This window comes from Citrobacter gillenii, assembly GCF_013337685.1.
Classification (GTDB): domain Bacteria; phylum Pseudomonadota; class Gammaproteobacteria; order Enterobacterales; family Enterobacteriaceae; genus Citrobacter; species Citrobacter gillenii.
In genome coordinates this window covers 288,358-485,303 of sequence record NZ_SUQN01000004.1, presented here as the reverse complement: position 1 = coordinate 485,303, position 196,946 = coordinate 288,358, and the positions used below count along the sequence as shown (strand labels likewise).

At 52.4% G+C, this 196,946-nt stretch carries 183 protein-coding genes, 2 tRNA genes, 1 other RNA gene, 4 pseudogenes, 1 riboswitch and 1 other annotated feature (1 of these 192 running past the window's edge); of the genes and pseudogenes, 105 read left to right on the top strand and 85 right to left on the bottom strand.

Going from position 1 to position 196,946, the window contains the following annotated elements; all coding sequences use genetic code 11:
- Nucleotides 1-151: 151 nt before the first annotated feature.
- Genes FCH32_RS12075 through FCH32_RS12065 form a run of 3 tightly spaced genes read right to left on the bottom strand, consistent with a single transcriptional unit; the run spans nucleotide 152 to nucleotide 1,812 of the window.
- Nucleotides 152-397, bottom strand: coding sequence for a pentapeptide MXKDX repeat protein (locus FCH32_RS12075; protein WP_174360946.1), 246 nt, complete (start codon nucleotides 395-397; stop codon nucleotides 152-154).
- Nucleotides 398-425: 28 nt separating this feature from the next.
- Nucleotides 426-1,187, bottom strand: coding sequence for a molybdopterin-dependent oxidoreductase (locus FCH32_RS12070; RefSeq protein WP_174360945.1), 762 nt, complete (start codon nucleotides 1,185-1,187; stop codon nucleotides 426-428).
- 10 nt (nucleotides 1,188-1,197) lie between these two features.
- Complete coding sequence (locus tag FCH32_RS12065; RefSeq protein ID WP_174360944.1) at nucleotides 1,198-1,812, bottom strand: cytochrome b/b6 domain-containing protein; 615 nt, start codon at nucleotides 1,810-1,812, stop codon at nucleotides 1,198-1,200.
- Between the two features lie 143 nt (nucleotides 1,813-1,955).
- Between FCH32_RS12065 and FCH32_RS12060 the strand changes: the two genes are divergently transcribed.
- Both FCH32_RS12060 and FCH32_RS12055 read left to right on the top strand, forming a co-directional pair.
- Entirely contained in the window at nucleotides 1,956-2,669 is a 714-nt protein-coding gene (locus FCH32_RS12060; RefSeq protein ID WP_153880458.1) for a response regulator transcription factor, read from the top strand.
- 2 nt (nucleotides 2,670-2,671) lie between these two features.
- Nucleotides 2,672-4,150: a sensor histidine kinase gene (locus FCH32_RS12055; RefSeq protein WP_174360943.1), complete on the top strand. Its 1,479-nt coding sequence runs from the start codon at nucleotides 2,672-2,674 to the stop codon at nucleotides 4,148-4,150.
- A gap of 100 nt (nucleotides 4,151-4,250) precedes the next feature.
- Here the strand turns inward: FCH32_RS12055 and FCH32_RS12050 are convergent, their stop codons facing one another.
- Nucleotides 4,251-5,162: a LysR family transcriptional regulator gene (locus FCH32_RS12050; RefSeq protein WP_174360942.1), complete on the bottom strand. Its 912-nt coding sequence runs from the start codon at nucleotides 5,160-5,162 to the stop codon at nucleotides 4,251-4,253.
- A 102-nt stretch (nucleotides 5,163-5,264) separates the two neighbouring features.
- On the opposite strand from FCH32_RS12050, the gene FCH32_RS12045 reads away from it, so the two are divergent.
- Nucleotides 5,265-6,362 carry an alkene reductase gene (locus tag FCH32_RS12045; protein ID WP_115258276.1) on the top strand — a complete coding sequence of 366 codons (1,098 nt, stop codon included), beginning with the start codon at nucleotides 5,265-5,267 and terminating at the stop codon, nucleotides 6,360-6,362.
- A 232-nt stretch (nucleotides 6,363-6,594) separates the two neighbouring features.
- On the opposite strand, the gene FCH32_RS12040 is transcribed toward FCH32_RS12045, so the two are convergent.
- The 3 genes from FCH32_RS12040 to pth form a co-directional block, all read right to left on the bottom strand.
- Nucleotides 6,595-7,311: a YebC/PmpR family DNA-binding transcriptional regulator gene (locus FCH32_RS12040; RefSeq protein ID WP_096756753.1), complete on the bottom strand. Its 717-nt coding sequence runs from the start codon at nucleotides 7,309-7,311 to the stop codon at nucleotides 6,595-6,597.
- Between the two features lie 500 nt (nucleotides 7,312-7,811).
- Complete coding sequence (ychF, locus tag FCH32_RS12035) at nucleotides 7,812-8,906, bottom strand: redox-regulated ATPase YchF (protein WP_096756754.1); 1,095 nt, start codon at nucleotides 8,904-8,906, stop codon at nucleotides 7,812-7,814.
- Nucleotides 8,907-9,021: 115 nt separating this feature from the next.
- Nucleotides 9,022-9,606: an aminoacyl-tRNA hydrolase gene (pth, locus tag FCH32_RS12030; protein ID WP_046275292.1), complete on the bottom strand. Its 585-nt coding sequence runs from the start codon at nucleotides 9,604-9,606 to the stop codon at nucleotides 9,022-9,024.
- 274 nt (nucleotides 9,607-9,880) lie between these two features.
- On the opposite strand from pth, the gene ychH reads away from it, so the two are divergent.
- Nucleotides 9,881-10,159: a stress-induced protein YchH gene (gene ychH / locus FCH32_RS12025; protein ID WP_045443721.1), complete on the top strand. Its 279-nt coding sequence runs from the start codon at nucleotides 9,881-9,883 to the stop codon at nucleotides 10,157-10,159.
- A 46-nt stretch (nucleotides 10,160-10,205) separates the two neighbouring features.
- On the opposite strand, the gene FCH32_RS12020 is transcribed toward ychH, so the two are convergent.
- The 12 genes from FCH32_RS12020 to lolB form a co-directional block, all read right to left on the bottom strand.
- Nucleotides 10,206-11,015, bottom strand: coding sequence for a cytochrome c1 (locus FCH32_RS12020; protein WP_174360952.1), 810 nt, complete (start codon nucleotides 11,013-11,015; stop codon nucleotides 10,206-10,208).
- Between the two features lie 4 nt (nucleotides 11,016-11,019).
- Nucleotides 11,020-12,192 (bottom strand): cytochrome b, encoded by a 1,173-nt coding sequence (locus tag FCH32_RS12015; protein ID WP_137361828.1) that lies wholly within the window; start codon nucleotides 12,190-12,192, stop codon nucleotides 11,020-11,022.
- 1 nt (nucleotide 12,193) lies between these two features.
- Nucleotides 12,194-12,742, bottom strand: a complete 549-nt coding sequence (gene petA / locus FCH32_RS12010) for a ubiquinol-cytochrome c reductase iron-sulfur subunit (protein WP_096756756.1) — start codon at nucleotides 12,740-12,742, stop codon at nucleotides 12,194-12,196.
- Between the two features lie 26 nt (nucleotides 12,743-12,768).
- The gene (locus tag FCH32_RS12005) at nucleotides 12,769-13,209 is read right to left on the bottom strand and encodes a pseudoazurin (protein ID WP_174360941.1); all 441 of its coding nucleotides are present in this window, start codon (nucleotides 13,207-13,209) and stop codon (nucleotides 12,769-12,771) included.
- Nucleotides 13,210-13,227: 18 nt separating this feature from the next.
- On the bottom strand, nucleotides 13,228-14,049 hold the full coding sequence (locus tag FCH32_RS12000; RefSeq protein ID WP_174360940.1) for an ABC transporter ATP-binding protein: 822 nt from the start codon (nucleotides 14,047-14,049) through the stop codon (nucleotides 13,228-13,230).
- Nucleotides 14,046-15,110: a FecCD family ABC transporter permease gene (locus FCH32_RS11995; RefSeq protein WP_115258282.1), complete on the bottom strand. Its 1,065-nt coding sequence runs from the start codon at nucleotides 15,108-15,110 to the stop codon at nucleotides 14,046-14,048. Before FCH32_RS11995 ends, FCH32_RS12000 begins: the two co-directional genes overlap by 4 nt.
- 65 nt (nucleotides 15,111-15,175) lie before the next feature.
- A complete protein-coding gene (locus FCH32_RS11990) occupies nucleotides 15,176-16,228 on the bottom strand; it encodes an ABC transporter substrate-binding protein (RefSeq protein ID WP_137361825.1) in 1,053 nt (350 codons plus the stop codon).
- Between the two features lie 201 nt (nucleotides 16,229-16,429).
- Nucleotides 16,430-16,656, bottom strand: a riboswitch (cobalamin riboswitch).
- Between the two features lie 216 nt (nucleotides 16,657-16,872).
- The gene (locus FCH32_RS11985) at nucleotides 16,873-17,415 is read right to left on the bottom strand and encodes a GNAT family N-acetyltransferase (RefSeq protein ID WP_146716911.1); all 543 of its coding nucleotides are present in this window, start codon (nucleotides 17,413-17,415) and stop codon (nucleotides 16,873-16,875) included.
- 106 nt (nucleotides 17,416-17,521) lie between these two features.
- Entirely contained in the window at nucleotides 17,522-19,201 is a 1,680-nt protein-coding gene (gene dauA / locus FCH32_RS11980) for a C4-dicarboxylic acid transporter DauA (protein ID WP_174360939.1), read from the bottom strand.
- A 124-nt stretch (nucleotides 19,202-19,325) separates the two neighbouring features.
- Nucleotides 19,326-20,273 carry a ribose-phosphate diphosphokinase gene (gene prs, locus FCH32_RS11975; protein WP_001518537.1) on the bottom strand — a complete coding sequence of 316 codons (948 nt, stop codon included), beginning with the start codon at nucleotides 20,271-20,273 and terminating at the stop codon, nucleotides 19,326-19,328.
- A gap of 266 nt (nucleotides 20,274-20,539) precedes the next feature.
- Nucleotides 20,540-21,391, bottom strand: a complete 852-nt coding sequence (ispE, locus tag FCH32_RS11970; protein ID WP_135911905.1) for a 4-(cytidine 5'-diphospho)-2-C-methyl-D-erythritol kinase — start codon at nucleotides 21,389-21,391, stop codon at nucleotides 20,540-20,542.
- Complete coding sequence (lolB, locus tag FCH32_RS11965) at nucleotides 21,388-22,011, bottom strand: lipoprotein insertase outer membrane protein LolB (RefSeq protein ID WP_117342909.1); 624 nt, start codon at nucleotides 22,009-22,011, stop codon at nucleotides 21,388-21,390. Before lolB ends, ispE begins: the two co-directional genes overlap by 4 nt.
- Nucleotides 22,012-22,222: 211 nt before the next feature.
- On the opposite strand from lolB, the gene hemA reads away from it, so the two are divergent.
- The 6 genes from hemA to kdsA are packed head-to-tail and all read left to right on the top strand — an operon-like array spanning nucleotide 22,223 to nucleotide 27,527.
- The gene (gene hemA / locus FCH32_RS11960) at nucleotides 22,223-23,479 is read left to right on the top strand and encodes a glutamyl-tRNA reductase (RefSeq protein WP_096756765.1); all 1,257 of its coding nucleotides are present in this window, start codon (nucleotides 22,223-22,225) and stop codon (nucleotides 23,477-23,479) included.
- Between the two features lie 41 nt (nucleotides 23,480-23,520).
- A complete protein-coding gene (prfA, locus tag FCH32_RS11955) occupies nucleotides 23,521-24,603 on the top strand; it encodes a peptide chain release factor 1 (RefSeq protein ID WP_115258288.1) in 1,083 nt (360 codons plus the stop codon).
- Nucleotides 24,603-25,436 (top strand): peptide chain release factor N(5)-glutamine methyltransferase, encoded by an 834-nt coding sequence (gene prmC / locus FCH32_RS11950; RefSeq protein ID WP_174360938.1) that lies wholly within the window; start codon nucleotides 24,603-24,605, stop codon nucleotides 25,434-25,436. Before prfA ends, prmC begins: the two co-directional genes overlap by 1 nt.
- Nucleotides 25,433-25,825: an invasion regulator SirB2 gene (gene sirB2, locus FCH32_RS11945; protein ID WP_174360937.1), complete on the top strand. Its 393-nt coding sequence runs from the start codon at nucleotides 25,433-25,435 to the stop codon at nucleotides 25,823-25,825. The genes prmC and sirB2 overlap by 4 nt, the downstream gene beginning before the upstream one ends.
- A gap of 2 nt (nucleotides 25,826-25,827) precedes the next feature.
- Nucleotides 25,828-26,637, top strand: a complete 810-nt coding sequence (gene sirB1, locus FCH32_RS11940) for an invasion regulator SirB1 (protein WP_096756769.1) — start codon at nucleotides 25,828-25,830, stop codon at nucleotides 26,635-26,637.
- Between the two features lie 35 nt (nucleotides 26,638-26,672).
- Complete coding sequence (gene kdsA / locus FCH32_RS11935) at nucleotides 26,673-27,527, top strand: 3-deoxy-8-phosphooctulonate synthase (RefSeq protein ID WP_096756770.1); 855 nt, start codon at nucleotides 26,673-26,675, stop codon at nucleotides 27,525-27,527.
- 105 nt (nucleotides 27,528-27,632) lie between these two features.
- Here kdsA and chaA read toward each other — a convergent pair whose 3' ends face one another.
- Nucleotides 27,633-28,733 (bottom strand): sodium-potassium/proton antiporter ChaA, encoded by a 1,101-nt coding sequence (gene chaA / locus FCH32_RS11930; RefSeq protein WP_115258290.1) that lies wholly within the window; start codon nucleotides 28,731-28,733, stop codon nucleotides 27,633-27,635.
- Nucleotides 28,734-29,131: 398 nt separating this feature from the next.
- Between chaA and FCH32_RS11925 the strand changes: the two genes are divergently transcribed.
- Nucleotides 29,132-29,827: a gamma-glutamylcyclotransferase gene (locus FCH32_RS11925; RefSeq protein ID WP_137361821.1), complete on the top strand. Its 696-nt coding sequence runs from the start codon at nucleotides 29,132-29,134 to the stop codon at nucleotides 29,825-29,827.
- Between the two features lie 47 nt (nucleotides 29,828-29,874).
- Here the strand turns inward: FCH32_RS11925 and FCH32_RS11920 are convergent, their stop codons facing one another.
- Both FCH32_RS11920 and FCH32_RS11915 read right to left on the bottom strand, forming a co-directional pair.
- Nucleotides 29,875-30,120 carry a DUF1883 domain-containing protein gene (locus FCH32_RS11920; protein ID WP_096756773.1) on the bottom strand — a complete coding sequence of 82 codons (246 nt, stop codon included), beginning with the start codon at nucleotides 30,118-30,120 and terminating at the stop codon, nucleotides 29,875-29,877.
- A gap of 263 nt (nucleotides 30,121-30,383) precedes the next feature.
- Complete coding sequence (locus FCH32_RS11915; RefSeq protein WP_096756774.1) at nucleotides 30,384-30,737, bottom strand: DsrE/DsrF/TusD sulfur relay family protein; 354 nt, start codon at nucleotides 30,735-30,737, stop codon at nucleotides 30,384-30,386.
- Between the two features lie 73 nt (nucleotides 30,738-30,810).
- Here FCH32_RS11915 and nasR point away from each other — a divergent pair, with 73 nt between their 5' ends.
- The 7 genes from nasR (at nucleotide 30,811) to FCH32_RS11880 (ending at nucleotide 43,316) form a co-directional block, all read left to right on the top strand.
- The gene (nasR, locus tag FCH32_RS11910; protein ID WP_174360936.1) at nucleotides 30,811-31,992 is read left to right on the top strand and encodes a nitrate regulatory protein NasR; all 1,182 of its coding nucleotides are present in this window, start codon (nucleotides 30,811-30,813) and stop codon (nucleotides 31,990-31,992) included.
- A gap of 226 nt (nucleotides 31,993-32,218) precedes the next feature.
- Entirely contained in the window at nucleotides 32,219-33,478 is a 1,260-nt protein-coding gene (locus FCH32_RS11905) for a CmpA/NrtA family ABC transporter substrate-binding protein (RefSeq protein ID WP_174360935.1), read from the top strand.
- 1 nt (nucleotide 33,479) lies between these two features.
- A complete protein-coding gene (ntrB, locus tag FCH32_RS11900; RefSeq protein WP_117342905.1) occupies nucleotides 33,480-34,355 on the top strand; it encodes a nitrate ABC transporter permease in 876 nt (291 codons plus the stop codon).
- Between the two features lie 9 nt (nucleotides 34,356-34,364).
- Complete coding sequence (locus FCH32_RS11895; RefSeq protein WP_115258295.1) at nucleotides 34,365-35,153, top strand: ABC transporter ATP-binding protein; 789 nt, start codon at nucleotides 34,365-34,367, stop codon at nucleotides 35,151-35,153.
- 9 nt (nucleotides 35,154-35,162) lie between these two features.
- Complete coding sequence (gene nirB / locus FCH32_RS11890; protein ID WP_174360934.1) at nucleotides 35,163-39,230, top strand: nitrite reductase large subunit NirB; 4,068 nt, start codon at nucleotides 35,163-35,165, stop codon at nucleotides 39,228-39,230.
- The gene (locus tag FCH32_RS11885) at nucleotides 39,227-41,827 is read left to right on the top strand and encodes a nitrate reductase (protein ID WP_174360933.1); all 2,601 of its coding nucleotides are present in this window, start codon (nucleotides 39,227-39,229) and stop codon (nucleotides 41,825-41,827) included. Before nirB ends, FCH32_RS11885 begins: the two co-directional genes overlap by 4 nt.
- Before the next feature lie 103 nt (nucleotides 41,828-41,930).
- A complete protein-coding gene (locus tag FCH32_RS11880; RefSeq protein WP_137399960.1) occupies nucleotides 41,931-43,316 on the top strand; it encodes a YchO/YchP family invasin in 1,386 nt (461 codons plus the stop codon).
- Nucleotides 43,317-43,335: 19 nt separating this feature from the next.
- On the opposite strand, the gene narL is transcribed toward FCH32_RS11880, so the two are convergent.
- Both narL and narX read right to left on the bottom strand, forming a co-directional pair.
- On the bottom strand, nucleotides 43,336-43,986 hold the full coding sequence (gene narL, locus FCH32_RS11875; protein ID WP_003020756.1) for a two-component system response regulator NarL: 651 nt from the start codon (nucleotides 43,984-43,986) through the stop codon (nucleotides 43,336-43,338).
- Nucleotides 43,979-45,775 (bottom strand): nitrate/nitrite two-component system sensor histidine kinase NarX, encoded by a 1,797-nt coding sequence (narX, locus tag FCH32_RS11870; RefSeq protein ID WP_115258299.1) that lies wholly within the window; start codon nucleotides 45,773-45,775, stop codon nucleotides 43,979-43,981. Before narX ends, narL begins: the two co-directional genes overlap by 8 nt.
- Nucleotides 45,776-46,114: 339 nt before the next feature.
- On the opposite strand from narX, the gene FCH32_RS11865 reads away from it, so the two are divergent.
- From FCH32_RS11865 to FCH32_RS11790, 16 genes are all read left to right on the top strand, one after another.
- A complete protein-coding gene (locus FCH32_RS11865) occupies nucleotides 46,115-47,506 on the top strand; it encodes a NarK family nitrate/nitrite MFS transporter (RefSeq protein ID WP_115258300.1) in 1,392 nt (463 codons plus the stop codon).
- Nucleotides 47,507-48,022: 516 nt separating this feature from the next.
- Nucleotides 48,023-51,766, top strand: a complete 3,744-nt coding sequence (locus FCH32_RS11860; RefSeq protein ID WP_096756785.1) for a nitrate reductase subunit alpha — start codon at nucleotides 48,023-48,025, stop codon at nucleotides 51,764-51,766.
- Entirely contained in the window at nucleotides 51,763-53,301 is a 1,539-nt protein-coding gene (gene narH, locus FCH32_RS11855) for a nitrate reductase subunit beta (protein ID WP_096756786.1), read from the top strand. Before FCH32_RS11860 ends, narH begins: the two co-directional genes overlap by 4 nt.
- Nucleotides 53,298-54,008, top strand: coding sequence for a nitrate reductase molybdenum cofactor assembly chaperone (gene narJ, locus FCH32_RS11850; RefSeq protein WP_096756787.1), 711 nt, complete (start codon nucleotides 53,298-53,300; stop codon nucleotides 54,006-54,008). Before narH ends, narJ begins: the two co-directional genes overlap by 4 nt.
- Nucleotides 54,008-54,685, top strand: coding sequence for a respiratory nitrate reductase subunit gamma (gene narI, locus FCH32_RS11845; RefSeq protein ID WP_174360932.1), 678 nt, complete (start codon nucleotides 54,008-54,010; stop codon nucleotides 54,683-54,685). The genes narJ and narI overlap by 1 nt, the downstream gene beginning before the upstream one ends.
- Before the next feature lie 101 nt (nucleotides 54,686-54,786).
- Entirely contained in the window at nucleotides 54,787-55,794 is a 1,008-nt protein-coding gene (locus FCH32_RS11840) for a 3-oxoacyl-[acyl-carrier-protein] synthase III C-terminal domain-containing protein (RefSeq protein ID WP_174360931.1), read from the top strand.
- On the top strand, nucleotides 55,791-56,807 hold the full coding sequence (locus FCH32_RS11835) for an NAD-dependent epimerase/dehydratase family protein (RefSeq protein ID WP_174360930.1): 1,017 nt from the start codon (nucleotides 55,791-55,793) through the stop codon (nucleotides 56,805-56,807). The genes FCH32_RS11840 and FCH32_RS11835 overlap by 4 nt, the downstream gene beginning before the upstream one ends.
- Complete coding sequence (locus FCH32_RS11830) at nucleotides 56,785-57,591, top strand: MBL fold metallo-hydrolase (RefSeq protein ID WP_174360929.1); 807 nt, start codon at nucleotides 56,785-56,787, stop codon at nucleotides 57,589-57,591. The genes FCH32_RS11835 and FCH32_RS11830 overlap by 23 nt, the downstream gene beginning before the upstream one ends.
- Entirely contained in the window at nucleotides 57,588-58,874 is a 1,287-nt protein-coding gene (locus FCH32_RS11825) for a F390 synthetase-related protein (protein ID WP_174360928.1), read from the top strand. Before FCH32_RS11830 ends, FCH32_RS11825 begins: the two co-directional genes overlap by 4 nt.
- Nucleotides 58,871-59,488 carry a phosphatase PAP2 family protein gene (locus tag FCH32_RS11820; RefSeq protein ID WP_137399955.1) on the top strand — a complete coding sequence of 206 codons (618 nt, stop codon included), beginning with the start codon at nucleotides 58,871-58,873 and terminating at the stop codon, nucleotides 59,486-59,488. Before FCH32_RS11825 ends, FCH32_RS11820 begins: the two co-directional genes overlap by 4 nt.
- Nucleotides 59,481-60,605 (top strand): sterol desaturase family protein, encoded by a 1,125-nt coding sequence (locus FCH32_RS11815; protein ID WP_174360927.1) that lies wholly within the window; start codon nucleotides 59,481-59,483, stop codon nucleotides 60,603-60,605. The genes FCH32_RS11820 and FCH32_RS11815 overlap by 8 nt, the downstream gene beginning before the upstream one ends.
- Nucleotides 60,592-61,698 (top strand): fatty acid desaturase family protein, encoded by a 1,107-nt coding sequence (locus FCH32_RS11810; RefSeq protein WP_174360926.1) that lies wholly within the window; start codon nucleotides 60,592-60,594, stop codon nucleotides 61,696-61,698. Before FCH32_RS11815 ends, FCH32_RS11810 begins: the two co-directional genes overlap by 14 nt.
- Nucleotides 61,695-62,657, top strand: coding sequence for an NAD-dependent epimerase/dehydratase family protein (locus FCH32_RS11805; protein ID WP_174360925.1), 963 nt, complete (start codon nucleotides 61,695-61,697; stop codon nucleotides 62,655-62,657). The genes FCH32_RS11810 and FCH32_RS11805 overlap by 4 nt, the downstream gene beginning before the upstream one ends.
- Entirely contained in the window at nucleotides 62,654-63,781 is a 1,128-nt protein-coding gene (locus FCH32_RS11800; RefSeq protein WP_174360924.1) for a glycosyltransferase, read from the top strand. Before FCH32_RS11805 ends, FCH32_RS11800 begins: the two co-directional genes overlap by 4 nt.
- Nucleotides 63,778-64,320: a hypothetical protein gene (locus FCH32_RS11795; RefSeq protein ID WP_174360923.1), complete on the top strand. Its 543-nt coding sequence runs from the start codon at nucleotides 63,778-63,780 to the stop codon at nucleotides 64,318-64,320. The genes FCH32_RS11800 and FCH32_RS11795 overlap by 4 nt, the downstream gene beginning before the upstream one ends.
- The gene (locus FCH32_RS11790) at nucleotides 64,320-65,519 is read left to right on the top strand and encodes a glycosyltransferase (RefSeq protein ID WP_137399951.1); all 1,200 of its coding nucleotides are present in this window, start codon (nucleotides 64,320-64,322) and stop codon (nucleotides 65,517-65,519) included. The genes FCH32_RS11795 and FCH32_RS11790 overlap by 1 nt, the downstream gene beginning before the upstream one ends.
- A 105-nt stretch (nucleotides 65,520-65,624) precedes the next feature.
- Here FCH32_RS11790 and FCH32_RS11785 read toward each other — a convergent pair.
- The 5 genes from FCH32_RS11785 to FCH32_RS11765 form a co-directional block, all read right to left on the bottom strand.
- Nucleotides 65,625-65,709 (bottom strand) — tRNA-Tyr (locus tag FCH32_RS11785).
- Between the two features lie 35 nt (nucleotides 65,710-65,744).
- Nucleotides 65,745-65,875, bottom strand: a non-coding RNA gene (locus FCH32_RS11780) — RtT sRNA.
- A gap of 44 nt (nucleotides 65,876-65,919) precedes the next feature.
- Nucleotides 65,920-66,004 (bottom strand) — tRNA-Tyr (locus tag FCH32_RS11775).
- Nucleotides 66,005-66,159: 155 nt separating this feature from the next.
- Nucleotides 66,160-67,002 (bottom strand): formyltetrahydrofolate deformylase, encoded by an 843-nt coding sequence (gene purU / locus FCH32_RS11770; RefSeq protein WP_115258302.1) that lies wholly within the window; start codon nucleotides 67,000-67,002, stop codon nucleotides 66,160-66,162.
- 54 nt (nucleotides 67,003-67,056) lie between these two features.
- Entirely contained in the window at nucleotides 67,057-67,512 is a 456-nt protein-coding gene (locus tag FCH32_RS11765) for a YchJ family protein (protein ID WP_115258303.1), read from the bottom strand.
- A 111-nt stretch (nucleotides 67,513-67,623) separates the two neighbouring features.
- Between FCH32_RS11765 and rssA the strand changes: the two genes are divergently transcribed.
- The 3 genes from rssA (at nucleotide 67,624) to galU (ending at nucleotide 70,745) form a co-directional block, all read left to right on the top strand.
- Nucleotides 67,624-68,529 carry a patatin-like phospholipase RssA gene (gene rssA, locus FCH32_RS11760; protein WP_096756791.1) on the top strand — a complete coding sequence of 302 codons (906 nt, stop codon included), beginning with the start codon at nucleotides 67,624-67,626 and terminating at the stop codon, nucleotides 68,527-68,529.
- 90 nt (nucleotides 68,530-68,619) lie between these two features.
- Nucleotides 68,620-69,633 (top strand): two-component system response regulator RssB, encoded by a 1,014-nt coding sequence (gene rssB / locus FCH32_RS11755; RefSeq protein WP_096756792.1) that lies wholly within the window; start codon nucleotides 68,620-68,622, stop codon nucleotides 69,631-69,633.
- Nucleotides 69,634-69,836: 203 nt separating this feature from the next.
- A complete protein-coding gene (galU, locus tag FCH32_RS11750) occupies nucleotides 69,837-70,745 on the top strand; it encodes a UTP--glucose-1-phosphate uridylyltransferase GalU (RefSeq protein ID WP_096756793.1) in 909 nt (302 codons plus the stop codon).
- Between the two features lie 138 nt (nucleotides 70,746-70,883).
- On the opposite strand, the gene hns is transcribed toward galU, so the two are convergent.
- Nucleotides 70,884-71,297: a histone-like nucleoid-structuring protein H-NS gene (hns, locus tag FCH32_RS11745; protein ID WP_096756794.1), complete on the bottom strand. Its 414-nt coding sequence runs from the start codon at nucleotides 71,295-71,297 to the stop codon at nucleotides 70,884-70,886.
- 648 nt (nucleotides 71,298-71,945) lie between these two features.
- On the opposite strand from hns, the gene tdk reads away from it, so the two are divergent.
- Nucleotides 71,946-72,563: a thymidine kinase gene (gene tdk, locus FCH32_RS11740; RefSeq protein ID WP_115258305.1), complete on the top strand. Its 618-nt coding sequence runs from the start codon at nucleotides 71,946-71,948 to the stop codon at nucleotides 72,561-72,563.
- A gap of 243 nt (nucleotides 72,564-72,806) precedes the next feature.
- On the opposite strand, the gene adhE is transcribed toward tdk, so the two are convergent.
- A complete protein-coding gene (gene adhE / locus FCH32_RS11735; RefSeq protein WP_174360922.1) occupies nucleotides 72,807-75,485 on the bottom strand; it encodes a bifunctional acetaldehyde-CoA/alcohol dehydrogenase in 2,679 nt (892 codons plus the stop codon).
- A gap of 486 nt (nucleotides 75,486-75,971) precedes the next feature.
- Between adhE and FCH32_RS11730 the strand changes: the two genes are divergently transcribed.
- From FCH32_RS11730 to FCH32_RS11700, 7 genes are all read left to right on the top strand, one after another.
- Nucleotides 75,972-76,619 (top strand): YchE family NAAT transporter, encoded by a 648-nt coding sequence (locus tag FCH32_RS11730; RefSeq protein ID WP_115259934.1) that lies wholly within the window; start codon nucleotides 75,972-75,974, stop codon nucleotides 76,617-76,619.
- Between the two features lie 772 nt (nucleotides 76,620-77,391).
- Nucleotides 77,392-79,023 carry an oligopeptide ABC transporter substrate-binding protein OppA gene (gene oppA / locus FCH32_RS11725; RefSeq protein ID WP_117342899.1) on the top strand — a complete coding sequence of 544 codons (1,632 nt, stop codon included), beginning with the start codon at nucleotides 77,392-77,394 and terminating at the stop codon, nucleotides 79,021-79,023.
- Nucleotides 79,024-79,144: 121 nt separating this feature from the next.
- Nucleotides 79,145-80,065 carry an oligopeptide ABC transporter permease OppB gene (oppB, locus tag FCH32_RS11720; RefSeq protein WP_096756798.1) on the top strand — a complete coding sequence of 307 codons (921 nt, stop codon included), beginning with the start codon at nucleotides 79,145-79,147 and terminating at the stop codon, nucleotides 80,063-80,065.
- 18 nt (nucleotides 80,066-80,083) lie between these two features.
- The gene (gene oppC, locus FCH32_RS11715) at nucleotides 80,084-80,992 is read left to right on the top strand and encodes an oligopeptide ABC transporter permease OppC (protein ID WP_096756799.1); all 909 of its coding nucleotides are present in this window, start codon (nucleotides 80,084-80,086) and stop codon (nucleotides 80,990-80,992) included.
- 11 nt (nucleotides 80,993-81,003) lie between these two features.
- Nucleotides 81,004-82,017, top strand: a complete 1,014-nt coding sequence (oppD, locus tag FCH32_RS11710) for a murein tripeptide/oligopeptide ABC transporter ATP-binding protein OppD (protein WP_096756800.1) — start codon at nucleotides 81,004-81,006, stop codon at nucleotides 82,015-82,017.
- Nucleotides 82,014-83,018 (top strand): murein tripeptide/oligopeptide ABC transporter ATP-binding protein OppF, encoded by a 1,005-nt coding sequence (gene oppF / locus FCH32_RS11705; RefSeq protein WP_096756801.1) that lies wholly within the window; start codon nucleotides 82,014-82,016, stop codon nucleotides 83,016-83,018. The genes oppD and oppF overlap by 4 nt, the downstream gene beginning before the upstream one ends.
- A 46-nt stretch (nucleotides 83,019-83,064) precedes the next feature.
- Nucleotides 83,065-83,901: an ion transporter gene (locus FCH32_RS11700; RefSeq protein WP_115258307.1), complete on the top strand. Its 837-nt coding sequence runs from the start codon at nucleotides 83,065-83,067 to the stop codon at nucleotides 83,899-83,901.
- 35 nt (nucleotides 83,902-83,936) lie between these two features.
- On the opposite strand, the gene FCH32_RS11695 is transcribed toward FCH32_RS11700, so the two are convergent.
- Both FCH32_RS11695 and cls read right to left on the bottom strand, forming a co-directional pair.
- Nucleotides 83,937-84,266, bottom strand: coding sequence for an HI1450 family dsDNA-mimic protein (locus FCH32_RS11695; protein ID WP_096756803.1), 330 nt, complete (start codon nucleotides 84,264-84,266; stop codon nucleotides 83,937-83,939).
- A 34-nt stretch (nucleotides 84,267-84,300) separates the two neighbouring features.
- Nucleotides 84,301-85,761 (bottom strand): cardiolipin synthase, encoded by a 1,461-nt coding sequence (cls, locus tag FCH32_RS11690; protein WP_096756804.1) that lies wholly within the window; start codon nucleotides 85,759-85,761, stop codon nucleotides 84,301-84,303.
- Nucleotides 85,762-85,903: 142 nt separating this feature from the next.
- Here cls and FCH32_RS11685 point away from each other — a divergent pair, with 142 nt between their 5' ends.
- Nucleotides 85,904-86,077 (top strand): YciY family protein, encoded by a 174-nt coding sequence (locus tag FCH32_RS11685; protein WP_096756805.1) that lies wholly within the window; start codon nucleotides 85,904-85,906, stop codon nucleotides 86,075-86,077.
- Between the two features lie 205 nt (nucleotides 86,078-86,282).
- The gene (locus tag FCH32_RS11680; protein ID WP_164496617.1) at nucleotides 86,283-86,444 is read left to right on the top strand and encodes a hypothetical protein; all 162 of its coding nucleotides are present in this window, start codon (nucleotides 86,283-86,285) and stop codon (nucleotides 86,442-86,444) included.
- 444 nt (nucleotides 86,445-86,888) lie between these two features.
- Here FCH32_RS11680 and FCH32_RS11675 read toward each other — a convergent pair whose 3' ends face one another.
- Complete coding sequence (locus FCH32_RS11675) at nucleotides 86,889-87,185, bottom strand: YciI family protein (protein WP_003020675.1); 297 nt, start codon at nucleotides 87,183-87,185, stop codon at nucleotides 86,889-86,891.
- Nucleotides 87,186-87,400: 215 nt separating this feature from the next.
- On the opposite strand from FCH32_RS11675, the gene tonB reads away from it, so the two are divergent.
- A complete protein-coding gene (gene tonB / locus FCH32_RS11670) occupies nucleotides 87,401-88,126 on the top strand; it encodes a TonB system transport protein TonB (protein ID WP_197970845.1) in 726 nt (241 codons plus the stop codon).
- Nucleotides 88,127-88,206: 80 nt separating this feature from the next.
- Here the strand turns inward: tonB and yciA are convergent, their stop codons facing one another.
- The 4 genes and pseudogenes from yciA to FCH32_RS23215 form a co-directional block, all read right to left on the bottom strand.
- The gene (gene yciA, locus FCH32_RS11665; RefSeq protein WP_115258308.1) at nucleotides 88,207-88,608 is read right to left on the bottom strand and encodes an acyl-CoA thioester hydrolase YciA; all 402 of its coding nucleotides are present in this window, start codon (nucleotides 88,606-88,608) and stop codon (nucleotides 88,207-88,209) included.
- Nucleotides 88,609-88,763: 155 nt separating this feature from the next.
- Nucleotides 88,764-89,303 carry a septation protein A gene (locus FCH32_RS11660; protein ID WP_115258309.1) on the bottom strand — a complete coding sequence of 180 codons (540 nt, stop codon included), beginning with the start codon at nucleotides 89,301-89,303 and terminating at the stop codon, nucleotides 88,764-88,766.
- 55 nt (nucleotides 89,304-89,358) lie between these two features.
- Entirely contained in the window at nucleotides 89,359-90,102 is a 744-nt protein-coding gene (locus tag FCH32_RS11655; protein ID WP_096756808.1) for a YciC family protein, read from the bottom strand.
- Nucleotides 90,103-90,130: 28 nt separating this feature from the next.
- Nucleotides 90,131-90,217, bottom strand: a pseudogene (locus FCH32_RS23215) (YkgJ family cysteine cluster protein); the annotation flags it as partial.
- A 281-nt stretch (nucleotides 90,218-90,498) separates the two neighbouring features.
- Between FCH32_RS23215 and ompW the strand changes: the two are divergent.
- The 3 genes from ompW (at nucleotide 90,499) to FCH32_RS11640 (ending at nucleotide 93,118) form a co-directional block, all read left to right on the top strand.
- Nucleotides 90,499-91,137, top strand: coding sequence for an outer membrane protein OmpW (gene ompW / locus FCH32_RS11650; protein ID WP_096756809.1), 639 nt, complete (start codon nucleotides 90,499-90,501; stop codon nucleotides 91,135-91,137).
- 131 nt (nucleotides 91,138-91,268) lie between these two features.
- On the top strand, nucleotides 91,269-91,544 hold the full coding sequence (locus tag FCH32_RS11645) for a hypothetical protein (protein ID WP_117342898.1): 276 nt from the start codon (nucleotides 91,269-91,271) through the stop codon (nucleotides 91,542-91,544).
- Between the two features lie 101 nt (nucleotides 91,545-91,645).
- Entirely contained in the window at nucleotides 91,646-93,118 is a 1,473-nt protein-coding gene (locus FCH32_RS11640) for a diguanylate cyclase (protein ID WP_174360921.1), read from the top strand.
- A 33-nt stretch (nucleotides 93,119-93,151) separates the two neighbouring features.
- On the opposite strand, the gene trpA is transcribed toward FCH32_RS11640, so the two are convergent.
- The 5 genes from trpA to FCH32_RS11615 are packed head-to-tail and all read right to left on the bottom strand — an operon-like array spanning nucleotide 93,152 to nucleotide 99,681.
- Nucleotides 93,152-93,958: a tryptophan synthase subunit alpha gene (trpA, locus tag FCH32_RS11635; protein WP_174360920.1), complete on the bottom strand. Its 807-nt coding sequence runs from the start codon at nucleotides 93,956-93,958 to the stop codon at nucleotides 93,152-93,154.
- On the bottom strand, nucleotides 93,958-95,151 hold the full coding sequence (gene trpB / locus FCH32_RS11630; RefSeq protein WP_174360919.1) for a tryptophan synthase subunit beta: 1,194 nt from the start codon (nucleotides 95,149-95,151) through the stop codon (nucleotides 93,958-93,960). Before trpB ends, trpA begins: the two co-directional genes overlap by 1 nt.
- 10 nt (nucleotides 95,152-95,161) lie before the next feature.
- Nucleotides 95,162-96,523 (bottom strand): bifunctional indole-3-glycerol-phosphate synthase TrpC/phosphoribosylanthranilate isomerase TrpF, encoded by a 1,362-nt coding sequence (gene trpCF, locus FCH32_RS11625; protein WP_244958404.1) that lies wholly within the window; start codon nucleotides 96,521-96,523, stop codon nucleotides 95,162-95,164.
- On the bottom strand, nucleotides 96,524-98,119 hold the full coding sequence (trpD, locus tag FCH32_RS11620) for a bifunctional anthranilate synthase glutamate amidotransferase component TrpG/anthranilate phosphoribosyltransferase TrpD (RefSeq protein WP_096756814.1): 1,596 nt from the start codon (nucleotides 98,117-98,119) through the stop codon (nucleotides 96,524-96,526).
- The gene (locus FCH32_RS11615; RefSeq protein WP_115258316.1) at nucleotides 98,119-99,681 is read right to left on the bottom strand and encodes an anthranilate synthase component 1; all 1,563 of its coding nucleotides are present in this window, start codon (nucleotides 99,679-99,681) and stop codon (nucleotides 98,119-98,121) included. Before FCH32_RS11615 ends, trpD begins: the two co-directional genes overlap by 1 nt.
- Nucleotides 99,682-99,704: 23 nt before the next feature.
- Nucleotides 99,705-99,799: a sequence feature (Trp leader region), on the bottom strand.
- Nucleotides 99,800-99,959: 160 nt separating this feature from the next.
- On the opposite strand from FCH32_RS11615, the gene rnm reads away from it, so the two are divergent.
- From rnm to rluB, 3 genes are all read left to right on the top strand, one after another.
- Nucleotides 99,960-100,838 (top strand): RNase RNM, encoded by an 879-nt coding sequence (rnm, locus tag FCH32_RS11610; protein WP_115258317.1) that lies wholly within the window; start codon nucleotides 99,960-99,962, stop codon nucleotides 100,836-100,838.
- Nucleotides 100,835-101,455, top strand: coding sequence for an L-threonylcarbamoyladenylate synthase (locus FCH32_RS11605; RefSeq protein WP_096756817.1), 621 nt, complete (start codon nucleotides 100,835-100,837; stop codon nucleotides 101,453-101,455). The genes rnm and FCH32_RS11605 overlap by 4 nt, the downstream gene beginning before the upstream one ends.
- Before the next feature lie 100 nt (nucleotides 101,456-101,555).
- Nucleotides 101,556-102,431 (top strand): 23S rRNA pseudouridine(2605) synthase RluB, encoded by an 876-nt coding sequence (gene rluB, locus FCH32_RS11600; RefSeq protein WP_096756818.1) that lies wholly within the window; start codon nucleotides 101,556-101,558, stop codon nucleotides 102,429-102,431.
- Between the two features lie 83 nt (nucleotides 102,432-102,514).
- Here rluB and cobO read toward each other — a convergent pair whose 3' ends face one another.
- Both cobO and FCH32_RS11590 read right to left on the bottom strand, forming a co-directional pair.
- Nucleotides 102,515-103,105: a cob(I)yrinic acid a,c-diamide adenosyltransferase gene (cobO, locus tag FCH32_RS11595; protein ID WP_096756819.1), complete on the bottom strand. Its 591-nt coding sequence runs from the start codon at nucleotides 103,103-103,105 to the stop codon at nucleotides 102,515-102,517.
- Nucleotides 103,102-103,863 (bottom strand): YciK family oxidoreductase, encoded by a 762-nt coding sequence (locus FCH32_RS11590; protein WP_174360918.1) that lies wholly within the window; start codon nucleotides 103,861-103,863, stop codon nucleotides 103,102-103,104. The genes cobO and FCH32_RS11590 overlap by 4 nt, the downstream gene beginning before the upstream one ends.
- Nucleotides 103,864-104,084: 221 nt before the next feature.
- Between FCH32_RS11590 and sohB the strand changes: the two genes are divergently transcribed.
- Nucleotides 104,085-105,131 (top strand): protease SohB, encoded by a 1,047-nt coding sequence (sohB, locus tag FCH32_RS11585; RefSeq protein WP_174360917.1) that lies wholly within the window; start codon nucleotides 104,085-104,087, stop codon nucleotides 105,129-105,131.
- Between the two features lie 108 nt (nucleotides 105,132-105,239).
- Here the strand turns inward: sohB and FCH32_RS11580 are convergent, their stop codons facing one another.
- Nucleotides 105,240-105,491 carry a YciN family protein gene (locus FCH32_RS11580; protein WP_003020616.1) on the bottom strand — a complete coding sequence of 84 codons (252 nt, stop codon included), beginning with the start codon at nucleotides 105,489-105,491 and terminating at the stop codon, nucleotides 105,240-105,242.
- Nucleotides 105,492-105,890: 399 nt separating this feature from the next.
- Here FCH32_RS11580 and topA point away from each other — a divergent pair, with 399 nt between their 5' ends.
- The 5 genes from topA (at nucleotide 105,891) to acnA (ending at nucleotide 113,287) form a co-directional block, all read left to right on the top strand.
- Complete coding sequence (gene topA, locus FCH32_RS11575; RefSeq protein WP_174360916.1) at nucleotides 105,891-108,488, top strand: type I DNA topoisomerase; 2,598 nt, start codon at nucleotides 105,891-105,893, stop codon at nucleotides 108,486-108,488.
- A 195-nt stretch (nucleotides 108,489-108,683) separates the two neighbouring features.
- Nucleotides 108,684-109,658, top strand: a complete 975-nt coding sequence (cysB, locus tag FCH32_RS11570) for an HTH-type transcriptional regulator CysB (RefSeq protein ID WP_115258322.1) — start codon at nucleotides 108,684-108,686, stop codon at nucleotides 109,656-109,658.
- A 275-nt stretch (nucleotides 109,659-109,933) separates the two neighbouring features.
- Nucleotides 109,934-110,095, top strand: a complete 162-nt coding sequence (locus FCH32_RS11565) for a YmiA family putative membrane protein (RefSeq protein ID WP_096756824.1) — start codon at nucleotides 109,934-109,936, stop codon at nucleotides 110,093-110,095.
- 2 nt (nucleotides 110,096-110,097) lie between these two features.
- Nucleotides 110,098-110,268: a hypothetical protein gene (locus tag FCH32_RS11560; RefSeq protein ID WP_168246952.1), complete on the top strand. Its 171-nt coding sequence runs from the start codon at nucleotides 110,098-110,100 to the stop codon at nucleotides 110,266-110,268.
- Between the two features lie 343 nt (nucleotides 110,269-110,611).
- A complete protein-coding gene (gene acnA, locus FCH32_RS11555) occupies nucleotides 110,612-113,287 on the top strand; it encodes an aconitate hydratase AcnA (RefSeq protein ID WP_115258323.1) in 2,676 nt (891 codons plus the stop codon).
- 64 nt (nucleotides 113,288-113,351) lie between these two features.
- Here acnA and ribA read toward each other — a convergent pair whose 3' ends face one another.
- Nucleotides 113,352-113,942 (bottom strand): GTP cyclohydrolase II, encoded by a 591-nt coding sequence (gene ribA, locus FCH32_RS11550; protein WP_174360915.1) that lies wholly within the window; start codon nucleotides 113,940-113,942, stop codon nucleotides 113,352-113,354.
- 197 nt (nucleotides 113,943-114,139) lie between these two features.
- Between ribA and pgpB the strand changes: the two genes are divergently transcribed.
- The 5 genes from pgpB to yciH all read left to right on the top strand — a co-directional run bounded on the left by pgpB (nucleotide 114,140) and on the right by yciH (nucleotide 117,789).
- Entirely contained in the window at nucleotides 114,140-114,904 is a 765-nt protein-coding gene (pgpB, locus tag FCH32_RS11545) for a phosphatidylglycerophosphatase B (protein ID WP_115258324.1), read from the top strand.
- A gap of 149 nt (nucleotides 114,905-115,053) precedes the next feature.
- Entirely contained in the window at nucleotides 115,054-115,362 is a 309-nt protein-coding gene (locus tag FCH32_RS11540; protein ID WP_096756830.1) for a LapA family protein, read from the top strand.
- 6 nt (nucleotides 115,363-115,368) lie between these two features.
- Entirely contained in the window at nucleotides 115,369-116,538 is a 1,170-nt protein-coding gene (lapB, locus tag FCH32_RS11535; protein ID WP_096756831.1) for a lipopolysaccharide assembly protein LapB, read from the top strand.
- Nucleotides 116,539-116,724: 186 nt separating this feature from the next.
- Entirely contained in the window at nucleotides 116,725-117,462 is a 738-nt protein-coding gene (gene pyrF / locus FCH32_RS11530; protein ID WP_115258326.1) for an orotidine-5'-phosphate decarboxylase, read from the top strand.
- On the top strand, nucleotides 117,463-117,789 hold the full coding sequence (gene yciH / locus FCH32_RS11525; protein ID WP_135911919.1) for a stress response translation initiation inhibitor YciH: 327 nt from the start codon (nucleotides 117,463-117,465) through the stop codon (nucleotides 117,787-117,789).
- Between the two features lie 103 nt (nucleotides 117,790-117,892).
- On the opposite strand, the gene osmB is transcribed toward yciH, so the two are convergent.
- From osmB to fabI, 7 genes are all read right to left on the bottom strand, one after another.
- Entirely contained in the window at nucleotides 117,893-118,111 is a 219-nt protein-coding gene (gene osmB / locus FCH32_RS11520) for an osmotically-inducible lipoprotein OsmB (RefSeq protein WP_174360914.1), read from the bottom strand.
- A gap of 267 nt (nucleotides 118,112-118,378) precedes the next feature.
- A complete protein-coding gene (gene yciT, locus FCH32_RS11515; protein WP_135911921.1) occupies nucleotides 118,379-119,131 on the bottom strand; it encodes a DNA-binding transcriptional regulator YciT in 753 nt (250 codons plus the stop codon).
- A 96-nt stretch (nucleotides 119,132-119,227) separates the two neighbouring features.
- Nucleotides 119,228-119,410, bottom strand: a complete 183-nt coding sequence (locus tag FCH32_RS11510) for a YciZ family protein (protein WP_117342884.1) — start codon at nucleotides 119,408-119,410, stop codon at nucleotides 119,228-119,230.
- A gap of 183 nt (nucleotides 119,411-119,593) precedes the next feature.
- Complete coding sequence (gene pdeR / locus FCH32_RS11505) at nucleotides 119,594-121,585, bottom strand: cyclic di-GMP phosphodiesterase (RefSeq protein ID WP_146716894.1); 1,992 nt, start codon at nucleotides 121,583-121,585, stop codon at nucleotides 119,594-119,596.
- 262 nt (nucleotides 121,586-121,847) lie between these two features.
- Nucleotides 121,848-123,782 carry an exoribonuclease II gene (locus tag FCH32_RS11500; protein WP_115258331.1) on the bottom strand — a complete coding sequence of 645 codons (1,935 nt, stop codon included), beginning with the start codon at nucleotides 123,780-123,782 and terminating at the stop codon, nucleotides 121,848-121,850.
- 89 nt (nucleotides 123,783-123,871) lie between these two features.
- Entirely contained in the window at nucleotides 123,872-125,029 is a 1,158-nt protein-coding gene (locus FCH32_RS11495) for a carboxymuconolactone decarboxylase family protein (protein WP_174360913.1), read from the bottom strand.
- A gap of 216 nt (nucleotides 125,030-125,245) precedes the next feature.
- On the bottom strand, nucleotides 125,246-126,034 hold the full coding sequence (fabI, locus tag FCH32_RS11490; protein WP_137361798.1) for an enoyl-ACP reductase FabI: 789 nt from the start codon (nucleotides 126,032-126,034) through the stop codon (nucleotides 125,246-125,248).
- A 509-nt stretch (nucleotides 126,035-126,543) separates the two neighbouring features.
- Between fabI and FCH32_RS11485 the strand changes: the two genes are divergently transcribed.
- Entirely contained in the window at nucleotides 126,544-127,233 is a 690-nt protein-coding gene (locus tag FCH32_RS11485; RefSeq protein WP_174360912.1) for an EAL domain-containing protein, read from the top strand.
- A gap of 42 nt (nucleotides 127,234-127,275) precedes the next feature.
- On the opposite strand, the gene sapF is transcribed toward FCH32_RS11485, so the two are convergent.
- The 6 genes from sapF to pspF all read right to left on the bottom strand — a co-directional run bounded on the left by sapF (nucleotide 127,276) and on the right by pspF (nucleotide 133,660).
- Nucleotides 127,276-128,082 (bottom strand): peptide ABC transporter ATP-binding protein SapF, encoded by an 807-nt coding sequence (gene sapF, locus FCH32_RS11480; RefSeq protein ID WP_096756842.1) that lies wholly within the window; start codon nucleotides 128,080-128,082, stop codon nucleotides 127,276-127,278.
- A 1-nt stretch (nucleotide 128,083) separates the two neighbouring features.
- Complete coding sequence (sapD, locus tag FCH32_RS11475; RefSeq protein ID WP_096756843.1) at nucleotides 128,084-129,076, bottom strand: peptide ABC transporter ATP-binding protein SapD; 993 nt, start codon at nucleotides 129,074-129,076, stop codon at nucleotides 128,084-128,086.
- A complete protein-coding gene (gene sapC / locus FCH32_RS11470) occupies nucleotides 129,076-129,966 on the bottom strand; it encodes a peptide ABC transporter permease SapC (RefSeq protein ID WP_096756844.1) in 891 nt (296 codons plus the stop codon). Before sapC ends, sapD begins: the two co-directional genes overlap by 1 nt.
- Nucleotides 129,953-130,918 carry a peptide ABC transporter permease SapB gene (gene sapB / locus FCH32_RS11465; protein WP_096756886.1) on the bottom strand — a complete coding sequence of 322 codons (966 nt, stop codon included), beginning with the start codon at nucleotides 130,916-130,918 and terminating at the stop codon, nucleotides 129,953-129,955. Before sapB ends, sapC begins: the two co-directional genes overlap by 14 nt.
- The gene (gene sapA, locus FCH32_RS11460; RefSeq protein WP_115258335.1) at nucleotides 130,915-132,558 is read right to left on the bottom strand and encodes an ABC transporter substrate-binding protein SapA; all 1,644 of its coding nucleotides are present in this window, start codon (nucleotides 132,556-132,558) and stop codon (nucleotides 130,915-130,917) included. The genes sapB and sapA overlap by 4 nt, the downstream gene beginning before the upstream one ends.
- 112 nt (nucleotides 132,559-132,670) lie before the next feature.
- Entirely contained in the window at nucleotides 132,671-133,660 is a 990-nt protein-coding gene (gene pspF, locus FCH32_RS11455) for a phage shock protein operon transcriptional activator (RefSeq protein ID WP_170973006.1), read from the bottom strand.
- A gap of 155 nt (nucleotides 133,661-133,815) precedes the next feature.
- Here pspF and pspA point away from each other — a divergent pair, with 155 nt between their 5' ends.
- From pspA to tyrR, 8 genes are all read left to right on the top strand, one after another.
- Nucleotides 133,816-134,484: a phage shock protein PspA gene (pspA, locus tag FCH32_RS11450; RefSeq protein WP_096756889.1), complete on the top strand. Its 669-nt coding sequence runs from the start codon at nucleotides 133,816-133,818 to the stop codon at nucleotides 134,482-134,484.
- Nucleotides 134,485-134,538: 54 nt separating this feature from the next.
- A complete protein-coding gene (pspB, locus tag FCH32_RS11445; protein ID WP_115258337.1) occupies nucleotides 134,539-134,763 on the top strand; it encodes an envelope stress response membrane protein PspB in 225 nt (74 codons plus the stop codon).
- Nucleotides 134,763-135,122 (top strand): envelope stress response membrane protein PspC, encoded by a 360-nt coding sequence (gene pspC / locus FCH32_RS11440; RefSeq protein ID WP_096756891.1) that lies wholly within the window; start codon nucleotides 134,763-134,765, stop codon nucleotides 135,120-135,122. Before pspB ends, pspC begins: the two co-directional genes overlap by 1 nt.
- A gap of 8 nt (nucleotides 135,123-135,130) precedes the next feature.
- Nucleotides 135,131-135,352 (top strand): phage shock protein PspD, encoded by a 222-nt coding sequence (gene pspD, locus FCH32_RS11435; protein ID WP_096756892.1) that lies wholly within the window; start codon nucleotides 135,131-135,133, stop codon nucleotides 135,350-135,352.
- A gap of 76 nt (nucleotides 135,353-135,428) precedes the next feature.
- Nucleotides 135,429-135,746: a thiosulfate sulfurtransferase PspE gene (pspE, locus tag FCH32_RS11430; RefSeq protein WP_115258338.1), complete on the top strand. Its 318-nt coding sequence runs from the start codon at nucleotides 135,429-135,431 to the stop codon at nucleotides 135,744-135,746.
- A 143-nt stretch (nucleotides 135,747-135,889) separates the two neighbouring features.
- Complete coding sequence (locus FCH32_RS11425) at nucleotides 135,890-137,287, top strand: YcjX family GTP-binding protein (RefSeq protein WP_135911928.1); 1,398 nt, start codon at nucleotides 135,890-135,892, stop codon at nucleotides 137,285-137,287.
- The gene (locus tag FCH32_RS11420; RefSeq protein WP_174360911.1) at nucleotides 137,284-138,345 is read left to right on the top strand and encodes a YcjF family protein; all 1,062 of its coding nucleotides are present in this window, start codon (nucleotides 137,284-137,286) and stop codon (nucleotides 138,343-138,345) included. Before FCH32_RS11425 ends, FCH32_RS11420 begins: the two co-directional genes overlap by 4 nt.
- 146 nt (nucleotides 138,346-138,491) lie before the next feature.
- Entirely contained in the window at nucleotides 138,492-140,036 is a 1,545-nt protein-coding gene (gene tyrR / locus FCH32_RS11415) for a transcriptional regulator TyrR (protein WP_115258340.1), read from the top strand.
- A gap of 49 nt (nucleotides 140,037-140,085) precedes the next feature.
- Here the strand turns inward: tyrR and tpx are convergent, their stop codons facing one another.
- Entirely contained in the window at nucleotides 140,086-140,592 is a 507-nt protein-coding gene (tpx, locus tag FCH32_RS11410; RefSeq protein ID WP_096756896.1) for a thiol peroxidase, read from the bottom strand.
- A 114-nt stretch (nucleotides 140,593-140,706) separates the two neighbouring features.
- Between tpx and ycjG the strand changes: the two genes are divergently transcribed.
- The gene (gene ycjG / locus FCH32_RS11405) at nucleotides 140,707-141,672 is read left to right on the top strand and encodes an L-Ala-D/L-Glu epimerase (protein ID WP_115258341.1); all 966 of its coding nucleotides are present in this window, start codon (nucleotides 140,707-140,709) and stop codon (nucleotides 141,670-141,672) included.
- On the opposite strand, the gene mpaA is transcribed toward ycjG, so the two are convergent.
- Nucleotides 141,647-142,375, bottom strand: coding sequence for a murein tripeptide amidase MpaA (mpaA, locus tag FCH32_RS11400; RefSeq protein ID WP_115258342.1), 729 nt, complete (start codon nucleotides 142,373-142,375; stop codon nucleotides 141,647-141,649). The two genes, ycjG and mpaA, sit on opposite strands and share 26 nt — an antisense overlap.
- Before the next feature lie 184 nt (nucleotides 142,376-142,559).
- Between mpaA and mppA the strand changes: the two genes are divergently transcribed.
- Nucleotides 142,560-144,173, top strand: a complete 1,614-nt coding sequence (gene mppA / locus FCH32_RS11395; RefSeq protein ID WP_115258343.1) for a murein tripeptide ABC transporter substrate-binding protein MppA — start codon at nucleotides 142,560-142,562, stop codon at nucleotides 144,171-144,173.
- Between the two features lie 42 nt (nucleotides 144,174-144,215).
- Here mppA and FCH32_RS11390 read toward each other — a convergent pair whose 3' ends face one another.
- Nucleotides 144,216-144,776, bottom strand: a complete 561-nt coding sequence (locus tag FCH32_RS11390; protein WP_153880432.1) for a MarR family winged helix-turn-helix transcriptional regulator — start codon at nucleotides 144,774-144,776, stop codon at nucleotides 144,216-144,218.
- A gap of 115 nt (nucleotides 144,777-144,891) precedes the next feature.
- On the opposite strand from FCH32_RS11390, the gene FCH32_RS11385 reads away from it, so the two are divergent.
- Together FCH32_RS11385 and FCH32_RS11380 are read left to right on the top strand one after the other, a co-directional pair.
- A complete protein-coding gene (locus FCH32_RS11385) occupies nucleotides 144,892-145,122 on the top strand; it encodes a glutaredoxin family protein (protein WP_096756901.1) in 231 nt (76 codons plus the stop codon).
- Between the two features lie 65 nt (nucleotides 145,123-145,187).
- Nucleotides 145,188-145,469: a Rho-binding antiterminator gene (locus FCH32_RS11380; RefSeq protein ID WP_117342875.1), complete on the top strand. Its 282-nt coding sequence runs from the start codon at nucleotides 145,188-145,190 to the stop codon at nucleotides 145,467-145,469.
- Nucleotides 145,470-145,485: 16 nt separating this feature from the next.
- Here the strand turns inward: FCH32_RS11380 and FCH32_RS11375 are convergent, their stop codons facing one another.
- Nucleotides 145,486-146,256 (bottom strand): DeoR/GlpR family DNA-binding transcription regulator, encoded by a 771-nt coding sequence (locus tag FCH32_RS11375; RefSeq protein WP_135911930.1) that lies wholly within the window; start codon nucleotides 146,254-146,256, stop codon nucleotides 145,486-145,488.
- A gap of 104 nt (nucleotides 146,257-146,360) precedes the next feature.
- Here FCH32_RS11375 and FCH32_RS11370 point away from each other — a divergent pair, with 104 nt between their 5' ends.
- Both FCH32_RS11370 and FCH32_RS23455 read left to right on the top strand, forming a co-directional pair.
- Nucleotides 146,361-146,744 carry a VOC family protein gene (locus FCH32_RS11370; protein ID WP_115258347.1) on the top strand — a complete coding sequence of 128 codons (384 nt, stop codon included), beginning with the start codon at nucleotides 146,361-146,363 and terminating at the stop codon, nucleotides 146,742-146,744.
- A 4-nt stretch (nucleotides 146,745-146,748) separates the two neighbouring features.
- Nucleotides 146,749-146,847 (top strand): annotated as a pseudogene (locus FCH32_RS23455) (cupin domain-containing protein); the annotation flags it as partial.
- Between the two features lie 42 nt (nucleotides 146,848-146,889).
- Here the strand turns inward: FCH32_RS23455 and FCH32_RS11365 are convergent.
- Nucleotides 146,890-147,921 (bottom strand): mechanosensitive ion channel family protein, encoded by a 1,032-nt coding sequence (locus tag FCH32_RS11365; protein WP_115258348.1) that lies wholly within the window; start codon nucleotides 147,919-147,921, stop codon nucleotides 146,890-146,892.
- A gap of 249 nt (nucleotides 147,922-148,170) precedes the next feature.
- Between FCH32_RS11365 and FCH32_RS11360 the strand changes: the two genes are divergently transcribed.
- Nucleotides 148,171-148,431: a DUF2534 family protein gene (locus FCH32_RS11360; protein WP_096756906.1), complete on the top strand. Its 261-nt coding sequence runs from the start codon at nucleotides 148,171-148,173 to the stop codon at nucleotides 148,429-148,431.
- A 48-nt stretch (nucleotides 148,432-148,479) separates the two neighbouring features.
- Here FCH32_RS11360 and uspE read toward each other — a convergent pair whose 3' ends face one another.
- The 4 genes from uspE to ogt form a co-directional block, all read right to left on the bottom strand.
- Nucleotides 148,480-149,427: a universal stress protein UspE gene (gene uspE / locus FCH32_RS11355; RefSeq protein ID WP_096756907.1), complete on the bottom strand. Its 948-nt coding sequence runs from the start codon at nucleotides 149,425-149,427 to the stop codon at nucleotides 148,480-148,482.
- Between the two features lie 202 nt (nucleotides 149,428-149,629).
- Nucleotides 149,630-150,445: an aminoglycoside O-phosphotransferase APH(3')-Ie gene (aph(3')-Ie, locus tag FCH32_RS11350; protein WP_115258349.1), complete on the bottom strand. Its 816-nt coding sequence runs from the start codon at nucleotides 150,443-150,445 to the stop codon at nucleotides 149,630-149,632.
- Between the two features lie 189 nt (nucleotides 150,446-150,634).
- Nucleotides 150,635-151,387 (bottom strand): fumarate/nitrate reduction transcriptional regulator Fnr, encoded by a 753-nt coding sequence (gene fnr / locus FCH32_RS11345; RefSeq protein ID WP_135911931.1) that lies wholly within the window; start codon nucleotides 151,385-151,387, stop codon nucleotides 150,635-150,637.
- 194 nt (nucleotides 151,388-151,581) lie between these two features.
- A complete protein-coding gene (ogt, locus tag FCH32_RS11340; RefSeq protein ID WP_135911932.1) occupies nucleotides 151,582-152,097 on the bottom strand; it encodes a methylated-DNA--[protein]-cysteine S-methyltransferase in 516 nt (171 codons plus the stop codon).
- Nucleotides 152,098-152,321: 224 nt separating this feature from the next.
- On the opposite strand from ogt, the gene smrA reads away from it, so the two are divergent.
- Nucleotides 152,322-152,885 (top strand): DNA endonuclease SmrA, encoded by a 564-nt coding sequence (smrA, locus tag FCH32_RS11335; RefSeq protein WP_096756911.1) that lies wholly within the window; start codon nucleotides 152,322-152,324, stop codon nucleotides 152,883-152,885.
- An 11-nt stretch (nucleotides 152,886-152,896) separates the two neighbouring features.
- On the opposite strand, the gene FCH32_RS11330 is transcribed toward smrA, so the two are convergent.
- Both FCH32_RS11330 and FCH32_RS11325 read right to left on the bottom strand, forming a co-directional pair.
- Nucleotides 152,897-154,129 (bottom strand): GGDEF domain-containing protein, encoded by a 1,233-nt coding sequence (locus FCH32_RS11330; protein WP_115258352.1) that lies wholly within the window; start codon nucleotides 154,127-154,129, stop codon nucleotides 152,897-152,899.
- Between the two features lie 24 nt (nucleotides 154,130-154,153).
- A complete protein-coding gene (locus tag FCH32_RS11325; RefSeq protein WP_174360910.1) occupies nucleotides 154,154-156,310 on the bottom strand; it encodes a putative bifunctional diguanylate cyclase/phosphodiesterase in 2,157 nt (718 codons plus the stop codon).
- Nucleotides 156,311-156,727: 417 nt separating this feature from the next.
- Between FCH32_RS11325 and FCH32_RS11320 the strand changes: the two genes are divergently transcribed.
- The 4 genes from FCH32_RS11320 (at nucleotide 156,728) to dbpA (ending at nucleotide 160,885) form a co-directional block, all read left to right on the top strand.
- Complete coding sequence (locus FCH32_RS11320) at nucleotides 156,728-157,894, top strand: methyl-accepting chemotaxis protein (RefSeq protein WP_174360909.1); 1,167 nt, start codon at nucleotides 156,728-156,730, stop codon at nucleotides 157,892-157,894.
- 148 nt (nucleotides 157,895-158,042) lie between these two features.
- Entirely contained in the window at nucleotides 158,043-159,026 is a 984-nt protein-coding gene (gene zntB, locus FCH32_RS11315; RefSeq protein ID WP_096756915.1) for a zinc transporter ZntB, read from the top strand.
- A gap of 274 nt (nucleotides 159,027-159,300) precedes the next feature.
- Nucleotides 159,301-159,483 (top strand): proline-rich small protein YnaL, encoded by a 183-nt coding sequence (gene ynaL / locus FCH32_RS11310; RefSeq protein WP_096756916.1) that lies wholly within the window; start codon nucleotides 159,301-159,303, stop codon nucleotides 159,481-159,483.
- A gap of 28 nt (nucleotides 159,484-159,511) precedes the next feature.
- A complete protein-coding gene (gene dbpA, locus FCH32_RS11305; protein WP_174360908.1) occupies nucleotides 159,512-160,885 on the top strand; it encodes an ATP-dependent RNA helicase DbpA in 1,374 nt (457 codons plus the stop codon).
- A 104-nt stretch (nucleotides 160,886-160,989) separates the two neighbouring features.
- Here the strand turns inward: dbpA and ttcA are convergent, their stop codons facing one another.
- From ttcA to FCH32_RS11290, 3 genes and pseudogenes are all read right to left on the bottom strand, one after another.
- Nucleotides 160,990-161,925 carry a tRNA 2-thiocytidine(32) synthetase TtcA gene (ttcA, locus tag FCH32_RS11300; RefSeq protein WP_174360907.1) on the bottom strand — a complete coding sequence of 312 codons (936 nt, stop codon included), beginning with the start codon at nucleotides 161,923-161,925 and terminating at the stop codon, nucleotides 160,990-160,992.
- 49 nt (nucleotides 161,926-161,974) lie between these two features.
- Nucleotides 161,975-162,628: pseudogene (locus FCH32_RS11295) on the bottom strand (site-specific integrase); the annotation flags it as partial.
- A 36-nt stretch (nucleotides 162,629-162,664) separates the two neighbouring features.
- Nucleotides 162,665-163,045 carry a RecE family exodeoxyribonuclease gene (locus FCH32_RS11290; RefSeq protein ID WP_338075293.1) on the bottom strand — a complete coding sequence of 127 codons (381 nt, stop codon included), beginning with the start codon at nucleotides 163,043-163,045 and terminating at the stop codon, nucleotides 162,665-162,667.
- Between the two features lie 39 nt (nucleotides 163,046-163,084).
- On the opposite strand from FCH32_RS11290, the pseudogene FCH32_RS11285 reads away from it, so the two are divergent.
- Both FCH32_RS11285 and FCH32_RS11280 read left to right on the top strand, forming a co-directional pair.
- A pseudogene (locus FCH32_RS11285) lies at nucleotides 163,085-163,201 on the top strand (DUF4113 domain-containing protein); the annotation flags it as partial.
- Between the two features lie 181 nt (nucleotides 163,202-163,382).
- The gene (locus FCH32_RS11280) at nucleotides 163,383-164,585 is read left to right on the top strand and encodes a hypothetical protein (protein ID WP_135953055.1); all 1,203 of its coding nucleotides are present in this window, start codon (nucleotides 163,383-163,385) and stop codon (nucleotides 164,583-164,585) included.
- Between the two features lie 243 nt (nucleotides 164,586-164,828).
- On the opposite strand, the gene FCH32_RS11275 is transcribed toward FCH32_RS11280, so the two are convergent.
- The 5 genes from FCH32_RS11275 to nifJ all read right to left on the bottom strand — a co-directional run bounded on the left by FCH32_RS11275 (nucleotide 164,829) and on the right by nifJ (nucleotide 171,836).
- Nucleotides 164,829-165,497 (bottom strand): SOS response-associated peptidase, encoded by a 669-nt coding sequence (locus FCH32_RS11275; protein ID WP_117342864.1) that lies wholly within the window; start codon nucleotides 165,495-165,497, stop codon nucleotides 164,829-164,831.
- A gap of 437 nt (nucleotides 165,498-165,934) precedes the next feature.
- The gene (uspF, locus tag FCH32_RS11270) at nucleotides 165,935-166,369 is read right to left on the bottom strand and encodes a universal stress protein UspF (protein WP_115258358.1); all 435 of its coding nucleotides are present in this window, start codon (nucleotides 166,367-166,369) and stop codon (nucleotides 165,935-165,937) included.
- A gap of 81 nt (nucleotides 166,370-166,450) precedes the next feature.
- Nucleotides 166,451-166,663, bottom strand: a complete 213-nt coding sequence (locus tag FCH32_RS11265) for a KTSC domain-containing protein (protein WP_137361785.1) — start codon at nucleotides 166,661-166,663, stop codon at nucleotides 166,451-166,453.
- A 149-nt stretch (nucleotides 166,664-166,812) separates the two neighbouring features.
- A complete protein-coding gene (gene ompC, locus FCH32_RS11260; RefSeq protein ID WP_115258359.1) occupies nucleotides 166,813-167,949 on the bottom strand; it encodes a porin OmpC in 1,137 nt (378 codons plus the stop codon).
- Between the two features lie 362 nt (nucleotides 167,950-168,311).
- Complete coding sequence (nifJ, locus tag FCH32_RS11255; RefSeq protein ID WP_115258360.1) at nucleotides 168,312-171,836, bottom strand: pyruvate:ferredoxin (flavodoxin) oxidoreductase; 3,525 nt, start codon at nucleotides 171,834-171,836, stop codon at nucleotides 168,312-168,314.
- Between the two features lie 274 nt (nucleotides 171,837-172,110).
- Between nifJ and FCH32_RS11250 the strand changes: the two genes are divergently transcribed.
- Nucleotides 172,111-172,377 carry a putative hemolysin gene (locus FCH32_RS11250; RefSeq protein WP_174360906.1) on the top strand — a complete coding sequence of 89 codons (267 nt, stop codon included), beginning with the start codon at nucleotides 172,111-172,113 and terminating at the stop codon, nucleotides 172,375-172,377.
- A gap of 13 nt (nucleotides 172,378-172,390) precedes the next feature.
- Here FCH32_RS11250 and hslJ read toward each other — a convergent pair whose 3' ends face one another.
- Complete coding sequence (hslJ, locus tag FCH32_RS11245; RefSeq protein ID WP_115258361.1) at nucleotides 172,391-172,810, bottom strand: heat shock protein HslJ; 420 nt, start codon at nucleotides 172,808-172,810, stop codon at nucleotides 172,391-172,393.
- A gap of 112 nt (nucleotides 172,811-172,922) precedes the next feature.
- Nucleotides 172,923-173,912, bottom strand: coding sequence for a D-lactate dehydrogenase (gene ldhA / locus FCH32_RS11240; protein WP_096756925.1), 990 nt, complete (start codon nucleotides 173,910-173,912; stop codon nucleotides 172,923-172,925).
- A gap of 649 nt (nucleotides 173,913-174,561) precedes the next feature.
- Between ldhA and FCH32_RS11235 the strand changes: the two genes are divergently transcribed.
- Nucleotides 174,562-175,767: a serine hydrolase domain-containing protein gene (locus tag FCH32_RS11235; RefSeq protein ID WP_115258362.1), complete on the top strand. Its 1,206-nt coding sequence runs from the start codon at nucleotides 174,562-174,564 to the stop codon at nucleotides 175,765-175,767.
- 437 nt (nucleotides 175,768-176,204) lie between these two features.
- Complete coding sequence (locus tag FCH32_RS11230) at nucleotides 176,205-176,417, top strand: hypothetical protein (RefSeq protein ID WP_096756927.1); 213 nt, start codon at nucleotides 176,205-176,207, stop codon at nucleotides 176,415-176,417.
- A 156-nt stretch (nucleotides 176,418-176,573) separates the two neighbouring features.
- Here the strand turns inward: FCH32_RS11230 and blaGIL are convergent, their stop codons facing one another.
- The gene (gene blaGIL, locus FCH32_RS11225) at nucleotides 176,574-177,434 is read right to left on the bottom strand and encodes a GIL family class A beta-lactamase (protein ID WP_217438991.1); all 861 of its coding nucleotides are present in this window, start codon (nucleotides 177,432-177,434) and stop codon (nucleotides 176,574-176,576) included.
- A 181-nt stretch (nucleotides 177,435-177,615) separates the two neighbouring features.
- Between blaGIL and FCH32_RS11220 the strand changes: the two genes are divergently transcribed.
- The 10 genes from FCH32_RS11220 to FCH32_RS11175 all read left to right on the top strand — a co-directional run bounded on the left by FCH32_RS11220 (nucleotide 177,616) and on the right by FCH32_RS11175 (nucleotide 186,744).
- Nucleotides 177,616-180,255 (top strand): YdbH family protein, encoded by a 2,640-nt coding sequence (locus tag FCH32_RS11220; protein ID WP_174360905.1) that lies wholly within the window; start codon nucleotides 177,616-177,618, stop codon nucleotides 180,253-180,255.
- Entirely contained in the window at nucleotides 180,252-180,443 is a 192-nt protein-coding gene (locus FCH32_RS11215; protein ID WP_003020350.1) for a YnbE family lipoprotein, read from the top strand. Before FCH32_RS11220 ends, FCH32_RS11215 begins: the two co-directional genes overlap by 4 nt.
- A 7-nt stretch (nucleotides 180,444-180,450) precedes the next feature.
- Nucleotides 180,451-180,774, top strand: coding sequence for a YdbL family probable chaperone protein (locus FCH32_RS11210; RefSeq protein WP_096756930.1), 324 nt, complete (start codon nucleotides 180,451-180,453; stop codon nucleotides 180,772-180,774).
- Between the two features lie 106 nt (nucleotides 180,775-180,880).
- Nucleotides 180,881-181,486: a CDP-alcohol phosphatidyltransferase family protein gene (locus tag FCH32_RS11205; RefSeq protein ID WP_096756931.1), complete on the top strand. Its 606-nt coding sequence runs from the start codon at nucleotides 180,881-180,883 to the stop codon at nucleotides 181,484-181,486.
- A complete protein-coding gene (locus FCH32_RS11200; protein ID WP_115258366.1) occupies nucleotides 181,483-182,400 on the top strand; it encodes a phosphatidate cytidylyltransferase in 918 nt (305 codons plus the stop codon). Before FCH32_RS11205 ends, FCH32_RS11200 begins: the two co-directional genes overlap by 4 nt.
- A 6-nt stretch (nucleotides 182,401-182,406) precedes the next feature.
- Entirely contained in the window at nucleotides 182,407-183,045 is a 639-nt protein-coding gene (locus FCH32_RS11195; RefSeq protein ID WP_370316940.1) for a lysophospholipid acyltransferase family protein, read from the top strand.
- Entirely contained in the window at nucleotides 183,038-184,798 is a 1,761-nt protein-coding gene (locus FCH32_RS11190) for a bifunctional alpha/beta hydrolase/class I SAM-dependent methyltransferase (RefSeq protein WP_174360904.1), read from the top strand. The genes FCH32_RS11195 and FCH32_RS11190 overlap by 8 nt, the downstream gene beginning before the upstream one ends.
- Complete coding sequence (locus tag FCH32_RS11185; protein WP_338075288.1) at nucleotides 184,788-186,092, top strand: phosphatase PAP2/dual specificity phosphatase family protein; 1,305 nt, start codon at nucleotides 184,788-184,790, stop codon at nucleotides 186,090-186,092. The genes FCH32_RS11190 and FCH32_RS11185 overlap by 11 nt, the downstream gene beginning before the upstream one ends.
- Nucleotides 186,068-186,469, top strand: a complete 402-nt coding sequence (locus FCH32_RS11180; RefSeq protein WP_146716877.1) for a hypothetical protein — start codon at nucleotides 186,068-186,070, stop codon at nucleotides 186,467-186,469. Before FCH32_RS11185 ends, FCH32_RS11180 begins: the two co-directional genes overlap by 25 nt.
- 83 nt (nucleotides 186,470-186,552) lie before the next feature.
- On the top strand, nucleotides 186,553-186,744 hold the full coding sequence (locus FCH32_RS11175) for a hypothetical protein (RefSeq protein ID WP_096756937.1): 192 nt from the start codon (nucleotides 186,553-186,555) through the stop codon (nucleotides 186,742-186,744).
- A gap of 50 nt (nucleotides 186,745-186,794) precedes the next feature.
- Here FCH32_RS11175 and azoR read toward each other — a convergent pair whose 3' ends face one another.
- Nucleotides 186,795-187,400 (bottom strand): FMN-dependent NADH-azoreductase, encoded by a 606-nt coding sequence (gene azoR / locus FCH32_RS11170; protein WP_115258370.1) that lies wholly within the window; start codon nucleotides 187,398-187,400, stop codon nucleotides 186,795-186,797.
- A gap of 201 nt (nucleotides 187,401-187,601) precedes the next feature.
- Here azoR and hrpA point away from each other — a divergent pair, with 201 nt between their 5' ends.
- The 3 genes from hrpA to aldA all read left to right on the top strand — a co-directional run bounded on the left by hrpA (nucleotide 187,602) and on the right by aldA (nucleotide 194,063).
- Complete coding sequence (gene hrpA, locus FCH32_RS11165) at nucleotides 187,602-191,504, top strand: ATP-dependent RNA helicase HrpA (RefSeq protein WP_137399051.1); 3,903 nt, start codon at nucleotides 187,602-187,604, stop codon at nucleotides 191,502-191,504.
- A 122-nt stretch (nucleotides 191,505-191,626) separates the two neighbouring features.
- Nucleotides 191,627-192,424, top strand: a complete 798-nt coding sequence (locus FCH32_RS11160; protein ID WP_174360902.1) for a YdcF family protein — start codon at nucleotides 191,627-191,629, stop codon at nucleotides 192,422-192,424.
- 199 nt (nucleotides 192,425-192,623) lie between these two features.
- On the top strand, nucleotides 192,624-194,063 hold the full coding sequence (gene aldA / locus FCH32_RS11155; protein WP_146716874.1) for an aldehyde dehydrogenase: 1,440 nt from the start codon (nucleotides 192,624-192,626) through the stop codon (nucleotides 194,061-194,063).
- Nucleotides 194,064-194,105: 42 nt separating this feature from the next.
- Here the strand turns inward: aldA and FCH32_RS11150 are convergent, their stop codons facing one another.
- Nucleotides 194,106-195,032 (bottom strand): alpha/beta hydrolase, encoded by a 927-nt coding sequence (locus FCH32_RS11150; protein WP_115258374.1) that lies wholly within the window; start codon nucleotides 195,030-195,032, stop codon nucleotides 194,106-194,108.
- 108 nt (nucleotides 195,033-195,140) lie between these two features.
- Entirely contained in the window at nucleotides 195,141-196,031 is an 891-nt protein-coding gene (locus FCH32_RS11145; protein WP_161959026.1) for a helix-turn-helix transcriptional regulator, read from the bottom strand.
- A 241-nt stretch (nucleotides 196,032-196,272) separates the two neighbouring features.
- On the opposite strand from FCH32_RS11145, the gene deoC reads away from it, so the two are divergent.
- A protein-coding gene (gene deoC, locus FCH32_RS11140; protein WP_115258376.1) for a deoxyribose-phosphate aldolase crosses the window boundary here: on the top strand, nucleotides 196,273-196,946 show its 5' portion. Its footprint extends 28 nt past the window's final position; only the first 674 of its 702 coding nucleotides appear in the window; its start codon is at nucleotides 196,273-196,275; the stop codon falls past the right edge of the window.

The window sequence follows — 196,946 nt, the reverse complement described above, 5'->3', positions numbered from 1 at the left end:
AGGGATGAAATACAGCTTCTAGTTTGCGTTTCATATTGAGCGCGTGCGTAAGGAAGTCTGACGGTACAACGAGATACAAAAAACCACGCCATTGCGTGGTTTTTTGTATCTAATTTCTGATGTTACATCATGGCAGGTAATGCCGGATTAATTATTTTTTATCCATTCCATCTTTAGCCATTGAATCTTTGGACATCGTATCTTTGGTTATTGCATCTTTACGCATGTTGTCTTTTGACATGCAATCTTTATTCATTTTATCCTTGCTGCAATCATGGGACATTTTCCCCATGTGATCTTTAGCCATTGAGTCTTTACTCATGCTATCTGCTGCGTGAGCAGTTGTCATCCCAAAAACCAATGTAGCGCACATGATTACGGTGTGTAATTTTTTCATAATATTTACCTTTAAGGGTTAGGGTATATTAGCTACCGCCAAACCAGTTATATCCTTGATCTTCCCAATAACCGCCGGGGTAACGATTGGTGACTTCAATAACGTTAATGTGCTTCGGATTTTTATATCCAAGTTTTGTGGGTATTCTTAATTTAATTGGAAAGCCATGTTTTCGCGGCAATAATTCTCCATCGTATGTCAGAGCCAGAATCGTTTGTGGATGTAGTGCTGTTGCCATATCGATACTGGTGTAATAATCGTCTGCACATTTGAAACTGACATATTGTGCATTAAGGTCAGCACCAATACCGGTTAAAAACAGTTTAAACGGTACCCCTCCCCATTTACCGATGGCACTCCAACCTTCGACGCAGATGTGACGGGTGACCTGACTGACCTGTGCCATTTGGTAGAGTTGTGCTAATGTCCATGGGCGTTTATCTCCCACTAATCCAGCAACCTCCAGGCGATAGTCATTGCCATTAATGTCTGGGGCGGCATCCTCGGCATAAAAAGCGTTAAAAGGAAACGGCCTTGTCATCATTGACTCAGGATAAACAGGAGCTAAATCATTGCTGTTAAACAGCCATGCCTGAACCCTGTCATTAAAGCGAGAAATCGAGCTTAGCGTCGTTTCTACTTGGTGATTATCACTGATATCACAACCCGTCAGCATGACGAGTCCGCCCAAGGTTAATCCCTGCTTTAAAAAGCGACAGCGACCTTCCACGGATAATTTTTTACTAATTAGTTGCTGTGCTTCTTTCAGAATGTCATTTTCATCGCTCATGATAATATCCTTATCGACCACGAATCATGGCTAATAATGTGCGGGGGACTAACACGACCATCATCATATGAATAAAAGTAAATGCGACAATAATGCTCATGGCGTAGAAATGTATCCATCGCGCATTGTCATATCCCCCGAGCAATTCGCTCAAGGATGGAAGTTGCACAGATTTCCAGACAACCAGTCCTGAACCGACTAAAATAACTCCGGTGATAATCACCAATACATAAATGTATTTCTGTACCATGTTATAATGACTGAGGTTTCCGTGAACTAATTTACCCCGTAGGGCTAGCAATAGTTCAGTCATCAATCTTTTGGGAGACAAAGGCCAGAATTTTTGTTTAAAACGACCTGACCGGCTATTGATAAACAAATAAATCAAACCGTTAATGCCCAATATCCACATACCCGCAAAATGCCATTGCAGTGCACCGCCTAGCCAACCGCCAAGTGTTAACGCATTCATAAACCTGAAGTTAAATAGTGGCGATGCGTTATAAATTCGCCAGCCGCTGGTGACCATGATCAGCATAGCCAGGGCATTCAACCAATGGCACACTCGCAACCATGCGGGATGAATAACCTCCGGCGGGGTGACAGGCAAAGACAACTTTTTCATCACAATGCTTCCTGAACATTCGATGAGGTCATTATCAATAAAATTTATTCCCCGATGCTTCACGCAAAGTTAAATTAAATGTGACAACTTTCTACCCGCTTGTTGTGTAGACTTTCAGTATCGGGATCGTGGGGGACAATGAAGTGAATCAGGATAAGAAATTACTTATCGTAGAAGACGATGAAAACATCGCTGAGCTGTTACAGCTTCATCTGCGTGAGGAGGGGTTTACGGTGACGCATGCGGTAAATGGCAATATTGGTATGGCGTTACTTAACCAGGGTGGGTGGGATGCGCTAATCCTGGATCTGATGCTGCCTGGCGTTGACGGGCTTGAAATCTGTCGTCATGCCAGAACGATGACGCGTTATACGCCCATCATTATTATCAGCGCTCGTTCAGGTGAAACCCATCGTATTCTCGGTCTTGAACTGGGGGCTGATGATTACCTTGCGAAACCGTTTTCAATGCTTGAACTGGTCGCCCGTGTAAAGGCGCTCTTTCGCCGTCAGGAAGCAATGAGTAAGAATTTACGGCTGGATGCTGGTGTACTGATTTTTGATAACCTCTCTATTGATCCGCTGGCTCGGGATGTTCAACTTAATCATCAGTCAGTGGAGTTGACGCCCAGAGAGTTTGATTTGCTTTACTTTTTTGCCAGACATCCGGATAAAGTCTTTTCCCGTTTGAGTCTGCTAAATCAGGTCTGGGGGTACGAACATGAAGGCTATGAGCATACGGTGAATACACATATCAATCGTTTAAGGATCAAAATTGAGGATAACCCGGCGGAACCTAACTTTATCCGTACCGTCTGGGGAAAGGGCTATAAATTCACCGCACAGCCACGCGAGTAACCATGCGAACTTATACACTTTCACAGCGTTTAACGCTGGTTTTTGCTCTCCTGTTTATTACGTCGTGTGCCCTGTTGGGCTGGCTGCAGGTGCGAACCAGTACTGAATACAGTAAGGCCGTTATTCAGCAGCTTTCTGCGGACCTTGCCGGGCATATCAACCAAAGTTACCCTCTGCTTGAACGCGATGGCCTTAATAAAGAGTCGATGCGTAATTTATTTGATCATCTGATGGCGGTGAATCCCAGTGTAGAAGTTTATTTACTGGACAAAGAGGGCAATATTATTGGTGATGCGGCGCCGGAAGGGCACATCAAACGTCAGCGGGTTGATTTACAGCCAATACACTCGGCATTAAATAATCCTCATTACCCTATTTACGGCGACGATCCGCGTAGCCTTGATGCGAAGAAAGTGTTTAGCGTGTCGCCAATGCGTCAGGATGGGCAGATAAAAGGCTACTTGTATGTAATTTTGCTCGGGGAAAATTACAACGCATTAAACAGCAATGCGCAATTTGATGCGTTGTTGAAGATAGTCTTACTGTCCATCAGCCTTGTTGCATTGTTGGGGCTGGTGGTGGGGGCACTCGCCTTGCGCTGGATAACTCGTCCCTTGCGCGAATTGTCTGCTCAAGTCCATGCCCTGGAAACCGGTGGGATAGAAGAAATGCAGGCAATGGCGGCGCAGCCCCGGCAAATCAATACCAGTAACGATGAAATTAGCCAACTGCGACAAGGGGTTATCTCGATGGCCCAGCGCATTGCAGAACAGTGGCATCGTCTTGCACAACAAGAGCAGTTACGACGTGAGTTTATCGCCAACATTTCCCATGATTTGCGCACGCCATTAACCTCACTACACGGCTACCTTGAAAGCCTGTCCGTAATGTCAGCCTGCCTGAGCGACGCTGAGAAGCAGCGCTACCTTAATATTGCTCTCGCACAGAGCCAAAAGGTGGGTGCGCTCTCCCAGTCGCTGTTTGAGCTGGCTCGTCTGGAATATGGTGTGGTTAAACCGCAGAAAGAGAAATTCTCGATTAGTGAACTGCTGCAGGATGTTTTCCAGAAATTTGAACTTTCTGCCCAGACTAAACAGCTGGCATTGCTGGCAGATATTCAGCCAGGCCTGCCGCTTATTGATGCAGACCTCGGGATGATCGAACGGGTGCTGACCAACCTGCTGGATAATGCGATTCGCCATACTCCCGACAACGGCACTGTTGCTGTGCGTTTGTGGCGAGAAGCGGATAAAGTGATGGTGCAAATTAGCGACAGCGGTCCTGGGATCCCGCAAGAATTGATGGAGGGATTATTCATCCGTCCTTCGATTGCGAATCCGTCAGGTGTTCGAGTAGGGGGACTGGGGTTGATGATCGTCCGCCAGATGCTACAGCTACATGGTAGCGAAATTGCGCTGGTGGATACGCCGAAAAGCGGGGCTTGTTTTCGCTTTGGTTTAACGACGGGCCCACATATTTGAACCAGTTATCCGTGATACCAGCTTCAATGGCTACGTGCGCAGATGAAGATGAACGGTGTCGCCAGGTGGCTGCACGGCCGTAAAACCGATAGTAGCTGCGTTATTCATTATCCAGCCAGCTAATGAAAAACTCACTGAAAGCCGTCACCTGCAACGGCTGAAAACGCCGTTGAGGGTAGACAAACTGCAGACCAACGTGTTTCTTGTCATGGCGGCTGAAGCCGATAAAAGTCTCAGCAAATAAAACGTTCAGTCGCCCTTGTTCCACATCTCGCTTCACATCCCACCAGGATTTGCTGGCAATACCCGCTCCGGCCAGTACCCACTGACGAAGCAAGGCGCCGTCATCACATACCATTGCCGGCGTGACCTGCACCACCGCGGTTTCATTTTGCTCTTCAAAACGCCACTCGTTCATCAGCGTGCCGCGCTGCTCCATCACCAGGCAGCGGTGCCCGTGTAATTCATCCGGATACTGAGGCGTTCCGTGTGCTTCAAGGTAGCTTTTTGACGCAACCAGCACCCGATAATTAGGACGGATGAATTTTGTGACCAGATTACTGTCCGGCAAGTTCCCGAAACGCACGCTCATATCCAGACGGTTGACAATCAAATCCACCACGCTCTCACTGAGATAAATGGAGCTTCTGACTTCAGGATGCAAACGGGAGAAATCGAGAAGCGCAGGGGAAAGATACTGTCGGCCAAAGTCCGAGGGGGCTGAAATACGCAGGCTGCCGCTGAGCAGTCCGTCCTTCTGCGTCAGTTTTGATTCTGCCTGTGTCATCTCCTCCTGCACACGAAGTGCGGCGTGGTAAAACTCCTCCCCGGCTCGTGTCAATGCGATAGCCCGGGTTGAACGATTAAACAGCCGGGTTTGATAACGTTCTTCCAGCGCCTTTAATCGTGCAGTCATGGTGGCGGGGGAAAGGTTCATCCGACGCCCTGCAGCGGCCAGACCACCAGCTTCAACCACTTCCACCAGTAACGTCATATCTTCGAATTTACCCATTATTCCGTTTTCCTGAAAAGATAATCAATTATTACTGCCATTATCAAAGCGACTTGCATGACATAAAGTCAAGCCATAGTTAACCGCTCAGGAGAGCAGAACATGCCACAACATTCCCTTTTCGAGACAACATCTATTGGAAAACGTGTACTAAAAAACCGTATTGTCATGGCACCGATGACTCGTGCCCGTACTGTCCAGCCCGGTAATATTCCTGGCGCGCTTATGGCCGAGTATTATCAGCAGCGCGCCACCGCCGGTCTTATCATCACCGAAGCAACACAGATTTCTGCCCAAGGGCAGGGTTACTCCTGGACACCAGGCATTCATTCTGCTGAACAGGTGGCGGGATGGCGTCTGGTAACAGATGCGGTCCATCGCGCAGGAGGTACGATTTTCTCCCAGTTGTGGCATGTGGGGCGTATGTCCCATGCAAGTTTTCACCCGGACGGCCAACCTGTAGCTCCTTCTGCGTTATCACCGCACGCACAGGTGTGGGTGGTAAACAATGAGGGTATCGGTGAAATGGTCGACTGCCCGGTTCCACGTGAGCTAACGACAGCTGATATTCAACGGGTAATAGCAGATTACCGGCAGGCGGCCCTCAATGCGGTGGCAGCGGGGTTTGATGGCGTGGAAGTTCACGGTGGCAACGGGTATCTGATTGACCAGTTCCTGCGCCGTTCTTCAAACCAACGAACCGATGAATACGGCGGTAGTCTGGAAAACCGTGTGCGTTTCGCCCAGCAGATACTGGAAGCGATCAGCGAGGCCATTGGTGCAGAGCGTACCGGTATCCGTCTGGCCCCGTACATCACCCAGCGTGGCATGGATGACCCGCAGGTTATTGACGCTATTCTGGCTCTGGCGGCCTGGTGTGAATCAAAAGGTATTGCCTTTATTCATCTGGCGGAAGCGGATTGGGATGATGCGCCGCAGGTGCCCTATGCGTTCCGGGAGACCCTGCGGGCGACTTTTAGCGGTACGATTATTGTGGCGGGGAATTACACCCGTGAAAAAGCCGACAAACTGTTATCGGCAGGGATCGTAGATCTGGTCGCTTTCGGACGTCCCTTTATCGCTAATCCAGATTTCCCACGTCGCCTGAAAGAAAACCTGCCACTTTCAGAAATGGGTAACCCAGCGACGCTGTTTGGCGGTAGCGAAGTGGGTTATACCGATTACCCATTTCTGAATTAACTATGGCGATGTATTAACGGCCATCACGGCGGGCATCAATAACAGGGTAAATGAAAAATCCACGCAATTGCGTGGATATATTAATTTTATAATGCTATGGGCAAAAAGATATATTTTGTGCGCGATAATGACAGGGTGAATTTAAAACAATACATCTGGCTGGATATGCTTTAATATACAAAGTTGTAAAATTAAGAAATCTGCCACAACGACAGATTTCTTTAATATATAATTAGAGATTTGCAACGTTATGATATACTTTTTGAACATCATCATCATCTTCAAGGGCATCAACAAGTCCTTCAAAGATTTCTAAATCTTCTGGTGAGAGTTCAATTTCTGCTTGAGCAATCATTTCTAATTCTGTTGTTGAGAATTCAGTAATTCCAGCTGCTTTTAGAGCTGCAATTCCTTTGTGAAGATCTGTAGGTTCAGTATAAATGACGATGTTTCCTTCTTCTTCGGTTACATCACGAACATCAACTTCAGCATCAAGCAAAATTTCAAAAATACGGTCTGGATCTGTTCCTGCAAATACAATGACGCCAGTATTGTCAAACATATAGCTGACAGAGCCTGCCGCTCCGATACTCCCGCCTTTTTTATTGAAAATTGTGCGGACATTAGCAATCGTACGGTTAACATTTGACGTCAAGGTTTCAGCGATAATCATTGAGCCATTGGGTCCAAAACCTTCATAACGACCTTGCACGAATGTTTCATCGCCGCCGCCTTTGGCTTTATCAATTGCTTTATCAATAACGTGTTTCGGGACTTGTGCTTGCTTCGCACGTTCAATAACGAATTTTAAAGATGAGTTTGATTCTGGGTCTGGTTCACCTTGCTTAGCAGCAGCATAGATTTCTACACCGAATTTTGCATATATATTAGACGTCGCACCGTCTTTAGCCGTTTTTTTAGCAACAATATTGGCCCATTTACGTCCCACTGGAATGCTCTCCTCAAAGATTTATTTACATTAAATGCAGGTTGTTAACCTGCATTTTTTCCGCGAGATTATATCATGATATGTAAATACTCGTCTATGAGAAATAAAAAACGACAATCTTACGTGATGTTACTTTAATTTTATCAATGGTTGGTGTTTTTGGTTGTCATTTTAAAATTTACATTTGGTGCTTTATTTTTATTGTTGATAATGGAGCTGAAGTAATAATATATAAGTCAGGAAAAATAACTGTGATAATCAAGATAATAAACACTATTAAATTACACAGAGTGGACAAAATATCTGGAAAACTGGACTGACTCCGCGGCAGTAGGTATTTCCTGTCCTCACGACAAGGTATGTTCGACGTTTTCTGGACTGATGCCGTTGAGGTTACATGAGACTCTATGAAATGAAAAACCCACGCAATTGCGTGGGTTTTAAAGTTTTTTGCGATTCCTATGAGATTCAGCGAAACCTCATGAGACAACAAAGCTTATTTAAACGTTGAACAGGAAGTTCATTACGTCGCCATCTTTGACGATGTAATCTTTACCTTCTGCACGCATCTTACCGGCTTCTTTTGCGCCTTGCTCACCCTTGTAGGTGATGAAGTCTTCAAATGCGATGGTCTGCGCGCGGATAAAGCCTTTCTCGAAGTCGGTGTGGATTTTACCGGCAGCCTGCGGGGCGGTTGCGCCAACAGGGATGGTCCACGCGCGGACTTCTTTCACGCCAGCGGTGAAGTAGGTCTGCAGGTTCAGCAGCTCGTAACCGGCGCGGATCACGCGGTTCAGACCGGGTTCTTCAATGCCCAGCTCAGCCATAAATTCTTCACGATCGGCATCGTCAAGTTCGGCGATATCGGATTCAACTGCCGCACACACGGCAACCACCACAGAACCTTCAGCTGCCGCGATTTCACGCACTTTATCGAGGTACGGGTTGTTCTCAAAACCGTCTTCGTTAACGTTGGCGATATACATGGTTGGCTTCAGGGTCAGGAAGCTCAGGTATTTGATGGCAGCTTTGTCTTCGTCCGTCAGGTTGGTCAGTGAACGCAGCATCCCGGCATTTTCCAAATGCGGCAGGCATTTTTCCAGCGCGGCCAGCTCGGCTTTAGCGTCTTTGTCGCCGCCTTTGGCTTTTTTCTGCACGCGGTGAATCGCGCGTTCGCAGGTATCCAGGTCAGACAGTGCCAACTCGGTATTAATGACGTCGATATCGTCAGCCGGATCCACTTTGTTATTAACGTGAATGATATTGTCGTTTTCAAAGCAGCGTACCACGTGACCGATCGCTTCGGTTTCGCGGATGTTGGTCAGGAACTGGTTACCCAGACCTTCACCTTTGGATGCGCCTTTTACCAGACCGGCAATGTCGACGAATTCCATAGTAGTCGGGAGAATACGCTGCGGCTTGACGATCTCAGCCAACTGGTCCAGACGCGGATCGGGCATCGGTACAACGCCAGTGTTCGGCTCAATAGTACAGAACGGGAAGTTAGCCGCTTCAATACCCGCTTTGGTGAGCGCGTTGAACAGGGTGGATTTGCCTACGTTTGGCAAACCGACGATACCGCATTTGAATCCCATGTTTAAATCACCTTAATCTTTTGATATTCAACCTGTTATGGAAAACAGATTGTAGAAAAGTAAATAACTTTGCCTATTATACACAGCACGCGGGAAAAATGCCGCACATCGCTGCTTATTGTGCTTTAAAGGTATGTAACCGGCTGGTTGCCTTGGTCAGGCCATCTTTGAACAATATCTCGGTACAACGCGCCGCTTCGTCGATGGCTTCATCAATTAACTTTTGTTCTGAAACAGGCGGTTTGCCTAAAACAAAACCGACAACTTTGTTTTTATCGCCGGGATGACCAATTCCAACGCGTAAGCGATGAAAGTTCGGGTTATTGCCCAACTTGCTGATGATGTCTTTCAGGCCATTATGCCCGCCGTGGCCGCCGCCGAGCTTAAACTTGGCAACGCCGGGGGGCAAATCTAATTCGTCGTGGGCGACCAAAATCTCATCAGGATTGATCCGATAAAAGCTGGCCATCGCGCTGACTGCTTTGCCGCTCAGATTCATAAATGTGGTTGGCACCAGCAGACGGACATCTTCACCCTCGAGCGTCACTCTGGAGGTGTAACCGAAGAATTTCGGCTCATCGCGCAGGGGGGCGCGTAATCTCTCTGCCAGCAAATCGACGTACCATGCGCCGGCATTGTGTCGCGTAGCCGCATATTCAGCGCCGGGATTCGCCAGACCGACAATCAATTTAATCGTCACGTATTTTGTCCTGAGTGTGTCCATAACCGGCGTGTAGTTTACTGTCTGGCGGCGCGCTTGACAAAAAACTGCGTGCGTACCGGCAAAAAATGAATAATTGCCTCGCTGGACTATTAGAAAATGAGTGTGTTCAGTGGGTTATTTGTAAAGTTTTGTTGCATGAGTGTTTGTAATTGTGATCACAGGCGCACTTGCGAGCGGCAGTGTTGTCTATACTTTACACATAAGGATTAGGGGTATTCCCTGTAGCAACCCAAAGTTCCGGAGGTGACACATGAAACGCAAAAACGCTTCGTTACTCGGTAACGTGCTCATGGCTTTAGGGTTGGTGGTGATGGTTGTCGGTGTGGGCTATTCAATCTTAAATCAGCTGCCGCAATTTAACCTGCCACAATTTTTTGCACACGGTGCCGTGCTCAGTATTTTTGTTGGCGGCGTGCTCTGGCTGGCGGGGGCTCGCGTCGGCGGTCACGAACAAATCAGCGACCGCTACTGGTGGGTTCGCCATTACGACAAACGCTGTCGTCGTAATAATAGCCAACGCCATAGCTAAACCGTGACATTGTCTGCAGACCAGCCAGCCTTACGCTGACTGGTTTTCAGTTCGTCTTGCTTTTGCGCGAGCGGGACTGAATTCGCAGTAATAGTGCTAATAATGCCACAACCACCGCCAGATACCCCATCACATACATTCCCTGATGTTTTCTTGACGCCAGCTGCGGATCGGCAACCCATGCCAGAAACGCGGTGACATCGCGCGCGTACTGTTGCTCGGTTTGTGGCAGATGAGACTGCGTGGACCAGGTAATCTCACCATCTGCCAGCGGCTTTGGCATATTGATTATCCCACCAGGAAAATACCGGTTTGCCTTCATCTCAGGATCGTTGGGTAAATACCCCGTCAACAGCGCATAAATGTAATCCGCACCGCTGTCGGTATAGGGAATAAACGCATCGAGGATAAACTGCGGAAACCCGCGATCGTAACTTCGTGCCCGCACGATATAGCTGAGATCCACCGGCAGTGCGCCATTGTTGAGGTATTTGGCTTCCTGATCGTTCAGATAAGGGGAGGCGAAGACATCGTTCAGATTGCCGTCACGTTCACCCGGTTGTCCGTCGTCCTCAACCGTTGCAAACAGATAGCCGCTGGCCAGCGCTTTGGCTTCTGCTTGCGTGAGTTGCGGCCCGCCAGGTTGGGTCAGCTCTTTGAAGGTGAGATATTTCATACCGTGGCAGGCCCGGCATTTTTCTTCGTAAACCTGTAAACCACGACGTAACTGTTCAGTGTCGTGAGCGCCGTTCACGCCACTAAATACCCACGGCTGCGGGGGCGGAAGCGGCGCGCAATACCCATGACTGAAGAGTGACGCCAGGCTCAGGGCCGCAAAGGTTAACCATCGTCCCATCATGTCAGTCCTGTTTTTCCAGTAAGCGTCGACACGGCATCACAAGCAGAAACCATGCGAAATAGATAAGCGTTGAAAGCTGAGACGCGGCACGGATCCAGCCGTCATCGTTACTCAATCCGTCCAGCAAGTCGGGCCCGACCAGTGCTTTTGAACCCAGCCAGCCTAAAAAGAACACATTGCCGACCCAGATCCAGAAACCGAGTTTGATCCATTTGCTGTAATGGCGAAACCGTGCGCGGGAGGTATCCAGCCAGGGTAACAAATAGAAGATCAGCACCGATGCGCACATGGCGGCAATGCCCGCCAGCTCATTGGGAAAACAGCGCAAAATGGAGAAGAAGGGCAGAAAATACCACTCGGGCGCGACAACGGCGGGCGTGACCGTCGGGTCGGCGGGGATAAAGTTATCGGCACTGCTGAGGTAGTGCGGCGCAAAAAATAAGAACCACGCAAACAGCATTAAAAACAGTGTCAGCTTGAGGGCATCGCGTTCGGTGACGCGAAAATCAAACAGCAGACGTTGCGACTCGCGGGCGGTGAACGTTTTTTTCATCGCGTGGGCGAACGCTGACTGGACGGTACGCACATGCCATATCGTCATCGCAACAATGGCGAAGGGGATAATAAAGTGCAGCACATAAAAACGGCCTAACATCGGCGTGCCGGGCGCATACCCGCCGACAAAAAAGGTGTACAGCGTATCGCCAACGAACGGTATTGCGCGGGCGAAACTGGTGATAACCGTGGCGGCCCAATAGCTTTTTTGCCCCCAAATCAGGCTATAGCCGAGAAATGCGGTGATCATCAGGAGCACATACAGCGTTACGCTGATGGCCCACATCTTCAGATACGGTTTGCGGTATACGTTGTAATACATTGCGCGAAAGATATGCAGGTAGCAGGCGAAGAAAAAAAGCGAGGCGCCAATGGCGTGCAGATTACGCACCAGCTCCCCTTGCCTGACCGCACGCATAATATGCACAATGGAATCAAACGCGGAATCTGCCGTGGGCACATAAAACATTGCCAGCACGATGCCGGAGAGAATTTGCACGCCCAGCATGACCAGCAAGATGATGCCGACGGCAAAGATCCACACGCCGGTAATGGAGCGGGGGAACGGAAGGCGAAATTGCACATGACGCTGGGGTGCTGTCGGGGACGTTGCGTTCATGTCAGGCCTCTTTTGTGCCAAGGCGTACACTCAGACCATCGGCGGCCAGGGCATAGTCGGGGATCGCCAAATTTGCCGTGGCCGGACCCCGCGTCACGCGCCCGGAGGTGTCAAACTCTGAGCCGTGACACGGACAAATCCAGCCCTGACCGCTGGGGTTTGCGTTAGGCACGCATCCGGCATGCGGGCAGTAACCCTGAACGATCAGCCACTGCGGATGCGCCGCTGTGACCCGCTCGCTGTCTGCCTGCGGGTCGAGCAACAGTCGGGTGTCGGCCTGCTGCGCCGCCGTGACCTCGTCTGGCGTACGGTGGCGAATCAGGATCAGTTTCCCCTGCCAGATTCGTTTCACTGTCTGACCAGCCGCTACTCCCGCAAGGGAAACATCCACCGGCTCATTTTCTGCCACGGTTTTATCGTCCGGCCCTAGCGCCGAAATGAGTGGCCAGACGGCTGCGGTCACCCCCGCAGCGCCGACAAATTTTGTCAACTTACACAGGCAATCGCGTCGCTGGGTGTGGATTGCCTCACTGTCCGTTTTTTTATTCACCGCCGTCTCCTCTTTTCATTGCGCTGTCAGGGTTTCTCAATACGGGTATAAATGTCCTGAAAGCGTTTATCGGCAAGGCCGGGGGCTTTAAACGCGCGGTAGCTGTCGGGTAAAACGGCGTCGCCGACTTTGATCAGCATAATCATCCCCTGCGCATAGTGCGGTGAGCATTTGATGCCGTAGAAGCCTGCTGTGTCGTATTTGATTTCAATCTCCTCATCGATTTTGCCGATGAAACCGGGGTACCCGGCAGGAGACAGCTCGGCAATTGAGGCCGCATTGTGGCTTTTGTGCTTGCGAACAAACTTCACGCTATCGCCCGGCTGGATCGCCAGAAAATCCGGCTCGTAGACCATCGGTCCGCTGGTACCGCGGTTTTTCATCAGCACTTCATACGTTTGTGCGAACGCCGTCGAGGTGAACGCGCACAGGCACAGGATGAGTAAACGTTGTTTAATACATTTCATTGCGGTTCCTTGTGATATTTACGCTGGCCGTTGGTAGCGAATAAAGCAGCTCGCCTCATCAGCAGCTCGTTCGACAATCGCATCGATGCCAAACCAGTTGTTAAGATTTTCTCGGGTGAAGACAGCTGCAGGGCAGCCTTGCATGACCAGTCGTCCCGCTGTCATCACCATGATGCGATCGCAAAACATCGCGGCATGATTCAGATCGTGCAGGGCGGCAATCACGGTCAGTTTTTCGCGTTTAACCAGGTTAAGCAGGCCAATTTGATGCTGGATGTCGAGATGATTGGTTGGCTCATCCATCAGCAATACCTGCGGCTGTTGTGCCAGCGCCCGGGCAATATGCAGGCGCTGGCGTTCGCCGCCGGAGAAGGTATGCCAGCAGCGATGCTGGACGTTTTGCAGGGAGACTTTCTCCAGCATCGTCTGCACGATATCGTCGTCGGTCCGTGACCACGGCGACAGCAGACTTAACCACGGCGTGCGGCCAAGGGATACGGCCTGGATGGCGGTCAGACGCTCGCTGGTTTCCGCCTGCTGTTCAACGAGGGCGACTTTTTGCGCCAGATGGCGGCGCGAGTAGCGGCGAATATCTTTGCGGTTAAGCGAAACGCTACCGCTGGAGGGCTTGAGTAAACCGGCCAGCAGGGAAATGAGCGACGTTTTCCCCGAACCGTTGGGGCCGATAATGCCCACAAACTCGCCGGGTGCGACCTGAAAAGAGACATCATTGACGATGACCTTGCCTTTCACCTCCCAGTGCAGATGTTGAGCGCAGACCACATCGTTGGCGGTATTTACCGCGCGTAGCGGCGTGGTAAAACGTGGGTTAACCGTCATTTGCTCGGGTTCCCTCGGATCAAAATAATCGAAAATGCGGGCGCGCCAACCAGCGCAGTGATCACCCCAATAGGCAGTACTTGCCCTGGTAGTAAGGTGCGTGAAATGACGTCCGCGACAATAAGAAAAATGGCACCAATCAGGGCGCTGACGGGCAGCAAGCGGTGATGCTGATTACCCACCAGTAAACGCGCAGCGTGAGGGATAACCAGTCCAACAAAGCCAATGGCCCCGACAATCGACACCATAATGGCGGTCATCCCCGTCACCGCGGTAATCAGTACGCCGCGAGTGCGTTTAACCGGGATGCCCAGCGAGGCCGCTGACTCGGCGCCAAATGAAAATGCGTCCAGATGGCGGGCGTAGCAAAAGCAGACGATGATGCCGACCAGCGCGGTCGGGATGGCCAGTACCACATCGGGCCAGCGTACGCCGCTCAGATTGCCGAGCAGCCAGAACATAATGCCGCGTGCCTGTTCGGCATTGGCCGAACGGGTAATGATGAGCGAGGTAATGGCATTGAACAGCTGCGAGCTGGCGATCCCGGCGAGAATAATTTGCGTGGTGGCGGACCCGTTTTTACCCCTTGCGGCCACGGCCAGCAGTGCGACAAACAGAAATGCCGTCAGCGCGCCGATAAACGCCCCGAGCGACATGCTGATAATCCCCGCACCCAGCCCGGTCAGCGCGATCAGCACCGCTCCCGTCGATGCCCCGGCCGAGATCCCCAGCAGATAAGGTTCGGCCAGCGCATTACGCAGTAGTGATTGCAGCACCACGCCGGAAACGGCCAGACAGGCACCGCAGCATGCAGAGACCAGCGCACGGGTCAGGCGGTAGTTCCAGATGATCCCAGCATCCAGCGCGTCTACAGGATATTGGCTGCCAAACAGGTGGTTTGCCAGCGTGTGGGTGACATGCTGCCACGGGATAAACGTCTCACCGATGGAGATCCCCGCCAGCAGCACCCCGCACATCACCACGCTGACCCACAGGCTGTGCAGCAGCGTTCGCTGGGTAAACTGACTCATCGCCCGACGCGTCCTGCGTAATTCGCTCATTGTTGATGGCTTTCCTGAGTGCGAAAGCGCGTGATGCCCGTGCATGACATCACGCGCGACGAGGATTAATGAGTGGCCTGCGGGTGTGCCAGACCGTATTGCACCAGCGCATCGGCGAGTTTTTCCAGCCCGTCAAGGGTTCTGATGCCCGCATTCATGGTCTGGACATCAATCACCGGCAGGTGGTTGTCTTTCACCGCCGGGATAAGACGGGTAACCGGGTCAGACTTGAGGTATTCCATTTTGACTTTCCAGTCATCCGCCGGGAAACGGCGACGGCCCATCTCGCCGAGAACAATCACCGATGGACTAGCTTTGGCAATGGTTTCCCAGCCGACAGTCGGCCACTCTTCCGCAGAATCAATGACATTTTTTACCCCGAGGGTTTGTGCGATCCACGCGGCGGGGCCAAATTTACCGGCAACATACGGATCAAGCTGCAGATCGGCGCTGGAGAACCAGAAGACGGCAGAAACGTTATTCTCCATGCCGGTGATCTTCGTTTTGGCTGCAGCCTCGCGGGCTTTGAGGCTGGCTATCAGCTCATCGCCCTTGTCCTGCACATCGAAGATTTTGGCCAGATCGGCAACTTCCTGGTAGACCATGGCGATATCAAACATGCCTTTACGCACACCATCGCCGCCGTCTTCATTGTCTTTTGCACAATCGGCAGGGGCGGTATAAACCGGAACGTTGAGTTCACTGAATTGTTCATAAGAGGCAACCGTCCCCGCGGGGCCAATCTGCCATTCAAACTGGCTGGCAACCAGGTCTGGTTTTTTGGCGATAATGCCTTCAAAGCTGGGTATGTTTTGCGCGATGACTGCAATCTTGTCATTCGCCGCTTTGTACTGTTCAGGAACCGGGCCAAACCACAGCGATGTGCCTACAACGCGATCGGCCAGACCCAAAGAATAGAGGATTTCAGTGCTGTTCTGACCCACTGTGGTCACGCGATGCGGGGCTTTATTAAAGGTAATATCTCGACCACAGTTTTTGATAGTCAGCGGATATTGCGTCTTTGCTGCCGTCGCCATATTACTGGTCAGGAAGAGTGCCGCGCCGGTCAGCGCCAGAAGTGAATATTTGCAATAAGCAGAGGTAAAAACAGAATACATTATCATTGTCCCGTTGATGCCAGCGCTTCAGCGTCTGGTCATTATTTATTTCGCGGGACAGGCGCATGACGATAGATGACATTTCATCATGACATTCAGGCAAAATAATATGAAAATAAAACATATTGTTGCCAGTTTGATCAGGAATCAATTTTGTTCATTCGTCAAATAAATCACCCCATGGACCATCCCGTCCACTCAATGTATAAAACCATGACAGTAGGTCTCCTGGCTTACGGTAATCAGAATATCGGCCTTCCCATAAAAATATTTTACAGTGACCTGTAGTGAATCATCACTACACAGAGATATTCAGCATCCGCTTACAGTTGCGGGGGCAGCTATGGCATAAGAGAGAAATCATCCGCACCATATTCCGTTTCAAAAGCATGACTGCGCTTTGAAATACTGTCGGAGCGGACTGTATCGGTATGCTAATATTGCGTCAACCGCTGTAATAAGTAGGTAGTATTTAATTGTCATTTTTAATTCCTTTTAAATCATGTGGTTAATCTTTAATGGTTCATTGTGATGTGCCGAAGATAATAAATATTTGGTAAATTAAATGAGAATTATTTGATGTTGATCAATTAACGATGTGGCGTTGAAAAAGAATAAAATGAATAGCGAGAAATACACGCTTATTAAATAATCTGCGCCACATCACATTTTTCAATGTGTTTTTCCATATGGACAATTTGTTGCTCGCCACCTTCATCAAGGAACATGTTAAAGAGATTGTTGCACCAAAACTGATAGCCGCCGGGTAAAAAATGATGGGTATGCAAGTAGAGCGTTTTATATTGCTGACGCTGACAATATGCTTCTGCCAGCGTCATAAGTTGGCGGCCTATACCTCGACGGCGGTGTTCCTGTTCCACGTAACAGCGGCAAATTTCTGCGGTGTTGGCTAAATCATAGCGCCCGCGCAATGCCATGATTCTGTCATCGTACTGACACACTGCCAGCGTAGCGATAAGTTGCTGGTGTGCATCCCACGCGCCGAGCAGTAGATTTCGGGGGTGGTGCAGGTAGTGTGAACGTAAATCTAATATGTCTTCGTCAGGACGTGGAGTGGGCCTGTTAGCCTGAAAATAGAGATTTAAATGACGGATAATAAATGACTGAACGGCGGGAATATCCGACTCGGTAATTTCGCGAAAGGTATACGTAGCATTAGGGTTCATTGTTGTGGGTATTATCAGGAGTAGGGGAAATGATAATAGCAACTCAGCGGGGATTGCAGAAGTGAAGAGTGACCGACAAGCAAAGCCTGCCGGCCATCACTAAACGTTAAATATCAGCCAGTGCGGCGTCACGGTTCGGGAAGAACGCCAGACGGCCGGGGATGGGTTGGATACCCGCACGCGCCATGGTGCGTAGCGGTTGGAACTCCAGATTACTGATACGTAATTCACAGCCTTCCGGCAGTCGTTTAACAAAACGCTGGAAGGCGTCCAGACCACCGGCATCCAGTACCGGGACGGCATCCCACTTCAGTACCACGATGCGCTTGCCTGTAATACGCGTTTCGAGATCGGTAAACAATCCCTCCGCTGCGGCAAAGAACAGCGGGCCAATCACGCGCAGCACCAGCACATCGTCCGGTACGTCTACGTTAACCGGTGCCAGGCGCGTCATGCGCGCAATGCGGCGCATAAACAGCAGCGAGGCAAGGACGATACCGACGCTGATGGCGATTACCATATCGAACAGTACGGTCAGCGACATACACATCAGCATCACGATGATGTCGTCTTTCGGTGCGTGACGCAGCAGATCCACCACTTTATGGGCTTCACTCATGTTCCACGCCACCATCAGCAGCAGGGCCGCCATGGCGGAAAGTGGCAGCCAGGAAAGCCACGGAGCTAACACCAGCAGGGCGAGGATCACCAGAATCGCGTGGATCACCGCAGAAATGGGCGAGGTGGCCCCGGCGCGAACGTTAGCCGCAGAGCGGGCAATTGCGGCGGTGGCGGTGATGCCGCCAAAGAATGGCGCGACGATATTCCCCAGCCCTTGACCCACCAGCTCGCTGTTGGCTTTGTGCTTGGTGCCGGTCATCCCGTCGAGCACCACAGCGCACAGCAGGGATTCAATCGCGCCGAGCATCGCCATCGAGAAGGCTGCCGGTAACAGCGCCCGTAATGAACTCCAGCTTAGCGTAAAGTCTGACCCCGGCATATCCCACGGCAACACCAGCTGTGGTAGCAGTTGCGGGATACCGTTGCCCTGCGAACCATCCGCCAGAATGTAGTGGAACTGAGAACCGATGGTCGCGACATGGCCACCTGTCAGGTTAACGATGCCCATTACCGCACAACCGGCCAGAAGCGCCGGAAGATGACCAGGCAGGCGGATCCCCAGACGCGGCCAGAAAATCAGGATCCCCAGCGTGACCACGCCAATGGCGGCATCACCAAGGTTAATGGTCGGCAGGGCCATTAACAACGCACCCACTTTTTGCAGGTAGTGTTCCGGGACGTGTGCCATCTGCAGACCGAGAAAATCTTTAATCTGCATGGTACCGATGGTGATACCGATACCTGAGGTAAAGCCTAAGGTAACGGAGACCGGGATATATTCGATCAATCGGCCAAATCGGGCGAGGCCGAAAAGGATCAGGAAGATCCCGGACATCAGCGTAGCCACCAGCAGACCTGCCAGCCCGAACTGCTGCGACACCGGATACAAAATCACCACGAAGGCGGCGGTAGGACCGGAGACGCTAAAACGTGAACCACCGGTAAGGGCGATAACAATCCCGGCAACGGCTGAGGTATACAGGCCGTATTGTGGCGCAACGCCGCTGCCAATTGCCAACGCCATTGCCAGCGGGATAGCAATAATGCCCACGGTTATCCCGGCGATCAGATCACGGGTAAAGCGCGAGGCGGTATATTTTTCTTTCCAACAAGCGTCGATGAGGGCGCGGAAAGGCATCACATGTGAGGAAAATAGTCTGTTCACAATAATGTTTCATCCATGAGCGCATCATCTATCTAGAAAATGATAGTTGAAGTTGGCATAAATCATACAAATAAATAAAACGGATAAAAAAACCCGCCGCAGCGGGTTTTTGAGCCGGGCTCGATTAATGCTCGAACATAGCAGAGATGGATTCTTCGTTGCTGATACGACGAATCGCTTCGGCCAGCATACCCGACAGGGTCAACGTACGCACGTTCGGCAGTGCTTTGATTTCGTCGGTCAGTGGAATGGTGTCACAAACCACGACTTCATCAATCACCGAGTTGCGCAGGTTGTTTGCCGCATTGCCTGAGAAGATCGGGTGAGTTGCGTAAGCAAATACGCGTTTGGCACCACGTTCTTTCAGCGCTTCTGCTGCTTTGCACAGCGTACCGCCGGTATCGATCATGTCATCAACCAGGACGCAGTCACGACCTGCAACGTCACCAATAATGTGCATCACCTGAGAAACGTTCGCACGCGGGCGACGTTTGTCGATGATAGCCATATCGGTATCGTTCAGCAGCTTAGCGATAGCGCGGGCACGCACGACGCCACCGATGTCCGGAGAAACCACAATCGGGTTGTCCAGGTTCAGCTGCAGCATGTCTTCTAACAGAATTGGGCTACCGAATACGTTATCAACCGGTACGTCAAAGAAGCCCTGGATCTGTTCAGCATGCAGGTCAACGGTGAGGACGCGGTCAACGCCAACGCTTGACAGGAAGTCAGCGACGACTTTTGCGGTAATCGGTACACGAGCGGAACGTACGCGACGATCCTGGCGTGCATAGCCGAAGTAAGGAATAACGGCGGTGATACGGCCTGCGGAAGCACGGCGCAGAGCATCGACCATAACGACCAATTCCATCAGGTTGTCGTTAGTAGGGGCACAAGTGGACTGGATGATGAAAATATCACCACCGCGTACATTTTCATTAATTTGTACGCTGACTTCGCCGTCGCTAAAGCGACCTACAGCGGCGTCGCCGAGTGAAGTGTACAGGCGGTTGGCAATACGTTGTGCTAGTTCCGGGGTGGCGTTACCAGCAAAAAGCTTCATATCAGGCACGAGAAGAACCTCAGGCATGCGTCCATTGGTGGAAAGAATCTGCCGAAAACTGTGCGGGCCAGGCAGTATCCTCTCCAGGCGGTGTATTAAAGAGCGCGATGCAACGTCTGGAACGGGGTGACGTTGTCACCGCAACTCAGCTTGCCCGGCTTACTCGTTATCTCTCGCGTTTCATGTGCGCTGGCATCAATTCCTCACACCAGTCACATACTTTTGTATGCTCCTGGCGATTCGTCATCTCGCCATCTTCCTGAAACCCGAATGATTTAGAGTAACGCTCTGTGCAATGGGGAGAGGTTGACACCTTTCGCCACAAAGCCTTCGAGCCATTCCGGGGCTTGCTCAAGCACCTGGCGAGCACGAGACTCTGTATCAAATTCAGCAAAGACACAGGCCCCTGTACCAGTCAGGCGCGACGGCGCATATTCTAACAGCCAAGAAAGCACCGCATCAACCTCGCGAAAACGTTTTCTTGCGATAACCTCGCAATCATTGCCGAATTCACATTTTAGTAACGTTTCTATTGACCTTTTTGGCGTGTTGCGCGGGAGTTCCGGGTCTTTAAAAATCACCGGCGTCGGAATACTGACGCCAGGATGAGCAACCAGGTACCATTTTTCCGGTGGATTGACCGGCGTGAGAATTTCTCCCACCCCCTCGGCGAAGGCCGCGTGTCCGCGTACAAATACCGGCACGTCGGCACCCAGAGTTAATCCGATGGTTGCCAGTTCATCGACGGACAGCCCGCACTGCCAGAGGTGGTTCAGCGCCACCAGAACCGTTGCGGCATTCGAGGAGCCTCCGCCCAGACCCCCGCCCATTGGCAGGCGCTTATCAATGCTGATGGCCGCGCCGCGCCCGGCGGGCAAGCGTCCACTTTCTGCGGCAGTTTTCATCAGCAAACGCGCGGCGCGCACGATCAGGTTATCTTCATGCTCCACACCCGCAACCGGGGTGAGTAGATGAATGTCGCCGTCATCGCGCACCTCAATGCGGATATCATCGCCGTAATCGAGAAACTGAAACAGCGTCTGCAGCGTGTGATAACCATCCGCACGCTGTCCGGTGATGTATAAAAACAGATTCAGTTTTGCCGGAGAGGGCCAATGGGTCATCATTTCACGATCCAGTTATCCATTTTCAGCTTAATGCGCTGGTCGCCGTCGGACAGTTCCATGTTAGCGGGCATCGCTGGCTGCGTTTTGCTGTCGTAGGCGCTGTACACTACTTTCCAGCGCTTACCGTTCTGGCTGTAGTTGACTTCGCTCAGACGGTACTGCGCGTCAAGTTTGTAATCGGTGGCATCGCCCGGCAGACCGAGGATCCACTGACGCAGGCTATTGAGAGGAATCGGCATGCCGGTCAGTTTGCCAATCATTTCTTCGGCGTCATCGGCGGTATAATGCTTGCCTTTATTATCGACAAGCTCGACGTTGCCCGGCTGGGCTTTCAGTTCCAGTTCGGTACTGCCCAGCGGATTGGTCAGCAGCAGACGATAGTTATCCTGACCGGTTTGCTGCCAGAAGAAGCGGGCATAGACCTTCTGCTGTTCGGAAATGTAGGCAAACGCGCCGCGCGTCTGATACTGGTGCAGCGCACGCACTTCCTGCTGGTGCTGACGCCACTGCGGGGAGTCCGGACTTTTGCCAGGACCTTTCGGCGCATTGAGTGTACAGGCGGTGAGGACCAGGCTTGCCAGCGGCAGCAGGCGGATCAGGCGAAAATCAGGCAGGGTCATAATGATGACAAATCCTTGAGATACGTTGCAGTTATAGTTCTTAATGCTAGCGCCGCCATCTGACCTCGTCTACGTTCACGTTATCTTAAATCACTAAAATTTGTGCACTAAGCTATTACTCCAAAAGGGGGCAGTCTCTTTTATTGGCCGCACGCATCCTGTATGATGCCCGCAGTCTAACCTTATCAACGCTGGTACTATTCCCGCACACATGACCCTTTTAGCGCTTGGTATTAACCATAAAACGGCACCTGTATCGCTGCGAGAACGCGTAACGTTTTCGCCGGATACGCTCGATCAGGCGCTGGACAGCCTGCTTGCGCAGCCAATGGTGCAAGGCGGGGTAGTGCTGTCGACGTGTAACCGCACGGAGCTGTATCTCAGCGTCGAAGAGCAGGATAACCTGCAAGAGGCGCTGATCCGTTGGCTGTGCGAATACCATAATCTGAATGAAGAAGAACTGCGCAGCAGCCTTTACTGGCATCAGGACAACGACGCCGTCAGCCATCTGATGCGGGTTGCCAGCGGCCTGGATTCGCTGGTACTCGGCGAGCCACAAATTCTCGGCCAGGTGAAAAAAGCCTTTGCGGATTCGCAAAAAGGCCACCTGAACGCCAGTGCGCTGGAGCGCATGTTCCAGAAATCGTTCTCCGTCGCCAAACGTGTCCGCACCGAAACCGACATCGGCGCCAGTGCCGTGTCCGTTGCTTTTGCGGCCTGTACGCTGGCGCGACAAATCTTTGAATCGCTGTCCACGGTAACCGTGCTGCTGGTTGGCGCAGGTGAGACCATCGAACTGGTGGCGCGTCATCTACGCGAACACAAAGTGAAGAAGATGATCATCGCCAACCGTACGCGTGAACGTGCGCAGGTGCTGGCAGACGAAGTCGGCGCTGAGGTGATCTCATTGAGTGATATCGACGCACGTTTACAGGACGCCGATATCATTATCAGTTCTACCGCCAGCCCGCTGCCGATTATCGGTAAAGGGATGGTGGAGCGCGCGCTGAAAAACCGCCGCAATCAGCCGATGCTGCTGGTCGATATCGCCGTACCGCGCGATGTTGAGCCGGAGGTCGGCAAACTGTCGAACGCTTACTTGTACAGCGTTGACGACCTGCAAAGCATCATTTCGCATAATCTGGCGCAGCGTAAAGCGGCGGCGGTGGAAGCCGAAACGATCGTCGAGCAGGAAACCAGCGAATTTATGGCCTGGCTCCGCGCCCAAAGCGCGAGTGACACCATCCGCGAATATCGCAGTCAGTCAGAACAAGTGCGTGATGAACTGACCGCCAAAGCGTTGGCTGCTCTTCAACAGGGCGGTGATGCGCAAGCCATTATGCAAGATCTGGCCTGGAAACTGACTAACCGCCTGATCCATGCACCAACCAAATCTCTTCAACAGGCTGCCCGTGACGGGGATAGTGAACGCCTGAATATTCTGCGCAACAGCCTCGGGCTGGAGTAGCAGCACACCAATCTTATTTTTTACAGGGTGCATTTACGCCTATGAAGCCTTCTATCGTTGCCAAACTGGAAGCCCTGCATGAACGCCATGAAGAAGTTCAGGCGCTGCTCGGCGATGCGGGAACCATCGCAGACCAGGATCGCTTTCGTGCGCTGTCGCGCGAATATGCCCAGTTAAGCGATGTTTCTCGCTGTTTCACGGACTGGCAACAGGTTCAGGATGATATCGAAACAGCACAGATGATGCTCGACGATCCTGAAATGCGTGAGATGGCGCAGGATGAACTGCGCGAAGCAAAAGAAAAATGTGAACAGCTGGAACAGCATCTGCAAGTGCTACTGCTGCCGAAAGATCCGGATGACGAACGTAATGCGTTTCTTGAAGTGCGTGCCGGAACCGGCGGCGATGAAGCGGCGCTGTTTGCAGGCGATCTGTTCCGTATGTACAGCCGTTACGCTGAATCCCGCCGCTGGCGCGTGGAGATCATGAGCGCCAACGAAGGTGAACACGGTGGCTATAAAGAAATTATTGCCAAAGTGAGCGGCGATGGCGTGTATGGTCGACTGAAGTTCGAGTCCGGCGGTCATCGCGTACAGCGCGTTCCGGCCACCGAATCTCAGGGACGTATCCATACCTCTGCCTGTACGGTCGCGGTAATGCCTGAGCTGCCGGAAGCGGAACTGCCGGACATCAATCCGGCTGACCTGCGCATTGATACCTTCCGTTCATCGGGGGCCGGTGGTCAGCACGTTAACACCACCGACTCGGCTATTCGTATTACCCACTTACCGACCGGTATTGTGGTTGAATGTCAGGACGAACGTTCACAGCACAAAAACAAAGCTAAAGCGATGTCGGTGCTGGGTTCACGTATTCGTGCCGCCGAAGTGGCGCGACGTCAGCAGGCGGAAGCCTCCGAGCGCCGCAACCTGTTAGGCAGCGGCGATCGCAGCGATCGTAACCGTACCTATAACTTCCCACAGGGTCGCGTAACCGATCACCGCATCAACCTGACGCTCTACCGTCTGGACGAAGCGATGGAAGGGAAACTGGATATGCTCATTGAGCCGATTGTCCAGGAATACCAGGCCGACCAGCTGGCGGCGTTGTCCGAGCAGGATTAATGGATTATCAGCACTGGCTGCGTGAAGCAATAGCCCAATTACAGGACAGCGAAAGCCCGCGCCGCGACGCCGAGATCTTACTCGAGACCGTTACCGGCAAAGGGCGTACCTTTATTCTGGCGTTTGGTGAAACGGTATTAACCGCGGCACAGCAGGAACAGCTGAACGCGCTGGTGGCGCGTCGTCAACGGGGAGAGCCGGTGGCGCACTTAACCGGCGTTCGCGAGTTCTGGTCGCTGCCGCTGTTCGTGTCACCGGCGACGCTTATTCCACGTCCGGACACCGAATGCTTAGTCGAGCAGGCGCTGGCACGCCTGCCTGCCTCTGCGTGCCGCATTGTGGATTTGGGGACCGGTACGGGCGCTATTGCGCTGGCGCTGGCTTCCGAGCGCCCGGACTGCGACGTGACGGCGGTTGATCGGATGCCGGACGCCGTGGCGCTGGCGATCCGCAATACGCAGCATCTGGGCATCAACAATGTGCGCGTGCTGCAAAGCGACTGGTTCAGCGCTTTGCATGGGCAGCAGTTCGACATGATCGTCAGTAACCCACCGTACATTGATGAGCAGGACCCGCATCTGGCACAAGGCGATGTACGTTTTGAGCCGCTGACCGCGCTGGTGGCCGGCGATCATGGCCTGGCGGATATCGTGCATATCATCGAACAGTCTAAACACATGTTAACCCCTGGCGGTTATTTGCTACTGGAACACGGCTGGCAGCAGGGGCAGGCGGTGCGTGACGCGTTTACGCGCAGTGGATACCAGGCGGTCGAAACCTGTCGTGATTACGGCGGCAACGAGCGCATTACGCTCGGGCGCCTCGCTGCATGACCACCTTCAGCCTGTTGCTCGGCGTTCATCTTATTAGCATTGCGCTGTCCGTGGGGCTGCTTACGCTGCGTTTTTGGTGGCGTTACACGCAAGCACGCCTTGCGTCAGCGCACTGGACGCGGATTGCTCCGCCGGTCATTGATACCGTTTTGTTACTCAGCGGCGTAGCGTTGATCGCTAAAACGCACATCCTGCCATTCACCGAACAGGGGACATGGCTGACTGAAAAGCTGTTTGGGGTTATCATTTACATCGTTTTGGGTTTTATTGCGCTCGATTATCGTCGGGCGCGCAGCCAGCAGGCGCGTTTAATCGCCTTTCCGCTGGCGCTGGTGGTGCTGTACATCATCATTAAACTCGCCACCACAAAAATACCGTTACTGGGGTAATCATGAGGTCGTTAGCTGATTTCGAATTTAATAAAGCGCCATTGTGCGATGGGATGATCCTGGCATCGGAGTCTATCCGCCTGGATTTCCCTACGCAATCTGTCTACGACGAACTGGAACGTCTGGCCAGCCTCGCGCATGAAGAAATTAGCCAGCTCCTGTCTCAGGATGAGCAACTGGAAAAATTGCTGGCACTTTTTTACGGCGACTGGGGGTTTACGGATACCCGCGGCGTCTATCGTCTTTCTGATGCACTTTGGCTCGACCAGGTCCTGAAAAATCGTCAGGGCAGCGCGGTGTCGCTTGGCGCCATCTTGTTGTGGCTGGCCAATCGGCTGGATCTGCCGCTGGTGCCGGTGATTTTCCCGACGCAGTTAATCCTGCGCATTGAATCACTGGAAGGCGAAATGTGGTTGATTAACCCGTTCAATGGCGAAACGTTAAATGAGCACACGCTGGAAGTGTGGCTAAAGGGCAATATCAGCCCGGTAGCGGAATTGTTTAACGAAGATCTCGATGAGGCGGATAACGCGGAAGTGATCCGCAAACTGCTCGACACGCTGAAATCATCGCTGATGGAAGAACGGCAAATGGAGCTGGCACTGCGCGCCAGCGAAGCCTTATTGCAGTTTAATCCTGAAGATCCGTATGAAATACGCGATCGCGGATTGATCTACGCGCAGCTGGAATGTGAACATGTTGCGTTAACCGATTTAAGTTATTTCGTTGAGCAGTGTCCGGAAGACCCGATCAGCGAAATGATCCGTGCGCAGATAAATACTATTTCGCACAAGCATATTGTATTGCATTGATTAATGACACTTTACCTACCGTTTAAGGCGATCCTATGAAACAAAAAGTGGTTAGCATTGGCGACATCAACGTGGCAAATGACCTGCCATTCGTGCTGTTTGGCGGCATGAACGTGCTGGAATCCCGCGATCTGGCGATGCGCATTTGTGAGCACTACGTAACCGTTACTCAGAAACTGGGTATCCCTTACGTGTTCAAAGCCTCCTTTGATAAAGCCAACCGTTCTTCCATCCACTCTTATCGTGGTCCGGGCCTTGAAGAAGGGATGAAAATCTTCCAGGAACTGAAACAAACCTTTGGCGTAAAAGTGATCACCGACGTGCATGAAGCCAGCCAGGCGCAGCCTGTGGCTGACGTTGTGGACGTGATTCAGCTTCCGGCCTTCCTCGCTCGCCAGACCGATCTGGTTGAAGCGATGGCGAAAACCGGTGCCGTTATCAACGTCAAAAAACCGCAGTTCGTAAGCCCTGGTCAAATGGGAAATATCGTGGATAAATTCCATGAAGGCGGCAACGACAAGGTTATTCTGTGCGATCGTGGCGCAAACTTCGGTTACGACAACCTGGTTGTGGATATGCTGGGCTTTGGCGTGATGAAGAAAGTTTCCGGTAACTCACCGGTTATTTTTGACGTTACCCACGCGCTGCAGTGCCGTGACCCGTTCGGTGCTGCAAGCGGCGGTCGTCGTGCGCAGGTGACAGAACTGGCGCGTGCCGGTATGGCGGTGGGTCTGGCGGGTCTGTTCATTGAAGCACATCCGGATCCAGCCAATGCGAAATGTGACGGTCCTTCCGCGCTGCCGCTGGCGAAGCTGGAACAGTTCCTCACCCAGATCAAAGCGGTTGATGATCTGGTGAAAAGCTTCGACGAACTGGATACTGAGAACTAAGTTTGGCTTGTGTGCCCGATGGCGCTTACGCTTATCGGGCCTACGACGCAAAAATCACTGTAGGCCGGATATGACGCTATGCGTCGCATCCGGCTTTTTTATGAATCAGGCAAAGATCGTCATCAGATAGGCGATAAACAGTGCCAGATGTGCCGCACCGTTAAGCACGTTCGTGCGCCCGGTCGAGAAGGAAATTTGGCACAGTACCAACGAAGAAACCATCACAATCATCTCTGGCGAACCTAAGCCAAACACCAGGTCGTTGCCCGTCGCCCACGCAATCAGCGTTACAACCGGAACTGTCAGCGAAATGGTGGCGAGCACGGAGCCGAAGAACAAATTCATCGCCCGTTGTACCTGATTGCTCAGCACCGCTTTCAGCGCACCCAGCCCTTCAGGGGAGAGGATCAGCAATGCGACAAGGAAACCAGTGAACGCAACCGGCGCATTCAGTTCCGTTAACAGCGTCTCCAGTGGGTTGGCGTTCATTTTGGTCACTGCGATAACCGCAATTAAATGGACGATAAGCCAAACCGCATGCCACATATTACTGTGCGCTGACGGTTTACCGTGGTGCGGGTCGTCGTCGTCACCCTCGTCTTCGTGTTCGTAAATAAACAGGCTCTGGTGCGTTTTTGTCTGAATCAGAAGAAATACGCCGTACATTGCGGCAGAAATTAACGCCACCAGTAGCGCCTGCGCAGTGGTGAAATTCGCGCCCGGCAATGCCATCGGGAACACCAGCACAATAATGGCCAGCGGGAACAGGGCGATCAAATACTGTTTAATACCAAACAGATTCATATACTGGGTGGCAAATTTACGCCCGCCTAACAGTAATGAAAAACCGACCAGACCACCGGTGACAATCATAATGATTGAATAGAGCGTATCGCGCATCAAGGTTGGCGCGGCGTCGCCCGTTGCCATTAATGCAGAAATTAAGCTGACTTCAAGAATAACCACCGACAGGCTCAGGATCAGGGAACCATAGGGTTCACCGAGTCGGTGGGCTAATACGTCTGCGTGACGTACAACGCTAAATGCACTGCTTAATATACCCACCAGGGCAAGCGCATTAATGCCGATAACCACTGGTAGTGACTGACTGCTCCCCCATAAGAACAGAACTACCAGCGCCAAAATCGGGAAGACGAGCGAGGTCTCCTTGTGGCGGGTTTTTACCGCCTCATGTGCATGTGTCATTCACTTCTCCATCTCTGCAGGTATTTATAATTATAAATGTATTAAAGAATGTAAAAAATAACAGATATCTCGGTATTTCCGATCTGTTTTTACGTAATTTTACGGCGTGGCCCGTTTCTTGCTTCAAAGTGAATATAATCATTTAACTTGTTTAGAGACGATTTAAATAACAAGGTGTTAGTTTTAATGGTGCACAAATATTGACACTCATAATGGGCAACATGTCGGTACCGATCGCGCCATCAGTACAGGATATAAAGTGCCGTTGAGCCTTTGTTGCCTTGCATGCAGCCAGTGAATTGCCTATTGTCCTGATATTGGTTTCAAAATGAACAGCAAAAAAGCCCGGAAGGCGTCAAAAAGTTGTCGCAGGGACGTTGCAGTGGCGGAGGTGTAAGGTGTTAACGCGTGATTTTTTATTGAATGCCGACTGTAAGACGGCATTCGGTGCTATTGAAGAATCACTACTCTGGTCAGCGGAACAACGGGCAGCCTCACTGGCTGCCACACTCGCTTGCCGACCAGATGATGGACCGGTGTGGATCTTTGGTTATGGATCGTTGATGTGGAACCCGGCCTTAGAGTTTGAGGAGTCGTGTACCGGCACGTTAGTCGGCTGGCACCGGGCATTTTGCCTGCGCCTGACGGCGGGACGAGGCACGGCGTGTCAGCCTGGACGGATGCTGGCCCTGAAAGAAGGGGGCCGCACCACCGGTGTAGCCTACCGCTTACCGGACGCCTCGCTGGAGCAAGAGTTGACGTTGCTGTGGAAGCGCGAAATGATCACCGGCTGCTATCTTCCGACCTGGTGTCAGCTCACGCTTGATGACGGGCGGACGGTCAATGCGTTGGTCTTTATTATGGATCCGCGGCATCCATTGTTTGAGGCAGATACGCGCGCGCAGGTGATCGCGCCGCTTATCGCTACCGCCAGCGGACCATTGGGAACCAATGCGCAGTATCTGTTCTCGCTGGAACAGGAACTGTCCCGGTTAGGTATGCAGGATGATTGCCTGAACGAACTGATCGTCACGGTCAAACGACTGCTGGGCGAGGTGTTACCGGAAGGGGTCATGCGGCCAGGATTTGCCTGAGTCGGCGAACTGCCCGATAAGCGAGAGTGCTTTCGGGCAGCTAACTGTCAGGCGGCGATATAACTGATGGAATGTTCCAGAGACTGGCTGTGGCTGTCGATCAGAACATTCCACGTGCCGGTATACGGCACGGTCAACCATGCGTTATCACGATCCTGCACGCTTAAAATGTCGGTCTGCGTGTCTTTGACGTGATTTTTTTCGCTCATCAGATGAATGTGACAGCGCTCAGAACAGCGCACCACCACGGTATCTCCACCAAACAATTTCAAACTTGCTTTCACTAATGCCATTTTTCACCCCGTTCTTGAAAACAACGTACTTTCTGTCGAAAGTGCTGCGTGATGTTGTTCACATTTCACTCATGGCATAACACCAAAGGGGGAGGGACAGGATGCTGATTTTGATCAAAAAATGGCATGACGATTAAACAAAAATGACAAAATCCCTGAAAAGCGTTGAAAGGGCGTGCTTACGTTTAGCGAAACCGCGCCCCTGGCAGATTAAATCTGGAAATATCCGGCTCTTTCAGTGCGCTTGCCTGAAAAGTCGTCTATCAGAAGGTTAACACCTTATCCGCCGCTAGCGTCCACTGGGCTAATTCCACCAATGTCCCGACTTCAACGCCGTCGATTAACGGCAGCGTGGTGATGCCACGACCATCGGTGCAGGTTTTGCACAGTTTCACCGGCACATTTTGTGCGGTCAGGATCTCCAGCATTTGCTGAATATTGTAGCCTTCCGTCGGCTTCTGCCCGCGTATTCCCGCCGTTACCGCGTCCGACATCAAAAAAAGTCGCAGATCGAGGCTGTCATCCTGTTCGCGCAGGGCAATGGCCAGACGCAGACTGTTAAATAACGATTCGCTTCCATAGGCCGCACCGTTCGCGACGATCACTATCTTTTGCATTTTGACTCCTGTTGTCAGGGGGGCATGGATATTGCTAGATCTTTGGGAAAACCCGTTATCCGTGAGAGCAGAGATGATGACACATGCGCAAGACCCCGGTGCCACGCAATGGTTTCACCACGCACGTCAGCTTGAGAATACCCAGCTTCGCCAGTTGGCGCAGTCAGGCCAACTGGTGACGCGCATTAGCCATCTGGTGCATATGCTACAGTGCGAACGCGGTGCATCCAACATTTGGTTGTGCTCCCGTGGGTCACTTTACGGTCCGGAGGTCCGTGCCAGCCGCGCACTGGTGGATGAGGAATGTCGACAACTGCACGCGCTGTTTACGCAGCTTATGCCGCAGGCCAGCAGCACGCTATGCCATCGCATCGCCGGTACCGTCTGGTGCCTGGCGCAGTTGCCCGCATTGCGTGAAGCGGTCAGCGGGCAGGCGTTAGATGCGCAACAGGCCATGGCGCAGTACAACCGTGCGCTGCGGCATGTGCTCGGTATTGTCCCGCAACTTAATGACAGTATTGATGACCCCTACGTTGCCCGCGGGATGGTGGCCCTGTACAGCTTTATGCAGGGCAAAGAGCTGGTGGGGCAAGAGCGGGCATTGGGCGCGATTGGCTTTACGCTTGGCGAATTTGAGCCGCCTATGCGCCAGGCGCTGGTGGATCGGATCGACGGACAGCAGCCGTGCTTTGAAGCCTTTAGCTCACTGGCCTCACCGGCGCTGGTGCAGCATTTTCGCCAGCAGTGTGAAGCCTCTGGCACGATTGAACAGTTGCGTCGACAGGTCTGCACGCGACACCCGCAGGCCGATAACGGCGAAAGCACGCTGCGCTGGTTTACGTTGCAGACCCAGCGGCTGGAACGTTTACGCGGCGTGGAGGAGAGGCTGATCGGCGAGCTGATGCAGGCCGTTGAGCGGCGTCTGGCGGAAGACGCCAACGCGCTGCCGCTCGATAACTGGCTTGATGATAGCGCCGATGACAACCTCTGCCTGCGTCGCGACAAACAGCTTCTGCTGCTGGTTCGCCAGCAGGCACGCCAGCTCGAGCAGATGAGCGGCCAACTGGCGTCGCTACAGGATACGTTAGAAGAGCGGAAGGTGATTGATAAGGCGAAAAGTGTACTGATGAATCATCACAATATGAGTGAGGAACAGGCCTGGCAACGGCTGCGCAAAATGGCGATGGATAAAAATCAGCGGATGGTGGATATCGCCCGTGCGCTGTTGACCGTGAAATCACTTATTCAGGGATAGCGGCTGCACAACAGACGAGCAGCCTCTGCCATATTCGGGTGCAAAATAACGTCACCGGGAGGTAAAAGCCGCTCAGCGCGCCAGCGAAATTCTGGCATCCGAATTGCATTCATCTCTACAGACAGTTTAGCAACAGACCAACGGCGGTTTGTCTGCTTTGAGGATAAAGGCGTCCTGCAATGCTTCGGCATTGCCGGGCGCTTTTTTTTTGTTATGGGGAGCATGTATGGATGACAGAACAGTTTTGCTAACGCGGCGGCGATTCCTGCAGGCCAGCGCCGCCATCGGGGGGGCATCCCTGATTTCCGGCCTGATGCCATCGGTGTGGGCTGCAGGGTCTGACGCGCCAGAAATGACCACGGTCAGAGTGGGCTTCATTCCCCTCACTGACTGCGCGCCGTTGGTGATTGCCGCGTTGAAAGGCTTTGATAAAAAGTACGGCATTACGCTGGTGCCCAGCAAAGAGGCCAGTTGGGCGGCGGTACGTGACAAACTGGTTTCCGGCGAACTGGACGCCGCCCACGTTCTGTATGGACTCTTGTACGGGCTGGAGTTGGGCATCGCCAGCAAACCGCAGGCGATGGCAAATTTGATGACGCTGAACCAAAACGGCCAGGCCATCACGCTGTCTGCTGCGCTGCAGGAGCAGGGGATCGCCGACGCGCCGTCGCTGAAAAAGCTGATTGCCGGGCAGGCGCCAGGAACCTACACCTTCGCGCATACCTTTCCTACTGGCACGCACGCCATGTGGCTCTATTACTGGCTGGCCAGCGCCGACATCAATCCGTTTACCGATATCCGTACCGTGGTGGTGCCGCCGCCGCAAATGGTGATGAACATGCGCATCGGCAATATGAGCGGTTTCTGCGTCGGCGAACCGTGGAATGCGCGGGCCATTAACGACCGCATCGGATTTACCGCCGCTACCTCGCAGACAATCTGGCCCGATCATCCGGAAAAAGTGCTCGGCACGCGCCGGGAATGGGTGGAGAAGCATCCGCACACCGCCCGGGCGTTGGTCAGCGCCGTACTTGAGGCGTCGCGCTGGATTGACGCCAGCGAGGCCAACAAACGTGAAACGGCGCAAATCCTTGCCGGGCGCGCCTGGCTCAATACCAAAGCACAGTACCTGACCGGGCGCATGCTGGGCGAATACGACAACGGTGCTGGTCATCGCTGGCAGGACGCGCACCCGATCCAATTCTTTCGTGACGGAGAAGTCAGCTTCCCGTGGCACTCGGACGGCATGTGGTTCCTGACGCAGTTCCGCCGCTGGGGACTGCTTAAGCAGGCACCGGACTATGAGGATATTGCGGCCAGGGTCAACCGTATTGATATCTGGCGCGACGCGGCGACGGCCGTAGGCGGCATAACCCCGCCAGCGCAGCTACTGCGTACCAGCACGCTGATGGACGGTACCGTGTGGGACGGTCGCGACCCGGAAGCGTATGCCAACCGCTTTACCCTCCACCGTAAAGGAGCCTGAGATGAAACAAAACACGCAACTAAAAACCCCTGAACCGGCTGTGGGTGAGGTGATCACGCTGGCCGCCGTGACGGTGAGAAAACGCAAAACGCCGGCCTATTTGTGGCTGCACGCGTGGGTCAGACGAGCCGTGCCCGCGCTGCTGGGGATGGGCCTGCTGGTGGTGTGCTGGCAACTGGCGGCGATCAACAGCCAGGGATTTCCGACGCCGCTCAGCACGCTGGACTCGGCGCTAACGCTGTTTGCTGACCCGTTCTATAACAATGGGCCGAACGATATGGGCATCGGCTGGAACGTGCTGGCGTCATTGCAGCGGGTGGCCATTGGTTTTGGCCTCGCGGCGCTAGTCGGCATCCCGCTCGGATTTCTGATTGGCCGATTTACCTTCGCCTCACACATGTTTTCACCGCTGGTCGCGCTGCTGCGCCCGGTCAGCCCGTTGGCCTGGCTGCCCATTGGGTTGCTGCTGTTTCAAAAGGCGGAACCGGCCTCCAGCTGGACTATTTTTATCTGCTCCATCTGGCCGATGGTGATCAACACCGCCGAAGGGGTGCGCAGAATTCCTGACGATTATCTCAACGTCGCCCGTGTGCTCCAACTCTCCGAGTGGACGGTGATGCGCCGCATTCTTTTTCCCGCAGTACTGCCTGCGATCCTCACCGGCATGCGCCTGTCTATCGGTATTGCCTGGCTGGTGATTGTGGCCGCCGAAATGCTCACCGGTGGACTGGGCATTGGCTTTTGGATCTGGAATGAGTGGAACAACCTCAACGTCGAAAACATTCTTATCGCCATTGTCATTATCGGCGTCGTGGGCCTGCTGCTTGAGCAGGGGCTGATGCGGGTCGCCCGTCGTTTTAGCTGGCAGGAAAAATAAGGAGACAGCATGAAACCCATTATTCAGGTACAGGCAGTGAGCCAACGTTTTTCCACCGCCAGCGGCGAGTTTCTGGCGCTGCAAAACGTCTCGTTTGATATCCATGAAGGGGAAACGGTCAGCCTGATTGGTCATTCCGGCTGCGGGAAATCGACGTTGCTGAATCTGATCGCGGGCATCACGTTACCCACTGAAGGCGGCCTGCTTTGCGATAACCGCGAAATTGCCGGGCCGGGGCCGGAGCGGGCGGTTGTATTCCAGAACCATTCATTGCTGCCGTGGCTGAGTTGCTTTGACAACGTGGCGCTGGCGGTCGATCAGGTCTTTCGCCGCACCATGAACAAGGCCGAGCGGCGCGAGTGGATTGCGCACAATCTTGAACGGGTGCAGATGGGCCACGCGATGCACAAACATCCAGGCGAGGTTTCCGGCGGCATGAAGCAGCGAGTGGGTATTGCCCGTGCGCTGGCCATGAAACCCAAAGTGCTGCTGATGGATGAACCGTTTGGCGCGCTGGATGCACTCACCAGGGCACATTTGCAGGACACGGTGATGCAGATCCAGCAATCGCTGAACACCACCATTGTGCTGATTACCCATGACGTCGATGAGGCGGTGCTGCTCTCTGATCGGGTGATGATGATGACCAATGGCCCGGCGGCCACGGTGGGCGAGATTCTGGCGGTAAATCTGCCGCGCCCGCGTAACCGCGTCCAGTTGGCGGATGACAGCCGTTATCACCACCTGCGGCAACGCATCCTCCACTTCCTGTATGAGAAACAGCCGAAGGCGGCGTAAGGGGGCGATATGACGCAACGACTGGTCATTGTGGGGCACGGCATGGCGGCGACGCGCCTGACCGAGGCGCTGCTGGCGTACAAGTGCAGCGACATCGCGATCACGCTTATCGGTGAGGAACCGCAGCTGGCCTATAACCGCATCCAGCTATCACCGGTGCTGGGTGGGAAGAAGACGTTTGCCCACACGCTACTTCATCCGCGCCAGTGGTATACCGACCACGGCGTGACGGTGCTGAGCGGGGAACGCGTGCTGGCCGTTGATGCGACTCGCCGCCGGCTGACGACCTGCACGCGCATCCTTGAGTGGGATGAGCTGGTTTTTGCCACCGGCTCGGTGCCGTTTATTCCGCCAATTCCCGGCGGTGAACAGGCGCATGTGCACGCGTTTCGCACGATGGCGGATGTGGAGGCCATCTTGCAACAACCAGGTCCGGTGGTGGTGCTTGGCGGCGGCGTACTCGGCGTGGAGGCAGCGGCAGCGCTACGGCTAAAATGTGACAACGTCACGTTAATTCATCGCGCCGAACGCCTGATGGAGCACCAGTTGGATCGGCAGGCCAGCGATCTGTTGCAGGCCCAGCTGACAGCGCGCGGTATTCGCTGCGTACTCAATTCCGGGATTACCTGCATTCAGGGAGATCGCGTCACATTGCTGGATGGTGAGCAGTTGGCCGCGCAGCGGGTGGTGATGGCGACCGGCGTCAAACCCAATATCCACCTGGCGCAGGAGAGCGGTGTGAGCTGCCAACGGGGGATCGTGGTGGACGCACAACTGCGTACCACCGTCGCAGGCATCAGCGCGGTGGGCGAGTGTTGTGAAATTAACGGCCAGACCTGGGGGCTGGTGGCACCGTGCCTGCAGCAGGCCGAGGTGCTGGCTGCACGCCTGGCAGGCCAGAACGGCGAGGGATTTCGTTGGCAGGATCGCGGCACGCGCCTGAAGGTGACGGGAATCGAACTGTTCAGCGCTGGGGTAACGGACGCCGAACCCACGGATACCGCGTTGAGTAGCTGGGATCCGCTCAGCGGACACTACCGCCGTCTGCTGATTCGCGACGGAAAACTCCATGGCGTGCTGTTAATGGGCAATTGCCGCAGCGCTGCGCCGCTCACCGACTTGCTGGATGCACACGCGCCGGCAAATTCCGCCTGGCTATTTGACCGCTTTGATACGCAGCCACCGGCTGCAGGACTGATGACGATGACAAAACCGACGCTGGCTGTTGTGGGACACGGTATGGTTGGCCACCATTTTCTCGAGCAATGCGTAAGCCGCAACCTGCATATGCAGTATCACATCGTGGTGTTCGGCGAAGAACGTTATGCCGCCTATGATCGGGTACATCTTTCCGAGTATTTCGCCGGGCGCAGCGCGCAGTCGCTGTCACTGGTGGACGAGGACTTCTTTGCGCGTCACGGTATCGAGCTGCGTCTTGCGCAGTGTGTGACGCAAATCGACCGTGAAGCTCGGGTTATCCGTACCGCCAGTGGCCATGAAACCCACTGGGATGCGCTGGTGCTGGCCACCGGATCGTACCCGTTTGTGCCGCCGGTAAAAGGCGGTGATTCCGCGGATTGTTTTGTTTACCGTACGCTCGACGATCTCGATGCCATTGCAGAAAAAGCGAAAAATGCCCGGCGTGGGGTGGTGATTGGCGGTGGGCTGCTTGGGCTGGAGGCGGCCAATGCGCTGCGCCAGCTTGGGCTGGAAACCCATGTCGTTGAATTCGCCGCGAACCTGATGGCGGTGCAACTGGATAATGCCGGCGCCGCTATGCTGCGCGAAAAAATTGAGGCGCTGGGGGTGGGGGTGCATACCGCAAAATCCACCCGCGAAATTGAGCGTACGCCAGACGGCCTGGTGCTGCATTTTGCCGACGGAGAGCGGCTGGACACCGATCTGGTGGTGTTTTCCGCCGGTATCCGCCCGCAGGATACGCTGGCTCGCAGCAGTGGCTTACACCTCGGCGATCGCGGTGGAATAAGCATTGATAGCTACTGCCGCACGTCAGATGATGCCATTTACGCCATTGGCGAGTGCGCGCTGTGGGAAGGGCGGATATTTGGACTGGTGGCGCCGGGCTATCAGATGGCGCGCGTTGCCGCCGCGCGGCTGGCCGGGGAAGAGGCCAGTTTTGGCGGGGCGGACATGAGCACTAAGCTCAAGCTGCTCGGCGTTGATGTGGCGTCATTTGGTGATGCGCAGGCGCGCACGCCGGGGGCGCAAAGCTATCAGTGGACCCACGGCCCACAGCAAATCTACAAGAAAATCGTCGTCAGCGCCGACGGCAAAACGCTGCTGGGCGGCGTGTTGGTGGGCGATGCCAGTGACTATGCCACGCTACTACAAATGATGTTGAACGGACTGGTGCTGCCCGCGCAGCCGGAATTGCTGATCCTGCCTGCCGTGGCGGGTAGCGCACCGAAAGTGCTTGGGGTGGCGGCACTCCCTGACGCCGCACAGATTTGTTCTTGTCATAACGTCAGCAAGGCCGATATCTGCCGGGCGGTCAGCGCTGGGGCGACGGATATCGGTGCAATAAAACAGTGTACCAAAGCGGCAACCGGCTGTGGCGGGTGCAGCGCACTGGTCAAACAGGTGATGGAGCATCAGCTGGCTGCGCAGGGTATGGAGGTCAAAAAGGATATCTGTGAACACTTTCCCTGGTCGCGTCAGGAAATCTATCATCTGGTGCGGGTGAATCATATTCACACTTTCGAACAGTTGATTGCCCGCTATGGACACGGGCACGGCTGTGAAATTTGTAAACCGCTGGTGGGGTCGGTGCTGGCCTCCTGCTGGAATGAGTATCTGCTTAAACCTGCGCATCTGCCGTTGCAGGATACGAACGATCGCTATTTTGCCAACATTCAAAAAGACGGATCGTATTCGGTGGTCCCGCGCATGCCAGCGGGGGAAGTGACGCCGGATGGCCTGATTGCCATTGGTCTGATTGCTAAACGCTACCAGTTGTACAGCAAAATTACCGGCGGGCAGCGGGTTGATCTCTTCGGTGCGCGGCTTGAACAGTTGCCCGATATCTGGCGCGAGCTGGTCGAGGCGGGGTTCGAGACCGGGCACGCTTACGGGAAGTCGCTGCGTACGGTGAAGTCCTGTGTCGGCTCAACCTGGTGTCGCTACGGTGTTCAAGACTCAACCGGACTGGCGGTCACGCTGGAGAATCGCTACAAGGGCCTGCGCGCACCGCACAAAATCAAAATGGCGGTTTCCGGCTGTACCCGCGAGTGTGCCGAAGCCCAAGGGAAAGATGTCGGCGTCATTGCCACGGATAAAGGCTGGAACCTGTATTTGTGCGGCAACGGCGGCATGAAGCCGCGCCATGCCGATCTGTTTGCCAGCGATCTGGATGATGCCACGCTGATTCAGACCATCGATCGTTTCCTGATGTTCTACATCCGCACCGCGGACCGCCTGCAGCGCACCAGTACCTGGATGGACAATCTCGAGGGCGGTATTGATTACCTGCGCGAGGTGATCATGGCCGATAGCTTAGGTATTGCCAGCGAGTTGGAACAAGAGATGGCGCGGGTAGTGGAAAGCTACCTGTGCGAGTGGCAAACCACGCTCAGCAGTCCACAACGTCTGGCGCTGTTTCGCTCTTACGTCAACAGCGATGCCCCGGATGACGCCATCGCGCGTCAAGCCTTACGCGGCCAGCCGCAGTTGACCCCCCCTGTACGCCATGCTCGTGAGACATTGCCGGTGAAACCCTGGCAGGCGATCTGCCCGCTTGAGGCGATCCCGGAACAGGCAGGGATTGGTGCCCTACTGGGTGACCTGCAAATCGCACTGTTCCGTTTTGGTCAGTCGATTTATGCGCTGGATAATCGTGAACCCGGCAGTGATGCTCAGGTACTTTCGCGCGGCATTTTGGGGGATGTGGCCGGTGAGCCTGTTGTGATTTCGCCGCTGTATAAACAGCGCATTCGCCTGCGTGATGGTCGCCAGTATGACAGCGGCGAGCAGGCGGTACGCGCCTGGCCGGTGAAAGTGGTGGATGGAAAAGTGTGGGTGGGCAATCAGGCATTGATTCTGCGCGCGGAGGCCTCATGAGTGAGATACGTACCACATGTCCCTACTGCGGCGTCGGCTGTGGGGTGATCGCCCAGGTGAGCGAAAAAGGCGTTAACGTCCGGGGCGATCCTGACCATCCGGCAAACTTTGGTCGCCTGTGCGTCAAAGGCGCGGCGCTGGCGGAAACCACCGGGCTGAGCGGCAGATTGTTACAGCCGACGGTTGACGGGGCGAAGGTCAGTTGGTCGCAGGCGCTGGAAACCGCAGGCACGCGTCTGCGCAGCATTATCGCCCAGCACGGCCCGCAGGCGGTGGCCTTTTACGCTTCCGGTCAGCTACTGACGGAAGATTACTACGCGGCCAACAAGCTGATGAAAGGTTTTATCGGTGCGGCCAATATCGATACCAACTCGCGGCTTTGCATGTCGTCGGCGGTGACCGGCTATAAGCGGGCGCTGGGTGCCGACGTGGTGCCCTGCAGCTATGAAGATATCGAGTGTAGCGATCTGGTGGTGCTGGTGGGATCGAATGCCGCGTGGACGCATCCAGTGCTGTACCAACGGCTGGTGCAGGCACGACAAACCAATCCATTGTTGAAGGTGGTGGTTATCGATCCCCGACGTACTGCCACCTGTGATATTGCGGATCTGCATCTGCCGCTGCTGCCTGGCAGCGACGGAGGGCTGTTCGTGGGTTTACTCAACAGAATTGCCACCGACGGTGCAGCGCTGGGGGATTTTGACGGGGCAACGGAAACGCTGGCTATCGCGCGTGACTGGGACGTGGCGCGGGTGGCGCAGTTTTGCGGACTGGAGGTGGCGGAAGTCACCGCGTTTTATGACGCGTTTATGCATGCGCCAAAGGTCGTCACGCTGTACACCATGGGCATTAACCAGTCCGCCAGCGGCAGCGATAAATGCAATGCGATCATCAACGTCCACTTGGCCAGCGGTAAATACGCCCGCGCCGGGTGCGGGCCATTTTCGCTGACCGGACAGCCAAACGCGATGGGCGGTCGCGAGGTAGGCGGGCTGGCGACGCAGTTGGCAGCGCAGATGAGTTTTGACCCGCAGGACCTGTCGCGCGTGGCCCGCTTCTGGGGCGCTGAGCGGCTGGCACAAACGCCGGGGTTGATGGCGGTCGAGCTGTTCGAGGCTATTGGCAACGGCAAGATTAAAGCGGTGTGGATCATGGGGACTAACCCGGCGGTATCGTTACCGGACAGCCATGCCGTGTGTCAGGCGCTGGCGGCCTGCCCGCTGGTCATTGTCTCCGAGGTGGTGGCCGACACCGATACCAGTCGCTATGCCCACATTCGCTTTCCAGCGCAGGCCTGGGGAGAGAAGAATGGCACGGTGACCAATTCAGAGCGGCGCATTTCTCGCCAGCGCGCCTTTTTGTCCTCTCCCGGTGAGGCGCGTGCGGACTGGTGGATTATCGCCCAGATGGCTAAACAGCTGGGGTTTGCCGGGGCGTTTAGCTGGCAAAACGCGTGGGAGGTCTTCTGTGAACATGCGGCGCTTTCCGGTTTTGAAAATAACGGCGAGCGCGCTTTTGATATTGGTGCCCTGGCCGATATGACGCCCGCGCAGTGGGAAGACATGACTCCGGTTCGCTGGCCGGTCAGTCGACGCGTAGCGCCGCTAAACCTCTGGCAGGGCTGGCACGCGAACCAGCGTTTGCGGCTGGTGCCGGTCACGCCGCAGGGGATGACTACCGCCTGTGATGCGCTCTATCCGCTGGTGTTAAACAGCGGACGTATCCGTGACCAGTGGCACACCATGACCCGCACCGGTACCGTTTCGCGCCTGATGCAACACATCAGCGAACCGCTGGTCGAGGTGTCACCCGAGGACGCCGTACGATTTCAACTGACCGGGGGAGCGCTGTGTCGTATCAGTTCCCCGCGCGGGCTGATGGTGGGCAGGGTGGCAATCCAGCCAGGTCAGCGGGCGGGCAGCGCGTTTACCTCGATGCACTGGAACAACAGCTTTGCCCGTCATGGCCGGGTAAACGCGCTGGTCGCGCCGGTGTGCGATCCCCATTCCGGACAGCCTGAAAGTAAACAGACGGCGGTGCGTATCATGCCCTGGCAGCCGCAATGGCAGGGGGAGATGTTTAGCCGGCATCAATTAACACTGCCCGGTTTTGTCCATTGGTGGCGCAAAGCGGCGGACACGGTTTTTCACTATACCCTGGCGGGTGACAGGGAATTCGCCAGCTGGCTATGCCAGTACTGCACGGCGCAAGGCTGGCAAATCCAGCAGGCGTACTGGGGCCAGGGACTGAATATTCTGGCCTGGCGGGAGGGGCAACTGATGCTGGGATTCTGGTCGGCGGCGACGCAGCCTGAGATTGACACCGTCACTATTCTCGCCGCGTTTGTGCGAGCGCCAGACAATGCTGAAATGCGCCATGCGCTGCTGAGCGGCAAACCCGCAGGTATAGCGCCTGACGAGGGGGCGATAGTGTGCAGCTGTTTCAGCGTAGGTGAAACGGCGATCGTCCGGGCGATCACCGACGGTTGCCAGTCGGTTCAGACGTTGGGGCAACAGCTGCGCTGCGGCAGCAACTGTGGGTCGTGCATCCCGGAGTTGCGTGCCTTACTGAAACAAACGCTAACGCTTAAAGAGTAAGGATATTCCTGAAAATTTGGGAAAAGGCTGCAAATTGCCGGCCTGAAAGGTATGGTTAACGGTCGAGAGACCTGATTTTAATGATGTAAAAGCCACCGACGATTTGAGCCGTTTTTTCAGTTGTACACGTAGTATCCTCCTACTCTTGCCGCTGGCAGGCGGTACTGCCAGCGCGCAGTCTTCGTTTATCCAGCAGGCCGCCAACCCGTTTGACAACAATCATGATGGCTTACCCGATCTTGGCATGGCAGCGGAGTCCCGGGCCGGTGAAAAGCATTTTGCCGAAATGGTCAAAGCGTTTGGCGAAGCCAGCATGACCGATAATGGTCTTGATACCGGTGAACAGGCGAAACAGTTTGCGTTTGGCCAGGTGCGTGACACGGTCAGTGAGCAGGTAAATCAACAACTGGAGTCGTTGCTTTCTCCCTGGGGTAATGCCAGCGTTGGGCTACAGGTGGATAACGAGGGTCGCTTTACCGGCAGCCGGGGAAGCTGGTTTATTCCGTGGCAGGATAATCAACGCTACCTGACCTGGAGCCAGATGGGGATAACCCAGCAAGATGAGGGGCTGGTCAGTAATCTGGGCATCGGGCAGCGCTGGGTACGCAACGGCTGGTTGTTAGGTTACAACACCTTTTATGACACTCTGCTGGATGAAAACCTGCCGCGCGGTGGCGTGGGTGCCGAAGCGTGGGGCGAGTATCTGCGCTTATCAGCCAATTATTACCAGCCGTTCTCGTCCTGGCAGGAACGTTCTGCGACGCAGGTGCAGCGCATGGCGCGGGGATACGATCTTACTGCACTGATGCGGGTCCCGTTTTATGAACATCTCAATACCAGCGTTAGCGTGGAGCAATACTTTGGCGACCAGGTCGATCTGTTTCATTCCGGAACCGGCTACCATAATCCGGTGGCGGTCAAGCTGGGGCTGAGCTACACGCCGGTGCCGCTGGTGACGGTGACCGCGCAGCATAAGCAGGGGGAAAGCGGGGTCAGCCAGAACAGCGTCGGTGTAAAGCTTAACTATCGCTTTGGCGTGCCGTTAAAAAAACAGTTGATGGTCAGCGAAGTGGCTGGCAGTCAGTCCTTGCGCGGGAGTCGTTATGACTTACCACAGCGTAACAATCTGCCGACGATGGAATATCGCCAGCGCAAAACCCTGGCTGTGTTTCTGGCAACTCCGCCGTGGGATCTCACGCCTGGCGAGTCGGTAGCGCTGAAGCTGGAAGTGCGCAGTCAGCACGGTATTCGCCACCTGACGTGGCAGGGGGATACGCAAGCGCTGAGTTTGACGGCGGGAACAACTACCCGGAGTGCAGAAGGCTGGACGATTATTATGCCAAAGTGGGACAGCAGTGACGGGGCAACAAACCGCTGGCGGCTGTCGGTGGTGGTGGAAGACGAACAGGGTCAGCGTGTCTCTTCCAATGAGATCACGCTATCACTGACCGAACCGTTTAGCGCGGTGTCGGAAAATGATCCTCGTTGACGATAAGCAGCATTAAAAATTAGAAAATGCGTTCCTGATGCACCCATACCGCGGCTTCTACGCGTGATTTGAGCTTCATTTTCTTCAGCATATGCTTCACGTGGACTTTGACCGTGCTTTCGGTGATGTCCAGACGGCGGGCAATCATCTTGTTAGGCAGGCCCTGGGCAATCAGTTTCAGGATGTCGCGTTCGCGCGGCGTGAGCTGGGTGACATCGCGGTCTGAGGTGGCACGATTAGCACGCAGGCTGGCGGCCAGTACGGGTGTTAAAGCTTCGCTAAGCACCATTTCACCGGCGGCCGCTTGCTGTAATGCCTTCAGCAAATCTTCCGGTTCCATGTCTTTCAACAAATAACCATCCGCGCCGCGTTTCAGGGCGGTGACCACGTCTTCTTCATGATTGGAGACGCTGAATACGACGATGCGGCCGGACAGGGATTTTTCGCGCAGCTTATCGAGCGTTTCCAGACCGTTCATACCGGGCATATTGAGATCCAACAGGATCAGATCGGGATCAAGAGACTCAGCCAGCTCGATACCCTGCTCGCCATTACTGGCTTCGCCGACCACGGTAATATCGGGCGCCATACTGACAAGCTGTTTTACACCGGTTCGCAACATCGGATGATCATCGATCAACAGGATGGTTGCCGGTTCCAGATTACTCATGGGTATCTCCTTGGACTTCTGTGAAGTTTGTTTCGGGAATGAAAGTGACAGCAACTTCAGTACCGCCAGTCTCGCGACGGCGTACACGGCAATCGCCGCGCAAGCTTTGCGCACGATCGCGCATAATAATCATGCCGTAGTGGTTACTGCGTTCGGCGTTTTCCGGTACGCCGCAGCCGTTATCTTGCACTGTCAGTTTGACCTGCTTGCCATTTTGCACCACCGTCACCACAACGTCATCGGCGTGAGAGTGTTTCAAGGCATTACTCAGGGCTTCACGGGCAATTTGCAACAGGTGAATAGCCTGGTGCGAAGGCACCAGACGCGGTGGCAGCTGGTAATCCAGCTTCACCGTAAAACCAAATCGGGCGCTGTATTCCAGGCAGCTGGCTTCCAGCGCTGGGCGCAATCCAGGCTCCGTTAACTGCAAACGGAAAGTGGTTAACAGCTCACGCAACTGCACCCAGGACGTGTTCAGTTCATTACGAATTTGACTCAACAGGTCGCGGCAGTTTTCCGGCAGCGCCTCGCCTTGCATTTGCAAACAGCTGACCTGCATCTTCATACAAGAAAGCGATTGTGCAATAGAATCATGCAGTTCGCGTGCAATGGTGGCACGCTCTTCCATCACAATCAACTGCTGCTGACGCTCCTGCTGCCTGTCCAGCGCCAGCGTCGCGGTCAGTTGTTCAACCAGGGTATCAACCAGTTGCTGCTGGTCGTGGCTAAGATGACGTCCGTGCGGCAATGTGGCCAGCAGAATACCATACTGAGTATGCGCATCGGTCAGTCGCCATTTCAGTGTGATTCCGCCGTCAATGGCGGGCAGCGTGCCGCGCGGACACAGATGACACCCTTTTTCATCACAGCTGACGTTCGACTGACAGGTAAACTCCTGGTGATTATCTTCATCTTCCAGGTCGTACACCCGCAGTTCGATATCATGCAACAGCGTTAAATTTTGTAGCCCGTTGAGTACCGGGGAAAGACGTTCACACAGCGGTACCTGAGAGTGCAGACGGCGGTTGGCTTGCCACAGGAAGGAGAGGATCTGGTTTTTATGCTCCAGACCGGCGGTTTTCTCCTGCACCCGCTGTTCCAGAACCGCGTAACTTTCTGCCAGCTCTTCTGACATATTGTTCAGTGCCGATCCCAGGGCCGCCATTTCATTACGCCCGCTAATGCGTGCGCGCTGGGTAAAATCACGTTGGCTGACGGCTCGCGCCATCGACAGCAGCTGTTTCCACGGTTCCAGCAGACGAACACGCAGCCAGATAATGGTGAAAACCAGCAGCAGTGCCATAAACACGGCCATCAGACGATGCAGCATCACCACGCGCTCAATACGCAATTCCGTGGTGTGGTCAAAGGCGGTCACCAGCTTATCCAGTCCTGCCACAAACTGCGTAACGTCCTCGGCAACGGCGTCCGCGTTTTGTGCATGTGATAGCCCTGGCGCCAGTTCGGTATGCCAGTAATCCTGTAACGCCTTCAGCTGTGCCTGTTGTCCGTCGCGCTTAGCGGCGCGCGTGAGTTCCGGGCTGAAGGCCGTTCTTTCCATCTCTTCCAGCAGCGGCTGGTCATTGGCATCCAGCGGAACCGCTGCCAGCAGACGATAGCTCTGCATACGCAGGGAGCCGGCTTTGTTAATCGCATGCGCGCTGCCCTGAACGCCCTGAACCAACCAGCCGGAGACGGCCATACCTGCCACGCCGATTGCGGTGGACAGTAAAACAATCAGCGCCACCTGGTTGACCAGCGTAAGCGGAGAGAGACAACGTTTTAACATGGTGACTTCTTCCTTCAGGATTTCGTTGTAGCGAAAACCTTATGAATGACGATGCTGCTGCAAGCAGTGGCGTTATTCTCAGCTATACACTGGAGTATACCCATACCTCAAACGGGCTACCCCTTAATTGCCGCAGGTGGGAGAGATCCCCGGCTGAGGGGAGTAGGGGGCGACAGAAGCGTGAAAAACCACATCTTTTTTAGCGATGTTATGTACTCATTTGGGGTAATGATAAATTTTAAGCACTAATAATGACATCTTTTCCTTTGATTTATATCAACTTACCTCTCGCTGTAAACCCTAATGTTGCAGGCATCGAAACAAGTATCAGAGGTGTCTATGAGTCACTCATCTGCCCCGGAAAGGGCATCTGGATCTGTAATTACAGAATGGCGGCCGGAAGATCCCGCCTTTTGGCAACAAAGAGGTCATCGTATTGCCAGCCGCAACTTGTGGATTTCCGTCCCTTGTCTGCTGCTGGCATTTTGCGTATGGATGTTATTTAGCGCCGTAGCGGTGAACTTACCGAAGGTTGGCTTTGACTTTACCACCGAGCAGCTGTTCATGCTGACGGCATTACCGTCGGTTTCCGGTGCGCTGCTGCGTGTTCCGTACTCCTTTATGGTTCCTCTGTTTGGCGGACGTCGCTGGACGGCATTCAGCACCGGTATCCTGATCATTCCTTGCGTATGGTTAGGTTTTGCCGTGCAAGATACCACCACGCCGTTTAGCACGTTTATTATCATCTCTCTGCTGTGCGGTTTTGCCGGGGCAAACTTTGCTTCCAGCATGGCTAACATCAGTTTCTTCTTCCCGAAACAGAAACAGGGCGGTGCACTGGGGCTGAACGGCGGTCTGGGTAACATGGGCGTCAGCGTGATGCAGTTGCTTGCGCCGCTGGTGGTCTCCTTGTCTATCTTCGCGGCATTCGGTAGCCACGGCGTTGAACAACCGGATGGCACGCAACTGTATCTGGCCAACGCCGCGTGGATTTGGGTACCGTTCCTGGCGGTGCTGACGCTGGCTGCGTGGTTTGGTATGAACGAACTGGCAACCTCTAAAGCGTCACTGAAAGAGCAATTACCGGTGCTGAAACGCGGACATCTGTGGATTATGAGTCTGCTGTATCTGGCAACCTTCGGCTCCTTTATCGGCTTCTCTGCCGGTTTTGCCATGCTGTCAAAAACGCAGTTCCCTGAGGTGCAGATCCTGCATTACGCCTTCTTTGGTCCGCTGATTGGCGCCCTGGCTCGTTCTGCCGGTGGGGCAATTTCTGACCGACTGGGCGGGACGCGCGTGACGCTGGTGAACTTTGTCCTGATGGCCATTTTCAGCGCCTTGCTGTTCCTGACGCTGCCAACAAACGGTGAGGGTGGCAACTTTATCGCCTTCTTTGCGGTGTTCCTGGCGCTGTTCCTGACGGCTGGGTTGGGTAGTGGTTCTACCTTCCAGATGATCTCCGTGATCTTCCGTAAACTGACGATGGACCGAGTGAAAGCCGAAGGTGGCTCCGAAGAGAAAGCGATGCGTGAAGCGGCAACCGACACGGCGGCGGCACTGGGCTTTATCTCAGCTATCGGCGCGATTGGCGGCTTCTTTATTCCTAAAGCGTTTGGTACGTCGCTGGCGTTAACCGGTTCGCCGGTAGATGCGATGAAAGTGTTCCTGATCTTCTATGTCGCCTGCGTGGTCATCACTTGGGTGGTATACGGACGTCATTCTAAAAAATAAAAAAGTAATGTACACAAAATCACTCTAACTGCATTAAGGCGGCAAGTGAGAAATCCCCAGGAGCATACTCAAGTCAGTGACTGGGGAGAACGAGCACAGCCAACGCGGAAGCAGTTTGAAGGATGACGTGTAGGTTGATTATCCTTTGCGCGGTGTTAGACCGCGCTTTTTTTTGTCTGTAATTAGTTACAACATACTTATTTATCTACAGAGACTATCGTCTGTCAGAACGGTACACAGAAAGAGGCCTGCCAGGGGGGGATACCCCTTAATACTCACTTGTAAAGAATTTAACATTTGTATGATGAGTTAATTTTAAAATCATATTTAAAATCAATTGATTACTGGGTTTTACCCCATCCCACTTAAGGGGTATATAAAATTTAACCTCTCTTTCCCATCCCTGCCTGCCTTGATCGTTATCAATTCCCACGCGCTTTCATAGCGTTACCTTCGCTCTCAATCAAGCAATGTCGATTTATCAGAGAGCCGTCAGGCTCCTACAGGAGACAACCGATGAGTAAATTCCTGGACCGGTTTCGCTACTTCAAGCAGAAGGGCGAAACCTTTGCCGATGGGCACGGCCAGCTTCTCAATACTAACCGGGACTGGGAGGATGGATACCGCCAGCGTTGGCAGCATGACAAAGTCGTGCGATCAACTCATGGGGTAAACTGCACCGGCTCATGCAGCTGGAAAATCTACGTGAAAAATGGTCTGGTGACCTGGGAGACCCAGCAAACCGACTACCCGCGCACCCGTCCAGACCTGCCAAACCATGAACCACGCGGCTGCCCGCGCGGTGCGAGCTACTCCTGGTATCTCTACAGCGCTAACCGCCTGAAATACCCGCTGATGCGTAAACGCCTGATGAAAATGTGGCGTGAAGCGAAAAGACTGCACAGCGATCCGGTAGATGCATGGGCATCCATCATCGAAGACGCCGATAAAGCAAAAAGCTTCAAGCAAGCGCGCGGTCGTGGTGGCTTTGTACGTTCTTCCTGGCAGGAAGTGAATGAGCTGATTGCCGCTTCTAACGTCTACACCGTCAAAACCTACGGCCCTGACCGCGTGGCAGGCTTCTCGCCTATCCCGGCAATGTCGATGGTTTCCTACGCCTCCGGTGCACGCTACTTGTCCCTGATTGGCGGTACCTGCTTGAGCTTCTACGACTGGTACTGTGACCTGCCGCCTGCGTCTCCGCAGACCTGGGGTGAGCAGACCGACGTTCCGGAATCTGCCGACTGGTACAACTCCAGCTACATCATCGCCTGGGGTTCAAACGTTCCGCAGACCCGTACCCCGGATGCCCACTTCTTCACTGAAGTTCGCTACAAAGGGACCAAAACGGTCGCGATCACCCCGGACTACGCTGAAATTGCCAAGCTGTGCGACCTGTGGCTGGCACCGAAGCAGGGCACCGATGCCGCGATGGCGCTGGCAATGGGCCACGTCATGCTGCGTGAGTTCCACCTTGATAACCCAAGCCAGTACTTCACCGACTATGTGCGTCGTTACACCGACTTCCCGATGCTGGTGATGCTCGAAGAGCGTGACGGTTACTATGCGGCGGGCCGTATGCTGCGCGCCGCCGATCTGGTCGATTCTTTGGGCCAGGAAAATAACCCAGAGTGGAAAACCGTTGCCGTCAATACCGACGGCGAGATGGTCGCGCCAAACGGTTCGATAGGTTTCCGCTGGGGCGAAAAAGGGAAGTGGAACCTTGAGCAGCGCGACGGCACGTCCGGTAAAGAAACCGAACTGCAGCTCAGCTTGCTGGGCAGCCAGGATGACATCGCTGAAGTCGGCTTCCCATACTTTGGCGGCGAAGGCACCGAGCACTTCAATAAAGTCGAACTGGAAAACGTTCTGCTGCACAAACTGCCGGTCAAACGCCTGCAACTGGCGGACGGTACTACCGCGCTGGTGACCACCGTTTATGACCTGACCATGGCGAACTACGGTCTGGAACGCGGTCTGAACGATGAAAACTGCGCCACCAGCTACGATGACATCAAAGCATATACCCCGGCATGGGCAGAAAAAATTACCGGTGTATCACGCGCTCAAATCGTGCGTATCGCCCGTGAATTTGCCGATAACGCTGACAAAACGCACGGTCGTTCAATGATCATCGTCGGTGCCGGTCTGAACCACTGGTATCACCTCGATATGAACTATCGCGGATTGATCAACATGCTGGTGTTCTGCGGCTGCGTTGGTCAGAGCGGTGGCGGTTGGGCGCACTATGTGGGTCAGGAAAAACTGCGTCCGCAGACCGGCTGGCAGCCGCTGGCGTTTGGCCTTGACTGGCAGCGTCCGGCACGTCACATGAACAGCACCTCCTACTTCTATAACCACTCCAGCCAGTGGCGTTATGAGACGGTAACTGCGCAGGAACTGCTGTCGCCGATGGCGGACAAGTCCCGCTATAGCGGTCATTTGATCGACTTTAACGTACGCGCTGAACGTATGGGCTGGTTGCCATCTGCGCCGCAGTTGGGCACCAACCCGCTGTACATTGCTCGTGAGGCGGAAAAAGCCGGGATGACGCCGGTGGATTACACCGTGAAATCGCTGAAAGAGGGTTCTATTCGCTTTGCGGCAGAACAACCTGAAAACGGTAAAAACCATCCGCGTAACCTGTTCATCTGGCGTTCTAACCTGCTGGGCTCGTCCGGTAAAGGTCATGAGTACATGCTGAAGTATCTGCTGGGTACTGAACACGGTATTCAGGGGATGGATCTGGGCAAACAGGGTGGTGTGAAGCCAGAAGAAGTGGAATGGCAGGATAACGGTCTCGATGGCAAGCTGGATCTGGTGGTGACGCTGGACTTCCGTCTGTCGAGCACCTGTCTGTATTCCGACATCGTGTTGCCTACCGCCACCTGGTATGAAAAAGACGACATGAATACATCGGACATGCATCCGTTTATTCATCCGCTGTCTGCCGCTGTTGATCCGGCCTGGGAATCGAAAAGCGACTGGGAAATTTACAAAGCCATCGCCAAGAAATTCTCTGAAGTCTGCGTCGGTCACCTCGGTAAAGAAACCGACGTGGTGACGCTGCCTATCCAGCACGATTCAGCTGCCGAACTGGCGCAGCCGCTGGACGTGAAGGACTGGAAAAAAGGCGAATGCGATCTGATCCCAGGCGTTACTGCCCCGCACATCATGACCGTTGAGCGTGATTACCCAGCAACTTACGAACGCTTCACCTCCATCGGCCCACTGATGGATAAAGTCGGTAACGGCGGGAAAGGGATTGCCTGGAACACCCAGAGCGAAATGGACTTGCTGCGTAAGCTTAACTACACCAAGGCAGAAGGCCCGGCTAAAGGTCAGCCGATGCTGAATACGGCGATTGATGCCGCCGAGATGATCCTCACCCTGGCGCCGGAAACCAACGGTCAGGTGGCGGTGAAAGCCTGGGCTGCGCTGAGTGAATTTACCGGCCGTGACCATACGCATCTGGCACTGAATAAAGAAGACGAGAAAATCCGCTTCCGCGATATTCAGGCGCAGCCGCGTAAAATTATCTCCAGCCCGACCTGGTCTGGCCTGGAAGATGAGCATGTTTCTTACAACGCCGGTTACACCAACGTTCACGAGCTGATCCCATGGCGTACGCTGACCGGTCGTCAGCAGCTGTATCAGGATCATCAGTGGATGCGCGACTTCGGTGAAAGCCTGCTGGTTTATCGTCCGCCAATTGACACCCGTTCGGTGAAAGCCGTGATGGGCGAGAAATCCAACGGCAATCCGGAAAAGGCGCTCAACTTCCTGACGCCACACCAGAAGTGGGGTATCCACTCCACTTACAGCGACAACCTGCTGATGCTGACATTAGGCCGCGGTGGTCCGATCGTGTGGATGAGTGAAGCGGATGCGAAAGATCTGGGTATCGAAGATAACGACTGGATCGAAGTCTTTAACAGCAACGGTTCACTAACCGCCCGTGCGGTAGTCAGCCAGCGTGTCCCGGCCGGGATGACCATGATGTACCACGCCCAGGAACGTATTGTGAATATTCCAGGGTCGGAAATTACCGAACAGCGCGGCGGGATCCATAACTCGGTGACCCGTATTACGCCGAAACCGACGCACATGATTGGTGGTTATGCCCACCTGGCCTACGGCTTTAACTACTACGGCACCGTAGGGTCAAACCGTGATGAGTTCGTGGTGGTCCGTAAGATGAAGAACATTGACTGGTTGGATGGCGAAGGCAATGACCAGGTACAGGAGAGCGTAAAATGAAAATTCGTTCACAAGTCGGCATGGTGCTGAATCTCGATAAGTGCATCGGTTGCCACACCTGTTCAGTAACCTGCAAAAACGTCTGGACCAGCCGTGAAGGGACCGAGTACGCCTGGTTCAACAACGTTGAAACTAAGCCGGGCACCGGTTTCCCGACCGACTGGGAAAACCAGGAAAAATGGAAGGGCGGTTGGATCCGCAAGATCAACGGTAAGCTGGTGCCGCGCATGGGTAACAAAGCGCTGCTGCTGGGTAAAATTTTCGCTAACCCGCATCTGCCGGGTATCGATGATTACTACGAGCCGTTTGACTTCGATTACCAGACGCTGCACAACGCACCGGCTGACAGCAAAGCGCAGCCGATTGCACGTCCACGTTCGCTGATCACCGGCAAGCGTATGGACAAGATAACCAAAGGTCCGAACTGGGAAGACGACCTGGGCGGCGAGTTCGAGAAGCTGTCAAAAGACAAAAACTTCGAGAACATGCAGAAGGCGATGTACGGCCAGTTCGAAAATACCTTCATGATGTATTTGCCGCGTCTGTGCGAGCACTGCCTTAACCCGGCGTGCGTGGCGACCTGCCCAAGCGGTGCCATCTACAAGCGTGAAGAAGACGGCATCGTGCTGATCGACCAGGACAAGTGCCGCGGCTGGCGTATGTGTATTACCGGTTGCCCGTACAAGAAAATCTACTTCAACTGGAAGAGCGGTAAGTCAGAGAAGTGCATCTTCTGCTATCCGCGTATCGAAGCCGGTCAGCCGACCGTATGCTCCGAAACCTGCGTCGGACGTATTCGTTACCTCGGCGTACTGCTGTATGACGCTGACGCCATTGAAAGCGCGGCAAGCACCGAGAACGAGAAAGATCTGTACCAGCGTCAGCTGGACGTGTTCCTCGATCCGAATGACCCGGCGGTCATTGAGCAGGCACTGAAAGACGGTATTCCGCTGAGCGTGATCGACGCGGCTCAGCAGTCTCCGGTGTACAAAATGGCGATGGACTGGAAGCTGGCGCTGCCGTTGCACCCAGAATACCGCACGCTGCCAATGGTCTGGTATGTTCCGCCTTTGTCACCGATTCAGTCTGCGGCTGATGCGGGTGAGCTGGGCAGCAACGGTATTCTGCCGGACGTGGACAGCCTGCGTATTCCGGTTCAGTACCTGGCAAACCTGCTGACTGCAGGGGATACGCAGCCGGTGGTACTGGCGCTGAAGCGCATGCTGGCGATGCGTCACTTTAAACGTGCGGAAACCGTTGACGGTAAAGTCGACACCCGTGCGCTGGAAGAAGTTGGTCTGACTGAAGCGCAGGCGCAGGAAATGTACCGCTACCTGGCCATCGCGAACTACGAAGATCGTTTCGTGGTACCGAGCAGCCATCGTGAGCTGGCGCGTGAAGCGTTCCCGGAGAAAAGCAGTTGTGGCTTTACCTTCGGCGACGGTTGCCACGGTTCGGACACCAAATTCAATCTGTTCAACAGTCGCCGCATCGATGCTGTCGATGTGACCAGCAAAACGGAGCCGCACCAATGATTGAACTCGTCATTGTTTCGCGTCTGCTCGAGTACCCGGATGCTGCCTTATGGCAGCATCAGCAGGAACTTTTCGATGCACTCGCGTCATCTGAAAACCTGGACAAAGATGATGCCCAGACTCTGGGCGTCTTCCTGCGCGATTTAACCGCGCAGGACATGCTGGACGCACAGTCCCGCTACAGTGAACTGTTCGACCGTGGCCGTGCAACCTCGCTGCTGTTGTTTGAACATGTGCATGGTGAATCCCGCGACCGCGGTCAGGCGATGGTTGACCTGATGGCGCAGTACGAGCAGCACGGTTTACAGCTCGACAGCCGCGAATTACCGGACCATCTGCCGCTGTACCTGGAATATCTGGCGCAGTTGCCGAAGGAAGAGGCGCTGGGTGGTTTGCAGGATATCGCCCCGATTCTGGCCCTGCTCAGTGCGCGTCTGCAACAGCGTGAAAGTCGCTACGCCGTGCTGTTCGATCTGCTGTTGAAACTGGCGAATGCGGCTATCGATAGCGACAAAGTGGCGGAGAAAATTGCGGATGAAGTTCGCGATGATACTCCGCAGGCGCTGGACGCTGTCTGGGAAGAAGAGCAGGTGAAATTCTTTGCCGATCAGGGGTGCGGTGAATCTGAGATCTCCGCTCACCAGCGTCGTTTTGCCGGGGCCGTCGCGCCGCAGTATCTGAATATCACCACCGGAGGACAGCAATAATGCACTTCCTGAATACGTTCTTCTTTGACATCTATCCGTACATTGCGGGTTCTGTCTTCCTGATTGGTAGCTGGCTACGTTATGACTACGGGCAGTACACCTGGCGTGCGGCATCCAGTCAGATGCTGGATCGCAAAGGGATGAACATGGCGTCAAACCTGTTCCATATCGGGATCCTGGGTATTTTCGCCGGCCACTTCCTGGGGATGTTAACGCCGCACTGGATGTACGAAGCGTGGCTGCCGCTGGAAGTGAAACAGAAAATGGCCATGTTTGCAGGCGGTGCGTCCGGCGTGATGTGTCTGGTCGGTGGTGTATTGCTGCTCAAACGCCGTTTGTTCAGCCCACGCGTGCGTGCCACTACCACCGGCGCGGATATTCTGGTGCTGTCCGTTCTGGTTATCCAGTGTGCGCTGGGGCTGCTGACTATTCCGTTCTCCGCCCAGCATATGGACGGGAGTGAGATGATGAAGCTGGTCAACTGGGCACAGTCTGTGGTGACCTTCCACGGCGACGCGTCCCAGTACCTGGACGGTGTGGCGTTTATCTTCCGTATGCACCTGGTGCTCGGTATGACGCTGTTCCTGCTGTTCCCGTTCTCGCGTCTGGTGCACATCTGGAGCGTGCCGGTCGAGTATTTGACCCGCAAGTATCAGATTGTTCGCGCACGCCACTAAGGTAAAATATTAATGAAAAAAACCAGGACAAAAGTCCTGGTTTTTTTTGTATTTTATTTCGATATCATGCTGCGAATCGTGGGATAAAGAAATGAAGCATAATGGAATATTCAGCTCGCCCTGGCGTTAACATGGCGCTAAAAATCGTCTCGACCGGTATTGCTCTGCCGCCGACACGGATCACTTCATCAATGCTTGACCTTCAACTCGGTAAGCCCTCGGGCTATGTGGAAAAACGTTCGGGCATTGTCTGGCGCTATCACGTGGCCAACGATGCCAGCCAGGCTGAGCTGGCGGCACAGGCGTTACACCATGCGCTTGACGCCGGGGCGTTATCACCGTCTTCCATTGATCTGCTGATTTGCGCGTCGGCCATTCCGTTTCAGGCTCTCCCGTGCAGTGCGACCCATATTCTGAAAGCGGCAAGGATGCCTGCCGGAATGGCGGGTTTCGACATCAACAGCAGCTGCGTTAGCTTTATTTCCGCACTGGAAGTAGCAGCCGGATTGGTAAATACCGGTGCGTACCGTCGTATCGCCATCGTGTCAGCAGATATTGCCTCGCGCGGTATTGACTGGGGGCATGAAGAATCCTCGCTGATTTTTGGCGATGGCGCGGCATGCGTTATTGTCGAACGTGGCGACGGTTCAACCGGCATTCTGGCAAGCCTGATTGAGATGTATCCGGACGGTAGCGAGCTGTGTGAAATTCGCGCGGGTGGCACGCGGCGTAACCCTCGTGCAGGGATGATCGAGAGTGATTTTCTGTTTCACATGCAAGGGAAATCGTTGTTTCGTTATGCCTCTTCCTTGATTGAGGATTATTTTGCCCGCCTGCTGGCGAAAAGCGGCATTACGCTGGCCGATATTGCCACGGTGGTACCGCATCAGGCCAGCCATCTGTCGCTGGAACATATGCGTAAACGGCTGCACGTGCCGGAATCCGCTCTCATTGACATCTACCGCTACTATGGCAATCAGGTCGCGGCGTCTATACCAACCGCGCTGCACGAGGCTATCGTTAGCGGAAGACTGGTCGCAGGTCAACCGGCAATGCTGATAGGGACGGCAGCAGGGCTGACGCTGGCAGGTATGGTCTTTATACCGTGAAAATTCTGCTGACCGGCGCAACCAGTGGACTGGGACGCAATGCCGCAGAATCTTTACTGATGTCCGGACACGACGTAGTGGCTATCGGGCGTAATTCGACTCAGGGTGCAGCGCTTACGCAATGGGGCGCGAAGTTTGTGCCACTCGATCTAACGTGCGCCAGCGATAAGGACTTTTTCAGGCTGGTCGACGGCTGTGACGCCGTGTGGCACTGTGCGGCAAAGTCGTCGCCGTGGGGTAGCCGCGCTGATTTTTACCAGAACAACGTTCTGGTCACGCATCGGCTGACGCAGGCGGCGGGCAGGGCGCAGATCCCGCGCTTCGTTCATATTTCCACCCCGGCGGTGTATTTCGATTTCCGTCACCACTATGATCTGCCAGAGAGCTACCTTGCACGCCGCTTTAGCAGTCACTATGCCGACAGTAAATATGCCGCAGAGAAGGTGATTACCGACGCGGTGCGCACGTTTTCAGCGACGACATTTATTATGCTGCGTCCGCGCGGCCTGTTTGGCCCATACGATAATGTGATTGTCCCGCGGCTGCTACAGCAGCTTCATCGGGATGGCGGCGTGCTACGTTTACCGCGCGGCGGTGAGGTGCTGCTGGATCTCACTTTCGTGCAGAACGTGGTGTATGCCATGGAGCTGGCTACGACGGTGGCGTCGCTGCCTTCTGGTCGCGTCTATAACGTGACTAACCATCAACCCCAGCGGCTGAAGGTGATGCTTGATGCGCTGTTGCGAGAACAGCTTGGGCTACGTTATCGCCTGTGTCAGGTGCCGTGGCCACTGTTGTCTCTGCTCGCCAGCGGAATGGAACTCATCGGACGCTGTCTTGATAAAGAGCCGCTGGTAACCCGCTACAGTGCAGGCACCGTCTGTTTTGATATGACACTGAGTACACAACAAGCCACCAATGAACTGGGTTATCGGCCGCGAATTTCAATGACGGAAGGCATTGCGCTGACCGGCGAATGGATGAGAAAGCATGGCAACTATCACCGCTTTTGAGGTTGGGTACTGCACACATATAGGGTGTATGGCGCTAAAAAGCGCCGGGTTGCGCGTTTGCAAATTCCCGTCGCGGGCGTACTTGCTGGAAGCTGGCGATCAACGCTGGCTATGGGATACCGGTTACGCCTCGTGGTTTGAGCAATACACCCGTTCTGGCGTTTTTCGACTCTACCGCCAGGTGACGCCAGTCTATTTCGACCCAAACGCCTCGTTGGCCCGACAGTTGCTCGCACGAGGGCTGGTCAGCGGTGATATCAGCGCTATTATTCTGTCGCATTTTCATGCCGATCATGTGGCCGGACTACGTGATTTCCCCGACGTTAGCTGCATCTGTTCGGGTGAAGGGTGGGCGCAGGTCAGGACGCTGCGCGGATTTGGCGCCCTGCGCCAGGCCTTTGTGCCTGGACTGTTTCCGGCAGAATTTGAGTCGTCGTTAACGTTTATTGAGCGTTTTGAGACCCTGACATTACCCGCCGCGTTGGCACCTTTTGAGCGTGGCTATGTGCTTCCGGGAAGCGATGGGCAGATAATCCTGGTTCCGCTTCCAGGACACGCTGCTGGGCATATTGGCGCGTTTGTGTTGACGGACGATGGATGGACATTGCTGGCGGCTGATGCGGCCTGGTCGCCCGCCAGTTACCGTGAGCTGCGAGGCCCGTCCCGGCTGGCAAATTTGGTCATGTCTGATCCCACTGCATATTACCAGACCCTTGCGCGGTTAAATCAACTCTGGCAGAACGGCGCTACGGATATTCAGTTATGCCATGAGGGTGATTTATGATCCCATTCGCGCTTCTCTGGCGCTATTTCTGCACCCGCAAACTGCGCTTTACCGACAGGGCCTCTCTTGAGGCTTGGCAGCAAAAAAGAATGCAGGCTTTCCGCCGCCGGGTGTTAGTGAAAAGCCCGTGGTTCCGCGATTATCTCGCGCGGCCTTTTTGCGAATGGCCGACGATGGACAAAACGCGGATGATGACCCATTTTGATGAGATTAACACGGCCGGGCTACAGCGTGATGCCCTGATGGCATGTGCGTTGCGTAGTGAGCACAATCGCGATTTCTCGCCTGGAGTCGGTGAGTTTAGCGTGGGTCTGTCGTCCGGCACCTCCGGACAACGTGGGCTGTTTGTGGTGAGTCCACAGGAGCAACTGCTGTGGGCGGGGGCTATTCTGGCAAAAGTCCTGCCCGATGGATTGCTGGCGGGTGAACGCGTGGCATTGTTCCTGCGCGCAGATAATAATCTGTATCGCAGAGTGAATAATCGCTGGCTCAGTCTGGAATATTACGATCTTCTTGCCCCATTTCAGCCGCAGCTCGCACGGCTTGAGGCGCAGACACCGACGCTGATTGTTGCTCCCGCGCAGGTACTGCGCGCGCTGGCGCTGGCCGTACATGCCGGAACACTGACTCTGAAGGTGAAAAAAGTAATTTCGGTGGCGGAGGTGCTGGAAGAGCAGGATCGCACTTTGCTGCGCGACGTATTCGGCGAGGTCGGTGAAATTTATCAGGCTACTGAGGGCTTTCTGGCCTCAACCTGCGCCTGCGGTACGCTGCATCTGAACGAAGAGTTTATTCATGTCGAGCCGGAATGGCTGGATGAGCAGCGGTTTATTCCGATTATCACTGACTTTACCCGCAGCACGCAGCCGGTGGTTCGCTACCGGCTTAATGACGTACTGGTGGCGAGTGATAAGCCGTGCCCTTGCGGCAGTGCGGCCAGGGCGATTGTCCGTATTGAGGGTCGACAGGACGATCAGTTGCTGCTGCCTGACGTGGCGGGTGGAGAGCAGGTCGTATTTGCCGATGCCTGCAGCCGGGTGCTGGCTATCGCGTTGCCCCCCACGGCCGATTATCGGTTGGCGCAGACGGCCGCCGACGCGCTCTCGCTTACCGCAGATTGCGATCCGACGACGTTACAAGCGTGCCAGCAGGCGCTGAATGATTTTTTTGCCCGTCAGGGCGTGGATGTATCGCGTCTGGCGTGGACGCGGATATCAGCATCGCCACCGACGCAGTTTGACGCGAAACGGCGGCGGATTATCCGCCAGTGGGACGCAGTATGAGAATGATATTTTTGCGACTTAAACAGATGCTGCTGGGCTGGGGCACAGTGGGGATCGTTTATTCGTGTTGCGATCGTTTGCAGGGGCAGGGATCGCTGCTTACGCCTTGGGCCATCGATCGGGTGATTCCCTTTTCGCCCACGGCGGTCTGGCTTTATTTATCGTTCTTTCTGCTTATTCCAGCAGGCTATTTTCTGGTGCCGCTGGTGCAATTACGCTGGCTTACGCGTGCCATGCAGATTGCGGCAATAGGGGCCGGGAGTATTTATCTTATGTGGCCGACGACGATGCAGTATCCACCACTGACCGGTGACGGACTGTCGTCTCAGGTACTGGGCTGGTTGATCGGTATCGACTCACCGCAAAACTGCTTTCCCTCCCTTCATGCTGGGTTAACGTTGCTTACTGTCTGGGCCATCGCTGTGCGGCGGCAGACGGTGATAACTACGGTGAGTCTGGTGTGGGCGTTGGCGATTGCTATCGCGATCCTTCAGTTGCGTAGACATTTATTTATCGATTTAGTGGGTGGCGTGTTACTGGCCGGAGGAAGTGGCTGGCTGGCAATGTATATCGACGCAGGGAAAAAGCAACACAGGGAAATCCGTTATGAGTGAATTATTGTACCCCATTATTTTTATGTTAATACTGGTGACGTGCGAGGCGTGTTTTCTGCAATGGTCGCACAAGAAGAAAATCGACTGGCGCGATGTTATTTTCAATCTCAATTCCGGGCATATTGTGCTGTGGATGTTTCGCTGCCTGGAAGTGCTGTGTTATGCGCTGCTCCTCCAGTACGCAAATTTGCATCTTTTTGATGGGGTTGCCGCAGGCTGGATCTGGCTGTTTACGGTGGTCGCGTGGGATTTCTGCTTCTACTGGTTGCATCGCCTCCATCACGAGCGGCGCTGGCTGTGGGCGGTGCATGTTGTCCATCATCAGGGGGAACACTATAACCTGTCTCTGGGGGTCAGAAATTCCTGGTATTCATCGCTTACGGGGATCCCATTTTTTATGGTGCTGGCGGTGTGCGGCGTTCCGCTGACGGTGTACCTGACCGTTTCGGTCATCCACTACACTATTCAGTTTTTTAACCATAATGCGCTTACCCCCCGTCTTGGCTGGCTGGAAAAGATATTTATTACGCCGTCTCACCATCGTGTACACCACCTGAATGAAAAACGCTATGCCGATACCAATTATGGCGGCACTTTTCTTATCTGGGATCGACTATTCGGCACGTATTGTAAAGCGCCGCCGGTAGGATCGGTTGAGTACGGGGTGAAAGGCAGCCAGCTTTCAGGTAACCCGCTACGTGAAAGCAATCTGCCTTTTCGCAAGCTGCTCGGGCTAGCGCCTTCTCAACGTCAGATCGAGCGTCAGGGTAGTGGCGGGGTGATGATCCTTATTACGGGGGCGCTGTTATTATTTGTTCTGGTTCTGGGCTATATCCAGCGGTATGGCTACCAAATCGAAAGCATGTCGCCTGAACAGGCGCTACTGGTTGTACTATTGGCGGCAGGCACAGTCGCGCTCGGTGGTATCAGCGACGGACAGCGCTGGGGGAATCGCGTCTGGGGTGGGGTGACGCTACTGTTATTGGTCCACCCGCTGCTGTTTGCGTGGCATGAACTTCTCTGGCGGGTGACGCCTGTCCTGCTGGTTATCCACGGCATGATGGTCCTCTGCGGGGTTGGTAGCCGAACAGCAGGAGCGGCGCGTGAATCTGTTTAATCCGCAGACACGACTGACCTTTCCTGCGGATGACCCGGCGTTGGTTAATGCATTGCAGATTCAGTCTCGCGCCTTGCTGACTGCGCATAACGATCGACGCTACGCCGACCGATGGGCCATCTTTAAAGCGATGGTGCTGGTTGTGGCCTGGCTTTCCTGCTATCTCATTGCCTTGGGGGCGCAGGCAAAATGGGTCTTTGCGCTGGCGTATCTCGCAATGATGCTATTTGCGATGTTGCTGGCCGTAAACGTGGTGCATGATGCCTCGCATAATGCGTTTGTGCGAGGGAAGCGTGCCAATGCTCGACTCAGTTTTCTGGCGGCTCTGCCGTTGGGCCTGGATGCTGACAGCTGGCGCGTGCGTCACGTCAGATTTCATCACGGGTTTACCAATATTGAGTGTTACGATCCGGATACCGCTGAAAACGGTTTATTGCGCCAGACCCCCTGGCAGCGCTGGCGACCTTTTATGCGTGCGCAGCGTTTTTACTGGCCGTTGGTGGCCGGTTTGACATTTCCCTGGTATATCTGGGTGGTCGACTGGTTGGATCGCTGCGGACTGACGCCGGTTACGCCGCACCTGGCCCGGCGTGGTGCGGCGGGCTGGAGCCGTTTTCTGGTCAGTAAAGCGGTGCATCTGATATTAACGCTGGCGCTGCCTTTATGGCTGCTGGCGGATCGGCTAGGCGGGCTTACCGTGCTGGGGACCTATGTGGTGAGCCAGCTTATCGCATCGCTGATTTTCGTCATGCTGATCATCGGGACTCACTGGGCCAAAGGATACTCTCAGCTTCCGCCTTCGACAGGACGCATGACGCAGGGAAGAATCGCGCATACCTTCGCCACGACCTTCGACTGGCGGCCCACGCCTGCGTGGCTGGGATACTGGCTTGGCGGTATCAATCTTCATTTGACGCATCACCTATTTCCCCACTGGCATCATCGTCATTACCCGGCGCTTTGCAGCATCATTGCCGATATTGCACAGCAGCAGGGGATGGATTACTCCGTGCTCACGTTGCGTGATTTGCTGTCGCTCCAACAGCATTTTCTCAGGAAAATGGGGCAACCACCGGAGCGCGATACGCCATGAAGATTTTACTCACCGGCGCGTCCGGGTTTATTGCCGGCGCTTTTTTGCGGCGGTTTGCCGACGATCCGCAGATCTCGCTGTACGGTGTGGGCCGCCGACCGCAGTCTGATTTACCTCCATCGGTGTACTATCAGGCATGTCCTCTTGACCAGTTGCAGACGCTTGATGTGGAGCCCGACGTTGTGATCCACGCGGCGGGTAGGGCATCGCCCTGGGGTACGCGTCAGGAGTACGCGCGCGATAATGTGCAGACCACGCGCCAGGTCATCGATTTCTGCTATTCCCGCCAGTCACCCCGGCTGATTTTGCTCTCTACGGCGGCGGTCTATTATCGCTTTGCCCATCAATACCGTCTGACGGAAACGACCCCTGTGGGGCCGGAATTTACCAGCGAATATGCGCGGAGCAAATTTCTGGCGGAACAACATGTACAGGCTTATGCCGGTGAGAAAACGATTTTTCGGCCCTGTGCGGTATTCGGGCCGGGTGATGCGCTGTTATTTCCGCCGCTGCTGGAGGCCGCACGCAAAAAAAGGCTGGTAAACCTCTATAGCGAATATCCGGCGCAGGCAGATATTATGCACATTGATACGCTATGCGATTATCTGATGCAGGCGGCGACGGCGATGCAGTTGCGGCCCTGCTATAACATCTCTGCTGCGCAGCCGGTGGTCACGCAGGATCTGCTTCATGACATTTTGCGCCAGTGTGATTTGCCGGTGCCCATGCGTGCGCTGTCGGTGATGAGCGCGCGACGTTTTGCGGCCTTGCTGGAGGGGCTATGGCGAACCTTGCCGCTGGCCGGGGAGCCGCCTATCACCCAATTTGGCATTGGCGTTTTTGGCTACTCCTCCACCCTTGACGTCAGTCTGATGCTGGCGGATTTCGGCGCACCACGCCAGATATTCATGCAGAGTTTGAAACAGTTTTTACAGGACGATAAGGTGCAGCGGTTATGATGACCATCGCGTTACTCTGGCTAACAATTTTGCTGTTTAAATGCGTTTTCGCGCGGAAGATTTTGCGTGCTCCCCGGCCTGAGTCATTCATTGGTAGCCATGACGTGACGGTGCTGCAACCGATCCTCAGTGGCGATCCGGCCTTGTCGTCGGTGCTGGAGACAAACTTGCAACAGTTGCCTGACGCGCATTTTTTGTGGCTGATCGATGATGATGACGATGAAGGCGCGCGCGTTTCGCGCCAGTTGCAGCAGCGTTATCCGCAGTGTGATATTCGCCTTTTGCGCTATGCGCCTGCGCCACAAGGGCTGAATCCGAAGCTGTTTAAACTGGAGCAGGCACGATCTCAGGTGCAAACATCCTGCCTGATGGTGCTGGACGATGATGCCTCCCTGGATGCGTCCTCGCTGCAACATATGCTGAGTGAACTCAACGCACATACACTGGTCACTGCGTTACCCTGGTATCGACCCGCGCACAATATACCCTCACGCCTGCTGGCTCAGTTTGTAAACGATAACTCGGCGTTGACCTATCTTCCGCTGTTACCCTTTACCCGGCCGCTGACGCTGAACGGGATGTGTTATGTCATTTATAGGGATACGCTGGCGCAGGTAGGGGGATTCACGCCGATTCTCCATCATCTGACGGATGATTTGGCTCTGGCAACGCTGCTCACCCGGCAAGGTATAGAGATTGTTCAGTCTACGGCCACTGTTCAGGTTCAAACCAGCGTGCCGGATTTCAGGCGTTATGCTCGCCAGATGCATCGCTGGTTTTTGTTCGCCACGTTGTTAATGCGCGAGAAAACGGTGTCGGTAAATTTGGCGATTTTTCTGCTCCAGGGTCTGCACCCGCTGCTGCTCGGGAGCATGCTAATACTGGCGCTGAGCGGTGGAGCGGCGGATGCGGTTATCTTGACAGGGGTGGTAATCATTCGTTATTTCGCGCTACGCTGTGTACAACACGGCCTTTCAGAACTGATACCGGCACATCCGATGTTGTCGCTTTTATCGGAATTACTGCAACCGGTTCATTTACTCCACGCGATGTTGAACCGTACGATTTACTGGCGCTCAAGACGGTATCGTATTTTTAGTAACGATCGGTTTATCTCCCGATGAGCCTGCAAATCGCTTTCATTACCGGTCGAAGTCAGCCGGGGAATCCAGCATTAAGCCAGTCGCAGCGTGCGTTTATGGCTACGCTAAACAGGGAGGGCCGATGTCTGGCGTTAAATTTTCCGTGGGTGATGGGGGCAGATGAGTGGCGGGCTACCCCGATTATTCAGGCGAGTTGGAACAATGCGCGCGACTATCTTGGCTCGCGTCGCCCTGCATTTAGCCAAACCTACCAGGAGGCGACGCGCATGCTACTGGCATCAGCCGATCATACGCTGCTGCTGGCGGGAAGCTGTGGACTTGAGCTGTTTAATAATCTTCAACTTTCTGCAGCAGATTTATCGCACGTCAGCATTTTTGCCTATGGCCCGGTAGCCCGCCATCGCCCTACCTGCCGTCACCTGTTGGTTCAGGGGCAGAAGGACTGGATCTCCCGCCTCTGGTTTCGCGACGTGGATACGCATATTGCCTGCGGACATATGAACTATCTTGCCCAGCCTGCACTGAGCGATTTGTGCAGACGCTTTATCAGGACGCTGTAATGCAACGCTTATACGATCTTATTCCGCCTGGCGTGACCCGTATTGATCTGTTGGCCCCACCGTTTGCCGGACATTTGCATCCTGTTTTGGCGATGGGCCTCGCGCTATCCACGCAGTATCAGGTGCGGATTATCAGTACTCGTGGTGCAGCAGCAAAGATCACGGCCGCGGGGCTTACCGCAATGGTTTTGCCCGGTGAGTATGATACGCCGCTGCTGGCGGTGGCGAATCCACGCTATGCGGTAAAATCCAGTCCGATGAAGCTTTATCGACAGTTTCGCGCTGTGGTCGGGTTACTGAAAAACTTTGCTGATGAACTGGAGCAACTCTGGCATCAGCAGGGCGTTCCCGATTTAGCTATTGCTGATTTTACGCTGCCGATAGTCGGGGAAGTTTGTCGTCGATGTGACGTGCCATGGTGGACCAGTCTGCCATCGCCCTGTGTACTGGAAAGTCCGGAGGGAACGCCCGCTTACTGCGGCGGATTAATGCCCGCTAAGAACAGGATGGAGCAATACTGGTATTTATTGCAGCGTAAAAAAGTGCGTCTGTTCAAACGCGCTGTCTTCTGGTTATTTCGCCATACAATCCACCAGACCGGTATTACACGTCTTTACCGTCCCGATGGCAGTGAATGTGCGTATTCTCCAACGCGCATTCTCGCCCTGAGCGAACGTGAGTTTGAGTTTCCACAAACCTGGCCGGATGTGCTGCGCTTTATTGGACCGGCGCTCTACACGCCGCCGCTTGGCTATCAGGAACCTGTGTTTAAGGAAGGTAAAAAGCATGTGCTGGTAACGCTGGGGACGCATCTGGACTGGCATAAAGAGGCGGTAGTGGGTGCCGTTGCAGTGCTCGCAGGGACCATGCCTGACTGGGAGTTTCATTTTACCGAAGGAAATGGAACGAGTGGGCAGCGCTATCAACAGGGCAATTTTTGTCGCGTGCCGTGGGTCGATTACGATCGGTGTTTATCACGTTATGCTGCAGTTATTCACCATGGCGGGGCCGGTATTATGTGGCACTGCATAACGCGTAATATTCCCGCACTGGTTTATCCGGTCGATTATGATCAGTTTGATCATGCGGCGCGGCTGGAATACAGCGGCAAAGGGATCTGGCTACGTGGTGGACTGACGGCATTAGAGCGGGCTGGTGACACACTGCAAGAACTGGTGGAAAGATATGACAGAAAGTGAGCGTAGATGCCGAATCAAACCTTGGTCGAAATTTCTCATCCTTCCCGCATGGGCAGAATATAGGGCATTGTGCTTTGATTTAGCTGAGGTATTACAGGGGATTGATGGTGGTGGGGGAAGGATTCGAACCTTCGAAGTCGATGACGGCAGATTTACAGTCTGCTCCCTTTGGCCGCTCGGGAACCCCACCAGGGGTAGTTCAAATTGTAGGTAATGCTATTAGGATGGTGGTGGGGAAGGATTATTCGTCGCTTCGCTCCTCACCCTTCGGGCCGTTGCCCTTAGCAACGTTCTCTCGCTTTCGCTCGAGTCGAACCTTAATCGAAGGTTCTCACCCTTCCCCGACAAGTGCAAACTTCAGCATTGCTCATCGAGTTAACTACATCGCTGTAGTGAATAATGGTGGTGGGGGAAGGATTCGAACCTTCGAAGTCGATGACGGCAGATTTACAGTCTGCTCCCTTTGGCCGCTCGGGAACCCCACCACGGGGTAATGCTTTTACTGGCCTGCTTCCTTGGGAAGCGGGGCGCATCATATCAAATGACGCGCCGCTGTAAAGCATTCCTTTGCTTAACGTAGATCGTTTGCGTGTTTTTCATCCGTAACGCAGTAAAGCTAATCAATTCATATTATTGGTGATTACAGAATAATCGTTCGGTTACCGTAAACAAAGACTCGCTGGGCCAGAACCTGATACAGCGCACGGCTTAACACATTCTTTTCTACGTCGCGGCCTGCGCGCATCATATCTTCTGCGGTATAGGTGTGATCCACGTGAATCACGTCCTGCATGATGATTGGACCTTCATCGAGGTTATCATTCACATAGTGAGCCGTTGCACCAATGATCTTGACGCCACGCTCATAAGCCTGGTGGTACGGACGTGCACCAATAAAGGCAGGCAGGAACGAGTGGTGAATATTAATAATCTTATTCGGGAAGCGTGAAACAAATTCTGGCGTCAAGACACGCATATATTTCGCCAACACCACATAATCAGGCTGGTGGGCGTCGATGGCATCGGCCATGTTTTGATCGTGTTCTTCGCGGGTTAATCCTTCATGGCTGACTAGCTCAAAAGGAATATCAAAACGTTCAACCAGCGAACGCAGCGTGTCGTGGTTGCCGATTACCGCCGCAATTTCAACATCGAGTCCACCGTAATTGGCTTTCATTAACAGGTCGCCCAGACAATGCGCTTCCTTGGTGACTAAAATAACGATGCGGCGACGGCCTGCTGGCGTAAGTTCGCGAATGGATCCTTCAGGCAGTGCGCCGTCGAGATCGGTCAGCAGCGTGACGTCATTAAAAATGCCTTCCAGTTCTGTACGCATAAAAAAGCGACCGGTACGGTGGTCAACAAACTCGTTGTTTTGCACGATGTTCAGTTCATGCTTGTAACAAATATTGGTGATGCGTGCGATCAAACCTTTTTGGTCGGGGCAGATAGTGCGCAGAACTTTACGTTGTTGTGAATGCATTGCCGGGGTATTCCTGTTGAAAATGTTTGCGTAATAGATGCTGTCGGGCGTGGGTTAGCCGCAGCACTTTTTAAATTTTTTACCTGACCCGCAAGGGCAGGGATCGTTACGGCCAATTTGCGGGCGCGTACCATCAATATAATACCACTGGCCGTTTTCTTTTAAAAAACGAGAGCGCTCAATAATGGCGCCCGTTTTCCCCTGTTCGGAAAACCGCGCCACAAAGCTGACATAGCCGGTATTTTCTGTGTCCGACGTTGCCTGTTCAAAAAGGGTAAGTCCAAGCCATTCGGTATGGGCAAATCCTGCGCTAATCTCATCGCGAAATGCAGCAGCATGACAGTCGGGGTGCCAGGTCTTAATCAGGTAATCTGCGTCTTTCATCACAAAAGCACAGTAACGAGAACGCATGAGGTGTGACGGCGTTGGTGCTACTTGCGCGCCAGACACATAACGGTAGCAACATAGGCTATACTCGACAGCGCTACCACAGGGACAAAGCTGAGACACAAAATACTCCCTGGAATAAAAAAACGGCGTAAAAACGCCATGGTAGCACTATGTTAACTGAGCCGTAGTGATGTTGCTACGTCTGCAAGCCAGGGGAAGTCTGTAGGTACAATGAGAAAAATAAAAATTGGGCTGGCGCTAGGTTCCGGCGCGGCACGAGGCTGGTCGCATATTGGTGTGATTAAGGCCCTTAAACATATGGGCATTGATGTTGATATCGTTGCAGGGTGCTCAATCGGTTCGTTGGTTGGCGCCGCCTATGCGTGTAATAAATTACCCGCCCTCGAGCAATGGGTCTGCTCGTTCAGCTATTGGGATGTTTTACGCCTGATGGATCTCTCCTGGCGCAGAGGCGGATTGCTGCGCGGTGAACGCGTGTTTAATCAATACCGCAACGTCATGCCTGTCGAGTCAATTGAACAATGCCAGCGCCGGTTTGCTACCGTCGCGACGAATCTGAGTACGGGTCGCGAACTGTGGTTTACCGAAGGTGATTTACACCTTGCCGTGCGGGCCTCTTGCAGTATTCCTGGTCTGATGTCCCCGGTTGCACATAATGGTTATTGGCTGGTTGATGGCGCGGTGGTTAACCCTGTGCCGGTTTCGCTGACGCGTGCGCTAGGCGCCGATATCGTCATTGCGGTTGACCTGCAACATGATGCGCACCTCATGCAACAAGATCTGCTCTCCTTTAACGTCAGCAATGATACCGACTCAAGTGATGACGAGCTTTCATGGCATGCGCGTCTGAAAGAGCGGTTGAGTAATATCACCGCCAGACGAACGGTCACTGCGCCCACGGCGATGGAGATCATGACCACCTCTATTCAGGTGCTGGAAAACCGGCTTAAACGTAACCGCATGGCCGGCGACCCGCCAGATATTCTAATTCAACCGTTTTGTCCGCAAATATCCACGTTGGACTTCCACCGTGCTGGTGCAGCTATTGCTGCCGGGCAGCTTGCGGTAGAGAAAAAAATGGATGAGTTGCTGCCACTGGTGAAGACCAACATCTAACGCATTTTTTATCAACACTTAAGTCAATTCTGACAGGCGTGAGTAGCAATAGCATGCCACTATTGATTAAAGCCAGTCAGGGGGGAGAATATGACGCAGCCATTGGTCGGAAAACAGATTCTTATTGTTGAAGATGAGCCTGTATTTCGCTCACTTCTGGACTCATGGTTTTCCTCTTTGGGAGCGACAACGGCTGTAGCGGGCGATGGGCTTGATGCGCTGGAATTATTGGGGCGCTTTACACCCGATCTGATGATCTGCGACCTTGCGATGCCGAGAATGAACGGTCTCAAACTGGTTGAATACCTGCGTAACCGTGGCGATCGGACGCCAATCCTAGTTATCTCCGCGACAGAAAATATGTCTGATATTGCCAAAGCACTTCGCCTCGGTGTGGATGATGTGTTGCTTAAGCCGGTGAAAGACCTTAACCGACTACGGGAAACGGTTTTTGCGTGCCTTTACCCCAACATGTTTAACTCGCGCGTTGAAGAAGAAGAGCGGTTATTTCGTGACTGGGATGCGATGGTCGGCGACCCCGCGGCAGCAGCAAAACTGTTACAAGAGCTACAGCCACCGGTTCAACAGGTGATTTCACAGTGTCGCATCAACTACCGTCAACTGGTTGCCGCCGATCAACCCGGCCTGGTCCTTGATATTGCGCCGTTGTCGGAACACGATCTTGCCTTCTATTGCCTGGATGTGACGCGGGCAGGGGATAATGGCGTGCTGGCGGCACTGTTGTTACGGGCACTGTTTAATGGGCTGCTACAAGAGCAACTGGCACATCAGAATCAACGGTTGCCGGAGCTCGGTACGCTCCTGAAACAGGTTAATCATCTGCTGCGACAGGCCAATCTACCGGGGCAATTTCCGTTGCTGGTGGGTTACTACCATAGCGGTTTAAAAAATTTGGTCCTGGTCTCTGCGGGTCTGAATGCGACCTTAAATACTGGTAGCCACAACGTGCAAATCAGTAATGGTGTTCCGCTGGGAACGTTGGGGAATACGTACCTCAACCAACTAAGCCAACGCTGTGAGTCCTGGCAGTGCCAAATTTGGGGTGCCGGGGGGCGTCTGCGACTGATGTTGTCCGCAGAATGAACAATCGAGAGGCAGGGATTCAAATTGGCTCACCTCCCTGTCTTTTGCAGTGCTACTATCAGCGCCAGATTTATTCGTATTTATCTTAATTATACCGACGCGCGTCCTTTTCAGACCTGAAGCTTGTCGCGGTACTGATATACTCGGATGCGATACAGATTGATGAACACGTTCAATACATGAACAGTCCAGGAGAGTTTTAAATGGCTGCCCTTAATTCGAAAGTCAAAAAAGCCGTTATCCCGGTAGCGGGATTAGGAACCAGGATGTTACCGGCGACCAAGGCAATTCCTAAAGAAATGTTACCGCTGGTTGATAAGCCATTAATTCAATACGTCGTCAACGAATGTATTGCCGCGGGTATCACTGAAATTGTCCTTGTGACTCACTCGTCTAAAAATTCGATTGAAAACCACTTCGATACCAGCTTTGAACTTGAAGCTATGCTGGAAAAACGTGTTAAGCGCCAGTTGCTGGAAGAAGTGCAATCTATTTGCCCACCGCACGTGACGATTATGCAGGTTCGTCAGGGTCTGGCAAAAGGTCTGGGTCACGCTGTATTGTGTGCGCACCCGGTTGTTGGTGATGAACCCGTAGCGGTCATCCTGCCGGATGTTATTCTCGACGAATACGAATCTGATTTATCCCGCGATAACCTCGCCGAAATGATTAGTCGCTTTGATGAAACAGGCAGCAGCCAAATTATGGTGGAGCCAGTAGAAGATGTGACGGCTTACGGCGTGGTGGACTGTAAAGGTGTGGAATTAGCGCCGGGCGAAAGCGTACCGATGGTCGGCGTTGTGGAAAAACCGAAAGCCGATGTCGCGCCATCTAATCTTGCGGTTGTAGGGCGTTATGTCCTGAGTGCAGATATCTGGCCTCTGCTGGCAAAAACGCCTCCGGGCGCAGGTGACGAAATTCAGTTGACCGATGCTATCGATATGCTGATTGAAAAAGAAACGGTTGAAGCCTATCACATGAAGGGCAAAAGCCATGACTGTGGTAATAAGCTGGGTTATATGCAAGCGTTCGTCGAATATGGTATTCGTCATAATACCCTTGGCGCTGAATTTAAAGCCTGGCTTGAAGACGAGATGGGTATTAAGAAGTAACATCACGTTATTAATCCGCATGCAACGGCGCTGTTTATCCAGCGCCGTTTTTTTATACCCCTATTGGGTAGGTGTTATGCGAAGTACAGGTAAAAAAAATCCCGCCGTCGGCGGGATTTTAAGCAAACTAATTGTGGATTAATCCTTGATCAGGAAATCGTCCAGCTGTTTACCTTGTTCTTCCATCGCTTTTTTGATTACTGCCGGTGTACGACCCTGGCCGGTCCAGGTTTTCGTTTCACCGTTTTCGTCAACATAGCTATATTTAGCTGGGCGTGCTGCGCGCTTGGCTTTAGCACCGGTTTTAACCGCAGCCATGCTATTCAGCAGTTCGTTCGGGTCAATACCGTCAGCAATCAGCATTTCACGATATTGTTGCAGTTTACGAGTGCGCTCTTCAACTTCAGCAGCGGCAGCGCTTTCTTCTTCGCGACGCTCGCTAACGACAACTTCTAATTTTTCCAGCATTTCTTCAAGCGTTTCCAGAGTGCATTCTCTTGCCTGCGCACGAAGAGTACGGATGTTGTTCAGAATTTTAAGTGCTTCGCTCATTGTAGTAATCTCAAACTTATATTGGGTGGGGTTTGTTGAGCTAATAATAGAGCGATAAATTCAGATGTGCAATAGCCAGGAATGTAAGGAATTCAAAATTGCGCTTTATTTAGTATCTGCATTAATTCATTGTCGTTAAATTTCGTCTGGGAAAGGGCATAAAAAAGGCTTATTGGTGTGGGGGCTACTCTTCAGTCATGCAGGAAAATTCAAGATTCAGGTCACATTTTACAGCACGGTAATTGTATCTGTTTGCAGTAATTTCAACCTTTTGTATTAGTTTTGCTTACGGGAATTCACTATTACAGGGTGTTCGTAGGGGGATTCAATAACATTGAAAGCAAGGTTTCTTTATTGAACTGTGATGATAAGCACCGTTGATGAATTTCAAGGGCACTATTTGTGAAAGAATGTGTATATACCGTCATAAGTCAGATTATTCGAGCATTGGTGGTGTGCATCACTGTGCGATCCATAACTTAAGTCTGTTTCCTGAACCTTACCGTAGTACGTCATATTTAGGAGGCTGATGAGTGATGCTGACGCGATTTTTTATACGTATGTGGGCGACAACGGTGCGCAGACATGTTTGTGAATTATGATACAATCGCGCCCATATTTATTTACTCAGGTGAGGGCTGACGGTCAATGGCACAGCTATATTTTTACTATTCTGCAATGAATGCGGGGAAGTCGACCGCTTTGCTGCAATCTTCATACAATTACCAGGAACGTGGCATGCGTGCCGTTGTATATACAGCGGAAATCGACGACCGGTTTGGAACAGGGAAAGTAAGTTCACGTATAGGTCTGTCGTCACCTGCAAAACTGTTTAACCAAAATTCATCATTGTTCGAAGAAATTCGCGCGGAGAATGCGCAGCAGAGAATACATTGTGTACTGGTTGACGAGTCACAGTTTTTGACACGCCAGCAGGTTTATGAATTATCCGAGGTTGTCGATCAGCTGGATATTCCGGTTTTGTGTTACGGGTTACGCACCGATTTTCGTGGTGAATTATTTGGCGGTAGCGAATACCTGCTTGCCTGGTCAGATAAATTGGTCGAATTAAAGACTATTTGTTTCTGCGGGCGGAAGGCGAGTATGGTACTACGTCTTGATCAAGCTGGACGACCTTATAACGAGGGAGAACAGGTGGTTATTGGTGGCAATGAACGCTATGTGTCGGTATGCCGCAAGCACTATAAAGAGGCGCAATCTGAGGGCTCTCTGACGGCCATTCAGGAAAGGCACAGCCACGATTAATCTACGCTCGCCTGGGCGCTGTAACGCGCAGGGTAGACCACTGGCCATAAGTCAGAAGTACTACCCTACAATCACCTCTGTAGACCCTTTACGCGCATCCTCCTCCAATCTCCTACGGGCATGTCCATTCACCGCGATGGTCTGCATGAGTTTTTGCGCTGTGAAGGTGAGAATAAATCAGGCGAAAAAAAACGGTCCCCTAAAGGGACCGTTCGACGTGATACTACAGCTTAGATTTTTGAATTAAGCGGATTTCTTCGCTTTTTTCTCTGCTTTAGGCGCGGCAGCTGCTTCAGTTTTAGCGACAGTTTCACCTTCGTTGTATTCGCGACCGTAGAAGGTATCCAGCAGGATCTGTTTCAGTTCAGAAATCAGCGGGTAACGCGGGTTAGCGCCGGTGCACTGGTCGTCAAACGCATCTTCAGACAGTTTGTCAACATGTGCCAGGAAGTCAGCTTCCTGAACGCCAGCTTCACGGATAGACTTAGGAATACCCAGTTCAGCTTTGATCTCATCCAACCATGCCAGCAGTTTCTGGATTTTCGCTGCGGTACGGTCGCCCGGTGCGCTCAGACCCAGATGGTCTGCGATTTCAGCGTAGCGACGACGGGCCTGCGGACGGTCGTACTGGCTGAAAGCAGTCTGTTTAGTCGGGTTGTCGTTCGCGTTATAACGAATAACGTTGCTGATCAGCAGGGCGTTCGCCAGACCGTGAGGAATGTGGAACTGTGAACCCAGCTTGTGCGCCATGGAGTGACATACACCGAGGAAGGCGTTAGCAAACGCGATACCGGCGATGGTCGCTGCACTGTGTACACGCTCGCGAGCTACCGGGTTCTTAGAACCTTCGTGGTAGGACGCAGGCAGGTTTTCTTTCAGCAGTTTCAGCGCTTGCAGAGCCTGACCGTCAGAGAACTCAGAAGCCAGTACGGAAACGTAAGCTTCCAGGGCGTGAGTGACGGCATCCAGACCACCGAACGCACACAGTGACTTCGGCATATCCATCACCAGGTTAGCATCGACAATCGCCATATCCGGGGTCAGCGCGTAGTCTGCCAGTGGATATTTCTGACCAGTAGCGTCGTCGGTTACAACCGCAAACGGGGTGACTTCAGAACCAGTACCGGAAGTGGTGGTGACGGCGATCATTTTCGCTTTCACGCCCATTTTCGGGAACTTGTAGATACGTTTACGGATGTCCATAAAGCGCAGCGCCAGTTCTTCGAAGTGGGTTTCCGGATGTTCGTACATGACCCACATGATTTTCGCTGCGTCCATCGGGGAACCGCCACCCAGCGCGATGATCACGTCTGGTTTGAAGGAGTTGGCTAGTTCAGCACCTTTGCGCACAACGCTCAGCGTCGGGTCAGCTTCAACTTCAAAGAACACTTCGGTTTCAACGCCCGCAGCTTTCAGAACAGACGTGATCTGGTCAGCGTAGCCGTTGTTGAACAGGAAGCGGTCGGTCACGATCAGCGCACGTTTGTGACCATCGGTAATCACTTCATCCAACGCGATTGGCAGTGAGCCACGGCGGAAGTAGATAGATTTCGGAAGTTTGTGCCACAACATGTTTTCAGCTCGCTTAGCAACGGTTTTCTTGTTGATCAGGTGCTTAGGACCAACGTTTTCAGAGATGGAGTTACCACCCCAGGAACCACAACCCAGAGTCAGGGATGGTGCAAGCTTAAAGTTGTACAGGTCGCCGATACCACCCTGAGACGCCGGGGTGTTGATCAGGATACGTGCAGTTTTCATCATCTGACCGAAGTGAGCAACGCGTTCTGGCTGGTTGTCCTGGTCAGTGTACAGGCAAGAGGTATGACCGATACCGCCCATAGCAACCAGTTTTTCAGCTTTAACAACTGCATCTTCGAAGTCTTTCGCACGGTACATTGCCAGCGTCGGAGACAGTTTTTCGTGAGCAAACGGTTCGCTTTCGTCGACAACTTTAACTTCACCAATCAGAATCTTGGTGTTAGTCGGCACGGAGAAACCAGCCAGCTCAGCGATTTTGTATGCCGGTTGACCCACGATAGCCGCGTTCAGCGCGCCATTTTTCAGGATGATGTCCTGAACAGCCTTCAGTTCTTTGCCCTGCAGCATATAGGCACCGTGGCTGGCAAAACGTTCGCGAACGGCGTCGTATACGGAATCTACTACCACAACGGACTGTTCAGATGCACAGATTACACCGTTGTCGAAGGTTTTAGACATCAGCACGGAAGCAACGGCACGTTTGATATCTGCTGTTTCGTCGATAACAACAGGGGTGTTACCTGCGCCAACACCGATTGCCGGTTTACCAGAGCTGTATGCTGCTTTAACCATACCAGGACCACCGGTCGCAAGGATCAGGTTAATGTCCGGGTGGTGCATCAGAGCGTTAGACAGTTCAACAGAAGGTTGATCGATCCAGCCAATCAGGTCTTTTGGTGCGCCAGCAGCGATAGCAGCCTGCAGAACGATGTCTGCCGCTTTGTTGGTTGCATCTTTAGCACGCGGATGTGGAGAGAAGATGATAGCGTTACGCGTCTTCAGGCTGATCAGCGATTTGAAGATTGCAGTAGACGTTGGGTTAGTGGTTGGAACGATACCGCAGATGATACCAATCGGTTCAGCGATAGTGATGGTCCCAAAAGTATGGTCTTCGGCCAGGACACCACAGGTTTTTTCATCTTTGTAAGCGTTATAGATGTATTCAGATGCGAAGTGGTTTTTAATCACTTTATCTTCGACAATACCCATGCCAGATTCGGCAACGGCCATTTTCGCGAGAGGAATTCGAGCGTCTGCGGCAGCCAGAGCGGCGGCGCGGAAGATTTTGTCAACCTGTTCTTGAGTGAAACTGGCATATTCACGCTGGGCTTTTTTTACGCGCTCTACAAGTGCGTTAAGTTCAGCGACATTAGTAACAGCCATGATGCTCTCCTGATAATGTTAAACTTTTTTAGTAAATCATCTGCTCGCTACGAGAGTATAGACAGATCGACGAAAATTTGTGTAACGTTTTGAAAATCAAACGGTTAATTAACGCCCGCCTTACATTGATTTACTAAAAGAGCTTATACGCTAGCGTATTCAACTCTAACGCGTTTTCTCCAGGTGGCGTAAGCAAGATTACTCACTTCTGAGTAGTAATTGCGTGATCTGGATCAAATTTACGCGAAGCTGACACCTTTCAGCAGGCTCTTTTAGTGTTTATCGGCAAGTGTTAACGAATTGATGGAATGAATGAGATTAACATTAGCATATTTCATACATATTAATAACACCGAGTATTGGTAGCACGTTTACAGAGATTAACGCAGATAGAAGGTGAAGAATGCTGCCAAAAAGCGTATCTTCAGCGCGGTTTTTAACATTTTTTATGACTCATTTTATCCGGCTAACGCTTCGGAGCTAACCGTGATCCATACGCTATTTGATTTTCCTCTTTACTTTAAGTTTTTCATTGGGTTATTTGCGTTGGTCAACCCCGTCGGGATCATCCCGGTCTTTATCAGTATGACCAGCTACCAAACCGCAGCGGCGCGTAACAAAACCAATCTGACGGCAAACCTGTCGGTGGCGATTATTTTGTGGACCTCGTTGTTTCTTGGTGATGCGATCCTGCAACTCTTCGGTATCTCGATTGATTCGTTCAGAATTGCCGGTGGGATTCTGGTGGTAACCATTGCAATGTCGATGATCAGTGGGAAACTCGGGGAAGATAAACAAAACAAACAGGAAAAGTCAGAGACTGCCATACGCGAGAATGTTGGTGTTGTTCCGTTGGCATTGCCGTTGATGGCGGGGCCGGGGGCGATAAGTTCAACCATCGTCTGGGGGACTCGCTATCATAGCGCATTAAACCTGTTCGGGTTCTTTGTGGCGATTGCACTGTTTGCCTTATGCTGTTGGGGACTGTTTCGTATGGCTCCTTGGCTGGTACGCCTGTTGGGGCAAACGGGTATTAACGTTATTACGCGTATTATGGGCTTACTGCTCATGGCGTTGGGGATTGAATTCATCGTCACCGGCATCAAATCTATTTTCCCGGGCTTACTGGCCTGACGGGACTGTTTTCAGTAAACGGAGCTGGCCCTCAGCTCCGTTCTTTTCATTATCAGTAAAACGTCTCACTAAAGTTGAAAATTAGCATTGAAATTGTAAAACATGCTGATTGCCAATCCATCTGTTACGCATTGATTTATAAGATAATAATTTTTATGGCTACGTCCCTGAATAGGGGACTTACTGTTATTTTTCTAACATTATACTCTGGGGCTTGCTGAAGGATTATCGAAATGTTATTAGTTATTTCAGTGTCTTTTTTAGAGTAATGTGCTAATTAATGACCAATTGTTAATTTTATGTAAATTATATCGGCATATTGATACCGGACAGGGTAATCAACCGCTCAATGGATTTAATTCGTTATCTATCATGATATTAAGATTATTACCTCTCTTTTTGAGGACCATTGATGTGCGATTTTTTTTCGATAAAAGCGAATTGGTTAACAAATCTGTAAAATGTATTGGCGGTTAAGAAAGGCATTTGATACTTTCCGACCAGGTATTTTGCAGAAGATTTTACGTTGTTGAGAACTGTTTTCAGTTAGTTTCTCTCAATAGAGTAACCGCGTGTTTCCGACAGGGGAGACACGTAGAAAATCGACGCAAGGCGGTCGCTCGAACCGCCAGAATAAATAAAGTCGGTGATAGCAAGCAGTAAAACAATAAATCACCTGACGGCAGAAAATCTCCGGTGCCGTACAGGGATCCGTACAGGATTAACAGTCTGGTTAAAAAACCAGCCATAATAATGAGGGAGTACAAACACAATGACTAACATCACTAAGAAAAGTTTAGTAGCGGCGGGGATTCTATCTGCGCTTATCGCAGGAAATGTTGCCACGGCGGCAGAAGTACCTGCCGGTGTTCAACTTGCTGAGAAGCAAACGCTGGTACGCAATAATGGTTCGGAAGTTCAGTCTCTCGATCCGCACAAGATCGAAGGTGTGCCAGAATCCAACATTAACCGTGACCTGTTTGAAGGTTTATTAATCAGCGACGTTGATGGCAAGCCATCACCGGGCGTGGCGGAAAAATGGGAAAATAAAGATTTTAAAGTCTGGACGTTCCATCTGCGTAAAGACGCGAAATGGTCCGATGGCTCGCCCGTGACCGCGCAAGATTTTGTGTATAGCTGGCAACGTCTGGCGAATCCTAATACCGCTTCACCATACTCCAGCTATTTACAGTATGGGCACATCGTTAATATTGACGACATTATCGCCGGTAAAAAACCGGTCACCGATCTCGGTGTAAAAGCCATTGATGACCATACTTTTGAAGTTACCCTCAGTGAACCTGTTCCGTATTTCTACAAACTGCTTGTTCACTCATCCGTTTCCCCGGTGCCTAAAGCCGTGGTGGAAAAATATGGTGATAAATGGACCCAGCCCGCGAACATCGTTTCTAACGGCTCCTATAAATTAAAAGATTGGGTCGTCAACGAGCGCATCGTTCTTGAGCGTAATACTAACTACTGGGATAACGCCAAAACGGTGATTAACCAGGTAACTTATCTGCCAATTTCTTCTGAAGTGACTGATGTTAACCGCTACCGCAGTGGTGAAATCGACATGACCTACAACAACATGCCGATTGAGTTATTCCAGAAACTGAAAAAAGAGATCCCGAACGAAGTTCACGTTGACCCGTATCTGTGTACCTACTATTACGAAATTAATAACCAGAAGCCACCGTTCAACGATGTGCGTGTACGTACCGCCCTGAAGATGGCACTGGATCGTGACATTATCGTCAACAAAGTGAAGAACCAGGGCGACCTGCCAGCGTACAGCTTCACGCCGCCGTATACCGATGGCGCAAAACTGGTTGAGCCAGAGTGGTTCAAGTGGTCACAGGAAAAACGTAACGAAGAAGCGAAAAAACTGTTGGCTGAAGCTGGCTTTACCGCAGAAAAACCGCTGAGCTTCGACCTGTTGTATAACACCTCCGATCTGCACAAGAAGCTGGCTATTGCAGCCGCCTCTATCTGGAAGAAAAATCTGGGTGCCAACGTTAAGCTGGAAAACCAGGAGTGGAAGACCTTCCTCGATACCCGTCATCAGGGTAACTATGATGTTTCTCGTGCGGGCTGGTGTGCGGATTACAACGAACCGACTTCTTTCCTTAACATGGTGCTGTCAGACAGCTCCAACAACACTGTTCACTATAAGAGCGCGGCATTTGATAAGTTGATTGCCGATACGCTGAAAGTGACTGACGAAGCGCAGCGCAGCGAGCTGTATTCGAAAGCTGAGCAGCAGTTGGATAAAGACTCTGCGATTGTACCGGTGTATTACTACGTCAATGCGCGTTTGGTGAAACCATGGGTAGGCGGATACTCCGGTAAAGACCCGATGGATAATATCCACGTTAAAGACTTGTATATTATCAAGCATTAATGGCAAGACGTGGGGCGACCATCGTTGCCCCACAGTGTCTTTTTCTTCGAACTATAAATACCTCTCTGGCCCCATAACTGGCTTAAAGAGGTATAAAGGCACACGCCAGAAGGTACGGGCAATGTTAAAATTCATATTACGTCGCTGTCTGGAAGCGATTCCGACGCTATTTATTCTTATTACGATCTCATTCTTTATGATGCGCCTTGCGCCGGGGAGTCCTTTTACCGGTGAACGTGCGTTACCGCCAGAAGTACTGGCGAATATTGAAGCGAAATATCATCTTAATGACCCTATCACCACGCAGTACTTCAGCTACCTGAAGCAACTGGCGCATGGCGATTTTGGACCTTCCTTTAAATATAAAGACTATACAGTTAACGATCTGGTTGCCTCGAGCTTCCCGGTTTCGGCGAAGCTGGGTGCAGCTGCCTTTATCCTGGCGGTACTCGTTGGCGTCAGTGCTGGCGTCATTGCTGCGTTGAAGCAAAATACGCGCTGGGATTATACGGTGATGGGGGTGGCGATGACCGGGGTGGTTATCCCAAGCTTTGTCGTGGCCCCCTTGTTAGTGATGATATTTGCAATAACGCTGAAATGGTTGCCCGGTGGTGGCTGGAACGGCGGGGCGCTGAAATTTATGATCTTGCCGATGGTGGCGTTGTCGCTGGCTTATATCGCCAGTATCGCCCGTATCACCCGTGGGTCGATGATTGAAGTGCTGCACTCCAACTTTATTCGTACCGCACGGGCGAAAGGTCTGCCAATGCGGCGGATTATTTTCCGTCACGCGTTAAAGCCCGCTTTGCTGCCGGTGTTGTCTTATATGGGCCCGGCGTTCGTCGGCATTATTACCGGTTCGATGGTGATTGAAACTATCTACGGCTTGCCGGGTATTGGTCAACTGTTCGTTAACGGCGCGCTGAACCGCGACTACTCGCTGGTATTGAGCCTGACCATTCTGGTCGGTGCACTGACAATTGTATTTAATGCGATTGTTGATGTGCTGTATGCCGTTATCGATCCGAAAATCCGTTACTGATACTGGAGCTCGCTATCTATGATGTTAAGTAAGAAAAACAGCGAGACGCTGGAGAATTTCAGTGAAAAGCTGGAAGTCGAAGGCCGCAGTTTGTGGCAGGATGCGCGTCGACGCTTTATGCATAACCGCGCGGCGGTAGCCAGTCTGGTTGTGCTGGTGATTATCGCGCTGTTTGTGACCCTTGCGCCCATGCTATCGCAATTTACCTACTTCGATACCGACTGGGGAATGATGTCCAGCGCGCCGGACAGTGAGTCCGGCCACTACTTCGGTACTGATTCTTCGGGTCGTGACCTGCTGGTACGCGTGGCGATTGGTGGACGTATTTCGCTGATGGTCGGGATTGCCGCGGCGCTGGTGGCGGTGATTGTCGGCACGTTGTACGGATCGCTGTCAGGTTATCTGGGCGGCAAAATTGACTCCGTGATGATGCGCCTGCTGGAAATCCTCAACTCCTTCCCGTTCATGTTCTTCGTCATTCTGCTGGTGACCTTTTTTGGGCAAAACATCCTGCTGATCTTTGTGGCGATCGGTATGGTCTCCTGGCTGGATATGGCACGTATCGTGCGTGGCCAGACGCTGAGCCTGAAGCGCAAAGAGTTTATTGAGGCTGCGCAGGTGGGTGGGGTTTCGACCGTGCGCATTGTTATCCGCCATATTGTCCCGAACGTTCTGGGCGTGGTAGTTGTGTACGCATCGCTACTGGTACCGAGCATGATCCTGTTCGAATCCTTCCTGAGCTTCCTTGGCTTAGGGACCCAGGAGCCGTTAAGCAGTTGGGGGGCGTTGTTAAGTGATGGTGCTAACTCAATGGAAGTCTCACCGTGGCTGCTGCTGTTTCCGGCAGGTTTCCTGGTGGTGACGTTGTTCTGTTTCAACTTTATTGGCGATGGCCTGCGTGATGCCCTCGACCCGAAAGACCGTTAAGGAGTGCAGCCATGAGCGTAATTGAAACCTCAACCGCGCCGCTCGCGCAACAACAGGCTAACGCACTGCTGGACGTGAAAGATCTGCGCGTGACGTTTGCCACCCCTGATGGGGATGTAACCGCGGTTAACGATCTGAACTTTTCGCTGCGAGCCGGTGAAACGCTGGGTATTGTCGGTGAATCTGGATCGGGGAAATCGCAAACGGCGTTTGCCCTGATGGGACTGTTGGCGGCCAATGGTCGCATCGGCGGTTCTGCGACGTTCAACGGACGTGAAATTCTTAATTTACCGGAACGCGAGCTGAACAAACTGCGCGCCGAACAAATTTCAATGATCTTTCAGGACCCCATGACCTCCCTGAACCCGTATATGCGGGTCGGAGAGCAGTTAATGGAAGTGCTGATGCTGCATAAAGGTATGAGTAAAGCCGAAGCGTTTGAAGAATCCGTCAGAATGCTGGATGCGGTCAAAATGCCGGAAGCGCGCAAGCGTATGAAGATGTATCCACATGAATTTTCAGGCGGGATGCGCCAGCGTGTGATGATCGCCATGGCGTTACAGTGTCGGCCAAAGTTACTGATCGCCGATGAGCCGACAACCGCGCTCGATGTTACGGTTCAGGCGCAAATTATGACGCTCCTGAATGAACTTAAGAGTGAATTCAATACCGCGATTATTATGATCACCCACGACCTCGGTGTGGTTGCCGGGATATGCGACAAGGTTCTGGTGATGTATGCCGGGCGCACCATGGAATATGGCAGCGCGCGCGATGTCTTTTATAAACCCGTTCATCCGTATTCTATTGGTTTGCTTAACGCGGTACCGCGTCTGGATGCTGAAGGGGAAGAGATGCTGACCATCCCGGGTAACCCGCCAAACCTGCTGCGTTTGCCAAAAGGATGCCCGTTCCAGCCTCGTTGTCCGCATGCGATGGAAATTTGTAGCAGTGCACCGCCGCTGGAAGAGTTTAGCCCAGGCCGCCTGCGTGCCTGCTTTAAACCGGTGGAGGAACTGGTATGACAACGGCAACTGAACAACGAAAAGTCTTGCTTGAGATAGCCGATCTTAAAGTCCATTTCGATATCAAAGACGGCAAGCAGTGGTTCTGGCAACCCTCACAAACACTGAAAGCCGTTGATGGCGTGACCCTGCGACTGTACGAAGGTGAAACGTTAGGGGTGGTGGGCGAGTCAGGCTGCGGTAAGTCTACCTTTGCCCGCGCCATTATTGGTCTGGTGAAAGCCACCGACGGCAAAGTGGCCTGGCTGGGTAAAGATTTGCTGGGTATGAAACCCGATGAGTGGCGCGCGGTGCGCAGCGATATTCAGATGATTTTCCAGGATCCGCTGGCTTCATTAAACCCGCGTATGACCATCGGTGAAATTATCGCAGAACCGCTGCGCACTTATCATCCCAGCCTGCCAGGGCAGGAAGTGCGCGATCGCGTGAAGGCAATGATGATGAAAGTCGGGCTGTTGCCAAATTTGATCAACCGCTATCCGCACGAATTTTCAGGCGGGCAGTGTCAGCGTATCGGGATTGCTCGCGCGCTGATCCTCGAGCCGAAGTTGATTATTTGCGATGAGCCGGTTTCGGCGCTGGACGTGTCGATTCAGGCGCAGGTAGTGAACCTGTTGCAACAACTGCAGCGTGAAATGGGATTATCGTTAATCTTTATTGCCCATGACCTGGCGGTGGTTAAACATATTTCCGATCGCGTGCTGGTAATGTACCTGGGGCATGCGGTGGAACTGGGCACTTACGACGAGGTGTACCATAACCCGCTGCATCCTTATACTAAAGCGCTGATGTCGGCGGTGCCGATCCCCGATCCCGATCAGGAGAGGAACAAAACCATCCAACTGTTGGAAGGCGAATTACCGTCACCGATCAATCCGCCGTCTGGTTGTGTGTTCCGTACCCGTTGTCCGATTGCCGGACCGGAATGTGCAAAAACGCGACCGGTTCTGGAAGGAAGTTTCCGCCACGCTGTTTCCTGCCTGAAAGTAGACCCGCTATAATCGTGAGGGCTGACAAAGGTCAGCCCTTCTTATAGGTGAGGTGAATGTGTCTGGCTTTGTGTCCTCTGTCCGCCGCGCTGTCTATCGTAAATTATTCGATTTAAACACGCGCTCAGGTCGTCGTTTTGAAGGTCTGTGCGCGCTGTTTGCGTTGCTTAGCGTCATTGTCATCTTCGTCGAGTCGGGCGTCGGGACGCAATATCATTTAACGTATGATGAATGGCGTTCTTTTGTCTGGCTGGAGATCTTTATTACTCTGGTCTTCACCGCCGAATACTTGCTGCGATTAAGCTGTTGGGCCAATCCGGCAAAATATGTGTTTAGTTTTTGGGGTATTATCGATTTGGCCACCATTTTGCCGCTGTATGTGATGTGGTTATGGCCAGAAATGAGTCTGAACTATGTGTTTGCCTGGCGAGCGATGCGGGCGATTCGTGTACTGCGGATCCTCAAGTTGTTGCGCTTTATGCCTTCGTTGATGGTGTTTTGGGGCGCTATAAAAAGCGCACGTCACCAGTTGATTCTGTTCTATTCGTTTATCGCCATTTTAATGATTATTTTCGGCGCGCTGATGTATCTCATTGAAGGGCCGAAGTATGGATTTGATACGCTGAATGCGTCGGTGTACTGGGCCATTGTGACGGTAACGACGGTTGGGTATGGGGATATCGCGCCGCACACGCCGTTAGGGCGTATGGTGGCGTCAGTGCTTATCCTGATCGGTTATTCAGTAATTGCAATACCCACGGGCTTGATTACCACGCACATGAGCAGCGCGTTTCAGCATCGGCAGAATCAGCGTCAATGCCCTCAGTGTCAGCAGCATCAGCACGAGCACAGCGCGCAATTTTGTAACCGCTGTGGAACTAAGCTTCCGAATTAAATAAAAAAAGCTGCCTGGGCAGCTTTTCTTTTGACTCATTCGCGCCAGAGAATATGGCAGAGCTTGTGATCTTTTTCACGGCATAACAAAACGCGTGCGAAAATATCGTTAATCTCGCCATCTTCTGAGTCGGCCAGACCAATCACCACTTCGGCAAAAAAGTCAGGATTCAGGTCAAAATCGACGTGCTCCTGCCAGTCTTCTGCCGGGTCAAATAACTCTGCGCCGCCGCGTTCTTCAAACTGTAAATTGAACAGAAGAACGTCAGCGGGGTCGAGATTGTCTGTCGCCAGTTCGAGAAAAATGTCATAAGCCTGCTCAAGCGTTTCGTCTTCAGTCAGGCGATTGTTCAAATCCATATCCATAATGACTACCTGTTTACCGTCTCTTGGGCACGTTTTACAGCAACGGACTAAAGAAGTAAAACAGTCGCTCGGTGATCCGTTGCCAGAGTGGCCTTTTTAGCCACAAACGCGCATCAAGCAGGCGCGAACGGGAGATGTAATCGTCCTGTACTGCCGCGAGATCGGCACCAAATCCGGCATCGTCAATCACCAGCGTGATCTCAAAATTCAGCCACAAGCTGCGCATATCCAGGTTTACGGTACCCACCAGACTCAGCTCACCATCGACCAGCACGCTCTTGGTGTGCAACAGACCCCCTTCAAACTGGTAAATTTTCACGCCAGCCGCCAGTAGCTCGGTGAAAAAGGCCCGACTTGCCCAGCCAACCAGCATAGAGTCATTTTTGCGGGGAAGAATAATGCTCACATCCACCCCACGCTGCGCCGCCGTACAGATGGCATGCAGCAGATCGTCGCTGGGGACGAAGTAGGGCGTGGTCATGATTAAATATTCACGCGCAGAGTATGCCGCGGTCAGTAAAGCCTGATGGATCAAATCTTCAGGAAAACCCGGGCCGGAGGCTATGGTATGAATGGTGTGCCCACTTGCCTGCTCAAATGGCATGATATTGGCATCCGGTGGCGGCGGTAAAATGCGCTTACCGGTCTCAATCTCCCAGTCACAGGAATAGACAATCCCCATCGCGGTGGCGACCGGACCTTCCATTCTTGCCATCAGATCAACCCATTGCCCAACGCCGGCATCCTGCTTAAAGAAACGCGGGTCAACCATGTTCATACTGCCGGTGTAAGCAATATAATTGTCGATCATTATCATCTTACGGTGCTGGCGCAGGTCCATGCGGCGTAAGAAGACACGCATCAAGTTAACCTTCAGTGCCTCAACGACTTCAATACCTGCATTACGCATCATCGCGGCCCACGGGCTGCGGAAGAACGCCACGCTGCCTGCGGAGTCCAGCATCAAGCGACAGTGAATACCGCGTCGTGCCGCGGCCATTAATGATTCTGCGACCTGGTCGGCCATGCCGCCGGGTTGCCAGATATAAAACACCATCTCAATGTTATGCCGCGCCAGTTGAATGTCGCGGATCAACGCCTGCATCACGTCATCGGAACTGGTGAGCAACTGAAGCTGGTTTCCTTTAACGCCGCCGATACCCTGGCGACGTTCGCACAGCTTAAATAAAGACGAGGCGACGCTGCTGTTCTCCTGAGCAAAAATATGGTTACAGGCTTTTAGGTCGTTGAGCCACTTGGCTGTTGAAGGCCACATCGCTCTGGCGCGCTCGGCGCGACGTTTGCCCAAATGAAGTTCACCAAAAGACAGATAAGCAATGATCCCGACCAATGGCAGAATATAGATGATCAAAAGCCAGGCCATTGCAGAGGGCACTGCGCGTCGCTTCATCAGAATGCGTAATGTTACGCCAGCGATGAGTACCCAGTATCCCAGAATGACCAGCCAACTCACCACGGTGTAGAAGGTTGTCATAAATTTAAAAATCCTTTTGAAAGCGTATTGTTAAGAGTTTACGCATCAGGATTCATCTGGCAAATAAAAACACGGGAAAACTGCTGGTCTGCATTCGGTCAGGCGGTATAATGTCCGCTCTGTGACGGTAAGAGTGGTTAACATGAAGCGTAGTAGAACGGAAGTGGGGCGCTGGCGGATGCAGCGTCAGGCCAGTCGCCGTAAAGCGCGTTGGCTTGAAGGACAATCGCGCCGCAATATGCGCATCCATACCATCAGAAAGTGCATTCTCAACCATCAACGTAACTCGTTGTTGTTTGCAATCCACAGCGTCTGATCAAAATGGGCATCGCTGGCGGTGCCCAATGACCACAGCACAACCCGCCATCTTTTATCCTCCCGCTTAATATTCTGCGTTATTCAATCAGCCCCTTATTTATTGATTGCTCGTGTCGGATATGTTTGTAACAATGTGCCGGTAATAACTAATTATATAAATTTTCACCAATATTTTTGTACGGTTTTTGAAAAACGGAGTTTAGATGAAGTATTTAATGGCGCTCATGCTGAGTGTGACGTTGTCTGGTTGCACGGCAAGCGACTGGATTGATGCTGCCGGTGGCATCATGCAGGCAACAGATAAAAATCAAAAAGACGCCAGGACTAAGCGAATCAATGCGGCCAATAAAGCTGCTGGATATTAAAGAATCAGTGAGTTAATGCCACTTCTGATGGCGTAATGCAGAAGTGGCATCGGGTGCCTCAGATGGATGTGGTGATGTATCTTGTTGTTTTAAAAGCGTTAAATTAGTGAGTTGAAATTTTATTGTGCTTGATGTATCACTTTTCAGAAGTGAAATACATAATAAATTGATAATGATAAATAGCAATTTAATAGGAAGTCGACAGCATTCCTCTACCTTATTCTACGTCTGTAGAAAAGACCGTCATTATTCATGAAACGATTCGCCGCATAACATTTTGCCAAATGCTTTAGCTTCTAACCACTAAGTGTTATATGCCATGGTGAGTATTGAAATAGCAATAATACAGGTGCATTGAATATTATCTATTCAGATGCACCCTTGTGAATATTATAAGCGGGTAGATAATCACTCTGCTTATTAATGTTAGTCTGACGTTGTTGCTTAAAATACTTTCTTATACGGTTTTACTGAAACTTGCGCATAAACGCCTGCCGCTACATACGGGTCAGCTTCAGCCCATGCTTGTGCAGCTTCGAGTGATTCAAATTCGGCAATGACGGTTGATCCGGTAAATCCGGCCGCACCCGGGTCGTTGCTATCCACGGCGGGCATAGGGCCTGCGGTCAACAGGCGACCTTCGTCATGGAGAAGTTGCAGACGTGCCAGATGTGCCGGGCGCACGGAAAGGCGTTTTTCGAGAGAATCAGCGATATCTTGAGCATAAATAACGTACAGCACGGGAAGAGCTCCTTGATCGGTAAAAGTCGTTAATTACGTTATTGGAAAGGCCTAACAACTGCAACGGAAAGATAACGGATTTGTTAAGCCCCTACTTTAGAAGTGGGTTTTTATCATAAAATCGCGTTTTAAATGCCGCTTACCGCCATGGGCTTATTGAATATGATTGCTATTTGCATTTAAAATCAGGGCCTGGTTTTTTAACTGAAACGATTATGACTTCAATGACCCTTGATTTACCTCGTCGCTTTCCCTGGCCGACGTTACTTTCTGTCGGCGTTCATGGTGCTGTAGTGGCAGGACTGCTGTATACCTCGGTACATCAGGTTATTGAACTGCCTGCGCCCGCGCAGCCGATTTCTATCACGATGGTCGCGCCAGCTGACCTCGAACCGCCGCAGGTTGTTCAGCCGCCTCCGGAGCCCGTCGTCGAGCCAGAACCGGAACCCGAACCGATTCCTGAGCCGCCAAAGGAGGCACCGGTCGTTATTGAGAAACCGAAGCCAAAGCCAAAACCGAAGCCAAAACCGGTGAAAAAGGTGCAAGAACAGCCGAAACGTGACGTTAAACCGGTTGAATCACGCCCGGCTGCGCCAGTTGAAAACACCGCGCCTGCGCGCCCGACCACCAGTACCGCCCCGGCCACCAGCAAGCCGACCGTCAGTGCGCCTGCTGGCCCGCGTGCGCTGAGTCGTAATCAGCCACAGTATCCGGCACGTGCGCAGGCGCTGCGTATTGAAGGTCGTGTAAAAGTGAAATTTGACGTGACGTCAGATGGCCGGGTTGAGAACGTGGAGGTGCTTTCCGCGCAGCCCGCCAATATGTTTGAGCGTGAAGTGAAGAATGCCATGCGCAAATGGCGCTACGAGGCGGGCAAACCCGGCTCCGGACTGGTGGTGAATATTGTTTTCCGTCTGAACGGTACTGCGCAGATCGAGTAAGAAGTTGGCCGGATGAGGCGCTACGCCATCATCCGGCAATTAGCATAATGCTTGTCTGATTTCGACGTTAACGTGTCGTATCAGGCAGAGGCGGGGATCGGACGGGGTTTCCCATCTTTATCCACGGCCACGTAGATAAACAACGCTTCGGTGGCTTTGTAGCGTTGCCCAATTGGCTCAGATGCCACTTTCTTAACCCAGACTTCAATATTAATGCTGATGGATGTGTTACCGCGCTTCACACAGCGCGCATAGCAACAGACCACATCACCGACGGCAACCGGGCGTAAAAAACTCATTCCTTCCACTCGCACCGTGACCACACGACCGTGCGCGATTTCCTTGGCCTGAATAGCGCCACCGATATCCATTTGCGACATCAGCCAACCGCCAAAAATATCGCCATTAGCATTGGTATCGGCTGGCATGGCCAGAGTACGTAAAACCAGCTCACCTTGAGGGGTGTTATTCGTTGTTGTCATTGTAGAACCGACTGTAGAGAAAGATTACAGGCGCGATGCTACTAGAATTTGTGGGCTGAGAACAGAGGGGATGCGGTGTGCAACGCGGTGTTAAAGTGAGAGAAATGTAGGGTGGGTTAAAAATTCGCCAGATCCGCAGATCTGGCGAATGCACATTATGACTTATCTTCCTGCGGCAGATGTCGGTAAATATACACCCCGCTCAGCAGCGTGAAGACCAACGTCAGGGCGGTTAAGCCAAACACTTTGAAATTTACCCAGATATTTTGCGGCAGCCAAAACGCGATGTAGATATTCGCCAGACCGCACAGGATGAAAAAGACGGCCCAGGCCAGGTTCAGTTTCGACCATACCGGCTGCGGCAGCGTCAGTTCTTTACCTAACATGCGCTGAATCAGCGGTTTTTTCATCACCCACTGGCTGACCAGTAAGGCACCCGCAAACAGCCCATATATCACCGTTACCTTCCACTTAATGAATTCATCGTTGTGGAAGAAAACGGTCAGGCCGCCAAAAACAGCCACCAGAATAAAGGTGATCAACGCCATCTTCTCGACCTTGCGATAGCGAACCCAGCTGTAAATCAACACAATGGCTGTCGCGACAATCAGTGCCGAGGTCGCCGCATAGATGTCATAAAGCTTATAAAAAGCGAAAAAGACCACCAGCGGTAAAAAATCAAGAAACTGCTTCATTCTTCGATTCCGTAATCAAAAAGCATCGACCAAGAGGCCGGGATGCGTTCAGGGTTTATTGGCGAATCAGCATATACAGGCGGAACAAATAGATCAGCAAAACGGCAGAAATCATATTGCTCAGCGTATTCGCCACTACCGCGCCAACATTCGGCGTTAATACAGCAAAAGTGGGGGCGAGCAGCAACAGTGACGTTTTTGCCAGCAGCCAACCGATCACAGCGGGCGCAACCAGTCGCATGTTAGACCACGCCAAACGCATACTGTTGCGCATGGCTGCAAAGACACCCATCTTATCCTGAACCATCATCACTGGCGCAAGCGACAGCAGAATGGCCAGCACAATACCGGGTACAACGACCAGCATAATCCCGATTTGCACCAGCAGGGTAGTCAGAAAAATCAGAATAAACAGCTTAGGCAATACCGGCGCACTGGCGCCAATGGCCCGCAGCGCGCTGACTCGATGGCCTGCTGAAATTAACTGGATCATCAGAATAATACCGCCCGCGAGGATGGCATTGCCGATAAGTCCAGAAAATGTCGATGCCGCTGACGCACGTAGCAGGATTTGCTGCTGTTCCGGTGTCATGTTCTGCACCAGGTCGAATAGTCCCACGCTGTTGGTTATCTGATCCCCTTCACTGAGTTGCGCAATCTGCGCGTCGCTGGGGGAAAAAGCATGCCCGAACACCACCGTGATAAACGCGCACAACAGCGATACCAGCAAGATGGTAATGAATTGATTACGGAAAAAGTTTCCCGTGTCACGGTAAACGGACTTCGCCGTGATTGACATGCACTCTCCTTGAGTTTTGCAGGTGTTCATTTGCGGGCAATTGTACCCTGGATAACTCAACAGTGGCAGCATCGCGAGGTGTATGGAAAAGCATATCTTTGTAAAGCGGCGGTAATTTTTGGCTATGACTTCAGCATTATGCAACAACGCTGTTTGTTCTGTGTACACCATGGCGTCATTACATCCGTATACCATTGAAGGGAAAAATGCTCACAGGGTGGAAATATATCAAAATTGATCTGAATTAAGTTAACCAGGATTTTGAATGCAAGTTCTAACTTAATCTGGATCAATAAATGTTAAATTACAGACGTCAATGTGATCTGTGTTAGATCATTTATTACTCCGTTGTGGGTATATTCGTTCCGCTTTTATAACCATAACGATGGAGCGGACATGAAAAAATTAACAGTGGCAGCATTGGCATTAACAACTCTACTTTCCGGGAACGCATTTGCGCATGAAGCGGGAGAGTTCTTTATTCGCGCAGGTTCTGCAACCGTAAGACCGACGGAAGGTGCGGGCGGTACGCTGGGAAGTTTAGGCGGTTTTGACGTCAGCAATAACACGCAACTGGGGCTGACATTCACCTATATGGCGACCGACAATATTGGTGTCGAATTACTGGCAGCAACGCCGTTTCGTCATAAAATCGGCACCTCAACCACCGGGGATATCGCGACCGTTCACCATTTACCGCCAACGCTAATGGCGCAGTGGTACTTTGGCGACTCCAGCAGCAAGTTGCGTCCTTACGTTGGCGTCGGCGTTAACTACACCACGTTCTTCGACGAAGGATTTAACGATAACGGTAAAGAAACCGGATTATCTGACCTGAGCCTGAAAGACTCCTGGGGTGCGGCGGGACAGGTGGGGATGGACTACTTAATCAACCGCGACTGGCTGATTAACATGTCGGTCTGGTACATGGATATCGACACCACCGCGAGCTACAAACTGGCTGGCGCACAGCAGCACGATAACGTACGTCTCGATCCGTGGGTGTTTATGTTCTCTGCGGGTTATCGTTTTTAACGCTGAGATTCAAATGTGAAAAGACGGGGCGAGCGTTGTCCCGTCTTTTGGCTCCTGTTTTTTCCCTCCCGCCTTTTCACCCTTCGATCAAATGCTACTCTTTAAGCAAACCTGCTTTGAGGGCATTGACGATGGAATTGTCCCGCCAACAGCTGCAACAAAAAATTTCACTTCTGGAATCATCACCCAACGATGACATAGCAGAATTCGCCCTGTATGCTGCGCGCGCACTGCTGGGGTATATGACTCGGGTGGAGAGCCTTGAACACGCTCTGGCCGTACCGATCAAATTACCTTATTGCAGTGCCAGCCCGGTTTGCGAAATTGAAGCGGGTTATGCCGCCGGCGTCAGCGACTGCCGTGAGGCCATTCGCCGGGCGGGCTATCTGCTCGATGGTGAAGACTAGTTTGTGCATTTGTTAATAAAAATATGCTTTTTATGGGTAAATCTGTAACTTAGCGCTCAAGTAACTGATTTGGCAATGCGGGTAACTATCAGGGTGGACGCGTGAAGATTGTGCAGGATAAGCTCAGAAACAGGCAGGCGTTGCTGGTCTCTGGCCTCATTACACTGATATTTACATCACTGTTCCTGTTCATCATTTACGAGCAGCGTACGGCCACCGCAAGTGAAGGTATCAACCGTCTCCAAACGCGTCTCATGGACATCTTTAACGACAATGAACTGATCGCGGACGCCATCGGTGAGCGTTATCACCACACCATTAATGGTGGACGATGTGGCAGCAAGTCGCGCTTTGTTCCGCGCGAGGAGGGGGAGTGGGGAATCAACGCCGATCGAAAGCGGATACATTCGGCATCTGGAGCCATTATCGCTAAGCAGCCCAGCCAGCAGGCCCTGTGTATGTTTACCGCCGCAGAGTTTATCCGCGGAATGGTGAATGAGCTCAATCCGGGCACTTTCGACGCGCATCGTTATATTATCGCCAAAGACGCAGATTATTTTTACTGGTTTACTCCTGCCGACTCTCACAATTTTTCTTTCGCTGACTCCGAGATGGCGCTCGATATTTCCAATTTTTTCTACCCGCCGGTCGATTTTTATACCCGACTACTGCAAAAAAACGTCAAAAACAAAGCCCTTAGTTCGACCAATTTTTACACCGATAAAATCACCGGTGATAAGGCGTACAGTGTCGTTAGCTATATTTACGATCTGTCAGGCGATGATATCTCCGATCATATCGTGGCGTACCTGGTTTATGACCATTCGAAACCGGAATTGCAAGATGAGTTGGCAAACGCGTTTGAATACCAGCTTCCGCCGGGTCTTAATGTGGCATTGGTTAATTTACTCAACAACGAGAGTCTCTGTTTAGCGGGGAAATGCGCAAACCTGAACAACGCTCATGTCAGGATGTTGTCAGAAAAGTACGCGCTGCACTATTCGATCTCGTTAGGTCGTTTTATGGTACACGATGCGCATGCCGGAATTGTGATTCTTTTGGCGCCGTTCTTCTTTATTATCATTAGCTTTTCGTTGAGATCGTGGCTGAATGAAAGCGATCTAAAGGTGTATATCGATTCGCTGACCGGTTGTTTTAACCGCAGGATCCTCGACATTATTAAACGCCGGGATTTATCCCATTGTTCGGTGGTACTTCTGGACTGTAATAAGTTTAAGGCCGTCAACGACACCTGGGGCCACGCGGCCGGGGATCGCGCACTGCAAACCATTGCCAACAGAATGCTGTCTAATACCCGAACCAGTCACGATCTGGTGATTCGTACCGGCGGGGATGAGTTTATGATCTTGCTGTTTCGCTCTCAGGCGAGTGACGCTATCGCCATCGCTGAGCGTATTAGCGGTCAGGTCAATAATCACGTATTTGTGGTAGAGGGGCACACTGTGCCGCTGTCGGTGTCATGGGGAATTGCGGAAGTGAACGGTGAACTGGATGTGGCTATTCAGAACGCAGATAACGCCATGTACAAAATGAAGCAGGCGAAAGAAGGATAAAACCGCCAGATTTACGCTGGCGGTTGTGGCTTATTACTGATGCGTGGCGGCTTTCATCGCGCTGACAAAGGCCCTTAGCTCTGTCAGCATCTGTTCCGGTGCGGCGACATTTTTCTCAATAATTTTCACAATCGCCGAGCCTGAAATCGCCCCGGCAGCACCCGCTTCAATCGCCCCCGCGACCTGCTCAGGCGCTGAGATACCGAAGCCTTGCAGCGACGGCGGTGCATTGTATTGTTTCAGCTTCTCGACCAGATGATGCAGCGGTAGTGCGGCACGATTTTCAGCGCCAGTCACGCCAGCACGAGACAACAGATAGGTATAACCGCGACCATGGGACGCAATCTGGCGCAGCAGGTCGTCATCAGCGTTCGGCGGGCAGATGAAAATCGGTGCCACGTTGTGGCGCAGTGCCGCTGTCCGGAATGGCGCAGACTCCTCAACCGGCACATCGGCGACTAACACGGAATCCACGCCGACTTTTTCACACTGGGCGTAAAATTCGTCAATGCCTTTACTGAATACCAGATTGGCGTACATCAGCAGGCCAACAGGAATATTGGGATGTTTTTGACGGATCAACGCCAGCATTTCGAAGCATTGCGACGGCGTGACGCCTGCGGCAAAAGCACGTAAGGTCGCATCCTGAATGGTCGGGCCGTCAGCCAGCGGGTCGGAGAAGGGGATCCCGAGTTCGAGCGCATCAGCTCCGGCGTCGATCAGCGTATCAATAATCTTCAGCGACTGCTCAACAGAAGGGTCGCCGAGGGTGACGAAGGGGACAAATGCACCTTCTTTGCGGTCCTTCAGCAGTGCAAACAGGTTTTCATAACGTTCCATCAGATTTCCCCTCGTGCTTTCAGAATATCGTGTACGGTGAAGATGTCTTTGTCGCCGCGACCGGAGAGATTAACCACCAGCAGCTGCTCTTTGTCCGGATCCTCACGCATCATTTTCAACGCGTGCGCCAGGGCATGTGATGACTCCAGGGCCGGAATGATCCCTTCATGCAGGCACAGGGTTTTAAAGGCTTCCAGCGCTTCGTCATCGGTAATCGATACGTAATCGGCACGGCCAATACTGTTCAGGTAAGCATGCTGTGGCCCGACGGACGGGAAATCCAGACCCGCTGAAATCGAATAGGACTCTTCGATTTGCCCCTCTTCGGTTTGCATCATCGGCGATTTCATGCCGAAGTAAATTCCGACGCGACCATGCTTCAACGGCGCGCCGTGTTCACCGGACTCAATCCCGTGACCGCCCGGCTCAACGCCAATCAACCCGACGCTGGTGTCATTAATAAAATCAGCAAACATACCGATAGCATTCGACCCACCACCCACGCAGGCGATAACGGCATCCGGCAGACGACCTTCTTTTTCGAGGATCTGCGCTTTGGTTTCTTCGCCGATTATGCGCTGGAACTCACGCACAATAGTTGGGAAAGGATGTGGGCCAGCCGCCGTACCAAGCATATAGTGCGCAGTATCGTAGCTGCCAGACCAGTCGCGCAGCGCTTCATTACAGGCATCTTTCAGCGTGGCGGAGCCGCTGTGTACCGGGATCACCTCGGCGCCCATCAGCCGCATACGGAACACGTTGGGAGACTGGCGTTCGATGTCTTTCGCACCCATATAGATGCGACACTTCAGGCCAAGCAAGGCACAGGCGAGCGCGGAAGCTACGCCGTGTTGACCGGCACCTGTTTCAGCGATGATCTCGGTTTTACCCATACGTTTTGCCAGCAGCGCCTGACCCAACACCTGGTTAGTCTTGTGCGCACCGCCGTGCAGCAAGTCTTCACGCTTCAGATACAGGGTGGTGCGAGTACCTGCGGTGATGTTCTGGCATTTGGTCAGCGCGGTAGGGCGGCCTGCATAGTTTTTCAGCAGGTCGGTAAACTGCGCCTGAAACTCAGGATCTTTCTGCGCGCTGACGAAGGCTTCTTCCAGCTGGCGCAGGGCAGGCATCAGAATCTGTGGCACATACATGCCGCCAAATTCACCAAAATAGGGGTTGAGTAATGTTGTCATGTCCTTTTCCTTAATATGCGCGCAGTGTTTGAAAGACCGAGGCCAGCAGACGCGCATCTTTGATGCCCGGCTGCGACTCTACGCCAGAATTGAAATCGAGACCGGCACAGCCGGTTTTAGCCGCGTCGACGCAGTTATCTGCACCGAGTCCGCCAGCCAGTAAAACGTTATCCAGTGATTGCCCACCCAACAGCGACCAGTCAAAGCGCTGTCCGCTGCCGCCCTGGCCGTTGTCGAAAACGTATCTATCAACATGCTGATAGCTGCGGACTGGCAGTGACTCGCCCACGCTCAGCGCCTTCCAGATTTGCACCTGTTGCGGTAATGCCGCACGCAGCGTATCGATATAAGTCTGATCTTCGTTCCCGTGCAGTTGCACGGCTGTCAGTGATAAATGCCCGACGGTGGAGCACACGTCATCAATATTGCTGTCGCGAAACACGCCAACGTACTGTAGCGGCGCACCTGTCATGACCTCACGAGCCTGCTCAATATTGACGGCACGTGGTGAAGAAGGAACAAAAATCAGTCCGCCATAAATTGCGCCGGATTCATACGCCGTATGGGCATCCTGTGCGCGCGTCAGTCCGCAGACTTTATTCTCGCCGAGCAGCACGCGACGTACCGCTGCATGTAGGTCCTGATGCGACATCAGCGCGGAGCCAATCAGAAAACCGTTGGCGAAATGGCTGAGTTCGCGCACCTGGCCGTAGGTATTAATGCCGGACTCGCTGATGACGGTCACGCCGTGGCCCAGTCGCGGTGCCAGTTGGCGGGTGCGATTGAGGTCAATCGACAGATCGCGCAGGTCGCGGTTGTTAATGCCCACGACTTTTGCGCCAAGCGCAATGGCACGTTCCAGCTCTTCTTCGTTGCTGACCTCGGTCAGCACACCCATTTTCAGGCTGTGTGCCACGGCGGCAAGCTGACGATATTGTTCGTCATCCAGCACGGACAGCATCAGTAAACAAGCGTCAGCCTGGTAGTGACGGGCCAGGTAAACCTGGTAAGGATCGATAATAAAGTCTTTACACAGAATCGGCTGTGGTGCGATGCGGCTGACGATGGGCAGGAAATCAAAGCTTCCCTGGAAATATTTCTCGTCGGTCAGCACAGAAATCGCCGAGGCATAATGTTTATACACACCCGCAATATGTGCCGGGTCAAAGTCATCACGGATCACGCCTTTTGACGGAGAGGCTTTTTTGCACTCCAGAATAAACGCGGTCCGCGCGCCTTGCAGCGCATCATAAAAATGTCGCGAGCTTGGCTGAACATCATTTTGAAAGCTGGCCAACGGTTGTTGCTGTTTGCGGGCTTCTACCCAAATCGCCTTGTCTGCGACAATTTTCGCTAAAACGGTTTGCATCATTTACCCTCTTGCTGCCAGGGCGGTGACCCGGTCATAGGCCGCACCGCTACGCAGGACATTAATCACGATTTGTGCGTTGGCTTTTAAATCTTCTTCGCCGTGCAGGCGCATTAACATGGCGACATTCGCTGCCACGGCGGCCTCGTGCGCGGCTTCACCTTTACCTTGTAACAAGCGACTGAGAATGTCACGGTTTTCTTCCGGCGTGCCGCCCGCCAGCTGTTCCTGGTGATATGGCGTCAGGCCAAAGTCGTCTGCCGTCAGCTGATAACTCTTGATTTCGCCGTCATGCAATTCGGCCACAATGGTCGGTGCATGCAGCGAAACTTCATCCATTCCGCCGCTGTGCACCACGGCTGCACGCTGATATCCCAGCACGCGCAGGGTTTCGGCAATGGGCAGTACCAGTTCCGGGCTGTAGACGCCGATCAGCGCCAGCGGCGGATGCGCAGGGTTAATCAGCGGCCCTAGCACGTTAAACAGCGTGCGGGTTTTGAGCTGCTGACGAACCGGCATGGCGTGACGAAAACCGGTGTGATATTTCGGTGCAAACAGGAAACATACGCCCAGTTCGTCAAGCGCCAGGCGCGACTTATCGGCATTCATATCCAGGTTGATGCCAAAGGCCGCCAGCAGATCGGATGATCCTGATTTACTGGAGACGCTACGGTTACCGTGCTTCGCTACCTTTAACCCACAGGCTGCGGCGACAAACGCGCTGGCGGTGGAAATATTGATGCTGTTACTGCCGTCACCGCCGGTCCCGACAATGTCGGCAAACAGATAGTCCGGACGTGGGAACGGCGCGGCGTTCTCCAGCAGGGCCGTCGCCGCCCCGGCAATTTCATTCGGATGCTCACCGCGCACTTTCATGCTGACCAGTGCGGCAGCCAGCTGCTCCGGCTTCAATTCACCGCGCACGACTGCAGAGAACAATTGGTGGCTCTCCTGCTGGGACAGCGTCTGGGCCTGATACAGTTTTTCGAGAATAGGCTGCAGCGTGTTGGTTTGTTCAAGCTTCTGCTGTGCCCAGGCCAGCGTTTGCTCCAGCAGACGCGCGCCCTGAGTGGTGAGAATTGATTCCGGATGGAACTGGAATCCGCACACGCGGTCGGTGTCGTGGCGAACCGCCATCACCATGCCGTTGAAGTGGGCGTTAATGGTTAGTCCCGCCGGGACGTTGCTGCCGACCAGTGAATGGTAACGCGCCACAGGCAAGGGATTAGCCAGACCGGCGAACATTTCCTGACCGTCGTGTTCAATACTGGAGGCTTTGCCGTGCAGGATTTCTCCCGCCTGACCTACATATCCGCCGTAAGCTTCGACAATCGCCTGATGCCCAAGGCAAATACCGATAATCGGCAATTTGCCGCGCAGGCGAGTCAACAACTCCGGCATGCAGCCTGCTTCGCTTGGCGCGCCCGGACCTGGCGAAAGCATCAGTACCGGGTTTTTCATGGTCGCTAAGCGGTCAATTAAGGTCTGAGCCGGGATATGGTTGCGATAAATCACCACGTTGTGGCCGTTGGTACGCAGCTGATCTGCCAGGTTATAGGTAAAAGAGTCAATGTTATCGAGCAGCAGAATATCAGCCATTAGAAAATCTCCTGTGCGTGGTGTGCTGTGGCGATAGCACGCAGAACCGCACGCGCTTTATTACGGGTTTCATCGGCTTCAGACTGCGGTACAGAGTCCAGAACAATCCCAGCACCCGCCTGCACGGTGGCGATACCGTCTTCTACCAGGGCAGAACGAATCACAATGCACGTGTCCAGATCACCGTGGGCGGTGAAGTAACCGACCGCGCCGCCATAGCTACCGCGGCGGCGACCTTCAGCCTCGGCGATAAGCTGCATGGCGCGCACTTTCGGCGCACCGCTCAGCGTGCCCATGTTCATACAGGCACGGTATGCATGCAGGACGTCCAGGTCATGACGCAGTTCGCCGACCACGCGGGAAACCAGGTGCATCACGAAGGAATACCGGTCAACTTTGGTCAGGTCGGCCACGTAGCGACTGCCCGGGGTACAGATACGTGCCAGGTCATTACGCGCCAGGTCCACCAGCATCAGGTGCTCGGAAAGTTCTTTATGGTCAGTGCGCATTTCCAGCTCAATACGGCTGTCGAGATCGCGGTCCAGCGAGCCGTCAGCACGACGGCCGCGTGGGCGAGTCCCGGCAATAGGGTAGATCTCAATCTGGCGGCTGGTGGCGTCGTATTTCAGCGAACTTTCCGGCGAGGCGCCGAACAACGTGAAATCGTTATCCTGCATAAAGAACATGTACGGGCTGGGATTGCTCTTTTTCAGAACATAATAGGCAGCAAGTGGTGACGGGCAGGGCAGTGAAAAACGGCGGGAAGGCACTACCTGGAAAATCTCACCGGCACGAATGGCTTTTTGCAAACCGCGCACGACGGTACCGAACTCTTCATCGCTCTGATTACACTCGCAGCGCATTTCTGGTACTTCAATAACGGGCAGCGGCGGCGCGGGTTCGGTTAACTGCTGGCTCAACTGCGCCAGTCGGTGGGCCAGACGCTGTTTTTCTTCCTCGCAGGGCGTGAACACGCTGGCCTGAATACGGGTGCTTTTTTTCTGGTGGTCAATGACCATCAGGGTTTCGGCCAGGTAGAAGCAGTAATCAGGGCAGCGGTTGCCGGCTTCAAGCTGGGGTAAATCTTCGAATCCAGCGACCAGATCGTAGGAAAACAGACCGCCGAAGAACATGGCTTCACGCTCCTGCTCCGGCACATTCACCAGTTCCTGCATTAAACGGAACGTGTCAAAGACCGACAGGGAACATAAGCGGGCATCTTCATCCAGCAGTGGGCTGACGGCCGGAAAACGCAACTGGCGGGCATTCGGCTGTTGTTGGTTTTCAACACCAGTTGGCAAGGCGGCATCCAGCAACGGGAGCAGGGAGGCACCATTCGCCGACAACGCCTGAATGGTAACGGTGTCACCTAAGGCGGTAATACGCAGCGCGCTGTCGACCAACAGCAGACTCTTCAGGTCGTCCTTGCTGTCGATATCGGCGGATTCCAGTAACAATGTCGCCGGGCGCGCGCCGCAGACCTGATGAAACAGCTCGGTCGGGTTGTTACGGTAGGCGGCGTCACAGGCCAGCAGTTCGAGTGTCGGTTTTTGTGTTTGCATCGTTATTCTCATTAATTTTGTTCAAAAAAAAGCCCGCTTAGTTGGCGGGCCGGGTATCTGGTTGCATATTGCAGACGTAAGACACTGCCCGAAATCAGGAAGTGCGCCACCCACCGTGCAGGACATATGTTGCTTTCATCTCAGATACCTTCTTTCTTCATGTGAACTTGCGTACTAGTTAACTAGTTCAGTGGAATAAAGTCAACACCTGATTTCAGTAAATTTGTCTAAAACGCTATGATGAGCGTGATACGACATTTATTGAAACGGGAGCCGCCTTGAGCGACACGAATTACGCAGTGATTTACGACCTGCACAGTCATACAACGGCGTCCGATGGACGATTGACACCTGAAGCATTGGTACACCGTGCAGTAGAGATGCGAGTCGGGACATTGGCGATTACCGATCATGACACCACGGCAGCGATTCCGGCGGCAAGAGAAGAAATTTCACGTTCAGGTTTAGCCTTGAAGTTGATAGCGGGCGTTGAAATTTCCACGGTCTGGGAAAACCACGAGATCCATATCGTCGGCCTGAATATCGATATCGACCACCCCATGATGCGTGCGTTTCTGGCAGAACAAACCGCGCGTCGTCAGCTGCGTGCGCAGCTAATTGCTGAGCGACTGGACAAAGCACATATCCCGGGCGCGTGGGAAGGCGCGTTACGTCTGGCTGACGGCGGGGCCGTCACGAGAGGCCATTTTGCGCGTTTCCTGGTTGAGAGTGGCAAAGCCACGACCATGGCTGACGTGTTTAAAAAATACCTTGCCCGCGGGAAAACCGGTTACGTTCCGCCACAGTGGTGTACAATAGAACAAGCTATTGATGTCATTCATCATTCTGGCGGTAAGGCGGTGCTGGCTCATCCTGGTCGGTACGATCTTAGCGCTAAGTGGCTGAAAAGACTGGTTGCCTGGTTTGCCGAACATCACGGTGACGCGATGGAAGTGGCACAGTGTCAACAGTCTCCCAATGAGCGTACCCATCTGGCGACGCTGGCGCGTCAGCATCAGCTGTGGGCATCACAAGGATCTGATTTTCATCAGCCGTGCCCGTGGATTGAATTGGGTCGTAAGCTCTGGTTGCCCGCAGGCGTTGAAGGCGTCTGGCAGCTTTGGGAACAGCCCGAGACCACTGAGAGGAAAGTATGAGTCAGTTTTTTTATATCCATCCTGATAACCCACAGCAACGCCTGATCAATCAGGCCGTTGAAATTGTGCGTAAAGGTGGGGTAATCGTTTATCCCACTGATTCCGGCTATGCGTTGGGCTGCAAAATCGAAGACAAAGGGGCGATGGAGCGTATTTGCCGTATCCGTCATTTGCCTGATGGACACAACTTCACGTTGATGTGCCGTGACCTGTCCGAACTGTCGACGTATTCGTTCGTGGACAACGTTGCTTTTCGTTTAATTAAAAACAATACGCCGGGCAACTACACCTTCATCCTGAAAGGGACGAAAGAAGTGCCGCGCCGATTGCTGCAGGAAAAACGTAAAACCATCGGTCTGCGCGTACCGTCCAATCCGATTGCGCTGGCGTTGCTGGAAGCGTTGGGCGAGCCCATGCTCTCAACATCGCTGATGCTGCCGGGTAGCGAATTTACCGAGTCCGATCCGGAAGAGATTAAAGATCGTCTGGAGAAGCAGGTGGATTTGATTATCCACGGCGGGTATCTCGGTCAACAGCCCACCACGGTTATCGATTTAACCGATGACTCGCCGGTGGTGTTGCGTGAAGGCGTCGGCGACGTTAAACCTTTCTTATAAGGGCGCAACTCGGTATACTACGCGGCCTTAAAATGGTGCTAACTGGCGCCGTTGATTCTCCTGTTCGACGCCTGTGAAGGCGACACCTAAAGGAAGCTCTATGAGCGAAAAGTTACAAAAAGTGCTGGCGCGCGCTGGCCACGGTTCTCGCCGTGAAATTGAAACCATTATTGCAGCAGGTCGCGTGAGCGTTGACGGCAAAATTGCCACGCTTGGCGATCGCGTTGACGTAACACCGGGTCTGAAAATCCGTATCGACGGTCATCTGATTTCGGTTAAAGAATCTGCGGAACAAATCTGCCGCGTTCTGGCGTATTACAAGCCGGAAGGTGAATTGTGTACCCGTAATGACCCGGAAGGTCGTCCGACCGTCTTTGACCGTCTACCAAAACTGCGCGATGCGCGCTGGATTGCGGTGGGGCGTCTGGACGTGAATACCTGTGGTTTACTGCTGTTCACCACCGATGGTGAACTGGCGAACCGTCTGATGCACCCGAGCCGTGAAGTTGAGCGTGAATACGCGGTGCGTGTGTTTGGTCAGGTGGATGAAACGAAACTGCGTGACCTGAGCCGTGGCGTGCAACTCGAAGATGGTCCGGCCGCATTTAAAACCATCAAGTTCAGCGGTGGTGAAGGGATTAACCAGTGGTATAACGTCACCTTGACCGAAGGGCGCAACCGCGAAGTGCGTCGCCTCTGGGAAGCCGTTGGCGTGCAGGTGAGCCGTTTGATCCGCGTACGTTACGGTGATATTCCGCTGCCGAAAGGTCTGCCGCGTGGTGGCTGGACGGAGCTTGATCTCGCCCAGACAAACTATCTGCGTCAACTGGTGGAACTGCAGCCGGAAACCAGCTCGAAGGTTGCTGTTGAGAAAGACCGTCGTCGCATGAAAGCGAACCAGATCCGCCGTGCAGTTAAACGTCACACCCAGGTCGGCGGTAGCCGTCGTCCGGGCGGTCGTAACAACAACGGTTAATCATGAGTAGGCCTGATAAGCAAAACGCCATCAGGCGTTAGCGTGGAGCCGGATGCGGCGCAAACGCCTTATCCGGCCTACACTCAATAATCGATCCCTATTTGGGCTTTCACCCCCGCCTCAAAGGCGTGCTTGACCGGGCGCAACTCGCTGACCGTATCAGCTAATTCCAAAATATCGCGATGGCATCCTCGACCAGTGATAATCACTGTCTGGTGAGAAGGGCGCGCGCTTAAGGCGTCGAGCACCTCTTCCAGCGGTAGATAGTCATACGCCACCATGTACGTCAACTCATCCAGCACCACCATATCCAGCTCAGGATCGGCCAGCATCCGTTTACCGTGCTCCCACACGGCCAGACAGGCAGCGGTGTCAGAATCTCGGTTTTGCGTCTCCCAGGTAAATCCTGTCGCCATGACCTGAAACTCCACGCCGTGGGGTTCCAGTAAGTTTCGTTCGCCGTTGGGCCACGTGCCTTTAATGAACTGCACCACGCCGACTTTTTTACCGTGACCGACCGCGCGCGTGGCGGTACCAAATGCGGCGGTGGTTTTCCCTTTACCGTTGCCGGTAAAGACGATGATGATACCGCGCTCGTCCTTTGCGGCGGCAACGCGTGCGTCAACACGGTCTTTTACGCGCTGCTGGCGCTGCTGATAGCGTTCTTCACTCATTGGGCAATTCCTGGTTTACGGCCCGGTTGGGCGTCGAAGGTCATACCGGTTTTACGCCGGCTGTCGTCGCCCATCAGCCACAGGTACAGCGGCATAATGTCGGCGGGTGTTTTTAATTTTTGTGGATCTTCTGTCGGGAATGCGCTGGCACGCATGCCGGTACGCGTGCCGCCAGGATTAATACAGTTTACGCGCAAATGATGGTTTTGATACTCGTCTGCCAGCACCTGCATCATGCCTTCGGTGGCAAACTTCGAGGTTGCATAGGCCCCCCAGTTGGCGCGTCCCTGACGACCAACGCTGGATGAGGTAAAGACCAACGATCCAGAATCAGACTTAAGCAACAAAGGGAGCAGCGCCTGGGTCAGCATAAAGGTGGCATTGACGTTTACCTGCATGACCTCCTGCCAGACCTGCGGAGTTTGTTCGATCATCGGACCGATTTCACCCAGTAACCCGGCATTATGCAACACGCCATCCAGACGCGGGTAATGGGCGTTGATTCGCTGCGCCAGTTCATGGCACTCAGTGGAAGTACAGGTCAGCAGATCCAGCGTAAACCACTGCGCGGGCACGCCGTTTTCTGCGGAAACGGCCTGGGCGACCTGACGAAGTTTTTCTTCATTGCGCCCGAGCAGAATCACGGTTGCACCGTAGCGGGCATAGGTCAGCGCAGCTTCTCGACCGATGCCATCGCTGGCTCCGGTGACCAGAATAATGCGATCCTGTAACAGATCTTGTTTGGGTTGGTAATGCACGGTTACTCCTCGGCGACGCTCTGGCCATCCCGTTTTCTAGAACTTGTCGGTTTTATGCCTTAAACCCTGCTATTTTTCAATCAGCCAAAGGTAATAACACCGTAAAATGAACACTTTGTCATGCTTTTTACCGATTACCATGCGGATGGATGAAGCAAGACGGGTTAACACACCTGTTGTACACTGAGCGAAAGTTGCGTTGTTTAACCAAGGTGGGATTCGTGGAATTGTTGTCTGAATATGGGCTGTTTTTGGCAAAAATCGTCACAGTGGTAGTGGCGATTGCGGTGATTGTTATGCTGATCGTTAATGCGACACAACGCAAGCGTCAGCGCGGTGAACTCCGGGTCATTAATCTCAGTGAACAATATAAAGAGATGAAAGAAGACCTGGCGATGTCTTTACTGGACAGCCACCAACAAAAGCTCTGGCATAAAGCGCAGAAAAAAAAGCACAAGCTGGACGCGAAGGCGGCCAAAGCCAAAGCAAAATTGGGAGAGAATACATCGTCGGGTAAACCGCGTGTCTGGGTGCTTGATTTTAAAGGCAGTATGGATGCCCATGAAGTCAGCGCGCTGCGTGAAGAGGTGACGGCGGTACTGGCGGTAGTAAAACCACAAGATCAGGTGGTTATTCGCCTGGAAAGCCCCGGCGGTGTGGTGCATGGCTATGGGCTGGCGGCATCACAATTGCAGCGTCTGCGCGATAAGCAGATCCCATTAACGGTGACGGTCGATAAAGTTGCCGCCAGCGGCGGATACATGATGGCCTGCGTGGCAGATAAAATTGTTTCGGCACCGTTTGCTATTGTGGGCTCAATTGGCGTGGTGGCGCAGATCCCTAACTTTAACCGTTTCCTGAAAGGCAAAGACATTGATATTGAGTTGCACACTGCCGGGCAATACAAACGGACGCTGACGCTGCTTGGTGAGAACACGGAAGAGGGGCGTCAGAAATTCCGCGAAGACCTGAACGAAACGCATCATCTGTTTAAAGATTTTGTGCACCGCATGCGTCCGACTCTGGACATTGAACAGGTTGCCACTGGGGAACACTGGTTCGGTCAACAGGCGCTGGAAAATGGGCTGGTGGATGAAATCAATACCAGCGATGAGGTGATCCTGAGTTTGATGGAGGGTCGCGAAGTGCTTAACGTACGCTATCTGCAGCGCAAAAAACTGATGGACCGTTTCACTGGTAGTGCAGCGGAAAGTGCGGATCGCTTGCTGCTGCGCTGGTGGCAGCGTGGTCAAAAACCGTTGATGTAAAATTGTCATTGCCGGATGGCGATGCTAAAGCATCTTATCCGGCCTACAGGATCGTCGCATCGTAGGCCGGATAAGGCGGAGCCGCCATCCGGCAAATCATTTCTTGTATTAATCGATCAGGTGATACTTTTCAGAAAGGACATGCGCCAGGTGTTTAAACATATTAAACACTGCGGTGCTTTTTGGCGTAGGAAGCCCTTGTTCATCTAAAAAGTAATCTCCGCTGAAAACCAGCACGCCATTACGCTGTGTGACGCCGGTGGCGACAATCCCCGCCAGCGTGTCCTCATGCTCACGAATGATTTTGTTGGCTTCAATCAGCAGAGTTTCGCGATCGATGGGTTGAGTGTCTTTATGCATTATTTACTCCTTAAACAAGGACATTAGTCTACGCCGAGCCCGCCTTATGGGCAAATATTCCCTGATAAAAGAGCGGGTCTTACGATAGTGTGCCTACTGGCGAGATTTGTTTTTGCATGCTAATAAAGTTGCGTAACGCATTTTATCAGGTACAGTGTGACGCTTTCGTCAATCTGGCAACAGATTTGCTTGACATTCGACCAATATTCCGTCGTGCTTTAGCGAATTCGTGAAAAAAATCCTGTTAACTCAGTTAGATGGGAGTTACATTACGAACCCGCGACCGGTACCAGGGTTGATATCCGCCGACGCAGAGACCATATCGATGTCTCGTCGCCAGTGGAAGGTGAATCAACGCGCGACGCATTCCTGGAAGAATCAAATTAGGTAAAGGTGAATATGGGTAAAGCTCTTGTCATCGTTGAGTCCCCGGCAAAAGCCAAAACGATCAACAAATATCTGGGTAATGACTACGTGGTGAAATCCAGCGTCGGTCATATCCGTGATTTGCCGACCAGTGGCTCAGCAACTAAAAAGAGCGCCGACTCAACCGCCACCAAAACGGCTAAAAAGCCCAAAAAGGATGAACGTGGCGCTCTCGTCAACCGTATGGGGGTTGACCCGTGGCACAACTGGGATGCGCGCTATGAAGTGCTGCCCGGTAAAGAGAAGGTCGTCTCTGAACTGAAACAATTGGCTGAAAAGGCCGACCACATCTATCTCGCAACTGACCTTGACCGCGAAGGGGAAGCCATTGCATGGCACCTGCGGGAAGTGATCGGGGGCGACGACACCCGCTACAGTCGCGTGGTGTTTAATGAAATTACCAAAAATGCCATTCAGCAAGCGTTTGAAAAGCCGGGCGAACTGAACATCGACCGTGTCAATGCGCAACAGGCACGCCGCTTTATGGACCGCGTTGTGGGCTATATGGTGTCGCCGCTGCTGTGGAAAAAGATTGCTCGTGGCCTGTCTGCCGGTCGCGTACAGTCGGTCGCCGTGCGCCTGGTTGTAGAGCGTGAACGTGAGATCAAGGCATTCGTTCCGGAAGAATTCTGGGAAATAGATGCCAGCACCACGACGCCTTCCGGTGAGGCGCTGCCACTGGAAGTCACGCACCACAACGAGAAGCCGTTCCGTCCGGTTAACCGCGAACAGACACTTGCTGCGGTAAGCCTGCTGGAAAAAGCACGTTACAGCGTGCTGGAGCGTGAAGATAAGCCGACCAGCAGCAAACCTGGCGCGCCGTTCATCACCTCTACGTTGCAACAGGCTGCCAGCACCCGTTTGGGCTTTGGCGTGAAGAAAACCATGATGATGGCGCAACGCTTGTATGAAGCGGGCTACATCACCTATATGCGTACTGACTCAACCAACCTGAGCCAGGATGCGGTTTCTATGGTCCGCGATTACATCGGCGAAAACTTTGGTAAAAAGTATTTGCCGGAGAGCGCAAACCAGTACGCCAGTAAAGAAAACTCGCAGGAAGCGCACGAAGCCATCCGTCCTTCAGACGTCGCCGTACTGGCTGAATCGCTGAAAGATATGGAAGCTGATGCGCAAAAACTGTATCAGCTGATCTGGCGTCAGTTTGTCGCCTGTCAGATGACGCCAGCTAAATATGACTCCACCACGCTGACCGTTGGCGCAGGTGATTACCGCCTGAAGGCGCGCGGTCGTATTCTGCGGTTTGATGGCTGGACTAAGGTCATGCCAGCCCTGCGTAAAGGCGATGAAGATCGTATCTTACCGGCGGTGGATAAAGGCGATGTGCTGACATTGGTTGAACTGACCCCCGCACAGCACTTTACCAAACCGCCTGCGCGCTTCAGCGAAGCGTCACTGGTTAAAGAGCTTGAAAAGCGCGGTATCGGTCGTCCATCTACCTATGCGTCGATCATCTCTACGATTCAGGATCGCGGCTATGTCCGTGTTGAGAACCGTCGTTTCTACGCAGAAAAAATGGGTGAAATCGTCACCGACCGCCTGGAAGAAAACTTCCGCGAATTGATGAACTACGATTTCACCGCGCAGATGGAAAACAGTCTCGACCAGGTGGCGAAACACGAAGCCGAATGGAAGGGCGTGCTCGACAACTTCTTCAGTGATTTTACTCAGCAACTCGATAAAGCCGAGAAAGATCCTGAAGAGGGCGGTATGCGTCCGAACCAGATGGTTCTGACCAGCATCGACTGTCCAACCTGTAGTCGTCAGATGGGTATCCGTACCGCCAGTACCGGTGTATTCCTCGGTTGTTCCGGTTACGCGCTGCCACCAAAAGAGCGCTGCAAAACCACCATTAACCTGGTGCCGGAAAACGAAGTGCTGAACGTGCTGGAAGGCGATGACGCGGAAACTAACGCGTTACGCGCGAAGCGCCGTTGCCAGAAGTGCGGCACGGCGATGGACAGCTACCTCATCGATCCAAAACGTAAGCTGCATGTGTGTGGTAACAACCCAACTTGCGACGGTTACGAAATCGAAGAAGGCGAGTTCCGCATCAAGGGCTACGACGGTCCGATCGTCGAGTGCGAGAAATGTGGTTCTGAAATGCACCTGAAAATGGGGCGTTTCGGTAAATACATGGCGTGTACTAACGACGAGTGTAAAAACACCCGTAAGATCCTGCGTAATGGCGAAGTTGCGCCACCGAAGGAAGATCCGGTTCCACTGCCGGAATTGCCGTGTGAAAAATCGGACGCGTATTTCGTGTTACGTGATGGCGCAGCAGGTATCTTCCTGGCGGCGAATACCTTCCCGAAATCGCGTGAGACGCGTGCGCCGTTAGTGGAAGAGCTGTACCGCTTCCGCGATCGTCTGCCGGAAAAACTGCGCTACCTTGCCGATGCGCCGCAGACCGATCCGGATGGCAACAAAGCGATGGTGCGTTTTAGCCGTAAAACCAAGCAGCAGTATGTGTCTGCCGAGAAAGACGGTAAGGCGACCGGCTGGTCTGCATTCTTTGTTGACGGTAAATGGGTAGAAGGCAAGAAGTAACAGCCCGACAGTTTGACATCGCCTTAAAGGGTCGCGTAAGCGGCCCTTTTTTATAGGTGACGGTATCTATACAGCTCTGATTAAAATGATATAGTGGTTATAGTTAACAAACTTTTTATTATTAAATCGTATTAGCAGCGCGATTCAGCCTGCTCATAAACGATGGTCTGATGCCGCTAATCTGGATGGTCTAACATGAAATTACAGCAACTTCGCTATATTGTTGAGGTGGTTAACCACAACCTTAATGTCTCCTCAACGGCCGAAGGGCTCTATACCTCTCAACCGGGTATCAGTAAGCAAGTTCGTATGCTGGAAGACGAACTGGGTATCCAGATTTTTGCCCGTAGCGGTAAACACCTTACGCAGGTTACCCCGGCAGGGCAGGAAGTCATTCGTATTGCGCGCGAAGTTCTGTCTAAGGTAGATGCCATTAAGTCGGTTGCCGGTGAACATACCTGGCCGGACAAAGGCTCGCTGTATATTGCGACCACCCACACCCAGGCGCGCTATGCGCTGCCTAACGTGATTAAAGGCTTTATTGAGCGTTATCCTCGCGTCTCTTTGCATATGCATCAGGGCTCGCCGACCCAAATTGCGGAAGCCGTGTCGAAAGGCAACGCAGATTTTGCCATTGCAACCGAAGCGCTGCACCTGTACGACGATCTGGTGATGCTGCCGTGCTACCACTGGAATCGTTCGATTGTTGTCACGCCGGACCATCCGCTGGCGGGTAAATCCTCCGTGTCGATTGAAGAACTGGCGCAATACCCGCTGGTGACGTACACCTTTGGCTTTACCGGACGTTCAGAACTCGACACCGCGTTTAACCGCGCGGGTCTGGAGCCGCGTATTGTCTTTACCGCGACCGACGCGGATGTTATTAAAACCTATGTGCGACTCGGACTGGGCGTGGGCGTGATTGCCAGCATGGCGGTCGATCCGATTTCCGATCCGGATTTGGTACGGGTTGATGCGCATGATGTCTTTAGCCATAGCACCACCAAAATCGGTTTTCGTCGTAGTACGTTCCTGCGCAGTTACATGTATGATTTTATTCAGCGTTTTGCGCCGCATCTGACGCGCGATGTAGTGGATACGGCGGTCGCGTTACGTTCTAACGATGACATTGAAGCAATGTTTAAAGATATTAAATTGCCGGAAAAATAATAACGGGCCAGCGCTCGTCGGTATCTCAGTATGAAAAACGCTACCGACGGGCAAATCTGAATTAGTTACATTAACCGCATATTATTTAAGGAGAATGTTCGCCAAAGTAGTTTTAAATTAGAAAATCTGCTCAAAACCCTGTCAAATATTTAAATCGGATCAAACAATTGATTTATTCACGGCCCAGGATTCGAAAATTAACTGGCTTTTTCACGCCTTTTTCTTTAGGATTTCTCTTATCTGATGATTAATTGTACCAATCGTTTGGTGCCAATATGATAAGTGATTTCGATAGTATGAGGTTAGCGATGCCTTCTGGAAACCAGCCAGCACGCCGGGATCCCGCGCTGAAACGTAAAGCATGGTTCACGGTCTTTCTCGGTTCAGTCCTATTCTGGATTGTTGTTGCGCTCGTGGTTTGGAATGTGTGGAGTTAGTCATGTCCGTGCAACAGCAGCAACCCACGTCTACACCTTCTCAGCAAGACAATGAGCCAGCGCAGGATGCGACTACTGAATGTAGAAAGAATATTCCTGACGCGTGGCAACTTTCCCCGGCACAGCAGGCTTTTATTGATCTATTTGATGAAGATGAAGAACAGAAACAATAATTAACCCGCGTTTTATAGCCGTCATACTTAAAGCAGCATGTGCGTTATTTCCGTTCGTTCACCCCAGTCACATAGTTATCTATGCTCCTGGCGATTCACTCACTTGCCGCCTTCATGCCGCTCTAATTATTTTGGCTATATCTTCATTAGAATTAGTTCACCGTATTGAAGAGTGAATGACGTAATTCCACCTTCACGCCGTAATCCCCTTGTATCGCCATTTATGCTTCTCCGCTTTTATCAATTTGAGTTGTTATCAAAGCGTTACATTTTGTTTGTGTTATCTTTAATACTAACCCTGAGAAAAGTCAGGGGATGCCACCCTGTCATTTAAGGAGGAGCTATGTCGTCGACCCTACGCGAAGCCAGTAAGGACACATTGCAGGTTAAAGATAAAACCTACCGCTACTACAGTTTGCCGCTGGCTGCCAAATCATTGGGTGATATCACCCGTCTACCCAAATCGCTAAAAGTCTTGCTGGAAAACCTGCTGCGCTGGCAGGACGGTGATTCAGTTACTGAAGAAGATATTCATTCTCTGGCTCGATGGCTGGACAATGCCCATGCCGATCGCGAGATTGCCTATCGACCCGCCCGTGTACTGATGCAGGATTTTACCGGCGTTCCGGCGGTGGTCGATCTGGCGGCCATGCGCGAAGCGGTTAAACGCCTCGGCGGTGATACGGCTAAAGTGAACCCGCTTTCACCTGTTGATCTGGTGATTGACCACTCGGTGACGGTAGACCACTTCGGTGATGATGATGCGTTCGAAGAGAACGTTCGCCTGGAAATGGAGCGTAACCACGAGCGCTATGTGTTTCTGAAATGGGGGCAGCAGGCATTCAGCCGCTTCAGCGTTGTACCGCCGGGGACGGGGATCTGCCACCAGGTTAACCTCGAATACCTGGGAAAAGCGGTGTGGAGTGAATTGCAGGATGGCGAGTGGGTGGCTTACCCGGACACGCTGGTTGGTACCGACTCCCACACTACGATGATTAACGGCCTTGGTGTACTGGGGTGGGGCGTGGGCGGAATTGAAGCAGAAGCCGCGATGCTGGGGCAACCGGTCTCGATGCTGATCCCGGATGTCGTGGGCTTCAAGCTGGATGGAAAACTACGTGAGGGGATCACCGCCACCGATCTGGTCCTGACCGTGACCCAGATGCTGCGTAAGCACGGTGTGGTCGGTAAATTTGTTGAGTTCTATGGTGATGGCCTCGACACGCTGCCGCTGGCAGACCGTGCCACCATTGCCAATATGGCACCGGAGTATGGTGCGACCTGCGGTTTCTTCCCCATTGATGGCGTCACGCTCGAATACATGCGCCTGAGCGGTCGCAGCGAAGAGCAAGTTGAGCTGGTTGAGTCCTACGCCAAAGCGCAGGGAATGTGGCGTAATACGGGCGATGCGCCGATCTTTACCAGTTCACTGGAACTGGACATGGCCGATGTGGAAGCCAGCCTGGCCGGACCGAAGCGTCCGCAGGATCGCGTCGCGCTGGGGGATGTCCCGAAAGCATTTGCGGCAAGCAATGAGCTTGAGCTGAACAGTTCGCACAAAGACAGTCAGCCGGTCGACTATGTTCTGAACGGTCATCAATACCAGCTGCCAGACGGTGCGGTGGTGATTGCGGCTATTACCTCCTGTACCAACACCTCAAACCCGAGCGTGCTGATGGCGGCGGGCTTACTGGCGAAAAAAGCGGTCACTCTTGGTCTGAAACGTCAACCATGGGTCAAAGCCTCGCTAGCACCGGGATCAAAAGTGGTGTCTGACTATCTGGCGCAGGCCCGGCTGACCCCGTACCTTGATGAACTGGGGTTCAATCTGGTTGGCTATGGTTGTACCACCTGTATTGGTAACTCTGGGCCGTTACCCGATCCTATTGAAACGGCGATTAAAAAAGGTGACCTGACGGTGGGGGCGGTACTTTCCGGTAACCGTAACTTTGAAGGACGCATTCATCCGTTAGTGAAAACGAACTGGCTGGCCTCTCCGCCGCTGGTGGTCGCTTACGCGCTGGCGGGCAATATGAACATTAACCTGACCAAAGATCCGCTCGGACACGATAAAAAAGGTGACCCCGTATATCTGAAAGATATCTGGCCTTCTGCACGGGAAATTGCCCGCGCCGTCGAGCAGGTATCCACGGAGATGTTCCACAAAGAGTATGCGGAAGTGTTTGAAGGTACGCCGGAATGGAAATCGATCAATGTTGATCGTGTCGACACCTACGGCTGGCAGTCTGACTCGACCTATATTCGCCTGTCACCGTTCTTCGAGGGCATGCAGGCTACGCCGGCTCCGGTAAACGATATTCATGGAGCGCGTATATTGGCGATGCTGGGTGACTCGGTGACCACAGATCATATTTCCCCCGCTGGCAGCATTAAGGCGGACAGCCCGGCAGGACGCTATTTGCAGAGCCACGGCGTTGAGCGCCGGGATTTTAACTCCTATGGTTCACGACGTGGAAATCATGAAGTGATGATGCGAGGTACTTTTGCCAACATTCGTATCCGCAATGAAATGGTGCCGGGAATTGAAGGCGGGATGACTCGCCATTTACCGGGGACGGAAGTGGTAGCCATTTACGATGCGGCCATGCGTTATCAGCAGGAGAGCGTGCCGCTGGCGGTGATTGCCGGTAAGGAATACGGATCAGGCTCCAGTCGCGACTGGGCAGCGAAAGGTCCACGTTTACTGGGTATTCGCGTGGTCATCGCAGAATCGTTTGAGCGAATTCACCGTTCTAACCTGATTGGTATGGGGATCCTGCCGCTGGAGTTCCCGCAAGGGGTGACGCGTAAAACGTTGGGACTCACCGGTGAGGAAGTGATTGATATTACGGATTTACAAACAATTCAACCGGGCGCCACAATTGCGGTGAATATGATGCGCGCAGATGGCAGCAAAGAGGTGATTATGTGCCGCTGTCGTATCGATACTGCGACGGAGTTAACCTACTACCAGAACGACGGTATTTTGCACTATGTGATTCGTAATATGCTGAAGTAAAAAGTGAAAAAGCCTGCGTAAGCAGGCTTTTCATGGGGCAGGTGCATGTGCAATTACCGGGCGATTATTCGCTCAATAAATGGCCCATTTTGGCGGCTTTGGTATCCAGATAATGCGCATTTTTCGGGTTCCGGCCCACGATCAGCGGCACGCGTTCGACAATATTGATCCCAGCTTCGGTCAGAATCTCAACTTTCTTCGGATTATTGGTCAGCAGTCGTACTGCATCTACGCCCAGCAGCTTAAACATATCTGCGCACAGGGTGAAGTCGCGCTCATCGGCAGCAAAACCTAACTGGTGGTTGGCTTCAACGGTATCGTAGCCTTGATCTTGCAACGCATAGGCGCGGATCTTATTCAGCAGGCCGATGTTGCGACCTTCCTGACGATGGTAAAGCAGGATACCGTGTCCCTCTTCAGCAATGTGCGTGAGCGCGGCTTCCAGTTGGAAACCGCAATCGCAACGCAGGCTGAAAAGCGCATCGCCAGTCAGACATTCGGAATGGACGCGTGCCAGGACCGGTGTTTGACCCGAAATATCGCCAAATACCAGCGCGACATGATCGTGCCCGGTTGCCAGTTCTTCAAATCCCACCATCAGGAAATCACCCCAGGGGGTTGGCAGTTTGGCTTCTGCCACACGTTTAAGCTGCATGTATTTCTCCAGATTACGCTGGCACTCGCCGTGCCGTCGCCTATTGGCTTCTGTATGGCACTATTTTGCCATAAGGCGACGGCGTTCGCCTAATGGCGACAGCGCATTCGTATTTGCAATGGCACAAAATTGTCAATTTTCCCGGCGCGCAATTTTTTCAGTTATGATTGTGAGACTTATCGACGAAAGGAGATGCAATGCTTTCTATCGCAAAGCGAACCGCCGTAGGTGCTGTTCTGTTGTTGATTATGCCAGTGTCCATGTGGGTGTCTGGCTGGAGTTGGCAGCCAGGGAACAATGTCTGGTGGTTAAAATCCTTATACTGGATAACGGAAACGGTGACGCAACCCTGGGGAATCATTACTCATGTGTCCCTGTGTGTGTGGTTTTTGTGGTGTCTGAGATTTCGTCTGAAAGCCGCGATGATGCTGTTCGCCATCCTTGCCGCGGCAATTTTGATCGGCCAGGGGGTCAAGTCATGGGTAAAAGAAAGGGTGCAGGAGCCACGACCTTTTGTGGTTTGGCTGGAAAAAACGCACCATGTCCCTGTTGATGAGTTCTACACTTTAAAGCGTAAAGAGCGCGGACACTTAGTCAAAGAGCAATTATCAGGACAGCAGGATATCCCGACCTTTTTACGTAAACACTGGCAAAAAGAGACGGGTTTCGCATTTCCCTCTGGTCATACGATGTTTGCCGCCAGTTGGGCGTTACTGGCCGTGGGGCTATTATGGCCGCGTAGACGTACGCTGACGATTGTTTTCTTGCTGGTCTGGGCGACGGGTGTAATGGGCAGTCGTTTGTTACTGGGCATGCACTGGCCGCGAGATTTAGTCGTGGCGACGTTGATATCATGGCTGCTGGTTACGTTGGCGACATGGCTTGCACAACGGGTCTGTGGGCCATTAACACCGCCGGTTCAGGAGCAACAAGAAATCGCGCAGCGTGAACAAGAAAGCTGACCGTGATTGATTTTTCGCGTTTTGCCCTTAAATCATAAAGACTAAAGCGCTTTTCCATTTCGCACTCGTCGTGAAAATGGTAATTTAAAGGGCTCAACGCGGTAAGTTGTACACGATTTATTCGCTCAAACCACATAACGGGAAGTAATGTGAAATATTTACTCATTTTCTTACTGGTGTTGGCGATTTTTGTTATTTCGGTGACATTAGGTGCGCAAAACGATCAACAGGTAACGTTTAACTACCTGCTGGCCCAAGGTGAATATCGTATTTCTACGCTGCTTGCCGTGTTGTTTGCTGCAGGATTTGCGATTGGTTGGTTAATTTGCGGCCTTTTCTGGCTGAGGGTTCGCGTGTCTCTTGTGCGTGCCGAACGTAAAATCAAACGACTGGAAAACCAGCTTGCGCCTGCGACCGACGTTGCGGTTTCTGCCGATTCGTCGGTTGTGAAGGAATAATTATTTATGCTGGAGTTGTTGTTTCTGCTGTTACCTGTAGCCGCTGCCTATGGGTGGTATATGGGTCGCAGAAGTGCGCAACAAACAAAACAGGACGAAGCTAACCGCCTGTCGCGTGACTATGTCGCCGGGGTTAACTTCCTTCTGAGCAACCAACAAGATAAAGCGGTGGATCTGTTCCTCGATATGTTGAAAGAGGATACCGGCACCGTTGAGGCTCATCTCACCCTCGGAAACCTGTTCCGCTCGCGCGGTGAAGTCGATCGCGCTATCCGCATCCATCAAACGTTGATGGAAAGTGCGTCATTGACCTACGAACAGCGTTTGCTGGCGGTTCAACAACTCGGTCGCGATTACATGGCCGCAGGTCTGTATGACCGCGCTGAAGACATGTTCAATCAGCTTACCGATGAAACCGATTTTCGCGTGGGTGCGTTGCAACAGTTGTTGCAGATCTATCAGGCAACCAGTGAGTGGCAAAAAGCCATTGACGTTGCGGAACGCCTGGTGAAGCTCGGTAAAGATAAGCAGCGAATTGAGATCGCACACTTCTACTGCGAACTGGCCCTTCAGCAACTGGGCAGCGACGACATGGACCGCGCCATGACGTTGTTAAAAAAAGGGGCTGCCGCCGACAAAAACAGTGCGCGGGTTTCCATCATGATGGGACGCGTGTACATGATGAAAGGGGACTATGCGAAGGCGGTCGAAAGCCTGCAGCGCGTAATTTCCCAGGACAAAGAGCTGGTCAGCGAAACGCTGGACATGCTACAGAGTTGCTACCAGCAACTTGGTAAGAACGATGAATGGGCGGAGTTCTTACGCCGCGCCGTAGAGGAGAATACCGGTGCCGCCGCTGAGCTGATGTTGGCGGATATCCTCGAAGCGCGTGAGGGCAGCGATACCGCGCAGGTTTATATCACCCGTCAGTTGCAGCGTCATCCGACGATGCGCGTCTTCCACAAACTAATGGACTATCACCTCAATGAGGCCGAGGAAGGGCGTGCTAAAGAGAGTCTGATGGTGTTACGGGATATGGTCGGCGAACAGGTTCGCAGTAAGCCGCGCTACCGCTGCCAGAAATGCGGATTTACCGCCTACACGCTGTACTGGCATTGCCCATCGTGCCGTTCATGGTCAACCATTAAGCCAATTCGCGGTCTTGACGGTTTGTAATTAAAAAAATACCGACTTTAGTTACAACATCCTTATTGTTTAATAACATCCTGCACATTTAGCCTCCGTGCCACATCGCCAGGCAGCGATGTAATCGAATCTGTTAATTTCCTATGACCACAGGTAGAATGCACGCCGTTTACCCATTTTGTGCCGAAAGGTGCCCATCTTCAGGAAGGTCTGGTTATGACGTTTACTGCTTCATCTTCTCCCCGTGCTGTTACTGATTCTCCTGTCGTTGTCGCTCTGGACTACAATAATCGCGATAAAGCATTGGCATTTGTCGACAGAATTGATCCCCGTGATTGCCGTTTGAAAGTGGGCAAAGAGATGTTCACGCTTTTTGGGCCTCAATTGGTGCGCGACCTGCAACAGCGTGGATTTGACGTATTTCTGGACCTGAAATTCCATGACATCCCCAATACCACGGCACATGCCGTAGCGGCTGCGGCAGACCTTGGCGTGTGGATGGTTAACGTTCATGCCTCGGGTGGGGCACGGATGATGACGGCGGCTCGTGAAGCCTTGGTACCATTTGGTAACGATGCGCCGTTGTTAATTGCCGTGACGGTGCTGACCAGCATGGAAGCCAGCGACCTTGCCGATCTGGGAGTGACGTTGTCACCTGCGGAGCATGCAGAAAGACTGGCACGGTTAACGCAAAACTGCGGGCTGGACGGCGTTGTCTGTTCTGCACAGGAAGCGGTACGATTCAAACAAGAGTTTGGTCAGGCGTTTAAGCTGGTAACGCCTGGTATTCGTCCTGAAGGCAGTGAAGCGGGCGATCAGCGCCGCATTATGACGCCACAGCAGGCACTGTCAGCGGGTGTGGATTATATGGTGATTGGTCGTCCGGTCACGCAGTCGGCGGATCCGGCCCAGACGCTGAAGGCGATCAACACCTCACTGAAACGAGGAGCGTAAATGAGCGACGCTAACTCTCGTCTGGTCTACTCGACTGAGTCCGGACGAATTGACGAACCTAAAGCGGTGACAGAACGTCCAAAAGGCGATGGTATTGTGCGAATTCAACGCCAGACCAGCGGTCGAAAAGGAAAGGGCGTTTGCCTGATTACCGGTATTGATCTGGACGACTCAGAGCTAACCAAATTAGCAGCCGAGTTAAAGAAAAAATGTGGCTGTGGTGGGGCCGTGAAAGAGGGCGTCATTGAAATACAAGGCGATAAACGCGACCTGATTAAATCCTTGCTGGAAGCCAAAGGCTTGAAAGTTAAACTGGCTGGCGGCTAATAAAAAAAGCCACGAAAATATTCGTGGCTTTATTATTAGTAATGTAAATAGTACGGTCGCGAAAAAGTAAACGTATTATTATATCGAGCCGGTCAACCGTAGATTATTTACCCACCTGGTGGCCGATAATACCACCTACTGCAGCACCACCCAGCGTACCCAGCGTACTGCCGTCCGTCAGGACTGCACCACCAATGGCACCTGCACCCGCACCAATGGCGGTGCTGCGGTCTTGTTTAGACCAGTTAGAGCAGGCACTCAAAGACATAGCCAGAGTAATCGCCAGAATGGCAGCGGTCATTTTTTTGCTCGTTACTAACATAATACTTTCTCCTGAATGATTGATTCACGGAATCCAGTCTCTTTAATGATAGCGTGAAATTAAGGTCATTAAAGGTATTTCCGTGAAACCGTTTAGCGCAGGGCATGACCATCAATCATCTGTTGATGAGAGTGTGTTCCTGTTATATCGCTAACATTAATTTTACGACATTACCCTGTTAACAACAGGTAAAAAGTCTTAATTGGACGGTCGGATAAGTCTCAGAGAGAAGATGATTTGCCGACAGGCAAATCATCTGGTGATGTATTATGCGCGGGTATCGATGATGTTAACGATTAGTCCTGAATGCTCTAGTTGCATTTGCACGCTGGCGCTGAGTTTTGCATCAGTGACGACACGATTGAATCGCTCCAACGGACCGAGTGTGTACGGATGAATGGCGTCAAACTTCGAGCTGTCGGTGAGCACAATCACCTCTGCGCCTTTTTCCAGCACTGCATTGACCACGTCTGAACGCATCATGTCACGGCCGGTGAAGCCGGTTTCAGGCTGCCAGCCATCGATTCCAATAAAAGCCTTACTAAAGTGAACCTGCTGGATAAACTGACGCGTTAATGGCCCAACCATGCTTTCGCTTTTTTTCTGATAGATCCCGCCGAGGAGGATTACTTCGCAGGGTGTTTCTTTCAGCAGGTGAGCGATATAGCTGCTGACCGTAATGATAGTGACGTCTTTTTGTTCCGCCAGCGTTCTGGCCAGCAGTGCATTACTGCTACCGTTTTCAATAAATACGGATTCACCAGGATTGACCAGTGAGGCGGCAAACTCAGCCAGTTCACGTTTCAGGGTGAAGTTGGTCATCATACGCGTTTCAACATCGTCGCTATTCAGTGACACTGCGAAACCATGCGCACGGCGTAAATAACTCTGTTTTTCCAGCGTGTTCAGATCCTGTCGAATCGTCACTTCAGAGACACCGGTGATTTTGGCAAGCTCAGATACGCTCATCTGGCCTTTATCGGTCACCATCTGCAAAATAGATTGTTGTCGGGAATTCATAGTATTAATTTTTATAGCGGTATCGTATCGGACATTAAACGGAGGTTACGTTATCAGCAGTCTGATATCAGCAACCACATAACAAGTACAAAGCCGTCAGATCTCCCACGGGGCTTTGTGTTTTTTTGACACTGGCGCTGTTTCTTCGTTGACCGTGCTTAACAGTTCAGCCTTGAGGATTTCGAGATTGTGGATGGCTGAATGAGAGTCACCTGCAACAAGGATATCCAGTACGGTATCAATGCGTTCGGCCAGTCGTTTTGCGTCGATATCAGACATGGTCATCATCCTGGTGTCAAAAAATTTAGAATTTCATGATGCAGAAAATCATCATAAAAGAGAAGGGAAAAATAGTATTAACCGACATGATCGGAGAATATTATATATTCCGTGATTACAGACAGATACGATAGTCACGGAATGTACATTCTTCGCTATTTCTCGACGAGTATTCCTGCATGGTTAGCGCATTTTTTTATTCAGATGTCGCTTATACCAACGTTCAAACGCGGCAGCTGGCATTGGCTTAGCGAACAAAAATCCCTGACGCTCATTGACACCATTCTTGGTCAGAAAGGCATCCTCTTTCGCACTTTCCACGCCTTCAGCAATCACCTGTAGATTTAGCGCTTGCGCCACCGCAACAATGGCGCGTACCAGCGACTGTGAAATTGATTGTTTGTGGATATCCCTGACGAAGGTCTGGTCCAGTTTAATCGCATCGAGCGGGAAGCGGGCAAGCTGGGAAAGTGAAGAGTATCCTGTGCCAAAATCATCCAAATGGATCTGGGCGCCAAGCTGACTAAACTGCTGAATAACGGACAGTGCTAGCTGTTCATTCTCAATTAAACTGCTTTCTGTTAACTCGACGTCAATGGGGCAATACTCAAAATTCAGATCGTGGAGAACCTGCTTCAGATCGGTGAACAGTGTTTGATCGGCCAGTTGACGCGCCGAGACGTTTACCGCCACGCGCAAATTGATTCCCTTATCGCGCCACTTCGCCACCTGGCGCACAACGTCCAGAATCACCCAGCGCCCCAGCGGGACGATAAGCCCTGATTCTTCGGCGTAAGAGATAAATTCCAGCGGCGGAATTAACCCACGCTCTGGCGACTGCCAGCGGACCAGCGCCTCCAGGCTGCGGACTTCACCCCGCCAGGTTATTTTGGGCTGGTAGTGGATCAGCAACTGATCGTTTTCCAGCGCCTTACGCAGGTTGGTATCCAGCCACAGATACTCGAACACCCGCTGATTCATTTCAGGGGAGAACACGCAAAACTGCCCACGTCCGCCTTCTTTGGCGGTATACATGGCGGTATCCGCGTTGCGAATGACGTTTTCGCTGTCATTACCATGCTGGGGTGCCAGGGAAATGCCGATAGAACAGCCGGTATACACTTCAATCAGGCCAATACGGAACGGTAGCCGCAGACGGGTCAGAATGCGCGAGGCCGTGGCCTCCAGCGCCCCCTGGGAGGTTCCCGTCGCGAGGACGATAAACTCATCACCACCGAAGCGCGCCAGTAACTGGTTATCTTCGAGGCAACTTAGGATGGCCAGCGAGACACTCTGTAAAAGCTGGTCGCCAAACATATGCCCGTAGGCATCGTTGACCTTTTTGAAGTTATCGAGGTCGAGATAAATAATGCCGACCTGCGTGTCGCCCGCGTTATCAATCGCCTCGCTAATCAACTCATGAATGGCGTTACGGTTGGGTAACCCGGTGATGGAGTCGGTGTTCGCCAACACGCGAAGTCGCTCCTGGGCGCGCCGTTCTTCGGTAATATCGGTCCCGGAACAAATCAGAAATATTTCGTTCTTACCGCTGCCGTTATGCACAAATTTATTACGAAACAGGAACAGGCGCTGACCCTTACAGGTGTTAACCCAGCGCTCGACTTCATACGAGTTGCCTTCACGAAAAAAAACGTCAATATTGCGTCTTGATGCAGCAGCTTCACGACGGCTCATAAACAGCGTGAAGACGCTTTGCCCGATCACTTCACGTTCTCTTAGCCCGGTGTATTCTTCGCATAACCGATTAAAACGTTGAATGTTACCCTGTCGGTCAAGTATCACGATAACTGAATTGGCTTCCGATACGACCTGTTCGGCAAAGGATAATCCTTGTGCCAGATCGCGTGCTACAGAAGGGGTGTCGTCCCAGGCTGATGCGCTACCTGCCCATTCACGTTTATTAATTTTTCGCCCGACAAGGTGCACGGGAATGTCATCCGTATCGATGGGAAGGGTCATCAGCAGACTGGATGTAATCACTGTCATTTCCCGAATGCGATCGGCTTGTTCCGGTGATAATTTGATGGTTTGTTCTGCTGCGGCCGTTTCGTCAATAGAGAAATGCAGGATGTTACACTCCTCTGACAAACGCCAGTAGGGGTTGTGAGAACCCACGAAGCTATACAACGTTACCAATTCCCGAACGTCTTTCATGATGTGTACTATCCCGTTTAAAGCGCATAGAGCCTCAAAAGTAAGGGTAGCCATGATTCATACAGGGTGATTATGGCTGAACATATTGTTTTATTTATATATTTATGTGTAATCCAGATTCAGAAAAAAGCAAAGTCAGCAGACCTGAAAAGAGTAAAAATAATTTGGACTGGATGAAGGAAGTGTAGTGCGTGGCGGCGTATCAGGGGGGAAAAGAAAACGACCTTTCACAAAAAGAGAAAGGCCGTTGAGTTTAGTGGTGCTACGCGGCTGGACGTGCGATAACGCTGCGGGTTTCCATTCGCACTTCTGCGATGGTCACGTCGATCACGTCAGTGACCTTGTAAACCACGTCACCTTTGATCTGTACCGTGCCGTTTTCCTGGCTGCACACCAGTTCATCACGGACCGCGTGCAGGAACGGTGCCGGGATAAACGCGACGGCGCCATTGTCGACTAAGCGCACCCGCATACCGCCGCGGCTGACATCGATGATTTCAGCCGCAAAACGGGTGTCAGTCCCGGCTTTGTCACTCAGGAAGCGGGCGTATAACCAGTCACCGACGTCACGTTCGGCCATCCGGTTCAGGCGACGGCGTTCCGTCATCTGTATCGTGATGTCGTCCTGTGGTCGAGCGATGGTTTCGCCTTTAATTACCGCTTTTAACAGGCGATGGTTGATCATATCGCCATACTTACGGATAGGTGAGGTCCAGGTGGCGTATGCCTCCAGGCCCAGGCCAAAGTGCGGACCTGGCTCGACGCTGATTTCAGCGTAGGACTGGAAACGGCGAATACGGCTATCGAGGAAACCAGAAGGTTGAGCATCCAGTTCACGACGCAGTTTGCAGAAGCCTTCCAGCGTCAACACCTCTTCGGCATCCACGTGCATACCATGGGTTTTCAGCAGGGCGGCCAACGCTTCAGCATTCGCCGGATCGAACCCCATGTGTACGTTATAAATCCCGAAGCCTAGTTTGTCGCGAAGAACGCGCGCGGCGCAGATGTTTGCCGCAATCATCGACTCTTCCACGATACGATTAGCAATGCGACGCGGTTCCGCCACGATATCCAGCACTTCACCTTTTTCACCCAGTACAAAGCGGTAATCCGGGCGATCTTTAAACACCAGGGCGTGGTTATGACGCCACTCGCCACGGCTCATGCAGATACGCTGCAACAGACGGATCTGCTCGGCAATCTCGTCGTTTTCAGGCTGCCAGCCATTATTCCCTTCCAGCCAGTCAGACACGTTGTCATAGGCCAGTTTCGCTTTGGATTCGATGGTCGCCGTGAAGAAGGTGATGTCGTCTTCAATAGTGCCGTCAGCCGCAATGGTCATGCGGCAAGCGAGCACCGGACGGACTTCGTTAGCCCGCAGCGAGCAGAGGTCGTCTGACAGTTCACGCGGTAACATCGGGATATTGAAGCCCGGGAGATAGTTGGTGAACGCGCGAATTTTAGCAGTGTTATCCAGCTTGCTGCCTTCGGCAATCCAGGCGGTAGGATCGGCAATGGCGACGGTTAATTGCAGTTTGCCATCTGCCAGTTCCTCGGCGTACAGCGCATCGTCCATATCTTCGGTGCTGGCACTGTCAATGGTGACGAAGTTCAGTGCGGTAAGATCCTGACGTTCCAGACCTTCATCCAGCATTTCGGTGGCTACGCCGTTAGGTGCTTCTTTTTCAAGATTGTGGCGCGCCAGCGTGACCCACCAGGGGACGAAATGATCGTCAGCAAAGGTGATGAACTGGGTTAATTCAGCGTAGAAGGTGCGGTCGCCTTTCAGCGGATGGCGACGCATTTCTGCGACGGCCCAGTCACCTTCCTTAAATTCATGATCCACACCGCGAGCAGCGCGGCAGGGGATAGCGTCTTTCAGTAACGGATGATCTGGCACAATGGACAGACGATCGTTCTTACCCTGAACTTTACCCACAAAACGCGTCAGGAACGGTTCAACCAGTTCTTCCGGCTCGGCAGATTCGCGATCTTTTTCGCTATGGATCACCGCGACAATGCGGTCACCATGCATCACTTTTTTCATCTGCGGCGGTGGAATGAAATAGCTTTTTTGTGCATCGACTTCCAGGAAGCCAAAGCCTTTTTCCGTGGCTTTTACCACCCCTTCAGCACGCGGCGTCTGGGAATGTAGTTGCTGTTTAAGCTGCGCTAGCAGCGGGTTGTCCTGAAGCATAATTGTCTATTTTCGTGGCCAAAAGAGCGGCTGACAGTTTTACGCGAAACTGCCAGTCGCAGCAAGCGCTCTTTCAATGAGCGGAGTGGTTAGTGAGTCTCGCCCAGCGCGATTTTCAAGCGATTCAACCATCCGCACAATCCACTCCAGGCCAGTAAGTTAATAGCCTGTTCCGATGAGGTACCCTGTTCAAATAACGGGGTTAACAGTGCGGCGCTAAAACGGTCGGGCGCCCGGGTTAGCCATTGTACCGCTTGCAGGGTAGCGCGCTCAACCGGATGTCGTTGTTCCCAGCGCTGCAATTCGCGTTCATCCAGACGCAGTATCGTGATGAAGTCCGCCAGTTGATGAGCTGTGAGGGCCTGTTCATTAAAGCATGCCACGCTGCCGTTAATGCGTGATGTCAGCAGTGTGGCGAGAGAAAACGCCCTCGACGGTGTATCTGTACATAGCGTACTGGTCAGCAATGATCTGAGTAAAGCCAGTATCGTCGGTGAATGTGCCAGCAGCGGCGCGAGCGTTTGTAAATCCGGGATGCGCCCGTTTTGGTCAACGCTGCCTGGTGAAGCCTCGCGAGGCGGGATGACGTCTATCGGGAATGCGGCAATATGCCATTGTGCATCGGCGTTGTTAAAAATAGCGGCCTGCGCGTATTGCTGAACATCAAGGCCCGGTATGCGACGCAAGGGATGGCCAAAATAAGCCTGAAGGACCGCCACGACACGGGCCTGAAAACCGACAAAGCCGATGACCTGATTAATCAAGATGATATCGCAGGTTGTTAATCCAACGTCATCAAGATGCTGGCGATCGCGTGCGCCAATCACGGCGGGAGAACTGGCAAGTTGGCGAGCATACTGGGTAATTTGTGCCAGCCGGTGATTACTCTCACGGGAGGAATCCGGGCCTGGTAGCGGGGTCAAACGCGCTGCGTAGTGGTTACACAATCGTTGGATGCCGTAAACCTGAGCGACAGTTAAGGCGGTACTCATTCGTTCATAGGCGCTGAACGTATGTAACGGTTTTAGGGCAACATCAGCAGGGAAGAGAAGGTGAGCAAGTTCACGGGCAGGTTCTAACCAGGACTGAAAGGGTAACAGCGCGACTTCCGGTATCGCCAGGTCCAGCAAAAAACTGTCTTCGACGTCTGCTGCTTCTGGCACCAGCGGAAGAACATCTTGCGGATAGGTGCTGGACTGCGTTTCATGATACCAGTGGCTTTTGCCTTCAATTCGGCGTTGTTCCATGGGCGTTCCTTGGTCAAAAAAGTGGCGACCCGGATACGTCGTTATGTTCGTCCGCCGGATCGTTTGCGCTGCAATATCCTGGCGTAAGCTGATGAGGGGATGAAAGATTGTTACGTGATAATAAATATCAGAAAAGTATATATGACAGGGAGTAGCTGACGGGAGGGGGAAAAATCATGGGCGACATCGCGCCGCCCACAGAGGAGGTCTGAAAGATTATTTCAGTTCCAGCTCGTTCATTGCCGCGATGCTGAAGCCACCATCAACGTGAACGACTTCGCCAGAGATGCCGGCAGACAGGTCAGAACACAGGAATGCTGCTGAGTTGCCCACATCTTCAATGGTCACGGTACGACGAATCGGGGTAACCGCTTCGCAATGGGCCAGCATTTTACGGAAATCTTTGATGCCAGAAGCCGCCAGAGTACGGATTGGACCTGCGGAGATTGCGTTGACACGCACACCTTCTGGACCCATCGCGTTAGCCATATAGCGGACGTTTGCTTCCAGAGACGCTTTCGCCAGACCCATTACGTTGTAGTTCGGGATAGCGCGCTCTGCGCCCAGGTAGGACAGCGTCAGCAGTGCAGAGCCTGGATTCAGCATCGTGCGGCAGGCTTTTGCCATCGCCACAAAGCTGTAGGCGCTGATGTCATGAGCGATTTTAAAGCCTTCGCGGGTTACCGCATTCACATAGTCGCCATCCAGCTGGTCTGCCGGTGCGAAACCGATGGAGTGTACGAAACCGTCGAATTTTTCCCAGGTTTTGCCCAGTTCAGCGAACATGGTGTCGATGCTGGCGTCTTCAGCCACATCGCACTGCAGGACGATGTTGGAACCCAGTTGAGCTGCAAATTCTTCCACGCGGCCTTTCAGTTTGTCGTTCTGGTAGGTGAACGCCAGTTCAGCTCCCTCGCGGTGCATCGCTTGAGCGATACCGTAGGCGATGGACAATTTACTGGCAAGACCGGTCACCAGAATGCGCTTACCGGAAAGAAAACCCATAGCTTTAATCCTTATAGTCATTACTTATTTTTTTAGCAATCAATGCGTTATGATTGCAATTTCAAGGTCACTCGAAATTGGTCTGAAATTATATCCCACTCTCTGCCCCTTGTGTCACGATCTTTCTCTGCGAGTCACCATACGGTTAACGACAGTAAAAGGGATTTCGGGAACCGTGGCATCGTTGTCAGTATCAGTGGCCTGTCACTATTCGTTGCACGTGAGGAGTATATCACTCCCCCCAGGTTCTGCCTCATCCAACCAGACCGGAGCACAGGCGAGGGCAGAAAACACGAGGACTCAACGGCGTAAAATGGTATGATTCGGTGCTAGTCGATGTTGATGAACATATCAATGTCAGAAGATTCTTAAAACTAAAAAATCGGCTATATTCATCCTGTTATCATATATTGTTTTTATCGATCAATAATGAATCATTGATCGATATTATTGATTGATTATAATTAAAAGCGCATTATCAGTATGTTATGATCAATTGGAGTGGTCTTATGCGCTATCATTTCATCGCGGAACCGATGAGAGACACAACGGAAAAGTTGCTGGGTGTTGAGATGATCGCCCGGTTTACCTCAGAGACGGTTCACCCGTTACATTCAGATTTCATCATTGCCGCGTGGAATAGTGCACAAAAACGCCATTTCATGCTTGAACAAATCGCGTTAATCACCCGAAAGCGCGTCTGGTTTGAGAGCAATAACCTTTTTTGTACACTTAATCTGATTGATGAAATGGCGCTTCTCGCGATAGGCGACCCTGCCATAACCTCGGCCTTACACGCTATGCCGTTTATTGCACTTCAACTCTCAGAACGTTTCCTGTCGAATACTGCTTGCCTGAATAACCTGCTGATTAATTCTCTGCGTGACGGGCCTAATGCCTTGTGGTTGAGCAATCTTGGCTCTGGTAGCGTGGGGGCAAACCCGCTGGTCAGCGGTAATTTTGATGTAGTGAAAATGGATCGCGGCTTCTTTTTGTCGCAGGTCGAAAAGCCGATGTTTCCGGTTCTGATTAAGAACATCAGGGAATATTGTGACCGAGTGGTCGTCGAGGGGCTGGAGGACGCGCGGCTTATTGATGAACTAAGCCATGCGGGTATCTGGGCCGTGCAGGGTGATATTTCCCCGCCGGTTGCATTTAGCGACATTGAAGCATTGCTACCTGCAGATATTGTTCACTGACGATATAAAAAGCCCTCCATCAGAGGAGGGCGTCAATAACTGTTAGCGATCTTTGCGCCAGGCATCGGCGGTGAGCGCCTCACCGAAATGCCCGGATATCAGGCGGCGGGTCAGTTCATGCAGCGGCGAGGCCAGCACATCCGCCGTACTGCCGCGCTCGACGACCTCGCCCTGGTGCATCACCAACACCTGATCGCTGATGTGTTTCATCATCCCAATATGCTGCGTCACATAGATATATGAAATACCCTGTTTTTCCTGTAGCTCGAGCATCAGGTTAATCAGCTGCGAACGCATCGACATATCCAGAGAGGCCAGCGCTTCGTCCGCGATAATCACTTTGGGACGTAAAATCAGGGCGCGAGCTAACCCCAAGCGCTGTTTTTGTCCTGGCGCCAACATATGCGGGTAGTAGCTAACGTGATCGGGCAGCAGACCGACCATGCGCATGGTTTCGACGATCTGCTTGCGGCGTTGCTCCGGCTCAAGATCGGTATTCAGACGTAGCGGAAAATCGAGGATCTGCGAGATACGTTGACGCGGGTTCAACGATGTTGACGGATCCTGGAAAATCATACGAATGCGCTGGCTGCGAAAAGAATAATCACCGTATTTTAGCGGATGATCGTCAATCAGCAGCTCACCGCTGGTCGGCTCAACCATTCCGGCCAGCATTTTTGCCAGCGTCGATTTACCGGAGCCGTTTTCGCCAATGACGGCAAGCGTCTGGCGCTCACGCAGTGTAAAGCTCAGTGGCTTGACGGCTTCTACGGTCTGGCGACGAAACAAGCCCGTCCGGTAGCGAAAGGTTTTGCTCAGGTTACGTACTTCGAGCAGTGTTTCTACCATCTCACTCTCTCTCCATGTTCAGCGGGAAATGACAGGCATAGAGATGATTCTTTGCTCCGGTCAGTCGTGGGGTTTCAATGCACTCACGTTGAGCGTAAGGGCAGCGCGGCCCCAAACGGCACCCCATTGGTAACTGTTCCAATAACGGGATCGCACCAGGCATCGTATTCAGGCGGCTTTTATGCGGCATTGGGCTACCAAAATCTGGAATGGCACGGATCAACGCCTGTGTATAAGGATGGTGCGGAATCGTCACCAAATCTTTACTTGGCGCGGTTTCCACCGTTTGTCCGCAGTACATGACGTTGATTTTATCCGCCCACTGGCTGAGCATTTGCAGGTCATGGCTGATCAGCAAAATGGTGGTGTTGCTGTTTTGATTGAGCCGGGTCAGCAGACGGAAAATTTGCGCCTGAGTGGTGGGCTCCATCGCATTGGTCGGCTCATCGGCAATCAGCAAACGTGGCTGATTCGCCAGGGCGATGGCAATCATGACTTTCTGGCACTCGCCGTCCGTCAACTCATACGGGAAGCTGCGCATCGCATCTTTATGGTCTTTTATCCCGACGCGGTGCAGCAGTTCAATCGCGCGGCGTTTGCGCCAGCCAATGCGTTGCCACCAGCGCCCTTTATAGGTCCAGGCGGGAATATTTTGCATCAGCTGCCGTCCGACGCGTTCAGACGGATCGAGACAGGACTGCGGTTCCTGAAAGATCATGGACACATTATGCCCGACCAGTTTACGCCGCTCGCGGGCAGACAGTCGTAGCAGATCGATATCATCAAAGCGCATGCGGTCAGCGGTCACGCGCCAGTTGTCTTTTGCCACGCCGCAAATGGCCTTGGCGATCAGACTTTTACCGGAGCCAGATTCACCGACCAGCCCACGGATCTCACCTTCATTGAGTGTCATACTGACGCGGTCAACGGCCTTTACCCAGTCGTCACCGGTCCTGAACTCGATGGTCAGGTTACGAATATCCAGTAATGGCATTATTCCACCCCCGCGATAATTGCGCGGCGTACACCGTCACCTAACAGGTTTACCAGCAGCACGCTAATCATGATCGCCGCCCCGGGCAACATCACGGTCCATGGGGCAACGTAAATTAACTCCAACGCGTCGCCCAGCATGGCTCCCCATTCCGGCGACGGAAGCTGTGCGCCGAGGTCGAGAAAGCCCAGTGCGGCAATATCCAGAATCGCCATCGACAAAGCGCGGGTGATTTCAGTGATAAGCCCAGCGGTAATATTGGGCAAAATCGCAAACCACAGAATGTTGAGCGTGGAGGCACCATCCAGTCGGGCAGCAATGACATACTCTTTTTCCAGCTCGTCATGCACCATGCTATAGACAGAGCGCACCATGCGTGGCAACAGCGCCAGCCAGACGGCAAACATCGCGTGCGTCAGATGGGGGCCAGCAAACGCCACCACAATGATCGCCAGCAGCAGCGACGGGATCGAGAGCAGGGTATCGAGAATATGGTTCAACACTGCCGAGCGTAAACCGTGGGTTGCCCCGGCTAAAACCCCCAATACCAGACCACATATCGTGGCGGCGAGCGTGACAACAAATGCGCCGCCGACAGTGGGAGCTGCACCGCTCAGCAGGCGGCTTAATACGTCACGTCCCAGATCGTCGGTCCCAAGGAAGAATGACACCTCGCCATAACGCGACCAGGAAGGCGGGAGCAGTTGATAACCCAGGAATTGCTGATCGATACCATAAGGCGCAAACCAGCCACCGAAAACACACAGTATGGCCAGTCCCGCACAGCCATACAGACCGACCATTGCAGACGCATCGCCATAAAAATTGCGCCACGCGGTACGCAGCGTGCCAGGCGGGCGCTTTTCGCTGTATACGCTATCGTAAGGCATACCATTCCTTATGTTTCAGAGGGTTAGCCATGGCACCCAAAATATCAGAGATCACGTTTACGATAATGACCAGTGAGCCAATCACCATCACGCCGGCTGAAATTGCGGCGTAATCCTGCTGGCGAATGGCGTTGATCAGCCAGCGGCCAAGGCCTGGCCAGCTAAAGACCATTTCGGTGATCATCGCCAGCGTCAGCATGGTGGAAAACTGGAGACCAAGCCGCGGGATCACCGGCGGCAGGGCATTATGCAGTACGTGGCGACGCAAAATGGTCAGCCGTGACAGGCCGCGAGTAGCCGCCGCTTTTACGTAATTTTGATCGAACACCTCGATGGTACTGATACGCATCAGGCGAATGACTTCGGTCGTTGGCGCAACGGAGAGCGTTAACACCGGCAGCACCATGTGGCGTATTGCGCTGACCAGCATTTCATCGCGCCACGGCGAGTCGGAAAGCCACGCGTCGACGATGGCAAGACCGGTAACAGGTTTGACTTCATAAAGCAGATCAAAACGGCCAGACACGGGCAGCCACCCGAGCGTTAACGAGAAGAACAGCGTCAGCAACAGTGCTAACCAAAAAACCGGGATGGAAAAACCCATCAGGGCAAAGGCACTAATGCATCGATCCGGCCATTTATTGCGTGTGATCCCCGCCAGCATGCCAATCGGAATACCGACCATTAGCGCAAAACCGAAGGCGAGAACGCACAATTCCATTGTGGCAGGGAACACTTCTTTCAACTGTTCCGAGATCAGTTGTCCGTTAATGCTGGATACACCGAAATCCCAGTGGATGAGGCCATTGAACCAGAATACCCACGCATTCCACAGCGACGCACCCTGCAGAGGAGCATGGGGGGTAAAATAACTCAGGCTGAACCCGATAAACGTCAGGAAGAACAGGGTGACCAGGAGCAATAGAAAGCGACGCAGGGTAAAGATAATCATGGTTTTTTCACCTCATCTTTCTTTTCCCTGGATACGCCGGCAAAGGAGGCATTACCGAATGGGCTGAGTACCAGGCCTTTGATGTCATAGCGATAGGCCTGCAAACGCAGTGAAGAGGCCAGCGGCAGGATGGGTAGCTCTCGTGCCAGGATCGTTTGCGCTTCGTCATAGGCATCAATGCGTGACGAGAGCTGCTGCGATGACAGCGCTTTGCGCAGAACGCTGTCAAACTCCGGATCACACCAATGGGCAAAGTTGGTCTGCGAGTTGATGGCGGCACAGCTAAGCAGCGGACGGAAAAAACTGTCAGGATCGTTACTGTCTGTCGCCCAACCGGACAACGTCAGATCATGGTTCATATCCATTAATCTCGCCTCCTGAAAACGACCTTCCACCGGAATAATCTTCACTTTCACGCCAACCTGCGCCATGTCCGCTTGAATAAGCTCGGCGGTTTTCAGCGGGCTGGGGTTCCAGGCCTGGGAGCTGGTTGGTACCCAAAGCTGTAACGTCAGGTTCTCCAGCCCCAGCGCTTTTAACTGCTCGCGAGATTTTGCCGGATTGTATTCTGTAATTTTAGCTTCGTTGTCATACGCCCACGAGGCGCGCGGCAAAATAGATGCGGCGGTTTCTGCTGTACCGTAATAGATCGACTGCATCAGCCGCTGGTTGTTGATTGCCAGCGCCAGTGCATGACGCACGGCCGGATTGTTCAACGGGGGTTTATTGGTATTGAAAGCCAGGTAAGCAATGTTCATCCCAGGGCGCAGCGTCAGGCGCAAACGTGGGTCATCACGTAAGATGCTGAGCTGACTGGCAGCAGGCCAGGCCAGCACGTCGCATTCACCGGTGAGCAGTTTTGATAAGCGCCCGGTTCCACCAGAACCGAGATCAACGACGACCTGCGGCATTAAGGGTTTCCCGCGCCAGAACGCGTCGTGACGCTGCAGGCGAATATATTGCCCGCCACGATTTTCCGAAAGCTGATACGGACCGGTACCGACAGGCTGTCGGTCCAGTAATTCCTTGCGATCCTGTTTTGCCAACTGCCCCGCGTATTCCGCTGACATAACCGACGCGTAATGCGTGGCAAGATGCCACAGGAAAGACGCATCCGGTTGAGTCAGGCGAAATTCAACGGTATGGCTGTCCAACTTGCGCACGCTTTGCACATTATCGGCGAACTGGAGGCTATCAAAGTAGGGGAAGTTGCTGCCGTTAACATTGTGCCACGGATGCTGGCGGTCAAAGATTCGCTCGAAGGTAAACACCACATCGTCTGCATTCAGTTTACGAGTAGGGGTGAACCAGGTGGTTTTTTGAAATGGCACGTCACGACGCAGGTGGAAGCGGTACGTTGCGCCGTTATCCAGCACCTCCCAGCTTTCGGCCAGTTCTGGCACCAGGCGATAGGTGTAAGGATCCACATCAAGCAGACGGTCATAAAGTTGGGCGGCAAGCGTGTCGACGATCAGTCCACTGCTCGCTTTCTGTGGGTTGAACGTATTGACCTGTCCGCTGACGCAATAGACAAAGCCGCTGTCACGAATATCAGCGTGCGTGGTCTGCTCAGGCGCGGCAGCAGCCTGACCACTCAGAAGTCCAGCCATCACAATCAGAGATGATAAAACCAGGCGCATAATTTTTAAGGTTTTTAGAGTCGATCTGCAAAGTGTATCGCACAACGGCCCGTCAGGTAAAAATGTCTGCAGGTAACTGGCGTAAATGTGTGCGATTCAGGTCAAGGAACCGCTAAATCTGATGTTTTTTGAGCAATGCCCGCAGCTGGTGGTAGGTCAGCCCGAGTAATTCTGCCGCCTTTTTCTGATTAAACTTTGCCTGCTGCAAGCTGGTTTGCAGAAATGCTTTTTCTTGTTGCTGCTGGAATTCACGTAGATCCAGCGGCAGTGTCACCGGCGCGGAGTGAGTTTCCTGCTCCGAAGGTTGTACGGTGTGGCGTTTGAAAGGGTCAATCACGACTTCATCCAGTGGAAATTCGCTGGTGCCGTGGCGGTAAACAGAGCGCTCGACGACGTTTTTCAGCTCACGAATATTGCCCGGCCAACGGTAGTGCAGCAGAGTATCCCTGGCCTGTGCGCTAAAGCCTGGAAACAGTGGTAAGCCAATTTCCCGGCACATTTGGATGGCAAAGTGCTCGGCCATTAGCATGATGTCGCTTTGACGCTCCCGCAACGGGGGAAGTTGCACCACATCGAAGGCCAGCCTGTCGAGCAGGTCCGCGCGAAACGTCCCTTCATTAACCATCCGCGGTAAATCGGCGTTGGTGGCGCAGACCAGGCGCACGTTAACCTGCAGCGGTTGGCTGCCGCCAACACGTTCGAGTTCCCCGTATTCAATCACCCGTAGCAGTTTTTCCTGTACCAGCATCGGGGCGGTGGCCAGTTCATCAAGAAACAGCGTCCCGCCATCAGCGCGTTCAAAGCGTCCAGGATGACGTTTTTGTGCGCCGGTAAAGGCGCCGGCTTCGTGACCGAACAGTTCTGAATCGAGTAAGTTTTCATTGAGCGCCGCACAGTTCAGCGAAATAAACGGCCCTTGCCAGCGCGAAGAGAGGTAATGCAGGCGGTTAGCGATCAGCTCTTTGCCCGTGCCGCGCTCACCGATCACCAGTACCGGTTTATCCAGCGGTGCCAACTGAGAAACTTGCTCAAGCACCTCGATGAAACTGTTGGCTTCGCCGAGAAGGTTGTCTTTGTATCCGGTCATGATGAAATTCACTATTTGTTAGTGTTATTCACCAATGTACCCTAATTTCGCTATCAGGTAAAATTAACTATTATTTTTATAATCAAGTGGTTATAAAGTTGGCACGCAATCTGCATTAATCCAGCAGCAGGGCATCGCCCGATATCAGAACTATCAGTGAGGATTACATTATGGGTATTTTTTCTCGTTTTGCCGACATCGTGAACGCCAACATCAATGCGTTGCTGGAAAAGGCTGAAGATCCGCAGAAGCTGGTGCGGTTAATGATTCAGGAAATGGAAGACACGTTGGTTGAGGTGCGTTCGAACTCGGCACGTGCGCTGGCGGAAAAGAAACAGCTATCCCGCCGTATTGAACAGGCCACAGCGCAACAGGTTGAGTGGCAGGAAAAAGCAGAACTGGCGCTGCGTAAAGAGAAAGAAGATTTGGCGCGCTCTGCCTTAATTGAAAAGCAGAAGCTTACCGATCTGATCGCCTCGCTGGAACATGAAGTGACGCTGGTTGATGACACGCTGTCACGCATGAAAAAAGAGATTGGCGAGCTGGAAAATAAACTCAGTGAAACCCGTGCTCGTCAGCAGGCATTGACCCTGCGTCATCAGGCCGCCAGTTCTTCACGTGATGTTCGTCGTCAACTGGACAGCGGTAAGCTCGATGAAGCCATGGCGCGCTTTGAGTCTTTTGAGCGTCGTATCGACCATATGGAAGCTGAAGCTGAAAGCCATAACTTTGGTAAGCAAAAATCGCTGGATCAGCAATTCGCCGACCTGAAAGCGGATGATGAAATTAGCGAGCAGTTGGCGCAACTGAAAGCCAAAATGCAGCAAGACAAGCAATAATAATATCTGGCGGCGCCCGAACGCGCCGCCGCTCATCACCTGTAAGGAGTACTCATGAGCGCGCTATTTCTGGCCATCCCGTTAACCATCTTTGTGCTGTTTGTTTTACCGATTTGGTTATGGCTGCATTACAGCAACCGTTCCAGTCGTGGCGAATTGTCGCAGAACGAACAGCAGCGTTTAGTGGAGCTGAACGCTGAAGCGCAGCGCATGCGTGAGCGTATTCAGACGCTGGAAGACATTCTGGATGCTGAACATCCTAACTGGAGGGACCGCTAATGGGAGGCGTTAACCTGAACAAAAAGTTGTGGCGTATTCCGCAGCAGGGCATGGTGAAGGGGGTCTGCGCAGGTATCGCGCAGTATCTCGACGTGCCGGTGAAGCTGGTACGGATTCTGGTAGTACTGTCGATTTTCTTCGGCCTGGCTTTTTTCACCCTGGTGGCCTATATCGTACTGACTTTTGTGCTGGACCCAATGCCGGACAATGTCGCAACCGGTGAACAGCAACCGTCCAGCGGGGAACTGTTGGATGCCGTCGACCGCGAACTGGCGGCCAGTGAAAATCGTTTGCGGGATATGGAGCGTTATGTGACGTCAGATACCTTCACATTGCGTAGCCGCTTCCGTCAACTGTGAGGAATGAGATGAACAATCGCTGGCAACGTGCCGGGCAGAGGGTAAAGCCTGGCGTTAAATTAGCAGGTAAGCTGGTTCTGTTTACGGCACTTCGCTACGGCCCGGCGGGCGTCGCCGGGTGGGCGGTAAAATCCGTCGCCCGTCGCCCGCTAAAAATGTTGCTGGTTTTGATGCTTGAACCTTTATTGAACAAGGTCGCCAAAAAAATATCCCGCCGTTATGGTCAGTGATAGTGCGCTCGCAATATTTTCTTAAGATCAGTTATATAGTGTTAGATGAAATTAGGTCATTTAACAGGACGATACTATGTTGAGAAAAGGGGTATTCGCGCTAGCGTTGCTCATCGGTATGCCGGTTTTTGCCGCGGAACATTGGATTGATGTCCGCGTACCTGAGCAATACCAGCAGGAGCATGTTCAGGGAGCCGTCAACATTCCCTTAAAAGATCTCAAAGCGCACATCGCGTCCGAGGTTCCGGATAAGACCGACACCGTGAAACTGTACTGCAACTCCGGGCGGCAATCGGGACAGGCGAAAGATATGCTTACCGAGATGGGATACACGCAGGTAACAAATGAAGGGGGGATCAAAAGCATTGATCTTCCGAAAGTAGAAAACAAATAATCGCGCAATGTACATCTATTTCGGGCGACATTATTTTTTGTCGCCTGCTAGACCTCAGGTAGTTGATAAATAAGAATTACCCCCCTATCTTTACTTCCAGTTTGTTATATTTTCTACGGCTCCTTCAGCATAACGGGATGGCGATGAAGCGACTCAAAAATGAACTCAATTCGCTGGTGAATCGCGGCGTGGACAGGCATCTGCGTCTGGCTGTCACCGGGCTTAGCCGCAGTGGTAAGACCGCGTTTATCACCGCGATGGTGAACCAATTACTCAATATTCATGCCGGCGCTCGTCTGCCGCTGCTCAGCGCGGTGCGCGAAGAGCGTCTGCTCGGCGTTAAACGGGTTCCACAACGCGACTTTGGCATTCCGCGCTTTACCTATGATGAAGGGCTGGCCCAGCTGTACGGTGCTCCGCCGACCTGGCCGACACCGACGCGCGGCGTGAGTGAGATTCGTCTGGCGCTGCGTTATAAGTCCAATGACTCATTGCTGCGCCACTTTAAAGACACCTCCACGTTATATCTGGAGATCGTCGATTATCCGGGCGAATGGCTGCTTGATTTGCCGATGCTGGCACAGGATTACCTGAGCTGGTCGCGGCAAATGACCGGATTATTGCAGGGCCAGCGGGCAGAATGGTCGGCAAAATGGCGGCAGTTAAGTCAGGGGTTAGATCCCTTAGCGCCCGCCGATGAAAATCGTCTGGCGGAGATTGCCGCCGCCTGGACGGATTATTTGCATCAGTGTAAGCAGCAGGGCCTGCATTTTATTCAGCCGGGGCGCTTTGTTCTGCCGGGCGATATGGCGGGCGCACCCGCGCTGCAGTTTTTCCCGTGGCCGGACGTTGACGCGTATGGCGAATCGAAACTGGCGCAGGCTGATAAACACACCAACGCTGGCATGCTGCGCGATCGGTTCAATTACTACTGCGAGAAAGTGGTGAAAGGGTTTTACAAGAATCACTTCCTGCGCTTTGACCGTCAGATTGTGCTGGTTGACTGCCTGCAACCGCTCAATAGCGGACCACAGGCGTTTAACGATATGCGTCTGGCGCTCACGCAGTTGATGCAAAGCTTCCATTATGGTCAGCGTACATTGTTCCGGCGGTTGTTCTCACCGGTGATCGACAAGTTACTGTTTGCCGCTACCAAAGCCGACCACGTGACGGTCGATCAGCATGCCAACATGGTGTCGCTACTGCAGCAACTGATCCAGGACGCCTGGCAAAATGCCGCCTTTGAAGGCATCAGCATGGATTGTCTGGGGCTGGCGTCGGTACAGGCCACTACCAGCGGATTGATCGATGTGAAAGGCGAGAAGATCCCGGCACTGCGGGGGAACCGCCTGAGCGACGGCGCGCCGCTAACCGTCTATCCGGGAGAGGTGCCAGCACGCTTACCGGGTCAGGCGTTTTGGGACAGTCAGGGCTTTCAGTTTGAAGCGTTTCGTCCGCAGGTCATGGATGTGGATAAGCCCTTACCGCACATTCGTCTTGATGCCGCGCTGGAGTTTTTAATAGGAGATAAATTGCGATGAGCGAGCCGTTAAAACCGCGTATCGATTTCTCAGGACCGCTGGACGTTGATCAACGTCCGGCCTTTAAAGCGCAGCAGATGTTCGACGATACGCAAGCGCAGACTTTTTCTCCGGCTCAACTTGACGAGACGCTGGCAGATGAAGGACAAGCTGAAGCGGTCATTGATGCTGCTTTACGTCCTAAGCGTAGCCTGTGGCGCAAAATGGTGATGAGCGGACTGGCATTGTTTGGCGTCAGCGTGGTCGCACAGGGTGTGCAGTGGACGATGAATGCCTGGCAAACGCAGGACTGGGTTGCGCTGGGCGGGTGTGTCGCCGGGGCGCTGATCGTTGGCGCCGGTGTCGGTTCGGTGGCAACGGAGTGGCGTCGGCTGTGGCGTTTACGCCAGCGCGCGCACGAGCGTGATGAAGCGCGGGATTTGTTGCATAGCCATGGCGCCGGCAAAGGGCGCGCGTTTTGTGAAAAGCTGGCACAGCAGGCGGGTATCGACCAGTCTCATCCGGCGCTACAGCGCTGGTATGCCTCTATACACGAAACGCAAAACGATCGTGAAGTGGTGAGTCTGTATGCTCATCTGGTGCAGCCTGTGCTGGATGCGCAGGCGCGACGTGAAATCAGCCGCTCAGCGGCAGAATCTACGTTGATGATCGCGGTCAGCCCGCTGGCGCTGGTGGACATGGCATTTATCGCCTGGCGAAATCTGCGATTGATTAACCGTATTGCGACGCTATACGGCATCGAACTGGGCTATTACAGCCGCTTGCGCCTGTTCCGCCTGGTGCTGCTGAATATTGCCTTTGCCGGGGCCAGTGAACTGGTTCGCGAAGTCGGTATGGACTGGATGTCGCAGGATCTGGCTGCACGTTTATCCACGCGTGCTGCCCAGGGCATTGGCGCCGGGTTGTTAACGGCGCGTCTGGGGATTAAAGCGATGGAACTGTGTCGTCCGCTGCCGTGGATTGACGATGATAAACCGCGTCTCGGTGATTTCCGTCGCCAGCTGATCACTCAGGTCAAAGAGACCGTACAAAAGAATAAACCTGCGCGTGAAAGCTGAGTAAAAATGGGCGCCGATCGTATAACTTTACGCCCCGGCGCCTAATTTTCCAGCGTGCTGTCAATATTTGTTGACAGAGTCCTTCCTGCTAACGAAATACTGGCTTATCATCTATCACATGATCCCTTGTTTAGGTGAAGGTTCCCATGCGTCTGGAAGTGTTTTGTGAAGACCGACTTGGTCTGACCCGCGAATTACTCGATTTACTGGTGCTTCGAGGCATTGACTTACGCGGTATCGAGATCGACCCCATCGGGCGAATCTACCTTAATTTTGCGGAACTGGAGTTCACCAACTTCAGCAGCCTGATGGCTGAAATCCGCCGTATTGCCGGTGTTACGGATGTGCGCACCGTGCCCTGGATGCCTTCTGAACGCGAACACCTGGCGCTGAGCGCGCTGCTTGAGGCGCTGCCTGAACCGGTCCTTTCACTGGACATGAAAAGCAAAGTGGAGATGGCGAACCCGGCGAGCTGCCAGCTTTTTGCCCACACTCAGGATCGTATGCGCAACCACACGGCGGCGCAACTCATCAATGGCTTTAACTTCCAGCGCTGGCTGGAGAGCAATCCGCAGGATTCCCACAGCGAGCATGTCGTCATTAATGGACAGAATTTCCTGATGGAAATAACCCCTGTCCATTTGCAGGGCGAAAATCAGGAACAGATGTTAACCGGCGCGGTGGTGATGCTGCGTTCCACCATCCGCATGGGGCGTCAGTTGCAAAACATGACCACCCAGGACCTGAGCGCCTTTAGCCAGATTATTGCTGTCAGCGCCAAAATGAAACACGTGGTAGAACAGGCGCGTAAACTGGCCATGCTGAGTGCGCCGCTGCTGATTACCGGCAATACCGGGACGGGGAAAGATCTGTTTGCCCATGCCTGCCATCTGGCAAGCCCGCGAGCGGCGAAACCTTATCTGGCGCTGAATTGTGCGTCGATCCCTGAAGATGCGGTAGAAAGCGAGCTGTTTGGTCATGCGGGGGAAGGTAAAAAAGGTTTCTTTGAGCAGGCTAACGGTGGTTCAGTACTGTTGGATGAAATTGGCGAAATGTCGCCGAGCATGCAGACCAAATTGCTGCGTTTTCTTAATGACGGGACCTTCCGCCGCGTCGGCGAAGATCATGAGGTTCACGTTGATGTCCGTGTGATTTGCGCCACGCAAAAAAATCTGGTGGAGCTGGTACAGAAAGGCTTGTTCCGTGAAGATCTCTATTATCGTCTGAATGTACTGACGCTCAACCTGCCGCCGCTGCGTGATTGCCCGCAAGACATTATGCCGCTCACCGAGCTGTTTGTGGCGCGTTTTGCTGACGAACAGGGCGTGCCGCGCCCGAAACTGTCCGCCGATCTCAGTACGGTGTTAACCCGCTACGGTTGGCCGGGTAACGTGCGCCAGTTGAAAAATGCTATCTACCGGGCATTAACCCAGCTTGAAGGGTACGAACTGCGGCCACAGGATATCTTATTACCGGATTATGATGCGGCGACGGTAGCTGTGGGGGAAGAGGTGATGGAAGGGTCGCTGGATGAAATTACCAGCCGCTTCGAGCGCTCTGTCCTGACGCAGCTGTATATGAATTATCCCAGTACGCGCAAACTGGCCAAACGACTTGGTGTTTCGCATACGGCAATCGCCAATAAGTTACGTGAATACGGTCTGAGTCAGCAGAAAAAAAGCGAAGAGTAATACGTAGATGAAAAAGCCTCCGAATGGAGGCTTTTTGCTTTAGGGCGACTTAGGCTTTCAGTACGTCCAGAGCGGCAGCATAGTCTGGCTCGTTGGTGATTTCATTCACCAGCTGGCTGAAAATGACGTTGTCATTCTCGTCGATAACCACCACGGCACGCGCGGCCAGGCCCTTCAGTGGGCCTTCGGCGATTTCAACGCCGTAGTTTTTCAGGAATTCCGCGTTACGCAGGGTGGACAGAGTGATCACGTTGCTCAGACCTTCCGCGCCACAAAAGCGAGAATGGGCGAATGGCAGGTCGGCTGAAATACACAGTACGACAGTATTGTCGATTTCTGTCGCCAGTTGGTTAAACTTACGTACCGATGCCGCACAGACGCCGGTATCGATGCTTGGGAAAATATTCAGCACTTTGCGCTTGCCGGCAAACTGGCCCAGCGTAACGTCAGACAGGTCTTTAGCCACAAGGGTAAAAGCCTGCGCTTTGCTACCTGCCTGAGGAATGGAGCCGGCAACGGCAACCGGGTTGCCCTGGAAATGAACGGTTTGTGACATGGTTATCTTCCTGTTTACATATAGTTAACGTCGAGGTTAGTTTATGCCATCAACAGTTAACACGGCAAACGCTATTTGCGGATATCCACTTCCGGGACTGCATAAGGAAAACAAATGAGAACAGTGAAGGTATATGAGGAAGCTTGGCCGTTACACACCCCGTTTGTAATTGCCCGTGGCAGCAGGACCGAAGCGCACGTGGTGGTGGTCGAACTGGAAGAAAACGGCGTGAAGGGGATCGGCGAGTGTACGCCTTATCCTCGCTATGGCGAGAGCGATGCCTCGGTACTGGCGCAAATTATGGGTATCGCCCCACAGCTGGAAAACGGACTGACGCGCGAAGATTTACAAAAGCTACTGCCTGCCGGTGCCGCACGTAATGCTGTCGACTGCGCGCTTTGGGATTTAAGTGCCCGGCAACAGCAGCAAACCCTGACCGAGCAGGTCGGTGTCGAACTCGATGCAACGGTAACGACGGCTCAGACGGTGGTGATCGGCACGCCGGAACAGATGGCGGCAAGCGCTGCCGCACTGTGGGAGAACGGGGCGACGCTGCTGAAAGTCAAACTGGATGCGCGCTTAATCAGCGAACGTATGGTCGCTATTCGTTCGGCTGTTCCTGATGCGACGTTGATTGTTGATGCCAATGAGTCCTGGCGTGCTGAAGGTCTGGCTGCACGCTGTCAGCTGCTGGCTGACTTAGGTGTTGCCATGCTGGAACAGCCACTGCCTGCTCAGGATGATGCCGCGCTGGAGAATTTTGTGCATCCGCTGCCCATCTGCGCGGATGAAAGCTGCCATACCCGCAGTAGCCTGAAAGCGCTACACGGACGCTATGAGATGGTGAACATTAAGCTGGATAAAACCGGTGGCCTGACGGAAGCACTGGCGCTGGCGACCGAAGCCCGAGAACAGGGTTTTGCATTGATGCTGGGATGCATGCTGTGCACATCGCGCGCGATCAATGCCGCTTTGCCGCTTACGCCGCAGGTCTGCTTTGCCGATCTCGACGGCCCGACCTGGCTTGCGAATGATGTGCAGCCCGCCCTGCATTTTACGACCGGGCAACTCCATCTTTAGGGTGCCAGCGCAGCAAATTGGACATCGCCAGCAGGTATTTTTCGCTGGCTTCATCTGAAGAGATGGGCGGGAACTCTGCGGTAATGCAGTGCAAGTTCAGATCGGCACACCAACTGCCGAAAGACCCCGGTGTTTCATAACCCACGCTGGTGACGAGGGGGAGTTCAAACCCTCGTGCCAGCCACTCGCCCAGTTCGCTGTGCCTCGGATCCTCAATGCATGCCAGCGGGTCGTGAAATGAGACCACCCAGGCGGGATGAATGCGGTGAATCAACTGACACAGCGCCTGGGTTTCCGGTTCGGAACCCGGATGATCCCCCGTCAACAGCACGACATCGCGTTGTTCTGCACTGCTATTCCAGCGATAGACAGTTTCACCTGCTTTCCAGTTTGCTGCCGGGAAATTACGATTGAGATCAACCCCGTTAGCATTGGCGCGCAGGCCGAGTTGACACCCGTCAGGGTTTACCGCCAGTACCACGTGGTGACGGCGCAGGGAAGGGGTAAGCGTACGCAAGGCGCAGGATAGCGTGACAATTGAAGCGTTTTCGTCACCGTGGGTACCCGCCAGAATGAGTCCACTATCACGATCGGCTGCCGGCGCGGGAAACCAAATTAACGGGGCACCTAAGAGTGAACGTCCGTAATGTTCGGTTCCTGGCGGAAATGCGCCGCGCTCGGCACGGGGACGGGTAACGGTCATAGTCATCTCTGAATGCATAAATTGTTATTCGCAGTGTTGTGCAAAATGTATGGATAATCAAATCGTTTTCACACACTTATCTTTTCAGGTGTAATATCACTTTCTTGTCCGAAGTTAATTGCATTTCCTACTGGCGATACAAATAATTACACATTCACTTAATGGCCAGATTTGAGGGTATCTTATGCGGCATTCTGTTCCAGTAACCTGTTGTGCGCTGTTGGTTAGCAGCATTTCCTTGTCCTGGGCTGCGGATGTACCCAGCGGTACGGTACTGGCAGAGAAACAAGAACTGGTGCGTCATATCAAAGATGAACCGGCCTCGCTCGATCCGGCCAAGGCTGTGGGGTTACCAGAAATTCAGGTCATTCGTGATTTATTTGAAGGGCTGGTTAACCAAAACGAAAAGGGCGAAATTGTGCCTGGCGTCGCCACCCAGTGGAAGAGTAACGATAACCGTGTCTGGACGTTTACGCTGCGTGATAATGCTAAATGGGCCGATGGTACGCCGGTAACGGCACAAGATTTTGTTTACAGCTGGCAGCGTCTGGTTGATCCGAAAACACTGTCTCCGTTTGCCTGGTTTGCGGCGCTAGCCGGGATCAATAATGCGCAGTCGATTATCGATGGTAAAGCCACTCCCGATACGCTGGGCGTTAGCGCGGTAGATGCCCGCACCTTAAGAATTCAGCTGGATAAACCGCTGCCGTGGTTTGCAAATTTAACGGCTAACTTTGCGTTTTATCCGGTACAGAAAGCCAATGTTGAAAGCGGTAAAGAGTGGACGAGACCGGGTCATTTAATCGGTAACGGCGCGTATGTATTAAAAGACCGCGTGGTTAACGAAAAATTGGTGGTGGTACCAAATACGCACTATTGGGATAACGCTAACACCGTGCTGCAAAAAGTCACCTTCCTGCCGATTAACCAGGAATCTGCGGCAACAAAACGTTATCTGGCTGGCGATATTGATATTACGGAATCCTTCCCGAAAAACATGTATCAGAAACTACTGAAGGATATTCCGGGACAGGTTTATACCCCGCCGCAGCTCGGCACCTATTATTATGCGTTTAACACCCAGAAAGGCCCGACGGCTGATTCACGCGTGCGTCTGGCGCTCAGCATGACTATCGATCGTCGTCTGATGGCGGAAAAAGTCCTCGGAACCGGCGAAAAACCGGCCTGGCATTTTACCCCGGATGTCACGGCGGGATTTACGCCTGAACCTTCACCGTTTGAGCAAATGAGTCAGGAAGAGCTGAACGCGCAGGCGAAGACGCTGCTGCGGGCGGCAGGCTATGGACCACAAAAACCGCTAAATCTGACGCTGTTGTATAATACGTCAGAAAACCATCAGAAGATTGCCATCGCCGTCGCGTCAATGTGGAAAAAAAACTTGGGCGTTGATGTGAAGTTGCAAAACCAGGAGTGGAAAACCTACATCGACAGCCGTAATACCGGTAATTTCGATGTTATCCGCGCTTCCTGGGTGGGGGATTACAATGAGCCGTCTACCTTCCTGTCGTTATTAACCTCGACTCACACAGGCAATATTTCGCGGTTTAATAATCCCGCGTACGATAAAGTGTTGACCCAGGCCACGATGGAAAGCACCGAAAAAGCCCGTAATGCGGACTATAATGCGGCAGAAAAAATACTGATGGAGCAGGCGCCAATTGCTCCGATTTATCAGTACACCAATGGTCGTTTAATTAAGCCATGGCTGAAGGGGTATCCGATTACCAACCCTGAAGATGTGGCATACAGCCGCAGCATGTATATTGAGAAGCATTAAATCTGGTATCGGCTGGGGAATTTTCGTGCCAGCCTTTTCCTGTTATTCCGGGGGCTGGTGCTCCCGGCAAATCAGCATTGAATCATCTTCACTCAACACCTCTTTCGTCAGATTACAAAATCCCTGACCCTTTATTTTTTGGTGAAACCGACAGCTATGGCACAGACCAAAGCCTGGCACATTGTGGGTCCGCTGAATTTCTCTTAGTAGTTCGAACAACAGTTCTTTTAGCTGCGTCGCACGTTCACCCATTGCCGATTCGCCTGCCACTAAAAATGTGGGGGGAAGCAGCGCATCCAGTAAGGTGTTGGCTGACTCAGTTAACTGCAGATGAACGCTGCGTTTATCGCGATCATCCTGCTTGCGCACGATCAACCCTTTGTTTTCCAGAAGCTTAAGCGACTGGGATACCGTACCTTTGGTGAGACCGAGGTAATCCGTCACGCCGAGCGGCGTATTGGAATAGCGGTTGCAGCGCGCCAGATACATTAACGCGCTGAGCTGTACTGGTTGCAGATCCGACAGTAATGGATGCTGGCGAAACCACATCCGCATCAGGCTAGAAAGCCTGTCCATAACGTCGAAAAGTGACATATCGTGCATAACAAAATCCTCCTCGGCATATAGTATCGACTAAAAACTATATTGACAAAGTCTAAATCTATCGTAGTATAAATTATAGTATCGAATCGATACTACAATTCACGGGAGAGATATTATGAGCAAAGCCCGGTTTTATCATGCTGGTTGCCCGGTGTGCGTATCCGCAGAACAAACGCTGCTACAACATCTGTCCCCTGATGTGGAGGTTGATGTCATTCACCTGGGAGAACAGCCTGCTCGGGTGGCAGAGGCTGAGTTGGCTGGCGTGAAGTCTGTTCCGGCGTTGGTCATCGATGGCAATGTGCTGCATATCAACTTCGGCGCACCTATCGAAGCCTTGAAATAACACAAGCGTTCGGGGCGTTGCGCGGGCAATTTCCCGAACATCCGATCGAATGCTCAGGGGCCGTTATGTATTCCACAGAAAAGTATCACCCTGTTGATTGTGACCTTCATGATTACCTGGAGATCGCCTGCTTATACCGCTATATGCTGCGTATTGCGCTCACCGACGGCACAGTCTTTGATGCCAGAGCCGTGACGACACGAACAACGGCAGGTAAAGAGGAGTATTTGGTGGTTGAAAGGCAGGAAAGTCCGCAAAACATTCGTCTGGATTACCTGTCAGCCATCACCGCGTTAACGGCAGGGGCGAAATTTAGCACAGTGCTATTTGCCTCTGTGACTCGTTGACGTCACTGAGAGAGCGTTACACGGTATAAATCCGGATGTCGTGCGCCTGAAAAGCGGTGCCATACTGTTTGCTTATGTTTTCCTCTACCACTATCACATCGATTTCGCTGCTCTGAGCGACCACATATCGGGCCACTGCGGGGATCTTATCTGCCGTCAGCGCGACAATGGTTTCATTGCACTGCTTAATCACCGCTCTCTTGAACTCACAGTCGGCATAGTCAAACCCGGTTAAACCGGATTCCGGTGCCATTGCGCAGCCGCCAATAAATCCCTGGTCAAACAAAATGCCCTGCACCTGGGTTATCGCGGTGGTGCCTACACTTCCACCGGATGAGCGCTGTATCGGGCCACCGAGGATTATGACATCGTACAACGGTTTCTTGAGCAGAGCGGTGGCAATTTCCGGAGAATTAGTCACGACGGTCAAAGCAAGCTCGGCGGGTAACGCTTCAGCCATCGCCAGATTGGTGGTTCCGCTATCAATAAAGATACAGCTGCCGGATTTGACCAGTCGGGCACAGCGTTGCGCGAGGCTACTCTTTTTCGCCGTATTTTTCGTTTTCCTCACCGACATATCTTCAGATTCCGGCAAAGAAATGACGGCGCCACCGTACACTTTTTTGCAGACACCTTCTTTACTTAGCTCATGCAAATCCCGACGAATTGTGTGTTCTGACACGCCGAGTCGACCGGCAAGCTCGGAACAGACAACCCTACCGTTTTCCTGCAGGATTTGATAAATCAGCGACTGACGTTGTTCCGGGAATGCAGCATAATCGAGCATAAAAACTCCTGGTAAAATAAACATCGAGCAATAATAATCATGATCGTGCATTATGACTGGTATTGTCAATGTCCCTTAATGGGCGTGTTTGAGAGAGGCAGGTGATGAAGATTGCACATATGGCGCTGTGGACACAGGATCTCGAGCGGCAGGCCCGTTTCTGGGTCACCTTTTTTGGCGGTGAGATTAACGAAAAATACGCCAGTAAAACTAATCCCGGGTTTGAATCCTATTTTGTCAAAATTGGCGAGAGTATTGCGATTGAGTTAATGACTAAACCCAGCCTGAGCCAGGTAGTGCCCGACAATAACACCACCGGGTGGGTACATCTGGCGATCTCTGTTGGTGGGGTAGAGAACGTCGACTCAATATCAATGCGCGCCAAACAGCAGGGGATCCTCGTCTCCGGTCCGCGTACCACTGGAGATGGCTATTACGAAGCGGTCATTCACGATCCCGACGGCAATTTAATTGAGATTGTTGCATAACGCGAGTTGGTTTGCGCATATCGCGGTGGAAATCCCGGCTCCAGGCGCCTCGAACGAATGCCTGGAACCCGTGGCCGACGAAGAATACAACCAACTTCCCTGATTGATAGACTAATAAGACGCGGGGTTCCGCGCCTTATGCCTTTTAATGAGCAGAAGCCTGAGGCTGAGGATTGTCCATATACAGCGTCTGGCTGGGGAAAGCAAAGTCAGCGCCGTTTTCCTGGACCAGGGTGATAATTTTCAAATAAACATCTTGCTGTACGGCAAGCCACTCCTGCCACACGGTTGTCTTGGTGAAGCAGTAAACCATAATATTCAGCGACGAATCGGCAAACTCATTAAAGTAGACCAGTAGGGTCTGCTTCTGGTCAATTCCAGGGTGATTTTGCAGCATTTGTCTGATCGCATCGACAATCGTGCTTATTTTATCGGCATCCTCATACCGCAACCCGATCACCGTTTTTATCCGTCGATTGCTCATCCTGCCCGGGTTTTCTACGCTAATTGATGAGAAAATCGAATTGGGTACATACAGGGGACGATGATCGAAGGTGTTTATTTTGGTCATCCGCCAGCCAATTTCGGTCACCGTACCTTCGATGTTTCTGTCCGGGGAGCGGATCCAGTCACCGATGCTGAACGGTCTGTCAAAATACAGCATGATACCTGAGAAGAAATTGCTCAGAATATCTTTCCCCGCCATACCGACAGCAATACCACCGATACCGCCGAAGGTTAACAGGCCAGACAGGCTCATACCAAAATGCTCGCCATACAGTAAAACGATGGCGACGACGATCGTAATCTTAATAATACGCGACAGGATCCGCGCACTGGTAATGTCCCGGCCTTTGTTGATCTGCGTTTTTTCAAACTGGTTAATCACCAGAAAGAGCTTTGTGGTTAAAATCAATGCAATCAACGAGGTACAAAGAAAATCGACCACGCTGGGCGAGACAAATGTCAGTTTATAGCTGTCGATAACGTTATTGGCGATGCTGCCAAACGTACCGATAATAATGGCATAGACGAAAAACTGCGCCGCGTGGAATATAAATCCTTTGCAGTGTTTTTCACTACGATGAAACCAGACGCTCATCAGCACTAATGCTGCACAGCAACTGAGAATGACCGTCAGATTAAAGGCATTATTCATAAACAATTTAGCGATCATGATTCTCCCTGGCTACTCCGTGTTAGCAAAATATCATCTGACATCCTGATCCTCAGGTATTTTACCTGTAACAGGCTGTCATATCATTCATCATGAGGAGATAGAAATAATACAATTAGCGCTATTTTCAGTTGAATAACGCGGGTGTCAACCCCGTAGGCAGTTTATGTAGCAGACAGTGAGTTGATGTCATGGTATTGTTATTGCAAAGTGACAATATTTTCATCTGCACAAGAAAAGGACGAGACTATGATCATGGCTAAGCTGAAGACAGCTAAGGGAAGAAAATTTCTGTTGTGTCTGCTTGGGGTGTTTATCATCGCCGCATCGGTGGTGACGCGTGCCACTATCGGTGGGGTGATTGAACAGTACAATATCCCGCTGTCTGACTGGACGGCTTCCATGTATGCCATCCAATCGGCAATGATTGGCGTCTACAGTATGGTGTTTACTATTCTGCTGGCAATCCCGCTTGGGATCTATTTCCTTGGCGGCGAGGATAAGCACTAAGCGCTTATGATGCCGGATGACATCGTCATCCGGCAGGTTGCTGCGTGATCAATCGTCTTCGTCGTCCAGTTCAACCGGCGTCTGATACTGATCGGGCTTAATGACCAGCAGATCGCAGCGTAGATGGTCGATGACCTGTTCCGCCGTATTGCCAAGGAATGCGGCAGAAATGCCGGTGCGCCCGACGGTACCCAGTACTACGATACCCGCCTGTAAATGCTCTGCTAAATCAGGAATGACCTCTTCAGGCAACCCTTTTTCAACGTGCGTGACTTTCTCATCGATGCTGAATTTCTGACGCAATGCCTTCATGGCCAGCAGGTGCTGTCCGCGAATCGCGTCGTTATAAACGCTAGGGTCAAACTCAGGCAGTTCAATGGCGATGTTGATTGGGGTAACAGGGTAAGCCCCCACCAAATGTACTTCGGTATGGTTAACCTGATCTGCGAGCATCAGCGTTTCTTTGACCAGCTTTTCGTTAAGCGCGTTGTGATACGCTTCTTCGCTGGCCAGGTTGACGGCAACCAGCGCCTTCCCGCCTTCCGGCCATGGTTGGTCTTTGACCATCCACACCGGACTTGGGCATTTACGTAATAAATGCCAGTCGGTTGGGGTGAAAATCACCGCCTCCAGGCGGTCGTGCTGGTGCGCCATTTTAAGGACCAGGTCATGCTTAGCACTGATGACTTCCTGGATGATGGCCTCGAAGGGACGGTTGTGCCAGACCACTTTAATATCAAGAGGAATACCTGCATCAATATAGTATTTCGCTTGCTCGCGTATCCATGCCGTTCGCTGACTGATAACGCCTTGACGCATTGCCGTCCGCTCATCGGGCGACAACAGGGTAGTCATCTCATAGGAAAAGTCATAGATCGGCAAAAAGGCTTTAATTTTGCCACCAATCCGTTGATGCAAATAAACAGCTCGCCGTAATGCAGGTTGATCGTCCTGGTTCGGATCGATGACCACCAGCATGTTTTGATACATAGCCATACAGGGTCTCCTTACAACTGTCACCGCAGTTTGTCATTAAAAGAGTAACCCAATAATGTGGATTGAAACAGGGGAGAACCTCCTGCCAGATCAATAAATCGGGAGAATCCCGGTTTTTTGTCCGTATCCCACGAAATGAGAGCAACTGTTCTTAGCCGTTTTAACCCTTTGATGCCAGAACGGGTTGAGATTTCTCGTCAATTTAAAAAAACTCATCGAGCATCAAATGAAACTGCAACTTTTTCAGATCAGGAGTTGCGATGCCATATGTATGAAAAAGTCTATTCTGTAAAGACGGTGAAAAATCACCGAGACAGTTCCAGATAATGGCAAGATCCTGGTATCGATCGGCGATACCAACGCGACCAACATCAATACAACCCACCACTTCACCCTGGCTAATAATAAGGTTATCCAGTGAGAAGTCTCCGTGCGTCACCACGGAGTCGGGCGAGAAGGGTAAAAGGGACTGCATCTCATTCCAGACGTGTTCAACAGACCACCCCTTGCGCTCATCATCAAAATCATCAGCATCAACCAGACCGCTATTCATTCGTGTTTGCGCCAATGCGAGCCGAAACAAATGATCGCTGTTAAAAGGACAGTGGCTTACAGGGATCTGGTGTAACCGCTGCAGGAATACAGCAAGTGCATCAACAATACTATTCTGTGCAGCAGGGTATTCTTCTAACATCTGGAACGCAGTCTTGCCGGGTATCGCTGTTGTGAGTAGCAGCGCTTCATCCCCTGTGCGGGTAAAATGCTTGATAGCCGGAAGTGGTAAATAAGCCTTCAGCCAGTTAAGTCGGATCATTTCATCTGTAATATCGTCGGCAACGGTCCCTCTACCTTGCTTCAGGTACAATTCCGGCGCACCAGCTTTACTATACAATCGATAAATGGCTGCGCCAGATTGACCGACATGATCACGCGCCCATTGATAGCCCTTCAGGTCAGCGTCCAGACTTGTATGTAATTGCAGAGCTGAGCACTGCTTTTCCCTTTGAATATAATTCATAACATTCCTTTGTATTGTGACTGACTCATAGCGGATGCACTTGGTGTAAGCGGAAACGGATACCAGACGGGCAAAGCGGAAAAGAGTCGGTGAATGATGATTAGAGCAGAAGAGAACCTTCTGCCAGATCGTTAAATTGGGAACATTTAGCGATGTGACAGAAGGGTAATAGCGATGCTTGCAGAACGATTACGCTACGTTGCGCGAATGGCCAGCAAGAACAGCCAGCGCGTCGCTATTCTCGATAGTGATATATTTGCCTTTCACCGCCAGCATGCCGCTTTTCTGGAATCGACCCAGCAGACGACTGATGGTTTCTACCGTGAGGCCGAGATAGTTACCAATATCTCCGCGAGTCATGGTCAGGCGGAATTCGCGAGGCGAGAATCCACGTTGGGCAAAACGACGGGACAAGTTGTAGATGAAGGCCGCTAAACGTTCTTCTGCGTTCTTCTTCGACAGCAACAGGATCATGTCCTGATCGCCTTTGATCTCGCCGCTCATCAGACGCATCATCTGCTGACGCAGATTCGGCATCTTACCGGACAGATCGTCCAGGGTCTCGAATGGGATTTCACAGACCATTGAGGTTTCCAGCGCCTGTGCAAAGCTCGGATGATGACCGCTACCGATGGCGTCAAAACCGACTAAATCGCCGGCCAGATGGAAACCGGTAATTTGCTCATCGCCTTGTTCGGTAATGGTATAGCTTTTAATCGTTCCGGAGCGGATAGCATAGAGTGATTTAAGTTCATCGCCTGCTTTAAAGAGCGTCTGCCCCTTTTGGATAGGCTTTTTGCGCTCAATGATATTATCGAGCTGGTCAAGCTCGTGCTCGTTAAGTGTGAACGGGATGCAAAGCTGGCTGATGCTGCAATCCTGGCAATGGATAGCACAACCGCCAGACTGAATGCGCCGTATAATTCGCTTTTCCGGGATCATAGGTCTGCTCAAGCCGTAATTGATATTTGTCAATTTTAACATCTTTTTGGTGAGCACGTAAGCCTGACCTACCCCTAAGAGAGAATAATTCAGGCATAAGCGAGTTGAATGTTTGTATCTGTTTGATTAACCGCACTTTATCTGCGGTTGCTTTATGTAGAAGTGTGATGAATAAGGCATTAATTGCCTGGATTCTAGAGTAGCAAATAGCCTTCATGGCGCAATAACCACTCTTTTCGCTGCACGCCACCTGCATATCCGGTCATGGTACCGTTGCGTCCAATCACGCGATGGCAGGGAACAACGATGCTGACTGGGTTAGAACCGTTTGCCGCACCCACGGCCCTGGCGGCACCGGGACGCCCCAGTTGTTCGGCCAGTTGCCCATAGTGCATCACCTGACCACAGGGGATCGCGCGTAGTGCTTGCCAGACTTCCCGCTGAAACGGGGTACCTGCGGTGGCCGTTTCCAGTGTGTCAATAATGCCCAGATTCCCCGCGAAATATTCAGACAACTTATCGCTTAACCCCCCGGGGTTTTTTGCGGCAATGCGCTGGTAGCCTTCAGCGCGATAATGAATATCCAGCAGCTGTTCCATACGATCGCTGTGCTGATCCCATTCGACGGCGCGCAGGCGAAATTGTTCATCGCAAATCACCCACAGTGGACCTAGCGGTGTTGCAATGGTGTCTTCAAGTAAATTAAGCATCCGTTTCTCTCAATACCGGCGGGACAATACCCGTGTCATCTGGCGGGCTTACACCTTATCACGCCAAGGATATTCACAGCTATACCCCCTAAGATCCACGACTTAAACCACCGACTAGAATCGCCTGATTATTGGAAATAGCTGTAAACCGTTGTCGGTATAGTTGTCGGTATAATAGTGCGCAGTTATGATAATGACCGTCGCAAAATGCTGGAGGATGAAACATGAACCCTGATGACGCATCATTGTTTCTGGACGCTATGGGGGATGTTGAACCTCTGAAAGGCTGTACTGATATCCACTGGCAGCCTTCGCGCAATCCTCGTGCGCCAGCGCGTATTGATACGCTGCAGTTGGATAATTTTCTCTCGACGGGTTTTCTGGAGATCGTACCGTTGAACGAACCGCTGGCATTTCATCGCGAGGGGTTACAGCAGGGCGTTACCGATAAGCTGCGGAGCGGAAAGTATCCCCAGCAGGCGAGTCTCAATCTTTTGCGTCAGCCGGTCGAAACATGTCGTCAGATGTTATTCAGTTTTATCCATCAGGCCCTACAGGAGGGGCTGCGCAACGTCCTCATTATTCATGGCAAGGGACGAGACGATAATTCCCATGCCAATATCGTACGCAGCTACGTGGCGCGTTGGTTGACGGAGTTTGACGACGTGCAGGCGTACTGCAGTGCACTGCCGCACCATGGTGGTAGCGGGGCATGTTATGTTGCACTTCGCAAAACGGCGCAGGCCAAACAGGAAAACTGGGAGCGCCATGCAAAACGCAGTCGTTAACGGCTGCGATCTCAGGCTGCCAGCACCCGGTTTCTGCCTTCGTTCTTGGCTTTGTATAACGCGTCGTCCACGCGTTTGAACAATTCATCAATGCTTTCATTCGCTTCGTGTCGTGCCACGCCGATGCTGACGGTAAAGCGGGGGAGGCCCGGCAGGCTGACACGGGCAACCGTCGCACGTAGGGTTTCTGCCAGATTAAGTGCAACATCGAGAGATGTACGTGGCAGGAGCAGTAAAAATTCTTCACCTCCCCAACGAAAGACCAGATCGTCTTTACGCGCGCAGGCTTCCAGCGTGCGGGCCAGCGCGCAAAGCACCTCATCGCCCTTCAAATGACCGAAGAGATCGTTAATGCTTTTAAAACGATCGGTGTCGATCAGTAACAAGCTATAGTCCTGCGTCAGCGGCATAGCGTGCGTTTGTTCAGCTTCAGTGATGTGATAAAAATGCCTGCGATTGAATAATCCGGTTAAGGCGTCACGCAGTGCAGCCCGTTCCAGTTCCTGCTCAAGGCGTTTTTGCTCGGTAATATCGTGAATAATGCACAGCATCAGTTTATTACCGTAAATCTCGATGGGGCCAGCGTAGGTTTGCACGTGACGAGTGCTGCCGTCGGCCAGTTTGTGGACAAAATGTAAGGGCTTATGGCCGCCAGGCAGATGCGCAATTTTATGCATCACCGGTAAGACGTGACGCCCCAGCATGTTAATTTCCCAGGTATGTTTCTGGCACATCACGTCATGGCTGTAACCATAAAAATTCAGCGCACTGAGGTTGGCGTCGACAATCAGCCCATCGCGAGACGGATCGATGAGCAGCATCGGCGCTGAGTTTGTCAGGAAAAAACGCGCGTAGAATCCCTGTTTTTTACGTTGGTAATTGGCGGAACGACTGGCTTTAAGCCCTTGTGCCGCCGGGGTTTCAATACCTTCAAAAAGAATGACGTCACCGCAATTAGCCAGAACTCTGATCGACAGACGGCAGGCCTGGGCAATTTCCTCTCCGTCCCGGCAAACTGTGAGGATTTCCACAATGTCATGCTGATTTTTCAGGTCGCTGAGATACTGGGTTAAGTCGGCCTGAGCATGGGTCGAAAACACCCCCTTCCTGAGGCGTGAGAAATCCGCAGCTTGCATGATCTCCCGAGCTACGGTATTGGCGAATACCAGGTCCTCGGTATAGGGCGAAACGAGCCAGACCGGAATGGTTAATAAATCCAGTGAATGCAGTTCGTTTGTGCTCATCGATAATCCCGTTATCTTCATTGGCTATGTTGCCGACCGACTGGCAACTAATATTTCTTTTTCAGTCTCACACGATATTGATTCCTGGTGAGACAATGCCTGTGCGGCCAGTATCGGTTTTACGCTGTTTTCTGTGTGCATCAATTCATGGATCTGATGTGCGGGCAGGGGCTTAGCAAACAGAAAACCTTGTAAAACTCTGCATCCCATTTGGGTGAGGAGTATTTCCTGCTCATGTGTCTCTATACCCTCAGCCACTACGCACATATTCATCGAGTGGGCTATGTCAATAATAGTAGACACGATTTTTGTATTTTTGCTGTTCTCACTAATATCTTTGACAAATATTCTGTCAATTTTTAATTCCCGCGCCGGGAGTGACTTTAACATCAGGATATTTGAATAACCGGTGCCAAAATCATCAATAGAAATGGTGATGCCGAGTGCAGAAAATGCATTCAAAACGTCGACGCTATGCTTTAAATTTTTAAGGGCTGTACTTTCAGTCAGTTCCAGCGTTAATTGTGTCGGTGATAGCTGATATTGCGCGAGAGCATTGCAGACAATATCGACGATATCATGCTGTTCAAACTGGGCGGATGAAAGATTTACGGCGAGCGTCCACTGGCTATGACCTTGCAACGCCCATTGGTGTAACTGAAAACAGGCCTGATGAATAACCCAGTCACCGACTGGAATGATCAGACCTGTCTCCTCAAGCGCGGGAAGAAATTCAGCAGGCAGCAGCATGCCGCGCTCGGGGTGGTGCCAGCGAAGGAGTGCTTCAAATCCGGTCAGCGTATGATCGCCTGCGGTATATTTAGGCTGATACCATAGCTCGAATTGATTACGCTCAATCGCCTGCGACAGTTCCTGTAAAAACGTCGGTGGCGTATCTGCGATTGCCTCCATATCTGGCGTGTATATTGCCCAACCGTTTCTGCCAGCCTGTTTAACATGGTACATCGCCATGTCAGCCTTCACTTTTAACTCATGCAACGTTGCGCCATGTTCAGGATAAATACTGCTTCCTGCGCTTAACGACACCCGAAGAGAATGTCCACATAGCGTAAACGGCTCTTTGATAACATTGGCAATACGGGCCAGCAGGTTGGAGATAGCCTCTCTGCCGCTATTCGGAACCAGCAGCATGAATTCATCCCCACCCAACCTTGCGAGGGTCATAGTGTCATCAAGACAGGTATAGATGCGTTGAGTACTGGCGATCAGCAGTTGATCGCCCATGTGATGACCCCAGGTGTCGTTGACCACTTTGAACCGATCGAGATCAATAAAGACCAGCGCAAAAGGGTGTTGATGCAGCCTGGAATACTGCAGGCAGGCCTGTAGGCAGGCATCGATCTGGGTGCGGTTGGCAAGCCCAGTCAGCGGGTCAAAGTGGACCTGATGTTCGAGCTGACGGTTTAATTGATGCAAATTATCTGCCAGTCGTGATGTCCGTAGTTGGGCGTCCACCATCGAAATCACCAGCATTATCCCCAGGATCACCATCGTTATGGCGCTGACCCAAATGGAGAGTTCCAGCGTGGAGATCCCATCGTGCGCGGTGTGCGTGACGTGAGTGAAAGTTGCAGCACTCATCCCGGTGTAATGCATAGACGCAATAGCCAGCGCCATAATGAGCGCGGCAATAAGGCGGTTGATCAACGCGCGCCGGGTATTTTGGCGTAAATGAAACGCCAGCCATAAACCCACGCCCGACGCTACGATGGCAATGACCACCGAAAGCAGAATAAGCCTGAGATCCCAGATAATTGCCACATGTTCAATAATGGCCGCCATGCCAACGTAGTGCATTGCCACTACGCCAGTGCTTAATAGACTCGTGGCGACAACCAGGCGTTTTGTTGAAAGCGTCTGACCCGATATGGCGATATTGATGGCAAACGTTGCACTTACAAGAGCAATGAGAAAAGAGCACGCGGTGAGTACGAAATGATAATTTATCGACATGCTCATTTTCATGGCCAGCATACCAATAAAATGCATTGACCAGATCCCCAGACCCAGTGTCGCACCACCGGATAACCGCCAGAAGGTCGATTCTCGTCGACTGGAGATTGCCACTTTTCCCGCACTGTCGAGAGCAATAAAAGAGGCAATAAAAGCGACTACAAAGGAAATCCCAATCAGTACAGGGTCCCACGACACGTGCAACATCGTACTACCTATAGATAAAAAGTCGTGATGTTAAATCTAGCAGGTTTTGTCAAGTTAACCCGATAAAACCAGGAATAGTCTTAATATTTCATCATGAGTATTAGCTTGAACCTCTCAAAATAGGAAATATTCTATTTTCGCTTATGTAAACATTCATGGGGCTTATGATTCTGCGTAATTTGTGTGCACGGCGCGCTCCTTATCACAATAATCTGACTGTTGTTGCGATGACTCTATTTGGCGGAATAAAATATGGCACTAACGAAAATTTAAACTGTAATAATACGCCTTAAGTAAAAGTGGGGTAGAGTCCAGTTGAAAATTAAGGTTTCTGCGTAAGCGAATGGTAATCTGCATCGCAACTGCTATAAAAATTACTACCCGTATTTATATTCTTTCTTGGTGAGCAGAGCTGAAATGTTGAAAAATATAAGCGTCAGGACGTTTATTATTTCATTTGTGACATTAACACTTTTTATTCTCAATGTGATGGAGTTATTATTATCCACAGAGATTGATACTATTATTTATACTGACGTAGTGAGTCTGATCTCGATATTATGTCTGTGGTGGTACATGACAAAATATCTCGTTGAACCAATCAATACCGTCAAAAAAAGCATTGAAGAGGTCACGTCAGGGAATTTGGCGATCAGTATTCCTGCGTTCGGAAATAATTGCGCCGGGCGACTTATTCCGGGTATCAATAGCTTATCGAGTAATATTTCTGCGTTAGTCAGCGAAATCCGCACTTCTTCACGCACGGCGATGATGCTCTCTGAACAACTTGCGGACCGCAGTGCAGCGCTGTCGGTTAAAACAGAGCAGCAATCAGGGGCGTTAACGCAAACCTCTGCCAATATGGATGAGATAGCCATCAGTACACGTAATAATGCTGAGAATACGCAGTTGGCCAGTGCCCAGGCGAATATCGCTACACACTCTGCCCGTCAGGGGGGCGAATTAATGGTACAGGTTGCGACCAATATGCGCTCTATCACCGAATGCGCGCAGCAGATGACGGAAATCATCGCCCTGATCGATGGCATTGCTTTTCAGACGAATATTCTGGCATTAAACGCAGCTGTGGAATCAGCACGAGCAGGTGAGCACGGCAAGGGGTTTTCCGTGGTAGCGGGAGAAGTGAGGACGCTGGCCCATCGTAGTGCTGAAGCGGCAAAGAGTATTAAACGGCTGATTGATGAAACTCATTATAACGTGCGCGAAGGGGCGGCTATTGTCCGCGAAGCCGAAAAAAATATGCAGGATATCGTGGGCGGCGCCGGGCAATTGGACCAATTGATGGGGGAGATATTAACCACCACGCGGGAACAGGAGAAGGGTATCGTTAAGATTACCCAGGCCCTGGCAGAGTTGGAAAACGTGACTCAAAGTAATGCCATCATGGTCGATGAGTTATCGGATTCATCTGCCATTCTGAAAAATCAGGTAAACGACCTGCAGTCACGAACACATAAATTTCATTTAAGTAACACTCCGGAAAAAGAATTTTTCCCACAACCTCACGGCACCGTAACACCTTCGGAGTTCAGCCGACGGGATAAATACGGTCATTCATTCTAATCCTGTCGTCACCCGCGCCGACGTCGTCGGCGTTTTCATTTTTATTTAACTTTTCTGAATCATTTCAGCACAATGGGATAATGAGATATTGCTTAACATAATCTGCAGGCTAGACTAACGAAAAAGACTGAATGACTGTGGAGGCGCTGTGGAAGCCATTAAGGGAGCGGACGTTAATGTGCCGGATGCCGTGTTTGCCTGGCTACTGGATGGCCAGGGCGGAGTAAAACCGCTGGAAGATAACGATGTGATCGATGCTCAGCATCCCTGCTGGTTGCATCTTAATTATACCCATTCTGATAGCGCGAAGTGGTTGGCGACGACGCCTCTGCTTCCTAATATTGTGCGCGATGCGCTGGCCGGTGAAAGTACGCGCCCACGAGTCAGCCGGATAGGGGAAGGCACGCTGATCACCCTGCGGTGTATTAATGGCAGCACGGATGAGCGTCCGGACCAACTGGTGGCAATGCGTTTATATATGGATGAGCGGCTGATTGTCTCGACGCGTCAGCGTAAAGTGCTGGCGTTGGATGATGTGATCAGCGATTTGCAAGAAGGAACGGGGCCGAATGACTGTGGCAGTTGGTTGGTGGATGTCTGTGACGCGTTAACCGATCATGCCAGTGAGTTTATTGAACAGTTGCACGACAAAATTATCGATCTGGAAGACAATTTACTCGATCAACAAATCCCACCGCGCGGCTTTCTGGCACTGTTGCGTAAGCAACTGATCGTCATGCGGCGCTATATGGCTCCACAGCGAGATGCCTATGCACGTCTGGCGAGCGAACGACTGCCGTGGATGACCGACGATCAGCGGCGTCGGATGCAGGATATCGCCGACAGGCTGGGAAGAGGGTTGGATGAGATTGACGCCTGTATTGCCCGGACCGGTATCATGGCGGATGAAATTGCGCAGGTGATGCAGGAATCGTTGGCTCGCAGAACCTATACCATGTCGTTGATGGCGATGGTCTTTCTGCCCAGCACATTCTTAACCGGATTGTTTGGCGTTAACCTTGGGGGAATTCCCGGTGGCGGCTGGCAGTTTGGTTTCTCATTGTTCTGTATTCTGTTAGTGCTCCTGATTGGTGGTGTTACTTTATGGTTGCATCGTAGTAAATGGTTGTAACAGCAACGTTTTTTACCGCCTCTGATGGGCGAAAACGTTTAATATTTTGAGCGAGGTCAATAAACTCTCTACCTATTCGGGGCAATATCTCTCTCGCAGGTGAATGCAACGTCAAGCGATGGGCGTTGCGCTCCATATTGTCTTACTTCCTTTTTTGAATTACTGCATAGCACAATTGATTCGTACGACGCCGACTTAGATTAGTCGGCTTTTTTTTGCCTGCAGGAAATGAGCGTCTACCCTAAAAGAGTCAACCTGAATGACTGGAGGGAATATGACCCGTCTCACGCTATTGCTACCGTTGCCCACACTCAACACCGACTCTGTACCGACCGATCCGGTACCTATTCCTGACCCGATACCTCGTCCGCAGCCGATGCCTGATCCACCGCCGGATGAAGAACCGATTAAATTGTCGCATCACGGGCGCAGATCTGCGAGGATACGCGCCTGCTAATTGTAAGTTCTTACCGCGAGATTAAATTGTGACCGCTTTTTCTACTCTGAATGTTTTACCTGCCGCTCAACTCGAGAATCTTAACGAGCTGGGTTATCTTGAAATGACGCCTGTTCAGGCCGCTGCGCTACCGGCGATCCTGGCAGGAAAAGATGTTCGCGTGCAGGCAAAAACCGGCAGTGGCAAAACGGCCGCGTTTGGTCTTGGACTGTTACAGCACATTGATGCCGCGCTGTTTCAGACGCAGTCGCTGGTCTTATGCCCCACACGTGAACTGGCTGACCAGGTCGCGGGCGAACTGCGTCGATTAGCGCGTTTCCTGCCGAATACCAAGATATTAACGTTGTGCGGTGGGCAACCTTTTGGCGTACAGCGTGATTCTTTGCAACATGCGCCACATATTATTGTCGCCACGCCGGGCAGATTGCTCGACCACCTGCAAAAAGGTACCGTGTCGCTGGAAGCCCTGAATACACTGGTAATGGATGAAGCCGATCGCATGCTGGATATGGGCTTTAGCGATGCCATTGATGAGGTGATCCGCTTTGCGCCTGCGTCACGCCAAACGCTGCTGTTTTCGGCGACCTGGCCGGAAGCGATTGCCGCAATCAGTGGCCGGGTGCAGCAAAACCCGTTAACGATTGAAATCGATACGGTAGATGCGCTACCGGCGATTGAACAACAGTTTTTTGAAACCTCCACACACGGCAAAATTTCGTTGCTGCAAAAGTTGCTCAGTCAACATCAGCCGGCATCGTGCGTTGTCTTCTGTAACACCAAAAAAGATTGCCAGGTCGTGTGCGACGCGTTGAATGCCGCGGGGCAAAGTGCGCTGTCACTACATGGCGACCTGGAGCAGCGCGATCGCGATCAGACGCTGATTCGTTTCGCTAACGGTAGCGCGCGCGTGCTGGTGGCAACCGATGTTGCAGCACGTGGCCTCGATATTAAATCGCTTGAGCTGGTGGTGAACTACGAACTGGCATGGGATCCGGAGGTGCATGTACACCGTATTGGACGTACTGCGCGTGCGGGTAACAGCGGCCTGGCCATCAGCTTCTGTGCGCCAGAGGAAGCCCAGCGTGCCAATATTCTTTCTGAAATGCTGCAACTTAAGCTGAACTGGCTACCTGCACCTGGCAACGGTTCAATTGTGCCGCTTGAGGCCGAGATGGCGACGCTGTGCATTGATGGCGGCAAAAAGGCAAAAATGCGTCCGGGTGATGTTCTGGGGGCATTGACCGGTGATATGGGGCTGGATGGGGCCGACATTGGCAAGATTGCCGTGCATCCGATGCATGTCTACGTGGCCGTTCGTCAGTCCGTGGCGCATAAAGCGTGGAAGCAGTTACAAAACGGTAAGATTAAAGGCAAAACCTGTCGGGTTCGCCTGTTGAAATAAATGTCCGTTGGAGTGCCTGATGGTGTTCTACTTATCCGGCCTACAGGCGTTTATGCATGTCGTAGGCCGGATAGGACGTTTACGTCGCCATCCGGCATGATAAATTACTTCACTTCAACCACGTTCAGGCGTAACTCATCCAGCTGATTTTCATCTTCTTCCGGCTGCCAGCCAGCAGGTTGCAGCGGGATCTCTTCGCGATCGAACGCTAAGTCACCGCCGTCAACGACCGCTGAGCCGTGCTTAATACCTTTAAAGTCGAACAGATTGATATCGCTAAGATGCGAAGGCACCACGTTCTGCATTGCGCTGAACATGGTTTCAATACGGCCCGGGTAGCGTTTATCCCAGTCACGTAGCATGTCAGCAATCACCTGACGCTGCAGGTTCGGTTGTGAACCGCACAGGTTACACGGAATAATCGGGTAGCCTTTGGCTTCTGCAAAACGTTCAATGTCTTTTTCACGGCAATAGGCCAGCGGACGAATGACGATATGCTTTCCGTCGTCGCTCATCAGTTTCGGTGGCATACCTTTCATTTTCCCGCCGTAAAACATGTTTAAAAACAGCGTTTGCAGGATATCGTCGCGGTGGTGTCCCAGCGCAATTTTCGTGGCACCGAGTTCGGTTGCCGTGCGGTACAGAATGCCGCGGCGCAGGCGAGAGCACAGTGAGCAGGTAGTTTTCCCTTCCGGGATTTTGTCTTTGACGATCCCGTAGGTATTCTCTTCGACAATTTTGTACTCGACGCCCAGTTGTTCCAGATACTCCGGCAGAATGTGTTCCGGGAAACCGGGCTGTTTCTGATCCAGGTTAACCGCAACCAGAGAAAAACTGATCGGCGCGCTTTTCTGCAAATTGCGCAGGATCTCCAGCATGGTGTAGCTGTCTTTCCCACCGGAAAGGCACACCATAATGCGATCGCCATCTTCAATCATGTTGAAGTCGGCAATCGCTTCGCCCACGTTACGACGCAGACGCTTTTGTAATTTGTTCAGGTTATATTGTTCTTTCTTTGTAACTTGTTGATTATCTTGCATTATTACCGTTCTCAAAAACCAAAAGGGGCATATAAGGGGCAAACTTCCATCACAGGGCTAGTTTGTTATTCAACATTGCAACCTGATCGCCATTCATTTCTTCAATCCATGTACTGTAGACTTCGTACACCATCTGCGCGTTTTCATGCCCCATCTGATTAGCTATAAATGATGGGTTCGCTCCAGCCGATAACAGCCAGCAGGCAAAAGTATGCCGCGTATGGTACGGATTACGGCGACGAATACCAGCACGTTTTACAGCGGCGTTCCATCTCGCACCGATGCTACTCATAGAGTAGTAAGGTTTTTGCTCTCCTTTTCTCATTCTGGGCATAAAAACAAAGTGTACGCGTTGGTTTTCGGTCTTACCGTACTCTCTGTGGTGGAATACTATTTTTGTCCTGGGCTGCAGGGCGGTCATTTCGCGCTGAGCTTTGAGTGCATCCAGTGCAGGCTCCAGTAGTTTTATTGTCCTGATCCCGGCATCTGTCTTTGGTGGTCCGAAAGTCCCGATGATAGTCAGGTTGCGGCAGACTCTGACGGTTCCCGCCTCCAGGTCTACATCTTCCCATGCCAGAGCGGCCAGCTCACCGTGACGCAGACCGGAATAAACAGCGAACCGCCACATATTTTGGCTCTGCCCAGCTTCACTTGCCATTAACTGGTCAAACTCTTGCTTAGAGAGAGGATCCGGTTTTGCTCTGAGGTGAGCATATCACCTCTGTTCAGGTGGCCAAATTTAGTGTGCCACTACAAGTCCCTGAATGATTTTCTTTTGCTCAGCATCGATGTGATAAGCGTATTCATCAGAGATGAACTGAGCCAAAATACGCTGGCGCAAGGATAGGGTGGCGACGGTGATCAACTGCGGCTGTTCTGCCTGCTGGGATTCGTCTGCATGGCCGGTTTCACCATCAACAACATTGTCATCAGCCTGGTGGTTTTCTTCCTGCGCCGCGTTATCAGCTTTCAATTTCACATTCCAGGTACGCTGGTCTTCGGCCAGTTCGTAACGATCACACCAGGTGAAATCAACTTCACCTTCTTCTGGCAGGTCATCAACAACAGGAAAATCTGTGCGAATCGGTTTGGCGTAGTCCTTACCGCGACCCGTTTCGATGCCACTCCAACTATAGGGCAGGATCGTCTACCGGGGTGGGGTCAGTCCACACTCTATTTTGCCGGTCAAGGTATCCAGCAGCAGTGGAAAATGAAGAGGGATATGTTGTCGCCTCGGTACACTACAAGGTTAAGTGATTTGCTACAGGTCAGGTGATACCGTGATTAAACGTTTACAGCATATTGAAATTCGATACTGGTTAAGAAAAACTATTTTTGATTAACAGTTAGTTAGATGAAGTTGTAAGTTATATTTTAATAATTTAACTAAGGTACTATTCACTTTTTAATTTGCTCAGCTATAAATATTTATAGAATCTAATGCTTGGGGTTATCTTATGCAGGCTGAACTCAGAACATTTCCTTTTCTAATAGTCCTTGCTGTTCCTTGTTTTGCTATTGCAGACACTGATCCAATAACTGCAATAAATCAGGCTTTTATTAATGCGAAAGTAGAGATAACAAGGCAAAGAATGGTTGAGCATTATGAACGAACATGTTCCTGGAGCGGGGAGCCTGAGCCTGATAGATGCCACATGGAGAAAGTATTAAAACCAGAAAACTATAAAGAGGTTGCAACTGTAAAAAGTGCAGCCGTTGTTATTGTTAATAATTTCAAATTCCTAGAGTCTAAACAAGTAGCTTTACCGTCTACAGTTTTAATTAATGCTTATAGCTATAAAAATTGTGGGCCTCAAACAGTAACCGCTTCTGCAAACTTATCAGTATCAGGTGCGAAAGGCTGGAGTATCACGAAAACTCATAGTGTATCATCCTCCACGCAGGTAGGTATGAGCCAAACATTTACTGGCAAGACACCATTTGGTGGTTCTAGTACAACATTTAGTATTTCTAAAACGTTTGGACTAAGTGACACAACATCTAATGGAGAAACATACTCAGAAACAGTAAGTCAGGGGAATAGCGTATCAGTTACCGCCATGAAAGGTGAATCAGGTTATGTACAGTTAATAGCATATCAAGTTGGGCTTGATATTCCATTTAAAGCAGACGTTGTATTAGATGGAGATTTGAGTAGTAATGTTGACGGAAAGAAAAAAGCAAGCGAGTTTCTTTCTCAAGAGCAAAGAACAGTTCCATTTGAGGGTGTATTGCATCTGACAGGTGTTACGAATGCAATTGTAAATAACTATGATACATCTCCTGCAAAATGTGATGATGGCAACAAGGTATTCTATGAAGATCAATATAATACTAATGTACCAGCAGATATATATAGAAAACCAAAATTCAAAGATGGGGCAAAAAAAATAAGAGGAGGTAAAAGTCAGGTTAGTTTATTAAGCTCTGATGAGGATGGGCCAGTTATAGGGGCACCTGATGGTATATCGTATACTGTAATATCGAGCTCACAAGCTGTTATTCCGTCGGCGGCGTGTGGCTACAATGATTTATCTATAGCCAATAACGCTAACTACACTATCGAAGAGAGGCGCTATGAACAGCATAATAAAGGAGTTTTAGTAGCATCTTGGAATGAAAGAGTTGAGATATTCAACGGTTGCGCATCTGGACCGTGATGGCACTATCGATCACCTTATATCAAGAACATACGTGAGATGATATGGAAAATTAATACAAAGGATTCTTTTACAATGTTGATACAATCAAAAGAATCCTGTTTTAAATGTGTACACATTTGAGTACATTTTAACAAATTAAAATTTATATAATTTCTTATTATTCATCGTGTTACTCTTTTCCAAACTCATATCCATTTAGATGCCAGGAACGCGGAGTTTGATGATTGCCCGGTGATGTAATCACACTGGCTGTATCAGTTCGGAGCCCTGATTATTCACATTCCCTACGGCACGCGTCACGGCGTGCCATATAAAATTCTCAGCCGGCACGGAACCATCGGCCGCAATTTCCGCAGCTTCTTTCCCTCCAACGTCCTGCTTCATCCATTCGCGAGCAGCATCTGGTGACAGTACCAGTGGCCGCCTGTCGTGAATATCTACCAGTCCTTTGTCTGCAGCAGCCGTCACTATCAGAAATCCTTCTGCTTCATCTCCACGTTCGAATGGTGTGCTGCCGATCGCCGCTATGAAAATCGGTTGGCCATCGGCTCGATGAATGAAGTAGGGCTGCTTTTTGTCGCCTTCCTTTTTCCACTCAAACCAGCCATCAGAAAAGCAAATTGCGCGACCGTGTTGCCACAGAGGCTTAAACATTCTGCTGGTGGCCGCAGTTTCAGAGCGTGCGTTAATTAGTGGTGGTTTATCCCACCATCCGGGGGCGTATCCCCAGATAACTGGATCAAGATGGAGTTTCTCGTCACGTTCGCTCAGAAGCAGAACCTTGGTTCCGGGCGCAACGTTGAAACGTCCGATCGGTTCAGGATCATATGGAATGTCTCGTTCGACTTTGTCAGCGAGAAGGACGAGATAGTCTTCACGCGTCATCGACTGTGAAAAGCGTCCACACATAGAAACCTCCAGCTACATGTCAGACTAAAAGTATAGGGGCAAAAAAGGGGCAAAATTTATTAAAAAGGGCAAAAAAGGGGCATGAAAAGTGTAAAAGGGCGGTGATTGGTGTATCTATTCAGGCCGGTTAACATCATGAATAACAAAGAAAAATCATAGAAATTAGGGATTTACTGTGAACGATACATTACCTTCAGGTTATACTGGTCTTTCTTGCTAATGTCTTGATTTTGCGACATTTAATAGAGGCTCAATTCATAGTGTGGCATCAGAAGAGAATGCATCACGCCGGATTGTCCGGCAAAAGAAGTCTGATATAAAAACTGTGGCGTGTATGGTACGGATAAGCGGGAAAAATGTCAGCACATTTAGGTCAGGAATCGCGGGGTAAAAGAGGTAGAAATGAAAAGCCCGCAGCGATGTGCGGGCCAGAAAGCTTAGCGGACGACCAAAACCGAACACTCCGCATGCCGCACTACAGCTGCGGCGTTGGAGCCAAGCAGATAAGTGGTAATGTCAGGTCGGTGAGAGGCAATAATGACCATATCTGCGGGTAATTTCCTGGCAAGCTCCAGAATTTTATCTTTTGGCGAACCTTCAACGACATGAACGTGAATTCTGTCTGCCGGGATATTGAACTTCTTGATCATCTCTTCCAGTTGAGATTTCGCTTCGGCCTTAAGATCGTCCATGGCCGGCAACTCAGCCGAGTAGGCCAGTCCAAGCGAAGCATAATAGGGCAATGACGGAATAACGGTCAGAAAATGGACCTGTGCATCGTCAATTCTTGCCTCGGCTTCGACATGGGCAATAACACGTTGAGTTAATTCTGAGTCTGAAATATCGATGGGTACAAGAATCGTTCTGTTCATAAAACCTCCTGTTTAAGTATCCTCCTAAAGCTTACCGCGTAATGGCACTTTATGTACAATGACAGAGATCACATTTTGGCATCACTTTATTTTGAGTTCAGGGAACTTGCCTTTTATTACGCCATCGTAAAACCGGCCTTTTGAGACCACTGTCAGGAAATCTCGAAAGATACGCGCCGGGACCGCGTGATATTGCAGGATTTCCGTATGGTGAAAACGAATTTCTAACGTGCGGGATGATTCGTCATAACCGACGGATGCAATACGGGATGATTTAACGGGGTGATGATTCATTGCAGGCATCCTCTGCGGCGAGTGTGAAGGCAATATATCATCTATCAGTGATGTGTTTTAACGCAACAGATATAATGTTTTGATCTAGATAAAACGCAATTACGGCGCAGGGGGTGGGAGTAGCCCGCTGTTTCCAGCGGGCTGACAGATTAGAACTGGTAAACCATACCCAGTGCTACGATATCATCGGTAGAAATACCTTTGCTAGCGTAGAAGCTGTCGTCTTCATCCAGCAGGTTGATTTTGTAATCAACGTAGGTAGAGAAGTTTTTGTTGAAGTAGTAAGTCGCACCTACGTCAGCATATTTAACCAGATCTTTGTCGCCATCAGAACCGTTGGCGCCCAGATCCTGACCTTTAGACATCAGGAAAGAGACGGACGGACGCAGACCGAAGTCGAACTGGTACTGTGCAGTCACTTCGAAGTTCTGAGTTTTGTCAGCTACGCCTGCATCACCGTACGGGGTCATGTTACGTGTTTCAGCGTACATGGTTGCGAAATAGATGTTGTTTGCATCATATTTCATACCGACAGTCCATGCGTCAGCTTTGTCGCCACCAGCAACGTCGCCACCGGCAGTGGTCTGCTCGTTAGTACGGTCAGAAGAGGTGTATGCTGCACCGAGGCTAACGCCCATACCCAGATCGTAGGTCGTGGAGAGACCGAAGCCGTCACCGTTAGAGTTTTGAACGTTGCGATCGCCGCCGTTGCCGGTACCTTCCTGGTCGAAGTTATCAAGCTCATCGCTGCTCTGTTCGTTCGCGCCCTGGTACTGCAACGCCACGTTCAGACCATTCACCATGCCGAAGAAATCGGTGTTACGGTAAGTTGCAACACCGTTGGCACGACCGGTCATGAAGTTATCAGCTTTGGTGTAAGAGTCACCGCCGAATTCTGGCAGCATATCGGTCCAGCCTTCAACGTCGTACATCACGCCGTAGTTACGACCGTAGTCGAAAGAACCGTAGTCGCCGAATTTCAGACCCGCGAAGGCCAGACGGGTAAAGTTGTTGCTGCGATTGCTTTCGGTGGTGTTAGCATTGACCTGATATTCCCACTGACCATAACCGGTGAGCATATCGTTGATCTGAGTTTCGCCTTTGAAACCACCACGGAAATAAGTCTGATCACCATCATTGCTTGGGGTGTCAGAAAAATAACGCAGGGCGTTTACTTTTCCGTAGAGGTCTAACTTGTTGCCGTCTTTATTATAAACTTCAGCAGCGTGAGTAGCGCCTGCAGCTAACAGAGCAGGAATTACAAGGGCCAATACTTTTCTGTTCATTGAAATAATCCTTTAGTTTTTTTATTTACCTGCGACGACCCATGTAGGGTGTTAACGCATGCTAAAGGAGAAGTTCCGTAAAGAGATAAATATGAATTGTTACGCATTAAGTAAAATCTTAAACAAATAATTCCACGGAAATGATGATAATCGTGGTGAATGAATTAATGATTAAGTATATAAAATAAATATTATACAAGTTAATTTTGTTGGGATATTCTGCGCGGGTTATATGCCTTTATTGTCACGTTTTATTTTTCGTTGGAGAGTTGTCCCAGAATTGATTAGCCAGCGAATAAATTGACAAGCCCGAACATCTGTTCGGGCTTTTTTTATTCCAGAGTAATACTTAACTGAACGTATTAATCGGTACTGCTTTTTTCGGCTTTTCCCGCCAACTGCGCCAGGAAGTCATAGCGTTTTTGCAAATCTGCGGTCGCATCCTTCCACAACTGCTCTGCCACCTCCGGCTGCTGTGCATTCAGGCGGCGGAAACGCTGTTCGTTCATCAAAGTCTCAGCCAGCGCATCTGACGGTGGGCGAGAGTCAAGTGCCAGCGGCAGTTTACCTTCGTCAGCGCGACGCGGATCAAAGCGATACAGCGGCCAGAATCCGGTGGCCGTGAGCTGGCGCATCTGATCGTGACTCAGGGCGAGATCGTAGCCGTGTTCTTCACACGGGCTGTAGGCAATAATCAGCGACGGACCTGGGTAAGATTCTGCTTCCTGAATCGCTTTCACCGTCTGGTTTAACTGCGCTCCTAGCGAGATCTGTGCGACGTAAACATGACCGTACATCATCATACTGACGCCCAGATCTTTACGTGCTTTACGCTTACCGTGTTCGCCAAATTTGGTGACCGCGCCAAGCGGTGTCGCTTTCGAGGCTTGCCCGCCAGTGTTGGAATAACACTGGGTATCCAGTACCAGGATGTTAACGTTCTCGGTCAGGCTCAGGACATGGTCCAACCCGCCAAAGCCAATATCGTAGGCCCAACCGTCACCGCCAATCAGCCAGATTGATTTCTCAACCAGTGCATCGGCATCGGTTAACAGTTGCTGTGCGCCATCAACACCTTGCAGATGTTGGCGCAGTGCGGCGACCTGCTCGCGACGAACTTCCGGCGTGGCTTCTGCGTGCAAGGCATCATTCAGCTCAGCCGGGATCTTATCGGCAAACTGTTCCAGCAAGCGCATGACGCGAACGCGGTGTTGGTCCACCGTCAGGCGGAAGCCCAGACCAAACTCGGCGTTATCTTCAAACAGAGAGTTTGCCCAGGCTGGCCCACGGCCGTTTGCATCGGTGGTATACGGTGTGGAGGGCAGGTTTCCTCCATAAATCGATGAACACCCGGTTGCGTTGGCGATCAGCATGCGGTCACCGTACAGCTGGGTAAGCAGCTTGATATACGGCGTTTCGCCACAGCCTGAGCAGGCACCGGAATATTCAAACAGCGGGGTGATCAGCTGTGAGGTGCGAATATCAATGCGTTCCAGTTTGCTGCGGTCGATCTCTGGCAGGTTGAGGAAGAAATCATAGTTCACTTTTTCTTCTTCGACATGCTCCAGGCGGGACATCATATTGATGGCCTTGATCTCTGGATTCTGACGATCTTTCGCCGGGCAGACTTCCACGCACAGATTACAGCCGGTGCAATCTTCAGGCGCGACCTGTAGAACATATTTCTGACCGCGCATATCGCGGGATTTCACATCCAGTGAATGCAAACTAGCCGGGGCGTCTGCCATTGCTTCCGGGGAAACCACTTTGGCACGAATTGCCGAGTGCGGGCAGGCGGCAACGCAGTGGTTGCACTGTGTACACAGTTCTTCTTTCCAGATAGGGATTTCTTCGGCGATATTGCGTTTTTCCCAGCGTGTGGTTCCCATGGGCCAGGTGCCGTCTGGCGGCAGTGCGGAGACGGGCAGTGCGTCACCCAGACCCGCGAGCATCGCCGCCGTCACGGTTTTCACAAAATCAGGCGCGGCATCGGAGACCACTGGCGGTCGGTTGGCGCTGTGCGGATCAACCGGCTGAAGAGCTACTTCGGCGACCGACTCACGTGCCAGCGCCAGCGCCTGCCAGTTACGTTCAACCAGATCCTGACCTTTGTTGCTGTAGCTTTTTGCAATTGCGCCCTGCAGTTCCGCCAGTGCGCTATCACCGGGTAAAATTTGTGTCAGATGGAAAAACGCCATTTGCATTACGGTGTTAATACGTGCTGCCAGGCCGCATTCACGGGCGATTTTGGCAGCGTTAATCACGTAAAAACGGGCCTTCTTCTGGTTCAGAACTGCCTGAACTTCTTGCGGCAGACGTGACCACACCTCATCCACGCTGTACGGCGTATTGAGCAGGAAGATACCGCCTGGCTTCAGGCGTTCTGCCATTTGATATTTATCGATAAACTGCAGCTGATGGCAGCCAACAAAATCCGCCTGCGACACCAGATACGCCGAACGGATCGGTTTTTCGCTGACGCGCAGATGGGACACCGTCAGGCCGCCGGCTTTTTTCGAGTCATAGACGAAATAACCCTGCGCATACCACGGCGTCGAGTTACCAATAATCTTGATATTGTTTTTGGTCGCTGACACGCTGCCGTCGCTGCCTAATCCGTAAAACAGGGCTTCGAGTTTTGCGGTGGAGGGCAGGGTGTTTTCTGGCAGGGGGAGTGACAGATTGGTGACATCATCATAGATGCCGACGGTAAAGCGCGATTTTGGTTTGGCATGGCTTAACTCATTAAACACCGCCATCACGCAGTCCGGGCCAAACTCTTTCGAGGAAAGGCCATAGCGCCCGCCAATTACACGCGGTAGCGTTTCACGCTCGCCACAGTTAAAGGCTTCGGCCAGCGCGGTCATGACATCCAGATACAACGGCTCAGCCTGGGCCCCGGGTTCTTTGGTGCGATCCAGAACGGCGATGCTGCGTGCGGTTTCCGGCAAGGCCTGCAGTAAATGTCGGGCTGAGAACGGACGGAACAGACGGACTTTCAGTACGCCGACTTTTTCGCCACGGGTAAGCAACTCATCCACGACTTCTTCGCAGGTGCCGATGGCGGAGCCCATCAGAATGATGACGCGCTCTGCCTGCGGATGACCATAGTATTCAAACGGCTGGTACTGGCGACCCGTTGCGGTGGCGAAATCGTTCATCGCCTGTTCGACATGCTCGTAAACCGCGTTGTACCACGGGTTTGTCGCTTCGCGTGACTGGAAATAGGTATCCGGGTTAGCCGAGGTGCCGCGAATCACCGGATGCTCCGGATTCAGCGCGCGAGAACGATGGGCGTCGATCTCCGCCTGCGGCATCAGTCCAAGAATGGTGTCATCGGCCAGCGGTACGATTTTATTGATTTCATGTGAGGTGCGGAAACCATCAAAGAAATGAATAAACGGGACGCGGCTTTTCAGCGTGGCGATATGCGAAATCAGGGCAAAATCCTGCGCTTCCTGAACGCTGCTAGCGCACAGCATTGCACAGCCGGTCTGGCGAACGGCCATCACGTCGGAATGGTCGCCAAAAATCGACAGCGCATGGGTGGCAATCGTACGTGCCGCAACATGCAATACAAACGGCGTCAGTTGACCGGCCAGTTTGTACAGCGTCGGGATCATCAGCAATAAACCTTGCGATGAGGTAAAAGATGTAGACAGCGCCCCGGTTTGTAACGCGCCGTGGACGGTCGCAATGGCACCGCCTTCCGACTGCATCTCCACAACACGAGGTATATCGCCCCAGACGTTTTTTAGCCCGTTCCCGGCCCAGGCATCGGCCTGCTCCGCCATCGTCGAACTCGGCGTAATCGGGTAGATGGCGATAACCTCGCTGGTACGAAATGCAACCGAAGCAACCGCACCATTACCGTCAATTGTTTGCATACTGACACCCTTACATTGCGCAAAAAGAGGGACCCGCAAAACGACGACGAGTCCTGTAGTTATCTTTCTATTTTAGCAAAAGCCATCTGGACACATTTTCGCATTTGTGTCCCTGTAATAAACAGAATGAATGGTTTGATCAAAGGAGCCGTCAAAAAATTGCCAGAAAATGTAAACAGGGCGCATAAATGCGCACTTTACCTCTCGACGACAGTGTTTCTGCTGCCTATTATTTAGGGCTGTGTCGTTGGGTTATTTTTTAGAGGGGAGTGAGATGCGCGCAGCGTTTTGGGTAGGGTGTGCCGCGTTATTATTATCGGCTTGCAGCAGTGAACCTGTTCAGCAGGCAACGGCCGCTCACGTCGCGCCGGGCATGAAGGCTGTAATGTCGGGTTCTGGTGAGGCAAACTGCGCTATGATTGGCGGTTCGTTGTCGATTGCACGTCAACTGGATGGTTCCGCCATCGGGATGTGTGCTTTACCTAACGGCAAACGCTGCAGTGAACAGTCGCTTGCCGCCGGGAGTTGCGGGAACTATTAAGTCTCCGCGTTAATTACATTAAGTCTGCCAGTTTATACGTCAGTGTTTGCTCTGCCGTCGCCAGTGTTAACTGGTTAGCCGTCAAATCGACCTGTGCGCCTTGCTTAAACACGTCGCTGATAACGCCATCAAGTGCGTTCAGCTGTGGGTCGGCGCACATCATGCGGGTCATCGCCAGGTCTTTCACCTTCAATTCGCCGTCAGACAGCTTGCCCTGGCCCGTGAATTGATTGCACATTTTTCCCGACACCGTCATATTTTCACCAAAACTCAATTCGGGTTGATTTTTCGCAACGGTGACCGGTTTGCCGTTCACGCTCTCCAGAACGAAACGGTGGTGTTGTAACTGTTCGCGATTAACGGAAACTTTTCCATTGCTCACACAGCCAGCCATAAGCATGCTGAGCGCAATCAACGTGACAATTTTCTTCATTGAATTTCTCTACGTTAGTGACGGGAATACAATCAATATAATAATGATACTGTCGGATTTATCATCAGGGGTTATCTGAAAATGCTCCCCCGAATGCAGGGGAGCGGCATTTTCAGAAGAGGGCGTTCGGGCAGGTTTCGCCTTTGGAAATCTGGGCCAAATTCTGCAAGGTTGTTTCCGAAATGCTGGTTAACGCTTCGGCCGTTAAAAATGCCTGGTGCCCGGTGAACAACACGTTATGACAGGCAGACAAGCGACGGAATACGTCATCCTGAATAACATCATTGGACTTATCTTCAAAGAACAGGTCGCGTTCATTTTCATACACGTCCATACCCAAAGAACCAATTTTCTGGTTTTTCAGGGCATCAATGGCAGCCTGTGAGTCGATAAGGGCTCCGCGACTGGTGTTAACGATCATTACGCCGCTTTTCATTTGCGCGAAGGCTTCTTCATTGAGCAGATGATAGTTTTCCGGCGTTAACGGACAGTGCAGGGAAATGACGTCTGACTCCGCAAACAGCGTGTTGAGATCGACATACTCAACGCCTAATTCAAGAGCCGCAGCGCTTGGATAGGGATCAAACGCCAGCAAACGCATACCAAAGCCTTTCAGGATCCGCAGCGCGGCAATACCAATTTTACCGGTACCGATCACCCCGGCGGTTTTACCGTACATGGTAAAACCAGTCAGGCCTTCCAGAGAAAAGTTGGCGTCACGAGTGCGTTGGTACGCGCGGTGGATACGACGGTTCAGCGTCATCATCATACCAATCGCATGCTCGGCGACCGCTTCCGGCGAATAGGCCGGAACGCGCACAACCTGCAAGCCTAGCTCTTTGGCGGCGTCCAGATCGACGTTATTGAATCCGGCGCAGCGCAGGGCGATGTACTTCACCCCGTGCTTTTTCAGTTCTTCCAGAACCGGGCGGCTGCCATCGTCGTTGACGAAGATGCACACGGCTTCGCAGCCATGGGCTGTTTTGGCCGTTTTCTCGGTCAGCAGAAAGTCAAAGAATTCAAGTTCAAAACCAAAAGCCTCGTTAACCTGTTGCAGGTACTTCTTGTCGTACTGTTTTGTACTATAGATGGCGAGTTTCATAAGACTTTCTCCAGTGATTCTGAAATCACATTAATCCAATTCAAATTATTTTACAAAATCCAAAAAACAATTGATAGTCATAGATATAATGAATAATTCTAGAGCATCTCTTCTTAATGTGGGCACATTGCTGGATTTAAACCACGTTGCCCATCATACGTGCTTTGGTACGGTACGCACTAGAACAGACTGGTGGCTTCCTGTCGTTAAGCACGGCTACTTTTGGTTGCACATCTACTCACAAAACTCGTCCTTTCCGTTCAAACCTGCTTTAACTTTCTCTTCATTAAAATAGATTGTTTTAATAATCTATTTTCAATTTAAAGATGCTTGCACCGTAGAATTGAGAGGTAAGACATGAGCAAGCCGGGTGAATATGAAGACTGGAATTCATCCGTAACCTTACCAACTGAGCACTGGGGATCGAGCGGATTTCCGAACACTGACCTGAGTACAAAGTGAAACGTTATGGTAAGGAGAAAATCATCTGCGTGGATCTCTTAGCCAACACTTGTCTTGAGGTAACGGCCCGCATTGGTATGGTTCAGGACTAAGCTTATGACACATAACAGCCATCTATTATTGCTTTTCGGCAGGCTAAGTGTGGTACATTTCCGGCACTCAAACGCCCCCGCTCACTTTAAGAAGTATGCAGAACAGACTTAAATTATTTAGCTGGCTTTTAATTGTTATCTCGTCACTCAGCGGTTGCGGAACGCTCTCGCAAATGTCATCCCCGGCAGGTACTCAGGAACTCCTTACTCATCAATCGCTGGACGGCGACGTTGATAGCGTGGTGCGTCACTATATGGCGAAAAAATCTGTCCCTGGGATGATGGTCGCAGTGATCCATAACCATGGTTCGCCCCAGTTTTACAACTGGGGCGTAACTGATGCGGTTCATCGCTACCCGGTCAAGCCTGATACTCTGTTTGCCCTCGGCTCGCTCAGCAAAGGAATTACGGCGGAAGTGGTGGCTTGTCTGGTGAATGAAGGACGACTGCGTTGGGACGATAACTTGGCGACATTGCTTGCACCGGGAACGCCGCTTAGCGCGGATGCACAAAAAATTACCCTACTGGAACTGGTGACTCACACCTCCGGCCTACCGCGTCAGAATATGGATATTCCGATGCTGGGAAAATTCATTAGTTACTTAGGCAGCGGTGAGAATTTTTATGGTGAACTGGATAGCGATAATGTGCTGCATTATCTAACCAACTGGCGGGCGCCACAGCATAAAACGCCGGAATATTCCAATATCGGCTACGCCCTGATCGGCTATATCCTGATACATAAAACTGGCGAAGATATACAAAGCTTAGCCTCGCACTATATATTTCGACCGTTGCAAATGGCTAATAGCAGTTTTACTCCGCTGAAGTTAAAAGGATATCCGCAGCGTGCGCTTGGCCACGCGGGTGACCAACCCAAATTCATTCCGCGCGGACAGCTTACCCCGGACTGGCATTTTTCCAACAACATGGTGGCGGCGGCGAGTTTATACAGTAACGCCGAAGATCTTGCCACTTATGCCCGCTATCATGTGTCGACGACCAACAACCACTTACTGGATAGCGTGTTTGACGAAGTCAGTAATACCGATATTCAACGCACTGACGGTGTACAGGGTATTGCATGGACCACCGACTTTATCGAACGGGAAAAAATCACCTATCAGGTGGGGTATATCGGGGGTTACTCCAGCTTTATCGGTTTTGATAAAGAAAAGGGCAATGCGGTAGTGGTACTGCAGAATACATTTAACTGGAGCAATTATATTGGCATCGCGTTATTAATGGATATGGCGAAAAATGACAACGGTATCCCCGGAAACCATTTTGCAAAAAATTAACACTTTGAAAAAGTTAAACCGCATGTTGCTTATAATTCCTTTAGACAATCCTCTCAGGAGATTATGATAAAAATATACAGCCACATAGGGAATGGACATGACATTGTTTGAGGAATGTAAGGAGTTGCTCAAGGCCGATTTTGATGTTGTCGAAAGGGATGACCTGAGCATGGTAATGGATATTTTTCATAGGAATCTCCCAGGTTCAGATTACGAGAAAATTCTACTTATGAACACACTGGTTTTTCGGGGGGATTATCGGGGCCTAAGTACCCCTCACCGCCGAGTCCAATAAACCGTGTGGTGTTGTCGTGCCGTAACAGCATCCGACACGTCGATCTCCTCCACGTTCGTTAAGCCTGTAACGCGGAGAAAAAGCCAGGCGAATTACCTTCAGGCAGCTACGCTTATACAGGTATCACATATCGGGAGGGGTCATGTTAACTCACTCTGAAGCAAAACGCTGGGCCACCTTAATGCTGAAGGCTGCATTATGTGATGGTATGAAACCTGAAGAAATTTCCCGGCAGGTGCATCTTGTCTGCGATCATCATGGCAAGGCGTGCCTCGAAGAGCTCATAGAGGAAATTCTGATAGAAGCAGGTCGTATCGGACCTAAACATAGCGATGGACAACTGCGCCATCACTGAGTTTGAACGCTTCCGCGTCCCCGTTAATATGATGTCTTAAGAGCAGACAGAACAACGGGGAATCGCGCGATGCACTGCAGATGACTCAACTCAATTCCCTGATTTTTTATATTTCCGCTGGCACGCGTAACAACGTACCGTTGTTTTGAGGCAATTTTACTCATCCCAGTGTTGGATCAGCGTCGCCCCAATCCCCGCAATCTGCCTGTTTCGCTCCTCCAGTGTTGCCTGGCTTTCGGTGACGTAAATCACCACGATACGGGAAGGCTTACCGTCCGGCCCTAACGCCGCGACGATCCCGCGAGAACCGCGTGCCCCGGCACCTGTTTTATCTGCTATAAACCAGCCAGCCGGAAGTACCGAGCGCAACAGTGGCCCCGCGACTTTATCCGTCACCATCCAGTGGGTGAGTTGCTGCTGTGATGTCGTCGTCAAGATTTTTCCGGTGAGCAGTTGGCGCAACGTTTGCGCCATATTTTCAGGTGTCGTCGTATCGCGTTTATCGCCGGGTAGCGCTTCGTTCAATTCGGGTTCCCAGCGGTCGAGTCGGGTCACCCGATCGCCGGTTGTGCGCAGAAACGCGGTTAATCCTTGCGGACCGCCGATGGCCGTAAGCAGTAGATTCGCCGCCGTGTTATCGCTCATGGTGATGGCGGCATCGCATAATTCGCCGACGGTCATGCCATCGGTCAGGTGTTTTTCTGTAACCGGCGAGTATTCGACCAGATCACGCCGGCTGAACGGGATGCGACGATCCAGCCGCTCTTTTCCTGCGTCAACGCGTGCGAGCACCGCGCCGCAGAGTAAAACCTTAAATGTACTCATCATCGGAAAACGCTCTTGCAGGCGATAGCTTTCCAGAATCTCGCCGCTGGTGAGATCCAGCTCGGCATAACCGACGCGTGCGGTGAGCTGGCTTTCTGCTTCTTTGACTTTATTCAGCGTTGTCGGGTGGGCAAACGCGGGCAGACAAAATGCGGTAAGTAATGGGATAAGGGCCAGACGAAAGTGGGGCATAGTTATATTCTTCCTTGGTATCTCTCTGATTAAAGATAACTTATTTAAATTATTCACAAGCTATAAATATTACATATATTTCAATGGCATCTATTCTTAAGGTGGGCATGTTTAGCTAAACATGCCACAATAGACGCCGAAACCGGCTTAAATTTTCGCTAAATCAGGATATTAACTACCCATGAAGGGTAAATATAAAGCCGTATTGGCTCTACTCTTATTATTGACCCTTGTGCCGCTGACGTTATTGATGACGTTGGGCTTGTGGGTTCCTACACTGGCGGGCATCTGGTTGCCTGTCGGTACGCGCATTGCGCTGGACGAGAGTCCACGGCTTACCCGACATGGGCTGCATATTCCCGAACTCCGCTATTTGGTGGATGATTGTCCACTCGCGCGTATCACCGAGGCGGATTTATCCCACCCCAGCCGCTGGTTGCTGAACGTCGGCAGTATTGAACTGGATTCCGCTTGCCTGGCTAAACTGCCGCAGACGGAGCCATCGCCCGCCGCGCCGAAAACGCTGGCAGAATGGCAATCCATGCTGCCCAACACCTGGATTAACATCGATAAACTTATTCTTTCTCCGTGGCAGGAGTGGCAGGGCAAACTGTCACTTTCGCTGACGCCTACCATACAGCAAGTCAGTTATCAGGGCGAAAAGGTTAAATTTCAGGGACGTCTGCACGGACAAAATCTGACGGTCAACGAACTGTCTGTGGCGGCTTTTGAAGAGCAACCACCGGTGAAGCTGGTCGGGGAGTTTACGATGCCGCTGGTGCCCGACGGACTGCCGGTGGGCGGTCACGCGGTTGCCACCCTAAGCCTGCCGCAGGAGCCAACGCTTGTGGATGCAGAGCTGGAATGGCGAGAAAACAGCGGACAGCTGATCGTGATGGCGCGGGACAATGCAGAACCGTTGCTGGATCTGCCGTGGGAAATCACCCGCCAGCGGCTGACGGTGAGCGACGGGCGCTGGAACTGGCCCTATCAGGGCTTCCCGTTAAGCGGTCGTTTAGGCTTAAACGTCGAAAACTGGCAGGCCGGTGTGGAAAACGCGGTAGTCAGCGGGCGTTTGAACATTCTGACGCAGGGTGATGCAGGCAAGGGTAACGCGGTGTTAACCTTTGGTCCCGGCACGCTTGGCATGGACAACAGCGACATGCCGTTACAGCTAACCGGCGAGGCGAAGCAGGGTGATCTGATCTTTTATGCGATGTTACCCGCGACGCTCAGCGGCAGTCTGAGCGATCCGCAGCTGGCTTTTGAACCTGGCGCCCTGTTACGTTCTCGTGGTCGGATTATCGACTCGCTGGATATAGACGAAATTCGCTGGCCGTTGGCCGGTGTCAAGGTGACCCAACGCGGGGTGGATGGGCGGTTACAGGCTATTTTACGCGCCCATGAAAACCAGATGGGCGGTTTTGAGCTGCATCTTGATGGTCTGGCTAATGATTTCCTGCCTGACGCCGGTCGCTGGCAGTGGCGGTACTGGGGAGAGGGCAGTTTTACCCCGATGCACGCTCGCTGGGACGTGGCAGGCAAGGGGGAATGGCACGACAACACCGTCAAACTGTTTGACCTTTCTACCGGATTTGACCATCTGCAATACGGCACCATGCTGGTGGAAAATCCGCGTCTGGTGATGGATGAGCCGATCGTCTGGGTGCGAGACCCGATCCAGCCCACGTTTAGCGGGGCGCTGTCGCTGGACGCCGGGAAAACCACCTTCTCCGGTGGCAGTACTCTGCCGCCTTCAACCCTGAAGTTCAGCGTAGAAGGGAGCGACCCGACGATATTCCAGTTCAAAGGCCAACTGCATGCTGGCGCCATTGGCCCGGTCCAGTTGAACGGTCGCTGGGACGGGATCCGCTTGCGTGGTCAGGCCTGGTGGCCAAAACAGTCGCTCACTGTATTTCAGTCGCTGGTGCCACCGGACTGGAAGATGAACCTGCGCGAAGGCGAACTGTATGCTCAGGTTGCCTTCTCCGCCGCCGCAGAACAAGGCTTTGAGGCAGGCGGTCATGGCGTATTAAAAGGCGGTAGCGCCTGGATGCCCGACAACCAGATTAATGGCGTCGATTTTGTGCTGCCGTTTCGTTTTAGCGAAGGAGCATGGCAACTGGGCACGCGCGGGCCGATTTCATTGCGTATTGCAGAGGTGGTGAACCAGGTCACGGTGAAAAATATCACCGCGGATCTGCAAGGCGGCTATCCCTGGAGCGAAGATAATCCCTTACTGTTGAGCGATGTTAGCGCCGATTTGCTGGGCGGCAAGGTAGTGATGCAGCAACTGCGTATGCCGCAACACGATCCGGCATTAGTGCGGGTGCAGAATATCTCGTCCAGCGAGTTGATTAGCGCGGTTAATCCCAAACAGTTTGCCATGTCCGGCCCGGTCAGCGGCGCATTGCCGCTCTGGTTAAACAATGAAAAATGGATTATCAAAGACGGCTGGTTGACCAACCCTGGGCCGATGACGTTGCGCATCGATAAAGACACGGCGGATGCGGTGGTCAAAGACAATATGGCGGCCGGTGCGGCGATAAACTGGCTGCGTTATATGGAAATCACCCATTCCTGGACGAAAATAAATCTTGATAACCTTGGCGTATTAACCATGCAGGCAGCCGTCACCGGCAATAGCCGGGTAGATGGCAAAGTCGGGACGGTGAATTTGAATTACACCCATGAAGAAAACGTCTTTACGTTATGGCGCAGTTTGCGTTTTGGCGACAATTTACAGGCATGGCTTGAGCAAAATGCAGCGCTGCCAGAAACCCATTGCCTGGAAGGCAAGGAATGTGAGGAACAACAATGAAAACTATTGCGGCCATGCTGGGACTGCTGGCGTCATCTTTGCTGGTAGGTTGCACCCCGCGTATTGAAGTCGCGGCGCCGAAAGAGCCCATCACCATCAATATGAACGTCAAAATCGAGCATGAGATCCATATTAAAGTCGATAAAGACGTCGAGAGCCTGTTGAAATCACGCAGTGATTTATTCTGAGGTGACGATGAAAAAAACGCTTAAAGTGACCCTGTTGCTCCTGAGTTTACTGAGCGCCAATGCGTTTGCGCTGACCCTGAATGAAGCCAGAACCCAGGGGCGGGTGGGTGAAACGCTCAATGGCTACCTTGTGGCATTGCAAACCGATGCTGAGACCCAGACGCTGGTGAGTGAGATAAACAAGGCGCGTAGCGCCAGCTACCAGCAACTGGCTGAGAGTAACAATATTCCTGTTGATGAAGTGGCAAAAATGGCCGGACAAAAACTGGTGGCGCGCGCTAAACCGGGGGAGTACGTCCAGGGCATTAACGGGAAGTGGTTGAAAAAGTAATCAACATATGTTTATTAAATCTCATTTTGAAATAATGGCCAGTATCAGGCAGGTAATGGTTAATTAATCCACTATAATTGCATCAATAAATTATCAAGGAGTGATGATGACGCTTTATCAGATAAAGCCTGCTTTCCAGGCGCTTTTACGCCCGCTCATGTTCTGGTTAGATAAAAAAAGCGTCACCGCCAATCACGTCACACTGGCCGCGATGGCGCTTTCTTTTATCACTGGTGCTGTGCTGTTTATCTTCCCCGAACCTAAACTTTTCATTCTTTTACCCATCGTTTTATTTATACGCATGGCGCTCAATGCGCTGGACGGCATGCTGGCGCGTGAATGTAACCAACAATCCCGCTTGGGCGCTATTCTCAATGAAACCGGGGATATTCTCTCCGATCTCGCGTTGTATCTGCCGTTTATGCTGCTTTCCGGCAGTAATGCGCTGCTGGTACTGGTTATGCTGTTTTGTGCTTTGATGACGGAATTCTGCGGTGTGCTGGCGCAAACCATCAATGGCGTGCGCAGCTATGCCGGACCGTTCGGCAAAAGCGACAGGGCGCTGGTGTTCGGTACATGGGGGCTGGTGCTGGCGCTGTGGCCGCAGGTGGCGCAGTGGAATAACGTTATTTGGGGCATTGCCACGCTATTGCTGCTGTGGACTATCGTTAACCGCTGTAAGAGCGCATTACGTGACGAGGGGGCGAAATGATGCTGCTGGAAAAATCGCTGGCGGTGATTTTTGCCCTGCTGGTGATAGCGACACTGGCAAACGGTCTGCTGGTGTGGCGTCGACCGGGTAAAGACTGGCGTGAGCTGACGCTGCGTATTCGCACCTGGTGGGTGATCATTGTACTGTTTTCACTGGCTATCTTAAGCCCGCCCTGGCTGGCGTTGACCTTCTTCGCGCTGGTGAGCTTTATGGCGTTAAAAGAGTTTTTAACGCTGGCCCCATCGCGCCAGACCGACCGTATGCCGCTGTTGTGGATGTTTATTGCGATCCCCATTAACTACTGGCTGATTGGTATCAACTGGTACGGCATGTTCGTGGTGTTTATTCCGGTGTATGCGTTCTTATTCTTGCCGGTGCGCATGGTGATTGCTGGCGATACGCAGGGATTTTTACGCTACGCCTCCCAGCATCACTGGAGCTTGATGACCACCGTGTTTGCGTTCAGCCACGTGGCGTTTTTGCTGGTGCTCCCTGATGACGGCAAGCAGACCGGGGCACTGCTGGTGCTGTTCCTCGTCGGCTTAACGGAATTCAACGATATTGCCCAGTACCTGTGGGGAAAATCAATGGGCCGTATCAAGGTGATCCCCAAGGTAAGCCCCAATAAGACCCTGGCGGGACTGGTTGGCGGCGTGGTAACCACCACGCTTGCGGCGGCGGTGCTGGGCCCGCTCATGACACCGTTAAGCATACCGATGGCGATGCTGGCAGGGCTTATTATCGGCATCAGCGGCTTCTGTGGCGATGTGGTGATGTCGGCCATTAAGCGCGATATTGGCGTGAAAGACAGCGGTACACTGCTGCCAGGTCACGGCGGTATTCTCGACCGGCTGGACTCGCTGATCTTCACCGCCCCGGTATTTTTCCACTTCATTCGCTATTTTTACTATTAACGTATGATCAACACATTGCTACGAACGCTGTTTACGCTGTGCATCGTCTGGCCGGTAATTTGGCTGTGGCTTGGGCTGCGCGTCAGGCACCGGGATCGCTTGCCGCAGCAGGGGCCGGCGATTGTGGTCGCAAATCACAACAGTCATATGGATGTTTTTGCGCTGCTGTCGCTGTTTGCGCTGCGCCGTCAGGGGGCCATCCATCCGGTGGCCGCCGCTGACTATTTTCTGCGTAATAAATGGATGGCCTGGTTTGCGCTTAATATTCTCAACATTATTCCGATTACGCGTAAGGGCGGCGAAGCTGACCCGCTGGCACAGTGTGAACAGGCCTTACGCGACGGCAAGATCTTGATCCTTTTCCCTGAAGGTACCCGCGGCGAACCGGGAATACTGGCACCACTGAAATCCGGCATCTGGCACCTCAGTCAGCGTATGCCGTCGGTACCGATTATTCCCGTCTGGCTGCGCGGAACGGAACACGTGATGGCGAAGGGGAATCGTATTCCTCTGCCGCTGTTTATTGACGTCAACATTGGCAGACCGTTGGTCGCGCAGAGCGATAAGCGCGTTTTTATGGACGATCTCAGACAGCAGCTGGTGCTGCTACAGCAACAAACTACAGGACCGCACCCTCATGACTAACATTCGAGTGCCCGATGAACGTCCATTTTTGACCAGCGACAACACCGCGCTGTTTTTCCGCCACTGGCCGGCATTAGCAGCAGGTCCTGTGCCAAAAGTGATTGTCCTGTTTCATCGCGGACACGAACATTCCGGGCGTTTGCAACACATTGTCGATGAGCTTGCGATGCCGGACACCGCGTTCTATGCCTGGGATGCGCGCGGCCACGGGCAGTCGCCAGGACCGCGCGGATATAGCCCGTCGCTTGCACGTTCGGTGCAGGATGTCGACGAGTTCGTGCGCTTTGCCGCTGCTGACAGCCAGGCTGCAATGGAAGATGTGGTGGTGGTGGCGCAAAGCGTGGGTGCGGTGCTGGCAGCGACCTGGGCTCATGATTATGCGCCTTCCATTCGTGGGCTGGTGCTGGCGTCCCCGGCGTTCAAAGTCAAACTGTACGTACCGTTTGCCCGTCCGGGGCTGGCCTTAATGCATCGCCTGCGCGGCCTGTTTTTCGTCAACTCCTACGTCAAGGGCAAATACCTGACGCACGATCCTGAGCGCGTGGCGAGTTTCAACCAGGATAAACAGATCACCCGGGCGATTGCGGTGAACATCCTGCTCGATCTCTATAAAACGGCGGAGCGTATTGTCAGCGATGCCAGCGCCATTACTCTGCCTGTACAGCTGTTGGTTTCCGGGGATGATTTTGTGGTCCATCGCCAGCCGCAAATTGATTTTTACCAACGCCTCAGAAGCCCACTCAAGGAACTGCACGTGTTGCCGGGCTTTTATCACGACACACTGGGTGAAAAAGACCGGCATCTGGCGTTCGACAAAATGCGTGATTTTATCGACACGCTGTACGCGATGCCGCCGCAGCGCTTTGACTACCGTAATGAAGACCGCTGGAGCCCCGGAGCAGATAGCTGGCGGCTGCTTAGTGGCGGACCTGCGCCGTATTCGCTTGACGATATTGCCTATCGTGGCCTGCGCTATGGGATGAAATTACTCGGGACGCAATCAACGGGCGTGCGTCTGGGGTTTGAGACCGGTTTTGATTCGGGTAGTACGTTGGATTATGTTTATCGCAACCAGCCTCAGGGCAGCAGCGCGCTGGGTCGGCTGATTGACAAAAACTACCTGAACAGCGTGGGCTGGAAGGGGATCCGCCAGCGCAAGGTTCATTTGCAGATGCTGATCCGCCAGGCGGTGGCGCAACTGGCAGAGCAAGGAACCGCAGTGCATGTAGTGGATATCGCGGCCGGACACGGGCGCTATGTGCTTGACGCACTGGAAGGCGAAGCGGCGGTCAACTCGATTTTGCTGCGCGATTACAGCGAACTGAATGTTAAGAAAGGCAGTGAGATGATCGCCAGCCGCGGTATGGCTGAAATTGCCCGCTTCGAGCAGGGCGATGCCTTCAACCGCGAACAGCTGGCGTCGCTGGAACCGCGTCCCACATTAGGTATTGTTTCTGGGTTATATGAACTCTTCCCTGAAAATACGCTGGTACGTAATTCGCTCGCCGGGCTGGCTGACGCGATTGCCCCTGGAGGCGTGCTGATCTACACCGGGCAGCCCTGGCATCCGCAGTTAAAAACCATCGCCTGGTCGTTGACCAGCCACAAAGACGGCAAAGCCTGGGTGATGCGCGTGCGTACGCAAGGGGAAATGGATGCGCTGGTGCGTGAAGCCGGGTTTGATAAGTGCACGCAGCTGATTGATGAGTGGGGGATTTTCACTGTCTCGCTGGCGGTGCGCCGTGGGGGCTGAACGCCGTAAGGTGATGGTACAGGCGGTGGGCTGGCTAATGCTGCTGGCGCCTTTTTTCTTTCTTACCTATGGCAAGGTCAATCAGTTTACTGCCTGGCAGGACACGCAGCATGACAATGTGGGCAGCATCGTGTTTGGCTGGGAGTCCGCCATTCCCTTTCTTCCGTGGACTATTCTGCCGTACTGGAGTCTGGATCTGTTTTACGGATTGTCACTGTTTGTCTGCACCACGCGCGTTGAACAGCGGCGGCTGGTGCTGCGTCTGTTCCTGGCGTCGGTGATTGCCTGCGTCGGTTTTTTGCTGTTTCCACTCCAGTTTAGCTTTACGCGCCCGGAGGTCAGCGGCGCGGCAGGCTGGCTGTTTGCTCAGCTTGAACAGTTCGACTTGCCGTATAACCAGTCCCCGTCGCTGCATATTATTCTCTGCTGGCTGCTGTGGCGGCATTTCAGTCATCACCTCAGTGGGGGTTGGCGCAGGTTATGTGACGGTTGGTTCTTGCTGATCGCCGTGTCGGTACTCACCACCTGGCAGCATCATTTTATCGATATCATTACCGGGCTGGCGGCAGGTATGTTGATTGACTGGATGGTGCCGGAAAAACGTTGCTGGCGCTGGCGCAAACCGGATGCGGCGCGCTTAAGGCTGATGCGTCGTTATTTGTCGGGTGCCGCGTTATGCACTATTGCCAGCGTATGGCTAACGCCCTGGCTGCTGTGGCCTGCTATATCGTTGCTGATGGTGAGCTATGGCTACGGCGGATTCGGCGCGGCGACCACGGGCAAAGATGAACAAGGGCGACTGCCGCCTGCCGTGTACGGGCTGACGCTGCCCTGGCGAGTAGGGATGTGGCTGTCGATGCGCGGATTTACCCGCCGTCTGCCACCGCTGAGCAACATTACCGCTGGCGTCTATCTCGGTAGTTTTCCACGCCGCATACCTGAACAAAACGCGGTACTTGACCTGACCTTTGAATTTGCGCGCGGGCATGCTACTTCCATGCGCGCCTACGCTTGCGTCCCGATGCTGGATCTGGTGATCCCGAGCGACGCCGAGTTACAACAGGCGGTAGACCGGCTGGAAACGCTACATAAAGAGCAGGGGACCGTACTGGTACACTGCGCGCTGGGGCTGTCGCGCAGTGCGATGGTGGTTGCGGCGTGGTTGTTGCAATGCGGCCATGTGGCAACCGTTGAGCAGGCGGTGGCGTATATTCGCGAACGTCGGGCGCAGGTGGTGCTGACGGATAAACATCTGGAGAGGCTGCAGCAATGGCAACAGAAAGTGACGGTGTAACGAATGATGAGGCGCTGCACCGCGATTTGCTACGACACACGCTGGAAAGCTGGCGTTTCATCCTGCTTTTTAGCGTCCCACCCATGGTGTGGGCGATCGTTGTCGCACCGTCGGGGGGGCTACGTGCGGTTATCGCGCTGTTGTGCGCCATTGTCTGGTTTGGCTGCTGGCGCCTGTGGCTTGATGCCCGCTACTTTTCGCTGCTCAATGTGCAAAACAACGTGCAGGCCGGAGAGGCACTCTTTGCCATCTGGCAGCGCGACAAGCTGAGGACGCTGAGCCTGACCGAGCGCCAGGCGGGGGCATTGGCGCAGTTTCGGCGTACGCTTTATTGGGTTGCTGCGCTGTGGGCGGCCTGGTTGATGATGCTGGTGTAGCGTTTTCGCCAGCGCAATAGTTGCCACACTAGACGGTGTTGATGCTGATATATTCCCTCTCCTGTGTCTCCTGGAGTGAAAACATGTGGCTTCTCAAGTGGTATGTCTGGAATCGTTGGCTGTTCAAACTGTTAAGCCGGGATGTTGCGGAGCCTGAACAATTTTTGTGCCATTGCTGGGAAGAGAATCTGGCGAAATGCCGGGAGTATTCGATAATCTGGCGTGATATCAATCGTATTCACGGCAAGCAGATGCGGATGCGGGCAAAGAAGTAAAATTGGTGTGGGTTAAAAACCCTCCCACCGGATGGTGAGAGGGTGAATTATCAGGCAGCGACGACGCTATCGATGGCGGCTTTGGCGTCAGACTGTGCTTTGGTCGCCACTTCCGGACCGTACGCGATACCTTCTGCGAACACGAAGTTCACATCGGTGATGCCGATAAAGCCCAGGAAGGTCGACAGATATGGGGTAACCAGGTCAGTCGGCGTATCTTTATGGATACCGCCACGGCTGGTGACAATAACTGCACGTTTACCGGTCACCAGACCTTCCGGCCCTTTCTCGGTGTAACGGAAGGTTACGCCAGCACGCGCAATCAGATCGAAATAGTTTTTCAACTGCGTCGGGATGTTGAAGTTATACATCGGCGCGGCGATCACAATCACGTCATGGGCTTTCAGCTCAGCAATCAGCTCATCAGACAGCGCCAGTGCTTCCTGTTGACGCGGCGTCAGCGGCGTATCGCTCGGGCGCATTGCACCTACCAGTTCGCCGTCCAGTACCGGAACAGGATTTGCCGCCAGGTCACGGATGGTGATGTCGTCAGCAGAGTGCTTTTCACGCCACTGTTCAACAAAATAATCAGACAACTGACCAGACTGAGAGTACCCTGCCAGAATACTGGATTTAAGAACTAATACCTTGCTCATGGGTGTTTCCTTTTATGTGTTTGAAGGGGATGTGCCCCGTTGCTTGTTGACACTTTATTCACAATCCTGCCGCAGTGATAGCGCAATATATCGAATCCTATGTTCGAAATTATTGAACAACACATGAAAAGCGCCGATGTGGTACTCTATACCTATCATCTTAAAGAGATTTAACCCGGCAGAGCACTGCCCTCTAACGCTATGACAGAACAACAAAAAATAACCTTCAACATGCTACAGCAGCAGCTGGAATCACTGATGCTGCGCGACAAACAGCGTTTCTCCCGCCGCCTGCACGGCGTGAAGAAGGTTAAAAATCCTGATGCACAACAGGCCATTTACCAGGAGATGGCAAAAGAGATTGAACAGGCTGCCGGTAAAGTTGTGCTGCGTGAAGCGGCACGACCGGACATTACCTACCCGGAAAACTTGCCTGTTAGCCAGAAAAAACAAGACATCCTGGACGCGGTTCGCGACCATCAGGTGGTGATTGTTGCCGGGGAAACCGGCTCCGGTAAAACCACCCAGTTACCGAAAATCTGTATGGAGCTGGGGCGTGGGGTGAAGGGGCTTATCGGCCATACCCAGCCGCGTCGACTGGCGGCGCGTACCGTAGCTAACCGTATCGCCGAAGAGCTGCAAACTGAGCCGGGCGGCTGCATCGGGTATAAAGTGCGTTTCAGCGACCATGTTAGCGATAACACCATGGTTAAGCTGATGACGGACGGTATCCTGCTGGCGGAGATCCAGCAGGATCGCATGCTGATGCAGTACGACACCATCATCATCGATGAAGCCCACGAGCGCAGCCTGAACATCGATTTTCTGCTCGGCTATCTGAAAGAGCTGCTGCCGCGTCGCCCGGATCTGAAAGTCATTATCACCTCGGCGACCATCGACCCTGAGCGTTTTTCAAAGCATTTCAATAACGCGCCAATTATCGAAGTCTCCGGTCGAACGTACCCGGTGGAAGTGCGCTACCGTCCGATTGTTGAAGATGCGGACGACACCGAGCGCGATCAGCTGCAGGCGATTTTTGACGCGGTGGATGAACTGGGACGTGAAAGCCAGGGCGATATTCTGATCTTCATGAGTGGCGAGCGTGAGATCCGCGACACCGCCGATGCGCTGAATAAGCTGGATTTACGCCACACCGAAGTGTTGCCGTTGTATGCGCGACTCTCCAACAGCGAGCAGAACCGCGTGTTCCAGTCGCACAGCGGACGCCGTATTGTGCTGGCGACCAACGTGGCGGAAACCTCACTGACCGTGCCGGGGATCAAGTACGTCATTGACCCGGGTACCGCGCGTATCAGCCGCTATAGCTTCCGCACCAAAGTTCAACGCTTGCCCATTGAACCGGTATCGCAGGCCTCCGCCAACCAGCGTAAAGGCCGCTGCGGACGCGTATCGGAAGGGATCTGTATTCGTTTGTATTCCGAAGACGACTTCCTGTCGCGCCCGGAATTTACCGATCCGGAAATTTTGCGTACCAACCTGGCCTCCGTCATTTTGCAAATGACCGCGCTGGGGCTGGGCGATATCGCCGCGTTCCCGTTTGTGGAAGCGCCGGATAAACGCAATATTCAGGACGGTGTGCGCCTGCTGGAAGAGCTGGGCGCAATCACCACTGATGAACAGCAAACCGCATATAAACTCACGCCGTTGGGCCGCCAGCTCAGTCAGTTACCGGTGGACCCGCGTCTGGCGCGGATGGTGCTGGAAGCGCAGAAGCATGGCTGCGTGCGTGAGGCGATGATTATTACCTCGGCGCTGTCCATTCAGGATCCGCGTGAGCGTCCGATGGACAAACAGCAGGCGTCTGACGAAAAACACCGTCGATTCCACGACAAAGAGTCCGACTTCCTCGCCTTTGTGAACTTGTGGAATTACCTTGGCGAGCAGCAAAAAGCGCTGTCGTCGAATCAGTTCCGCCGCCAGTGTAAACTCGATTTCCTCAACTATCTGCGCGTGCGTGAATGGCAGGATGTTTACACCCAGCTACGTCAGGTGGTGAAAGAGTTAGGGATCCCGGTTAACAGCGAGCCTGCTGAGTATCGGGAGATCCACGTCGCGCTGCTGACCGGTTTACTGTCGCATATCGGGATGAAAGATGCCGATAAGCAGGAATTTACCGGCGCGCGTAACGCTCGTTTTTCGATCTTCCCCGGCTCCGGTTTGTTCAAAAAACCGCCGAAGTGGACGATGGTGGCAGAACTGGTGGAAACCAGCCGACTGTGGGGACGTATTGCCGCGCGTATTGACCCTGAGTGGGTGGAGCCGGTTGCCCAGCATTTGATCAAACGCTCGTACAGTGAACCGCACTGGGAGCGCGCGCAGGGTGCGGTGATGGCGACAGAAAAAGTCACCGTCTACGGGCTGCCGATTGTCGCTGCGCGTAAAGTCAACTACAGCCTGATAGACCCTGCGCTGTCACGCGAACTGTTTATCCGTCACGCGCTGGTGGAAGGCGACTGGCAGACCCGGCATGCGTTTTTCCGCGACAACCTGAAGCTGCGGGCGGAAGTGGAAGAGTTAGAACACAAATCACGCCGCCGCGATATCCTGGTCGATGATGAAACGCTGTTTGAATTTTACGACCAGCGCATCAGTCATGATGTGGTTTCTGCCCGCCATTTTGATAGCTGGTGGAAAAAGGTCAGCCGTGAAACGCCGGACCTGCTCAACTTTGAAAAGAGCATGCTCATCAAAGAAGGCGCGGAAAAAATCAGCAAGCTGGATTACCCGAACTTCTGGCATCAGGGCAATCTCAAGCTACGACTGAGCTATCAGTTTGAACCCGGCGCTGACGCCGACGGTGTCACCGTACATATTCCGCTGCCGCTGTTAAACCAGGTCGAAGAGTCCGGGTTTGAATGGCAAATTCCGGGGCTGCGTCGTGAACTGGTGATCGCCTTGATTAAATCGCTGCCGAAGCCGGTGCGACGCAACTTTGTGCCAGCGCCAAACTATGCGGAAGCGTTTTTAGGCCGCGTAACGCCGCTGGAACTGCCGTTGCTGGACTCGCTGGAGCGCGAACTGCGCCGGATGACTGGCGTTACCGTTGACCGCGACGACTGGCACTGGGATCAGGTGCCCGATCACCTGAAAATCACCTTCAGGGTGGTGGATGATAAAAACAAGAAGCTGCAGGAAGGTCGTTCGCTGCAGGCGTTGAAAGACACGCTGAAAGGCAAAGTGCAGGAAACGCTGTCGGCGGTGGCGGATGACGGCATCGAACAGAGCGGGCTGCACATCTGGAGCTTCGGCCAGTTGCCGGAAAGCTACGAGCAAAAACGCGGTAACTATAAAGTCAAAGCGTGGCCCGCGCTGGTGGATGAACGCGACAGCGTGGCTATCAAATTGTTTGATAATCCGCTGGAACAACAGCAGGCTATGTGGAGCGGGTTACGCCGTCTGCTGCTGCTGAATATTCCGTCGCCCATCAAGTATCTGCACGAGAAGTTGCCGAATAAAGCCAAGCTGGGGCTGTACTTTAACCCGTACGGCAAAGTGCTGGATTTGATTGATGACTGTATTTCTTGTGGTGTGGATCGATTAATCGACGCCAACGGCGGCCCGGTGTGGACGGAAGAGGGCTTTGCGGCGCTGCACGAAAAAGTGCGCGCCGAACTGAACGACACCGTGGTGGAGATTGCCAAGCAGGTCGAACAGATCCTGACGGCGGTGTTCAATATCAATAAACGCCTGAAAGGCCGCGTGGACATGACCATGGCGCTGGGGCTTTCGGATATCAAAGCGCAAATGGGCGGACTGGTTTACCGTGGATTCGTTACCGGCAACGGCTTCAAACGCTTGGGCGATACGCTGCGTTATTTGCAGGCTATCGAGAAACGTCTGGAGAAACTGGCCATCGATCCGCACCGCGATCGTGCGCAGATGCTGAAAGTGGACAGCGTGCAGCAGGCCTGGCAGCAGTGGTTCAATAAACTGCCGCCCGCGCGTCGCGAAGATGACGATGTCAAAGAGATCCGCTGGATGATAGAAGAACTGCGCGTCAGCTACTTTGCCCAGCAGCTTGGTACGCCGTATCCGATTTCGGATAAGCGTATCCTGCAGGCGATGGATCAGATTACGGGTTAACGCGTGGTGGGGCTGTAGGCCGGATAAGGCGACGCCGCCATCCGGCGATATACGGTGCAGTGCCTGATGGTGCTGCACTTATCAGGCTTACTGAACCCGGTAAAGAATAAACACCAGGAGTCATGAACATGAGACAGTTTCCGCCACTCTCCGCCAGCACCCTTACGGCGATTAACACCGTGGGGCAATGGCTGGCGCAGAATGATTTCGCCGAAAATATCACGGTTCAGGCTGATTGCGTGATTCTGGCCGGGAATGCGGTGATCCCGACCATCGACGCGGCGTGTCGGATTGCGAAAGAACAACAGGTTCCGTTGCTGATTAGTGGCGGTATCGGTCATTCCACGACCTTTCTGTACGCCGCCATCGCGCAGCACCCACGCTATAACACCCTGCGTACCGCCAGACGCGCAGAAGCGGCGATCCTTGCCGATATCGCACACCAGTTCTGGCACATTCCCGGTGAGACGATTTGGGTGGAGGACCAATCCACCAACTGTGGGGAGAATGCCCGCTTTAGCTGTGCGTTACTGCGTCAGGCAACCCAGACCATGGAAACCGTGATTGTGGTGCAGGACCCCACCATGCAGCGCCGCACCATGGCGACTTTTGAGCGCGTCACGCGTGACGATCCGCAGGCGCCGCGCTGGCTCAGCTTCCCTGGTTTTGTCCCTGCGTTAACGCTACAGGGCGACGGCGTGGATTTCGCACCAACCGCTGAAGGTCTGTGGTCGGTGGACCGCTACCTGTCTCTTATTACCGGTGAGCTTCCGCGTCTGCGTGATGATGAAACTGGCTATGGACCCCGTGGTCGCGATTTTATTACGCATGTGGATATTCCGCCGACCGTCGAACAAGCAGGGTTACATCTGCAACGCGATGCCGCGCTGATTGACTTCCTGAACAGCCGCTCTCTGTAATCTCTGCTGCCCGTTTGTCGCTTTTTTTGTGCAAACGGGCATTCATCCCGCCGGTTTTTTCTCGTCACCACGACGTTGCTTGACGCTTTTATGAAGCGGCTCACAGAACCACCATCGCAGTGGCAATGTGTTATGCATGATTGATATTAATTAACAATAGTTTTACTTGTTAAAAACAAATCAATCACAGGAGCAACGCATGTCAGTACCCGTACAACATCCTATGTATATCGATGGGCAGTTCGTGACCTGGCACGATGACGCCTGGATTGATGTCGTCAATCCGGCGACGGAAGAGGTCATTTCCCGTATTCCTGATGGACGTGCTGAGGATGCGCGCAAAGCGATTGACGCAGCGCATCGCGCCCAGCCTGAGTGGGAGGCGCTGCCCGCCATTGAACGCGCCAGCTGGCTACGCAAGATTTCCGCCGGGATCCGTGAGCGAGCTGGTGAAATTAGCGCGCTTATCGTGGCGGAAGGCGGCAAAATCCAGCAACTGGCGGATGTTGAAGTCGCGTTTACCGCCGACTATATCGATTACATGGCGGAGTGGGCTCGCCGCTATGAAGGCGAGATCCTGCAAAGCGATCGTCCGGGCGAGAACATCCTGCTGTTTAAACGCGCCCTTGGCGTAACCACGGGCATTCTGCCGTGGAACTTCCCGTTTTTCTTGATTGCCCGTAAGCTGGCTCCCGCCTTGCTGACCGGGAATACCATTGTCATTAAGCCAAGCGAGTTTACGCCGAACAACGCTATCGCTTTTGCCAAAATTGTCGATGACATCGGCCTGCCGCGCGGGGTGTTTAACCTGGTGCTCGGACGGGGAGAAACGGTGGGTCAGGAGTTGGCCGGGAACCCGAAAGTGGCGATGGTCAGCATGACCGGCAGCGTAGTGGCCGGTGAGAAAATTATGACAGCGGCGGCGAAAAATATCACCAAAGTGTGCCTGGAGTTGGGCGGTAAAGCCCCGGCTATCGTGATGGATGATGCGGACCTCGAGCTGGCCGTGAAGGCGATTGTCGATTCCCGCGTGATTAATACCGGGCAGGTGTGTAACTGCGCCGAGCGCGTGTATGTCCAGAAGGGGATTTACGATCAGTTTGTTAATCGCCTGGGCGAGGCGATGAAAGCGGTGCAGTTTGGCAATCCTGCGGAACGTAAGGACATTGCGATGGGGCCGTTGATTAACGCCGCGGCGCGGGAGCGTGTGGAGCAGAAAGTTGCGCGTGCGGTGCAGGAAGGGGCCCGCGTGGCGCTGGGGGGCAAAGCGGTTGAGGGGAAAGGGTATTACTACCCGCCAACGTTATTGCTGGATGTGCGCCAGGAGATGGCGATTATGCACGAAGAAACCTTTGGCCCGGTGCTGCCAGTGGTGTCGTTTGACGCCCTGGATGAGGCGATTGCGATGGCTAACGACAGCGACTACGGTCTGACCTCATCGATTTACACGCAAAACCTGAACACGGCGATGAAGGCGATTAAAGGGCTGAAATTCGGCGAAACCTATATCAACCGTGAAAACTTCGAAGCGATGCAGGGCTTCCACGCAGGCTGGCGCAAGTCCGGTATCGGCGGGGCAGATGGCAAGCACGGTCTGAACGAGTACCTGCAAACGCAGGTGGTTTATCTGCAATCCTGATATTTTTGCCGGGTTGGTTTAGCGACCTACCCGGCATAATCATTACACCTTGCTGGCTATCCAGTTCATCATCATCTCCGGCCAGATGGCCAGCGGCAGTCCTTGCGTATCACGAATGCCGAACCCATGCTTGCCCCGTTCAAACAGATGCATTTCAACCGGTACGCCGAGCTTGCGCAGCGCAGTAAACAAGACCAGGCTGTTCTCGACTTTGACCGCTGGATCGTCAATCGCATGCAGCAGGAAGGCGGGCGGCGTGGTGTCATCCGCTCTTTCTTCCAGGGAGTAGTGGTGAATGTCTTGCTCTGCGGGCGCGGCGCCAACCAGCTCAAGACGTGAGCCCGGATGGGCGACACCTTCCCGCAGGCTAATCACCGGATAAACCAGCGCCATGAAAGCAGGGCGAGTGGGCTGTTCATCAATGCTATCCATCGGCGCATACACCGATTCTGCAAAGCGGGTTCCCAGGCTGGCGGCGACGTGCCCCCCGGAGGAAAACCCCAGTACGCCGAGACGGAGCGGATCGATTTTCCACTGCTGTGCGTTGGCGCGAATGTAGCGGATGGCGCGCTGGGCATCGGCCAGCGGTGCGTTTGATGCTTCCTCGTGACCGTCTCCCGGCATGCGATAGGTCATCACAAACAGGGTATAGCCACGCGCGGTAAAGAACGGTGCCAGCGCGCTGCCTTCTTTATCCATCACAACGCGACGATAAGAACCGCCAGGGGTGACCAGGATCCCCACGCCGTTCGGTTTGGCGGGGGCGTAGACGGTAATTTCAGGGGCGCGAATGCCGGTTACCGCGCGGTCGTAGTCTGACGTTCCGGTGTGCCGGGGTTCAGGCGTAAATACCGCATCGCTATTTTTTGCTCCGGGGGCTTCGCCCTGCGGCCATATCGGGTAGGTGGTCGCGTGGGCAACGGCTTGCGCCATCATATTCTCTAATGTTTCACGGCTCAGTGCTTCCATTACGTTGCTCCCTCAGTGGCAAAGGGTAGCTATAACATAATTAATACATTGAAAACGGGGAACGATTCACAACGTCTTGAATTCGCGAGAAATAAAAAGGGGTATACGTTATTCCACCTCATGCCTGGACGCGTGGGCACCTTCCAGCTGTTCCTGTTTGCGAAATGCACTGGGTGACAGACCTACCGCACGATGAAAATCCCGTGAGAAATGCAGCGGATCGTTGTATCCCACCTGAACCGCAATTCGGCTGATACTTTCCTGAGTTTCCACCAGTAAGCGTCGTGCCTGGGACAGACGATAATTCTTCAGCCATTTGAGCGGGCTTTGATTAAACGTTGCCTGGAATAAGCGAAAAAGCTGCGACTTACTCACCTGACAATAATGCATAAACTTTTCGATATCCCACTCATCGTTGTAATGACTGTGGATTTGGTACAGCAGTTTGCCCAGCCCCCGATGGGTGATCACCTGTGACTGCGCGGCGTCGTGGCTCCGGTTTTCCAGCAGGGTAAAAATCAGCTGGCTGCACAGCATATCGCAGTAAGCGTCGGTCACCAGGGTGTAGCTGTTCATACGAGCAAAAATATGGTGATAAATTTCAACAACTTTTTCTGGATCCGCAAACTGGAATACTGGGCGCTGAGGGACATCCATTATCTGCATGATATTATTCAATTTCGATCCCTCTATTCGCAGCCAGAGGATCTCCCATGGGTCGCCTTTATCGGGGAAATGTTCGTGCGGCCAGCGTACTGGCAGCCAGGCCAGTTGCCCCTGACTCACTGGATATAACCGATCCTCAATACGAATAAAACCCGCACCGCGCAGGCAAAAGATCAACTCATGGCCGACGACCGACTGGCGATGAACGCGGAAATCTGCGGCAGTATCTATATGGCCGGCGCGTAAAATTCGATAGTTAATCAAGGGTGAAAACTCATCGGAGCCACGATACCAGTTGGCAATTATGCGGGTCCGTTGTTTTTGCGTGGGCATGGCTGGCCTTTGGCATTGTGTTTTTGATGCGTCCGTTGTACTCACCATGGTGGCACTTTTTCCCAGCCAGCATGTCTTTTACATGAACAATTTTTGAACTCACTCACATTTCCATTGACATGAAAATTTCATCCATGTTTCAGGGAATCCTGCCCATCACGCTTATCGTCAGCCCCGGCTAAAGTAACGTCATCTTCACTGTGTTCTTACAATTTTTTTACTTACCACACAGGAGCTGTCCATGATTGATTTTAACGACCCGCGTCAGATCGCAAAGGCGATTCAGTACACCAACGTCAACCCGGATTTGACGCGTGAAGGGGTGATTCAACATCTGGAAACCTGCATGCAGTACCAGTTTGATGCCGCCATGATTGCACCTTGCTGGGTGGCTCTTGCAAAAGAGATACTGAAAGGAAGCGGCGTGCGCGTGGCGACGACCGTTAATTTCCCGATGGCTAACGATACGACGGCAATGAAAGTGGCGGTGGTGCGCGAACTGGCGAAGCAGGGCGCGGATGAGTTCGACTTCCCGCCGAATCCTGGCTATTTGCTGGGCGGCCAGGACGATCTCTATTTTGATGAGTTGAAGACCGTGACCCATGTGGCCCATGACCTCGGTATGAAGGTGAAAGCCATGCTGGAGTTTGGATTTATTACCGAAGAGGCATTGAAAATCAAAGCAACACGCTATGCTTTCGAAGCTGGTATTGACTGGGTGAAGCAGTCCAGCGGTTGGGGTAAGGGGGGGTGTGAAGCGACGGTAGAAGATGTCCAGCTTCTCAAAGCCCATATTCAGTTACCGTGTCGGGTAAAAGTATCCGGTAAGGTCAATACCCTGGAAAAAATGAAAACGATGTTCGAAGCCGGGGCGGAACTGGTCGGCACCAGTTCCGGACCTGAACTGGTAAAAGG

Bases quoted from the DNA above. Each gene is read 5' to 3' on its own strand.
- prfA (WP_115258288.1), top strand. From the start codon at position 23,521: ATGAAGCCTTCTATCGTTGCCAAACTGGAAGCCCTGCATGAACGCCAT.
- FCH32_RS11375 (WP_135911930.1), bottom strand. From the start codon at position 146,256: ATGCTCGATTATGCTGCATTCCCGGAACAACGTCAGTCGCTGATTTAT.
- FCH32_RS11580 (WP_003020616.1), bottom strand. From the start codon at position 105,491: ATGCATAAAGACACTCAACCCATCGATCGCGAAACTCTGCTGATTGAA.
- kdsA (WP_096756770.1), top strand. From the start codon at position 26,673: ATGAAACAAAAAGTGGTTAGCATTGGCGACATCAACGTGGCAAATGAC.
- FCH32_RS11805 (WP_174360925.1), top strand. From the start codon at position 61,695: ATGAAGATTTTACTCACCGGCGCGTCCGGGTTTATTGCCGGCGCTTTT.
- FCH32_RS11160 (WP_174360902.1), top strand. From the start codon at position 191,627: ATGAACATGAGACAGTTTCCGCCACTCTCCGCCAGCACCCTTACGGCG.
- narX (WP_115258299.1), bottom strand. From the start codon at position 45,775: ATGTTAAAACGTTGTCTCTCTCCGCTTACGCTGGTCAACCAGGTGGCG.
- sapC (WP_096756844.1), bottom strand. From the start codon at position 129,966: ATGCCTTACGATAGCGTATACAGCGAAAAGCGCCCGCCTGGCACGCTG.
- FCH32_RS11920 (WP_096756773.1), bottom strand. From the start codon at position 30,120: ATGGCATTAGTGAAAGCAAGTTTGAAATTGTTTGGTGGAGATACCGTG.
- ynaL (WP_096756916.1), top strand. From the start codon at position 159,301: ATGACCCGTCTCACGCTATTGCTACCGTTGCCCACACTCAACACCGAC.
- pspB (WP_115258337.1), top strand. From the start codon at position 134,539: ATGAGCGCGCTATTTCTGGCCATCCCGTTAACCATCTTTGTGCTGTTT.
- FCH32_RS12015 (WP_137361828.1), bottom strand. From the start codon at position 12,192: ATGAACGCAACGTCCCCGACAGCACCCCAGCGTCATGTGCAATTTCGC.
- nifJ (WP_115258360.1), bottom strand. From the start codon at position 171,836: ATGCAAACAATTGACGGTAATGGTGCGGTTGCTTCGGTTGCATTTCGT.
- hslJ (WP_115258361.1), bottom strand. From the start codon at position 172,810: ATGAAGAAAATTGTCACGTTGATTGCGCTCAGCATGCTTATGGCTGGC.
- oppB (WP_096756798.1), top strand. From the start codon at position 79,145: ATGTTAAAATTCATATTACGTCGCTGTCTGGAAGCGATTCCGACGCTA.
- cls (WP_096756804.1), bottom strand. From the start codon at position 85,761: ATGACAACCTTCTACACCGTGGTGAGTTGGCTGGTCATTCTGGGATAC.
- ompW (WP_096756809.1), top strand. From the start codon at position 90,499: ATGAAAAAATTAACAGTGGCAGCATTGGCATTAACAACTCTACTTTCC.
- FCH32_RS11685 (WP_096756805.1), top strand. From the start codon at position 85,904: ATGAAGCGTAGTAGAACGGAAGTGGGGCGCTGGCGGATGCAGCGTCAG.
- ntrB (WP_117342905.1), top strand. From the start codon at position 33,480: ATGAAACAAAACACGCAACTAAAAACCCCTGAACCGGCTGTGGGTGAG.
- FCH32_RS11915 (WP_096756774.1), bottom strand. From the start codon at position 30,737: ATGCAAAAGATAGTGATCGTCGCGAACGGTGCGGCCTATGGAAGCGAA.
- FCH32_RS11860 (WP_096756785.1), top strand. From the start codon at position 48,023: ATGAGTAAATTCCTGGACCGGTTTCGCTACTTCAAGCAGAAGGGCGAA.
- yciA (WP_115258308.1), bottom strand. From the start codon at position 88,608: ATGACAACAACGAATAACACCCCTCAAGGTGAGCTGGTTTTACGTACT.
- FCH32_RS11275 (WP_117342864.1), bottom strand. From the start codon at position 165,497: ATGTGTGGACGCTTTTCACAGTCGATGACGCGTGAAGACTATCTCGTC.
- FCH32_RS11250 (WP_174360906.1), top strand. From the start codon at position 172,111: ATGCGCGCAGCGTTTTGGGTAGGGTGTGCCGCGTTATTATTATCGGCT.
- FCH32_RS12070 (WP_174360945.1), bottom strand. From the start codon at position 1,187: ATGAGCGATGAAAATGACATTCTGAAAGAAGCACAGCAACTAATTAGT.
- smrA (WP_096756911.1), top strand. From the start codon at position 152,322: ATGAACCCTGATGACGCATCATTGTTTCTGGACGCTATGGGGGATGTT.
- uspF (WP_115258358.1), bottom strand. From the start codon at position 166,369: ATGAACAGAACGATTCTTGTACCCATCGATATTTCAGACTCAGAATTA.
- FCH32_RS11895 (WP_115258295.1), top strand. From the start codon at position 34,365: ATGAAACCCATTATTCAGGTACAGGCAGTGAGCCAACGTTTTTCCACC.
- pspD (WP_096756892.1), top strand. From the start codon at position 135,131: ATGAACAATCGCTGGCAACGTGCCGGGCAGAGGGTAAAGCCTGGCGTT.
- FCH32_RS11510 (WP_117342884.1), bottom strand. From the start codon at position 119,410: ATGTCTGATATCGACGCAAAACGACTGGCCGAACGCATTGATACCGTA.
- pgpB (WP_115258324.1), top strand. From the start codon at position 114,140: ATGCTTTCTATCGCAAAGCGAACCGCCGTAGGTGCTGTTCTGTTGTTG.
- FCH32_RS11990 (WP_137361825.1), bottom strand. From the start codon at position 16,228: ATGTATTCTGTTTTTACCTCTGCTTATTGCAAATATTCACTTCTGGCG.
- FCH32_RS11265 (WP_137361785.1), bottom strand. From the start codon at position 166,663: ATGAATCATCACCCCGTTAAATCATCCCGTATTGCATCCGTCGGTTAT.
- FCH32_RS12005 (WP_174360941.1), bottom strand. From the start codon at position 13,209: ATGAAATGTATTAAACAACGTTTACTCATCCTGTGCCTGTGCGCGTTC.
- fabI (WP_137361798.1), bottom strand. From the start codon at position 126,034: ATGGGTTTTCTTTCCGGTAAGCGCATTCTGGTGACCGGTCTTGCCAGT.
- aldA (WP_146716874.1), top strand. From the start codon at position 192,624: ATGTCAGTACCCGTACAACATCCTATGTATATCGATGGGCAGTTCGTG.
- FCH32_RS11215 (WP_003020350.1), top strand. From the start codon at position 180,252: ATGAAAACTATTGCGGCCATGCTGGGACTGCTGGCGTCATCTTTGCTG.
- azoR (WP_115258370.1), bottom strand. From the start codon at position 187,400: ATGAGCAAGGTATTAGTTCTTAAATCCAGTATTCTGGCAGGGTACTCT.
- ychF (WP_096756754.1), bottom strand. From the start codon at position 8,906: ATGGGATTCAAATGCGGTATCGTCGGTTTGCCAAACGTAGGCAAATCC.
- tyrR (WP_115258340.1), top strand. From the start codon at position 138,492: ATGCGTCTGGAAGTGTTTTGTGAAGACCGACTTGGTCTGACCCGCGAA.
- oppA (WP_117342899.1), top strand. From the start codon at position 77,392: ATGACTAACATCACTAAGAAAAGTTTAGTAGCGGCGGGGATTCTATCT.
- FCH32_RS11365 (WP_115258348.1), bottom strand. From the start codon at position 147,921: ATGATCGCTAAATTGTTTATGAATAATGCCTTTAATCTGACGGTCATT.
- yciH (WP_135911919.1), top strand. From the start codon at position 117,463: ATGAGCGACGCTAACTCTCGTCTGGTCTACTCGACTGAGTCCGGACGA.
- ldhA (WP_096756925.1), bottom strand. From the start codon at position 173,912: ATGAAACTCGCCATCTATAGTACAAAACAGTACGACAAGAAGTACCTG.
- trpA (WP_174360920.1), bottom strand. From the start codon at position 93,958: ATGGAACGTTATGAAAACCTGTTTGCACTGCTGAAGGACCGCAAAGAA.
- yciT (WP_135911921.1), bottom strand. From the start codon at position 119,131: ATGAATTCCCGACAACAATCTATTTTGCAGATGGTGACCGATAAAGGC.
- sapF (WP_096756842.1), bottom strand. From the start codon at position 128,082: ATGGTAGAAACACTGCTCGAAGTACGTAACCTGAGCAAAACCTTTCGC.
- pspE (WP_115258338.1), top strand. From the start codon at position 135,429: ATGTTGAGAAAAGGGGTATTCGCGCTAGCGTTGCTCATCGGTATGCCG.
- FCH32_RS11485 (WP_174360912.1), top strand. From the start codon at position 126,544: ATGCGCTATCATTTCATCGCGGAACCGATGAGAGACACAACGGAAAAG.
- FCH32_RS11145 (WP_161959026.1), bottom strand. From the start codon at position 196,031: ATGCCCACGCAAAAACAACGGACCCGCATAATTGCCAACTGGTATCGT.
- sapB (WP_096756886.1), bottom strand. From the start codon at position 130,918: ATGATTATCTTTACCCTGCGTCGCTTTCTATTGCTCCTGGTCACCCTG.
- uspE (WP_096756907.1), bottom strand. From the start codon at position 149,427: ATGGCTATGTATCAAAACATGCTGGTGGTCATCGATCCGAACCAGGAC.
- FCH32_RS12065 (WP_174360944.1), bottom strand. From the start codon at position 1,812: ATGAAAAAGTTGTCTTTGCCTGTCACCCCGCCGGAGGTTATTCATCCC.
- pspC (WP_096756891.1), top strand. From the start codon at position 134,763: ATGGGAGGCGTTAACCTGAACAAAAAGTTGTGGCGTATTCCGCAGCAG.
- FCH32_RS11865 (WP_115258300.1), top strand. From the start codon at position 46,115: ATGAGTCACTCATCTGCCCCGGAAAGGGCATCTGGATCTGTAATTACA.
- mpaA (WP_115258342.1), bottom strand. From the start codon at position 142,375: ATGACCGTTACCCGTCCCCGTGCCGAGCGCGGCGCATTTCCGCCAGGA.
- fnr (WP_135911931.1), bottom strand. From the start codon at position 151,387: ATGATCCCGGAAAAGCGAATTATACGGCGCATTCAGTCTGGCGGTTGT.
- FCH32_RS11205 (WP_096756931.1), top strand. From the start codon at position 180,881: ATGACGCTTTATCAGATAAAGCCTGCTTTCCAGGCGCTTTTACGCCCG.
- FCH32_RS11370 (WP_115258347.1), top strand. From the start codon at position 146,361: ATGAAGATTGCACATATGGCGCTGTGGACACAGGATCTCGAGCGGCAG.
- sapD (WP_096756843.1), bottom strand. From the start codon at position 129,076: ATGCCATTACTGGATATTCGTAACCTGACCATCGAGTTCAGGACCGGT.
- ogt (WP_135911932.1), bottom strand. From the start codon at position 152,097: ATGCTTAATTTACTTGAAGACACCATTGCAACACCGCTAGGTCCACTG.
- FCH32_RS11605 (WP_096756817.1), top strand. From the start codon at position 100,835: ATGAGTCAGTTTTTTTATATCCATCCTGATAACCCACAGCAACGCCTG.
- FCH32_RS11230 (WP_096756927.1), top strand. From the start codon at position 176,205: ATGTTAACTCACTCTGAAGCAAAACGCTGGGCCACCTTAATGCTGAAG.
- FCH32_RS11800 (WP_174360924.1), top strand. From the start codon at position 62,654: ATGATGACCATCGCGTTACTCTGGCTAACAATTTTGCTGTTTAAATGC.
- FCH32_RS12050 (WP_174360942.1), bottom strand. From the start codon at position 5,162: ATGGGTAAATTCGAAGATATGACGTTACTGGTGGAAGTGGTTGAAGCT.
- FCH32_RS11320 (WP_174360909.1), top strand. From the start codon at position 156,728: ATGTTGAAAAATATAAGCGTCAGGACGTTTATTATTTCATTTGTGACA.
- ribA (WP_174360915.1), bottom strand. From the start codon at position 113,942: ATGCAGCTTAAACGTGTGGCAGAAGCCAAACTGCCAACCCCCTGGGGT.
- tdk (WP_115258305.1), top strand. From the start codon at position 71,946: ATGGCACAGCTATATTTTTACTATTCTGCAATGAATGCGGGGAAGTCG.
- FCH32_RS11390 (WP_153880432.1), bottom strand. From the start codon at position 144,776: ATGCACGATATGTCACTTTTCGACGTTATGGACAGGCTTTCTAGCCTG.
- FCH32_RS11830 (WP_174360929.1), top strand. From the start codon at position 56,785: ATGGCAACTATCACCGCTTTTGAGGTTGGGTACTGCACACATATAGGG.
- hns (WP_096756794.1), bottom strand. From the start codon at position 71,297: ATGAGCGAAGCACTTAAAATTCTGAACAACATCCGTACTCTTCGTGCG.
- FCH32_RS11615 (WP_115258316.1), bottom strand. From the start codon at position 99,681: ATGCAAACACAAAAACCGACACTCGAACTGCTGGCCTGTGACGCCGCC.
- prmC (WP_174360938.1), top strand. From the start codon at position 24,603: ATGGATTATCAGCACTGGCTGCGTGAAGCAATAGCCCAATTACAGGAC.
- hemA (WP_096756765.1), top strand. From the start codon at position 22,223: ATGACCCTTTTAGCGCTTGGTATTAACCATAAAACGGCACCTGTATCG.
- trpB (WP_174360919.1), bottom strand. From the start codon at position 95,151: ATGACAACATTACTCAACCCCTATTTTGGTGAATTTGGCGGCATGTAT.
- rssB (WP_096756792.1), top strand. From the start codon at position 68,620: ATGACGCAGCCATTGGTCGGAAAACAGATTCTTATTGTTGAAGATGAG.
- FCH32_RS11655 (WP_096756808.1), bottom strand. From the start codon at position 90,102: ATGTCAATCACGGCGAAGTCCGTTTACCGTGACACGGGAAACTTTTTC.
- galU (WP_096756793.1), top strand. From the start codon at position 69,837: ATGGCTGCCCTTAATTCGAAAGTCAAAAAAGCCGTTATCCCGGTAGCG.
- chaA (WP_115258290.1), bottom strand. From the start codon at position 28,733: ATGACACATGCACATGAGGCGGTAAAAACCCGCCACAAGGAGACCTCG.
- mppA (WP_115258343.1), top strand. From the start codon at position 142,560: ATGCGGCATTCTGTTCCAGTAACCTGTTGTGCGCTGTTGGTTAGCAGC.
- lolB (WP_117342909.1), bottom strand. From the start codon at position 22,011: ATGACCCTGCCTGATTTTCGCCTGATCCGCCTGCTGCCGCTGGCAAGC.
- rluB (WP_096756818.1), top strand. From the start codon at position 101,556: ATGAGCGAAAAGTTACAAAAAGTGCTGGCGCGCGCTGGCCACGGTTCT.
- FCH32_RS11885 (WP_174360933.1), top strand. From the start codon at position 39,227: ATGAGTGAGATACGTACCACATGTCCCTACTGCGGCGTCGGCTGTGGG.
- hrpA (WP_137399051.1), top strand. From the start codon at position 187,602: ATGACAGAACAACAAAAAATAACCTTCAACATGCTACAGCAGCAGCTG.
- FCH32_RS11210 (WP_096756930.1), top strand. From the start codon at position 180,451: ATGAAAAAAACGCTTAAAGTGACCCTGTTGCTCCTGAGTTTACTGAGC.
- FCH32_RS11660 (WP_115258309.1), bottom strand. From the start codon at position 89,303: ATGAAGCAGTTTCTTGATTTTTTACCGCTGGTGGTCTTTTTCGCTTTT.
- ompC (WP_115258359.1), bottom strand. From the start codon at position 167,949: ATGAACAGAAAAGTATTGGCCCTTGTAATTCCTGCTCTGTTAGCTGCA.
- adhE (WP_174360922.1), bottom strand. From the start codon at position 75,485: ATGGCTGTTACTAATGTCGCTGAACTTAACGCACTTGTAGAGCGCGTA.
- ttcA (WP_174360907.1), bottom strand. From the start codon at position 161,925: ATGCAAGATAATCAACAAGTTACAAAGAAAGAACAATATAACCTGAAC.
- FCH32_RS11200 (WP_115258366.1), top strand. From the start codon at position 181,483: ATGATGCTGCTGGAAAAATCGCTGGCGGTGATTTTTGCCCTGCTGGTG.
- osmB (WP_174360914.1), bottom strand. From the start codon at position 118,111: ATGTTAGTAACGAGCAAAAAAATGACCGCTGCCATTCTGGCGATTACT.
- FCH32_RS11420 (WP_174360911.1), top strand. From the start codon at position 137,284: ATGAGCGAGCCGTTAAAACCGCGTATCGATTTCTCAGGACCGCTGGAC.
- FCH32_RS11680 (WP_164496617.1), top strand. From the start codon at position 86,283: ATGAAGTATTTAATGGCGCTCATGCTGAGTGTGACGTTGTCTGGTTGC.
- FCH32_RS12045 (WP_115258276.1), top strand. From the start codon at position 5,265: ATGCCACAACATTCCCTTTTCGAGACAACATCTATTGGAAAACGTGTA.
- FCH32_RS11815 (WP_174360927.1), top strand. From the start codon at position 59,481: ATGAGTGAATTATTGTACCCCATTATTTTTATGTTAATACTGGTGACG.
- sirB1 (WP_096756769.1), top strand. From the start codon at position 25,828: ATGAGGTCGTTAGCTGATTTCGAATTTAATAAAGCGCCATTGTGCGAT.
- FCH32_RS11820 (WP_137399955.1), top strand. From the start codon at position 58,871: ATGAGAATGATATTTTTGCGACTTAAACAGATGCTGCTGGGCTGGGGC.
- tpx (WP_096756896.1), bottom strand. From the start codon at position 140,592: ATGTCACAAACCGTTCATTTCCAGGGCAACCCGGTTGCCGTTGCCGGC.
- cysB (WP_115258322.1), top strand. From the start codon at position 108,684: ATGAAATTACAGCAACTTCGCTATATTGTTGAGGTGGTTAACCACAAC.
- nirB (WP_174360934.1), top strand. From the start codon at position 35,163: ATGACGCAACGACTGGTCATTGTGGGGCACGGCATGGCGGCGACGCGC.
- FCH32_RS11795 (WP_174360923.1), top strand. From the start codon at position 63,778: ATGAGCCTGCAAATCGCTTTCATTACCGGTCGAAGTCAGCCGGGGAAT.
- cobO (WP_096756819.1), bottom strand. From the start codon at position 103,105: ATGAGTGAAGAACGCTATCAGCAGCGCCAGCAGCGCGTAAAAGACCGT.
- FCH32_RS11565 (WP_096756824.1), top strand. From the start codon at position 109,934: ATGATAAGTGATTTCGATAGTATGAGGTTAGCGATGCCTTCTGGAAAC.
- rssA (WP_096756791.1), top strand. From the start codon at position 67,624: ATGAGAAAAATAAAAATTGGGCTGGCGCTAGGTTCCGGCGCGGCACGA.
- topA (WP_174360916.1), top strand. From the start codon at position 105,891: ATGGGTAAAGCTCTTGTCATCGTTGAGTCCCCGGCAAAAGCCAAAACG.
- blaGIL (WP_217438991.1), bottom strand. From the start codon at position 177,434: ATGCCCCACTTTCGTCTGGCCCTTATCCCATTACTTACCGCATTTTGT.
- FCH32_RS11560 (WP_168246952.1), top strand. From the start codon at position 110,098: ATGTCCGTGCAACAGCAGCAACCCACGTCTACACCTTCTCAGCAAGAC.
- FCH32_RS11280 (WP_135953055.1), top strand. From the start codon at position 163,383: ATGCAGGCTGAACTCAGAACATTTCCTTTTCTAATAGTCCTTGCTGTT.
- pyrF (WP_115258326.1), top strand. From the start codon at position 116,725: ATGACGTTTACTGCTTCATCTTCTCCCCGTGCTGTTACTGATTCTCCT.
- FCH32_RS12000 (WP_174360940.1), bottom strand. From the start codon at position 14,049: ATGACGGTTAACCCACGTTTTACCACGCCGCTACGCGCGGTAAATACC.
- narJ (WP_096756787.1), top strand. From the start codon at position 53,298: ATGATTGAACTCGTCATTGTTTCGCGTCTGCTCGAGTACCCGGATGCT.
- FCH32_RS12075 (WP_174360946.1), bottom strand. From the start codon at position 397: ATGAAAAAATTACACACCGTAATCATGTGCGCTACATTGGTTTTTGGG.
- FCH32_RS11385 (WP_096756901.1), top strand. From the start codon at position 144,892: ATGAGCAAAGCCCGGTTTTATCATGCTGGTTGCCCGGTGTGCGTATCC.
- nasR (WP_174360936.1), top strand. From the start codon at position 30,811: ATGATGACACATGCGCAAGACCCCGGTGCCACGCAATGGTTTCACCAC.
- FCH32_RS11425 (WP_135911928.1), top strand. From the start codon at position 135,890: ATGAAGCGACTCAAAAATGAACTCAATTCGCTGGTGAATCGCGGCGTG.
- FCH32_RS11220 (WP_174360905.1), top strand. From the start codon at position 177,616: ATGAAGGGTAAATATAAAGCCGTATTGGCTCTACTCTTATTATTGACC.
- FCH32_RS11645 (WP_117342898.1), top strand. From the start codon at position 91,269: ATGGAATTGTCCCGCCAACAGCTGCAACAAAAAATTTCACTTCTGGAA.
- FCH32_RS11495 (WP_174360913.1), bottom strand. From the start codon at position 125,029: ATGGAACAACGCCGAATTGAAGGCAAAAGCCACTGGTATCATGAAACG.
- tonB (WP_197970845.1), top strand. From the start codon at position 87,401: ATGACTTCAATGACCCTTGATTTACCTCGTCGCTTTCCCTGGCCGACG.
- FCH32_RS11695 (WP_096756803.1), bottom strand. From the start codon at position 84,266: ATGGATATGGATTTGAACAATCGCCTGACTGAAGACGAAACGCTTGAG.
- oppD (WP_096756800.1), top strand. From the start codon at position 81,004: ATGAGCGTAATTGAAACCTCAACCGCGCCGCTCGCGCAACAACAGGCT.
- pspA (WP_096756889.1), top strand. From the start codon at position 133,816: ATGGGTATTTTTTCTCGTTTTGCCGACATCGTGAACGCCAACATCAAT.
- oppC (WP_096756799.1), top strand. From the start codon at position 80,084: ATGATGTTAAGTAAGAAAAACAGCGAGACGCTGGAGAATTTCAGTGAA.
- ispE (WP_135911905.1), bottom strand. From the start codon at position 21,391: ATGATGACCCATTGGCCCTCTCCGGCAAAACTGAATCTGTTTTTATAC.
- FCH32_RS11905 (WP_174360935.1), top strand. From the start codon at position 32,219: ATGGATGACAGAACAGTTTTGCTAACGCGGCGGCGATTCCTGCAGGCC.
- pdeR (WP_146716894.1), bottom strand. From the start codon at position 121,585: ATGAAAGACGTTCGGGAATTGGTAACGTTGTATAGCTTCGTGGGTTCT.
- narI (WP_174360932.1), top strand. From the start codon at position 54,008: ATGCACTTCCTGAATACGTTCTTCTTTGACATCTATCCGTACATTGCG.
- FCH32_RS11235 (WP_115258362.1), top strand. From the start codon at position 174,562: ATGCAGAACAGACTTAAATTATTTAGCTGGCTTTTAATTGTTATCTCG.
- FCH32_RS11995 (WP_115258282.1), bottom strand. From the start codon at position 15,110: ATGAGCGAATTACGCAGGACGCGTCGGGCGATGAGTCAGTTTACCCAG.
- FCH32_RS12055 (WP_174360943.1), top strand. From the start codon at position 2,672: ATGCGAACTTATACACTTTCACAGCGTTTAACGCTGGTTTTTGCTCTC.
- FCH32_RS11790 (WP_137399951.1), top strand. From the start codon at position 64,320: ATGCAACGCTTATACGATCTTATTCCGCCTGGCGTGACCCGTATTGAT.
- narH (WP_096756786.1), top strand. From the start codon at position 51,763: ATGAAAATTCGTTCACAAGTCGGCATGGTGCTGAATCTCGATAAGTGC.
- FCH32_RS11175 (WP_096756937.1), top strand. From the start codon at position 186,553: ATGTGGCTTCTCAAGTGGTATGTCTGGAATCGTTGGCTGTTCAAACTG.
- ycjG (WP_115258341.1), top strand. From the start codon at position 140,707: ATGAGAACAGTGAAGGTATATGAGGAAGCTTGGCCGTTACACACCCCG.
- FCH32_RS12020 (WP_174360952.1), bottom strand. From the start codon at position 11,015: ATGGGACGATGGTTAACCTTTGCGGCCCTGAGCCTGGCGTCACTCTTC.
- lapB (WP_096756831.1), top strand. From the start codon at position 115,369: ATGCTGGAGTTGTTGTTTCTGCTGTTACCTGTAGCCGCTGCCTATGGG.
- sirB2 (WP_174360937.1), top strand. From the start codon at position 25,433: ATGACCACCTTCAGCCTGTTGCTCGGCGTTCATCTTATTAGCATTGCG.
- FCH32_RS11380 (WP_117342875.1), top strand. From the start codon at position 145,188: ATGTATTCCACAGAAAAGTATCACCCTGTTGATTGTGACCTTCATGAT.
- FCH32_RS11325 (WP_174360910.1), bottom strand. From the start codon at position 156,310: ATGTTGCACGTGTCGTGGGACCCTGTACTGATTGGGATTTCCTTTGTA.
- FCH32_RS11150 (WP_115258374.1), bottom strand. From the start codon at position 195,032: ATGGAAGCACTGAGCCGTGAAACATTAGAGAATATGATGGCGCAAGCC.
- purU (WP_115258302.1), bottom strand. From the start codon at position 67,002: ATGCATTCACAACAACGTAAAGTTCTGCGCACTATCTGCCCCGACCAA.
- FCH32_RS11360 (WP_096756906.1), top strand. From the start codon at position 148,171: ATGATCATGGCTAAGCTGAAGACAGCTAAGGGAAGAAAATTTCTGTTG.
- FCH32_RS11825 (WP_174360928.1), top strand. From the start codon at position 57,588: ATGATCCCATTCGCGCTTCTCTGGCGCTATTTCTGCACCCGCAAACTG.
- FCH32_RS11840 (WP_174360931.1), top strand. From the start codon at position 54,787: ATGGAATATTCAGCTCGCCCTGGCGTTAACATGGCGCTAAAAATCGTC.
- FCH32_RS11180 (WP_146716877.1), top strand. From the start codon at position 186,068: ATGGCAACAGAAAGTGACGGTGTAACGAATGATGAGGCGCTGCACCGC.
- narL (WP_003020756.1), bottom strand. From the start codon at position 43,986: ATGAGTAATCTGGAACCGGCAACCATCCTGTTGATCGATGATCATCCG.
- sapA (WP_115258335.1), bottom strand. From the start codon at position 132,558: ATGCGCCTGGTTTTATCATCTCTGATTGTGATGGCTGGACTTCTGAGT.
- trpD (WP_096756814.1), bottom strand. From the start codon at position 98,119: ATGGCTGATATTCTGCTGCTCGATAACATTGACTCTTTTACCTATAAC.
- acnA (WP_115258323.1), top strand. From the start codon at position 110,612: ATGTCGTCGACCCTACGCGAAGCCAGTAAGGACACATTGCAGGTTAAA.
- FCH32_RS11190 (WP_174360904.1), top strand. From the start codon at position 183,038: ATGACTAACATTCGAGTGCCCGATGAACGTCCATTTTTGACCAGCGAC.
- FCH32_RS11985 (WP_146716911.1), bottom strand. From the start codon at position 17,415: ATGAACCCTAATGCTACGTATACCTTTCGCGAAATTACCGAGTCGGAT.
- FCH32_RS11500 (WP_115258331.1), bottom strand. From the start codon at position 123,782: ATGCTTCAGGACAACCCGCTGCTAGCGCAGCTTAAACAGCAACTACAT.
- ychH (WP_045443721.1), top strand. From the start codon at position 9,881: ATGAAACGCAAAAACGCTTCGTTACTCGGTAACGTGCTCATGGCTTTA.
- oppF (WP_096756801.1), top strand. From the start codon at position 82,014: ATGACAACGGCAACTGAACAACGAAAAGTCTTGCTTGAGATAGCCGAT.
- trpCF (WP_244958404.1), bottom strand. From the start codon at position 96,523: ATGATGCAAACCGTTTTAGCGAAAATTGTCGCAGACAAGGCGATTTGG.
- FCH32_RS11330 (WP_115258352.1), bottom strand. From the start codon at position 154,129: ATGAGCACAAACGAACTGCATTCACTGGATTTATTAACCATTCCGGTC.